Source organism: Armatimonadota bacterium (assembly GCA_036504095.1).
Classification (GTDB): Bacteria; Armatimonadota; DTGP01; order JAKQQT01; family JAKQQT01; genus DASXUL01.
Window position 1 is genome coordinate 1 of sequence record DASXVS010000043.1, and the last position, 185,339, is coordinate 185,339.

Below are 185,339 nucleotides of genomic sequence, written 5' to 3' on the forward strand. Positions count from 1 at the left end.
CTACACGACGATGCAACGCCTTCACCGTGAGACGAAGTCCGACCTCCTGTTCGCCAACACAAGCAAAGCGCCTATGTCGTTCGACCTGAACGACGGGCAAACGCGCAACCTGCTGGAGTCCGCCGCCCGCCAATACTCCAAAGATGCGTTCAAGATTCAGGGAATCACCGTTCTCCAGGACGCCCTGCCGGACAAGGCGGCGCCGATGGACCGCGTAAACGCCGCGATGGACTGGCTGGGCAAGGAAACGCCGGAAGACGCACGGCCTGTTGACTGCCGCGGCGCAAAGGAGCTGAACGCCTTTGCGGACGCTGTGGCGCAGAATGCAAAGCAAATGGCTGCCAGCCTGAACGGCCGAGACCTCTACTTCTCGGAGTTGTCCGAAGACCAGCGGCAGTCGATGATGGACCTGATGCGGGCCGGGCGCCTTGTGATAGAAGCCAAGATGGTAGCCCAAATTCTACAAGGCGCGCGCAACGACCAAGGTAAGTTCGATTGATCGCTCTCGCGCCCGGCGGGGGCCGGGCCTCTTCAGCGAGTGGAAGACCGTGTGCGTGGACTCCAGCGGCACCGTTCGGAAGGCCCAGAAAGCCGTGTAGGCCGATGCCAACATGAGGAAACGGGGAAATGAGGGCGCTCGAGATACCCTCGCTTCGCAATTCCGCCGTTTCCTCAGTTCAGGCGGGGTCACAACTCAATACCGGGCCACGAACGCACGATATGTAGTGGTTCAGGGACTCCTGGGACACTAGGTTTTGTGTGCTACAGGGGTGTTAACGGGTGTTGTGACCCAGCCTCATCTCCTCGTTCGCCGATCCTCCCCGTTTCCTCACTTCCTTCCGGCCCCGGTGTCTGGGTCCGAACCCTCGCCCCCCGTCCCCGCGTCTTATGTGGTGTATAATCCACTTGGCCCTGTTGCGCGTGTACCCTTCCGGGCCTCGGCATCGTAGCGACTCTTGTAACTCATCATTCGAAACAGGAACCCGGAATGACAGATTCTCGCTTGTTCGCGTCTCTCGCATGCACCGTTGCGCTGGCGTGCCCCGTTTTCGCGCAGAAACCGGCGCCGGTCACAAAACCCACGCCCGGAACGCCGGCCGGGGTGAAGGCACTCCCGGAGCCCAGTTTCGGTCCGCTGCCGGCCTTTGAGTTTCCTAAGGGCTCCAAAGTCGATAATCGGGGCCTTATGTTCCGCATGAACCGCTATGCGGCGGGCGAACGCGTGATGGCGGTCGGCTACGGGCAGTATCGCGACGGCGCCCAATGGTCCGATGACGCATTCAAGGCCGAGCGCACGCTCATCGGCCGCCTGCAGATGATCGCCGAGCAGGAGAGCGCGAAAGAGCGTAACTACATCCCGTTCAAGGTCGGTTCGGCCTTCGCCATCGCGCCGGAATCCCGGGAGCAGGCCAACCTCGATCTCAGCGGCGCCAGTGAGTTCGACCTCTCCGGCCGCGGGCTGCTCATCGACCAGATTCTCCTCGCCATCCCCGACAACCTCATCGCCGCGCTCGGCTCCGACAACGGCATCGCCGTGTCCTCGCTTCCGCGCGACCTCCAGTCCGCCCTCGCCCGCGCGTTTAGAACGCCGCTCAAGGTCATGAACCGCAAGCCGTCCACATACAAATCGGACGACGGCTTGGAGCACGCGTCGATCGAAATGGAAGACAAAGGCCGGATAGATGACCCCATCAACTGGGCCTCCGCGCGCCTGCGGGCCCAACTGCACATCACCGGCGCGATGGTTGACCTGAAGCCGTACGGCGCGTACATCAGAATCCCGGACACCGGAATGGTCTTCGGCACCGACCAGGACCAGCAACGCAACTGGCGCGATCGCGGCGTCGACCTGCCGCTCTTCGACACCGTTCCAAATACCTACAAACCGTCCGATCTCATCGGCAAGAAATTCGTCCAACCCCTCAACTACGCCGGCCTGTGGACGGTTGATGATGTGGTGAAGCAGATCGCCAAACTCACGGGACTCAAAATGTACGTCTCGGCTGTCTACGCCGACGAACCTGTCTTCATTGGCTCGAACTCGCTGACCATCGGCGAAGCGATCGACGGTTTGCGCCTTTGCCTGGCCGGCGCGTGGCGCAAACTCGGCGACGCGTACATTCTCGCCTGGGACCGATTGGGCCTGCAAGCGGTTCAGATGCTCGCGCACGAATCCGCCGAAACGGCCTCCAAAGCGGTCAAGCGCCGGCGGCGCGAAGCGGATGCTTCCACAGACTGGGTGAAACTCGTCGATCGCCTGGCTTTCGACGGCTCCAACGGTTTGGCTCTCAACGATGACCAGCGCAAGAAGGCGTTCGATGCCGGCCCGGCAAAGGGACCGGGAGGTCCACCCGCCGATCAGGGCAGAATCCCGTTTTCCGAAATGACGCCGGACCAGCAGGCGTGGATTCGCGAGGCGGCTAAGAAGGATAGCGTCAGCCTTCCAGGCGTCGACGGCCAACCCGAGGTCAACCGACCGTTCACGGAATCGGATATCACCCAGTCCTACATCGACGGCCAGGCTGTGGTGAATGTCGCCGTCAAGGTTCCGGATTACGGCTGGGTTGCCGCGCCTAACGAGTGGGATCAGTCGCAGATCAGCCATTGGAGCATCGCAAGCAAGCGGGAAAAGCTGACAAAGGGAGCCGAGGGGGTTAAGCGGAACGTCCTGGACGATGCGCCAAAGGAGATTCGGGACTTGATTGCCAATCCCAAGCCCACGGTTCCTCCCGCGGTGATCCGGGCGTTGATGGTTCCACCGCTGGGTCCCGCGCGCCTGAAGGTCCTGGCCGACGAAATGAAGCGCCACGGCCTCAACACGCTGTTTTATCCTGTGCTCTTTGGCGGATATTCAACCTTCGAGAGCAAGGTCTTTCCGCTGCACCCATCGCTCCGCGGCAGCGACGGCTGGGCCGCCGCCACTTCGGCCATGGCGCCGGCCGGGATAAAGGTCATCGGCTATCTTCACACCCTTGCCTGGCAGGACGCCGGAGACAAGGCGCATTACCTGACGAAACACGCGGACTGGCTCGATGTGGACGTGGTCGGCCGGCCAAGGCTCGATTGGTTTGAGACCCATCCCGAAGCCCTCGTCAAAGCGGCCAGTATCGGCATCCTGGCGGCGAACTATGTGCGGCCCCAGGAACCTCTGGTCATAGCCCGCCTGCAAACGCTGGTGGATGAGTTCTCAAAGAAGCCCAACGCCGCCGGCATCTGCTTCGCTGAATGGCAGCCTGCAACGGCGGGGCAGAACTCCCCCTTCCCGGGCACGCTCAACACGCCGGCATTGGGTTTCGCCTATTCGGATCGGCTTGACTGGTTGCGCCGCTCCGGGCAGGACCCCGTAGACAACCTGGTTTCATGGGATGACTTCGTTCCGCCATCCCTTGCCGACCGCCGGTGGAGCATCATGCGGGATTCCGATACGAAAAAACTGGATCCGCACAACGACCTTCTGATCGCCCTGCTCAAACGCGCCAAGGCCGACCGCAAAGACTGGAAAACCTGGCTGGTGAACTCGGCGACTCCCGACTTCCGGTCGGTGCAGGCGGGGGACGATCTGAGGAAGGAAGCGGACGAGGTTGTGAGCGGCGTATTCGGCGCGATGATGCCCGGTGGTGGCAACCAGGGCGTTATCCTCCCGGTCACCTCCCAGAACCTGCTCGCCTCGCTGGCGGACGACCAACTCCCGGCGGACGAAGTGATCCCGGATTCGGTGCTCAAGATGCCGGCAATCGTCACCTACAGCCTGTTCTTCAGCGAGTTGATGTCGCCAGGGCGCCAGCAAAAGACGACCTTCTCCAGCGCCATCTACGATTTCCGAACGTCTCCGGGGGAGATAACTTCCTCTCTCCAATGGATCAAGGCGCCGGATAAGGGCACCATGACGCCGGCGGTACCGCAGGTCAGGAACGCCGTGGCGGTGCCGGAACCGCACAAAACGATCCGTTAGCCCGGCCACTCCGTCAGTTCCCGGCGGAGTCGTCTCCTCGCTCGCGATCCGCGTTGCGCTCCGAGGCGCTCCTGGCCCAGGCCTGCAACAGCGCCAGGGCGACGCCGGCGCCAACGGCCACCGCGCCCAGAACGGCCCATTTCATCGGCGTCAGCGGTCGTTCCCCGCTCAGGTGCCCATAAAGCAGCGCACCCAGGGCAAGCAGCGAATACATCAGCCCGCGCGCCCACGGGCTGGGCGAATAGGCCGGTTTATTCAGGCCGGGCTTAAGCATCCTGCACTTCCTCTCCCAGGAAACCCCACATGAAGCCTTCCTCGGCGCGAACGTGGACGATCTGGCCGATTCGCGACGCCGGCCCGTCGAAGTGAACCGTCTTGTTCTGGCGCGACAGCCCCTTGAGCTGCCCGGGCTTATCACCGTGCCCGTCCACAAGCACCTCGAACACCTCGCCCACCTGGGCCTGATTCACTTCCCGGCTGATCCGCTGCTGGAGTAAACTCAGTTTGCGAAGCCTCCGGCTTTTCACGGCCGGCGGAACCTGATCGGGCCAGTCCGCGGCTTTCGTACCCGGACGGATGCTGTAGACAAACGTGTAGGCGCCGTCGAATCTCACCCGTTCGAAGAGGTCCAGGGTTTGGTCGAACTGGTCTTCCGTCTCGCCCGGGAAGCCAACCATCACGTCCGTCGTAATCGCCACGCCCGGCACACCGGCCCGAACGTCATCGACGAGTTGCAGGAAATGTTCCCGCGTGTAGCCACGGTGCATCCGCTCCAGCACCTCGTTGTCGCCGGCCTGCACGGGCAGGTGTATCCACTCGCAGACCACCGGAATCTCGCGCATCGCCGAAATCAGGTTTGGAGTGCAGTCCCTGGGATGCGGGCTGGTGAACCGGACCCTGTCGAGGCCCGGCAGCCCGTCGAGCGCGCGCAGCAGGTCGGGAAATGTCAACTGGTCCGCGGAGTCTCGCGTCGCGGCGATCCTGAGCTGTCCGTTCCCGCGGGGCGTTTTCCAGGAGTCCACCGTCTGTCCGAGGAGAGTCACTTCCCGCGTTCCGCCGGAAACCAGCGCGCGAACCTCGGTGACGATGTCCTCCAGGCCGCGGCTGCGCTCCCGGCCGCGCGTGAAGGGGACGATGCAGAAAGTGCAGAACTTGTCGCAGCCGAACATGATCGGAACAAATTCGCGGAGTTTGCTTGAAGCTCCCTCGACGGCCTCGCGAATCGCCGGGAAATCGTCGTATTCCTGGAGATCCGATCGTCGCATCGGGAGGTCCAGAGCGGTCACGGGCTGTCCCGTTCGGCGCACGGTCGCCACCAGTTCAGGAAGCTCCTCGATGCGCGCGGTACCCATGATGATGTCGATGTGCGGCGCCAGGCGGCGCAGCTCATCGCCTTCACGCTGTGCCTGGCATCCGCAGACGCCGAGGACGGTTCCCGGCCGCCGGGCCTTCAGGCGCTTCAGTTCCCCGAGGCGGCTGTAGACCTTGTTTTCCGGCTTCTCACGGACCGAGCACGTGTTGATAAGGATTACCCCCGCGTCCTCGGCCGATTCCGCCGCCGCCATTCCCTGCCGTTCCAGCAGGCGCGCCATATAGTCGGTATCCGCAACGTTTTGCTGACAGCCGAACGTGATAATGTGATAAGTCTCCCGTTGTGTCTCAACCATAACGGCTTCATTCTACCACAAAGTGAAGTCGCGAGACAGGAGACAGGCCGGCGAGGGGGATTGGTTGAGGGGCTCCCGGGGCTACTGCCAGCCCGGGACCATGCGCGTTCGGTTCACGTCGTGCCACGTTAACGGAACGATGATGTCGTCCCGACTGGGTTTGCCATCCGGGCCGAGAGAGCGGAGGCACCCCGCGGAATTCGCGGTTGGCGGGACGAGACGGATCAGGCGGCCCCATTCGTCGGTCGCGGTGTCCCTCCCCACTGCCTCCTCCAGATCGTTCGCATCCGGCGGTCCGTGCTGGGCCGACCACATCCGGAGCGTGGCCTTGATGCCCATCATGCGCTGCCGCGTGGTGATCGCACGGGCTTCGTCCTGAATATGGGAGAGGCGCCCGGCCACCGAAGCGCCATCGCCACCCGGAAGAAAGCGCGACGCTTCCTTCAATTTCGGAGCGGCAACGCCGCCGACGAGCAGAATCACTCCGAGCATCATCAGACGCCCGGACTTGAAGAGACCGCCATTCCCACCGTCTGAATTGTTACTTCCCATGTGACTTGCCCGAATGCGACTATTGTCATGTCATTCCATCCTGCGTGCAGCATCCCACACTGGAATTTGCAGTACATAGAGGTGGACTTTTCGCCCTGGACGAGGAGGCTGCAGTGAGTACGATGCGTGATAATCGCCTTGAGAGCAACCAGAGAACCTTCGAAGGTGATTGTCTGCGGACCATTGCCTTCCCCCTGGGGGGAATCGGTACCGGTACAGTGTCGATGGGTGGCCGGGGCAATCTGCAGGACTGGGAGATCTTTAATCACCCTGGCAAGGGGCACTCGCTCCCACTCTCTTTCTTCGCGCTTTGGTGCCGGCCGGACGGCCAGGCGCCCGTAACCCGCATTCTGGAACGCCAGTACCTGAAACCCTTTCACCACGCCCATGGGATCTCACCGTCCTATCTCGGCGGCCTCCCGCGCTTTCGCGACGCCTCCTTCACTGGCGAGTACCCGAGCGCCTACGTCACATTGGCTGACGAAGCCATTCCGCTCGAAATATCCATGCGTGCCTGGAACCCGATGATCCCGATGAACGCGGACGATTCGGGCATCCCCATCGCCCTCTTCGAATGGAAACTGCACAACCACACCGATGCTCCCATGGAGATCGCGCTGGCTTTCAACGTGCTGAATCCCGTCGGGTGGGACGGGCTCGCTCCGCTCGATTCGCGCCGCGCTCCGTTCCTCGGCGGCAACCGGAACACCATCCGTACAGGCGACGGCCTGACCGGCGTGGTTCTGACCAATGACCGCCTGGCGATGGACGATCCCCGATACGGCTCCATCGCCATCTCGTCTCCCGAAAAAGATGCTGAGGCCTACGCTCGCTGGCGGCGCGGAGCCTGGTTCGATGATGCGCAGTGGTTCTGGAACCGCTTCAGTCATAACGGTACTCTCGATCACGAACCAGACCTCGGCCCAACGCCGGACGGCGAAACCGATATCGCCACCGTCATCGTTCGAAGGGTCATCCCGGCGGGCGAACTACACGGCCTGGACTTTTCCCTCTCCTGGTCGTTCCCTAATCTGCGCAACACGTGGAACACAGAGCCGGAGGTCGCCGGAAAACCTCTCGGCAATTACTACGCGGTCAAGTTCCCGGATGCCTGGTCCGCCGCAGCGTATGTTCAACGGGAGCGCCTCCGCCTGGATCTGGATACGCAGGACTTCCAGGACTGGATCTGCGATGATTCGCTTCCGCCGGAGCTTACCGACGCCGTATCCGCCAACATGAGCATCGTCCGGACGACGACTGTCACGAGAACCGCGGACGGACGGATGAACGCCTTTGAGGGCTGCAGCGACGGTGCGGGCTGCTGTCCCATGAACTGCACCCATGTATGGAACTACGCCCAGACCGTTGCCGCGCTCTATCCCGAATTGGAGCGATCTGTCCGTGATACCGACTACCTCAGCAACACAGACTCGCGCGGTGACATGGCGTTCCGCACCCTCCTTCCACTAGTTGGACAGCGATGGGCGTTTCGCGCCGCTGCGGACGGTCAGATGGGGACAATACTGCGCCTCTACCGCGAATGGCTCAACCACGGCGACCTGGACTGGCTGAGATCGCTCTGGCCGGCCGCCAGGCGTTCGTTGGAATTCGCATGGTCGCCCGATAATCCGGACCGTTGGGATGCGGACAAAGACGGTGTGATGGAGGGAATCCAGCACAACACCTATGACATCGAGTTCGTCGGCCCGAATACGCTCATGGGCTCGTGGTACCTTGCCGCGCTTGTGGCGGCCGCACATATGGCGGATGCGTTGGGTGAAACGGATTCGGCGGAGGAGTACCGTGCTTTGGCGCGCCGTGGAGCGGTTGGACACGACGTTCTCTGGAACGGCGAGTATTATGAACAACACGTAAGGTTTGACCCGGCGGTGCAGGGCCCCCAGCTCACTCGTCATGCCGGTCAGGCTTCGTCAGACGAGACAGGTCCGTTCTACCAGTATGGCGCCGGCTGCCTGTCCGACCAGCTAACGGGTCAGTGGTTCGCCCATTGTCTTGGCCTCGGCCATGTGTTGCCGGCGGACAAAGTTCGTTCGGCCGCCGAAGCCATCTATGGCCGCAACTTCAGGAGTGATCTTTCCCGTCACGCCAGTTGCCAGAGGACGTACGCCCTCAACGACGAAGCGGGACTCCTCATGTGCACATGGCCAAACGGGCAAAAGCCGGGATTCCCCTTCCCCTACGCCGACGAAGTGTGGACCGGCATCGAGTATGCAGTAGCAGCGCTGCTGATCTACGAAGGTCTTGTGGACGAAGGCCTGAGCATCGTTCGTGCGACGCGCGATCGCCACAATGGCTCAAATCGCAATCCATGGGACGAATGCGAGTGCGGGCACCACTACACCCGGGCAATGGCGTCCTGGTCGCTCCTGACCGCATACACGGGCTTCCAGTACAGCGCCCCGGACGCCAGTATCGGGTTCGCCCCGTGTGTGCCAGGAAACTTGCGCACGTTCTTCGCCGCCGGAACGGCCTGGGGCCAATGGATGAGGGAGGATGACCGCCAATACCTCATCGTCAGTTATGGTACTCTCACCCTCAAGCGCTGGCGGAACGCCGCCGGAACCGCAACCCTCAAAGGGGAGCCCGTTGCGGCGTATACGGATGGATCGGACACTGTGTTCGATCCCCCTGTCACCCTGCACAAAAACGACTACGTGGCCGTGGTATGATTTGTGGTGGCGTCACAGCCGGCCGGCGCCGATACCATGCTCGATAGCCCGGTTCACCTGAAGGCCGGCGACGTTCTGAGCATCCGCGAAGCGTAAGCGCCTACATTTCGACGCGCGAGACGGCCCCCGTGTCCACGGTCCAATCGTAGATGTTGCGGCCCGCCTTGACCTCCACGGGTTTGCTTTCTCCGTAGTTATAGGGAAGTTCTGTCGGCATTTTGGACTCGAGCGCGAACTGGTACACGAGCATGTATTTCCCCGGTTGGATGCCGGTGAAATTCAGGGTACCGCCCAGATCCGTTCTCTTCCGCTCAACGTAGGTGCCCGGGCGGTCTACGCTGACCAGCGTAACCTGGATGCCTTTCGGCATTGTCGTGCGTACGCTCAGACTCGCCGAACCGGCCTGGTCCTTCCGGCATCCTCCAACCACAATGGCCAGGCCAACCGCGATCATCAGAAATACCTTCGAGATGCGCATTTCACCCTCCTCAGGCAGATATCCGCCAGGCGCCCCCCGCACAATCCAGTTGGTGAATCCCCGAATACCGTGTGGAACGAATAGTTGGACCCGACTGGCAGGAAGCGTCCATTTATCGTCTCTAGTAACTTAGACAGTTCGTTCCGCAAGGGGTTCCGACCGTGGATATCATCGCTATCGAGTTTCCTGTTGAAGGACAGATGAAGCTCACCGTTCAAATGCCCGAAACGGGGCGTTTCACAACGTACGGCCTGCCGCATCTCCCGAGGCGGTTGTTCCGGCTGTTCCCGCAGTTGAACACGCATAAATGTGATAACGACTTCGGGTACTCCTTCAAACGTGAATGCCAGGATACCGAATTGCCCCATCTCCTGGAACACCTCATCATCGAGATCCAGAGCCAGATCCAGCCTCAGGGGATCCTCCGCGGCGAGACGGTGTGGGACTGGAGATGTGACCCGCGCGGCCGATTCCACGTTTATGTGGACTATGAAAACGAAGTCCTTGCGATGGCGGCATCCAGGCTTGCCGAGCGCATCATCAAGGCCATCGACGACCGCGACGTTGACACGCTGGATATCGATGCCGAATTGGGGCGCCTGCGCGAAATCGCACGGCTGGGGCGCGAACTGGCGTCCCGTCTGCACCCGGCGCCGCGAAATTCCTGGGAGGAATCCCCCACGCCGCTCCCGGTGAGCGACCCGAGGCCACTAGCGTTGGCGGCATAATCCCCTCAGGACATTGATGGTGAAATGAAGTAAAGCCACAAAGACCTCTCTTTGTGGCTTTACTTCATTTCACTGTGGCCACGGTCAGGGCAGCGTACCGATGCCGTTCATCGCGCGGGCGACACGCACCGCGTCTTCCAGCGTTATCTTGCCATCCGGAGTCGGCGTGGGCCACACGTCCGCCGATGCCAGCACCTGGTTGCGAATCGTCAGGTTCGCGTTAGGGTCGGCCGGGTCGAACGCGCCATAGGAGAGGCCGGCCGCCATCCGCAGCACGTAGGCAACGTCGAATGGGTCCAGCACGCCGTTCTGGTTGACGTCGCCCTTTACGTTCGGTACGGCGGCGCCGAACTTGACGTCTGTCCACGTCGTTGAGTCCGTAAAGCGTCCCGATTGCACATCGCTCGTGCTGTAGTCTGCCGGCAGGGAATCCGCATGCGCGGACGGACGATGCCGGGCGACCAGGAGCCCCCAGATTGAGCTCGTGGTCGGAGGTGCGAACGGAGTCAGCATATCCAGGGCGATGCGGGCCTCGAGCGTCCACGAATTCCCCGTATATCCCAGGTGAACCTGCCACGCGTAAGAGGAAACGTCCTCGGCGCCGGTTCCATCGGGGTTGATCCTCCGCTGGAAGGACAACGGGAGCGACACCGGGACGCCGCCAACCACAGGCGGGATGTTAGCGGCGAACTGGAAGAGATTGGTCGCCACTCCCTTAACGTCGTGCCGGTGCGGTGGATCGAGGTAGATCTGAACGTTGTCGTCCTGGGTCAGCATGTTCAAGTTACCGTAGGCCGCGCGGTTGAGGCCCAGGCTCGGCTCCAGGCCGTACACCGCGATGTACAGGTTGGAGTCATCGTACATAGCGTAGGCGATAGTCTGTATCGAGCCGCTCATCGTGCCGCCGCCCAGGGTGTACATCTGCATCGAGGGGTTGAGGTACTTGCCCGGGAACAACTCCCCATCCGCAATCGGCGGCGCGAACGCGCGCGCAAGTGTATAGGCGGGCACAAGATCCGGCAGCAGGATCCCGGCGGCCGCCTTCGTTTCGCCGGAGTTGAGCGTCACAGTCCCGCGGTTCGAAACGTAGCCATAGCGCGACGCGCCCAAAGTGAGTGTTCCCGGTTGTACGCTGGGCAATATGTACGAGCCGTCTGCCCCCGTGACGGCCACCGGCGTATCCAGCCCGCCAATCACAACCGTGGCGCCGACAGACGGGCGCGGGCTGGGCGAAGCCACCTCGGTGACGTTCCCGGTGATCGTCCCGGGCTGAAGGGTCGTGGGAGTGATGAGGGCGCGAACGGTCTGATCGATGGGATTTCCGATCGTGTCCGGCAGGGCGGCGCCGAGATACACGTGGCTCCCTGCTACACACCCGGGCGCCAGCGTCGGCGTCGTGTCCAGCGGCTGCAATTGCTGGAGCGTCGCGTCCGTGCTCAGACCATACCCGAACCCGTCGTTCTTGTAGATGCCGTCATAGCCGTACCGGAAGGACGTCAGCACCGGGTTGCCCAGATTGTCCGCCCCGTCCGCGGTGAGAAACAGCGAAGCCACGCCGTCTATCGTGCCCGCCGCGGTAATCGAGTCGATGATGTAGCCCACAAAAGCGGCCGGAATCCCCGTCCAGGTCTGGCTTACGACACCGCCGGCCGAGTCGAACACAGCGATGGCGGTCTGGGGAATGGTGCCCGGTGTCAGCACGTAGAACCGTAACCCGGCGCCGGTATCCAGCGCGGCAACGTCACGGACCTTGGTCGTGGAAGACAGAGCTATGTCCGACTGCTTGGTGAACGCCCCGCCGGACACGCTGGTGTAGATCTGGAGTGACGACACCGTGGCGATCGCCAGGTACACCGTTGCGCCGGACTTGGCGGTGGCGATGCCCCCCGGCGTGGCCCCGATGTCGGCCACGATCGTCGTGACATCGGCGGAGGTATGCGCGCCGTCCGATGCGGGAGCGCTGTCCAACTCCCAGCTTGTGCTCGTCGCCTTCACGAAATAGAGCGTGGTGTCGTCCGGGCTGAGGGCGATGTCGTTGATGGTGGTCGGCGAGGCCGGGGTGATTGAGCCGACCACGGCCCCTCCGGCGGTGTCCATCACCAGCACTTTACCGGTGGAGGCGTTGCGAACCGTCTCAAACAGGCGGGTGTCCGTGCTGTTCACGGCGATGCCGCGGCCGCTGTTGGACGAATACTGGCCCGAAAACTGGTACGTGGCGTCCGAGGTGTATGTGGCCGCCAAAACAGGCGGGAGGGCGAGGATGGCGGTCGCGATCGCCGCCAAGGTAATTGAGGGTCGCAACGGAGTAAGCCCCTTCCTGCCCGTACGGGCAACAGCAGCGTCGTCCGCGGGCGCGGCCGACGACTTTCCTGATATATAGCGTACCACGGAGGGCGCATCCGTAGCAAGCGGCGGGGAAAGGCCGGCTGCGTGCCTGGATAGTGGTGCGTGTTGGGTGACGTTAGGCCCCTACGGCTTCAGCCGAAGGGAAGGCTCCCCGCCCGAGCGGTTCGCGAAATCCCGTCGTTCCTTCTCATGAAACGATGGCGCGATCGGATTGCGCCGCGCCGTCTGATGGCGTCGACGACGATTGGCCGCATCCGCTCCTGCGCGGGGGTTTGCAGACAAAATACGTGTAGGTTTTTCCCTCTGCAATATTGTACTATAACAATGAATGTCAAAAGCCTGGCTGTTTGACGACGGGCATAGAGAACCTTGGCGGAGTTGGTGGGACTGGCTGGCGAAGGCTGGTTGCTGTAGAGATGCTTCCCCGATCGAAACAACGATCGCTGATGAGCGCGCCTGTGGGCACGGAAGCCTCGATCGCCGAACAGCCTTCATCCAATCGGCCTAGCCAACCCTTGGGCCGTCGGCGCCGCCCCTTCATCACCTCAACGAAGAACACCGCCGCCGTGCCCTCCCAATATCTGGGACGCGATCAGCAGCGTTCCCACGACGTGTTTGCGCAACGACTTAGCGAGCACCACTAGTCTGAGCAAGAGGAGAAACGTGTGAAACGAATTCGACTTGTTCTTCCCCTCATGGCGGGCATTGCTGCCCTCATGGGAATTGGAAGGACTGCGAACGCGGCAGCTGTCGGGCTGTATTTTACGAAGAACCCCGTGAACGCCACGGCGGGGACCCAGTTTACCAGCCAGCCCGAAGTGCACGCCGTTAACGCTGACGGCACAACCGATGCAACCTACGCCGGGGATATAACGCTCACCGCAACACCCCTTACCGGCACTCCGGGAGGCATCCTTACCGGCACCACAACGCTGACCGCGGGCGCCGGTATCGCCACCTTCATTGACCTCGCCATCGACAAACCCGGACAGTACAAACTGACGGCGTCTGCAGCGGGGCTCACAAGCGGCAGCAGTACCGGAATCAACATCGGAACCGGTGTCACCCTCACGGAGATCTGGAGCGTACAGCCGGACACGAACAACGACAAGACGCTCACCATCACCGGCATCAACCAGTTGCGAAGCATCGCCGCCAACCACACCCCGGGCCACCCGTTCGCCGGCACCATCTACATCACCCGCCGCAGGGACACAACAGCTACCCAGCAGGGCGGAACGGCGGACGTGTTCTACTGGAAGGGCAACCATACCCTCACTCCGGGCGGACCCAATTTCGCGGTCCCCGACGGACGCTTCGATATGGCGGCCCTCGCGGCAACCGGCATGAACGTCGGTAACGCTTGCTGGGCCATTTCGGTTGCGGACGACGGCTACGTCTACGTCAACTCCTACAACAGCGGCGAGATCGCCCGCTTCAACCCGGATGGAACGGCGCCGGTCCGCGTTATCGCCGTATCCCCCGCCCCCATCTTCCGCCAGATTTACGCCACCGGCAGCGGAATCAACACCGTCATCTGGGGGGTTGAGGGAAGCGCGGCGTCGGGCCAGGTCTACAAGTTCACGGCCACGGCCGTAGACACCAACGGCGCGCCTTCCGCGTTCGCCACCACCAAGGCGTTCCCGTTCAATAATGGCGACACCCAGGCCAACATCAACGAGCAGTGCGTGGTCAATCACGCCGGCACCGCGTTCTACTACACGAAGGGCCAGTTGGGTCACAACAAGGCCTCCAAACTCGATATGTCCGGCGTGGTAGACGCCACGTTCTACGCCAATGAGTCCGGGGCCGGCACGCCCTCATCCGGAGCCGCCATCGACAGCCAGGATCGCGTGCTCTACATCGCCGGTTACACCGATCCGTATGGTGTTGTAGCTACAGACCCGGTTACCGGTGTCGATCTGACAACCAACACGATCGCCTCCGGCACGGCCAACGCCTACACGCCATCAATGGCCGCAAGCATCAACAACGCGCTCTACGACTTCGTTGAACTTTCGCGCTATTCGGACCGCCACTTCTTCTACCTCGGCTGCAACCGTGGGACCGCGGTGATCGCGGGGCTGTTCTCCTCAGACGTCCCCGCCGCCGATCCGACCGGCGTGCTGGTTGAGAACCCCGGCACCGGCTCCAGCCTGCAAATATCGTGGACGCCCGCCATCGATCCTGAGATCAAGGGCGTCAATATTTACCGCTCGACAACCCAGGGCGTCATCCCGGCCCAGCCGATCAACTCCACACCGCTCACCGGCTCCACCTACACGGATAACGGGCTCACCTCCGGCACCACCTACTATTACACGGTCCGAAGCTCCGCCCTCGACCCCGTTCTGAACACGGCCTATGAAGGCGCCAGCACCGCGCAGGTAGCCAAGACCGCGTCCCTCGCCGGAATCCCCGATCCGCCGTCCGCCGCCACCGCCGCGGACACCAAACAGGGCGGACAGATTCTCGTCTCCTGGACCAACCCGCCGCAGTTCGCCGAGAAGATCAACATCTACCGCTCAACCGCCGCCGGAACGCTGGGGACCAAGGTCAAGGTCTTCGCTCCCGTCGTTAACGGCGCCGCCGCCTCCTGGACCGACAACGGCCTCACCAACGGCACACCCTACTTCTACACCGTCCGCGCCGCCAACGGCACCGACCAGGAAACGACCAACACCGCTCAGGTGAGCGCCACGCCAACCGACCAGGTTCCGCCAACGTTTGCCGGCGTGAAAACCATCACCGAATACGGAATGCCTGGCTATCGCGTCACTTGGGACGTCGCCACCGATAACTCTCTGCCCATCACGTTCAAAGTCTACGTCGCTTCCTCGCCGGCCGCGGTTAACTGGAACGCGCCCGCGGTGACAACGACCGACAGCAAGTGCGACCTCACCGTCCCGCTCGGCCAGGACGCCTACATCTTCGTCCGCGCCACGGACGCCGCAGGCAACCAGGAAACGAACACCAAGTACCTCGTCGGCACCCCGTCCAAGGTCATCGTCGACTCCGACATCAACAGCCCAACGTATAACTCCGCGGCGTTCAACCCGCAGCCCGATCCCGCCTTCCCCGCTCTCCAACAGACCGGAATCGGCAGCGACGCCGGCAAGACCAACGTCACCGACCTCCTCAACAGCGGAACCCTGCAGGGCGTCTTCTGGCTCAGCTCCAACGACAAACTCGGAAAGTGCAAATACACATTGCCGATTACCGTAGCTGGAACCTACGACATCGACGCGTTCTGGACGAACTGGGCAACAGCCGGCTTCAACCTGAACGTTCCCGGGTACGTCTATCACGTGACCTACCCCAACGGCGCCACGGAAGATATCCCGCTTGACGAACTGACTTCCTCCGGCGGCAAGTGGAACCTGCTGAAGAGCACCTACCTCACGGTCGGCAACCTCGTCGTAGTGGGAGACGCAACTGGCAGTTTCGATACCGCAGCCACCAGCAACAACGCCTCCGGCGCCATCCGCGCCATGCTTCACCTGGCTCCGGCAATGGTCAATATCTACCGTTCCGCGACGCCTCCGACCATCGATGGCAACATCACCAACACGGAGTACGCCGGCGTCAGCCCCATCTTCCTTGGCCAGCATTACCAGGACGTCGTTGGCGGCCCGTGGAACGGTCCGGCCGACTACTCCGGCAATGCTTACGTTAAGTGGGACACCAACAATCTCTACATCGCCTACGACGTGACGGACGCTACCCCCGAATTCCCGGCAACCGCGGACACGGCGATCTTCAACCGCGACAGCCTGGAAATCTACTTCGGTCTCACCAATCCGCAGGATCCCACGCGGACAACTTACGATGCCGGCGCCGATTTCCAACTCATCATCTCCGCCGACTACAACACGTCAACCGGCGCTATGACGCCCAAATGGTTCTGCCCGCAGTTGAGTGGAACCGTAGTAGGCGCAACGCCCGCCGGTGTGATGGGCGCCAAAAAGACCGCGAAGGGCTACACCTTCGAGATCGCGATTCCCTGGACGACATTCGTATCTACGCCGCCTGTCTCCGGTCAGGTGATCGGCTTCAACCTCTCCGGTAACAACACCCAGACGGCAACCTCCACCGGCCAGGACAACGCCTTCGTGCTGAGCGCGCTGGGCGGATCCTGGGGCAATCCCAGCCACTGGGTGCAGGCCACCTTGCTTGCGTCCACACCGCCGGCCATCGCCCCGGGTGACGTAAACATGGACGGCTCGGTCACCTTCAAGGACGCGGTAGCGGCTTTGAGGATCGCTGCCGGCTTCATCAACGCCGATGATGCAAGCGTGTCCTTCGCGGCCGCAAACATCAACGTCCCCGCATCCGGAAAGATCGGTGTTCCGGAAGCGGTGAAGATCCTCCGAAAGGTCAACGGCAAGTAATCCTCGCCGTTGCCGCATGCTGAGAAAGGAGGCTGGCGCGATGAACGCGCCAGCCTCCTTTCATTTCATTCGCCCGTCCGCCGATGTGGAATGGGCGCCCCGCCCGTTACCAATCTACGCAGCCGGTTGGCGAAACAGGGCAGTATGGCGCCGGTAGCGCCGGCGCCTCGCCGGCATGGCCGCGAAGCCCGCCTTCGCGGGCTGATTCCGCAGTCGCCGAAGGGCGACTTGGTGCTCTTCATAGCCGTGACTTCAGTCGCCGGGGAAGGCACTAACCCGCAAATGCAGTATGGCGCCGGTAGCGCCGGCCCCTCGCCGGCAGGGCCGCGAAGCCCGCCTTCGCGGGCTGATTCCGCAGTCGCCGAAGGGCGACTTCGTGCTCTTCATAGCCGTGACTTCAGTCGCCGGGGAAGGCACCTAACCCGCAAATGCAGTAAAGCGCCGGTAGCGCCGGCGCCTCGCCGGCATGGCCGCGAAGCCCGCCTTCGCGGGCTGATTCCGCAGTCGCCGAAGGGCGACTTGGTGCTCTTCATAGCCGTGACTTCAGTCGCCGGGAAAGGCACCTAACCCGCAAATGCGTTAGGCGCCAAACTCCGGGATGACTCATGGTGCCGATTCGTGGCGACGGGTGGGACGCCCGTTCTGCTATTGATGTCGTTCACCCGGCGCGGTGGAGGCGCGCTAGCCGCTGAAATTCGACCCGGGAATCCACGGGCTGAGCTTGGCGTCGTTTCGCGACTTCTCGGGGAAACTGCGAACGTGGCCATCGATACACAGGATCTCCGTATTGTTCATATGGGGAAACTCTCCGCCGGCCGCCTTGCTCGCCGCGTCGCCCTGGCCGATGATCCGTTGATCCCACATAACCGGCATGCCGGCGGGGCTGCGGTGGTATTTGGCGAACGTCTCCGTGTTTGAACTGTCGGAGAATGGCGCAAAGGTGTATGGGCCGTCAAGCGGCAGGCCCGCCAATCCGCCGATCGGGATTTTCCCGAGATTCGTCACCGCCCCGGGCTGCCCCTCAGCGAAGAACGAGTAGTAGATGTAGGCCCAGTTCTGATTCGGCGGCGGATAGGTGTTCAGCGACGCGGGCACAGCCGTGCAGTACCATATGCTCTCGCGGATGTTCTGCTTGGTGATAGTGCTCTTCATGTACGGGTTCAGCGCCTCCACCACGCAGTACTTCTGCGAGGTGGCGTTGGTCAGATCGTATCCTCTCCACGCGAATGGAAGCCGCCCGTCATTGTCCTGGGCATATGAGATGATGGCGGTGCCGATCTGCTTCAGCTGGCTGATGCACTTGGTCTGAATGCTTCGCTGCCGCGCTTTGGCAAACACCGGAAACAATATGGCCGCCAGGATGGCGATAATCGCGATCACCACCAGCAGCTCAATGAGCGTGAAAGCCCGTCGCGACATCCTGATCTCCGCAGCCTCGTTAGGCGCCAGATTCAATTGCGTATCCCTTGCTGAACGTGGATTCCCGGCACTGCACCACCGCGGTGCTATTCGGCCGGCATCTGATCGATAATAACTTCACAGTGCGCGCGGCGGAGCACACTCTCCGACGCATCGTCGTCGGCCCGCCCCTCGCCCGGCGGCCGGCTCAGAACCAGGGTCTTGATCTTGAGCGTCTCGACCATCTGAAGGACGCCCTCGTTCCGGTCCCGGCTTCGCTGGATATGGCGGAACGGGCGCAGGCCGTATTTCCGCACGGTCGCCTCGCACTGGTCCAGCAGCGCCTGGGCAGCGTCCTCGGCCTCCGGCATGGGGGTGTTCAGCGGCATCGTGCGGGGAACGGTGAGCAGGTAAACCAGGTGAATATCGGATTTCGCGTCGCGCCCGAGACGGCACGCGGTTGAAACGGCGTGCTCCGCCGCGTCCGGGTAAAGCAGCGGAACAAGGGTCCCCGTTCCCTGAACGGCCGTGCTCGTGTCCGCGATTCCACCGGCCTGCAGCGACTTCCTCGCCTCATCGACAGTGGAAGCGATCGGGAGGCGGCTGCGAAGCCCCGGCACCGATTTCAGCGTCGCGAGGACGTTCTCAGGAAGCTGCGCCAGCACCATGCGCGCGTCCGCGGATTCGATAAAGTGGATGGCGTCAAGAAACGTCTCGCCACCCTCGGAGGTAACGTCTGCCAAATGCGTGCAGTCGATGATGATGCCGTGCGGATGCTTCCGCAGCAGCAGGTTCGTCACCGCCTTGATGGTCAGCCACTGGTTGTCCCGTATGTCGCCGTACAGGCGAACGCTGTCTTCACGCGCTTCAACTATCATTCCGCACGCACCTCTGAACCAACACCAGAATTGTTATAGTACACCTGATTATAGCAGGCGCCTTGCAGTTTGTCTACGCGCGGCGCTCACCGTTTGGCCCGGCTGGATCGGCCGTCCACAACGATGAGCATCCCCCGTAGACTGCCTCCCCGGAGCACCCGCACGAGGCGGCGCAGAACGCTGCGCTCGGCCGTGACCAGGTCCTTCAACACAACGATGCCCGCGTAACGCCTCGGCGCGAAATGCGAGCGGGACGTGAAGTCGCTATCCGCCGTCACCAGTACCGCCTTCATCCCGGCCGCCAACGCCGCGACTTCTTCGTCCGTCGCCCGAGGGTCCGCCACGTCTACGACGCGCTCAACGCGAAAACCCTCCTCCAGAAGCGCGTCGATGATCGGTCCGGGAACACAGTGATCTGCCAATATCTTCACTCATTCATCTTAACCCTTCCGCATTCCTCCGGTCCGTCATCGGTCGACGCAAGCTTCCCGGGGCGGCATATAATGCTTATACGCGTTGCGCCGTGCAGCGCAGGTAATATCTGAAACGCTTATGTCTCAACACTCAAAGAAAAACACAATCATCGAAGATCAGCCGTCACCGGCGGAAGCGACGGCGGATTCTGCTTCGCCGGACACAGCGATCGCCGCGTTGGAAGAAAGAGTCCGCGCCGCCGAAGACGCGGCTCTTCGGTCAACGGCTGAATTCCAGAACCTGAAACGCCGCCAGCGCGAGGAGATGGAACGCCTTCAGGATACCGCGACCAAGGAACTCGTCCTTTCCCTGCTGCCGGTCGTGGACGACCTGGAGCGCGCCCTCGACGCGGCCGGATCCACCGCGAACTCTGAAGCGTTGAAGAATGGCGTCGAACTGACGCTGACCAAATTGCTCGCCGCGCTCGGAACCGTCGGCGTCCAGAAACTGCCCGCCGTCGGCGAACAGTTCGACCCGTTCCTCCACGAGGCGGCGATGCAGCTTGAACCATCCGAATCGTACCCCTCGGGGACTATCGCACAGGAACTCCGTTCGGGCTATACCCAGCACGGGCACGTCATCCGGCCCAGCCTCGTCGGCGTCGCGCACGACTGACCCATTCCCTGAGAAATGAGAATATGACGGACACACAACAAACCACAGCCTCCGCCCTGCTTGACGCAATAGCCCGATACGATGCAGACGCGATCTCATCCATCGTAACGGATGACGCCCTTCTCCTCGTTCCCGAGCGCCCAGCCTATGTGGGTCCGGAAGGCGCGGCGGAGATGATCCGCGACCTGTCACGCACATTCGTCGAGTGGAACCCCAGGGCGCTGCGTGTCGCATCGGAGGCCGGCGTCTCGACCGTCGAGTGGACCTGCACCATCACCGATTTTGGCGGGTCTGAATCTTGCCTGGACGGCTGTACTGTCCTGGATTTCCGGGACGGCAAAATACAGCGCGCCCGATTCTACTTCCGTCCGGAAGACAGAGACCAATAGCTCCGGTGCCAAACGCTCCTCTGTTATTCGCTTTGGGGCTGCCGAATTCGCTCGCCGGGTCTACGGTGTTCACGGCCCTGGTGCTGTCCGCCACGTATGCGCTGCTTCGTGCCCTCATCAGAGTCGAGCCGATGCGCCGCCCCGCGAACGGAAGCATCGATGAGGACGAAATGCCGCCATCCGATGAGAGCGGCGTCGAATATGGTTCGACGGCGGATTCCGAACCGGTCGAGGAACCCGGGCCGGCGACAATCACCGCCGGAACGGTTGAGGTTGAGCCCGCCGGCCGCCCCGTCTCGCTGGAGGCCCTCATGGTTCACGGCATCCACATCGCGGTGGGCAATCCCGTTGCGCACGTGATGCAGGCGGTGCGCAGAGGCGATTCGACCGCGGCGCCTGTCATCGAGAAGGACAATGCGGGCCGCGCCACACGGGTGACCCGCGAATACAAGATCGACCAACAGGCGATCCAGTTCGTATTTGAACGCGATGCACCGGACGACCACCTCTTGCTGACAGACATACAGATTCTCAACGATTAGAACCGGAGATACCGGGTCCGTGTCATACGTATCGCTTTACCGAAAGTACAGATCACAGGGGTTCGACGAGGTCCTCGGGCAGCGTCACGTCACCCAGACCCTGAAGAACGCCCTCGCCGCGGGGCGTGTCCCCCACGCCTACCTGTTCACGGGCCCCCGTGGTACCGGCAAGACCTCCACGGCCCGCATACTGGCCAAGGCGCTCAACTGCACCTCGTTCGATAAGCCCACCCCAGACCCGTGCGGCCACTGCGAAGCCTGCATCCGCATCCGGGACGGCTCCAGCATGGACGTGATGGAAATCGACGCCGCCAGCACCCGCGGAATCGACGACATGCGCGAACTCAGGGAGCGTGTCAAATACGCGCCCGCTGAAGAACGATATAAAGTTTACATAGTTGACGAAGTTCATCAACTTAGCGGCGATGCGTTTAATGCGTTTCTTAAGACTTTGGAGGAACCGCCGGCTAACGTCATTTTCGTGCTGGCCACTACCGAGGTTCACAAGGTTCCCGCCACCATCCTGAGCCGGTGCCAGCGATTCGATTTCCGGCGCGGCGGGCTTGCCGACCTGAAGGAACGCATCGAGACGGTGTGCAAGGGCGAGAACTGGTCCATCACGCCAGAGGCTGTGACGGCCCTGGCCGTGGGCGCGAACGGAGGCTATCGCGATGCGCTGAGCCTGTTGGAACAGGTGGCCGCCTATACCTCCGGGGCCGGCGCAATAACGCTGGACGACGTGGGAATCGTCCTCGGCAGTATGGCCGACGAGCAGTTGCTGGCCGCCGTGGACGCCGTCATCAAGCGCGATCCCGCCGCCTGCTTCAAGGTGGTTGACGAAGCGTTGGCCGCCGGCGTTGAGGTTCGGCAGTTCATCACCGGTCTGCGCCGGCGATTCCGTGACCTGCTGATGATCGCGGTGGGCGCGGTCACCGAGGACTCTGCCGTCGTTGCCAGCCAGCGGGAACACCTCCAGGAGCAGGCGAAGGCGCTGCCGCAGGCCGATTGCGTCTGGTGTATCGACCAGTTGAATGAAGCGGAGCGAGACCTGCGATGGTCGCCGCAGCAGCGCCTCCTGCTGGAGACAACGCTGGTGAGGCTCGCCACGCGCAGCGATCGATCCGCCGCCGCTCCGCAACCCTCCGCGCCGGCCCACGCGGCCGCAGCGGTACATGAGCGCCCGGCGGCCGCACCCGCGCCACGAAAGCCCGCGCCACATCCGCAGCCTCCGCAGGCCGCGGCGCCGCCACAACGGTCGAACGGCCGCCAGCCAACACCCCCGCCATCGATCGACCCGCCGGACGGAGAGATCTACCACCCGACGCCGGACGACCTGCCCGGCCTCGCTGACGCGTGGGCTAGGATGGTCGCGCAGATGAAAGGCAGCAGCAAGGAGAGAAGCCGGGGCATGTCCGCGTTGCGAGTCGAACGCGGTATGCTCATTATCGGCGGACCCATTGAGATGTGGGTCGATAAATCCAATGAACTGCGCGAAAAGATACAGGAGTCGTTCGCCAAAGCGTATGGCAAACGCGTGCCTCTGCGCTTTATCCACGTTCCAGTCGGTCCTGGCGATGACGAGGAACGGCCGCCGGAAGCCCCGCCTGCCCGGGAGGCATCCATGCCGAGCCTTGAAGACCTGGCGGGAAGTATATTTGACGTCGGGTCGGACGACGATTCACCGAACCCATTCACGGAGTGAACACCCCGCCCACATCGCGCGGGCAAGAGGAGATTGATATGGCCGGACCATTTGGCGGAATGCCGAACATCGCGAAGATCATGAAGGAAGCCCAGCAGATGGGCGACAAAATGAAGAAGGTCGAGGAGGAGCTCAAGACCATCCAGGTTGAGGCGGCCAGCGGCGGCGGCATGGTCAAGGCCGTCGTGACCGGCTCCGGCGACCTCCTCTCCATTAAGATCGCCCCGGAGGTTGTAGACCCGGAGGACGTGGAAATGCTGGAGGACCTGGTGGTAACCGCCATCCGCGAAGCGCTGGAGTCCGCCCAGGAGCTGCGCGAGGAGAAGCTTGGCGGGGTCACCGCCGGCCTGCAGGGCATGAAGGTACCGGGACTGCCGTTCTAGCGGCTGAGGGCTGAGGGCCGAGGGCTGAGGGCTGAGGGCTGGGGGCTGAGGGCTGAGAGCTGAGGGCTGAGGGCTGAGAGCCGAGGGCTGAGGAATGAGGGGGTTGTAGATTCATGGTTGGTCAGCCAATCCCCTTCCATTGAGATGGCGGGTTGGGCTTAGCGAACTCGGCCTTCGCCGGCTGCGGAATCCTCGGCGTTGGGTGACACCATTATAGCGCTGCGATCAGAGCTTCCAGGTTGGTGGTCGGCGTCTGGCACGCGAAGTCTTTGCACACATAGGCCGTAGCTTTACTGTCAACCACCTTCATCTCGGCGAGCCACGGCGCAGCGGAAAACGCCGACGAATGAAGAAGGGATGTGGTCGGCAGAAAGCGCGCCTGTACGGCTCGGACCATCGCCAGGGTGTCGGCCGACTTCGGATCGCCTGCGATAACAACCTGGGCGGGGGGCGTGATCATAGTGTCCAGCGCGCAAAGCATGGCCGGGATGCTTTCCGGGCTATCACCGAACGTGCCCGAGGCGGCTGTCACCGTTGCCGCGCCCTTCTCGCGCCACGCCGCCTCGCCGGTCATCTCGGCAAGACGGAACAGCACGGATGCGGCGACCGAGTTTCCCGCCGGTTCGGCGCCGTCGTACTGGTGCTCGTACTGCCCGGCCGCGAACAGGAAGCCGCCCGTGTCCGGAATCCAGAACCGTTCCACCATCACCCGCGCAATGTCGATCGCCGCTGCCAGGTAGCGCACATCCAGGGAAGCCTCATAGAGATCGAGCAGGCCCTGGGCGAAGAACGCGTGGTCGTCCAGGAAACCCTCTACCGCCACCTCGCCGTCACGATAGCGCCGGTGCAGCGTCCGCTTGTCCGCGTCCCACAGTCTGCCCAGCATGAAATCAGACGCGCTCCTGGCTGCTTGAAGATAGTCCTCGTCGCCGATTGCCCGGTACGCATGGCTGAAACCCGATATCATCAGGCCGTTCCAGCTTGTGAGAATCTTGTCGTCCAGCAATGGACGCCGACGCAGCTCCCGAGTGCGCAGGAGGATCTCCATCGAATCGCTCAGCAGCTCGCGGACGTTCCGTTCGCTGATGCCGTATTCCTCGGACAAGCCCTCCGTGCTCGCGGAAACCGAGAGGACCGTCTCGCCGCGCTCGAAATTGCCTTCGTCCGTCACGCCGAAGTAGGCGTTCACGATCCGCGCGGTCTTCTCGCCAAGGGCCGCCTCGGTTTGCTTCGGAGTCCACGTGTAGAAGGCGCCCTCGCGGGACACCCCGGTCGCATCGACGCTGTCCGCGTCCTCGGCGCTGTAGAACGCGCCTTCGGGGCTGGTCAGATCGCGCCGCACGTAGGTCGCGATGTCGTACACGATGCCGGCCAGGTCGCCATTGAGCGTTAACTGGAATGCGTGCGCTGCAACGCTCATCAACTGGGCCTGGTCATAGAGCATCTTCTCGAAGTGCGGGACGCCCCAATGCGCGTCAACACTGTAACGCGAGAACCCGCCACCGAGATGGTCGTGGATGCCGCCGACCGCCATAGACCGGAGCGTCTGGACGACCATGCCCAGTGCTTCCTGATCTCCGGTGCGTGCGTGATATCGCAGGAGGAACTCGAGGCCCGCCGGGCGAGGGAACTTGGGCGCCCGCCCGAACCCGCCGTTCTGGTGGTCAAACAGGCCGTCGAACGCTGCGTAGCCGGCGTCGAGCGTGAACTCGCCGATCTCCGGTCGCTCCGCCGCGTTGGCCGCGCCGAGGCCATCCAGCGCGGCCGCGACCTTGGCCGCTTGCGAACGGAAGCCGTCCGGGTAGGTGGTCCACAACTCGTGGATGCGGTGCAAAACGTCCACGAAGCCGGGCCGGCCGAACGCGGAGGTGGGCGGAAAATAGGTACCTCCGTAGAACGGCTCTAGATCGGGCGTGAGCCACACAGAAAGCGGCCAGCCACCCTGCTGCCCCATCGCCTGGACGGCGAGCATGAAGCGGTGGTCCACGTCCGGCCGCTCCTCGCGGTCGACCTTCACGTTGATGAAATACCGGTTCATCACGTCCGCCACGTCCGGGTTTTCGAACGACTCGCGCTCCATCACGTGGCACCAGTGGCACGTGGAGTAGCCGATGGAGACGAAGAGCGGTTTGTCCTCCGCCTTCGCCAGGGCGAGCGTTTCGTCGTTCCACGCGCGCCACTCAACGGGGTTGTGAGCGTGCTGGAGGAGATAGGGGGACTTCTCGTGGATCAGGCTGTTGGTGTGATCAGGCATACCGTAAGAACCACGCGACGTGGTCTTTGATTCCGTCTGGCGCTTCCCGGTCCATCAAACGCGGAGAGGTGACACCGCAATCGGCAGTCAGACCGATACGTTCACCGCTTCTGCAACATGGCGCGGTGGAGGGATCGGCTGCCCTTGTTCCTGTAAGACCTCGATGTAGACCGCGATGGCCTCGCGTACGTTGAGTTGGGCATCAGCAAGAGTGTCGCCCAGGCTCACGCAACCGGGAAGATCCGGCACGATGGCGCCCCAGTTGGTCTCACCCTTCTCATACAGGACCGTATACTCGGCCATTGTCTCTACCTCAAGCCGGCTTGCTTCAGGATGGCCCTCAGCGTTCCCGGCGGTATGTCATCACTTGGATGCCCTTCGTGCGAACGAGGAACCAACCGTCATCCCTGATCATCAAGAGAACGTCGCGCACTTTCATGATAACACACGAACGGTAGATCGCCCATGGTCAAGCGGCTCATCGCCTTCGCCCTACGCCAAACTTTCCAGCAGCGTCAGGCGATCCTTCAGAGCCGACTGCTTCCCCAGCAGTTCGATTTCGATGGCGCGTTCCTTCTCGATGACTTCCGGCGGCGCCTTACCGACAAACGCCTGGTTGCCGAGTTTGCCCTGAGTGCGCTGGAGGTCTTTCTCGATGGCCAGCAGGTCCTTATTTGCCTTGGCGGTCGCGACCGGGATATCGAGCAGTCCCTCCACCGGCACGTAGATCTCCGCGGCGGGGGAATGGGCCGGCCACGATTTCGCGGGGCGTTCGGACGCCATATTCACTTCAGCGCGCGCGAGGTGCTTGATGAGCCACCCGGCGTCGGCGAGCGCGGCGTCGGTACCGTTGACCGGGCAGATAGTGGCGGTAATCGGCTGGCCGGGCGGGATGTTGATGGCCGCGCGCACCGAGCGCAGTGCCTCCACCACGCCGAACGCGGCAAGCATCTCCTCCTCCGCGGCGAGGTTGCGCCACGACGGCTGAGCGACCGGGTACTGCGCCACGATGAGCGGAGTCGGGGAGGCGCACGCGGGCGCACCCGACTGGACCGCTGCATAAAGCTCTTCCGTCACGAACGGCATGAACGGGTGCAGCAATCGCAGGGTCTGCTCCAGCACGCCAATGAGAACGGCCTGCGCATCGGCGCGGTCCGGTCCCTGAAGGCGCGTCTTCGCCATCTCCACGTACCAGTCGCAGTACTCGTTCCACACGAACTCATAGATGGCGCGGCCGGCATCGTCGAGGTTGTAAGCCTCCAGCGAGGCTGCCACCGCCTCGGTAGTGGCCGACAGGCGGCTGATAATCCAGCGGTCCGCCGCATTGAGGGTGGCGATCTTCGCTGGGTCGAAGCCGCCTTCGAACGCCGGATGCGTGAAGCCTTCTTCCACGTTCATCAGCACGAACCGCGTGGCGTTCCAGAGCTTGTTCGCGAAATTGCGGCTTTCGGCCATGCGGCTTTCATTGAACCGTACGTCCTGTCCCTTGGCGGCCATGAACAGCAAGCCGAGACGCGTTGCGTCAGTACCGTACTTCGCGATCATCTCCAGTGGGTCCACGCCTGTGCCGAGGCTCTTGCTCATGCGCCGGCCGTCGGTCGCCTGAATCGTGGCGTGTACGTACACGTCGTTGTATGGGATCTTGTCCAGGTAGTGCTCGCTCATCGAGATCATGCGCGCGATCCAAAGGTACAGGATATCGCGCGCGGTGATCATCAGGTTGGTGGGGTAGAAGTACTCCAGTTCGGGCGTCTTGTCCGGCCAGCCGAGCACGGCCATCGGCCACAAGGCGGACGAGAACCAGGTATCCAGCGTGTCGTCATCCTGCACGACCGCGCCACCGCATTTGGGGCACCTGTCCGGCGCGGTTGCCTGGACGGTGATCTCCCGGCAGTCCTTACAGAAATACGCCGGGATCCGGTGTCCCCACCAGAGCTGGCGCGAGATATTCCAGTCGCGAAGGTTCTCGATCCACTGTGCCGTCTGCTGGGCGAAACGTTCCGGGAAATACGTCACCTGCCCCTCGCCGATGACGCCGAGCGTACGCTTCGCGAGGTCTTTCTCACGGCACCACCACTGGTCCAGCAGCAGCGGTTCGATGATGGTGTGGCAGCGCGCGCAATGGCCTACAGCATGGGTGTAGTCCTCTATCTTCTCGAGCAGACCCAGCGCCTCCAGGTCGGCAACCACCCTTTCGCGGCACGCGAAGCGGTCCAGCCCCGCGTATGCGCCGGCCGCCTCCGTCATTTTCCCATCTTCTCCGATGACCGAGATCTGCTCCAGGTTGTTGCGCAGTCCGGCCTGGTAGTCGTTCGGGTCGTGAGCGGGCGTCACCTTCACCACGCCGGTCCCGAACTCCAGGTCCACCAGGATATCGTCGGCGATGACAGGTATATCGCGGTCCATCAGAGGCAGGCGGACGGTCTTACCGATGAGGCCGTTCCAGCGGGGATCCCTGCTGTTCACGGCAACGGCGGTATCTCCCAGCATGGTCTCCGGCCGCGTTGTGGCCACGACTACCGATCCGGAACCGTCGGCCAGGGGGTAGCGGAGGTGCCAGAGGCTGGAAACTTCGTCGTCGTGCTCAACTTCAAGGTCCGATAATGTGGTGCCGTCCTTCACGCACCAGTTGACGACCCGTTTGCCGCGGTAGATGAAGCCGTCGTTGTACAGGCGGACGAACGACTCGGTGACCGCGCGGTAATAGCGGTCGTCCATTGTGAAGCGCTCGCGGGACCAATCGTAGGAGCAGCCGAGCGCCTTCAACTGGCCGATGATCTTTCCGCCGTAGAGCTCCTTCCACGCCCAGGCGTGTTTCAGAAACTCGTCGCGTCCGATTTCGACCGGGTTGATTCCCTGTGCGCGAAGCGAATCGCGGACCTTGATGGTGGTGCTGATGCTCGCGTGGTCGGTTCCGGGGACGCAGAGCGTGTTGAAGCCGCTCATGCGCTTCCAGCGGATGAGCGTGTCATGAATCGCGTGCTGGAGGCCGTGACCGAGATGGAGTTCGCCGGTCACGTTGGGAGGGGGAATGGTGATGCAGTAAGGCGTGCGGCTGTGATCGACCTCGGCCCTGAAGTAGCCGCCTTCGTCCCAGATGCCCAGCCATTTGGCCTCCACGGCCGTCGGTTCGTATGCTTTCGCCAGTTCGGTCATCGATCCCCCCGGGAAACGTGCAAAAAAGCCCCGCCCGTTCGGGCGAGGCGAATCGGTTTGGTACTCCCATGCTAGCAGACGGCGCGGAAGGCGTCAAAATGCGTGTCTCCGGTGATGGAGCCACCGAGGACAGAGAGGAAACGGAGGTTCACGGAGGAGTAGTGTAGTTGGCGGGGCTACACTGACAGCAGCACTTGAATGGCGAATGGAGGCACTCGAATTGGCGATCGATTCACTGTCCAGGGTCTTTGAGGGTTGGGAGGGGTACAACACCAGCCTAGTGCACGCGATTGAGCCGCTGACGGCGGAGCAACTGGCATTTCGGCCCGCTCCCGCCATGTCTTCGGTCGGCGAGGTAGCCGCACATATCGCCTTCGGCCGTGTGGGCTGGTTCCACAACATGGGCGCTCCAGGCGCCTCCGCGCTGGCGGAGCAGATATCGGCGATCGAGAAGCCCGGCGGCCGCGCCACCGGCCCGATGAGCGAAGACCCTTCGGAACTGGTGAACTGGCTCAACGCCACGTGGGCGATGGTCGAAGGAACCCTCGGGGCGTGGACGGTGGAGGATCTGGCGGTAACGTATCCGCACACCTACTGGGGCAAGACATACGCCGTATCGCGGCAGTGGACCATCTTCCGCATCCTGGCTCACGATATCCACCACGGCGGCCAGCTTACGGTGATGCTTGGGATGCAGGGCATCGAACCGCCGGAGTTGTCCTCACTGGGCGGCCACCTGACGGAGCCGCCGCTGTGGGACGGGCAGTAGCGGCGTGGACGAGGTCGTCCAGCACGCACAAGAGGTGAGAGGCTACCGCGGTGTCATGCTGAGCGCAGCGAAGGACCTCGACCTTACGTCGAGATGCTGCGCTGCGCTCAGCATGACACCTTCGAGACCTATCGCTCAACCGTTGCCCTCTGCCTGATGTCGGCGCTGGAGGTTCCGATCTGGATTTCGTACCTGCCCGGCGTCACCACGAACTTGCCCACGGTTTCGTCATACCACGCGAACGCGTCGTCCTTGAGCGTGAACTGCGCGTTCACCTTCTGGCCCGCGGCGATGTGGACGCGGCGGAACGCCTTGAGCTGCTTGATGGGCCGGTCCTTCGGCGCACCCACTTGGTGGACGTAGACTTGAACCACTTCGTCACCGTCTGTTCTACCGGTATTCGTGACGTCCAGAGAAAGGTCCACGCTATCGGTGGAGATCGATGTTTTGGGTTTGCCGTACTTGAACGATGTGTACGAGAGGCCGTGGCCGAACGGGTAGAGGACCTTTCCGCCGAAGTACCGGTAGGTACGGCCGGCCATGTTGTAGTCGGTGAACGGCGGCAGATCCTCGACGCTCTTGTAGAAAGTGACCGGCAGACGGCCGGCGGGGTTGTAGTCGCCAAACAGAACGTCGGCGACCGCATCGCCGTGCTGACCCGGGTACCAGGCCTGCACGATGGCCGGAATGCGATCGTTCGCCCAGTTGACTGCCAACGCGCTGCCGCTGAGAAGGACCAGCACAACCGGTTTCCCGGTGGCCGTCATCGCCTCGATGAAGTCCTCCTGCGCTTTCGGCAAATCGATGTTCGTCCGGTCACCGCCGGAGAAGCCGGGTACTTTGACGTCCATCTCCTCGCCTTCGAGGCGCGGCGAGATGCCCATGACCATCACAACTGCGTCGGATTTGGCCGCTTCGGCGAGAGCGTCGGCTTTCGTGGGGCTGTCCGCGGCCAGTTCGGAGCCTTTGAAGTACGTGACTTCAGCCTTCCCGGCGAGCTTGTCTTTTATGCCCTTCAATAAGGTGATGGGGTGGGAGGGGTCGCCGTTGTAGTTGCCCAGCATCACCTCGACGTCGTCGGCGTTCGGGCCAACGACCAGAAGCCTCTTCAGATCCTTCTTCAGCGGGAGGGACTGTTTCGCGTTTTTGAGAAGGACGATGGATTCCCTTGCGGTCTGCAAGGCGAGGGCATCGTGCTCGCTGGAGTCGTTCACGCTGAACGGGATGCTGTTGAACGGCACCAGTTCGGGAGGATCGAACATGCCGAGGCGGAAGCGGGCGATCAGGAGACGTTTGAGGGCGGCGTCGATTTGCTTCTCGGAAATCAGGCCCTGTTTCACTGCCTCCGGAAGCTGGCGGTAGGTGCCCCCGCAGTTCAATTCGGTTCCAGCCAGCACGGATATGGCCGCCGCTTCGGCGGCGGTTTTCACGGTCTTGTGTCCGCGATACACGTCCGAGACGGCGTCGCAATCGGAAACGACGTAGCCGTTGAAACCCCACTGGTCGCGAAGGATATCGGTCAGCAGGCGCTTGCTCGCGGTGCACGGCACACCGTCAGTGCGATTGTAGGCGCTCATCACGGAGAAGGCTTTGCCCTCCCGGACGGTGGCCTCGAAGGCGGGGAGATAGGTGTTGAACAGGTCCGAGTCCGAAACGACCGCGTCAAACGAGTGGCGGAGCGACTCGGGACCGCTGTGAACGGCGAAATGCTTGGAGGTGGATACCGTTTTCAGGTACTTCGGGTCGTCGCCCTGCATCCCCGTGACGAATGCGACGCCCATGCGTGACGTGAGGAAGGGGTCCTCGCCGTACGTTTCCTGGCCGCGGCCCCATCTGGGGTCACGAAAGATGTTGATGTTGGGCGACCAGAAGGTCAAACCGTAATACCCGTCGGTGTTGCCCTTTTTCTGTGCGTCACTGTACTTCGCCCTCGCTTCGTCGCTTATTACAGTCGCAACACGGTGATGCAGGTCGGTGTCCCAGGTTGCGGCGAGGCCGATGGCCTGCGGGAACACGGTTGCATGGCCGGCGCGCGCGACTCCGTGCAACGCTTCGTTCCACCAATCGTAATGTGGAATACCGAGGCGCGCAATTGCCGGCGCGTTGTTTTCCATCTGGGCGGCCTTCTCTTCGAGCGTGAGCCGGGAGATGAGGTCGTCGGCGCGCGCTGATATCGGCAGATTCGGGTCACGGAACGGCATCATGGAAGCCTCCTGCGCGAGGGCGGGCAAGGCCGCCAGAAGGAACGCCGGAATAATGAGCCGGCGAACGCGAACACGAATATTCATCAGATTCAACTCCGGTACAGTGGGTTCGTTGGTGGTCCCGCTACCGCCCCGGACCGTGAAGGCGGCAGATAGCTGTGGGTGTATTCGGCGTCAGGCGCCTGGTGATCGTCCTTGGACAATAGGGGTTTGCGCGGAGCCCGGTATCGGCACACAGCACGACGATACCCGCGGCAGGGGCTGCGGGAGCCGGCTCCGGTTCCGGCGGCGGCGGGTTGGCCGTTTCCGTCGCGGCGTCACCGGTGTCGCCGGTGGTATCGGTCGGTACGGGTGGGCTTGCAACGACCGGACGCGGTGCGGGCCGCGCGGGGACGGGGCTCAGGGCGGTGCCCGGATGGATGTCGCATTGTTGTGTCGGGGCGTCTTCGGGCTTGAATTTCCGCGTATTCCAGTGCGGGCAGTGATTGGTTGCGATCAGGCCGCTATCGGGGCAGATCTTGAGCGAGACCATCCCGTCCGCGCCGGGCGCCGGGGTAGCGATCTCGCGTTGTCCCGGCATTTCCGAGCCGGGAGGGCTCGTCAAATCCGGCCGGTTGCGCGGGTTAAGCTGCAATGCGCGCTGCATGAACGCGTCCCAGATCGGGATGCAGCATCTGCCGCCCGACGCGTGCAGAAGCGGTCGGAAATTGTCGTTTCCCACCCATACGGCGGTTGAGAGCTGAGGCGTAAACCCCACAAACCACACGTCGCGCTCGTCCGAAGTCGTGCCGGTCTTGCCGAATGAATCCGGGATCACTCCGGCAGCGCGGCCGGTGCCCATTGTGATCACGGCGCGCAGCATCTCGTCCATCTCCTGAACGACTTCCGGCCGCACAACCTCCTGCGGTTGCGGATTGGCCTGCTCCAGGGTGTTGCCGTCGCGATCCTTCACTTCGAGGATGGACAGAGGCTCGATGAACTTGCCTTTGACCGCGAACGCTCCGTACGCGCCGGCCATTTCGAGCGTGCTCCCGCCGCCGGCGCCAATGGCCGTCGGCAGGTACGGCGGCAGGCTGCCCTTCAGGCCCAATCGCCGCGCGACCTCGATGGCCTTCCTGATACCAATGGCATCCGCGGTATTGATGGCGGCGAGGTTGATGGACAGGGCCACGGCGGTGCGCAGCGAGACGCGGCCACGGTACCGCCCGTCATAGTTGCGGGGCGTCCATCGCTTGCCGTTCCCGGCCGGCCAGGAGCGCCGGGAGTCGCCGACCGTTCGATACTGGTTCCAGCCTTCGTTGAGCGCCGCCGTGTAAACGAACGGCTTGAACGACGAGCCCAACTGGCGCTTGTTGCTGATCGCGCGATTGAACTGCGATTTGCCCCACTCTTTGCCGCCCACCATGGCGCGGATGTAGCCGTTGTGGGGATCGACACACGTGAGGGCCGCCTCGGTTTTCGAGGTGACAAGGTGCTGGCTGGCGGCTGTCGCCAACCCTGCAACAACGGCCTGTTCCGCTGCCTGCTGCATCCCGTAGTGAAGGGTGGTCCGCACTTCGAGCCCGCCGCGGTCAACAGTCTCCGGCCCATAGCGTTCTTCCAGCTGGCGGACGACGTAATCGACGAAATGGGGGGCTTTCCACTCGTTGGTGACGTTGTTCTGCCTGGGGATCAGGCGGACGGGTTCCTGAGCCGCGGAGCGGGCTTGTTCCGGGGTTATGTAGGTCAGCTCGGCCATGCGCGCCAGCACGATGTTGCGCCGCTCTCGTGCCGCCGCCTTGTTCTTGAAGGGATCGAACTCGGTTGGCCGTTGCGGTATGCCCGCGAGCATGGCGGATTCGGCGAGATCGAGTTTGGAGACGGGCTTCCCGAAATAGCGCATTGCGGCAGCCTGCACCCCGTAGGAGCGCGCCCCATAGTACACTTCGTTCAAATAACCCTCGAGAATCTCCTTTTTGGAGTATTTTCGCTCCAGGCGAAGCGCGACGACCGCCTCCTGGAGTTTACGGCTCAGCGTTTTCTGCTTGCCGAGTTCATACGCGTTGCGAGCCAACTGCTGGGTGATGGTCGAACCGCCCTGGCCGAGATGGCCACCCTTCACGTTGGAAACTAGCGCGCGGCCGATCCCGTGCAGGTCCAGGCCCGAATGCGAGTAGAAACGATAGTCTTCGATGGCGACGGTCGCGTCCTGCAATTGCTGCGGGATGTCCTTGATGTGGATGTAGTCGCGGTTTTCGCTGAAGATTCGGGCGAGCAGCACGCCGTCCGCTGAATAAATGCGGGTGGCGGCGGAGGATAGCCCGAGTTCCTCGATGTTCGGGAGGCGCTGCGTGACCTGATACAGGGCCAGTGCGGCGAAGCCGACGACCGCCAGCAGGAACGACAGGCACCCGAATTGAAGCGCGTACTTAAGCCGCGACACGCGGCGGCGCCGTTTTCGGCGCACGGTTGTGCTCATGACAATAGGATGTTATCTCTATCGGGGCCACGATTGGAAGCGCGTCGATGCGCCGACGCCGGAGCGCCCACTTCATGAACGCCGGTCACCTCGTCGTGTCACGCAACGACCGGGCGTGAATAGCGCGGCCCAGCGTTGCGTCTGATATAATGGTAGTGGCCGCCCGCGCCTCCGGCTTCCCCACGGCCATTGTTTGCGGCGTCCCATCCCTCGGAGCCGTACGGCGCCGCTGCGTGGCAACTTGGAAAGCGGTTGAAACCGCAATATAGTGGAATGGCCCGTTCGCGCCGCGAAGCAGTTGATGGCGTGAGTTACCGCGAAATCGCACAGCCTATGGACATACCGTTCCTGTACAACAAGGCCGCCGCGGCGCCGCGCCGCGTGGATATCGCGGCGCTGCTCATCATCCTGCTTCATGCCGCCGCGCTTGTCCTCTTTGTAGTGAAGCCCCTGGAAGGCGCTGTCCTTTTCTGCGTTGGGCTTACAGTGGCAGTGGCGCTTGGGCGTCCCCTTCCCATACTCCTCGTCAGCCTTGCGCTGCTGTGGGTGAACGATCCGCTGGCCGACCTTTACCCGTTGTCACAGTATACGGCCTGGAAGGACGTGCTGCTTCTCGTCGTGTTCATCGGGTGGATGCTTCGCAGCCTGGTACTGCGGCGCCCCGTGGTGCTTGACAGCCCTATCTCGCGGCCGCTCTTGCTGCTCGTTATCGCTTTCCTGGTCGGGTGCATTAACAGTCCCAGCATGACGCACGCGGTCCTCGGGCTGAAGGCATGCGTGTTTTACAGCGTCTGGTATTTCGTGCTGCCGGAGATCATCCGGTCGAAGCGCGACGCGCGCGCACTGGTGATGGCGGTTCTTTTCGGCACCGTCTGCCTGTCTTTCTACAATTTCTGGGCCGTGCAGCAGCCGGCGTACGGGATATTCCCCGCGGGGCGCGACGGGCGGGTTCTGCCTGGCGCGCTGATGGTGCACTGGAGCCCGTCCAGTTCGTTCCTGCCGCCGGGAATCCTCTTCGGAATGGTGATCGCGCCGCGGCTGCGTATGTGGCGCAGGATCCTGGTGAATATCGCCGTGGTCATCGGTGTCGGCGGCCTCGTGGTGACGTCCGGCAGGGCGGCGTGGGGCATCCTGCTCATCACGACCCTGATCCTGAGCGCACTTGGTCGGCGGGCGGGGTTAACCCGCATCCTGCTGGTCGCCGTCATCGTGGCAGGCGTCATCCAGACGCAGATGTCGCTGGATGTGACCGAGAGAGCGGCGTCGGCATTTGAGAGCAATGACGTGAGCGCCGATGCGCGTGAGGCCGAGTTCACGACTGTCACCCTGCCCTTTGTCCTCTCCCATCCCTTCGGCGCGGGCACCGGATCGATGTCCGCTCAGGGTTCCGCAAAGGTGTGGGCAGGTGGATCGGACGTGGATTTTGTGCTTCAAAAGGGCATTATCCACAACGGTTTTCTACTCGTCGCCATCGAGATCGGCTGGGTGGGGCTTGCCGCATACATCTGGATGCTGATCGCCGCGATGGCCGCATCATGGCGGGCGTACAAGAAGGCCCGCGACCCCTTTGTCAAGGATCTCGCGCTCTCCTGCCTGGGCATTGTCTTCTTTTTCACAGCCATGAATTTTGCCTTGTCGATCCTGACGACGGCCCTGATCGGCTACGATATCTGGGTCTTCCTGGGGCTCATCACACTGCTCCCGCGTCTGGACGACGAGGCGACGAACGCCGCCGGGAGGCTGGCATCGTCCGTCGCCCCCGAACCCGTGGCCTGCCGATGAGGAACGCCGCGCGTCAACTCCCGGCAGACCGCAGCGTCGCCGTCGTCGCGAAGGCGGCGGGGTAAGCGCCCATGGCAGCGACAGACGAGGGGGCGACCAGCGAATCGAGCCCGGGTGTGCTCTACATTGAGCGTAACGCCGTGCTCGGCGGCACCGCCCGAATCCTGCTCCTGTGCATGCGAACGGCCCAGGAGATGGGACTCCGGCCCGTCCTCGCCTGCCCGGGCGAGGGCCGCCTGCCGGACGAAGCCCGCGCGATGGGCATCCCCGTCGAGCCATGCAACTTCACCGCGATGCAGCGAACGCGGAACCCCGCGAAGCTGCTCGGATACGTCGCCGGCCTTCGACACGAAGGCGCCAGCGTGACCCGAATCTGCCGCAAGCATCGCATCTCGCTCATTCACGTTCACGGACCGATCTCCGCGATGTACGCAGTCAACGCGGCGAAAGCACTCTCACTGCCCGTGATCTGCCATCTGCACGAGGCGACCCCGCCGACCCTGTATCACCGGCTGGCGTGGAGGTACGCGGCTCCCATCGTCACGGCGTTTGTGTGCGTTTCACAGGCGGTTCGCCGCCTCGCCGGTGAGATCGGGCTGCCGGAAGATCGAATCCGTATCGTATACAACGCCGTCGATCCGTCTTTCCTGGCCGATGATGTGAAGGCGGCGCCGGACATCGTCGGCCCGGGGCCGCACATCGGTGTTGTGGGCCTGATCGTGCCGCTGAAGGGGCAGGACGTCTTCCTGAGCGCCGCGGTCCGGCTCGTTGAGCGCCTGCCATCGGCGCACTTCTACATCGTGGGGTCGCTTGCCCACCCGGACGACCAGCCGTATCTGGATTGCCTTCGCGCGATGGCCGCCGCAGAGCCGCTCGCGGGACGCGTAACTATCACCGGATACCGCAGCGACATACCGCAACTGATGAAGGCGTGGGACGTGGTGGCCGTGCCGACCGTGTGGCCGGAGGCTTTCGGGTTGGTGGCCGCCGAGGCCATGGCCCTCGGCCGGCGCACCGTGGTGTCCGCTGCCGGCGGGCTGCCGGAGATCGTGGAGGATGGCGTTACGGGGCTGGTGGTACCGCCGAATGACGCGGAAGCCCTCGCGGACGCGATCGAGGACCTGGCATCGCGGCCTTTGGACGATCCGATTGGCGCGCGCGCCGCGCTTTCGATCCGCGAGCGGTTCAGCCCGGAGCGGTTTGCGGCGGCCATCCGGGAACTGTACAGCCAGTGCCTCCCGGGCGGGCAGTGAGCGATTGCGATTCAGCATGCAGACGCTATACTGAGGGCAACAGGAGACAGCCTTCGTGCGCATTGGCATTCATGCACATCTGCTTCATAGCGGCGAGAGTTACCGCAACGCGGGAATCAGCCAGTACATACGGTACCTGCTGACCGCCTTGCAGACCGAGGCGCACGACCACGAACTGATCGCTTTCGTCAACAGCGGCTTCAGCGAACCCGGCCTCCTGCCCAATACCCGGATCATCCAGTCGCGAGCGCCGGGCGAGAGCGCGTGGCGACGCATGTTGTTCGAGCAGATGTCGCTTCCCCTCCTCACCGCGCGCCTGCGCCTCGATGTGTTGCATGGAACGGCGTTTGCGCTGCCGATTGCGGGTACCTGCCCCGGCGTCGTCTCCGTGATGGATGTGGGCTTCCTGCGCTTCTCCGACAAGCATCTCAGCGCGAACAGGCGCTACCTTACGGCCATCAGCAAGGCGAGCGCCCGCCGCGCGAAACGTATCATCGGCATCAGCAAGGCGACCGCGGAGGATTGCATCTCGCTCTTGGGAGCGCCGCGCGATCGCGTGCGAATTGTGTACTGCGGCGTGGACCACGAGATCTACCGCCCGCAGCCCGCCGCGGATGTCGCCGCCTTTCGCACGGCAAAGGGGCTGCCGGACCGCTTTGCGTTGTTCGTCGGGACGCTGGAGCCGCGCAAGAACCTGTGGTCATTGTTGCGGGCGTTCTCGAAGGCGAGGAAGAACGGTCTCGAGCAGGATCTGGTGGTCGTCGGCGGTGCGGGCTGGCTCTTCGAGGACATGCTGCGGCGTGTTCGGGACGAGGGATTGGACGACGGCGTTCGATTTGTGGGTTACGCCAGCACGGACGAAATGTCTCTGTGGTATGCGGCAGCCGAGTATTTTGTCTACCCGTCGCTGCTCGAAGGCTTCGGACTGCCTGTCGCCGAGGCGATGGCTTGCGGCACGCCCGTCATCACCAGCAACGTATCATCGCTGCCGGAAGTTGGCGGAGACGCGGTCGAGTATGTGACGCCGACTGACGTGGAGGATATCGCCACGCGCCTTTCGGAAGTTGGTGGGGATGCCGACAAACGCTCCCGGATGCGGTGCGCTGGGTTGGACCGCGCGAGCGGGTTCCGATGGGACGAGGCCGCGCGGCAGACGCTGGCCGTTTACGAAGAAGCGAGGGCACTCTAAGTTACGCATGAAAGTTGCTATCATCCACGACTGGCTGAACCAGAACGGCGGCGCGGAGCGCGTACTGGAAGAGTTCCACGCCATGTACCCCGACGCGCCGATCTACACGAGCATGTACGACGCGGAGCGCATGCCCGCGGCGTATAAATCCTGGGACATCCGGACCACCTGGATGCAGCGCCTCCCGATGGTGACGAAGAAGCACCAGCTCTTCATGCCGTTGTTCCCGGCGGCGTTCGAAACGATCGACCTCTCCGGCTACGACCTCGCGATTTCCAGCAGCAGCGCGTTCTGCCATGGCGTGCTCACGCGCACCGAGGCGTGTCACGTGTGCTACTGCCATACACCGACGCGATTCATATGGAACTACTTCGACTACGCGAAGCGTGAGAGGCTGTCCGCCTGGAAGAGAAGACTACTAGCACCTTACCTGTTCAAACTCCGTCAGTGGGACAGGACTAGCGCGGATCGTGTGGACTATTGGATCGCCAACTCCGGCCTCGTGAAGGACCGCATCGCCAAGTACTACCGGCGGACTGCGGCGGTGATCTACCCTCCGGTGGACACGGCGCGCTTCGTGCCGGAAGCCGGCTACGATGACTACTACCTCGTGCTGAGCCGCCTGCTGCCGTACAAGCGGATCGACCTCGCTATCGAAGCGTGCAACCGCACGAAGAGCCGACTGCTGATCGCGGGGAGCGGCCGCGGGACGGAACAGCTGAAAAAGCTGGCCGGCCCGACCGTGGAGTTCCTGGGCCGCGTTCCGGAAGAACAGTTGAGCGGCCTCTACGCGCGCTGCAAGGCGTTCATCTTCCCCGGCGAGGAGGACTTTGGCCTCACGCCGCTGGAAGCCAACGCCGCCGGCCGCCCCACTATCGCCTTCAAGGCGGGTGGTACGCTGGACACGGTCCTACCCGGCGTCACCGGCGAGTACTTCACGGAGCCGACAGTGGACAGCCTGGTGGCCGCGATGACCGCCTTCAATCCCGACGCCTACGATCCCGCCAAAATCCGCGCCCACGCGGAGACGTTCGACACGAAGGTCTTCCGCGCGCAGTTCCAGGACTTCGTTAAGCGCAGTATGGAAGCGTACGCGAAGGGGATTCCGGTGTACGACCAGTAGGTCAACCAGTCAATGGGTCAATGAGTCAACGGGTCGATATCGGTCCGTTGACTCATTGACTCATTGACCCATTGACTGGTTTATCCTATTTCACTGCCGCAATCCTTCTTGCGGCTTCGGCGAGGAGTTCGCCGTTCTTGTCGCCGCTCACCGTGAGGCTCATGCGGAACCAGCCGTCGCCGTGGGGGCCGTAGCCCACGCCGGGGATCACCAGCACGCCGGCTTCCTCCAGCAGGCGCTTCGCCCACGCAATGCTGCTTCCACCGCCCGGAACGGGCGCCCAGACGTAGAACGTAGCCTTCGGCTTCGGGATACTCCACCCAGCTGCGTTAAGGCCGTCCACAAGGGCGTCGCGGCGCCTTGCGAAGAGGGCCAACGTCTCGTCCAGGCTGTGGGCCTGTTCGTTCAGGGCGTACGCTCCGGCGGCGCTCAGGGCCATGAAGCCCTTGCTGTCCACGTTGCTCTTCAGGCGGTTCAGGATGCCGATGATGTCCGAATTGCCCGCCGCGAAGCCCACGCGCCAGCCGGTCATGTTGAACGTCTTGGACAGCGAGTGCATCTCGATGGCCAGGTCCTTCGCGCCGGGCACCTGAAGGATACTGGGCGGCAAAAAGCCGTCGTAGTGGACCTCGGTGTACGCCGCGTCCTGGCAGACGATGATTTCGTACTCCTTCGCGAACGCGACCACTTCCTCGAAATACGACAGTTCGGCCACGGCGCCGGTCGGGTTGTTCGGGTAGTTGATGGTCATCAATTTCGCGCGTTTCGCCACGTCGGTCGGGATGTCTGCCAGCACCGGCTTCCATCCGTTTGCGGGCCCCATCGGCATCTCATAGACTTCGGCGCCGGCCATTTTCGCGCTGACTTTGTAGACCGTGTAGGCCGGATCCGGCGCGAGCACGAGGTCGCCGGGGTTCAGGAGAGACCAGCTAAGGTGCGCCAGGCCTTCCTTGCTGCCGATGGTGAGGAGCATTTCCGTCGCGGGATTCAGATCCACGCCGAACCGGCGCTTGAACCACGCGGATGCCGCTTCGAGGAACGGCGGGTAACCGCTGGCCGACTCGTCGTAACGGTGGAACTCCGGGTTGGCGACCGCTTCCTGGGCTGCGTGGATGATCGAGTCCGGCGTCGGGCGGTCGGGGTCGCCGATGCCGAGGTCGATGAGGTCTTTGCCTTCAGCGATGGCCTTGCGCTTGGCGGCGGCGATTTCGCCGAAGAGATACGGTGGGATGGCGGCCAAACGGTCCGCCGGATGGATTGTCATAAGTATCGTTTCCTGTTCATATGTACGCCGCCGGGGCGGCTTGCTCTAGAAATACCTGCCGGGAACGTAGTCCAGGTAGACTTTGTGCTGGAACGTTGAGTAAACGAGCGAGAGAGAGCGTTCGCCAACGATTCGGGTAACGCGCGCCTCTATGTTGACAGCCTGAAAAGTGGTCTCGTAGATCGGGTTCGGGGACGACAGTCCCTGCCGGAAGATGCCTGCATTCAGTGTGGCCGCCCAGACGGGCGAAAACAGATATTGGCCGCTCACTCTGAAGTTGCGCGTCTTCTGGTCGATGCCGACCGTTGCGAACGCCATCATCGACCACTTGGGCATCTTCCCATAGGAGAGGCTGGCGGTAATCGTTTGGCGTTCCGGCCGGATGATATCGGAATCCGGGGTGGGCCGGTAACCGAAGTCGCTGTAGTTGTAGACGAAGTTGGCGGACCCCATCTTGCCCAGCGGCTGCCGGGCGGTCACCGTTCCCTGGGTGGAGCGCCTCGCCGACCCGCTGCCAAACGACAGGCCCTGGCCGAAGGAGGCGTCCATCGCGAACCCGCCGCGCGCCTTGACCGTCGGGGCGATGATGCGGCCGCTTACGGATTGCGAGTTTACGCCTTGAACCGGGCCGTAGACGAGGGTTTTCCACGTGGGGTCGAGCATGGTGGTCGCCAGCCACTGGCGACCTACGGACCCGCCGACGGTCCAGGCGAATCCTGCGGCGAGCGGCCGGGGTGTGGATTGCGCAGACAGGTCCACGTTGCCCGTCGTCTGGTTCGCTTTAAGCGCCGGGGGCAGAGTCTGGCCGGCCTCCGGCGGCACATTTTCGTACCCCGTCGTCGCCTGGGTACGGCTGCCGAAGGCTGTGAAGGAGGTGTTGTATCCCTTTGCCTGATGGGAAAGGGACATGTTGGCCAGGGTGTAGCGAGCCAGCGCGCCGTAGCCGGTCCGTGTGTCCACATTGAAGTATCCGCGCGTGGACTGTCCCAGATTCTGGTTATGCGTCCACGACAGCCCCCAGTCGGGCGACGTGATGCGTGTCAGGGCGGCGGATCCGTCAGTGCCTCTCCCGAGATCGTACTTGGTGAGCAGGTCCAGCGCCCACCCTGGGACGGTGGCGCCGTAGAGGCCTTCCGGCGCGTTGAATTTCATCCGCAGCTGTGATGAACCTATCGCGCCGGCGGCGACGTAGTACGGTATGTCGAGCAGCGGCCCGCGCGGCCCCAGCCCGATGTATTGGGCGTAACCCAGGTGAGTGTTGTCCAGCGGTTTGACGTGGTAGGGGAGGGTGAGCCGCTCCTTACCGTTCAGGATCAGGCGGGCGTGCGTGAACTGGAGTTCGACCCCGGGAAGGAGAAGGACTCGCGATGCGCGCACCGCGAATGGGCTGGGCGTGAGGTCCGCAAACTCGAACTCGTGTGCCGGTAGCGGGCCTAACGCCTTTGTGAGCTCTCCCGTGAATCCACTGAACTCGAAAAGACCTCTCACTGGCTCATCGAGGCCAAACACCATGCCGGTGTGAGCCTCCCAGTTGTACTGGAAACGGTCCGCCGCGATGTGCTTGTCGCCGAAGGTGATCGTAAGCGCGCTTGCTCCCGGTTTGGATTCCGCCACTATGGTGGAACGCTCCAGCAGCATTTGAGCGCGGTCCGCGCTGATCTGCAGGCGTCCGATCTTGAACCGTACGCTGCCGGTCGCGTCAACGACGCCTTCAAAGTCGTTGTAAAGCAGGTAGTCCGCCCGGACCGAGACCGCGGCCGCCGACTGGCCAAACACGATCGGCCTGGAACTGAATTCCACGGTGATTTCCGCCGTGGCATGCCCGGCCGACGCCGTCACGGTTGCCCGGCCCGGCACGGTGCTGCTGGTCAACCGCACACTGGCCTGTCCGCCCTGGCTGGATGCGGCCGATTCGATGCTGCCCAGCGTGGTCGAGAAACGGATGGGGAGCCCGTTGGGCACCAGGCCGCCGCTGCGATCGCGAACCTCGGCTGTGATCGTGGTAGTGGTGGCGCCGTCCGCGAAAATCGCGGCGGGTTTGGCCGTGAGGCGAACGGTTTCGGCTTCCTGCGCGCGCGAGGCGCACTGGAGCGCAAGGGCTGCGAGACACAGGCCCGGGATGGCGCTGATGATGCGGAGTCTCATACCCTTATCTTAGGCAGACAGCGAAATGGACGCGGCGCGGTCAGGATCCTGCCCTGTGGAAGAACCCGCGGCGCCTGGCGGCCGGAGGGTCCGGGGCCGCTTCGGACGGCTGCACCTGCCCCGAGTCGTCGAGGACTCGCAGGATGGCGACGGTGACGTTGTCCGGGCCGCCGCGGGAGTTGGCAACGCCGATCAACTCTCCGCATGCGAGGGATGGCGGGGAGGCAACCGCCAACGCGGCAATCTCCGGGTCGGCAACCACGCCGGTGAGCCCGTCGGAGCAGAGCAGGAGGGTATCACCGGGCAAGAGGGGATAGCGGACGACGTCCGGCTGGACGGCGGGCTCGGGGCCGAGCGACCGCGTGATGATATTGCGGCGCGGGTGGTGTGCCGCTTCCTCCCGGGTGAGGATGCCCAATTGGACGTGCTCTTCCACGAGGGAGTGGTCGCGTGTCATCTGAGTGGCTATCCCGTCGCGGATCAGATAGGCACGGCTGTCTCCCGCCCAGGCAACCACCGCATCGCTGTCAACAATCGCCACCGTGGCCAGCGTGCAACCCATGCCGGAACGAGACGGAATCGCGCGGGCCGTATCGTATATCACGGCGTTGGCCTGCGAAAAGGCCCTGGCAACGGCATCTTCCACGGAGCCGTTGACGCCGCCGAAATACGCCTGTGCCAACGCCTTCAGCGCCATCTCAGAAGCGATCTGCCCGGCCGCGTGGCCCCCCATGCCGTCCGCTACGGCGTACAGCCGTCCCCGGTTCGCCAGAAGGACGGGATCTTCCGGTTCCCACCAATCGAATTTGTCTTCGTTGTTCTCGCGAACGCGGCCCAGATCCGTCTTGGCCGCGAATTGCACGGCGAGATGGATCTCGGGTGCCTGGCGCGGAGTCTCGCCCGGCGGGAGGTCGGCCGGCTGGAGTTCCGCCGTAATCTCATCCGGCGTCATCGGCGGACTCCTCCTCTTCCGCCGGCAGGGGAACGTACCGCAATGCCTCCCGCCCGAACACGATCTCCTGACCGGCCTCCAGGGTCTCCGTCGTCCCCGGAGCCAACCGCCGCCCCGAAATGAACGTCCCGTTGCTGCTGCCCGAGTCGATGATGGTTAACTGGCCGTCCGCCACCGTCAGCACGGCGTGGAAGCCGGAAACGAACGGATCACTGAGCACCACATCGTTGCCGGGCTTCCGTCCGATGCTGTTTGCGCCCTGCTTTACGGCGTAGGAGACTCCGGCGCCTTCCAGGTGGCCGGCCACCGGAGCCTCGGCATCGATCTCCTCACCGTCCGAGGGTTCCACGGGGTTGCCATCCGCGCCGGACAGATGGAACACCACCACGCCGAACTGGATGCGCTGGCCCGGCGCCACCTGGCGGTCTTCGCCGGGCGGCAGCACGGCGCTGCCCGTCTTCGTCCCGTTACTGCTCCCCTCATCCCGGACCGTCACCACGGTATCGTTGACGGTGATGATGGCGTGCCGCCTCGAAACCGACGGATCGGAGAGGAATACATCGGCCAGGATACGCCCAACGACGTTTTCGCCCTGTTTCAGCGGGTGCGATTCGCCGTCGCCTAACAGCCTGTAGCCCGGGACCGCGTCCGCGGCGCCGCCGGGCGTCGAATCGAGGCGGAAGCCGCAATCCGCGCACCACTCCGCCGTTGGGCCATTTTCCGCGCCGCATACCGGGCAGGGTGCGCCGGCGATCATCTGTGTTCTCTCGTCCATTGGGTTTCGTTCTCAGGTTCAGACGCGCGGGGCTGCGTCAGGAGCGCTTGCCGCGATCGAGGTCGAGCGACGTGCCGATCAAAGTCTTTTCCGCCGCGTTCGAGTCGCCGGCACGCAGGCTGCCGAGGGCTTGAGTGATATCCGCCGCGCGATCCGCCTGTCCGCCGGTGATCAGAATCTGTTGTGTGCGCTCGAGGTCCAGCATGGCCGTTCTGCTGTCGATCTGCTGGGTCCGCATGCCCATGAGGGTGCGTTCGAGCGTCTGCGAAGCCAGCGCCACCTGAAGCTCGGCGGCCACGCCGGTGTCTTCGGAAGCAGCGGCTTCGGACGGGTCCGCAATGAATCTCCATACCGCGTCCGCGCTGAGGCGTTCGGTTCGACCGGTCGCGGTGTTTTCAAACTCCACCTCAACCACCGCGCCGCGGAACTCTCCGGTGGGGCGCGGGCCGAAGTCCATTTCCGCCAGCAGCGTCAACGCGGCGCCCTGCTCCAGGTCCGCCACATCGACCTCGATGCCTTCCGGCGCGAATGCGAGCTTGTGACCGTAGACCTGGCGCACGCGATTCCATTTGGCGGGTTTGATTCTGAGCTTCGCGCCGCGCGCCGCCAGATTCATCATGGTCATCAGTTCGGAGCGGAATACTTCGGGCAGCAGTTCGGGGCGCGTGATGTAGTAATAGTTGCCTCCGCTGCGGCGGGCGATACCGGCCAGCAGTTCCTCGTTATACTCCGGGCCGAAGCCCAGCGCCGTAACGGTGATTCCACGCGATTTCTGTTCCGCCGCCTGCCCCACGATGCTCTGAAAATCCCGGATGCCCGCCGTCGGCTCGCCGTCGGTGAGCAGAAGGACGCGGTTGACCATGCCTGCCGATGCGACGGATGCGACCTGGTTGGCGGCCACCACGATGGCGTCATACAGGTTGGTGGTGTTGCCCGGAAGGATACGCTGGATGTGCTCCTTCAGTAATTGGCGGTTGACAACGCGGCGCGCCGGCACGATGACGTCCACATCTTCGGCGAACGTGACGATCGTGAGAACATCGCTTGGCTCCAGAAGGTCGATGATCTGCGCGCAGGCCCTCTGCACGTACTGCAACGGTTCGCCTTCCATGCTGCCGCTGCGGTCGATCGCGAGGGCCAGGTTGAGCGGCATGCGCGGGCCCCGGGCCAGGCCGCTGCCCGCCGCGCGCCACTGTACCATCAGGTGATCGCGGCTTTGGTCGGTGGACAGGAGGCTTCCGTGTTCGGGACGGCAGGTGAGGGTGAAATCGGCGCCGGGGGGCGGCGTCATCTGGGTTCTGTTGGCGTCCGGGAGGCTGGACGCGGCGCCGATAACGGTCTTGTCTGGATCGAAATTTTCCATAGTTGTTTCGCTCGGTGAATTGGGGACATCCATCAGACGCGTCCAGGAGCGATTCTGTTACGATCAGGCGCCCTGCGCCTCGGAAATGGCGCTTACGGCCAGTTTGTCTGCGCGCTCGTTCTCCGCGTGGCCGCTGTGACCGCTCACCTTGACCATCCTGAAACGGCCGCAGCGGGCAATCAGCGCTTTCGCTTCGGCAATCGCCTCCAGGTTGGCCTTGGGCTTCCACGGTCTGGTCAGGCAGCCGATGGCATAAGCGCTGTCGCTGTAGACGGTAACGTCGGCGTCGGCTGGGTCTTTCACGCGCTTCAGGGCCTCCGAAACGATTTTGAGTTCAGCGGTCTGATTAGTGCCAGGACCAAGCGGCACCGCCCACTCGCGTTCGTGTCCGTCGCATTGCGCCACGATTCCGCCGCCCGTTGGCTGCGGCCCTTTGAACTGGTTGCCGGAGCAAGCGCCATCTACCCAGAACTCGTATTTTCGCATAGAGATATAATGTGGATTCAGACCTCGGACGGGTACGCCCTACGCCGCCGGCGCCGTCGGGCCGTGGACGGGAAGTGTGAACGTGAATGTCGAGCCCTTGCCGTATTCGGAATCCAGCCAGATTTTGCCGCCGTGCAACTCCACCAGATTCTTCACCATGTTGAGGCCAAGGCCCGTGCCGGGAATGTTTTCGAAGCCCTTCGCTTTGACGCGGCTGAACTTTCCGAAGATCTTTGGCAATTGGTCCTTCGGGATGCCGAGACCCTGGTCCGCCACCGCCACCTGCACGCGATCCTCGGACGGCAGATAGGTGACCTTCAGGTTGATCTCGCCACCGTTCGGCGAGTATTTGCGCGCATTGCTGACGAGGTTGCTGACGATGCGATCCACCTTGACCTCGTCGGCTAGAACGGGTGGCGCGGCGGGGTCGATCTCCACCCGGTAGGTGTGCAGGCTGGTGTTTTCCTGGTCGAGGCGCACCACATCCTCCACGATCTCGCCGATGCGGACCGGCGCGAGATGGAGGTCCAGCGCCTTGCCGGCGTCGATCTTGGCAACGTTCAGGAGGTCGCTGATCATGCCCAGTTGGCGCTTGCAGGACTTGGCGATGATGCCGAGGAACTCCTGACGGTCCTCTTTGGTGAACATCTCCTCCTCGGGGTCCGAGAGCAGCGTTTCCGCGAAGCCCTTGATGGCCGCCATCGGGTTGCGCAGGTCGTGTGCGGCGGCGTCGATGAAGGACGTCTTGCCGCGTTCTGCATTGCGCACATCCGTGATGTCGCTGAAGACCGCTACCGCGCCGCTTGGTTCCTTGTCCTGTCCGTGAATCTGGGCGGCCTGCATCCGGAAGATGTACGGTTTGGTCTCGCCCTCGGCGCCAAGGTTGACGGTTATCTCCGCCATGCCTTCCTCGCCCTTGAGAGCGTCCTTAATGGTCGCAAGCGCCAGTTGATCGGGGATGATGTCGTCAATGGGATGCCCTACGCCCTCGTTGCCGTTCCCGTCGAGGTGGCAGATGCGGCGTGCAGACGGGTTCATTTCGCTGACGATACCGTCGCTCTGGACCATCAGCAGGCCAACGCTCACGCTTTCGAAGGTTGCCTCGTAGCGTTCCTTCTCCTCAATGATCTCCTCGAACATGCGGGCCTGCGCCAGCACCGAAGCGGCGTTGCGCGAGAGCATCGCGAGGAGTTTGACGTCTTCCGGCACGAACTGGCCGCCGAAGCGCTTGTTGAAGACCAGCATCAGGCCGGCGCGCTTGGTCTCGAGAACGCGGCCCTGCTCGTCCTTCCGCTCAACATCCAGCGGAACGATGAGGCCGTTGCGCGCGCCGAACTGCGCCAGCACCGGCGCCTCCGCGGGGTTTTTCCAGATGCGAGAATCGCCGGTCCGGAAGACCTCGGACGCCAGACCCTGCTTCGCGCTCACGCGGATGTCCGCCAGATACTCACCGGGGATCCCGAAGGCCGGTTCGCGCGCAACCAGTTCGTCCGTGCGGCGATCGTATGTCATATAGATCGCCTTTTCGGCCTGGATGATCATCGCCACCTTCATCAGGAGGCGGTTCAGCGTTTCCACGAACTCCGCCGGAGCGGTGATTGTGGCCGCAACCGGTTCTTCCTTGGCGCTCTGGTCGCTTTTCAGTGTTTCGACCTGGCCCTGTAGTTCCTTGAACTTCTTCAGCAGATCGCGGTACTTAGCCTGGAGTTCATCGTGCGGCATATCGCCGTCGCCATGTGTTATAGATGTCACAGTTGCCCTCTGTATTCGTGATTGGTGCATAAAAGGGGGGCCCTCATGGGGCACATGCGCATTATAACACGCGACCGAGGGGCGAGAGGCGAGGGCCGGGGCGCGAGCGCGTGCGGCGCCGCTCCGGGGGGTTGACAGAAAATGCGCCCCGAAGCAAAATAGGCTTGCGGTTTGCGGCGGCTGCGCGGCATACCAAGAGTGCCGCCCCGGAACACCGGCCGCAGGCGCGAGAGGAAGGTAGCTGCAATGGATACAGCATTGGATCACGGCTCGCCCATCAGTCAGGAACACGGCGCGCTTCGTGGCGTCCCGGGCCTGTCATGGGGGCGAAGCGGAGATTGCACGTTCATCGGCAGTCTCGTGGCGGCAACTTCCGTAACCCCGTTTCCCTGCCAGTATGAGGCGACGATGGGAGCGACGGGACTGGCGTTTCGTGTGAGATGGTATCAGGGGGATTCCGTGCAGCGGTGGTGCCCGTCGAGCCCCGTGGGCGAGTTTCCCGAGGAGCTTGAGGCCGCGCGAAAGGCCACCGGCTGGGCGCTCAGGGTCGAGTCTGAAGCAGACGGCATGGCGCGGCTGGCAGGCGACATCCTGTCCAGCATTACGGCTGGCCGGCCGGTTCTGGCCTACGATGAGAGTCTGAACGTTGCGGTTGTCTTCGGAGCTGAAGACGAAGGCCGCACCGTGCTGATGCACGACTATTTCCACGGCGATGAGCCCGTTCGCCGTCGCACGGCCGATCTGAAGATGATGGTAATCTTCCTGGGTGAACACTCGGAACCGATATCCGAACGCGATGGGGCGCTTCAGGGCCTGGGCATGGCTCTGCGTTTCCATCAGATGCGCCACGACCCGCCCGGCAACGAGGAAAAGGGTTACTGGCACGGCGCCACCGCGCTCGAAAAGTGGGCCGGGGACCTCGGTTTGTTCGACACGCTGACCGACTGGGAACGTGACAGCCTCTTCATGGTCAACTGGTGGAACTTCGAAGGGATGGCGGACGCCAGACTGCACGCCGCCCCGTTCATCCGCAAGGCGATTCCTCTGTTCCCGGACGCCGCAAGAGACCATTTGGAGCAGGCGGCGACCGTCTACGAAAACGAGGCCCGCAAACTCCGCGCGGTGCTCTACGGAGGGGAGTGCTTTACGGGGCCATGGACGTCCAGGACCATCAAGGATTGGACTCGCGCGACCCGGCAGGCCGAACAGGAGCTCCTGGGGTGCGCGGCGGAGGTTGAGACCGATGCCATGAAGCACATCGAGGCCGCGCTGGCGGTCCTCCAGTAGGTCGGGCACGGAGGCCCGACATACCGACAACGATGAACGATGGGCGACGAATCCGGCGCTCATCGTTCATCGTTCACCGTTTCCCTACTCCACCTGCCACTCGCAGATGCCGCCTGACCAGCCCGGCTTGAGCTGCACCTCAACCCGCAGGGCCGTCGTCTTCACACGGTTGAACGTCACTTCGTTGAACCGGTCCGGAGCGACGCCGTATTCGATCGCATTCGCCACGGGTACCCAGTTATCGCCGTCCTTGTAGAGCAGGCGCCAGGACGCGGGCAGGTCGCAGCCGCCCGATATATCGCGGTCCGCGAACCAGAACACGCGGGCTTTGGAGACCTGGGCCGGCTCGGGGAATGCAAGCTCGGCCCATTCGGACGTGCCCTTGTGGTCCCACCAGGAGAGCCGGGGATGGCCGGTATCGCTGGATTTCGAGGGCACGACTCCATCGTTGATGGCGGCCACCGAATCCAGATGCCAGCAATGCGATGCGGACGGCCGGCTTCGAAAGGCCAGGGTGGCGGGAACGGCCAGTTTGGCCTCAGCCGGCATCCACACGTTCATCGCGCCCGGTTCGCGGTTGGCGCTGGCGTAAAAAGGCACGGCGGTGAGCTCCGCTCCGGCAGTGCGTGATTTGCCGCCTGCCTCAACCCGGGCGCGGACCTTGCCGCGCACCACGGCGACGCCGCCCAGCGTGTTCGGTTCGTAATCGGCTGTGAACACCGCCTTCGGGTCGATGAAGAGGCGCCCGACACCTTGCGGGTTATCGGCCGATTCGACGCAGTAGACCACAGGGCCGCGGGTCAGGGCCACACGCCCGGTGTCGGCCTCGACCCTGGAATTCGCTTTCACCTGCCGGACCGGCATATCCATGTGGAGTTCGACGATGTCCCCGGCTTTCCACAGGCGGTGCAATCGGGCGTATCCGCGCACAATCTCGAGCCGGGTTGAGCTGCCGTTAACGCTCAGCGTCACGGCGCCAGCGGCCGGCAGGCCCTGCGGCTGATAGAGCTCTTCCCTCGATGACGCGCCCTGGCACCAGCGGGGGACGCGCACAAACAGGTCGAACTCCGCCGGCGTTTCGGTGTCCACGGAGAGGCTCATCTGGCCTTCCCACGGGTACCGTGTCATCTGCTTTAGCGTGACCTTCGTTCCGTCCAGGTCCAACGTGGCGCGGCTGCCAATGAACAAATTCACGTACGCCGCGTTGGGTTCCTGCGCGTAGATATATCCTGGCAGGGCGCCGGTAATCTTGAGGAACATCGGCGGGCAGCACGGGCAGTCGTGCCATTCCCAGCGGCGCAGGCCGTTTCCCGTGAGCGGGTTCTGGTAATAGTAGTGATCGCCGGCAAGGGCGACGCCGCCGGGAATGGCGTTGTACAGCGCCCGCTCCAGCTCGTCGATGTAGCGCGCGTCCCCGTACAGCAGGTTCATCGCGCGGTTGAAGAACCCCGAGGAGACGGCGGCGCACGTCTCCATGTAGCCGTCGTTGGGGAGGAAATAGTCCGGGCCGAACTTCTCGTCGTCGCCGATCGCCCCGCCCGCGCCCGTGATGTACATCTTGTGGTTGATGTAGCTGTCCCAGAACCGCTGGGCGGCGGCGTAGTAATCGGCGCGGTCGGTGACGTCGGCGAGTGCGGCGATGCCGGCGCAAAACAGGGTCGCCCGAACGGCGTGCCCTTCCAGCGACGTCTGTTGCGCCAGCGGCACGCGGTCCTGGCCGTAATCCCCGAAGCTCTTGTCCTTGCCGGTGCGACCCTCGTGCCGGCCGCGCGCGTCGATGAAGAACTGTGCCAGTTCCAGGTAACCCTTCGCGTTTACGGGCACCGAAACGCTCCGGACGGCGGCGGGATCGTCCCTGTACAGGAGGTAGAGCTTCACCAGGGCATCCTCGGGGCCGGAATGTCCAGGCACCACGTTGGCCTTGGGCGACGGACCGATGGTATCGCACATCAGGTTCGCCATCTTCGTGGCGGCTTCCAGAAGGGGAGCTTTGCCGGTGGCCCGGTAGTAATGGACGCCGGCCTCGATCATCATGCCCGCGTTGTACACGTCGTGCTGGCCCCGATCATCGCCGCCGTTCATGCCCCAGCGCTGGGACTGGGGGGCCATCGACTGGGTCCAGGTGTTCAGGTAGCCGACTGGGTCCTTGGCTTGCGCGGCGACGATGCGGGCGATGTAGCCGTCGATGCGCGCCTCGAGCGCGGCGTCCCGCTTCTCCGCCAGGTAATCCGCGGCGCCGGTGATCATCTCGTAGATCAGCCCATCGTACCACGGCGGACCCGCGTGCTGCCCCGTTTTACCGTCCCGCACGAGGTCGAAGTTGTTGATGGCCCCGCCGCGATCGTTCTCGAATTTGGTGAAGCAATCGTTGATCGTCACCTCGCGCCAGGTCTTCAGTTTGGGCGACCAGAACGGGTCGTCGATGCTTACCTGCGAGATGGGCACCGGCGTGAGGCGGTGCGGCTGGGCGATGGGGGCCTTTCCGGCCATGGCTTTGTCCTCCGCTGAGTATGATGAAGCCGCGAGCAGGCCCATCGCCACGCCGGCGATGGCGTTTCGGCGAATGGACCCGGTATGAACGGTAATCGGCAAAGTGGCGCTCCTCAGGGGTGTTTCCAGGGTGATTTCCCTCTCAGGATAGTCACCGTGACGGGTATCCCCAAAAACTAGGAGGAGCGATGAACGGTGAATCCTGCATTCATCGTTCATCGCTCCTCGTTCATCGTTTCCGCCCCCTCAGCCCTCTTCGGGCGGCATCACAATGCTCAGGTGCAGTTCGTCCAGTTGCGCCTGGTCCACCGGGCTGGGCGCGCCGCGTTTATGAACGCAATCAGTATATCTGATATGTCAAATAGTTGACAAGCAGGCGGGGGGGGGTATAATTCATATGAGCCAAACTCTTCTCGCGCGAAGTGACCACCAAGACACGCCACCGAGCGCCATGCTGTTCGCGAGGAGGTACGTCATGCAGTCTCGCTTGGGCCGTTTCGCGGCCCTCTCCCTTCCCCTTCTGTTCGTCTGCCCCGTCCGCGCGCAATCCGTTGACCCCACAGTCGTAGCGGCGGATACCGCGTATACGGCTAAACGGTATGCGGAGGCCATACCGCTCTACCAGCAGGTCGTCGCATCGAAACTGCCCGACGGTGTTCGGGCGCGCGCTCAGTTTCAGATCGGCTGGTCTTACTACAACTTGGACAACCGGAAGCAGGCGCAAGCCGAATGGGTGGCTGCGGCCGACAAGTTTCCCACCCAAGCTTCTTACGCGTGCAACTCTCTGCTTCGAGCAGGAAACAGTGCTGTTGGCGCTAAGGACTACACTTCGGCCGCGACATATTACCAGCGGGCTGCCGACACCTACACAACGGCGGCGGAAGCTCGCGAATTCGCGATTCAGGCTCGCTGTTGGCTCGGCAACGTCCACCTCAGAATGGCGGAACAGACCAAGCTCAGGGAATCCCGGACCGCCCTTGCCACGGGATCGGTCACAACCGGCGAGGAAATCTGGAAGCAGGCCGCGCCTGACTTTCACGCTGCGGAGGATGCATACTCGCGCGTGCTGAAGGACTTTCCTGAAGCGGGAATACTCCGCGCAGAAGCCGAAATGTTGCTTGTATCGCTGAAACTGGAATATGCGATTTACGGACAAGGCAACTCTTTTGAAGACGTGATCGCGGCTGCGGGCGCTTTCTTATCGAAGTGGCCGGACGACTCCACGCGATGTCCCACGGTCCTGATGATGCGGGCCGAATCATGCTTCTGCATGCGGCGGTACGACGCTTCCATTGCCGACATCACTACCATTCAAACGACGTATGCGGCTACGGCGAAAGAGTCCCTCGGAACATCGCAGTTCTACATGGCCCGTTGCTATGAGGACATGCATGATTGGGCGCGAGCCCTGGCCGAGTACACCAACTACCTTGAACTGGCTGTCCCATCATTCAATGAACGCCTCCTGCATTCGCAAGCCCAGTTTTTTACGGGACATTGCCTCCGCGGATTGGGCAAAACCGCGGACGCTGCGGCAGCGTATCAGAAAGTCATAGATGACTATGCCGACTGTCCCATCGCGCGAAGCGCCGCGATATACCGTGACGATCTAGCGGCGGAACTCCAACGCGATGGGATTCTCCAACCCACTCTTGGCGCATCGGAGGGCTCGTCAAAATGACGCCACGTTATCTTTTCGGCTTCCTGCTCCTTACAACGATCCCATCGTCCGCTCGTGCTGGTGCCAGCGGTCACTGGGAGTATCCGCCAACATACAATGCAGTTTACTGTCCGAGCACGACCTCCATCCCTCCCGGCGGCAAGATCGTCTTTCGGGCTAGAAAGGACTCGTGTTCGAGTGGCATTCCCGCCAAGGACTACGACACGTATTACGACATTTACAACCAAAAAGTGGATCCGCCGTTGCCGCAATCCACTGAAGATGAGACGTTTACGGTCACATGGCTTGTCAATGGCGTGGAGGTTGGAGCAGGCACGGACTACGAATGGACCGCTCCATGCGACCCCGGAACGTATTACGTGTCCTGGACGCTGTCGAACAATAGGGTTTACGGCGATCCAAGAAAAGATCCTCCGGTGACGGCCGCCCTCGGAAGCGTGACCGTGACAGCCTTACCATCTGTGAATATTGTGAGTCCAGGTTGCGAAGGTGAGTTTATAGCCGATGACCCAAACACCACCGAAGATGAGGCACGGGTAAAGGCCTACGTCACAGTTCCGGCGGGTGACAGCGTCTCTTTAGTGCAGTTGTGGGTGGACGGATGGCCTGAGGCCGACATGCATTATGTTAGTGATGCTTCCGGGGGCTTCTGGATATACGAGTGGCCCTTACCGATGACCCTAACGGGCGATCACGTCTTAACGGTGATGGCTTACAATAGTCATAGTTGCACAGGATCCACGTCGAGACACGCATTCCTCAACCCTGAAGTCCACACAGACACTATATCGTTTGCCGGATATTCGCTTTGGAATCGCGAGGACGGGGATGAACCAATAGAGGCGCCACAGTGGCACGTTACGAACCAGACGTACACAAAACCTTTTGCCTATCAGGCGGGATCGGGCATATCACCGAGTGTCCAAATGGTTACTACGAACGTACCAGGTTCAGTCTGGTCACGTTACAAAGTAAGGGGAACGTGGAAGAACTCGGCTGGATCCGTGATCGGAACGCCATATTCGACGACGGTGGACACGCCTTCTCCTGTCGCATTTCCGGCCTCGCTGGCGCACTCCACTACAGCACCCAACCTAGTTATGGACTACACGCTGGACCAGTCTTACGACTTCTATGTTCGCAAGTGCGATGATAGTGATTGGTGTTGGGCTGGAGCGACAAACACATCTCACCCTCAAGTGTTCTTAACATTTGGGGAGCCGCTTGGACCATGGGGCACGAGCACTAACAATGGGCCGCGGTCATGCTGGACTAGCGTACTTAGTCTTGCATGCCAATGGATGCCTGAGACGGGGTATGCGAACCCCGGTGGGAAGTTGGATGCGCGAAAGAGAGTTGCAGATCAGGCATACAGCCAGGCGTGGACAACCTACACTGACCAAGGGACGAACTACGCGCGGGGAAATGACACGTTCGATATGACCACCTTCATGTTGGGCAACACTTCCGATTGCCAGGACATGTCGTGCTGGTGGATCAAGGTTTGCAATAGCCTCGGGATGAATGGGCAGTTCGTTATCATTACGGGGGGCCAAGAGGGTCTGCGCACGCGACATATCCTTGCGGTCGGAAGGAGTACGTGGGGCGCCGAAGACTGGGGCTTCCATCAAGTCGGATGGTATAGCAACGTATTCGACGCTTGCCTGAAACTGAAATGGCCCCCGTACGGCCAAAACGATCCAAGCCGGGTGCCTCAAAACGAGGACCTCTACGGGAATTATGAACGGGATTTCTGGGATCGTTACTACTACAACGAGGCAAGCTGGACGATACCGCAGTACGTGTACCCAATCAGCCTCCCTCATACTTTGGGCCAGGTGAAGTGAAATGAATGGACTAAAGAAAAGAGTCTGGGTTTGTGTGGTTGTGGCTGGCACGGCATTGGCTGCTGTGACGCTGGTTTGCGGTGGTACATTCGTGGCGGCTGCGCCTCCTCCCAACTGGAGTGTATTTGGCGCGTTACTCCTCGGGCGCGATGAGCTTCCTTGGGATTGCATGCTAGACGCAGTCGAGTCAGGTTCTACTGTGCATTCAGCCTGCTTCGCATCGCTGCCCGCTACCCAAGTCGTTCACGAGGGCTGGCGCACCGTACCTGCCAGCAACGGTCGCGCCGAGAATCAGATTCAGATATCAATCGCATGTGCGTCTACGCGTGAGGATGCCGTTAGTGGAGTTGAGGCGGAACTCAAGACCGTGCCAGCCATCATACCGGAAGTGACTGGTGAGCCTTATTTGTTACCGTTTGCGGACCGTGCCTGGACGAAACACTCCGCGAGTAACGTCGCGACGGAAAAATTCGCACGCGTGCTGTTCGTAAGGGGTACCATTGCGGTGTCGGTCTCGGTATACAGCGGTAAGGGCTTCGCTGGTCGTTATGCAGTTGAGCTTTCGACCCGTCTTGGGACGCGGATTGATAGGTATTCTAGCAACAAGCAACTGCCGTGTGGTGAGTTTCCCGTATCGGCGGCGGATATGGCCTGCAATCCGTTCGTCACTTGGCAAGCCACTCATGTGCCTGCACCTAGCGGAACGGTTGGGGCGGCCATCGCGATGAAGGCGGGAAACGGTCTGCCCCGTCTGGTAGCCGCATTCAAGACCGGCTCGGGTGAGTTGATTGTTCCGTTGCGCCAGCTACTCGGCGTAGCACAGCCGGGCACATACGTCAAGACTGGTGTTGGAAGGGTCTCCTTCACCGCTGCCGGGAAGGCTGTGGTGCTGGGCGCCACGCGGGCAGGTACCGTAGATGGCGCAGCCGTTAATCTACGGGCGGCTCCAATTCTACAGGGCAAGGAACTGATCGTGCCGGTGACCATGCTCGAAGATGTCCTCGGCCGGAAGGTGACTTGGTCGACGCTCAACAAGATGCCTCTTGCGAAGATGTAGATCAGCCCGCCACACCCTGGCCGCTTCACGGTGCGCCCTCGATCTCGGCATTCTTCCAAGATCGAGGGCGCTCTACTTTGAAAACACAATGAACGCGTGCGGCACCGGCCGGATGCGCGGCGGATTCCCAGTGCTTACAGCTGCTGCGGCTCGGCCCTTCCACATAAGGCAGGTGCTCAGACCCGAGTCCAGAAGCACTCCTTGCACCGCGCCAACCTTGGCCATTGCCTCCGCGAACCTGAAGCTGCTGACCTCCTCGCGTGTGGCGAACAATAGCATTCGGCCAGCGGCGTCCACGCCGACTGCGGCCCGTGGTCGGAAGTCCATGGCGGTGGAAACGAACGTGTGGCGAATAGTCGGAACATCGGATACCTTCCCGTTTCGAACGAGCCAGCCGCCGCCGACAAAGGCATCCTGAACGTCCGGGACGAGGCTCCGCAATACCTTGATACTCGTTCCCATATCCGGTTCGAACGGCATTATCCTCAGTGATTTGGTGCCTAACAACACTATCGGCCGGCCGGAGCACTTCAGGTTGACGTACAGATGCGAAGGCGCATAACGCTTCCCGCTGCCGCTCAACGCGGGCCCCACGATGTTGTTCCGCGCGTCGAAGAATGTTCCGTTCAGACCGCCGATCCCATCCACCATTTTCACCCACGAAGCGACCGATCTGTTTAGTGGCCCAAACGCAGTACGTACTCGGCCTCCCCTGATGAGTGTGTAACGGTAGCCCTGAATCGTGACCCTTTCGAAGCGCGGCGGTGGGAAAACGAGTCGGACGATGCTTGCTTGGGAGGGGGAGATAGGTGCTTGGTCGTCACCCTTTTCAGGAGCCTTGGACCCCGCGGTGGCGGACAGCACAGCACAAGGGACGGAAGCTGCGGCAAGGACCAGCACAGTCGCGCGGGAAGCGGTGAACGATGAGTAAAATCGGCGCAAAGCTATCGTCATCGTTCATCGCTCCTCGCTCAGCCCTTGCCCCTCAGCCCTCTTCTGGTGACATCACCACGTCCAGGTGCAGTTCGTCCAGTTGCGCCTGGTCCACGGGGCTTGGGGCGCCGGTCATGGGGTCCTGGCCGGTGGTGGTCTTCGGGAAGGCGATGACCTCGCGGATGTTGTCCGTGTCCAGCAGCTTCATGATCAGGCGGTCGATGCCTGGTGCGATACCGCCGTGGGGCGGCGCGCCATACTGGAACGCCTCGATGATGTGGCCGAACCGCTCCTGAATGGACGTGTCGTCGTAGCCCATCAGGTCGAAGATCTTCTTCTGGATGTCACTGCGGTGGATCCGGATGCTGCCGCTGGCCATTTCGGCGCCGTTGCACACCAGGTCGTAGGCGTTGGCGCGCGCCTTGCCGGGGTCTTCGTCCAGCCAGTGCACGTCCTCGTCCTTCACGCTGGTGAATGGGTGGTGCTCGGCGTCCCAGCGCTGGGTGGCCTCGTCCCAGTTGAACATCGGGAAGTCCACCACCCAGGCGAACATCATCTGGTCCGGGTCCATCAGGTCCTTGCGCCGGCCGACCTCGAGGCGCAGCGCGCCCAGCGTCTTCGCGACGACGGCCTTCGAGTCCGCGACCACGAACACGCTGTCGCCGATCTCGGCGCCGGCGGCGATGCGGATATTCTCCAGGTGTTCCACTGTCACGAATTTGAGCATACCGGACGACGGCGTCTTGACCCCTTCCGCCGTGTACGCCAGCGAGACGAGGCCCTTTGCGCCCTGGGACTTGGCGAAATCCGTCAGGCGGTCGATATCGGCCCGGCCGATGCTCGCGCCGCCCGGGTAGCGCAGCGCCTGGATGCGCCCGCCGGACTCCAGCGTGCCGTCGAACACTCGGAACCCGCAGCCGCGAAGGATGTCGCCGATGTCCACCAGTTCGAGGCCGAACCGGAGATCCGGCTTGTCGCTGCCGTACTTGTCCAACGCCTCGGCGTGGGTCAGCCGCAGGAAGGGGCTGTTGATCTTCTTCTCGCTGACCGCCGGGATCATCTCGGTGTACAGGCCCTCGATGATGCTGAGAACATCCTCCTGCGTTGCGAATGACATCTCGAGGTCCAACTGTGTGAACTCCGGTTGGCGGTCGGCGCGCGGATCTTCATCGCGGAAGCACTTGGCGATCTGGAAATAGCGCTCGAAGCCGGCGACCATCAGTAGCTGCTTCATCTGTTGCGGCGACTGTGGCAGCGCATAAAAATGGCCGGCATAGAGGCGCGACGGCACGAGGTAGTCGCGCGCGCCTTCCGGCGTGCTCTTGATGAGGATGGGCGTCTCGACTTCGATGAAGTCGCGCTCGCAGAGGTAGTCCCGCATGAACTTGATGACCTTGTGGCGAAGGAGCATGTTGCGATACATGGACGCGCGGCGCAGGTCGAGGTACCTGTATTTGAGGCGGAGGATTTCGTCGCTGGTGGTATCGTCCGCGATGGGGAACGGCGGCGTCTTGGCGGGGTTGAGAATCTCGACCTTCGACGCGACGATCTCCACCTCGCCGGTTGGCATATTGGGGTTCACGTTTTCGGGCTCGCGCGCGATGACGGTGCCGGTCACGCTCATCACGTACTCGGGCCGGGCTTCGTCCGCAGCGTTCCGCGCGTCGGCCTGTTCCTCGTGCGCCACGGTCTGTACCAGCCCCGTGCGGTCACGCAGGTCGATGAAAATGACTCCCCCGTGGTCCCGGCGCTTCTGCACCCAGCCATTGACCGTCACGGTCTGGCCGATGTGTTCCAGCCGCAATTCGCCACACCAAATCGTTCGTTGAGTGTACATAGTCCCCCCAGCCCGGGAAATGAGGAAACGGGGAAATGAGGAAACGACTTCGTCCCATTTCCCCGTTTCCTCATTTCCTCATTTCCACAATCCGTTTCGCTGCCGCCACCGCTTCGGCGCGCGGCACGGTGTGCTGCTCGGCGACCGCCATGTCGCGCAGCGTTACGGTCCCGTTGGTCAGCTCATCCCCGCCGATGAGGAGGACCACCCCGGCGCCGGCCTTTCCGGCGGACTTCATCTGGCTCTTGACGCTTCGATGCAGCGGGTCGAACTCCGCCGCCAGCCCTGCATCGCGGCACTCCTGGCACAGAGCGAAGACCTCGCCTCGCGTTTCGTCGCCCGCGGCCACCGCGTAGACATCCGCGGTATCTGGGACCGGCGGCGTCACGCCGGAGTCTTCCATGGCGAGCATCAGGCGCTCGATTCCCATCCCGAAGCCGATGCCCGGGGTGGGCGGCCCGCCCAGGGCCTCGACGAGACCGTTGTACCGCCCGCCGCCGCCGATGCTGCTCTGCGCGCCCAGTCCGCCGTGAACCCACTCGAAGGCCGTGCGCGTGTAATAGTCAAGGCCGCGGACGAGCAGCGGATCGACTTCGAAGGCTATGCCCAGCCGATCCAAATGGGACTTCACCGCGTCAAAATGCGCTGCGTTTTCCGCCGTCAGGTATTCCTGGATGCGCGGCGCGCCGGCCACGAGCTCGCGGTCGTTCGGCGCTTTGCTGTCCAGGATGCGCAGCGGGTTGGTCGCCAGCCGGTTGCGGCTCTCTTCGGTGAGATCGGCGGCGCGGGGCGTGAAATAGTCCACTAGCGCCTGGCGGTAGACCGGCCGGTCCTCCGGAGAGCCAACGGAATTAATCTTGAGCACAGCGCCTTTGATGCCCAGTTCCGCATGGAGGCGGCAGCCGAGCGCGATCACCTCGGCGTCCGACGCCGCGTCGCTGGGGCCAAGGACCTCGATGCCCACCTGGTGGTGCTGCCGGAACCGGCCCTTCTGGGGGCGGTCGTACCGGAACATCGGCGCGATGTACGCCAGCTTCACAACCGGTGAGTCGGCGATGAGTCCGTGTTCGATGGCGGCGCGGATCACGCCGGGCGTGCCTTCGGGTCGCAGGGTGAAGCTGTCGCCGCCGCGGTCCGTGAAATCGTAGGTTTCCTTGGTGACGATGTCCGACGTCTCACCGCTTGAACGGTGTGTGATCTCCGAACTCTCGAAGAGCGGCGTGCGGATCTCACCGTAACGGTAGAGGCGGCAAACGCGGCGGAAGGTTTCTTCCACGCGCAGCCAGGCGCCTACCTCGGCGGGTGTTACATCGTGTGTGCCCCTCGGGGCCTGGAACTTGAGATTTGTGTCGGCCATGTGGGAATCCATGCGCGAAAGGCCCCGGAATGGGGCCTGCAGGTCACGTACAGGTTAACGCGCTGGAGGGTTGTGCGGCAAGCGGGAGGGTGTGCGGGAGGGGGAGAGTGGGTGAGGGGGCGACGCGGCCTCGTAGCGCGTGCGCCTACCCCGCGAATTCATTCGCCGGGGCGAGTCCGCTTGTCTTTAGTTTTCTTGCGCCTGTCCAGGTACACGTCAAGCCGCACAATGACAAACATCCCTGCGGCGAATGTTGCGAGGTCGATCGCTAGGCGCGGCAGGAACGGAATCGGCGGGTTATGCGAACCGAATTCGGATCCCGAACCGACGAACGCGAGAATCCACCACAGGTAAAGAAGACCCGGAAACGAAAGGAAGACGCGTAGGGAAGGGCTGTTTCGAGTACGTGGCAAAGCGAAGCACAAGAGAAGAACAAACAGCAACATTGACGTCGCCGTGAGTAGGTTGAGGATCGAAAATCTGTCGGCCCACCGCTCCGCAATCATGCGCATCATCGAAGACACCCCCTAACATCGAGACCGCTGGAAAGCAACCGTTAAGTAGAGTATGCCCTCGGACGCGGGAGCCGCACCATATCGGACCCACTGAATGAATTCAGTGGCTGACCGGCGAATGTCGGCTAAAGCCGACTCCCGCCCGCCGCAAATGTCGGCTTCAGCCGACATTATGGCAGGCAGCCATCGATTTCAGTCGGTGGCGTGGTGTCAGTGTTGCGGCGCCTTTGCGCTGGTTCTACCGGTGAATTTGGCTACGGTGAGCGAGATCAGGCTGATGACGACAAGGCCGGATATAAGGAAACACAGGTTGACCGCCAGACCCATCCAGAGTGCAATCCCGGGGTGGTGATTTCGGAATTCCCGTCCCGAACTAAGGCAGGCGAACATCCACAGCCACAAGACGAGTAGCGTTGGGGTAAGAAGAACACGGAGATATCGAGTCGGGCGCAAACTCGACAACAGGCCAATCGCCAGGATCAAGCAAAGCCATTCGAGAATCGCGTCGACCACACTGCTGACAGCGAAGAACTCCGCCCACCGGTCCGCAATGACATGCATCATCGAAGTAACCCTCTACACCGGTACCGTTGGAAAGCAAGCGTCAAGTAGAGTATATCTCCCGCACCCGCGATTCGCGCCACACACGCTGCAAACTGCTGAGGCTTCCCCGGCCCACTGAATGAATTCAGTGGCTGACCCGCGCAATGTCGGCTGAAGCCGACTCCCGCCCATCGCTAGCGTCGGCTTCAGCCGACATGGTGGCAGGCAGCCATCGACTTCAGTCGGTGGCCTGGCGCGCCGGCGAGTGTTCCGCGGCAGGTTGCGCATATCTTTCCCGCACCCGCGTTTCGCACCACGCCTTCTGCGAACGGCTGAGGCTTCCACGGCGGTCGATTTGATCGAGGATACGAAGCGCGAAATCGAGCTTGGTGCCCTCTTCAGCCTCTTCGTCGAACCAGGCGGTCATGTCCTCGATGTAGGACATTGCGGATTCGCATTCGCGCAGGTCATCCGGGGTCAGGTCCGTATTCATAGCATGCGTGAAGGCCCGCCACTGAACGACCATTTCACATGGAGTTCAGCGCCGGGCCCGATTTCAACTCTGGCTGATGATGACTCAGCAGTCCGATACCAGGAGCCTGGTGAATCACCGAGTCATCGAGTGAATGAGTGAACGTGTCAATATGCTGGCAGCCATCATTGACTCGTTGACTCATCGACCGATTGACGCATCAGGCGGCTGTGGGGGTCTGTAGGCCGTGAAGGCTCTTGCCGGCCTTGAGGCACTTGGCGCAGGCCAGAACGCGCTTCTGATTACCACCGCCGGCGGACACGTGCGTCACCTGGAGGTTCGGCTCGAACCAACGGTTCGTTTTTGGGGCACGCTGGGCCCACGCGGAGTGGCGGTGGCGATGGCTGCGTCCGGCCATCGCGCCCTTCCCGCAGAAATGGCACTCTCTCATTAGAATATCGCTCCTTCATCCACGCGGCCTGCGTTACCGTTGCCGGCCGCACCAAATAACTAAATGAACTGCATAACCCCGCGGCGGGCGAAACCCGACGGCGCTCTCACGCGTTAACATCCGCGGATGAGGTTGTGCAAACCATTCCATAATACCATGTTGAACGCCCCTTCGGCAAACGGAGTTGCAGGGCTGAGGGGATCGGGCCGAGGGCTGAGGAGTGTAGGCGCGATGTCAGGCAAGTGGACGTCCTGGGCGAAGCGGAGGATCTCGTCGTGACGCGAGATGTTTCGCTGCGCTCAACATGGCATTACCTCGGACCTCACCTCTCAGCCCTCAGCCCTCAGCCCTAGAAACTATGGATACACGACTCCCAATTGGATACATCGCAACGAACGGCGTGTGGCTCGAGCCTTCGGACTCTCTGAGCCATGCGGTCGATGTGCTGGGCGATTCGCCGTCCGGCGCCGTGCCGGTGCTTGAGGGCGGATCGCTCTGCGGCCTGGTCTCCGATCGCGAGGTGGCGCGGGGTGTACTGATGGGACCCGCGGCGACCGTGGGCGATGTTATGACGCGCGCGGTACCCATCGTCCCATCCGAAATGCCGATTCAGGATGGCCTTGCCCTGTTGGCGGAAACCGATTTTCCGGCGCTCCCCGTCGCCACTCCGGAGGGCCGGTTTCTGGGCACGATCGGCCGCGGCGAACTGCTGCGGTCCATCTACCTCCGCCGCCGGCCAAAGCAGATCGGAGGGATGGCGACGCCGCTGGGCGTCTACCTTTCCGACGGGACCTTCAGAGGCGGCGCCAGCGACATCGCCCTGGTCCTCACGGGGGTCTTCCTCTTCATCGGCACGGTGGTGTCGATGGGTCTTTCGGGGCTGGCGGCCTGGGCATGGGTTCGGCTTGGCCTGCCCCGGGTGTACACGCAATGGGTGTCGACGGCTGCGTGGACGCTGGCGTTCGCTCTCTGGTTCCGGCTCTCGTGGGTTGCGGGGTATCACGCGGCGGAGCACCAGACCGTGCATGCGATCGAGCGGAACGAGGCGCTGACGCTTGAGCGGGTCGCGCAGATGCCGAGGCCGCACCCGCGCTGCGGGACCAACCTGGTTGTGCTGGCATCGGTATTCGTCACAATGTACGCGTGGATGGGCGTGGATCCGCTGGTGGCGGGCATCATCAGCCTCATCATCTACCGGTTTCTCGGCCACTGGGTTCAGTTGCATATCACCACCAAACCGGCGACGCGGCGGCAGCTGGAATCGGGAATTCGCGCCGGCGAACAACTGCTGGAACGATACCAGGGCGGCGCGCCCCCTGCACGCTTCGGGGTATTCCACCGAATCTGGAATATGGGCCTGGTGCAGGTGGCTATCGGCAATATCGGCCCTACGCTGCTGCTGCCGCTGCTCGCGCCGTACGTGCCCTTTGTCGAACGGCTGTTGAGATACCTACAATAACGAACCGAAGCGTCACCGCTGGGATTCCCGTTCCGTCCTACGGGCGTCCCGACCCGGTGCAGACAGGCACGCGGCGTCGCTGTTTCTGTCGTGGCCGGAGCGTACCGCGCCCGCACCCGTGACAGCCCACCGGAAGACACTTTTGAGGAGAACACCTTTCATGAAATGGACACGCTTGGCGACGGCCGCCCTGCTCGTTGCCGCTGTCCCCGCGCTGGCTCAGAACGTTCCCGTTCGTATCAGCAAGCCGGCGCCGGAACAGACTGTGCGCGGGAATGTCCCAATCGTCATCAACGCCGCCGCCGTGCCCGACACCGGGTACATGATCGTCGAGATCAACGACAAATTCGTGGCGGCCGTTGCGCCGGAAGCCGGGCAGAGCACAGTGAAGTTCTACTGGGATACCAAGGCTCCTCTGGCCGATTCCGAGGAAGCGCCGCGCGATGGTCAGTACACGATCCGCGTGAGGACCTTCACCCCGGATTTCCGCTTCGCCCGCAGCAATGAACTGAACGTTTACCTCCGAAACCACATCAGCATCCCGGCGAGCAAAGGCGTGAACCTCCGTTACATCTATCGCCCGGATGACATCATCACGCTGGACGAGAAGGTCTCCGCGAAGTCGGCGGGTATGGATGTCTACGCGGCCGACGTCCCCGTGACCCTTGAGGTCGGAGACGTAGCCAACGGCGTCGCCGAAGCGCGCGAGAAGATTGCCCGGAACGCCACGGAGTCGGTGACCGGAGCCCAGCAGGTATTCGCCGCCGCCGGACGCTCCTATCTCGTGAACCTGCACTCGAACGGTGTGGTGACGCCGGGCCCGAGGATGAAGAAGGCCGGTGTGGAGCCGGTTTCCTCGCTCCTCACGTTCCCGTCTACCCCGGTTCGCGTGGGGGACACCTGGAGCAATTTCCTCACGATCACACCTTTCTACAACGGCGTAACCAGCGCCCAGGTGTCCGCGAACCACAAACTCACCGGCCTCGAATACTACGGCGGCCGCCCCGCGGCGAAGATCGAATCCAGCATGGACGGCGACGCCAGCGTGACGCTGCAGGGAGTCTCCTCGAAGATACACTTCAAGGGCACCAGGATAACTTACTTCGATTACGTGAAGGGCCGGCTTCTGCACTCCGTGGATACGCTTTCCGCCGATTTCGGGAGCGGCGCGGGTAACAACCCCGTGGCCGGCGCCGGTAGCGGGGCGTCCGGCGGCGCGCTGAATATGACCATCGTCACGGCCGCCAAATAAGCATCGGATCGTCACAGGGACACAAAGGCGCAAAGGGCTTCACCTTTGCGGAGCCGGCCCGTTCGGAGCCGGTCAAGCCGGGCGAAGCGCCCGGTCTCCAGAGCCTTTGTGTCCTTGTGTATTGAGGCACCATGGCCAGTTCGCCAGAAAAGATCAGGAAGCAGCGGGTCCCGCGTCACGAACGCGAGATGGAAGTGATGGAGCACCTGTCCGAACTGCGTGCCCGCCTGCTCCGTTCCGTGGGCGTCATCGTCGCGGCTTGCTTCATCGTCTGGTACTATTACAACCCCATCTACCATTTCTTCACGCAGCCGTTCGTCCACGAGCTGTCCAAGCACGGCGGAAGGATCATCTTCAGCAACTGGCTGGAAGGCTTCTTCGTGCGGATGAAGGTCTCGGTGTACGGCGGGATTGTGGTGTCCGCGCCGTTCTGGATCATCGAGCTCTGGGGGTTTGTGGCGCCGGCGCTGACACCGGAAGAACGAAAACCCATCCGTTTTCTGGCGCCGCTGACGGTAGTGCTATTCGCCTGCGGAGTCACTCTGGCGCACCTGGTGCTCCCTCTGGCGTTTCGATGGGCCATGGCCTACATCCCACCGGATGTGCAATTGCTTCAGCACGTGAACGACTACATCGAACTGCTCGCCAAGATGTATCTTGCGTTCGGGCTTTGCTTCGAGCTGCCGGTTTTACTGATTTTCCTGGCGAAGGTGGGGATCATAGACGGCGCCCTGATGCGTCAGTACTGGCGGCAGGCGGTGATGGTTATCATGATCGTCGCGGCCGTTGTGACCCCGAGCAACGATCCGGTTACGATGCTGATGTGCGCTGTGCCGATGGCCTTCCTTTACCTGATCAGCATTGTGCTCGTTGAGAGGATGACTTGACGCTTCCCGCCCGCTTCCCGCCCATGGTACCCGGCGCGATGGATTCCGCCGAAAGAAACCACGTCCAATGAAGCAGATCGACCTTCACGGGATGACCTGGGCTGAAGCGCGCGAGGTTGTGGTTGAGGCGTACAACGAATCCGTCCAGGATGGCTCGTTCGACACGCTGGATATCGTTCATGGATACGGCGCGAGCGGGCAGGGCGGCAAGATGCGTCTCGCACTGCGCACATTCCTCACAACCCACGGTGTTTTCTTCCATAGTGGCGAGACGCTCGACCGCAATCCGGGGCACACTCTGGTCGTTCCCGAAGTGCCCCTGCCGGGCGTTCCCGACCGCCTCCAAATGGATGTCCTCCGATATTGCGAAACCCCGAAGACGAGGGAGCAGATTGCCGGCAAGTACCGGCGCAGCGGCGCCCCCGCCGTCGATGCCGCGATCAAGGCTCTCGTCGGTTCGAAGATGCTGCGCGTAATCAACGAGGGCAAGGTCAGGAAGTACGCGGCCGGGTAGAACGCTTGCGCTTGTGCCGCGTCCCGCGTCCACAATGAAGCCGTGGACGTTACCCATTTCCTGAACACCCTTCGCGGCTCGCGGGACTACGCGGGCCAGATCGCGCATATCGAGGAGATCCCTCCGCGCGGCGCCGCGTTCGCAGACCTCGACGCGCCTCTTGATGAGCGACTGCGCGACGCGATCCGGCGCGCGGGCGTCCACCGCTTCTACTCGCACCAGGCGGCCTCCATCAACGCGGCGCGCTCCGGCGAAAACGTCGTCACCGTCACGTCTACCGCCAGCGGAAAGACGATGTGCTATAGCGTCCCGGTGCTGGACGATCTGCTGCGGCACCCGAACCACCGCGCCCTGTTCATCTTTCCAACCAAGGCGCTGGCGCAGGACCAGTTGGCCAAACTGAACGGCCTGCATCTGCCCGGCCTCGTGGCGGCGACGTTCGATGGCGATACCCCCCGCGAAGACCGCGCCACGATCAAGCGCTCGACCGCGATCCTGCTGACGAATCCGGATATGCTCAGCGTGGGCATCCTTCCCTACCACGCGTCCTGGGCGGCATTCCTCCGCAACCTGCGCTATATCGTCATCGACGAAGTCCACGCGTACCGAGGCGTTTTCGGGTCTCACGTGGCCAATGTGATGCGCCGTCTGCGGCGCGTCTGCGCGCGCTACGGCGCCAAACCGCAGTTCCTGTGCAGCAGCGCGACCATCGCCAATCCGGAGGAACTGGTTCGCCACCTCACCGGCTCAAACGCAACGCTGGTCGATACCGACGGCAGCCCCTCCGGCGCGAAGCGCTTCGTGTTCTGGAACCCTCCCCAGATCGGCTCCGGGGAGGCCGGCCGGAAGAGTACCAACATCGAAACGACCAACCTCTTCGCGACGCTGGTTGAGGAAGGTATCCGGACGATCGCTTTTGCGCGCGCCCGGCAGACCGCGGAGATGATCCTTCGGTACACGCGTAACGCCCTGCAGGTGTCCGGCAGCGATCTGGGTGACCGGATCACGTCCTACCGCGCGGGGTACCGGCCGGAAGAGCGTCGCGAGATCGAACGGCGGCTGTTCAACGGGGACCTTCTGGGTGTTGTCAGCACCAGCGCCCTCGAATTGGGGGTCGATATCGGCGGATTGGATGCCTGCATCCTCAACGGCTTTCCCGGCACGGTTGCCAGCACTTGGCAGCAGGCAGGCCGCGCGGGCCGCGGCGCTCACGAGAGCCTCGCGATCCTTGTGGCGCACGACAATCCGCTCGACCAGTTCCTGATGAGCCGGCCGGATTACTTCTTCGGGCGCTCGCACGAGCATGCCATCGTGGACCCGGACAACCTCCATATCCTGCGCCCGCACGTTCGGGCCGCCGCGTACGAACTCCCACTGGCCGATTCCGACGCAAAGTACTTCGGCCTGGGGATGGCGCTGGTCGTGAAGGAGTTGGAGGAAGAAGGCCAGGTTCGTGGGGTGGGCGCGAGCCTTGAACCCCAGTCTCTTTCCCCGGGCGAGAGGGGTTCCGTGGATGTGCGCGCGGGCTCGCCCGTTCGCCCGGTGGCGCCCTCACCCGCTCGCGGCGGTCCGTGGGTGTACTGCGGTGGCACCTATCCGGCCGGGGATATCAATATTCGGTCGGCTTCCGGCGACCAGTTCAACATCGTGGAGAGCCCCTCGCGCCGCGTGCTCGGGACAGTGGAAATCGAGAACGTGTTCTTCACGATTCACCCCGGCGCCGTGTACCTTCACCAGGGCGAAGCCTATCTCGTGGAAGTGCTTGATATCGACAACAAGTGCGCGTGGGCGGCGCGGTCGGATGTGAATTACTACACTCAGCCGCGGGAAAGCAACGCTGTCGATATCGTGAGCGAGCAGAGCCACCGTCGCGCCGGCCGCACGCAGTCGTCATTCGGGACCGTGACCGTGACGAGCCACGTGACCGGCTACCGCCGGAAGCAGCTCTTCACGGACAGCGTGCTGGAAGTGGAGGACCTGGACCTGCCTCCGCTCACATTCGATACGGAGGCGCTCTGGTTCGTCATACCGTCCTGGGCCCTGAAGGAACTGGAGGCGGATGGGGTGGACATCGCGGGCGGCCTGCACGCCATCGAGCACGCAACGATCGGGCTGATGCCGCTGTACGCCATGTGCGATCGCAACGACATCGGCGGCGTGTCCTACCCCCAGCACCCGGAACTTGGCGTTCCAGCCTGTTTCATCTACGACGCTCACCCAGGCGGCGTCGGCATCGCGGAACGCAGCTATGACATGCTGGAAAGCCTCCTCAAGGCCACGCGTGACTGTATCGCCTCGTGCACCTGCGCGGAGGGGTGCCCTTCGTGCATCCAGTCGCCGAAATGCGGCAACAACAACGAACCGCTCTCCAAGAGCGGCGCCCTGCGGATACTGAACGTGGTATTGGGCGAGTGAGGTGATGAGGAAATGCGGAAATGAGGAAACGAACCGGGTGGGATCGTTTCCTCATTCCCTCATTGACTCGTTTCCTTGTCAGGGTCGTTTCGGATTCGGCGGGGTCATCGGCTGGCCGCCGGGGGAGCCAGGGGCTGCCGGAGGAGTGCCGCCCGGCATCATCGCGGGGCCTCCGGGCATCATGCCGGGGCCTCCGGGCATTATCCCGGGCCGGCCGGGCATCATCCCGGGCCCGCCAGGCATCATCGGCTCGAACTTGGGGGCAAGCGTCTTCAGTTGTTCGCGCTGCGCGGCCGTGAGGGTTGTGCGATAGAGGGCGGTGAGCCTGAAGTCCGCCATCATGTCGTCGCCTTCCGCTTTCTTGAGATCGCGAACCCTGGCTTCAATCTTGGCGATGTCCGGCGTATCGGTATCGGCGAGGGTTTGGAGGTCCCGCCGGGTGTTCATCGTCTGCATGCTGCGGTCCATCCGGGTCTTCTGGTCGGCATCCCGGGCGTCCTGAATGGTCTTCCACTGGGCGTCGCTGACCTTCAGTTCTGCCTTGTTCGTGCGAATCGTCTCGAACAGATACCAGGCTTGATTTCCCATCGGAGCCATGTAGTGGCCGGGTTGCATCGGCTGCTGGAAGCCGGGCATGGCGACGGGTGTCGGCGGCATTGGCGGCATCGGAGGCACCGGCGGAACAGGCGGGGGCGGCTGGACCGCCCGGGGCGGTGTTGGCGCCGCGGGCCGCATTGTCTGCGCGCCGGCGACGGTTGCCGAGAGCGCGCCCAGAAGTATCAGACTCCAATGTAGCGGTTTCATATTACCTCCTTGAGAGTGGTCACACCACTGAAGACGCGGGTGAACCGTCAGGGTTCCGTCGCGCTGAAAGCAGCGTTTCGACTCGCCGGTGAAATCGCCTCAAACGCACGTGGAACCCGGGCGGGCCGGAATCCGTAAATCATTGTATAATGTAGCCGTACACTTGGGCGACCGAACGCTCAGAAGCCATATGCCAACCATTTCTAACATCATCAGGGCGCTTCGCAAACCCTTCTGGATTTTCCTGGCGATGACGCTCGCCTCGCGAGCCTCCGCGCAGGACGCGCCTTTTCCCAAGACACGGGATTTCGTGAACGATTGGGCGCACGCACTGAATGCCGATGAAATACAGCGCCTGGGGGACCTGTGCCGCAATTTCCAGACGGCGCATGGCTACCAGATGCTGATCGTCACGCTGCCGACGCTCAACGGCGAGGATATCAACCACGCGGCCACGCGCTTCGGCAACGAACAAGGCGCCGGCCGCAAGGGAGCGGATACCGGCGTGGTCATCATGCTGGCCATGCAGGAGCACCAGGCGTATATCGCAACAGGCTCCGGAACCGAGGCTGCCCTGACCGACGCGCGCGCCGCGAGCATCTGCCGCAATACGATGCGCCCGCTCCTGCGGGAAGGCCGAACCGGAGATGCCCTCTATACCGGCGCTCAACAGGTGGTTGATGTCATCGAGGGCCGCGGCGAGAGTGTACCGATGCCGCTTGACGAACCCGGCGGGGGCCGGCACGAGGGCATCCCGTTCGGGTTTCTGCTTTTCGGGATCGGCGGCTTTGGTGGCATCGCCTGGCTCGCGGCGAGAGCCACGTATAAATGCCCGCGTTGCGGCCATTGGATGTCCGTCACGAGTGAGGTCATCCAATCGCCGGGGCTCCTGTCGAACGGGTACGGGATGCGCACCCGAAAATGCCCGTCGTGTGGATTCACAGACCAGTCCCGCTACACGATCTACCGGAGCAGCGGTTTCGGAGGGGGCGGCTGGACCAGCGGCGGTTCGAGTGGCAGTTCCGGCGGCGGATGGTCGGGCGGCAGCGGGTTTTCGGGCGGCGGCGGCGGCTTTGGAGGCGGGGGCGGCGGCTCAAGCTGGTGAGGAGATGAGATGACGGAAGGTGTTTTGCCGGAGGAACTGAGAGGGCCGCTATCGGCCTTTGCCGAAGACCTGAAAGAACGTTTGCCAGATGTGCGCAGCGTCCTCGTATACGGGAGCGCGGCGCGGGGCGACTATGTTCACGGCGTCTCGGATGTAAACGTCCTGGTGATCGCGGGATCATTGCCACCGAAGGCATTAAGGGCGGCGGCCCACAGCGTGCGGCACTGGCGCGAGCGCATACCACTCTCGCCCATCTTCGCCACGAAGGATTACCTGCATATGTCGGCAGATGTCTTTCCTCTCGAATTCCTAGATATGCGCGACGCCCACATAGCGCTTCTCGGCGCTGACCCGCTGGAGAGCCTGCAAATCGATCCGGCCAACCTGCGCCATCAGGTGGAAGCGGAACTGAAGGGCAAGCTGATGCGGCTTCGCGCCGCTTACGTGCGCGCGTGCGGCAACCCGCAGGCGGTGGCCGATCTGATGCGGGATTCGCTGGCCTCCTTCCGGATCGCGTTTCAGGGCCTGCTGAGGCTCCACGGTGAGAAGCCTCCCACCAGCCGCACGGAAATCATGAAGGCCGTGGGAAGCGATTTCGATCTGGATTCCGGGGCGCTTCTGTCCGTGGTCGCGCTCCATAAGGGTGAGTCTCTGCAGAACGGCGACGCGGATGCGCTCTTCGAGAGGTATCTGGCCTCCGTCGAACGGCTCGTCGACGTCATAGACACCTGGTCAACCAGAGGCGAATCCCCGACCGGAAAGGAAGACTCCGATCATGAACAGTAACTCGTATGATGGCGGCGGCGGCAAGGGGCGAAAGACGGCCCTGCTGGGTTGCGGCTGCGTTGTCCTGGTGCTGTTGTTCCTCTGCCTGAGCCTGTACGGCGCGTTCAAGTCATCGTACAACCGGCTGAACGCTCAGAACCAGCAGGTCAAGGCCGCCTGGGCGGAAGTTGAGAACAACCTTCAGCGCAGGAGCGACCTCATTCCGAACCTTGTGGCAACAGTGAAAGGCGTCGCGGGGCAGGAGCAGAAGGTGTTCGGCGACATCGCGAACGCCCGCGCGCGTATCGGCGGCGCCGGCGCGGGGCCCAGCGACGCCAAGATAAAGGCGAGCAACGACATGAGCAGCGCAATCAGCCGCCTGCTTGTGATCGTGGAGAACTACCCGAACCTCAAGAGCAACGAGAACTTCCTGAATCTCCAGGACGAGGTGACCGGGACCGAAAACCGGCTGGCGCATTCGCGGGAGCAGTACAACACGGCGGTGCAGGGTTACAATGAAACCGCGAAGTCGTTCCCGATGGTATTGTTCGTCACCAAGATGGGCTTCAAGGCGGAGCAGCCATTCTTCGAGGCGCCGGCGGAGGCCAAAGCCCGCCCCAACATCGACTTCGGCAAGTAGCCAACGGGGCGATGGAGCGGCGCCGTTCGCATCGCTCCAACCTTGAGACCCGACCGGTAAAGGTTAGGAACCAGATATGCAGCAAAGGCCATATGGAAGCGCGGGCGAAACACTTTCGATCGTAGGCATGGGCGCGATCGTCGTGATGAATGCGACCGTCGCGGAAGCCGCCGAGCGCGTAGGGTGGGCGGTCGATCAGGGCGTCACCTACTTCGACGTTGCGCCGACGTACGGCAATGCCCAGGAAATGCTTGGCCCGGCGCTTGAGCCGTATCGTGAGAAAGTCTTCCTGGCCTGCAAGTCGGAGAAGCGGGATGCCGCGGGCGTGTCAGAGGCGCTGGAGAACTCCCTGCGCGCGCTTCGTACGGACCGGTTTGATCTGTATCAACTGCACGCTCTGAGCACGATGGATGACGTGGAGCAGGTTTTCGGCCCCGGCGGCGCGATGGAGGCGTTTGTGCGGGCGCGCGAGGCCGGCAAGGTGCGCCACCTTGGTTTCTCGGCCCACTCGCAGGAGGCGGCGGTGGCCGCGATGGAGCGGTTCCCGTTCGATTCAGTGCTGTTTCCGGTCAACTATGCGGCCTGGAATATCAGCGACTTCGGCCCGGCGATTATGGCGGAGGCGGAACGCCGAGGCGTAGCGCGACTGGCGTTGAAGGCGATGGCGCACGGGAAATGGCCGGAGAGGGGCCCGCGCCGCTGGCCCAAGCCTTGGTATGAGCCGCTTGACGCCGCGCGCCCCGTGGAACTGGCACTACGATGGACCCTCAGCAGGTCCGTGACGGCCGCGCTGCCGCCCGGAGAGTGGGACCTGTTCCGCATGGCGGTCGGTTTGGCGCAGGATTACCGGCCGGTATCGCCCGATGAGACCGCGGAATTGATGGCCTACGCGCCCGACGAGCCGACCATCTTCCCCTGACGGCGGTGAAACAGCTCGGCTCCCAGGCCGAGCCCGGTGAGCACGATACCGAGGATTACCCCCGCGCGAATGGCGAACGGGGTGTTGAACGTGTGCGCCAACGAACCGGCCATCAGGCTTCCGATCGGTGACAGCCCCGTCATCAGCAGCACATAGATGCTCATCACGCGTCCTCTCAGGTGGTTTGGCACTTCCAACTGCACCAGCGTCTGAGAAGACGCGAAGCAGAGCACGAAAAAGAACGATACGAACGCGATGGAGATGTAGGCCGGCAACAGACTGCGCTGCATCGAGAACACGATGAGGCCGATAGTGCTCCCGATCGCGCCGAAAACGATCAGCTTGGCCTGCATCCGACGCTTTGCCAGCGTGGCGGCCGTGAGCGCCGCAGCGAGGGCGCCAATCCCGCGGACGGATTCCAGCATTCCGTACTTGCTGCCCTGCAGGCCGAAATCGTTTGCCAGATTGCGGGCAAGATAGAAGCGGACGAATGCCGGCAGGAGGACGTTAAACGAAAATGCAAACGTCCCGAACGCGGCCACGAAGATCAGAACACGTCGCACTGCAGGTGTGTGACGCACGTACCCGAGCCCCTCGCGTATCGTCTGAATCACGTGTTGATCCGAAACGGTGACGCGGTGGGTCGGCACCTCCATCATCATCAGGCTGGCGATGACGGCGAGGAAACTCAAGCCGTTCGCCAGGAAACAGACAGCGAGGCTGGCATGGGCGGCGAGCAATGCGCCGGTGATGGCCGGGCCGATCATCCGGGCGCTGTTGAAGAGGCCGGAGTTGAGCGCCACGGCGCCGCCGAGGTCCTCCTTTCCAACCATGTCCACTATGAAGGCCTGGCGGGCCGGCAGATCGAATGCCGTCGCGCATCCGAGCACCACCGCCATCACCAATACGTGCCAGATGCGGACTACATCGGTGGCCGTCAGCAGCGAAAGGACGAGGGCGGTGATCATCATCACGGCCTGGGTGCCGATGATGAGGCGCCGTTTGTCCACCCGGTCCGCCACCACGCCGCCAAGCAGCGCCCCGAATAATACCGGAAGGTTGCCGCACGCGCTGATGAGGCCGAGGTACCAGGCCGTTGCGGCTTCAGGGTTGGCGCCGGAGGATGCGGCCAACTTGGCGATCAGCCAGCCCTGGGCGACCGTCTGCATCCAAGACCCGGAGACCGAGATGAGCTGCCCGAACCAGAACAGGCGATAGTTGCGGTGCCGAAGGGCCGAGAACGGGCCATAGTTGTGTCCTGCAACGGTGTCGGCCGCTTGGCTTTCTTCTGCAAGCGCGGGCTGGCGGGGGTCGGACTCTCCCGTCATGGCATCGCCTCAATCGTGGCGTCCCGCGCGAGGATCGCCATCGCCCGGTAGAATCCGGACAGGAAGGAGACGGTGTAGTCGAAGGCTTCGGCGTTGGTGGAGAGGTTCTGCTCCTGCTTGACGGCCACCGCGGCGGTGAGGAGGTGCGCCATCATCGCATCGACGTCCGCCCTGAATTCGGCCAGCGGTCCGCAAGACCCCGCTCCCGCGGCTCCCGTTGTGTCTCCTGTGCCCAATGCTGTCTTCCTACTCTGAAATGGCCGGGATGGCGCGCTCTGCCGAGCGTTTGATGCCGAACCTTCCGTCGCGGCCGGCCAACGCGTAGACGGCGGAGAGCTGCCCCGACGCCATATCTATATTATCAACCGTGGCGGAGACGGAGCGGGAAACGTACGGAATTGTGGACAACGTTTCGTCCCCATCGGGTTCGGCGGCGATGATGCGAGCCGGGGTATCGCTCAACCCGGTCGATAACGCGTACTCCGGGGTCAGGTGTACTCTGGCGGCGTCGTGACGGCTCGGTGTTCGCGTTCCGCTGATGAGGAGCACGCAATCCACGCTACGCGAGTAATCGCCGTCGAGACGGAGGCTCGTGGCGAGTTCCGAGGCCAGCCGCAGCGGCGCTTCGCGCCCGAGGCCGATCGCATGTCCGACCGCCGATGTCATCGACGCGTCCGTGGCCTGATTCTGCGCCACGCCCATCGCGCGTGCAACTCCGGCGCGCGCAACTTCCTCAACCGGCAGCCAGTCGTCACCGATGCGTGTGGTGCTGGCTACCTTGCCGCCGGCCATCTCGATGGTGTCCCCGACCTGGCCGACGAAAGCCGTGTCGTCGAGCTCGCCGAACAGCACGATCGCGATGCGCCGGCCCACAAGGCGCCGGCCCACGAAGGACGGAATCAAATCGCGCATGGCCTGGTCTTCCCGGTGCAGGCGGCCCTTCACGTTCTCGGATTCCGTCCGGAGGTCCGTGTATTTCTGGCTGAACTCGGCGAAATTCTGCTGGAGGGTCCGCAGATCCCGCTGCTGACGTTCCGACGAGGGCGAACCCACAAGCGCGCTGCCTACGAGCATGCCGAGCCCGAGGGCGAGGAAGACGGCGACGAGGCCGGTGAGGTATGTTCTGTATTCAATCATCTTATGGGAGTTGCGGGTTTCTGGTTTCGAGTTCCGAGTTCCGGATTCCTGGTTTCGAGGCGCCATCATCAGTGCCGGAGTTTCCAGAGCCAGAACTGCAGCTTCATTGCCAGGATAGCCACACTGGAGCGCAACGGTGACGAGAGAATGAGCACAACGGCGATGGGCAGAAACGCGGCGCACAGCAGGGCGAACAGGTATCGGCGCCGGACGCCTCCGCGGTATAATCGCGAAACGCCCTTGGCATCCACCAACCGTTTGCCAACGCGGAGTCGCACGAGAAAGGTGCTGGCCATCCCGGCGCGCCCTTTGTCCAGGAACTCCTCCAGTGAAAAATGCGTGCCCACGGCGACGATCAGCGATGCGCCTCGCTCGAACGCCAGCAACATGGCGGCATCCTCGCTGGTGCCGGGCACCGCAAACAGGAACGGCTCCCGCCCGAGTTTCTTGACGCGGTCATGGCCCGGCGCGCGGCCATCCACGTACGAATGGACGACGATCTCCCCTGAGTGCCGGATCACGTCATCGGATGCGGAGTCCATGTCTCCGATCACGATGTGCGGGGTGAATCCGGCTTCCCGAAGCGCATCCGCGCCTCCGTCGACCCCGATGAGGACCGGGTGCTGCTCTTTGATGTACGGGCGAATCATGTCCAGGTCTTCGCGGTAGTCCTCGCCGCGAACGACGATGAGCGCCGGCCGGCCGTCCATCTGGGTGACGATGTCGGGGACAGTGGACGGGTTGATGAGCAGGGCCTTGTCGTCCGCCAGATATTCCAGCGTGTTACGCGCGAAGGCGGTGATCTCCGTCTCGAGGTTGCCCCGGGCGGCCTCGTTTTGCGCGCGAAGGGCATCCTCCGTTACAGGTTTGAGGCGGCAGAGCATCACGTCGTTGTGAAACAGCGCGTCGGGAGAGAGCTGAAGCGCGGTTCCGTCACGTACATCGGCGGCCCAGCCCTCTTCGGTGACGTCATAGAGCGGGATGCCGGCTTCCAGCAGGACCCTGGGGCCGCCGTTCACGTAGCGCCCCGACGTGGATGATTCGACGTTCACCACGGCCGACGGGTGGCACGCAGCCAGTTGGCGCGCCGCCATGGAGTCTATGTCCTTGTGAAAGATGACGGCGACGTCGCCGGGGCGGAGGCGGTGCACGAGTTCCTTGGTGCGCCGCCCGACGCGGGCCGGTCCAGAGATAACGGGGAGCGTGGGCATGGGTCTTAAGTGATTGTAACACCCCCAGCCACGAAACGCGGGCGAATGCGTAGACGGTTGCCGTGCACGAGCGCCAACACGAAAGGTGTCGCTCTACCCCCGCGTGGATTCTGCGATGAGGTCCCGGGCGTTCGCGCGGGCGGAGGGGGTGGGGGCGTCGCCCGCCAGCATCCTGGCGATTTCCTCGATGCGGAATTCGGGTTCCAGGACTTCGACCTGGGTCACGGTCCGCCCGTTCTCCTCGCCCTTGCGGATGAGGTAGTGGTGGTCCGCCGCGGCGGCGATCTGCGGGAGGTGCGTGACGCACAGCACCTGGCTTTCGCGGGCCAGCGCGCGCATCTTTCGGGCGATGACGGCGGCCTGACGGCCCGAGACGCCGGTGTCGATCTCATCGAAGATGAGCACCGGTACCGGGTCGGCCTTCGCCACCACGGATTTCAATGCGAGCATCAGGCGGCTCAGTTCTCCGCCTGAAGCGATCCTCGCGAGCGGTTTCAACGGTTCGCCGGGGTTGGGCGAGATGAGGAACTCGACCCTGTCCGCGCCATTAGCCGATAGCTCGGCCGGCTCAACGGATACGGCGACCTGCGTCTTCTCCATGGCGAGTTCCGTCAGTTCCTGCTCCATCGCGCGGTGCAGCGACTCGCCGGCCTCGCGCCGGAGCGTCCGCAATTCGGAGTTGAGCGCGTCCAGCTCCGTCCGCCGCGCGTAGATCTCACCCTCCAGTTCCTCGGTTCGCGCCTCAACACCCTCAATCGCGGCCAATTCCCGAGCTGTGCTGTCCCGGTGGGCCAGGACGTCCGCGATCGTGTCCCCGTACTTCTTCTTCAAGCGGCGCAGCAGGTCGATTCGTTCCTCCACCTCGGCCAAACGAGTGGGATTGAATTCGATGCTGTCTACGTAGCCGGCCACGTCGCGCCCCGCCTCCTGGATGGAATAGTACGCGCCTTCGACGGCTTCCAGGAGCGGTTGGATCGATGGATCAATGCGGACGGCATCACGCAAACGTGAAACGGCGGCGCCGAGCGACTCTACGGCCGCGTTTGCGTCGCCCGTCAGGAGGCCGCTCGCCTCGCCGACAGAGGCCGCCAGTTTTTCGGCCCCGGCGAAGCGCGTCCGCTCCGCGAGAAGACCTTCCTCCTCGTCCTCCCGCGGCCTGGCGGCGTCGATTTCCGCGATCTGGAAGCGGTAAAGATCGATGCGGCGCTCCCGTTCGCGCGCATCCATCTGCAGCGCGGAAAGCTCGGCCTGGCAGTTCTTCCAGCGGTGGAAAATGTCCTCGACGCGTCCCCGAACCTCCGCAAGCCGCGGCCCGGCCCAGGCGTCCAGGATATCTACGTGGCGATCGGTGTTCAGGAGGCTCTGGTGGTCGTGCTGGCCGTGGAGGTCGACCAGTCCTTCGCCGATGACGCGAAGGACGCCTATCGTGGTCCGGCGGCCGTTGACGCGGGCGGCGCCCTGGGATGTCCGCGACAACTCGCGCCCGAGGATGATATCGTCGCCGTCGTCAAGCCCTTCGCCGGCTAGGATTTCGGTTACCGCTGCGGCGCCATCCGGCGTAAAGGCGCCCTCCACGGACGCCCGGTCCGTCCCGGAACGGATGACTTCAGTGCCTGTCCTCTCCCCCAGAAGCGCGTTGATGGCGTCGATGAGGATCGACTTGCCGGCTCCCGTCTCACCGGTCAGGATATTCAGGCCGGGGCGGAAGTCCAGGTCAAGCCGCTCAATGAGCGCGAAATTGCGAATGTGCAGTTCGGAGAGCATCAGTTTCGGGATTCGAGGTCGGGCTGGTAATCGCCCGCCCGCTAGAGGAGCCGCTCGCCCCAGCGGAGGCGTGTGCGCACTTTCTGGTAGAACGACGATTCGCCCAGCGTCACGAAATGAGCGTGGCAGGCCGCCTGGCAGACGGTGATGACGTCGCCTAGCTCAAGATCGAAAGTCACCTGGCCGTCCACGCTCACCTGGGCCGGCGCGCCGCCACCCGGGATCCGCATGGTCAGCGCCGACTCCGGTGGAATAAGCAGCGGGCGGAAGTGGAGCGCGTGGGGGCAGATGGGCGTGACGAGCAGAGCGTCAAGGGTCGGATGCACGATCGGGCCGCCCGCAGCGAGGCTGTACGCCGTGGACCCGGTGGCGGTGCTCACCACAACGCCGTCGCCGCTGTAGATGGCCAGCGGTTCCCCATTTACCTCGGCCTCCAGTTTGACGAGCCTCGGCGATTGCCCCCGGACGAGGGCGACGTCGTTTAGTCCCACCACGTCGTGGGTTGTTTCGCCCCCCCTCTGGCGAATGGCGCGCAGCATGGGGCGCTTTTCGATAACATAGTCGCCGGCCAGAACGCGCTCAAGCGCGGGCTCGATGGAATCCGGTTCGACCTCCGCGAGGAAGCCGAACGATCCGAACCGGACCGTGAGCATTGCGCGTTCACGCCCGCACAACGAGCGCGCGGCGGCGAGGGCCGTACCATCGCCACCCAGCACGACGATCAGATCCGCATCGAGCACCTCGTCGTCTGTGCCGCCTGCGCCGTCCTGCACGCAGTCGGCCACGGCCTCCGTGAATACCGGCGTGACTCCGCGGGACCGCAGGAATCGAATCAGGGTTCCGGCCATTGCGACGGGCTCGGGCTTGTGGCAGTTTACGAACAATCCCACGCTGGAAATCGGGGTTAGCATCTCACGGGCATTGTAGCAGGATGCGCGATTTCGCGCGCTGACTTCCGACGGACCGCAGCGAGGATACGGATGGCCGTCCAGGTTTCGACCACAGGCACTATAATGCGTTAGTGACTTTCCCCGAGGCAGTTGAATACTTTTCGTCGCTTCACGCTTTCGGCTGGCGCCTAGACCTCAGCCGAATGCAAGCCCTGTGCGAGCGGCTCGACCATCCGGAACGGTCGTTCAAATCGGTCCATGTAGCCGGCACGAATGGCAAGGGCAGCACCACGGCGATGATCGCGGCCATCCTCGCCCACTCCGGGTATCGCGTCGGCTCGTACTTCTCCCCGTACGTCTTCAACGTTCGCGAGCGCGTGATGCTGGCTGACCCGAATCAATTGCCCCGGATGATCTCCGAGGAAGCGTTTTCGCGCATCCTCACCGATCTCAAACCCCACGTGGACGCCGTTGCCGCGGACGAGACGCTGGGCCAGCCGACCGAGTTCGAAGTGAAGACGATGCTGGCCTTCCTCTACTTCCGCGAGATGGCGGTCGATTGGGCGGTGCTGGAGGTGGGCCTCGGCGGACGGCTCGACGCGACCAACGTCGTGCAGCCTGAGGTCTGCGTGATCACAAACATCGGCCTCGACCATACGGAGCGCCTCGGTAATACCCTGGAGGCCATCGCGGGTGAGAAGGCCGGCATCATCAAGCGCGGCGCGGCGGTGGTGACGGCCGCGGTCGAACCTGCCCTCGGAGTGATCCGCCAGGCATACGAGGACAAGGGCGGCGCCGAGTGGGGGCGGATTATTCCCGGCGATGATGCGAACGACGGATGGCCGACCTACTATCACTGCATTCTCGAAAGCAATGGTAAGGCGCAAGGTGTAGACGCGCTGTTTACCCCTGCTCTTCCGGGGCCCGCGCAGCAGGCGAATGCCACGCTGGCCGCGCTGGCGACCCTTGCGCTGCAGATGCGCGGCGAGGCGATTCCGGACGACGCCATCGATGCCGGCCTGCAGTCGGCTTGTTTACCGGGCCGCTTCCAGATCATCCGCGAAAACCCGACGGTCATCCTCGACGGTGCGCACAACAGTGAGGCGGCGGCGGCGCTGATGTCCGCTCTGCTGGACCGCTATCCGGGCCGGGATTTGGCGCTGGTGATCGGCATGATGGGCCGGCACGCCGTCGACGGCGTGATGCACGAACTGGCGCCATACGCCGCGAAGATCATCGCCACGCAGCCAACGAACGACCGCCACCTTCCCGCGGAAGCCGTGGTCGCCGAAGCCGCCCGCTACGGACTTGATGCGCCCATCGTCATTCCCCCAATGGACGCGCTTCGCACCGCCCTCACCGACGCGAAAGAGCAGGACATAATCGTCGTCACCGGCTCGTTCTATCTGGTAGGAGACATCGACGTGGAGATTCCGGCCAAAGGCTAGATGATTCTGCGGGCGTTTGGGCATAATGATCGTGTCGCGCCGGTGGGCCATAGGAACGCTTTCTGAACGATAAGGGGGGCTGCCATGATTTCGGGAGACGGAGACTGGTTTATTGCCATGTGTTGCCTGATTATGGGCCTCGCCTGGGCTCGCGAAGCCTGGGTATGCAGACCCAGCAAGCAGCATCGGCGGGCGGTCACGGCTCATTTCGGCGCCAACCTGGCACTCTGTGTCTTGGCGATTCTATGCGCTTGGGGGAAGGTCAGCCCGGCAAGCGTGCGCCACAATCTGGGGGTCTGGCTCTTCCTCGCGGTTCCCGCCGTACTTCTGTCTCTATCGATGTCCGCTATGGACCACAGAGACCGACTGCGATCCGAATGGGCCTATCGAGAAGACGATCCAGACCCTGCAGCCTATCCCACGGTTGGGTGGTGGCGGACGGCCGCTTTGTCCATCGTGTTGGCTCCAGTTCTCTGGGCAATCTCAACTCGGACAGGAGCGGGCTACCTTGGCATTCTGGCGATATGCTGTTTCGTCGTGGCGATATTCGCATTGCCACACTGCTTGGCTGCTCGTTGGGATTACTACTTGATTCACCGTTGGCGGAGCGCGGCTTCGACGACGAGCAATAGGCGAATGGTATAATCCCGGTAGAAGTGCACCATGGCGGTAATCGAACTGGAAGTGGATGACGCAACGGCCCGCCAGATTGCGGCGGCAACGGTGGAAGAACGCACAGCGTACGGAGATATGCTGGCGGACCTCCTTCGTGAGCGTTCTGATCGCGACAAGGCGGGCCAGCGCCTTCGACAAGCGATGGGCGAACTAGGTAGCGAAGCCGAGGCGAAGGGGTTGACCCCGGAGGTTCTTGACGATATCCTGCGTGACGGCTAAGCGCGTGGTATTCGATGCCGCCGTACTGGTTGGCGCGGCACTTGCTCAGTACCTACCCCTCGAAGGGCTGAGCTGAAGAGGCAACCTGTCCTCCTGATGGTTGCCGAAGGCCCGGTCGTGTCACACAATGTGACATGCCATTCTCCTTTTCCATCACCAAACAGGATACCAAGTGCCGGGCGCGGACCGGGGTTCTGGACATCGGTCGCGGGCCGATGCCCACGCCGCTGTTCATGCCGGTCGGCACGCGTGGGACCGTGAAGGCGATGACTCAGGGCGACCTGGAGGCCATCGGCTTTCCGATCATCCTGGGCAACACCTACCACCTGGCTACACGGCCCGGCCCCGATTACATCGAGAGCGCCGGCGGTCTGCACAGGTTCATTTCATGGAACGGCGGCATTCTCACGGACAGCGGCGGGTATCAGGTCTTTTCCCTCGCGCACCTGCGCAAGATTTCGGACGCAGGCGTGGATTTCCGCAGCACGGTGGACGGCGCGAAGATGCACTTCGACCCCGAGACGGTGATGGATATCCAGCGCAAAATCGGCGCGGATATCATCATGGCGTTCGATGAATGCCCGCCTCACCCCGCAACGAATGAGGAAACGCGCATCGCCACGGAACGGACGCATCGCTGGGCGGTCCGTTGTGTGGACCATTGGCGCAACGAAGGGCGGCCGGACGTGCAGAACCTGTTCCCGATCGTCCAGGGCGGCGTTTACGAGGACCTGCGGCGGGAGTCGGCGGAGTTCATCGGCGCGCTGGACACGCCGGGCGTAGCCGTTGGCGGCGTCAGCGTCGGAGAACCAAGCGAGGAGATGCTGCTCGCCGAGGAGCGCACCGTTCCCTATCTCCCGCCGCACAAACCGCGATACCTCATGGGGCTGGGGCAGCCTGAGGACATCCTGGAGGCCGTGGAACGCGGATTCGATATGTTCGACTGCGTGCTGCCGACCCGTTGCGGGCGAAATGGAACGGCCTACACGTCGGTTGGGAGGCTGAACCTGAAGGGCTCCAAATACGCCGAGGACTACACGCCGCTCGACGAGAAGTGCTCGTGCCCGGTCTGCGCGCGATATTCCATGGCCTACATTCGGCACCTGGTACGCAGCAATGAGATGCTCGGTTCGCAACTTCTGACGTACCACAACCTGCATTTCTACCACAACCTGATGGCCGAGATCCGCGCCGCGATTGCCGAGAGCCGGTTCGCCGAGTATAAGCGGAACGCGCTGGCCAATCTCCTCCTCCGTGCGAAGTGACCTTCGCCCCGGCGCGTACTCGCCGTTCGCCATTCGGGCATGCCCGTTACTACCATGCCGGCAGGGGATAGTGATGCGTCATGCGGGTCTAATATTGTTGCCGGCGCTGCTTCTGATGGGCTGCGGGCGGAACAAGGTCGGCGCGAACGCCAACAGTGGCGGCGTCGAAGGCCAGCTACTGCTCTCCGCCCCTTACCGACTCCCCCTCCCGGAAAGCGTACGGCTTTCCGCGGCGCAGAAACTCCAGCGGACGCTCATCGAAAAAGGGTGGCCGGACGTTGAACTGGAAGCGTCGGCCACATCGCAGATCGCGCTGCGCATTCCGGTGGCGCCAGGTCCACGAGCGGATAAGGCGGTCAGTGACCTTCAATCGCTCCAAACGGTTCCCCCGATCCAGATGATACCGCTCACCAATGTCTGCTTTCGTTCGCCGGATGGCGTTGTGGGGCCGCTCTTCGCCCCGATTGAGTACATCGGAGGGCTGCGGTTTCGCGAGATGTCTACAGGCCGCCCGATTGACGTCGGCGAGGCAGTCGGTAGTACGTCGGGGTTCAACGCGTTCGCATCCTTCCAGATCACCGGGGCGGACATTCTCCCTGGAAGCGTAACCGGGCCTTCTCCCGAGCATGATGGATCCCGCGTCGTCACGTTCCACACCCGCACGGGCCACGTTCAGGACTGGCTGGTCGCATCGAGGACATTGCAGGCGCTGCTGATCGACGGGAAGATCGCGGCCGTTTTGAGCCCTCGCGGTGCAGAAGCGCAGGGCGCCGGCCGGCTGACGGGGTCCATGGCGGTGCAACCTGGCGGCGATGACTCGGCGGTTGCGGTGCTGAATCTGCCCCGGGCCGGAAGGGCGCCGAAAGCTGAAGACATCTCCCTGGGTCTCAGCCGGGGGGCCGTGCCGCCGCCGCCTGTGAACGTCAGGGTCTTGTACGCAGGTCCGAGGCCGTCCGGCGGGACGGGGCCTTCCCAGGGACGCTGGGGCCAGCGCCGCGGCCGCTGGGCGCAAATTGATTACACTTTGCCCGATCGCTTTGATGGGAAGCCCGTGACGCCGGAGCTGTGCGCTCAGACGTTGAGCGCTCTTCAGGAGAGGGCGCGGGCAGCGGGCGTAGAGTCCCGCTTCGAGGCGACTGGAACGAAACGGATCACCGGGTGGGTTCGGATATTCCGCGGGCCTCGACGCACGCCGGGGACGACTTCGTACTCGCGGCTGATTCAGCGCGCCGAATGGGCCGTATTGCGCATGCGGCCCCGCGGCGAAGAGGATGGGGTCTGGACGCCGGCGTTCGAGGAAGGTTGGGTTGTCTGGCGCCGTCCGGGATCGGCCGAAACGAAGCGGACCTGTCGTGTGGAAAACCTGGCCCGGTATCTCCGCGCCGATCCTGACAATGTCCTCATCACGGCGGAGGATGCAGGGCCGGCAAGCGCCGCTTCGGACACCGGCGGTGGACGTGAAGGCAATTTGGCGAGAGTGACCGTCGCGTTGAAGCCCGCCGCCGCCGGACGCTGGAAATCACTCTTTGCGAGGAGCCCAAGCGCAATCGCCGCCCTTTTTGTCGATGGCGTACTGATTTCGCGGTTCAGGTTGGGGGACCGGCCGCTGGCCGGCGACACAGTCTCGGTTCTGGAGAGCCGTCTGCTGCCTCTGTACGGCGGCGCCGCTCCTTCGGGGATCGAGATCTCGGAAGTGGACGCGCAGGCGCTGGCAGGCCTTCTGAACCTGCCGCCGATCAGGCTCAACTTTACGGACACTACCTATCGGATGGTGGACCGGGACGTTCAATCGTCCTCCGCCGGCTTCGCCGGACCCGCCGGACCGAGATAAACACGGCGGAGCGTATGGCCAATGCAACTCGCGCGGCGTAATCGCCCGGCAGCGGTGATCGCCGCCACATTATTATCAGGCGCGCATGACACGGCGGATTTGATTTGGCCCCGCCCGCGTGGTAAAATGCAACCGTACCCCGCCCCATAGCGCGACGCTACGGGCGGGTTTTTATTGACGGGCAGAGCATTCGGCCGCCTGTCTTCGGCCGTCCATGATTTGGATGGTTACACTTCGTTACCCAACCCAATCGGTTGGAGGGGGTTTCCTTCCTTGAAATCAGTTTACCGCAACACGCTTCTCCTTGTGCTGGCCTTGCTCGTTGGCTGTGCCGCCGTCAATTACTTGCCGGTGACGGATCCAAACGGCGTGCAGCGCAAAATGTTCCCGGTTAAGCAAGGCCTGGACCTCGCGGGAGGAACCCGCGCTGTGCTGCAGTTGCAGACGTCGCCCGAGGTTCCCGTCATCACGCCCGAGGTGCAGGCGCAGGTGCTGGGGATCATGCACAACCGCATCAACGCCATCGGCATCTCGGAGCCCCTGGTGCAGGCGAAGGGCAATGATCAGATCGTCATTGAAATGCCCCTCACGCCGGGAGCGAGTATCGAGCAGCAGCAGAAGGACCTCCAGGACCTGATCCAGGCGGCCAAACTGGAATTCATCTGGCTCAAGGACTGCCACGGCGTTGGCGAAGGCGCCGGCGGCAACCCCAGCGGCAGGTACATTTACGAAGGCGGAAACCGCATCGTTGACGCGGACACCGGCAAGCCGCTCACGGACGAAGAGGTACAGAAGAAAATCCTCTACGCCGATCCTGCCAACATCATCGTGACCGGCAGCGACCTCAAGCCGAATGGCGCGAAAGTGGACATCGAGTCCGGCGCCAACGGCCGCGGCGTCGTTACGCACATGGAGTTCAATGACAAGGGCGCGAAGAAGTTCGCGGATTACACGAGCGCAAACGTGGGCTCCCTCCTTGCCGTCGTCCTTAACGGACAGATCCAGCAGGCCCCGCGCATCCAGAGTAAAATCACGGACGGTACGGCGATCATCGAAGGCGGATCCTCAACCACCGTCAAAGAGGCCCAGAAACTGGCGGACCTGTTCAATGCAGGCGCATTGCCCGTTCCGCTCAAATCGCTCGCGTCATCCAGCGTTGAGGCCACCCTCGGCCAGGGCGCGGTGCAGCATGCCATCGTCGGCGGAATCATCGGCATCGCGCTGGTACTGGTGTTCATGCTGGCCTACTACTTCCTGCCGGGCGCCATCGCCGCCATCGCCCTCATCATCTACGCGATCATCACATTCAGCCTGTTCCGCCTGCTTGGCGTCGTACTGACGCTGCCAGGCATCGCCGGCTTTATCCTCAGCGTGGGTATGGCCGTTGACGCTAACATCCTCATCTTCGAGCGAATGAAGGAAGAGATGCGCGCCGGCCGGACCCTGCACGCCGCCGTCGATGCGGGATTCGATCGAGCCTGGACTTCCATTCGCGACAGCAACATCTCAACACTCATCACGTGTCTGATCCTCTACATATTCGGCACCGGTCCGATCAGAGGCTTTGCCTTCGTGCTTTCCCTCGGTGTGATCGTGTCGCTGTTCACCGCCATCACCGTCAGCCGCGCTCTTCTGCACGTCCTGGTCAATCAGGAATGGAGCCACGACCCGAAATACTTCCGCGTGGGCGAAAAGCAGTTCGGTTGGGGCCAGAAGGCGGAGCGCCAGCACTGGGATGTGATGGGCAAGATGAACCTGTGGTTCACCATCAGCGCCATCCTCATCCTCGTCGGCTGGGGATTCAACGCCGCCCACTATTTCAAGGACGGCTCACTCGTACGCAAGGGTATCGACTTCACCGGCGGCACGATGCTGACCTACTCGCTGCCGAACGGGGTTACGGCTTCCGATGAAGACGTCAAGGCGGTCTTCGCGCAAAACGGCCTGAAGGAAAGCTCCGTTCAGCGAACGGTTGAACAGACCGGAGCGACCGCGGGGAAGAGCGTGGTCACCGTTCGCACGATCCAGTTGGACCCGCAGAAGGTCGCGTCGTTGTTCCAGGCGATGCAGACCAGGTTCGGCAATGAGAAGACGAAGCAGTTGGTGCGGCAGGAGGCGGTCGATACCGTCGGACCGGTCATCAGCGCAGAACTCACGCGGCAGGCATTCATGGCGATCATCTTCGCGTGTTTGCTCATCGCGCTCTATCTGGGCGTCATGTTCGGCCAGTTCGGATTCCTCGACGGCCTGAAATACGGCTCGGCTGCGGTTATCGCCCTCTTCCACGACGTTCTCGTCATCTTTGGTTTCATGGGCCTGGCCGGCTATCTGTGGAACTGGGAAATGAGCTCGCTGTTTGTGACCGCCGCCCTGACCGTCATCGGCTTCAGCGTTCACGACACCATCGTCGTGTTTGACCGAATTCGCGAGAACATGAAGATCCACGGCAAGGAGATGTCGTTCAAGGATATCTCCAATGCCAGTATCGTCCAGACGCTTGGCCGGTCCATCAACACATCGGCGACCGTTGTGATCACCCTGGCCGCGCTCCTCATCTTCGGCACCCAGGGCAGCCTGGAGCTGAAGGTGTTCACCGCGGTGCTCCTTGTGGGTATCATCTCGGGAACGTACTCCAGTATCTTCAACGCCACTCCGATCGTGGTCCTGATGGAGAAACGCCGCGACGCCGCCCGGCTTGCCGCGGCCGCGCAAACGCGACGCCCGAGCGCCGCCGACACGAAGTCGTTTGCGACACCCAAGGCCGCCGTGGCGACGCCCAGCACGCCGAAACCTGCCGCCGCCGATCCGGTCGGCGATGCGGAGAAGGCGAAAGCGGCCGGTGCAGCGAAGAAGACGAAACGCCGCTTCTAGGCGCCGGCACAGTCAAGTGCAGCCGAAGGCACGAAGGCCTGGCCTTCGTGCCTTCGGCTCATTTCGGCATTGTTGCGCCGTTGCCCAACGTCGGATGGATTTGGCTGGTATAATGAAAGCTAACGGGGGGGCGCGTCTGGCGCGCCCGGTTGCGTGGCAGAGGGGATACATCGCGATTTGAAGAGCGGTATGAGATGGAAGCTGGCGGCGGAATGCCGAGCCGACGGCAATGCACTGGCGGCGGCACTGGGTGTGGCGCCGCCAATCGGCCGCCTGCTTGCCCAGCGCGGCGTCCTGGAAGAGGATGCCGCCCTCCGTTTTCTAAACCCGGACGTCACAGACCTGCACGACCCATTCCTGTTGTGCGATATGGACAAGGCCGTCAGCCGCCTTTCCAGCGCTATGGACGCGGGCGAAGTGATCGCCGTCTTCGGCGATTACGACGTGGATGGGATTACCAGCGCCGCCCTTCTGGGGCGCGTTCTGGGCAAGCTGGCCAGGAAACCCGGGACGATCAAGACCTACGTGCCGCATCGCCACCGCGACGGGTACGGACTGAGCCCGGAAACGATTGACCACCTTCACGCGGAAGGCGCCGTTGTGGTGGTATCCGCGGACTGCGGGATCTCCGGGCACGCGGCCGCCGAGCGGGCGACAGCGCTCGGCATCGATCTGATCGTGACCGACCACCATGAACCGCAGGCGACGCTGCCAGATGCGTACGCCATCGTCAATCCCAAGCGCGAAGGCTCGCGATACCCGTTCCGGGATCTGGCCGGCGTGGGGGTCGCGTTCAAATTGGCGCAGGCGTTGGCGTCCCGGCGGGGGGTCACACTGGAGAAGTTCTGGCCGCGGTTCCTGGACCTCGTGGCTCTGGGAACGGTGGCGGACAACGCTCCTCTGCTCGATGAGAACCGTGCCATCGTCCAATTGGGGCTGCTCCGCCTGTCCGATACCCGAAAGGCCGGCCTCCGGGCGCTACTGGCCGCTGTGGGCGCGCTTCAGCGTCCCATCCGTGCGGCAACCATCAGTTTTCAGGTGGCGCCGCGTCTGAACGCCGTTGGGCGGGTTGACGACGCAGCGCTTGGCCTCGAATTGATGATGACGCAGGACGTTACGCGGGCGCAGGAACTGGTGGCGATGCTGGAACGGTTGAACGACCAGCGAAGGGAGGAACAGGAGCGCATCTGGCAGGAGGCATCGGACGCGATTCGCGCCCAGGGGTTGGCGCAGGACAAAGTCATCGTCGTTCACGGCGCCAACTGGCACAAAGGCGTTGTGGGGATTGTTGCGGGCCGCCTCGCCGACGTGTACCACCGCCCCGCGCTCGTGGTGGCGACCGATGGGGACGTCGCCCGTGGCTCCGCGCGCAGCGCGTCCAGTTTCCCCATGATCGATGCCCTGGGCGCCTGCCGCGATTTTCTCACCGATTACGGCGGCCACAGCCAGGCGGCGGGCTTCGATATGCTGGTCGCCAATCTCCCGGGCCTGAGAGCGGGACTTAACCGCTTCGCGGATGGGTACCTCGAAGAAGACGACATCATCCCGTCGCTGGACGTGGACCTGGAGATCGAGCCGTACGAGATAACCCTCGCGGCATTTCGCGATCTGGCGCGGCTTGAACCGTTCGGCGCCGGAAATCGTGAACCGCTGTGGATGGCTCGAGGTTTCAAGGTGCTGAGCGCGACGTGCTTTGGCCGGGCGGACGACCGCGCGCACCTCAGCCTGCGAGTCTGCGGGGAAGGGATGGGACCTACCGACTGCGTGTGGTGGCGAAAAGCGGCGCGCATCGACCAGTTTACCCCAAACTCCCGTTGCGACATGGTGTTCAGAATGGAACAGAATCATTTCGGTAACGGAGGCTTGCGCCTGGTGATACAGGACGCGGTCCCCGGAGGAACGGGCGGGGATTCGGAATTCGCCGGTCCCGCAGCGGAGACGTTTTCGGCCGACGGGACCACGGCCTGAAAAACACCCATAGCACGAATATGGCGGCAACCGCATCACAACTTGCGCCCATTGCGTCCGCGCCGATTGATCAGGGCATGGACGTTTACCCCGAGGAGATCAGAATCTCGCTCGAGGAGGGATACACGCGGCTCGTCAACGCCATCCTTTCATACAGCCCGATGGAGGATGTTGAGACGCTGAGGGCGGCATTCGAGTTCGCGTCCGTCGCCCACTCGAAGCAGATCCGCGAAACCGGCGACCCCTACATCGTCCACCCCCTTGAGGTCGCCGAGATCCTCGCCAGCCTGGAGCTGGATATGGCGACGATCATCGCCGGGCTCCTTCACGACACCGTGGAAGACACCGGCGTCACCCTGGAAGACGTGAGGAAGCGCTTCGGCGACGAGATCGCGCAGCTCGTGGACGGCGTCACCAAGTTGAAACGCGCGGATTTCGAGCACCTCCAGCGCGACAGCGGCGCCGCACCACAGCCGGACGAGCCGAAGGCGGAGGGCGAAGACGGCAAGGCGGAAGGTAAGCGGCGCGGCCTCACCGATGCCCAGCGCCAGGCGGAGAACCTGCGCAAGATCCTCCTTGCCGTGGCGCGTGATTTCCGCGTGATGATCATCAAGCTCGCCGATCGCCTTCACAATATGAAGACGCTGAGCGTGAAATCGCCGGAGAAACAGCGCCGGATCGCCACGGAAACCCTCCAGATTTACGCCCCCCTGGCCCATCGCCTGGGCGTCGGCCGCATCAAATGGCAGCTTGAAGACCTCGCATTCAAATACCTCTACCCGGAGGAGTTTGCGCAAGTCGCGGATATGGTTGCCCGCACGCGCAAGGAGCGCGAAGGCGAACTCGCCGACGTGATGGACCAGTTGAAGGGTCGTCTCGCCGAGGAGGGTATCCACGCCCAGATACAGGGGCGGCCGAAGCACTTGTTCAGCATCTGGAACAAGATGCGCAAGCAGGAGCTGAGTTTCGAGCAGTTGTACGACCTCGTGGCGATCCGCGTCATCGTGGAAACTGTCGCGGAGTGCTACCAGGCGCTGGGCATCGTGCATGAACTCTGGATTCCCCTGCCCGGCCTGTTTTCCGATTACATCGCGCGTCCCAAATCGAACATGTACCAGAGCCTTCATACGAAGGTCCTCGGGCCCATCGGGGCGCCGCTGGAAGTGCAGATTCGAACTTTCGAGATGCACCGCACGGCGGATTACGGCGTTGCCGCACACTGGCAGTACAAGGAAGGCGGCGGGAAAGCGCGGGACGATTTCGAGCGCAAGATGGCCTTCATGTCCCGCCAGTTATTTGAGTGGGACAAGGACAACCAGAGCGAATTTGAGTTCCTTCGGAGCGTGGTCGATGACCTGTTCTTTGACCAGGTGTTCGTCTTCACCCCGAAGGGCGACGTGATCGACTTGCCTGCCGGCGCGACCATCGTCGATTTTGCGTTTCGCGTTCACACCCGTTTGGGTGAGCACTGCGCGGGCGGCCGTATCAACGGCAAGATCGCCCCTCTGAGCACGCAGCTCAAGAACGGCGACATAGTGGACGTTACGCAGAGGGCCAGCGTGCAGCCGAGCCTGGACTGGCTGTCTTTCGTCAAGACGTCGCATGCCAAGGCGAAGATACGCTCTTTCTTCCGCAAGGCGCACTACACCGAGAATGCCCAGAAAGGCCGCGAATCGCTGGAGCGCGAGGTGCAGCGCCTGGGCCTGGAACCGCATACCGTCCTGAAACCCGAGATGCTGGAGAAAGTGGCGAAAGCCATGAACTACGTCTCGGTGGAAGACCTGTACGCGGCGATCGGGGGCGGTCAGGCCGCAGCGCAGACCGTCGTGAATCGCCTCCGCGACCAGATTCCCGTCAACGAAGACAAGATATTCATCGGCAAGGCATCCGAAGCCCGTCTGGACATCACGGCCGGCGGCGTGGACGAAGTGCTCATTTCAAGGGCGAGGTGCTGTTCTCCGCTTCCCGGCGAAGACGTCGTGGGCTACGTGACGCAGGGCCGCGGCGTGATGCTCCACATCCGAACGTGCAAGAACCTCATCTCACTCACGGAGAAGAGCCCTGAGCGCGTAACCGAGATCTCGTGGCGCGGGAGCGCCGGGGAGCGGTATCCCGTACCGGTACGAATCGACGCCTTTGACCGCGTGGGCCTCCTTCAGGACATCAGCAGCATCTTCAGCGCCAACAACACCAATATCCGGGAGGCCAGCATCAAATCGCGCGCCAATCACCGGGCAGTCCTGGAATTGCAGCCGGACGTGGAAAGTGCGCAGCAACTGGAGTCTCTGCTGGCCAACGTGCGCAAACTGGGAGACGTTCTGGATGTGTACCGGATAACGAGCGCCGCCGACGCGCCGCCGGATACCGCCCAGCTTCCCCTGTCGTCCCAGCGCCCCGCATGAGAGCCTTGGTACAGCGTGTGAGTGAAGCCCATGTCATCGTCGATGGCGAGACCGTCGGCGAGATATCCCACGGCCTGCTCATTCTTCTGGGCATCGGCGAGGGCGATACCGCGGAACTGGCGGCGAAGATGGCGGCGAAGTGCGCCAACCTGAGGATCCTTGAGGACGAGCAGGGGAAGATGAACCGCAGCCTCCTTGATTCCGGGGGCAGGGCGCTGGTGGTGAGCCAGTTCACCCTGTATGCCGACTGCCGCAAGGGGCGCCGCCCCAGTTTCACCGGCAGCGCGGGCCCGGAGGAGGGGGAGCGTCTGTACGACAGCTTCTGCGGCGCACTCCGCGAGCTCGGCATCGGCGTTGAGACGGGCGTCTTCCGCGCGCACATGGACGTCCAGCTTCATAACGACGGCCCGGTGACGATCTGGCTGGATAGCGATGAGATATGCTAGCGGGCGGCGCGGCCCATTCCGCGCCTGCCCCGATTCCGCCCCTAAGCGGCTGAACCCACAGAGGAGATCATTACGGTGACGAAACCACTGGCGCTGTGTGCAGGACTGCTGGCGACCCTGGCGCTCTTTCCCTACCGCGAGGCCCGGGCGGTTCAATGGAACAGCCTGAAAGCCGGCAACCCGGTGCTTCCGGGGTATTTTGCCGACCCGTGCTGCCGCAAGTTCGGCGACACCTATTACCTCTATGTCACGCCGGACGGCTGGGATGTCGGGAAGGGTCCGTTCTGCATCTGGACAAGCAAGGATTTCGTCAACTGGACCTCGCATAAGTCACTCGGAGTGAATCCGGGCACCTTCTGGCCGGCGACGGATTTCAAGTGGGCGCCGTCCGTGGTGAAACACAACGGCAAGTACTACATGTACACCCAGACCCCCTGCATGGTGTGGGGGGCCGTCGGGGACACTCCACTCGGCCCGTGGAAGAGCCTGTCTCCCGAAGGCAAGCCGATGATCCCGGACCAGACCCCCAAGGGATCGATCGTTCTGGACGGTGAAGCCTTCATCGACGACGACGGTCAGGTGTACATCTGGTACAGTACCTGGTGGACCCCCACCGTCGCGAAGCTCAAGAGCGATATGTGCACCATCGACGGCACACCCATCCAGTACTTCAGGAACCCCAACAACCCGAACCCGTACGGCACCATCCAGGGCTGTATGGAAGCGCCGTATATGTTCAAGCGCAACGGCACGTACTACCTGATGTATTCGAACAATTACTGCCAGAACTCCACCTACCGCGTGGAATACAGCACGTCCACTTCGCCTCTTGGCCCGTTCGCCTATGGCAGGAACAACCCCATACTTGAGACGAATGAGGACGATACAGTCGACGGCCCGGGGCACCACACCATTCTGGAAGATGGCGGCAAGATATACATCATCTATCACCGGCACGACAACCCGCACGATCCCGACGGATCGCACCGGCAGACGGCCGCGGATGAACTGCATTTCAATGCGGATGGGTCCATCGCGAAGGTGGTCCCATCCCACGCGGGCATCGGCTACCTTGCCCCTTCCACCAAGCGAGATACCGACATTTCGCTAGGAAAGCCCGCCACGGCGTCCTCATCCGCCGGCGCCGAATTCGCGCCCAGGTATGTGACAGACGAGAACAACGGCACCCTTTGGAAGGCGAGCGAGTACAAGTTCCCGCAATGGGTGCGGGTGGACCTTGGTTCGCCGCGCAAGTTCGCGCGCGTGGAGACCGAGTTCCAGTATGCGCAGATAGGCTACCAGTACATCCTCGAGTCGTCCATCGACGGCAAGGTGTGGAAGCGGTTCGCGGACCGGAGTAAAAATACGTCCTGGGGCCCGATGATCGACAGAGCAGGCGTCACCGGGAGGTACATCCGGATCACCATACTCGGGGACAATAACACGCCCCGGCCCGACCCGCGCATCGGCATCTGGAACCTGAAGGTCTATGACGGCATCGAGAAGCCCAACCAGCCCCCCGTGGTGGAAGCGGGACCAGGCAAATCCGGTACCTCAGCCTTTCCCACGCTCGCGCTCGAGGGCATCGTGTACGACGATGGACTGCCCGCCGGGCCCGTGACGACCGTTTGGACCAAGGTAAGCGGGCCCGGAACCGTCACGTTCCGCAATGCGGACAGGCGCGAAACGTACGCCACGTTTTCGTCACCGGGGAAGTACACGCTGAAACTGACGGCGAGTGACGGGAAGCTCGCCTCCTCGGACACGGTCACATACACCATCAATCCTCCGGGGCAAGAGCTAGTGAGGTATCGGTTGGACGAGCCGGGCGGGAACGTGGCGGTCGATGTTTCGGGCAATGCGCAGGACGGCTACCTGCAGAACAAGGCGACGCGTCGCAGCGGAGTGACCGGGATGGCCCTTACACTCGACGGCATCGGCGACTACATGACGATTCCACCGCTTGGCCGGCCGGGCAATCTCACGATAGCCGCGTGGGTGAAGCCGGATTCGCTGTCCAGCCTCAGCGCCATCGTGAGCGCGAACTCGGAGGGCAGAACGGCACGGAACGGTTCGCCCCGTCTCATGCTCAACGGAAACGGCCAGTTTCAGTTTTCCGTCAGTGGCTGCATCCCCGTGGACCAGACATCGCAATTTGCGTTCACGGACAAGACCCTCGGAAGGTGGACGCATATAGCCGTTGTGTATGCACGCTCCGCGAAAACGGTGACGTTCTACGTAGACGGAAAACCCGATTCCACTCACACGTACAGCGATACGCAGCCCATTGACCTTTCGGTGGGATTGCGCGCGGGCGCGGCGAGCAACGGGTTGTATTTCGACGGCAAGATAGACGATCTGGCCATTTTCAGCACGCCCATCAGCCCGCGGGCGGTGCGCGATATCATCGGCGGCGGGCGATGGACGACAATCGCTGACGCGCTCCGTGCTGCCGATGGGCGGAAGGTTACGCTCAAGGCAAAAGCCGTGACCTACGCGCCGAGGGACGCGTCCGGTCATCGTACCACGGGGTTTTTCCAGATCGCGGAGCCGGACAGCACCGCTACGCTGCGCGTAGTGGACGGATCGGCCGGACAGGATCGGGCGGACACGGAGAGCGGCGTGACCGTATCCGGGACGATGCGCACCGACGCAGAAACGGGCGAGCGCTATCTGGCGCTCAGCAAGCCCCCCGAGATTGAGTCGTGTTCCCATGTCTCCACGCTGGATGTGCGATCCTCGTCAATCGAGGGCAACCGCGCGCTGGCCGGCAGGATGGTCGCTTTCGAGGCGAAGGTGATATCCGTCGCCTCGGACGCCGGCTCCCTGGTCACCGCGGACGGCACGAATGTTGTGTCGGAAATTGGTCCGATTGATCTCGTGAGTAGAGGCAACACGGTGCACATCGTCGGCGTTGTGGGCAGGGCCGGCACAAAGGCGGCCGGCGCCGGGACAGTGGTCCTGCTGCGCGACATCAGCGTCATCGATCCGCCGGTTCCGCCTGTGACCAATGGGCTCGTGGCACGCTACAAGTTCGATGAAAGCGCCGGGGCAGCCGTGTCCGATGCGTCGGGCAAAGGCAATGCCGCCACGTTGGGCGGCGGCGCTACGTGGGCGTCGGGCAAGATGGGGAATGGCGTGAATCTGGACGGGCGGGGCGGCCACATCACCCTTCCCGTGGGCATTATGAAGGACGTCAGCGACTTCACTATCTGCGCATGGGTCAAGCAGGACGCCAGGCCGATGTTCTCCCGAATCTTCGATTTCGGATCCGGCACCGACAAATACATGTTCCTGTGCAATCTGGGCGAAGGCGGCATACGGTACGCCATAACGTCTAACGGCAACGCGGGTGGTGGCGAGAAGGTATGCGAGACCGACCAACCTCTCCCCCTCGGAGCCTGGAAGTATGTGGCGGTCACGCAGGCCGGCGATACCGTGAGCCTCTACATCGACGGGAAACAGGTGGCCAGGACCGCGGGCATCACGCTGAAGCCGTCGGACCTGGGCGCCACCGACCGGAACTGGATCGGCCGGTCGCAATACAACGACCCCACGCTGGACGGCAAGGTGGATGATTTCCGCATCTACAACAGGGCTCTCACAGACAGCGAGATAAGTCAGATATCCAAGGGTTACTGAGCGTTCGGCATTCAGGATTCATCATCCAGACGCGGAAACTCCGCCCTGGATGCTGAATGCCCGATGCCTGACCGTCGTTTAGTGCACGTCCGGTCCGAAGAAGTCGTCAATCCCGACGCCCTCCGTGTAATCAGCCGGACGCTGGAAACGGAAATTCGACGCCGGAAACCGGCGCGCTTGACGTGCATAATTGGCAGTTATACGGGTTGTGTTGCCGTCGGCGTCACGCACGGCGGCCTTCCGTACGAGCGCATCAGAACGTCCGAAGGCGAATGCCACGAAGGCAGCGCTGCCTTCGGGTGTAGTGCCGGTCTGGCCGTACAAACGGTACGAGGGTGTGCCATTGATCTTCGTGGTAGTCAGCGGCACGCGCGTCAAGATGCGCGCGACATCAGGATTCTGCACGATTGTTGTGAGCTCGCTGGTCACCGCATTCGGCAGTAGTAGCCGTAATCGTTCTCGAACGACCTGCAGTTCCGGGTCGTTGGGATCCAAACGAAGCCATAGTTTCCTCGGTTTGTTCACGAAGACTTGGTCGGACCCGTTGACGTAAATGGATCCGCTTCCCTTGCTGGTCCGTAGCTGTTCCACGTAATGGGTTGAATCGTTCCAGCGGACCGTTCCCGTGAGAACCGTTTTCACTCCGGTTGCTTCCTGTCGCACAAAAGTAGCCTTGATCACGCAGGGGCCAAGTGTTTGATGGGCGTGGATGGACTTCCAGATCATCGATTTGGCATTGGGAGTTGCGGCTCCGAACGAAGCCGAACCAAGACCGGCGATCACCAGTGTGAGCAGACAAGTTTTTTTCATGGCGCGTCTCCTTGTAGTCCGATAGAACGGATCGGCGAGTCAGATGATGGGAAACCAACCTGTATGTGCGAGTCGCATCCACTATAGGAAGCGGGCATGGAACGCTGCAAGGTGAGCTCTAAGGCCTGCGACGTGTACAGCGGCGCAGACTAGTCCCAGGCGGGCGCCAATTGCCGGCTTGCCCTGCTTCGCCGCCGCGCCGCACAATGAACCGATGACTGTAGAGCGCACAAGCAACCCGATGGCTGTCCGCATCGGGCCCCTGGAACTCGCCAACCCCGTGATGACGGCGTCCGGCACGTTCGGATTCGGCCTCGAGTACGCTGATTTTGTGGATCTGAACCGGCTCGGCGCCATGGTGACCAAGGCGACGACACTTCAACCGAGGCTTGGGAACTCCCCACCGCGCACGGTTGAGACGCCCGCGGGGATGCTGAACGCGATCGGCCTCCAGAACGACGGTGTTGAATCGTTCCTGAACGAGAAACTGCCCAAACTGGCCGCGTATTCCGTTCCCGTCATCGTGAACATCGCCGGTACCAGCATCGAGGATTATGCCACGCTGGCGGGTATGCTGGATGTGGATGGCGTTGCCGGGATTGAGATGAATATCTCGTGCCCCAATGTGGGGCATTCGGGCGTGGAGTTCTGCATGGAGCCCGGGGCCACCGAGCGGGTGGTCGCTGCCGTGCGGGCGCGTACGGCAAAATGCGTCATCTGTAAGTTGAGCCCCGCGGTAACCGACATCACCGTCATCGCCCGGGCGGCGGAGCAGGGCGGCGCGGACGCGGTGAGCGTCATCAACACGCTGGCGGGAATGGTGATCGATGTGGAGAAACGCCGCCCGGTTCTGGCAAACGGCACCGGCGGCCTGAGCGGACCGGCGATTCGGCCGGTGGCCGTGCGCATGTGCTGGCAGGTCGCCAAATCGGTTTCGATCCCGGTGATCGGCATCGGCGGCATCCAGACATCGGAGGACGCGCTACAGTTCCTGATCGCCGGGGCGAGCGCCGTCCAGGTCGGCACCGCGAGTTTTGTGAACCCCGGGTCGAGCATCGATGTCCTGACGGGCATCGATGCGTATCGCGTCCGGCATGGGTTCGAGAGTATCGGCGAGATTGTGGGCTCGCTCACGATGAGGGAGAATCGAAGATGAAATTCGCACGCATGCTGGGGCTCGTGATGGTGGTCGCGTGCGGCCTCGCGCGCGCGCAGACGTTTCCCTTCGAAGATGATTTCTCTTCGTACTCGCCCGGCAGCACCGGCGCTCCCGTGTGGAGTGTGCTTGCCGGTGGGATGTTCAACGCATCGGAGGGCGGGCTCAAGGGCAGTGTACTTGTCCGGTACAACATCCGCCCGCCTCGCAGTTACGTCGCGGAGATGACCGTGGCGCTGCCGGCCGGCGCTCCGCCCGAAGGGACCCTCGCTGCATTCCGGTTCAACGGGCAGGACGAGAAATCGATGCAATCGGCCGACGTAGCGGCGCTTCAGACTACGGGGGGAGCGGATTCCGCGACCGTGGTGACGTCGGCAGATCGACGGGTCACTTCAACGGCTTCACTCGCGATCCCGAAGGATGGGGTTGTGAGTTTGCGGCTCGCGGTGGATGGAGACACCGGACGATACGCTATCTGGTCTGGCGATACGCTTCTGTCGAAGGGCGCTTCCGAGTATTCAGCCGGCCTTCTGGCCCTGGAACTCGGCGAGAATTCGACGCTCAGGCATTTCGCATTGAGGGTGGTCACCGAGGAGGAGAAGAAAGCCCTTCAGGTCACCACGTTGTTTAACGATCCGAGGGACATCGCAGATGGCGGAGACGGGCTTATCCTGGTTCTGCATCGCGGCTCTCCGGCCATGTTCGCGGTGACGCCCGACGGAGAGGTGATTCGTTCTTTCGGCAGGCGGATAGCAACCGCGCTGGTCGATCCGGTGGCAATGGCAATCGGCATCTCAAAGGAGGTGCTTGTGCTGAACCGGTATCCCGGAGAAGTGATCGCCTACGATCGCAACGGAGGGCTCCGCCGCCGGTTCGGCAGGGGAAACCTGTCCCGCCCGGTCGATATGACCGTGCTGGCCTCGGGCAATGTGTACGTCGCAGACGCGGGGGCCCACGCTATCGCCGTCTTCGGCGCGGACGGCAAGTATCTCGGCGCCTGCAAATTGGGAACGGACGAACCGTCCGCGATCGCTTCCGATGCCGCCGGCAATCTGCTGGTTTCCGTGCTGCCGGCCCGCACGATCGCGTTTCGTCCCGCCACCCAGCCGTCCAACCTGGTGATTGTCCGCGAGGCGCCAGGCGGCTTCGAGGCTCAGATCGCCGTGGGCCATTCAACCTGGGCTTTCAGCGGCGGGGCCATTACGGAGACAGGCGGGGCCGGCCGGTTCACCGCGGCGGCCGTCGGCGCGTTGGGAACGCATGGGCGCATGGCGAGCGTTAACGGGACCGTTTATGTACTGGACCGCGACCACAGTCGGTTCGTCGCCGTTCCTCCGGCGCTGAACGATGCCGCACCCGAAGTGACGCTGCAGAACGCCGCCGGCAGTTCGGCGCTGGTTCGCTGGGACGCGATGACGCCGGTTAAAACGGCGCGCGTCCATCTGCTCCGCGGTTCGACATGGGACACCCTGCGGCAGGATACGGCCAAGCCGGCAGCCCACCTTCAGGTACTGCTGGAGCGGCTTAAGCCAGGGATGAAATACAAGTACTGCGTCAGCCCAACGCTCAGCACGGTGCCGCCATCGGATTGGTCCGGCGAGTATACATTTACGACACCGGCTTCGGAGGCGAAGCCTTGAGCCCGGAAAGTCCGGAAAAACCGGTCTTCGGGGCGCCCCGCAATCGGGACCTGCATCTGAGCCAGCGCTATACGCGGTGGGCTATCTGGGGGTGCATGACATTCGTTCTGCTGGGCGCGCTGGCGATCGGCGGGTATTTCGTGGTTCTGTTCCGCAACCCGGCGGTGTGGCGCGCGGCGGAGAATCTGGCACGCTGCCAGGCGCGCATGCAGGTGCTCTCGGGGGCGCTGGGTCGGTACAACGAAGACAAGGGCCACCTGCCGGCGAGGCTCGACGACCTCTATCCCACCTATCTCGCCGATAAAGTGAACCTGCGCTGCCCGGCCGACCCCGACACCGGGAAGGCGAGCAGTTTCGTGCTCCGGCCCGGCGTGCTCTGGACCGGCGGGGACGCTGTGGTGGTTTACTGTCCTCACCACCCGGCCCGGAACCTGATGCCCGGGAAAACGGCTGCCGATGCCGGGAACGTCGTTCCGGTCATCTACCAGGGCGGACGGGTGGACCGGGAGATCGCCTCGCTGGATCGTTTCCCGGCGCCCGCCGCCGGGGTTGCCCCCAAGCGTTGACAGGGCGGCGGCGCACGGCGTATCATGGGATAGGCGCCTCGTCTGGGCGCCTGAATTGCCGGGTCGTCCAATGGCAGGACAACGGTTTTTGGAGCCGTCTATCAAGGTTCGAATCCTTGCCTGGCAACCATTTTTTCTCCCCCGGCCCGGATCGAGCCTCTCCGAGCCTGTTACCGACTCGCGGCCGGCGATCCTCGGGCTCGCGGCACGATCAGATTGACCCCTTATGCGCGTCACCGACCAGGTAAATCCGGTTTACAGCAGGCTGAACGAACTGCTGGACGGCGTTCCCGGGTTTGTCTGGGAATACAAGGGCTGCCCGGGCGCTCCGGGCGGGCATCTGGCTTACGTCAGTCCCGGCGTCAGGGACATCTTCGGCGATACCCGGTTTACCCCCGCCTCGGCCCTTTCCAGGATCATCGCCAGCGTACACCCGGCGGACGTGCTGCTGGTGCGGAGCAAGATCATTGAGGTGTTCCACTCCGGGCAAAAGGGCGGCGTTCGGATACGCTGCCTTCGCGGCGACGGCGCAATCGTCTGGCTTGACGTCCGGATGGCGGCCGTCGTGGACGTTACACGAAGATCCGTCGGGCTCCACGGGATGGCGGTGGACGTCACCGAACAGCGGCGCATCGAAGATGCTCTCCGCCAGCGTGAGAACGAATTCCGGAACCTCGCAGAAAATGCGCCGGACGAGATCGTCCGATTTGACCGGGACGCGCGGCACATTTATGCCAATCCCGCTGTGTGTGAAGGCGCCCGCATGACGCGCGAGGCGATCATAGGCAAGACACACACGGAATTGGGGCTCCCGTCCGGGCACGCGGAGGAATGGGAGTCCTGGGTGCGGCAGGTACTCGCGAGCGGCCTTGAGCGTGTCGAGACCTTCGAACCATTAGCAGGGCGGGGCCGCAAATGCCTGCACGCGAGGATCATCCCGGAGCGGAACGAATCGGGTGAGATTGAATCCGTGCTCGCAATCGTCCGAGATATCTCGGACCAACACCGCGCGAAGGAGATCGAGGCGTTCCTTGCCCGGGCAGGGGAACGGTTATCGGCCACTCTGGACTACGAGGGAACGCTGGAGACCGTGACCGACCTAGCGGTCCCCTTGATTGCCGACATATGCGCCGTAGACCTGATCGACGCGGATGGCATTGTCCGGCGCGTCGCGGAGCATGGCATCGATCCGGAGGCCGCTGCCCGCGCGAGGGAGCTGGCGGGCGAGGCCCCGTTCGATGCCGAGGCGGAAATCAACGTCCCGCTGACCGTTCGCACCGGGGAGACCCTTCTCGTTTCAGACGTGAACGACGAGTGGCTCGAATCCGTCAGCGCCGGGCGCCGCCTGACGCTTGTGCTGAAGACCCTCGGGATTCGATCGCTGCTGACCACCCCCCTATCGGCGCGAGGAAAGCTCATCGGGTCCATGACGTTCGCGATGACAACATCCGGGCGTCGTTTGAGCCAGGTCGACGTGGTGCTGGCCGAGGTATTCTCAAATCGTTGCGGGCAGGCCATCGACAACGCCAGTCTGTTCCGGCAGGTGGAGCAATTGAACCGTCACAAAGATGAGTTCATCGCGATGCTGGGCCATGAACTACGGAATCCTCTGGCCGCCATATCGAATGCGGTCTCGGCGGTTCAGAGCCGCTACACGTTGGCCGACGGCCCATTTCGCGACACCCAGGCCGAGATCATGCGCCAGATCGGCCTGATGGCCCGCCTCGTGGATGATCTTCTCGATGCGACGCGCATCACTCACGGACAGATTCACTTGCGAAGGGAGCGCATGGACGCCGGGGAAGCCGTTCTCCTCGCTGTGTCATCGCTGGAAGGCCAGGCCGCCGCGAAGGGGCAGCGCGTGGACCTGGATATCCCTGAATCGGGACTCCCGATCTCGGCGGACCCTGTTCGAATTCAGCAGATATGCACCAACCTCCTGCAGAATGCGATCCGGTACACCCCTCCGGGAGGCCGCATCAGGGTTGTCGCCGATCGGACCGGGAACAGCATCACTTTGCGGTTCGCCGATGATGGACAGGGCATGGACGCGGATCTCGTTCCGCACGTCTTCGACCTTCTCGTTCAGGGCACGCCCAACCTTGACCGGAAAGAGGCCGGACTGGGGATCGGGCTGACGCTGGTCAAAAGGCTGGTGGAGATGCACGGGGGGAGCGTTGAGGCGCATAGCGACGGGCCGGGGAAGGGGAGCGTCTTCGTCGTCAGCCTTCCGGTGGACGCTGAGGTCGGCGCGTCTTACCCCGGGATGCCGCTTGCGAAGACGTCTGCGTCGCGGCGCCTCTCGTCCATTCTCGTCGTCGATGACAACGCCTTTGCCGCCCGGATGATGGCGGAAGTCCTGCGGTCTCTTGGTCATCAGGTCCAGGTTGCCGGAGACGGCGAGGCGGCGATCGAGCTTGCGGTTCAATCTACCCCGGACGTGGCATTGATGGACATCGGGTTGCCGGGGATGGATGGGTACGAGGTGGCGAGACGCCTGCGGGCTGAACCGTCGTGCCGGGACATGCGCCTGATCGCCCTGACGGGGTACGGCGGGCAGGACGACCGGCAGCGGTCGATGGCGGCCGGCTTCGACGAACACCTGGTGAAACCGCTCGACTTCGATGTGCTCGATTCGCTGCTTGCTTCAATTCCGGAAGGACGTGGACGATGACCCGCTCCGCATTGATCCGGGGCTGGGCGCTGGGCCTCTGCGCGTGGAGCGCCTTAAGCGCCTGTGCCGGGGCCGTACACGGAACGGAGGCTAACGCGTCGGCGAACCTCACGTCCGTATACTCCGAAACTGCTGTCGCCATAAACCCGGCAGACCCGCGCTCGATCGTCATCGGCGCCAATCACATCGCGGGCGACGGTGCGATGCCGGTGTTCACGAGCGCCGACCGCGGCGCCACGTTCATCCGCACAACGCTTCCGAGTACAATCGGCGGAACGGTCTATCACTCCGCGGCGGACCCTTCCGTTGCGTTCGACTCCCTCGGCAACGCCTACTATTGCTTCATAGTAGCGAAGGGGACGCTCTACGACCCGTACCACCCCGTTGTGGCAACGCTGAAAGCCGGCCAAACCCAGTGGACCGGCCCGCTGCCGGTCGCGGGAACCGTCGCGGATGACGACAAGCCGTACATCGCGGTTGACGCATCGCCGGGCAGCCCGTACTCGGGCAGGGTCTACGTCGTGTGGGATCGAAATGCCAGCGATGGTTCGCAGAGCATTATGATTGCAAGATCGGCGGACGGAACGGTGTGGCAACCCCCCGTGCGCGTTGACGATGCCGCGACGTCGTCCGGTTCGGTTATCTACGCCATGCCGGCGACGGGGCCGTACGGCGAGGTTTACGTCGTCTGGAACGATTACGGAGGCGGCGCGGGCGGAACCCTCCTGCTCGATAAATCTCTGGACGGCGGAGCCTCGTTTGGCGTGGACGTCAAAATCTGTGACCTGCAGCTGAATCTGCAGCCCGATCCCGCCGATCCGTACTCCCTGTACACCATTCCGGCCCAGCCCACCCGCGGCATCGCGGCGTGCCCCAGCATCGGGGTGGACACAACCAGAGGACCGCGACGCGGGTGGGTCTACGTTTGCTACGGTGACCGGGGCCTCAACCGGCCCAGCGATGACGTCGACGTCTTCGTACGCCACTCCGTCGATGGCGGCGCGACGTGGTCCGACGCCGTGAGAGTCAACGACGACACGGGCGCCACGAGCCAGTTCTTCCCATGGATGAGCGTAGACCCAGTGGATGGTTCGCTCAATATTTCGTTTTATGACTGCCGGAACGATACGGCAAACCGCAAGGCGCACGTTTACTACGCGCGGTCTCGTGACGGTGGCGTCACCTTTGAGCCCAATGATTGCGTCACAACCACTCCGTCCGACGAGTCTACAGGGACCGCGGACCCGACGGGCAACGATTACGGGGACTACGCCGGAATCGCGGCATACGGCGGGCAAATCGTGCCGGCGTGGACGGATTCGCGCGGAGGGTACAACCAGACGTACACTGAAATGCTGGTTCAGCCGGCTCTGGAACCGGCAGCGTTGTCCCAGACGGCGCTGGGGTTGAACCTTCCGCCCGACGCTACCTTGAGCAGCCGGTCGATCACACTGAACGCCATCCTCGGAGGGCCATCTGCGGCGATGCAAGCCGAGTGGGAGGTCAAACCGGCCGCCATCCCGTTTGACGGCACCGGGACCACGACCACCGATGCGCCGGTGTTTGTCGGCGCTCCGATGGCGGCGTCTCTGTCGCTTACGGCTCTCCCAAACGGGGAATATCACTGGAGGGTGCGGGCGCTTCGAACGGACGGCCTCGCGCCGCCCAGCCAGTGGGTGGCGTTTTCGTCCGGTGTGGCGTTCCGCATCGGTGGCGCGGCGTGGAATATGAGTGATGCCGCCCGGGCGCTCGCCATAGCGGCGGGCCTGGCGCGATCGACGGTGCTCGACGCTGCGAGGCTTGATGTCGCGCCTCCCTCGTCCGGAATCGTTACGCTTGTCGATGCGGTACATATCGCGAGGGCGGTTGCGGGCCTGGAAACGATTCCATAGGGCGCGGCCTGTTCCCCCTTTCCGCCACTATTTCGGTTGGTGACCTGGTCGGTGGGAATGCTAGCATGGCTTCGGCAGCGGGTTTCGCTGAGCCGATACGAACACATTTATGGGAAATCCCAAACCTCCAGTAGCCGTTATCATGGCCGCGGGCAAAAGCACGCGGATGAAATCCCGTACGCCGAAAGTCCTCCACCGCGTTGCCGGGCGCGCCGTCGTGGACTATATCGTTGAAGCGGCGCGCGAGGGCTGCGGCGTCGAAGATGCCATTGCCATCATCGGCCACGAAGCGGAACGCGTGCGCGAACACCTTACCGGGCGCTGGGGAAGCCGGGTGCGATTCGCCGTTCAGGAGCCGCAGCACGGCACCGGCCACGCAGTGATGCAGGCCGAACCGCTGTTGTCCGGGTTCGACGGTGACGTTCTCACCCTCGCGGGCGACACCCCGCTGGTGAGCGCCGACGTGCTCGCCGCATTGCTGGCGCACCACCGCGCCACTTGCGCAACGGCCACCGTGCTGACTGCTGTGATGGACGCTCCCGGCCATTACGGGCGTGTGATCCGCGATGACAAGGGCACAGTCGCTTACATCGTAGAGGCCCGGGATGCTTCCGAGCAGGAGCGCACGGTCCGCGAGATCAATACAAGCATTTACTGCTTCCGGGCGCCGGCCCTCTTTCGCGCTCTGACCCAGATTCGACCCCAGAACGCGCAGGGTGAGTATTACCTCACCGATGTCATCGCGCTGCTGGCGCGGGAGGGCGAGCGGGTGGAAGCCGTCGTGTCCCCGGACGCCGCCGTCGTGATGGGCGTGAACACGCGCGTTGAACTGGCGGAAGCTTCGGCCATCGTGCGGCGCCGGAAACTCGATCAACTGATGCTGTCGGGGGTCACGGTAATCGATCCGGCGGCTACCTATGTTGACACTGAAGTGGCCGTCGGCGCCGATACCGTGCTGTACCCGGGGACCGTGTTGGAAGGCGCCACCACCATCGGCAGGGACTGCGTGGTGGGGCCGTTCTCCCACCTTGTGGACACGCGACTTGGCGACGGCGTGACGTTTGCGCAGAGCAAAGCGAATCTGGCGGAAGTGGCAGACGGAGTGAACGTGGGACCGTTCGCTCATCTGCGGCCGGGAACGGTTGTGGACCGCGATGCGCGCGTGGGCTCGTTTGTGGAAATCAAGAAGTCGCACCTGGGCGAAGGGGCGCACGTGGCGCACCTGAGTTACGTGGGCGACGCCGAGGTGGGGCCGCGCGCCAACATTGGCGGCGGGACCATCACGTGCAATTACGACGGGCGGAAGAAACACCCAACCAACATCGGAGCCGATGCCTTCATCGGGAGCAACAATACCCTGGTGGCGCCCGTGACCGTGGGGAAGGGCGCATACACCGCGGCGGGCAGCACCATAACGGACGACGTGCCAGCCGACGCCCTCGGCCTGGGGCGCGCGCGCCAGGTGAACAAGGACGGGTGGGCCGCCAGGCGAAACCAGGAAACTGAAGAATGATCTCTACGAAACGATGAATACCGCGGGAACCGGGATTCATCGTTTCGTTTTCGGGCCAATGTGATCGGGTATGGAAGCGAAAGGACAGCAACAATGGCGGAATCACTGTTAGCACGGGCGGGATTTGCCGAATCGGCGAAATTGCCCAAACCTGCCCGCCTGACGCGGAAAGCGATAGATGCCAATATGCCAACCCCCTCCAATCTGAGACTCCTTTGCGGTACCGCCAACCGGCCGCTGGCGGAGGAGATATCGCATATCCTTTCGACGCCCCTCACCGAACTCACGTGCAAACGCTTCAGCGATGGCGAGATCTTCGTGAAGATCCTGGAGAGCAGCCGGGGCGCGGACGCGTTTGTTATCCAGCCGACCTGCGCGCCGGTGAACGACACGCTGATGGAGACGCTGATCCTCGTGGATGCCCTCCGCCGCTCGTCGGCCCAACGCATCACGCTTGTGCTTCCTTATTACGGCTACGCGCGTCAAGACAAGAAACTAGGGCCTCGCGAGCCGGTAACCGCGAAACTCGTGGCAAACCTGATGACCACCGCGGGGATCGACCGCCTGCTGACCATCGATCTGCATGCGGAGCAGATTGGCGCCTTCTTCGACGTACCGGTGGACCACCTCCCGGCCGCGCCGATCATCGCGGAATACCTCATCGACCAGGACCTTTGCGGGCCGGGCGTCGTGGTGGTGTCTCCCGATGTTGGCGGCACCGCTCGTGCCCGACGCCTGGCAGAACGCCTTGGGAGCCCCCTGGCGATCATCTCGAAGCGGCGCCCCGAGCCAAACAAGACCGAGGTGATGGAGGTCATTGGCACCGTAAAAGGCAAAACGGCCGTGATGATCGACGACATGATCGACACGGCCGGCAGCGTCGCCACAGGGGCGGTCGCACTCAAGGAACGCGGGGCGAAGCGGGTTTTCGCCTGCTGTACCCACGCTGTCCTCAGCGGCGGAGCGATCGAGCGTATTGAGGAGTCGCCGATCGAGGAACTGGTGATCACAAACACGATCCCGACGCACCACCTCGGCAGCGACAAGGTCGTCTGCCTCAGCGTCGCGCCGCTGCTGGCCCGAGCGATCCAACGCATCCACGAAGGCCGCAGCGTGTCGGAGCTGTTCACGGCGTACTGATCTGCCGAACCCGAATTCCACCACAGAGGCACAGAGGGCACGGAGGAATCGAAGCATGGAGTTCCTTTGGATAGTCGCCTGGGTCATCGCTGCGTTGTTCGTGATCAGCACGGTGTTGAACATTGTCGGGCGTCGGCACGACCGTCAGTTAGCGCTGGCTCGATCCGGCATCGACCCGGACGAGTTCATTGGCTACTTCACACGGCAAGGCATACCAAGGCCTATCGCCGAGATCACACGCGCGTATTTCCGGGAGTGGATGGGAATCGCCGACTTCCCGGTGCTCCCTGCTGATAACATCGCCGACGTCTACGGCATGGTTGACGAAGACCTGGAGGCGACCTTCTTCGAAGTGCTGGATCTGTGTGGCCGTCGTGATAAGCCGGACGAGGGTGAGATGGGTTGCCCGACGATCAATACCGTCGAGGACCTCGTCAAGCTCATAGCCCTGTTGACCACGCCCGAAAAGTGCGATATCGTAACCGTCGATGACCCGGTCGATTATCAGAGCCGCGCCAGACTTGCATTGCTGCTACGACGTTTCGCGATTGGACGCATCACCTACCTGGAGTTCGAGCAGGGGGTCAACGCGTTGTCGTGGAACCGAAAGGACGGCGCGATTCCCGGCGTGGTGAGCGAAGTGCGCGGACTGCTACACGCCGATACAGAGATGCGGTTGTCGGCCTCGGATGATTACCGGCTTCAGGAGCGCATTCCCCTTGATCGCGAGCTAAAGCGTGCCCTGGCGCGAAGCGTGATGTTCCTCTATTCGGACCAGCCATACCTGCGGCGCTGGCAGAAGCACCTGACAGTCGGGGAAACCGTGTTCGTCGTTTGCTCATTGGCCGCGAGTGCCGCGCTGTTCCGGTCCGGATATGCCTGGGCGGCCACGGCGTTACTGGCGTTCATCGCTTGGCTGGTGTATGAGCTTGCCTGGGCGCCCCCCAGTCGGGGGGAAGCCATGTCATCGGGAGCCTATCCATTCGCGGACAACGTCCATTTCTTTGCGGCTCGCTGGCGGCCGAGGTTGCTGGCCGGCCGGCCACCGATCTGATCTCGCGTACCGGGGACAAAAATCCCCGTCTCAGGGGCCCTCGGCCAGCCGTCCTTCGGACGAGCAAGTAGTTGTGCACAACTCGCGTCCGGCGGACGCTTGGCGGCGCAGCCGCCCTCCAGACAGGGACGTCTGTCCCTGTGCCGTGGCCGTCTCACCTTACTTCCCGACCTCGCCCAGCAGTTCCGCCAGTACGCGGAGCGCGGCCTTGCGGCAGGTATTCGGCACGAGCACGTCGCCCCAGGAGCCGCCGCCGGGGTTGAGCGCGCTCCCGTAAGGCGCCACGACGTTGGACCGGATGAGGGCGGGGATGCCTTCATCAACCAGGCTGTCCTTCACGATCTGCGCACGCCACTCATCCGGCGCCGCGAAGACGATGGACCAACCGTGCTGCTTCGGCTCGGGCGGGCTCATACGCCGGAATCCCCGGCGCGGTACGGCAGGAACTTGCCGGTCGCTTCCGCAATCAACTGCCCCGAAACGTCACGGGCTTCAGCGCGGCAGGTGAGGAGGCGTTTCCCCTCAGGCCGCGAAGACGTCACGCGCAGCGGTTCGCCAATAGGGGCCGGCCGGCGGAACCGGACGGTGGCCTCGGCGGTGGGCGTCAGGTAGCCGGTGCGGTAGACGGCGTGCGCCATCGTCTCGTCCAGCACCAGCGTGATCATGCCGCCGTGCGCGAATCCTTCCCAGCCCTGGTGCTCGGGCGCCGGCGTCCATTCCGTGACGATCACGTCGCCCTCCCAGTGGAACTGGAGATGCAGTCCGATCGGGTTCTTCGCGCCGCAGCCGATGCAGACGCCGTCGTCGCGCCACTGGCTCTCGTCGGGGCCGGGGCTCATTTCACTGCCTTCTTTCTGCCCTTCACGTAGAGGCACTCTGCGATCACAGGGCACTCCGCGCATTTGGGATTGGTAGGCCGGCACAGCGCGCGGCCGTGGCGGATCATTTCGATGTGCAGGGGATAGACGAGTTCCGGCGGCGTGATGCTGTCCATCGTTTGATGGGCGACCTCGAACGACGCGCCCTTCGGGATGAATCCCAGCCGGGTAGCGATGCGATGGACGTGGGTGTCCACCGGCATCACGGGGCGCCCCATCGCGAACATCAGCACGCACGCGGCGGTCTTGGGGCCGACTCCGGGGTATGCGATCAGGAAATCGCGCACTTGAGGCTCAGTCCACTCCTCCAGGTCGTCCAGCGAGAGGCGGCCGAATCGGCGCTCGATGTCGCGCAGGATGGCGAGGATGCGCGGCGCCTTCTGGTTGGAGAGCCCGGCCGGCGCGATGGCTGCCGCCAGTTCTGCCTCATCGCAGTCCGAGACGGCCTCCCAGGTTGGGTAGCGGTCTTTCAAGAGACGCCACGCCTTGTCGCGGTTCGTGTCCGAGGTGTTCTGGCTCAGGATCGTGAGCACCAGTTCGTCCAGCGGGTCGCCGGGGCCGCCCCATACCGGTCGGCCGTAACGATCGGCCAGCAGCGCTTCAACGCGCCGCACCTTTTCAGTAAGGCGCTTGCTCACGAGTTCAGGTCTTCCTGGTAGATCCGCCGCGTGATCTCTTCCTGAATGCGCGGGAGCCCCTTCAGCAGGCCGTCCTCACCCGTCAGCGCGGGCAGGGCCTCAATGCGGAATTCCTCGGCTAGTTGAGTCAGGAGAACCAGTCTCCGGGCATGTGAAACATTGGGTACAATCACGTGAATGGCCAGCATGTCCGTATTCATCAGCCCGTTCAGTAACGCGTCCAGCCGTTCCCGCAACCACATGGTATGCGGGATCGGCCAATCCACTGCGGTCTGTTGCACTCGGGACTCGTCCGGCCGGCCGCTGAAGTTGTCGGTTGGTGTGCGCAGTTCAACTGGCGGATCCCATACCGCGACCAATTCGCTAACCGCTGTCTCGAAGGATTTCCACCGGAGGGCCAGTTCACGGCACCGAAGGAGGAAGCCACTGGTTGCCATCCCCATCTTCTTGAGAGTGCGCAGTTCGGCAAGATCGAGCATGCATCCGCCTTCATAGGCACGGCGGCAGGATGCGAGAAAACCGTCGATCTGTGCGGGAAGATCCGTCGCCAAATCGGGGACAACTACTTCGAGGGATGCCGCCACGAGACCGCGAGCCACCTCGGGCAGGTGAGCGACGGCGTATTGTGAATTAGCCGATTGCTTTGGCGACAAATCCATCGGCCTTTTCGAGACGTTCGGCGGCGGTTTTCGCGTCCACACCGGCCATGAGCATGATTGTGGCGACCTTCACGTGGTTGCCGCTGCGCTGGAGCGCCGAAGCGGCTTCTTCGGGTGCGCAGCCGGTGACGGTGACGAGGATGCGGCGCGCCCGGTCGCGAAGCTTGGCGTTGGTGGGTTTCACGTCAATCATCAGATTGCCGTACGTCTTGCCGGTCCTGACCATGGCCAGCGTGGAGAGCATATTGAGGATGAGTTTCTGTGCGGTCCCCGCCTTGAGGCGCGTGGAGCCGGCGATGACCTCCGGGCCGGTTTCCACGATGATCGGGATGTCGCAGTGATCCTCGATGTTGGATGGGTAGCAATTTGAAATGCCGACGGTTGCGGCTCCGATCTCCCTGGCGCGATCGAGGGCGCCGACCACGAACGGCGTTCGCCCGCTGGCCGTGATCCCTACTACCACGTCCTTTTCCGTAACCCCGTTCGCGCCGATCTCATAGGCTCCGACACCGGGCGAGTCTTCCGCGCCTTCCACAGCGTCGGTGAGGGCGGGCCGGCCGCCCGCGATGAGGCCGACAACCATCTCCGGGGGGGCGCTGAACGTGGGCGGGCATTCGCTGGCATCGAGCACACCGAGGCGGCCGCTCGTGCCGCTGCCCACGTAGAACAACCGGCCTCCGTTGCGAAAAGCCTCGGCGATTCGGTCTACGGCCTCGGCAATCTGGGGAAGGGCCGCCTGAACGGCGGCTGCAACCATCTGATCCTCGGCGTTCATCAGGGCGCACGCTTGCAGGGTCGAAACGGTATCAATGCCGATGGTGCGCGGGTTCCGAGCCTCGGTCTGAAGTTGGCCGAAAGTGTCGACTGCGGTTTTGCTTCCCATGGTCTTTACCCTCGTTGAACTCATCCCGCGATTGGCGGCCGGGGTGAGGTTACACACATTCTAGCCAATTCACCACGAATACGTCGGGCCGGCATGCGAAAGCGGCAGGTCCGGCGCGAGCCGATGTCCTGCCGCTTGCATTGAGCTGCCCGCTTGCGCGTTGTTACACCGGAGCGGTTTCCGGCTTTGGCTCTGCGAGGACGCCTCGGATAGCGTTGTGATTGCGCTCGAAACGCTGGGCCAGCGCCCTGGCCTGCACGTCGTACTCGTTCTTGTCGGTCCAGGTGTCCCGGGGATTCAGCACGCCGTTCGGAACGCCGGCCACCTCACACGGGATCCTGAGGCCGAAGACCGGATCGACGAACGTATCGGCGTCCTTCAACGAGCCGTTGAGCGCGGCGCGGACCATGGCACGGGTGTATCGGATGTCCATTCGCTCGCCGACCCCGTACGGTCCACCGCTCCACCCGGTGTTCACGAGGTAGACCGGCACGCCGGTCTTTTCGAGCTTCTGCGCCAGCATATTGGCGTACACTTCCGGCGCAAGCGGCAGGAAGGGCTGTCCGAAGCAGGAGCTGAACGTCGCTTCCGGTTCCTTGCCTAGGCCCTTTTCCGTTCCGGCCAGCTTTGCCGTGTAGCCGTTCAGGAAGTGGTACATCGCCTGCTCGGGCGTCAGCATGCTGATCGGAGGAAGCACGCCGAAAGCGTCGGCTGTGAGGAAGATCACCGCTGAGGGAGCGGCCCCGCGTCCACCCGGCACGGCGTTCGCGATGTAGTCCAGCGGGTAGGCGACGCGTGTGTTCTCCGTCTTTGAGCCGTCGTTGTAGTCTGGATAGCGCTTCGCGTCCAGGACAAGGTTTTCCAGCACGCTTCCGAATTTGATGGCGTGGTAGATGTCAGGCTCTTTTTCCTCGCTCAGCTTGATGCACTTGGCGTAGCAGCCACCTTCGACATTGAACGTCGCGTCGTCGGTCCAAACGTGCTCGTCATCGCCGATGAGGCCGCGTTCCGGGTCCGCCGAGAGGCTGGTCTTGCCGGTGCCGGAAAGCCCGAAGAAGAGGGCAACGTCACCGTCCTGGCCAACGTTGGCGCTGCAGTGCATCGGGAGAACGCCGCGGAGCGGCATTTCATAATTCATCACGGTGAAGATCGACTTCTTGATCTCGCCGGCATATTCCGTGCCGCAGATGAGAACGAGGCGCTTTTCGAAATCCAGTACGACAGCCGTGGAGGATTTCAGGCCGAGTTCCTCGGCCGGCGCGTGGAACTTCGGGGCGACCAGAACGGTGAATCGTTCTTCATCCTTGCCGGTCGTCTGTTCGCGGCGGAAGAGGTTGCGGGCGAAGAGGCCCTGCCATGCATATGGCGTGATGACTCGAACTGGCAGCGCATAGTCGGGGTCCGCGCCGGCGGTGGCGTCCACCACGAAGAGGTCCTGGCCCCGCAGATGCTCCGCCATCAGCGCCAGCAGACGGTCGGCGACGTCCGGCGTAACACCTGCGTTGACCTTGCCCCACCAGATGTTGCCTTCCGTGGCAGGACGACGGACGACGTATTTGTCGCGAGGGCTGCGTCCGGTGTGCTCGCCTGTGTCAACGGAGATGGCTCCGTTGGCGGCCAGTATGCCTTGTCCACGCTTGACCGCCTCCTCCACGAGTTCCGCGGGAGACAGATTGGCGTAGACCTTATTCGGTTGTTCGATTCCGAGATCCAGCAGGTATTGCGGTGCCATAGTCGTTTGCCTCTTCCCTTCTATTCTAGCCGCCGGTGCATGAACCGGTGGGCTTTACACTGCACACCGCATTGTATAGAGGGGGATGTGGATCAAGGCAATGATTAACCACGTCAAAAATGACGAAATGCGTCAAATTGTGAAAACTATTTTGCCGTTCGATTTGTGGCGTTGCGAATCACGGGTGATTGGACGCGTCATGCGCTCCGGTGAAAGGGGCCGGTTCCGCTGGAGCAGCGGGACCGGCCCCACAGAGCGCGTGCTCTCAATCCTCGAAGCCTGTCGGGATCACTCGACCGTCTAGAGCGATGATCTTCGGCCGGTCAGCATGTTCACGATGAACACAATGACGGCGATGACGAGCAAGAGATGGATCAGCGGCCCGATGTGGCCAATGGTGAATCCCAGGAGCCAGAGCACGACCAGAATCGCAATAATCGTGTAGAGCATAGATTGTTCCTCCTCGTTACAAGGCCCCATTGGCCTTACGAAGAGTGTACCCTTCCCTGGGGATCGGCAAACGCGGGCGGAACGCGCCTACTCCACGGTGACGCTCTTCGCAAGGTTACGCGGCTGGTCGATCTCACGTTTCAGTTCGTGGGCGATGTGGTACGAGAGCAGTTGGAGCGGCACGATGGACAAGACGGGCATGAACGCATCGTCCGAGTCGGGCACGCTGATCATGTGGTCGACCACGCGCGCCGTCTCCAGGTCGCTCGCCCGCACAACGCCGATCGTCCGGGCATTTCGCGCGGCCATCTCCTGAATGTTGCTCACCATCTTCTCGAGAAGCTGCGACTGCGTGGCAAGACACACCACCGGAACCTGGGGCGCGACAAGGGCCAGCGGGCCGTGTTTCATCTCGCCCGCCGCGTACGCCTCGGCGTGGATGTACGAGATCTCCTTGAGCTTGAGGGCGCCTTCCATCGCTACCGCGAAGTCCATGCCGCGGCCGATGTAGAAGAAATCCGTGGTGTTCCAGAACCGCTGCGCGAGATTGATGACGAGGTTCTCGTGGTCCAGGATACGCTGGACCATGTCGGGCAGGCGCTTCAGGTCGGCGACGTACTCGGCGATCCGGGCGTCATCCAGTGTGCCTGCGGCGCCGGCGAGGTAGAGGCCCAGCTGGTAGAGAGCGGACAGTTGCGTAATGTAGGCCTTGGTGGAGGCCACGCAGATCTCGGGCCCCGCCATGGTATAGAGCACGTGGTCCGCGTCGCGGGAGATGGTGCTCCCGACTGCGTTCACCACCGCCAGCACCGTCGCTCCCTGAGACTTCGCGTCGCGCAGCACCGCCAGGGTGTCGGCCGTCTCGCCGCTCTGGCTGATGACCACTACCAGGGTGTTCGGCCCGAGCGCCGGGTGGCGATACCGGAATTCGCTGGCGACATCAACCTCCACCGGCACGCGGAGAATCTGTTCCCAGAAATAACGCGCCACGACGCCGGCATGGTACGCCGTGCCGCAGGCGACGATGCAGATGCGGTTGATCCGAGACACCGCTTCGGCGGAAAGGCCGATCTCGTCCGCGAGGTTGAGGCGCCCGTCATCGGTGAGACGTCCGCGCATGGAGTCGCGCAACGCGGCGGGCTGCTCGTGAATTTCCTTCCGCATGAAGTGCTCGTAACCGCCCTTGGTCGCCGATTCCGCGTCCCAGGTCACCCGCATCGGCGCCCGCTCGATCCGCTCGCCATCCGGCCCGTAAATCTCGACGCTTCCGGCTGTTACGGAGGCCAGATCGCCGTCCTGCAGGATGATCACGTCGCGTGTGTGCGAGAGGATGGCCGGGATGTCCGAGGCGACGAAATTCGCGCCCTGACCCAGACCGATGATGAGCGGGCTGTCTCTGCGCGCCACGACGATACGCCCGGGCTCCTGCGCGCAGATCACGGCGATGGCGTACGACCCGTGCAGATCAGCGAGCGTATCGCGAACGGCGGCCAATAGATCCCCCTCGTAGTGGCGCGCGATGAGGTGGGGAATCACTTCCGTGTCGGTCTGGGATGCCAGTTCGACGCCGTCGCGTGACAGTTGTTCGCGGAGGAGGCGGTAGTTCTCGATGATGCCGTTGTGGACCACGGCGAAGTTGCCGGAAGAATCCGTGTGCGGGTGGGCGTTCGCGGTGCTCGGCGCTCCGTGGGTGGCCCAGCGGGTGTGGGCGATGCCGGTTGTGGCTCCCAACACGTCGTCGTGGACGATGCGGTCGAGTTCGGCGATCTTGCCCACGCTCTTGATGACTTCCAGGCGTCCGCCGCAATCCACGGCGATGCCCGCTGAGTCATAACCGCGGTACTCCAGTTTCTTCAGCGCTTCGATGATGATCGGCGCCGCAGACTCCCTGCCAACGTAACCCGTGATGCCACACATTCGCTGCCACCTCCACGCCGCATATCACAGCGGCTGTTCCGAACAGAAATAGTACATATATGAATCGGACTCGAGAACGATTCGATGAAGCCATTATGTGAAGGATTCCGCATCGGCCTCATCGCCATCCGGCGCGGGCGGCGGCGAGGCGCGAACGTTGTATCGGTTCATCGCCGCACCGACGCCGTCACGAAGCGCCATCAGCGTCGCCTCGACCGCGAGGACGAGCGCCTCGTCCACTTCCGGCCATTCCTCCTTGCGGAACGTGCCGAGTACGTGGCCGATGGCGTCCGCGGTTGGAGCGCCCACGCCGATCCGCACCCGCGGAAACTCGTTTGTGTTGAGATGCGCGATGATGGATTTCAGCCCGTTGTGCCCGCCGGCGGAGCCACGCGCGCGAACGCGGACGAAGCCCAGCGGGAGCGCGTAGTCATCGGTGATGACCAGGATGTCCGCGGGCTCGATCTTGTAGAAGGCCGCCGCCGCCTGCACGCTCTCGCCGCTGAGATTCATGAAGGTGAGTGGCTTCAGCAGGAGGACACGACCCACGCCCGGAAGGTCGAGCTCGGCGGCATCCCCGCGGAAGCGCCGTTCGGTCCTGAATCGGGCGCCGTGGTCGTGCGCCAGACGGTCCAAAGCCATCCAGCCCGCGTTGTGCCGCGTGGTTTCATACTGGGACCCGGGATTTCCCAGTCCGACGATAAGTTTCATACCAGCAGGATAGCAGGGGGAGCGGTGAACGATGAACGATGAACGATGAACGATGAACGATGACGCTTACCGAGCCGGGACACTGCCACGGAACGCTGGCGCGGAGGCCGGCGCCTCACTGGATGCCGGATGCCGGATGCCGGATGCCGGATGCTGGATGCGGAATGCTGAATGCTGGATGCTGAATCCTGAATCCTGGCCCCTGAATCCTTCCGGGCTCCTACACCGCTATCTCGCCCTCCGGCTCCGGCTTCGGGTGCAGCGCCAGGCGGAGCACTTCGTCCACGCGCGACACCAGGTGGAATTTCAGTTCCGCGCGGGCCTTCTCGGGGATGTCCACCAAGTCCTTCTCATTGTCCGCCGGGAGAATGACCTCGGTGATGCCTGCGCGGTGCGCGGCCAGGACCTTGTCCTTTATGCCTCCGACGGGCAGCACGCGGCCGCGAAGCGTCACCTCGCCGGTCATCGCGACCTCCCGGCGAACCGGGCGCTGGGTGAGCGCGCTGGCGAGGGCGGTGGTCATCGTTACGCCCGCGGAAGGGCCGTCCTTGGGGATGCCGCCCTCGGGCACGTGAATGTGTGCCTCGGTGCGGCCGTAGAACGTTTCGTCGATCCCCAGGGCTTTGGCGTGACTGCGGAGGTAGGACATCGCCGCCTGGGCGGATTCCTTCATCACATCGCCCAACTGGCCGGTCAGCAGGAGTTTGCCGTCGCCGGCCATCAGGGTGACCTCGATGGAGAGTACATCCCCGCCGAACGACGAAACGCTGAGGCCCGTGGCCACTCCGATCTCGTCCTTTTCCTCGGCGAGGCCGTAGTGATACCGGCGCGGCCCGAGGTACGTGGCGATGGATTTCTCGGAAACGTTTGTGCGGGTCTTGGTGCCTTCGGCAACGCCGCGCGCAACCTTGCGGCACACCGTGGCGATCTCGCGCTCCAGGTTGCGAACGCCGGCCTCACGGGTGTAGTGGCGGATGATGTCCGTGACCGCCGCCGGCGCGATCTTCACCGTTTTGTCCGTCAGGCCGTGGTCCTTGATCTGCTTCGGGAGCAGGAACCCCTTCGCAATCTCCAGTTTCTCCTCTTCCGTGTAGCCGGGGAAGGCGATAACCTCCATGCGGTCCCGCAAGGCGGGCGGCACGGGATCAAGCAGGTTGGCTGTTGTGATGAACATAACCTTGGAGAGGTCGAAAGGAGCTTCAAGGTAGTGGTCGGAAAACGCGCTGTTCTGCTCGGGGTCGAGTGCCTCGAGCAGCGCGGCGGAGGGATCGCCCCGGAAATCGGCGCCGATCTTATCGATTTCGTCGAGCATGAAGACGGGGTTGTTGCTGCCGGCGGTCTTGATGCCCTGAATAATGCGGCCGGGCATGGCGCCGACATACGTTCGGCGATGGCCGCGAATTTCCGCTTCGTCGCGAACGCCGCCGAGGCTCACGCGGATGAACTTGCGGCCCAGGCTTCGCGCGATGCTCTTGCCGATGCTTGTCTTTCCCACGCCTGGAGGGCCGCTGAAGCAGAGAATGGGCCCCTTGGGCGTTCCCGCAAGCTGCCGCACCGCCAGAAACTCCAGTATGCGCTCCTTCACCTTTTGCAGGCCGTAGTGGTCTTCATTGAGGATCGCCTCCGCGGCGCGAATGTCCAGCGCTTCGGGCGTGGCGACGGACCACGGCAAATCGGTGAGCCAATCGAGGTAATTCCGCACGACCACGCCTTCCGGCGCGGCGTACGGCATGTGGTTCAGGCGTTCGAGTTCCTTGAACGCGCGTTCCTGCACGTCTTCCGGCATATCGGCGGCTTCGATCTTGACACGGTAATCGTCGGTTTCCAGGCCTCTCTCGTCGCGTTCGCCCAGTTCCTGCTGGATAGCCTTCAGTTGTTCGCGAAGGATGAACTCACGCTGCGTGTCGCCCATCTCCTTCTCAACCTTGTTGCGGATGTTCTTCTGGATCTCGAGTATCTCGATTTCCTTGTTCAGCAGCACGTTGAGGCGTTCAAGGCGCCGATTGGGAGAGAGCGTCTCGAGCAGCGACTGCTTGATATCGACCTTCAGCGGCAGGGCCGGCGTGATCATATCCGTGAGGCGGGCGGCATCGTCCACGTTCATCACGTTGACCAGGACCTCCGGGGGGATGGTTCGGCCCAGTTCGCAGACGGCCTGAAACTGGCTCGCGACGGAGCGCATCAGCGCCTCGGTTTCCACGCTGAGCTCGACAGATTCCTCGAGGGCCTCCACTCGCACCCGGTAGTAGGGCTCCATCTGGATGTAGCGGCGGATGCGCACGCGCTTGACGCCTTCCAGCATTACGCGGACCGTGCCGTCCGGGATGTTGAGGATGTGCATGATGTCCGCGGCGATGCCGATGTCGTACAGATCCTCGGGACCGGGGTCTTCCACGCCGGCCTCGCGCTGGGAGACCAGAAGGATCATCCGAGATTCGGTCCGTGCTTCCTCAAGGGCGCGCACAGACTTGTCGCGGCCCACGATGAGGGGGAAGATGTGATGCGGGAAATAGACGTTGTCCCGGATGGGAAGCAACGGGAGCACGTCCGGCACGTACAACGGTTCCTCAAGGAGGGTTTCGGGCTCAACTGGTTCGCGGCGGGCTTTGGCTCTGGGCATTAGGTTTCCTGTGCGGCTGTGCGCCGCGCCGTTGATGGCGTGGTTCGCTGAAAGCGCAAGGCGGCTCTAAGAGGCCTTGCGGATATCATCCCACGTGATGATGACCGGATCCTTGCGTTCGCGCACGGTTTCGGCCGTAACGATGCAGCGCTGGACGTCGGTGCGGCTCGGGACTTCATACATGATGTTCAGCATCAAATCCTCCAACACGGTTCGCAGTGCTCTTGCTCCCGTTCCCCGAAGGATGGCCTCTTCGGCCACCGCTTCGAGAGCGTCGTCGGCGAAAACCAGGTCTACCCCGTCGAGGGAGAAGATGCGCTCGTACTGCTTCGTGAGGGAATTTCGGGGTTCCCGTAATATGCGGACCAGTTCGGTCTGCCCGAGCGGCGATAGCGCGGTCATCACCGGCAGGCGGCCGATGAATTCCGGGATGAAGCCGTAATGGACCAGGTCCTCGGGCCGGACGTCCGAGAGGCACTGCCGGCTCGTCTGCGCCTTCGTCCGAACGTCTGCGCGGAATCCGAGGTTGGCGTCGGTCCGCCGACGCTCTATAATCTGCGCCAGCCCCTCGAAGGTTCCGCCGCAGATGAAAAGGATATTGGACGTGTCTATCTGCACGTATTCCTGCTGGGGGTGTTTGCGGCCGCCCTGCGGAGGCACGTTCGCCATCGTGCCCTCCAGCAGCTTCAGCAGGCTCTGCTGGACGCCCTCACCGCTAACGTCGCGCGTGATGGACGGGTTCTCCGATTTGCGGGCGATCTTGTCGATCTCGTCGATGTAAACGATGCCTCGCTGCGCTTCGCTCACAACTTCCTGAAGGGTGCCGCCGGACGCGTTCTGCATGAGGCGCAGGAGGATATTCTCCACGTCTTCGCCGACGTATCCGGCTTCTGTGAGCGCGGTGGCGTCGGCAATGGCGAACGGCACGTTGAGGATTCGCGCCAGAGACTGGGCGAGGAGTGTTTTCCCGGATCCTGTCGGGCCGATGAGCAGAACGTTGCTCTTGCCCAGCTCAACTTCCCCTTCTGCCGCGTTGTTCAGGCGTTTGAAGTGATTGTACACCGCCACGGACAACGTTCGCTTGGCGCGCTCATGGCCGACGACGTACTCGCTGAGGAGGCGGTGAATTTCCCGGGGCTTGGGGAGGTCGCAAAGGGCGCCTTCGGCCTCAGAATGGCGCTCTTTGCGGATCAACTCCGTGCACTGGCCCACGCACTCCACGCAGATCCCGCCGTGCATGCCAAGTATCAGCTTGCTGACCTGCTCCCGGGACTTGCCGCAGAGCAGGCATCGCATCGCATCACTGTCGGTAATAAGGCGCGCCAATTCGTTGATATCCTGCAGTGGAATGCCAAATTCGGCAGGCCCCACGCTCGCTCCGTGCGCCTTTTCGGGCGAGATGGAGCGCCGAACCTGCCGAATCCGGGACTAGGTCTTGTTCTCGCGGTAGAGGATCTCGTCCACCAGGCCGTACGCCTTCGCCTCTTCCGCGGTCATGTAGTAATCGCGTTCGGTGTCTCTCTGGATGGTCTCCAGAGTCTGTCCAGTATGCTTGGCGAGGAGCATGTTCATCCGGTCCTTGGTCCGGATCAGATGCTTGGCGTGGATCTCGATGTCCGTCGCCTGCCCTTCCAGTCCTCCGCCGCCGATCAGAGGCTGGTGAATCAGCACCTCGGAGTAGGGGAGGACGTATCTCTTGCCCTTGGTTCCGGCGGTGAGCAGGAGGCTTCCCATGCTCGCGGCCATGCCGAGGCAGATGGTGGCGACGTCAGGTTTGATGTAGGTCATCGTATCATAGATGGCCATGCCTGCGGTTATGCTGCCGCCGGGGCTGTTGATGTAGAACTCGATGTCCTTATCCGGGTCTTCTTTCTCGAGGAACAGCAACTGGGCGATGATGAGGTTGGCCACTTCGTCGTAGACCGGGCCGCCCAGAAAGATGATGCGGTCCTTAAGCAGACGCGAAAAGATATCGTACGACCGCTCGCCGCGGGCGCTCTGTTCAACGACAATGGGAACCAGTGCCATAATGCTTACTCGCTTTCCGGTTCGGCGGTAGATGGATACCCATCGATCTCCGCGCGGGATTTCAGGAAATCAAACAGCCGCTCCTGAAGCATGCGGTCCTCGAGGTTGTCAAGCGCGCCTTCGTCCTTGAGACGGCGCTTGAGATCCTTCGGCTTCATCCCTCGGCTCGAGGCCATGGCGGCGATTTCCGCGTCTACATCGGCGGGCGTGAGCGTGAGGTTTTCCACCTGGGCGAGTTTGCCCATCGCAAGCCCGTTCTTGATCCGGCGGGTGGCGCCGACGGCCATCTGGTCCTGCAGTTGCTGAATGGACAGGTTGGACCGCTGGAGGTAATCGTCCAGGTTGGTTCCCTTTGACTCGAGGTCGGCGGACAGTTTGCGAAGGTCCTCCGCCACTTCGCGGTCCACGAGGCGCGACGGGTAATTGATGGTGGAGCGCAGGACGATCTCACCCAGGAGTTGGCCGCGAACATCTTCTTCCGCGTCACGATGCGAGATCGCCTCCAATTGAAGCTGGATACCATTCCGGAGCGCTTCGACGGAATCGACGTCGGAGTTTTCCTTCACCCACTCGTCCGTCAGCTCCGGGGCGCGCCGCCGCAGGATGTGGTTGGCCAATAGGGTGAAGTGGACGGTCTTGCCGGCGAGTTTGTCGTCGGCATAGTCATCGGGGTAGGCGACGTCGCATTCGCGCGTGTCGCCGCTGACGGCGCCGCGGAGGGCGGCATCGATTTCCGGCATATTCTGTCCCACCTGGAAGGTGGCGGAGCGGGTGCCGCCGATCGGCTCGCCGTCGACCGTGGTGCTCAGGTCGGCAAACACCACGTCGCCGTCAATGGCCGGTTCGTCGATAGGCTCAACCTTCGCCCTGGAGTTCAGCATGCCGTCGATTTCGCGCTGCACATCCGCAGGGGTGACCTGAACGGGATTCCATCGGGCGAGCAGGTTCGCAGTATCCCCCAGTTCAACGGTGGGGCGCAGGGGCACGTTAGCCTTGAATGTGAACGGCTGATCCTCATCCGTGTCCACATCCTCAACGCTGCCCTGGTCGTACGGCTCGATGCCTTCCTTCTCGATGGCGGCCTTATAGGCAATCTGCACCACCAGCTCACGGGCGTGCTTTTCAATAGCTTCCGCGCCGGCGGCTTGCTCCACCAGATGGCGGGGGGCCTTTCCCGGCCGGAACCCCGGCACGGTGATATAGCGGGCGAATTCCTTGCAGGCGCGCTCGCGAGCCTGTTCCATCTGCTGGTCATCCACCACGATGGTGAGAATAGCCTCGCAAGGCTGGGGGCTTTCCACTGAAACTTCCATGGGGATTTGGGCTCCTTCGACGCGGCGGAAGCGTATTAATGGGCGCTCCCACGCCGCTCGTTTCATGTTACTTCGGACCTGAAGATACGGTCAAGACGGCCGGGCTCCGGTGAAACCGTTCCGGCACACAAAAAGACCGCCGCCCTGGAGGGCGGCGGCATCTGGAGCGGGAGATGGGGCTCGAACCCACGACCTCCTCCTTGGCAAGGAGGCGTTCTACCACTGAACTACTCCCGCGTCGTGGCCATCAACACCAGTATATCGGCCTCCAAACGCGTTGTCAAGGGAGAAGGCGCGCATTCGCCCATTCCGGCGCCAATCGGGATCGTCCTTCGCGCATTACCCCACGATCTTGATGGCAAGCATCGCGATGTCATCGTGCAGGTTTCCGGACGTGTATTCGCGGACCTCGTCGTAGATATGCTCTACGATCTCCTTCGGCGGCATATGGTTGTGGCGCAGCAGTATCCCGGCGACGCCGGCGGTCTCCAGGAAAATGCCGTTGCGGCGCGCTTCGGTGAGGCCGTCCGTGTACATCAGCAGCACGTCGCCTGGTTTGAGAGCGGTGTCGGATTGCGTATACGCCGCCTCGGGCATCAGGCCGAGGGCCCGGCCGGACGAATCGAGTTGAACGACCGTGGAATCGGGGCTGCACAGAAGCGGCGAATCGTGTCCGGCGTTGGCCCACGTCAGGACTTTGGTTCGGATGTCCAGAGTGGCGTAGAACAGGGTGATGAAGACGTCGGCGGGCAGCATGCGGCAGATGGCGTCGTTCGTGCGCTTCAGAACGTCTGCCGGCGGCCCGCCGCCGCTGTCCAGGGCGTAGGCGCGCAGGGTGTGCTTGGCGGCCTGGGTTTGAAGCGCCGCGTCCAGGCCTTTACCGCTCACGTCGCCGATGACGATTCCGAGCAGGCCCTCAACCACGGGAAAGAAATCGTAAAAGTCGCCGCCGACGTTGGCCTCCATGAGTGCAGCGTGATAGTCCGTGGCGATCTCCACGCCTTCAATGCCTGTCTCCATGTGTTCGCCGAACTCGGTTGTGAGAATCCATTGCTGAACACGTTCCGCGATGGCGAGTTCGCGCTTGTACGAAAGGGCGTTGGTGAGGGCGACTCCCGCGAGACCTCCCAGGGTCGCCAGCAATTGGCTCTTGCCCTCGAGGCTCTCGTCACTCGCGCGTGTAAACACCATCAGAACGCGCTCTCGCGCGGCCTCAACGCCGATGGCCACGGAAAGCATTGAGACGAACCGAAGGCGCCCCGCCGTCTCGGCCATCGCGTCATTACCGCAGTCTGTCAGACTCTTCACAAAGAACGGCTCAACAGATCCCAGCATGTCCTGCGACCAGGGTTCGAACGCCGCCGTGGCGATCTCGAGGGCCGAACCTCCGTGCATGCCCAACTCATGTTCGATGACGGGCGCCCCTTGCCCCGGTCTATAGGAGGCGACGCAACAAGCGGGGACGCCCACAAGTTCGGCGGCGCCGGCCAGCAAAGACTCAATCACCCGGGATTCCTCAAGGGTACTCGAGATGTCATTCGTCAGGGTGAATAGGGCCTGAAGCTCTTCACGCTTACGCTCGGCTTCGCGCAGGAGGATGGCGTTTTCGATCGCGACCGCCGCGCGTTCCGCGAATTCGACGGCCAGCGCCTCCTGCTCGGCGTCGAAAATGGCGTCGGACTCCGTAATGGAGCACGACATGACGCCCAGCAGATCGCCGTGAACGCGGATTGGGACGGCGATGGATGATGCGAAGCCCAACGTCTCCAGGTACCGTCTGTTGGGGTATGCGGCGAGGATTGCCTCGGGCGACGCGATCACCGGCTGAAGGGTCAGGGCAGCCTGTCCGACGTTCCCCTCGCCGATGATGACCGGCCTTTCCCGGAGGCGGCGTTCCAGTAACTGCTGCTTTTCGGGAACGGTATGGTAGCACTCCAGCACTTCCAGCACGCTGGAGTCGGGGGAGGCCAGGAAAATGGTACAGCCATCGCCGAGGCGTTCGGTCGCCAGCCTTGTGAGACGGCTTGCGACCTCTTGCACATCCTCAATCTGGCTGTTGAGTTCCTGGCTAACGCGCGCCAGGTATTCGGCGCGCTGTTTGGACGCATCTTCCCGCTCATAAAGCTTCGCGTTCGCCGTTGCCAGGCTGAGGCGCTGCGAGATGACGCCCATCAGGTTTCGGTCCTGCACGGTGAACGCGCGCGGCGTACGCCAGGTAATGACCAGGGCGCCCAGCAGTCCTTTCGGTGAAACGATAGGCGCCGCGATGGCGGACACGACGCCGGCGTGGTGCAGGTAAGAGGGAAGGCCGAGGTTGGCGGCCGCGATGTCCTCCACGTCCATTACACGGCGTTCGGCGGCCACCTTGCCGGCAATGCCTTCCCCGAGCCCTACCACGTAATTGGAAATGGGTTCGTCGGAGAGTTTGTACTGCACCTCGCCCTTGAGGGTCTTCGGCGCTTCATCGTAGAGCAGAATTGCCCCCGCGTCCGCGAGTGTGCCATCGACGGCACGGCGGAGTACGTTGTTCAGCATCCGCTCGAGATCCAGGTCCATCGCGGCTTCGCCGATGCTGCGGATGATATCGAGATCGCGCAGCTGTCGGCGTTCTTCCGCGGATTGGCGGTACTTGGCGACAACTTCCACAATTGTCCGCTTCATCGCGTCGATGTCGATGGGCTTCTGGATGTATGCGGAGGCTCCCTCGTTCAGCGCGTTGATGGCATCTTCCGCCTCGGAAGATGCGGTGACCATGATGCAGCGGGTGGAGTCGCTGGACTCTCGAATCTCGCGCAACAGGTCCGTCCCGCGGGCATCGGGCAGGCGAATGTCCAGAAGGGCGACGTCGAACTGCTGGGAATGGAAGGCGATGCGGGCTTCGGCCGCGGAAGCGGCTGTCGTGACGCGGCTGTGCTGGTCCTCGAAGATATCGGCGAGTGCCTCGAGGGCGCCGGATTCGTCATCCACGACGAGGATATGCAGATTGCTGAGGTCAACCGCGTCCATAGACGAGCACCACCTGCGCAATGTGGGCGTTGGCGGGGCGGAGGATGCAAAAAGGGCACGCTGAAACTGCGCGCCCTTGAGACAGGCGACCACCCTGGAAACTGGAGCCGACGATCGGACTCGAACCGATGACCTGCGGTTTACGAAACCGCTGCTCTACCAACTGAGCTACGTCGGCAGCGCAGTTCCGAGTTTGAAATTCCCGGCGCCGAGTTGAACCCGGAACCAGGAACTCGAAACCCGAAACTCCGTGATGGTGCCGCGGGACGGAGTTGAACCGCCGACACGTGGATTTTCAGTCCACTGCTCTACCAACTGAGCTACCGCGGCATGATGCAGTTTCGAGTTCCGGGTTCCTGGTTCCGAGACTCGGAACGCGGAACCAGGAACTCGAAACTGCATTTGGCGGTCCCGACCGGACTTGAACCGGCGACCTCTGCCTTGACAGGGCAGCGCTCTAACCAGCTGAGCTACGAGACCACTTTCGTTGTGCGGCGCCTCACCACCGGGCGCCTTTCCCATTATACACGACGCTCAAACGCCGGTCAATAGCGACCGGTAAATAGCGCCGCACGGCCTTGCGCGGCCCTGGTGGGCGAAGTAGGACTCGAACCTACGACCGTCTCGGTGTAAAGCTTCCAACCAATCGAAAGTCAATTTGTGCTCAATTTTGGCAAAAACGAAGGCTGAAATGCAAGTAAAGAGATCCTTATATAGAAGGATGCAATCGTAGGGCTATCCGGCCCCCGGGGAAGGCTTCTTTAGTTCATGGGTGGTCCACCTTATAGAAGGCAATTACTAGGCACACAACCCAAACGATTATGATTAGCGCAATCATGGTTGCCTCCAGTATCCTATGACTTGAGGACGATACGGGCATTATAACGCGAGTTTGGATGCTGTGCGCTATCATTGTCGTGGATGGTAATATGTCGTATCCGCAATACTGATCGGAGTCGTCACCATGCTTGAGCTTTTCGGATTCATCCTGACGAAGGACCTAGAGGGTCATATCTCATTCATCCTGTCGGTTGCCATGGCCGTCGGGGGGTTAATCTGGACGTTCTATACGAAGGTCATCCGCAAGCCCCGCCTTGAGTTCTATCCAGCACGTTGGATACAGATCGGATTCCATGAAGAGGGTCCAGTAGTAATAATTGAGGGCAGCATGTACGCACGTTTTGGGCCTAGCCTGATCAAGAGTGTGAAGGCTCGTGTAACCTACGTTTACAACCTAGAACTGAACTGGTTGTTCGAGCCGATTGGATCGCTGCGTCGCAGAGCGATTACTGGAAGCAGGGCGCGATTCGAGATCGATCTATTCGGACCAATGATCGTAAAGCCAGAAGATCCAACGCAATTGCGCGCATTGTGCATCCACTTTGATACCGCCGCGGAAACGGGCCGAATCATGAGTAGGCTAGACGAGTGGTGGAACGATTGGATTCGTGAGCGTGCAACCAAAGCCGACAATGCGGCATATCTCGCGAGCGTTGGGACTCAGCGCCGAAAGTCGCGTGCAGAGATCTTGGAACGGTACTTTCCGGAGTTTGAGGCGACACATGTGTACCGAATTAGCAGAGATAGCCTTCTAAGTAAGCAATCGTTGATACCTGGTGAATACGCCATATGGCTCTCCATAAGAACTTCTACTTCGGTACATCCGATCGAAATATCAGGACTGTTCACCCTAACAGCAGAATCATGTCAAGCGTTAGCCACTCGCTGCGACGATATCCTTTCGGAAAAGTGTGTACCTCAGGATCCTACGGGCTACTGGCCGTTTGAGACCGTTGAGTGCAAGTGGGAACCGCAGCCACTCCGTCGCCCCACGTTCCTTCGGAAGTGGAAGGTAAGAATTCCGTGGAGGCCCCTGGCGGCTAAGGACTGACACATGGCTTGTTCTGGGTTGTTGTAGCCCAACTCCCACAACCCTGAACGTCATTTTGCCCACCACATTGGGGCAGCTTCGATATGATTCGGTGGACGACATCCTTTGACATTCGCAGGCTGAGTGCCCCCTGGACTCTCTGCAGGCGATTACGGTGTGGTCCTTACGCGTGCGGTAACCGTAAACACGGGCTCTCATGAACTCTACCGTGCGAAGCCTTGGGGGATTCCTACGTAACTGGAGCCACCCTCCTCATACAGGACGGTGTTGAGTTGGGCTCTCCCATCCGAGCACTGCATCGGCGACGCAGGCTTGTGATCGACGAAGATAACCACTGCGGCCAATAGCGCCTGCACCCCCCCCCAGCGAATAGCCCTGCTTTCCAAACGTCAGCGCAGTTGCCCGAGCTTGCCTGACCCATCATCGTTCCCCCATGAATCGGCGTCTGCTCACGTTACCGTGACCCATTGGGATGCGCCTCATCGGATTAGTATCAGCCTAGGACGCCAGATTCAGGTCACCAATCCCGCTTTCGACCTCGTTTCCCCATTGGGCCCATCCTGGCCGATCGTGTCGGGCGAACAACTCAAGGTACGTCCCAGGGCTGCAACTCTCAATTATCGGAAAGATCTCCTCCGACTTCCTGGAGTGCACATCAGATTTGATAACACGGAAGGATGAGAGCAATGATTGGATGAAATCACATAACGACGTCAGGATGGAATCCACAATGCCACTCGAACTCGCAGCTTGCACTCCGGACCAGATCGATCCCAACGGTTTCAACCCCCATGCAGTCCTGCCTTATGGGCTCACCACCAATCACGTTGCATCCTCTCTATGCGCGTTTACGGACTTCCTTGGATATATCAACAAGACCCTGAACACGAACGGGATAGAGCGTCTGGAGGTCTTTATGATGCCGGCCAACTTCTCATCCCTCGTTGGAGAGTTCATGGGAGCAAACCTCCCAAAGCACTGCTCCGGGGTTGTAAGGAACCTGTATCACAACGGTCATCCGGACCTCATCCCCAGGGGGCGTTTCCCGCGGGATTCAGTGCAGTATGCCCATGAAGGTATTGAGATCAAGGCGTCACGGTACTCCAGTAGTTGGCAAGGACACAACGCTGAGTGTTCGTTTCTGATGATCTTCACGTACACCGTGAACAAGAAGGGCGACAAATGCCCCATGTCATTCAGGTTCGACTCAGTGTTTGCGGCACAACTGGAAGAAGAGGACTGGAGTTTCCAAGGGAGAATAGGGGACAGTCGCCGAACACCAACCGCGTCCATCATCAAATCAGGCTTACAGAAGTTGAAGGCTAACTGGGTGTACAGAGCAGGTCAGGGAGGTTCAAGATAGCCTGAACCGGAACCGGGTCCGTTTTGGTCTCAAGCTCACTCAAACGCGGGATGGCGACAATCGCCATATCGTAATAATCCCTGTGGCGTTCAACACCGACCGCCGCCACCCCGACGGCTTCGGCCGCAGCTATTGTTGAGCCTGATCCCATGAACGGATCAGCAACAACCCCAGTCCCCATTGGGAGTGAGGCATACACGATCGGTCGCAGAATGGACTGCGGCTTCAGACTCGGATGCTTTGCGATAGCACGCTCTCGCTGTGGGGTTCGCTCGCTCGTGATCACATCCTCGAAGGGACCCCCGTCATGGCGCCGCCTTAGTGCGCCTGTGCCGTACTCGCGCAGACAGTCACTCACCTTCATTCCGGACGGCATTGGCTTTCTGAAGATACCCCATGGCTCATAACATCCGCGCGGCAGGCTCTGCTGATCCTCGAATTCGACTTCTGCGTTCTTTGGCCTGTCTCCGCCCCGGAGTGTCCTGACCAGGCGGATCAATTCGCCACGGAACTCAAGTCCACCTTCAACGATCGCAGAGAAGACAAGCTGCGACAGGAATGTGTTAGACGCGAGGAATACGTGACCGCCCGGCCTAAGAGCGTGAACAGCAACCCTTGACCATTCAATGAAGAACCGCCTCAGTGTCTCTCGTTCCTTGTTGTTGAGGGCCGTGAACCGAGGAAGCGGGGATCGTACACACCCACCGAACGCAGGCGGAAGTCGCCATATACCTCCGTTGCCATTCTCCATTTTCTCTATCTGGTCGAAGTCGTATTCCTTGACTCCGTATGGGGGATCTGTCACGATCGCATGGAGTGCGTTGGGAGCAAGCCGGCTCATCCATTCGAAGCAATCCGCATGGACGATCAGCGACGATCCAATTTCCTGGTGCCCGTATCCGTTCGCAAGTTCATTCATTACTTCATTCTAGTGGTGTTGTCATCCTCCCATCCACTGGGTTAACATCCGGGCATGAAGCGTAAGTCGCCTTGGTGGAAAAGGTTGCTCATTGGAGCCCTCGAATACCTCTGCAACCCAGGAGCATGGGCCTGGCGTCGTCTCAAGCGTTAGTTGCATCCGCACGTCTGCCTGCCACATACTCTTCATAACTGCCATTGAGTGCACGCTTTGGCAGGAAGTAGATCAGTAGGAGGTTCCCACGATTGGAGTGACGCATGACACGGCTAGAATGGTTGGAGCAGGAGTACGCAGTCGAAATGGCGGAGGGAATGCTGGCCACGGCCAGGGATCTCTATGACTCGGGAGAAGAGGTCCCAGCCTGGGGTCTCGACAAGCAGCTAGTCTACGTACTGTGTGCTGCACATGCGAAAATCAGGGTCGCTCATCCTGACCTGAAAATGGTCCGGAAGAACGGAGCAGAGTGCTGATCTGAGCAGGGATTGGGGAGCGGAAGTCGGTCGGGCCCACGGCGCTCCCCAATCTCTTTTTATGGAGGAAGAAATGCGATCACCCACAGAAAAACAATGCCACGACCTCATGGACGAGATTTTTGAGCGGCACGCCGCACGGCCCAAGAGAGAAGTCGACTGGTCGCGCTACAACGGATCCAACTTTCTCGATTTGCTATTCGAGGCAGACGCCGCACAGCGCAGAGTGAGGATGGAGACAAAAAAAGGCCTAGACCCATCCGAAGACGGGTCTAGGCCCGTTTGCCCTGGCACCCAAGCAGGGCAAACCCGATAGATATGCTGTCCGCTCAGGACGTCGCCCTGATGAAGGGCGTCACGCGCGGAGCGGTTTGTTTGGCCATCAGACACGGGCGCCTGGCGGCAATCAAAATCGTGCTGCCCCCCAGCACCAAGAAGCGTCCGGGCCGCAGCGTGTGGAGGATCGCGCCGCAAGACGCAGAAGCCTGGGACGCAGAAGACCGGCAACCGCGCGCTGGTGCTGTCGTTGTAGATCCCGGACCGAAACGCGACGGTGAACTGAGTATTGCGGAGGCCGTGGCTCTGAAAGGCGTCACCGAAACGGCATTACGGCAGGCAATCCATACCCACCGCCTGTCCGCCCGGTGGTCGCCACACGACCCACCCGCTCCCACGGCTGTCCCGAGTCGAGGTAACACACACCAGGGTCACTGGTATATCAACCGCGAAGACCTGCTGGCCTGGCGTCCAGGACACCGAAACGCCGGCGGCGCGGGTTCCAGTCCGAACGTGGTCAAGGCGGCCGATGATATGACCGTGCCGGAAGTCGCGGCCCTGAAAGGCATTACCGCGAAGGCGGTCAGGAAGGCCATTTACCAAGGACGCCTGCCCGCCCAATGGGCGCCCTGGGAGATCGCCGACGACCCTGAGGACACTCGCCTGTCGAAAGATCGGCGCCCAGGGCGGTGGCTGATTAAGAAGTCCGACGCCGCAGCATACGCGAACCCTATCCTCCCTGCCGACAGGGTCAGCTGACCCTGTTCAATCGGGCGGGCCAACCAGCTTCCCAAACCATCCGGTCGGGATTTTGATCCCGAGCAGACTCAGGTTTTCAACGATGGAGATAGACTCGACCCCGACCAGCAGCATGCCGAGATCCCGGACAGCCGCCCCGCCGAGACCCATGTGGTCGTCGATCGCGTGGGCCATGGCGAGGGCGCCAAGGCCACCAACGAGCTTGCGCAGGACGCCCGTGTGGGCGATCCTGGACGTTATCGTCCTGTGGCCTGCCCAGGCGGCGCTTAGGCCCGTCACAAAGTCGACCAGCATGAGTTGAAGGTACAAATGGGCCGGGGCGAGCTCAGGGCCTGTGCCCCAGATCTCATGTACTACGGCTGTCCAGGCCGCGGCCAGGCAGAGCCTGAACAAGCGCCACATCCGCACGGGGTCGGTTTCGCAGAGAGCGGCGGCGAAAATGATGCGGTTCATGGGCTGGTCGTCCTCTCGTTCGATGAAGGGCAAATAGCTGCGGAGGCTGTGGGTCTGCGTCATGATCATCCGGTGTCCTAACGTGGAGATCGAGGGCGGTCGGCGGGGACACGGGTCGGATTACCCGTATCCGCTGCGGGGTTGCCGAGCGTTACGGGACGACGACGTATACGATCTCCGTAGGCATCGTTTCGGAGTGGCTGCCCGTCCGCACGATCCGGGTCCGGACGTTGCCGACGAGGATTGTTGATGGCGCGGGGATGGTGATCGTGGCGGGCGTGGCGCCGTCGCCCTGGTCGGTGATGGCGGCGTTGATGATGACAACCGTCCCGTCGGGCAAATGGTCGTGGGCGGCGACGGTATCGCCAGCGTGCAGCCAGGTCCCGCCCGTCGAGCTCGCGAGGCCGATAACCCTGGCCGGTTCCGTGTCGCCCTGATGGTATGTGTATGCGTTCATGCGATCCTCCGATCGGCGTTTCTGCCGCTTGGTTGTTGTAGTGGTGTCGATCAGTCCGGCACGCCGGCAACCGCCTTGCTGTCCGCGGGGGTCAGCCCGGCGACCTTGCCGATGCCGACGTAGGCGACCCGGCTCACCGCCTTGATGGATGTCGTCGTGTAGGGCGCGACCGCCTCCGTGAACGACACGTAGGTATCACCGGATGCGGCCGCGGTGGTCCCGGCGTAATATCCGGTCACGGTGTAGCCGGCCCCCATCGTCCCGCTGTTGACGCATTTGATCGTGATTTTGATGCGCTCTCCGGCGAGGATGCCGGTGCTGGTCGGCGTCCCCGTCCACGACTTGGCGGTGTTGTTGTTCGTGGGCAGCTCGGAGCCGTACGCCGCGTCGAGGATGACGCTCTGTACGGCGCCGGCCGCGTTTGTGCGCTCGATTTTGATTTTGATCGTTGAGTTCGCGCTGTTGCTGGACTCCTGGGCCCAGCAGTTGAACGTGATGGTTCCCGCGATCGTGACGGCGTTCAGAGGTCCTGTCAGCCACGTGACGGCCGTGCCCGATTTGGCGAGTTGTATCAGGGTCCCGCCCGATGTCGTTGTACATGTCGCCGACTGGACGCCCGCCCCGCGCGTGAACGCCGTGGCGAGTTCGGTTTCGGCGCCGGGGTTGATGTCGGATGCCGAGTCGGTCAGATACACGGGCGTCGCCGCGTACGCGACCGCCGCCGTGAACAGGGCAAGTGTGAGGAGTAGGCGTTTCATCAGTTGTGCTCCACTTGGACGAGCGACGGGTTGAACAGCATGCGGTCCGCGTGGATCGCCACTCCAATGACCTGGATGACGTTATTCGCCGCGGACGGTGCAGTCTGTGTGAGCGTGTTGCCGGTCGTTCCGGTCGTGGACAGATACACCGTCCCGCCCACCGTCCAGTTCCAGGTGTCGTCACGGGCCACGCCCATCACGAGATAATTCCCGGTCGCTCCCGATCCGATGGTCGCATCCGCAACCATGACGACGGCACTGGCGTTCGCAATAGCGTCCGCTTTCGCGAGTGTCGCCTGTCCCGACGCGTTGATGCAGCACACGTCGCCGATGGCCTGCGCCTGCGCGGCCACGAGCTGGATGGTGGTGCCGCTGGTCGTGTGGTCTGCGCCCGGGGCGGCCGTCAACGCGACCGACCCCGAACTGCCCGTTACGGATCCCGACGGGACGACGTAGTCGGTCCCGGCAGTCGCGGCCACCGGAGTCGCCGTCGTGTTCGCGCCTTTGAGGATGCCGCTCGGCCAAATGACGGCCGTCGGCGTTCCGGCTGAACAGACCGGGATGCCGGTGATGCTGCCGAGTTTCGCAGCCGACCCGGTTGTGTCCTGATTGAGCGTTGGAAACGACGTGAGTGCGGCCGCGGAGCCGTTCGGGGCGAGGTAGACAACTCCCGCGCCCGTTGTGTACACGCCGTTCGTGACCGTGTTCGCGTTGCCGGCAAGGTTTCCCACGAAACTCCCGGACACTACGCCGCCCGCGAACTGCCATCCCCCGGCGCTGGAATAGGTCGCGGTGCCGATGTTTCCCCCATCCGTCGCCGAGAGACCCAGCGCCGATTCGGCGACGCCGACCCTGGAGCCGGTGTATCGGGTGCCGTCCCACGTCAGCGACCCCAGGAGCTCGGTTCCGCTGTATGTGGCGAGTCCCCCCGCCGTGTCGGCCCGGGTCGCATTCGCGGCGGTGGCCGCCGACGTCGCGGTCGTTGCCGCGTCGGCAGTCGCGTGGAGTCCGAGTTTGCCCGCGAGGGCCGTCGAGAGATCGGTCTGATCACTCAACGTTCCGGCTATGGATCCCCATGTCCCGCCGCCTGATCCGGACGGGGTTTGCCACGTCGCCACGCCGCCGGTCGTCCACCCGAGGAATTGCCCGGACGCGCCGCCCGCCATCGTCACGCCGGCCGCCGTGGTGGCGGTAGACGCGTTGCCGGCGACGGCGCCCGTGAACGATGGCGCTGTGATCGCTCCCCCAGGCCCTATGCTCGCGACGATGGCGCCATTGGCCCAAACGTCCACCAGGTCGGCGGTCGGAGACGCGGTCGAATTCACCACCGACAGCGCGGGGACGGTTGCTACGTTGGCGACGAATGTGCCTGGCCCGAACATCGGCGCGTACGTCTCGGTCCCCCGGCAATCAGGCATGACCGCTGTGCCGTTCGCATGCGACACCGGGCATGGTCGGATGAGCCCTCCGAACTGAGTAGCGTTTACGATTTTGGCGTAATAGAACAACTCTGTGCCGATCAGCATCCAGCCGGACGTTGGGAACCCGACTGTCGATGTCACATTCAGCACGGTGTCCGTCGCGCCGAACGCGGATGCCAGGTACGTAAAGGCGGCGTAGCGGGGAGCGTAATACACGGTAGCCCCAAGCGCGTGCGACGCGCTCGTGGACCCGACGTACGCCCGGAAATTGAGGGTGAAATGCGTCCCGTCGGGGATGGATGAATAACCGACGTATTCGTTATCGATCTTGAGCGCCCCCGTCGGAGGGTAGCCCGCGGTGGACGCGACTTGCAGGTTCGTGCCGAAACTGGCGATAGCGGCTGTCAGTGTCGTGGTCGGAGAGCCGGGACCCATGGGATCCCCGGCGCTCGCGTTCTGAAAGAATTTGATCCACCCTGTCCCGTTCATGCCGAGGACGGCCGCGGCGTCGCCAGACCCAGCACCCAATCGAGCACTATCAAAAACCCCAGACGTGATGTAATAGGTCGGGATGTTGGTCTGGGCGGGGAGCTCCGTCAGGTACGCCCCGCTCCCGCGAAAATGCGGCGCCTTGATGTCCGCTGTCGACACCCAACCGCTCGCGTCGGCGCTTATACCGGAGGCGGTGTAACCGTCCCACAGCCCGCCGGCCATGGTCGCCGTGTCCGCGTTGCCGGAAAACATGCCGATGAAGTTTCCGAACACTGGCCCGCCATTGAACGTGTACCCCGACATGTTCGGGTTGTCGTCCGTAAACTGCCAGCCGGTGGCGTTGGTGTAGCTGATAGACCCAATGGTTCCGCCCTCCGTCGCCGAGAGGCCCGTCGCCGTGGTCGCGGTGCCAGCGTTGCCGTATATCGATATGGGCCACGTCCCAGTCGCCCCGGCACCGTTAAGCGGGGCTTTGCCGGCGAGCGCCGCCGAGAGGTCGGTCTGATTGGCCAACGTCCCCGCTATGGAGCCCCACGTGCCGCCGCCCGTCCCGATGCCGAGGTAGGTTTTGAGCGCGTTGAGGTCCGCCGCGGCGTAACCGGTGCCGCCCCGGCCGAGGGCGACGACGGGCAGTTGTTGATTGGATATCCGCTGGCCGGCCGCCGGGATGACGGACAGCGCGCAGAGCGCCAGGGTGATCAGATACTGGTGGCCAACGGCCATTGATATGTGTTTTCGCATGGGGGCGCCTTCCTTCAGACCGGGTACTTGAGCCGCAGGGTATCGTCCGCGCCGAACGTCTGCGTGCCGTCGAGCGTGATAGTGACCGAACGGCCGAGCGGACCGATCGTGATGCCGATATCGTCGACTGCTACGCCGTTCCAGTCCGCAGTGACCTCGGCCGCCGTCACCCAGGACGGGACCGGGTGGCCGCTCGTGTCGACGACGCATACCGACGCGCCGACGGGTACCGGTACCAGGATCGACCGGTCCAGGCGCGGCGCCGCCTCGGCGGCAACCGGAACGACGGGGGCGGCAGCCGGCTGCGGCGCGGATCCCTGCCGGACGAGGATGTATGGAGACGGGGCGATCAATGTGGTTACGGACATGGGGTGCTCCTGTGATTACGCGCGCACGAACCAGGTCAGTTCGTTCGGGATGGTTTCGATCGTGCCGGACTCGGTCGTCAAATGGATTGCCACGTTGAGGACGCTGACGGTGTCGGTCGGAGGGCATGCGCAGGCGATGCCGTAACGGGTCTCAGTCCCTCCGGGCGGGACGGCGGACGTGAATGTTCCGGGCAGAACCACGTCCGTCTTGTCGGTGCGCCGGATGACGACCGTGGCGGATGTGTAGAGAGCGCTGAGATCGACGTTCGCCTGGGCGCTGTCGGTCGTCTCGATAAATGCGCCCGGGCCGGTATCGCCCTTGTGCCAGATCAGGCCGGCTCCGCCGCTCAGCAGGATGGCCCTCCGGGTCGCGGATGTGGCGTTGACCGTGTCGCGGATCACCATGTCGTATTCCGCCCCGGCCAGGCCCAGCGCCCGCGAAATCTCATTTTCGATTGACGCGTGTCCCGCCGTGGTCGGATGCCATGTTCCCGTCAGCCATCCGGCCGTGACCGCGCCCGCGCGCGTGCCGCCCCAGAGATCGGTCATATCGACTCCGACGACCATCGGGTGCGCCGCCTGGGCGCGCGTGAGGCAGTCCCGCATATACTGATCGCTCGTCGCCCCGTCGTTGACGCCGGCGGTCCCGGTGTCCGATTTGCGGCGCGGGTAGCACGGGATGACGATGGGGAAAGGCCGGGTCGCCCAATAGCCGAACACGGTGTCGATTTTCGCGTATGAGCTGGTGTAAAGCGCGGCGAGCGCGGCGGCGTCGGCCGGGCCGGTCAGCCATTCGTTACCAAACAGGTCGAAAAACCCGATATCGGGGGTCCAGTAGCGGGTCCCGTCGTGGCGGAGCTGGCAGCCCCAGATAGCCATAGCCTTGTCGAGGGTCGTCGCGAACGTGGCGACGTTCGTCAGATTCGTGCCGTTGATGCTCAGGTTGGCGCCGATGTAGCCCCGTCCGGATGCCATCCGGGCCACAATCCCTTCGATCCGGGTGTTCAAATACGTCGTGTCTGATTTGTAGAGCGTGACGGTGTGCTCGGCGTCATACCCGCAGTCGATCGTGCGGCAGCGGTTCCACTGATCGGTGCCATCCGGGGATGGGGCCGTGCTGAACGAGCCGGTGACCGGGGGCACGCAGTTGACGCTGTACGTGACGGTTGCGCAGTTCAGGGCCGGGTAACCCGGGTTGCCGAAAATGATGTCGAGGTAGCGGCCCCGGAACGTGACGATCGTGGTGTCGCCCGAGCGGGTCGTGGAGGCGCCCCCGAACGCGGCGTTGCCCATGCCGCCCCCCACCATACCGAAAGCCGTGCCGGCGGTGGAACTGAACGACGGGTAATGTCCGCAGTACCCGTCCGTGGATGCCATGTTCCCGCCGATCATGGCGCCTCCGTAGCCGCCAATCGTGGCCATGCGGCGGTTGAACAGCGTGCCCCAGCCCTGCTCGTCCGGGTAGGTCGCCCCGCCACCGTACGGAAAACTGGCGCACACGTGGATGCCGACAGTTGATTGTTTGGACCTGAGTTTCGTTTTGAACCCGTTGAGGGCCGCGACGTTGGTGACTATGGTTGACATTGGGTGACTCCTAGTACGGGATCGAGGTCAGGCCCTGGCCTGAACATCAGGCCGAGTAGCCCTGGGGGATCAATTCGGGATAGAGGACCATTTTGTAGTGCTGCATGACGCCGTGGTTGTCGGCCTCTGTCCAAAGGTCTTCGTGGACCGACGCGAGGTAGAAACGGTCGTCATCCGAGAGGGTGCGGTTGGCCATGATGCCGATGTAGTCGAGAGGGTACAGCGGCTGGGGGACGCACGCCAGCGGGTCGAACCAGACACGGGGCTCCCTGAGGATCTGGAATTTGCGCAGGGCGAAGTAGTCGGTGCTGACCGGGTCCTCATAGCGGGCATTGGTTTCGACGTATCTCCGGAGGCGGCCCATGTAGTTGGCCGGCTTTTCGAGGGCGCCGCCGTAGACGCTGTCGTGGTCGTACAAATGGCTGCAGATCGGTTTGCGCGTACCGCCGGTCATTCCGATCAACGTGACGCCGTTCCGAACGTCTTCGTAGCTGACGTGTTTGACCAACTCGCCGAGACACTGGTTGAGATAGGGATTGCCCTCTAGGTCGTACTCGGCGCCAACGCTGAATACCTGTTTGGGGGTCCAGTCGTTGCGAGCCTTCCAGGGGTCCCACGGGAAGAATTCGAACCGACCGAGGCTGTCCACGCCTGCGAACATGCCATACCGGCGCGCAATGTCCTGGATGATGTCCCAGATTGACGTGTCCGCGCTGTACTCGTAGAGCGGGTTGTCGTTGGTGCCGACGCCTATGTGCAAATGCCCGGCCGCTCCGATGCACGACACGCTGTCGCAGTCCCACGCGCCTTCCGGTGCGCCTGGAAGGTTATCGCTGAGCCATTGCCTCGTAAAGCCGGCCTTTTGCGCCAGCAGCCTTACGGCGTGGTACATACAGAGGCCGTCCAAATGGATGTCGTCCCCGACGGACTGCCGGAGCTCGTAGTCGACCCGATCGAGGATACTGGATGACCACTCTTCCGTGCCGGTTTCGGTCTTGAACCCCAACCACCCGACCATCCGGACGCTCGGTTCCCACAGGGACCGCACGCCATGGTCGTCTACCCACTCGATCCATGTCGTGATCCGGACCGCCCAGTTTCCGCGCCAGTCGCGGTACTGGCCCTCGTGGTTGCGGCAGACGACGAAGCCTGATCGCCGCACGGTGATCTCGGCCGGGCTGAAATCATGGTGGATGCTGGCGCCCAGCACAAACGGCAGCGCCGTCCAGGTCGGATAGGGAGACGGGTCGGTGTGGATCTCGGGGATGGAGACGTGAACCGACCGGAACCAGGGCGTGATCGTGTTTGACTCCGACGCCGAGAGGACGGCTATCCAGGCCGTGAGCCAGTCGGATCCGGTGTCGCGCATCGTCACGGAGATACCGGCCGTGGACCCGTCGTGGGACGTGACGGGTTCCCGGGTGTTCGCCCAGAGTTTCGGATGCGGACAGGATGCCAGAGAGCCGGAGGCCTCGAACGTTATCGGGAAATGCGAGATCGTCGCCTTGTAGTTCATGCCGGTGACGGTCAGCGGGTAGATCAGGTCCATGTCCGGGACGGTCAGAGCCGCCTGGTTGACGGAGTTGTTGACCGTGGCCCGAAACGCGATCTTGCCGGCGCAACGGAGGATCTGGAAGCGGATGAGGTCCGGGCGTCCCGACGCGGCTTTGTCCCCGTCGAAAACCTGTATGTCGCCCTTATGGGTCCACGTGGCGCCGTCCAAGGTCTGCTCGAGGCGGGGGTTGGATCCCAGAGGCCAGGCGATCCGGTAGCCTTTTTGGGACGTCGCCATCAGGGTCGCGCGCACGTAGCAATGGTCGGCGTTGATCGTCCCGGCCGGATCGACCGTGCTCTTACCGAGGGTGAGCCACAGGCCACCCCCGTCTGGGATGGCGACGGTCGGCGAAGCCCCGTGCGTGTAGGACCATTGAGTATCGGCGGTCCCGGCGACCTGCTGGACGACCTTCTTTTTGGTCGTGGTGGTCACGGCCTCGACCCAGCTGCCGCTGGTGTGCGTGCATGCGGAGAGCGGGGTGTCGGCCGGGGTATACGTGGGCGTCAGCATCAGACAGCCGAGCGCCTCATCGTACCGAACCTTGTCGGCGACCGCGTCGTCACGACGGATGGTGTCGATCGCCCTCTCCGAGTAACTGCAGTCGGGGGATTCAACCGCGCCGAAGACCTCGATCGGGTCGGCGTACTCAACGAGCAGGTAGTTGTAACGTCCAGCCATAGGGTGCTCCAGGCGGGGATAGCGGCCTGCGATCGCAGGCGGGATGAGTAATGGGCGAATGCGGTGCTTCAGCAACCCCGTCCGCCACGAACGCGTGTTCGTCCCCGAAGGCCCAGGTTGGGGCGCTGAAGGCCGGGAAACGTTATCCTGGCAGCCAGGTTGCGCCGCCGTCAGTCGAGGCCTTGACGAGGATATCCGTGCCGTTGTGGTACCAGAGTTCGAGGCGGTTTACGTCACCGGAGAGGCACGGGCGTTGGGCGGGGGCACTGGCGACGACAGTGACGGGCGTGCCCCAGGTCTGTCCCTCATCCCGGCTCGTCCTGACCGTAATCGCGCCGGACCCGGATGAAACCGAGCACATGGCCGCCCAGAGCGGGGCATCGTAATCGGATTTGGATGTGTATATGTCGACTGTTTTGCCGGGGCCCGGTGACGTCATGGTGCTGATCTCCGCTGCCGTGTCGGCGAGGCGTTTGAGGACGACGTTGTCGCCGTCGCTGTAGGCGAGTAGGATGGTGTAGTCGGGCATGCAGAGGATGCTCGGGCTCTGCCCGGAACAGCCGAGGGATGAGGACGTGAACGTGGCGCCCAGGTCGTTGCTGGTCCTCAGGTACAGGTTCGCCGTGTTGAACCCGTTGTTCTGGACCTGGCGGATGCAGCCCCAAATGGTCCGGTCGGAGTCCAGCCCGTACAGGCGGTAGAGGTCCCCGGGCGTTGTGCCTCCGTCGCTCGTCCTGACCGGGATGAACTGCCAGAGGCTGCCGGTCGTTGTGACCTTGACGTGGAGCGTGAACGAATCGCCGGCGGCGTGCCAGGACCACGGGTAATCGTGGGCGAACGCCTGGCGGACGCGTTGTTCTGGCGGGCATGTGTCGACGGGGATGCTGACCGACCACAGCCCGTCCGCGTATACCGTCCCGGCCGGGTTGTCCCCGGGGTCGGGACCGCCGTCGATCGCGTCGTCAAGGGTGACGGTCCCGTTGGTCCACGTCGGAGGCGCTGGGGTTGACGGGTAGCCCGTCAGGGTGAGGGTGCCGTTTTCGTCGTAGAATTTGCGCTCGTAGTTGTACGTCGTGTACGGGGAGGACTCGACCGGGACCCTGTTGATGTCCGTCCGGACGGCCCGCCCCCGAGTCGCCATGACGTCCCACGCGCCCTTGCTGTACCACGCCTGCCCGGCGTTGCTGTTGTGGCGGATGCGGTAGTTGCCGGTGAGGTTGATCCCGGCGCCTCCGACCGTTGCGGGAGGGTCAGCTGACCCTGTTGTGGGCATGTCCCACGTTGCCGTGCTCGCATCGGCCGGGTCGGTGTAGGTCGCCGCGTTGAACTTGCGGGTCGTCCCGTCGATCGGGTACTGCCCTCCGGATGGCTGCATGACCGCCTGGATGACCGTAGACGATTGATCGCTGTCGTCCGCGCCTACCGGGACCGAGGATGACCTGAGGCTCGTGTACAGGCTTCCCGAGCCCGCCGGGATGACTTCAACCTTGGGCTCCACGGCGACCGGGCAGAGCGGGGTTGCGCCGTCGGCGAAATCGTTCCGGACCGGGTAGTTCGAAATCAGGAAGTGCGGGACCTGGCCGATCTCCGCGCCGTACTCCAGTCCGGTCAGGGCGGGGAGGTCCTGGACTTGTTTGGCGGCGAACCCGGCGTACGTCGAGGCGCGGCCGATATCGTAGCGTCCCCAGCAGGCGACGAGCGTGTCGCCGGAGACCATGGCGGACGGAGTGACGCGGTTGATATAGACCGTGGTCGGAGTTCCGGTCGCGAGCGTCGCCGGCGCCCACGTCCACGTGTCGTAACTGAGCAGAGTGTCGGTGTAGTAGTGGCCGGCGCCGCCCTCCGGGTATTCGTAGCGGACGGGCGTCGCACCGGTGACCGGCGTGTTGACCGAGTCCCAGTGCCCGGCGACGCTGACGGTGTGCGTCGGCTCGCTGCGGCTGACGATGCAGAGCTGGGAAGCGGGGACCGGCGTGAACGGGACCGACAGGTCTCCCTCCAGGCTGATCGGGGTGGACTCAACGTGGATGTACGGGGCGTCCATCAGCCGGCCCGCCTAGCGTTGAGCGCGGCCTTCGGATCGTTCTTAACGGTGACCCTGGCTCCGATTCCAGCCTGTTTGAGCGCGTCAACCCCGCTCCCCGTGAGTTCCACCACAACCTTGATAGCCTGGTTGTTAGCGTTGCCGGGTTTGTCGGTACGGCCCGCGCCGGCCGTGTAACGGTCGCTGTACGGCTCGCCGTCGCCGCCCGTGAATCGATTGCCCTTATGGAACATGAGGTAGTCGCGGTTGGTTGTCGCGATCATGGCGGACCGCGACGGGGCGTTGGATTCGTGGGAAGCGAGCCGAGTGTACCATCCGTCGTTGAGGTTTCGGTCGAGCTCCGCCTGCTGTTCGTCGTAACTGTTGATCTCGGACTGTAGCTGGCGCCTGACCTGCGGATCCGTGGCGCCGGTCAGGCGTTTCTGCGCGTCGCCCCGCGCCTTGCCGACGGAGTTGAACAGGTTGATCCCCGCCGCGAGCCGGTCACCGGGCTCAAACTGATCGCTGTTGAGGACGTGCATCCGGGAGGCGGCCCGGTCTATCTCTGTCCCGATCGTTGCGTCCAACCCACCGGCCCCGAGCGATTCCCCGAGGCGCTGGAGAGTGCGGTCGGCGTTGTTGAGATCGCCCAGTGTCGCGTAGTTGGGGTTGGCGTCGTAGGCGGCCTGGCGCTTGCTCCGGATGTCGGACCATGAGCTGATCATGCCGCGGGTCGCTCCGAGCGCCGCGGTACCGCCCTGCCGGGAAGCGCGCTGGGCCAGGATGTCCTGGCGCTCGAGACGCGCGTCTTCCATCCGGCTGAGTGGCGATCGGGACGCCTCGATATGGGCGAGGGTGCGGTCATTCTTGGCGGACAGGATGACGTTTTCCTGCTGTTCGCGGTCGGCGTCCGTGTAGTCGGATGGGTGCTGTTGCATCCAAACGAGTTTGCCCTGAGCCATCGTTACCTTGTCGTCCACCCGGCTGCTATATCGCTTTCGTGTGGCGGATATGTCAGCGGATGTTCCCGTGATCTCAACCCCGGAAAGGAACGCCTGCGCGCCCTGGGCCGCGAGGTCGGCGAACTGGGAGTCCTGTCCGCCTTCGTAGTCGGCCGCCATTTTCCGGGTCTGAAAGATCGCCGCGTCCTGCTGGGCCTTCTGCCTCTTCAGTCTGCGGTAGTCCTCGGGTTTCAGCCCCGGCCGGTTAAGCTCGGCAACGGTGGTGTCACGCTCGGCGATCTGGTCCTTGAGCATTCCGTCGAACAGGCTGAAGTCGCCGCGCTTGGCGCCCGCGAGCTTGCTAGGCATTGCGGAGCTGCTGATGGCGGTCGCGGTCCCGGCCCGGTCCTGCGCTTCCGCGGAGGCGAGGCTTGTGCGCTGATAGCGGAGTTCGTCCGCGCTGGCCCCGATCGCGGCCATTGCGGCTCTGGCGCCCGCGATCTTCGCCCCGCCGTCTGCCATGGTGTCGCCGAGGGATTTCAGGTATTCGATATATTTCTGTGTGGCGGCGGAAGCCTCCTGGAGCGCTCCGATCTCACCGCCGATGGAAGTTCCGATGGCGGACGCTGTGCCGCCGCGTGCCGTGACTGACTGGGTATGAGAACCGGCGGCCGCGACGTTGCTCATGGCGGACTGGACGCGGAAGCCCTGTGTCTCAACATTCCCGGCGAGGAATGAAAGGTCGGCCGCATTGTCCTTACCGCCTTTGAGCTGAATGTAGGCTGCGGCGGCGGCCGGGTCTTTCACGGCGAGGTTGGCGGCGACTCCCCGGTCGTAGCCCGAGCGGCCGAATGCCTGCTGAACCTCGGCGGATGAGGCCGCGGCCAGGGCATCCGCTTGTTCCGGTGATAGGGTTTTATCCTTGGTGGGATCAGCGTTGAAGAGGTCCTGGACGAGGGACAGCGCGACTCCGGATGCATTCCTGCCCAGACCACGCGTAAGCCGGGACCCGAGCCTTGAAGCGGCCTGCATATGGGGGATCCCTATCCCGGCCGCCGAACTGGCGAGTCCCGAAACATCATCCCCGGTAATCGCCGCAATGGATGCGAGCGCCTGTTTCTGTTGTACGTCGTTTGCCCAGTCGTACGATTTGCGCGAGGTCTCGGCAATGCCGCCGAGCCCTGGGATCATTCCGACCCAACCGAGGACGGCGTCGTACGTGTCGTTCTGGCGACCGGTCATTTCGGCGTTGAGGCGATAATCCGCCTGATGAGCCAGACCTGCAACGCCTATCGCGACCGCGGCGGCCGGACCGGCGGCGCCGGCGGCCTTACCGGCGACGGCGCTCAGCCCTTCGGACATGCCGAGTTTTGAGCCGATTCGGTTGATCGCCCCGCTACCCGGAAGAGGCGCGTTCGCCGCGCTCCACATGGAACCCCAGTCGGGCATACCGAAGATCGCCGTGCCGCGCTCACCACCGGATTGACGGTTCGTGAAATCCTGCAGCCAATCCTGCCGCTGGCTTGCGCGGTACGATTGCTGGGTATCGCTCTCGCCGACGTCGTGCAGGTCGATTCCCTTCTCCGTCTTTCTACCACGCACGAAAATGCCACCAAAGTCGGCTGCGGTCCGTGCGTCGCTCGCTCTCTGAGCGCCCGTCCGTCTCGAAGGGCCAGGTCCGACGTCGGCGTCGCCATCACCCGATCCCGGGTTGAATCCCCAGAAGTTAGCGCCAGGGCTGGAGAAGTCCGATGAGCTCCACGGATCGTGGAACCGGCCGGGGCCGCCGTGGATCATGCTAAATGCGTCGATCGATCCCTGGATCCCGCCGAACCCATCAGCGAACCCACCCGCGCCAAACCGGGCGGCGGCGAATGCCCCCAGCCCGGCTGCGGCTACGGTTCCGAAGCCCGAAGCAGGCCCGGGCACGCCCTGTCCGGACTGACCCGGAAGGCCCTGGCCGGACGTGACATTGGCGAGCTCGCCCTTGAGCCACTCGATCGAGGCCGCCGCCTGGGCGCGGAACTCGGCATCGTCCAACTTCAGTTTTACTACCGCCGCTTTCTCGCTCATGGTTTCCTCGTCGGGTCGATCGCTGCCTGCAGTTCGTCGGGTAGGCCGCCCGATAGGGCTTCCTTTTCGTCAAGGGCGGTTTTGTATGCGTACTCGAGGATGTCGAGTTGCTCCAGCAGGCTGTCCGGCATGCTCACCCAGTCGGTCAGCCCGTGGCGTTTTGATCGGAGGTAGAGCTCCGTGATAGGGTCAACCCAGGCTACTCCGCCTTCGGCGAGGGTTCGGCCTTGGGAGACAAAAAACTCCGTAAGCCGTCCTCCAGTGACAGCGCGGAGTCGAGTCTGTTGGCCACGTACCATTCCGCCTTCGGGTTGGCCGGAATGGCGGTCTGGTCGGTCTTGAGGTAAGCGACGCGGGTGAGCAGTTCGAACGGACGGAGGATGTATTCATCCACATCCGGGCCGCCCTTGAGGGCCTCGCGCAGGGCCAGCGCGCGGATTTGAGCCTGGTCCATGCCGGTCGGCTCCCGGAACGTGTAGTTGACGTGGACGGCGTTGGACTGGACGCGGAGTTCGGCGTCCAGGTCGAGGGCCTGCTGTACGGGGACGGCGGCGTCGCCCTCCAGGGTCGCGAGATATTCGAGGGCCTTGGCGCGCTCATCCTCACTGAGCAAAAGCGCGCCGAAAGACCCGTCAGGATGGGTGACGTACGATACGGGGATGGTGATCATTTGGGTGCTCGATTTCTGTTAGGTTGCCTGGGTGATTGCGATCGCGGGGTTGGCGCCGACGGCGACGACAGCCCACGTGGACGCCATGCTGGCGTTTCCGCCGATGTTGACCGGCGTCGAACCTTCGGCCTGGATGCAACTGACGGCGATCACCGGGGCTGACGGGCCGAATCCGATTTCGAACGTGCAGATATCCATGTCATCCACACGGATGGCGGCGCCCAGTCCCTGGACGATCCGTAGCCGGCCGCTGCACGAGCCCGGGTCGATCGCGTCGACCGAAGTCGGGTTGCCGTTGAACCATTTGCGGAACTCAGCGCTGATGCCGATGGTGAGGTCGAAAGCCGAGACCTGCGTCGGGGTCGTGGATCCCTGTTTGAACGTAATGGTGTTGAACGTGACCTCGGCCGCGCCGACGACCGACACGTGCGCTCCGGGCGTGGTTCCGGCGGCGTTGGTTCCGATGAACCCCATTTGGACCGCGACGGGGTTCGGGGAGCTGGCGTTTCCGACGATCTGGAGTCCGGTCGGTTTGACCGTGTCCAAGTGGGCCACGAGGCCGTCATTCCATCGGCCGCCCATGAGTTGGGAATCGCCGTTGGAGTCGCGGGTCACGAACATTTTGTTGAGGTTGGCCGCCGTGAACCAGCCGCTCGGGATGGCGCGGGTGGTGACGGTGTAGCCCGTGGTGGATGGGCCGAGCGCGTAGGTCTCAGGCCACACGGATGACGGGTTGCCCTGGGCGTAGGTATCGACCGCGACGTTGCGGGTCACGTTCCTGTAGGATCCCGGCAGGAGCGGGATGGAGATCGTGACGGGGGACGTCGTGTCGTCGATCAGGGTGAAACTGGAGCCCTTGCCGGATACGTAGACTTTTTCAGCCATTGGAATTCTCCTTATTAGCCGGCGGAGGGATTAGCCGGGATACCGGCCGGATTACCAGCACGCCGTTTGGCCAGAGGTCGCTATAGACGATCTGCGGGCCGGTGATATCTGCGGGGGCTGCCTCGGGGGCAGCGGGGGGCGCCAGGATGGCGTCATCAGTAACGGGTTTGGCCATTGTCATTCTCCGGTCGAGTAGAGGCAGCGCCACTCTAGGCCGGCGACGCTGGTTGTGAAATCGCCCTGCAGGGCTTTGTTGTCGTATCCGTACACGCGGTCAAGGACCTGGCAGTCGTAGGTTTCCCCGGCCGGGGTTGCGAACGTTCTCAGGCTTTTGAGCAGGTCGTAGAGGGCGTCGATCATGGCGGCCTTGGCCGGTATGACCCTGTTGGGATCCCTTAGGGCTGGGGCGGCGATCGTAAGAACGACCGAGACGATGACCTCGCGGAGCGCGCCACTCGGCGCATAACGCTCCATCACCCGGTCGGCGCCGGCGACGCACGATACGGTCACGCCGGTCTTGCAGGCGATCGGGACGTAGGTTTTGAGGAAGCGATAACGGTCCGTGACCCCGTCCGACGGCGGAGTCGGAATGGCGCTGAAACGATAGTCGGAGGATGCGACCGCCGGGACCGCATTGAGCGTCGGGACGCTGGCCGCAATGTACTCGACAAGGGCGTTGGAGATATCTAAGCCGGTCATGCGGGGCCTCCCTGGATGAAATAGTCGAGCGCTCGGTTGGCGGCGTCGTTGAGGATGGCCTGCATGTCGATCGCGGTAAAATCGCGGCGCGGCATCCGGCGCGTGCCCCGTATGTGGTAGACGGCGACAGGGTCAGCTGACCCTGCCTCAACCGACCAGCCGGACGTCTGGAGGACGTTGTCACGGCCGCCGCGCGTCAACGAGTCGAGCAGGGCGGCCAGTGGGGTCGTGGAGCCGCCGTGCCGGGCTTTCTGGTCCAACGTGGACGGCGCCAACGGGGTCAGGCCGCCGCCCTGAATTTCTTTGCGCATGGCGTCGAGGATGCTTTCGCCGGCCCGCTGAAGTACATCGGTGGGCAGGTCTGGGTGCTGGATCCATTCGAGCCACGGACAGGAAAACTCGCACGTGATCATGGTCACTCCCGGCCGTACATGGTCAGGACGGCCCTTACGCAGGCAACCTGGTCCGATGAGAGCGACGGGTCGACGTCGACGCAGGTATACGAGTTGCCTCGAATGGTGTAGGTATGGGTTTCCTGGAGTACTCCACCCGGGTCGATCGCGAGGAAATGGAATCGGTTAGGCAGCATCCAGTTCGTGTCGCCCTCGGCGTCGATCCCGTGCGGGTCGCTCTTGTCCGGGGTGATGAGGCCCTTGACCGTGCCCTCGTTGGCCGTGCCGACGGCGGTGACGCCGCTAAGCTCAACGAGCAGGGCGTAGCCGTTGCGGATAATGTCGAGCGGGGGTGTTACGACCATCAGGATATCCTCAGCGGGGAAAAGGTCCTGGCCATGGCGAGGCACTGCGCATGGACCTGTTCGGGGTGCATGTTGCCGGCCTCCGTTCCGACGGCGTACATGGAGCTGGTTTTCGCAGCCTTGAGCATCCAGCCGTTGTGGGCGGCCGACTGGAGGTCCCAGAGGCCCATGATCTCAGCTTTGTGGATCACGAAGCGGACGGTCCCGTCCGTAACCTCGGTCGGCTCCCAGGATGGCCAACGGGGATCGAGGGGCCAGCGGGGTTCGGTGGTTCCTGTGATCCCGCCGACGTCGCCGTCGCGGTCGCGCCAGGGGGCTACATTGTAAGACCATCCTGTCGGGACGGTCGGGACGATGACCTGGCCGGGCCGGACAACCGTACCGGGCGTCCAGACGTCCGCGATTCGACACTCATCAAAGAGATCCAGGATCTCTTCGTCGGACAGGACGGGCGCAGTGTCCGCGGCGGTCATGGTCCGGAGTTTTCGGAGCGCTTTCTCTCCGTCGCGGAGCGGTTTCATCATTTGTCCTCCCCGGGCTTGAGAGCCTTGTTGGCGACCGTGATCGGTCTGCCGATCGTAAGGGCATTGTTGGAGACCCTGATGACTTTGTTGGCGACGGTAATCGGTTTGTCGATCGTGATCGCTTTGGTGGCGACGGTCAGGGATTTAGTGTCTGTGGTGGTTTCCATCAGGGATCTCCAGGGCCTGACCGGGTTGATCCGGACAATCGGGTCATATGACCCTACGGCCGCACCGACCCGGTCAGGCGGCGGGGTTTAGGCGGAGAACGTCGTGAGGACGAGGATGGCCTGCGGCCGCTTCACAACGAACGCAGTGCGGATGTCGGCGCGGATCGACTTCTTACCGGTGCCGAAATCGGTGCCGTTGTAGCCGATCTGAACGTCGATCCCGCGCAGAGGACGGAGCTGAACGAACCGGGAGTCGAACAGGATGACCGTTCCCACGGCGACCCTGTCGCTCTGGACGACCCGCATCCCCCATATCCGGTCTGGTTCGGTGCTGATGGCGGCGGTGTTCATGTAGACGCCGGAGCTGGACGCGACCTCGGTCACCAGGCTGCCCCAGTCATCCGGGTTGATGATCACCACGTTCGGGACGCATGCGCCGGAGACGGCCAGTTTCTGTTTCGCGAGGAAGATCGCGCGGCTGCCGGTCTTGTTGAGGGAGCCGGTGCCGCAGTTGGCGGTGCTGACGTTGTCCGTGTGCAACATGCCCTTGACGAGCGTGCCGGTCCCGGCGCCGTTCACCAGCTGGTTGTTCAGGCGGGAAATGACGTCGAAGACGATGCGGCTGTTGATGAGGTTCTCAAGAGCCGGGATGTCCTCAAGCTCTTCGTCGGAGATCGGGAGGATCGAACCGATCTTGCGGACTGTGAAATCAACGTCAGCGAAACTGATCGCGCCTTCCGGATAGCCGCCGGCCTCCGCGATTTCCTGGGCGGTCGCCGTCAGGGTTTCCTGCTGAATCCTGACTGTCGGCTGGAGGGCCGGGATCTGGTCAAGGGCGTCGACTATGGTCAACGGGTAGTTGATCGTCTCGACGATCTCGCCGGTGCGGGTGATCTGCGGGGCCATTCCGGCGCTGGACGTAAACGCCGTTTTGAGGTCAAGGTCGATCGTCATGCTGGCGTGGTCTGACTCTTTCGCGGCCAGGGCGCGAAACGCCTTGCTGGACACGACGGCGGATCCAAGATTTTTGATCTCGGACTGGACAGTGACGGGCGCGGGGCTGGTGACTTTTTTCAGGTCGGCGATAGAGGCGTCGGCTTTGGCAGCGGCGTCTTCGAGGCGCTTGGCAACGGCGAGGCCGTCGGTCAACGATTTGAGTTCGGCGTCCAGCTGATCCAGTTTGGCCATGTCGGGGGTCTCGGCGGACTGGGATTCGAGCGCGTGGGCCTTGATCTCGAGCTGCTTGGCCTCAATCGCGTCGGCGTACTCTGCAGTGGTTTTCATGGATGTGTCCTTTGCCCCAGGACTCCCTCGTTGAGGGACGGGGCTTGCTGGCGGTGAGCCAGGGTAGTGGGGCCGGTGTGGCCCGGATGCCGACCTGGGGCGGTCGGAGAGGGCGCTATGCACCAATGAGGCGCAAGCGGATGTCGAGATAGCGGTTGAGGATCTCCCGGGCCAGGGCTTTCCGGCCGAGGTCGGGATCTTCAACGGATTCGGGCGCGGCCGTTCCGGCTGCGGATTCGAGGGATTTGGCGTCGACGATACCGGCCTCGTTGTTGGCGGGGATGGTGACGATGGAGACCTCGTAGAGCGCAACCTGTTTGAGCAGGCGGTTGCCGTCGGCGTTGTAAGTGCAGTCCTCAACGACGTAGCCGACGCTGAGTTTGACCGTTTTGCCGGCCGCCAGACGCTCATTGACGATCGTGCGTTTTTCCTGGGCTTCGTCGGTGCTGTGATATGCGGTTTCGATCCAGAGGCCGACCTCGTCCTCGTGCGCTTCCAGGATGTAGCCGATCTGGTCTTCCTGTTCGTGGTTCCAGCAGATCGAGCCGTCGGTCAGGAAGGCTGCGAGGGTCGCGGCGAAGGCGCCAGTCAGCATAATGTCGCCGACCCGGTCGACGTTTCCGAACGTGCTGGCGTAGCCTGAGAATCCCCCGTTGTCTGCGTTGAGCGCTTTGAGTTCGATCTCGAACTCTTTGTACTCCAGTGTGGGTTTAGGCATTGGTGCCTCCCTGTTGGTATTGGGGTGCAGTGGTGGGTTTGCCGGTCGGCAGGTCGTCTTCCGGGCGGCCGGTCGGCGGCAGGCCGACGAGGTTTCGGGATTCATTCAGGGCGATCCATCCGCCCCGGAAGCCAGTGTCGGCGCGCTTGTAGATCGCGTCCTGGCCCTCCTGCAGCGCTCTCACTCCGGTTGTGTCCCAGTGGATGCGGTACAGTTGAGGTTTGGGCTCGAAGGCCGGTAACAGCTGGGTCTCGAAATCGTCCCCGAGCAGGTAGAGATCGGGCAGGATGCGATTGTCCCAGGCGCTGCGTTCCGCGGTCTCCTTGTTCGCGAACGTGGCGCTGGAAGCGTCCAGGCCGACGACGAGGGCGTCCAAACCCATGGCGGCGCAGATCCGGCGGATGACCTGTTCGCGGATTTCCACGACGGCCATTTCGTCCGGGCTCTGTGCGAGTTTAGCGACGTTCAGAGCAACCGAGGTCACCATGGGGTTGCCGGCGTTGTCCGCAGTGTAACCGAGCGCGATATCCGAGCTGAGCTGCGCCTGCTGCTCCTCGCTGAGCTGCCCTTCGGCCGGCGAGTACATGACCGGGATCAGGCCCATGTTGCGCATCAGGGCGCTGTACAAGACCGAGACCCGGTTGTCGACGTCGACGCTGCGGTAGCAACTGGCGATCGTCGCCAGGCCCATGGCCTGGATGTCGGGGTCAACGCTTGTCCGCAAATGGACGACGTCCTCGGCCGGGTACTCCGCGGCGAGGCCGACGGACATTCCGGCGTAGCCGCGCAGCCTGTAACAGTACCGGTCGATCGGCCGGGCAGGGTCGTTGGAACCATACGGGGTAATGTAGCTGGCGCTTAACCAGGACAGGCCCTGGGCGCGGTTGTAGGCGTCGCGGTCGATTTTGAGGTAGGCGTTGCCGTGCAGCGCCAGGTCGAATGCGATTGCACGGCGCATGAGGCGGCCGGACATGTTGGGGTTGGGGCGCCTGAGGATGTTGGACAGCGGATGATCGGGGACAACCTCGTAACTGCCCTGGTCGTTGAGTTTCTCCACTTGCGGCTGGCACTCGCCGTAGGAGCGGGTGATCCATCCGAGGCAGGCGCTGACGACGTCGTTCAGGTAGGCGTCACCGACGTCAACCGAGACGTTGCGGGTGCCGCCCGGGAGGCGCATGTCGTGGAAGGCCAACGATCCCATGGTGCCGCCGATCGGTCGGAACGTGTCGGCCGATTTCGTTTCGAGGCATTTGGAAGATTTGTGCTGGGCGAGCTCCGGGAATTTGAGCTCGATAGCTGATAGTTGGTTTGGTTGCATATATCATCCGCCCATTCTGATCACGGTCGCCCGTGCTGGTGCAGTCGGTCGTTCGAGGATGTGGGCCGCGATTGCGAGCGCCATTACGTGGTCGGTTTTGAGGCCGGTGTCGGGGAGTTTGTAGGCCAGAAGCTCTTCCCGGATGTGTGGGTCGTCATACTGGACCTCCCCGTGTTCGAGCAGGCGCGTCAGCCGCTGGAGCGCTTCCGGTTTCGTTTTGGCCGAGAAAATGAATGAGTGCGCGGTCCGCTTGATATCGGGGTCCTTGGATTTCAGGCCCTTGTTGACCTCTTCGATCAGGTCGAGGGCCGACTGGCCCGTGGCGTCCAAATGGAGGTCTTTGGCCCCATAGAGAGCCGAGAGATCGTGGAATGCCTGGATCTTCGTGTCGTTGCTCGCTCGATCGAGTTTGCGGACGTGCACGATCCGGTAAGGTTTGGCAGTGATATCGACCACGAGGATGACGGTGCTGTCCACACCCATGCCGGCCATGTCAGCGGTGATCAGGTATTTGTGCGATTCACGCGGTCCCTCGGAGACCTCGGGCAACATGCAACGGTCGATATCGCTGTGGCGCCACATACGGTCTCCGGATTCCTCAAATGAGCAGTCGTGTTCGGATGCGAACTCGGATCGGCTCAGGCGTTTGCGGGTCTTCGCGGCCCATGCTTCGTCAAATAACACGGTCCACGGGAGGTTGTAGGATGCCCATCCCGAGCCCTCCCCGATGGCCTCGCCCCACAGATCGTGAAACTTGCCGGATGCCCCGTAGGGCGTGCTCAGGACCGTGAGAGAGCCGCCTGTGGAGACGGTCGGCTGGATGGCCTGCCAGATCTCGTTGGCCCACCGGGGGAACGCGAACTCGTCGAGGTAGACGTCGGAGGCTGGTGTTCCGCGGCCGGCACTGGGACTGTCGCCCTGAGCCCGGATGCTGGAGCCGTTGCGCAGTGTCAGACGGGTCTTGTTGTCCTCAACCAGTTCGCCGGACGGGATGAACGCGCGGACGTACGCGATAAAATCAGTGGCCTGTTCGACGTTGCGGCTGACGTTGAGGATGCGGCGCGGACCCTGGTAGAGCATTTTCCAGGCGGCCTCGGCGGCGCATACCTGGCTGATGCCGATCTGCCGGGATTTCAGGATGATGCGGAGCGGGTGATCCCAGGCTCCGAGGATGTCGGACTGATACCAGCGGGGCTCGAAAGTCACCCATCCGTCCGTGGGATGGAAGATCTTGGGCTTCGTGAGCTCAAGCCACTTGAGTGGGGATTCAGCGGACGGGTCATACCTGTCCTGGGCCGTGTGACGGCGCGCGAGCTCAGCTGCCGCTTGCTTCTGGGTTGCTGTCAGGCTTCCCCAGCGCTGCTGCGATAATCGCAGCAAGTTCGTCGTCTGATCGGGTTGTAAGGTCGACGTCATGGGATTCTCGCTTGCGCCAGTCCAAGTGGTGTCGGCGCTCTAGCCACCAGGCGGCGGCTTGCCAAGAGGTAATGCCGGCGTCTTTGACACAACCGACAAATCGTTGCTCGGCTTCAGCTTCGGCTTCTTCTACGGCGCTGAAAAATGCGGGCTTGTCTTTGAGCCAAATGTAAAACGTAGCGGAGTCGATCTTGACCAGGGCGCAGGCGCAGCGGCGGGTGTTTCCGGCGCGCAGTGCGTCGCAGATCGCGGCCTGGATGCCCTGGTTGTACTTAGTGGTGCGTGCCATGGGGGTTTGGTTGACGTTGCAGAGGAGTAGCCGTTCCGGACTCAGTGACGTACGACGTCGACATTCATCCGATCGAGCGTAATATTCCAGAAGCGGATTATGATGATTTCGTCGTGGAGGGCGGCCTCGGGGCCAGCTACGGCCGGAGGATTGGTGTCTAGTGACAGTGGCCAGTGACACGGCGAGGCCGCCGCGGTCCACTGTTTTACATGTTGCCTGGTTGGAGCGGATTACTCCGAAATAGGGTCAGCTGACCCTATTGCGCCGCAATCAAACCCTCTCAATTCACGAGGTCGGTTTCGTAGGCGGTCAACGTAAGCCCGGATGCGTTCAGCCATTTCTTGCAGAAATCTTGCAGGGATGCGCGTTCGTCAGCGTACGGGTCTTTGTAGGCGCCGCTCAGGAAGGCGAAGATCCCGAAGGGGTTTTTGGCGAGGCCGGACAGGACCGATACCAAGTTCATCGTCCGGGTAACGAAACCGATGTTGCAGTCGGCGTACTCGTTCAGAACCTGTTCAACGGTCGATTTGTCCACGTATTTGTGGGCCACCACGGCTGTCTGGATGCGGAGCGCTAGGGTCGTAAGGTCGAGAGCTCGACGGGCGTTGGATTTTAGGTTTGCCATGGTGATCTCCGGTTCTGTCAGCCTGCCGGAAGGGAGGCGGGCTGACCGCACATGAGGAATGAGCTGCGTAAGTCCCTCAACTACCCTGTCGTAATGAGTTGAGGAATCAGGTGTAGAATTTTCGCAGTGCTCCCAAATCTAATGTATCATTATTCGATGATTCAATACGAGACATTTGCTGCCCTTTCCTTTTGGATTGCCAGAGTCTGCGATGGAACTACCATCCACGCTCAGCGCACGCTCACGGCCCCCAAACTGCCCCCGACAGGCCCCGCACAGAGGCATTTGCTGCCCCATACAGAGCGTTCCCGGGGTTGCCTGGTGTGATTGATCGCCCGGGATGGCCCGTCATCCTGGCTCAAAGACCTCTCTCCGCGGGCTCTCTCCGATGATGAGGTTGGGTGCCCCGCCCTCTCATTCGACCGGCAAGGTCTGGCGCGTAGCGCTGTCCGGCGCCGCAGGCAATCCCCGATTACTGGAGTCTTAGATGGCGCAGCCATCAGCCGGATCTACGCTCGGATGGCGGCCGTCACAGCGTCGGAAAAATAATCTCAATCTTTTTGAAAATAGTTGCCCTATTGTAATAACGTGAATCGACAAGGTTAGTATAGGGACCTAAAATATACCGTAAAAAAAGACTTGACAGGTCCGAAAATACATGGTATCATATAGGTAGGGCTGAGGCCCGGATGTACCTTGACAACGGCCATGGGGCCACTAGAGCACACGAGGAGAGAAACGGATGAAAGCACAGACAGAGACGATGGAACAGAGACAGGACCGATTGACGCCGCGGCCGGTGGTGCCACGGAAGCAAGCGGAGACCGACCCGGTGGTGTTGGCGCGGATCGAGGCCTATAAGGCGGAGGCCCTCAAGGCGGCTAGAGCCAAAGAGGCCAAAAGGGCCAGGGCGATAGCAAGGGGCCTGACGGAGTTGGTAGCGCAGGTGCCCGGTAACAACGACGAGATCTATATCGCCGAGCGCCGGTACTACGTAGTGACGTTCTGCCCCAAAGACGGTATGGCCCAGGTCCTGGATGGAAACCAGGTCCACAGGACCAAAGCGCAGGCCCAGGCCCAGGTTCGGGAGACCCAACAGATCGTCAACGGTAGACGGTGGGCTGGCGACCCAAAGCTCCCGCAGCGCACATGGGCCATCGTACCGATCACCGGGGCGCAGGCTATACCGATCCGCGAGGCGCTCAATACGGACAACGAAGAGCAGTGGGTGCCGGTCGGCTGAGTAACCATCCGGGGCCGGGAGACCGGCCCCACGGGTTGCCCTCAACTAAGATGGGAGAACGACATGGATGAACAACACAAAGGGCCGGGGCGCCCGAAGAAGAAGTTAGGGCGGCCTCGAAACCAAATGTCCAGGGACCACAGGATCAGCACGGACGTCGACAACGAGACCCTGGCGAGGCTGGATGACGTCTGCAAGGCCAGGGCGATCGCGCGAGCGATCTATCTCAGGCAGGCGCTAATGGACGCATTGTACCGGGATGCCCGGTAACGACCACCACGGGCGGTAATGAGGTAGGACGATGGATGACGATCTGAAACGGTTGGCAGATGAGACGGCTGAAATAGTGCGGGCCGAGATTCGGGATCAGCTGGGAGTGTTTCGATCCGAAATTGAGGCATTCGCGGAGGACGTCACGCTCAAAATCCAGGAATTGCAGAACCAAATACGGCTGCTCGAAAACCGGTAACACGGCCTGATAACGGTCGTTACATGGATGTAGGGCACACGCGCACACACAAGGAGCAAATGATGGAAAAGACAGTGAGCGAGAAAATTGACGCGGGAATGACGGTGACGGTTTCCGAGGTCGTCGCGGCGATTGAGTCGGGCGAACTGGATGTAATCACGTGGGACGAGGGCTGAGGATCGGGATACGTCAATGGGCCGGAGAGATCCGGCCCTTTTGGCGTTTTGACCCCAAAACGAGGCATTTGCTGCCCCGTACAGCGCGTTCCCGGCCTCGCCTGGTATGATTGATCGCCCAGATCCGGATATTGAGCCTCGGCTATACCGGTAGTTACGCTCGTCATCCGAACCCACGTTCGCAAAACCAATTTCGGAGCAAATAACTATAAACAGGCAATATCTCAATTGTCAAACCGCAAGCGATTTGCACTCGCGGCGACGGGAATCGAGATATGCACTACACGGGCAGACACGGGCAACAGGGCCCGACCCAGATCGAGGGTTTCAACAACGACCTCGACCTCAGCGCCTCGGATGAGGCGACCCGACTACTGGACGCAGCGTACGCGCTCACCATCCCCGATTACATCCGGACGGACCGTCCGGTCTCGACCCATACCCCCAACCAGGTCGACGCCTATGTGCAAACGTTCGGCAGTACGGTCGAGGTCGAGGAGAAATTCCGACCGGCGAAAATCAACAAACACACCGGCCTGCCGATCGTCTACAGGGACCTGTTGATCGAGGACGTCCAGGTGGACGCCGATGGCGGCTATCGGGCCGATGGCTGGTTGTGGCGTTACCCGGCCGACCGATTGATCGCAACCGCCTGGGAGGCGACGGGAGCTGTCCTGATCGTCCGGGCCGGAGCTCTCCGCGACGCCTACGAGGCCAACCGTGATCGCTGGTTCGCCGTTTCGCATATCGCGTGCGCGGGCAACCGGGTCCAGGGCAATGTCGCCTATTACAGCATCAGCACGTGCGTCGACACAATCACGATTTTGGACGCCGTTCCCGGCGCCATGTTGATCGACACCCGCGGAGGCCGCGTGTGGGCCAATGACGGCAATGGCAGCCACCACGCAACGACGGAGGCGATCGGATGAAAATCCCTATTACGGGCGCTTACGTACATATCGACGATGAGGATGTCGACCTGATGCAACAACGCTGGTATCTGCTGGACCGCGGGCAGGTTTTCCGGACCCGCCGGGTCGGACCCAGGGGGTGCAACCGACGCATTGGCGAATATCTCGCCCGGATGGTTGCGGCGAGGGCGCACGAGACGCCTGCTGGAAAATGGCGGGTGCGCCATATCAACGGCGATCTGCGCGACTGCCGGCGCGACAACCTGGAGATCGTCCCGTGCAAAACCGGATCGGTCCGGGACGATGCAGATGGATGGGAAATCGACTGGGACCTGTTTGACCGGATCCAGGACGCCGTTTGGTTGGCGACGATAACGATAGGTTCAGCTGACCCGATTTTCAGGGAGGACCCAACTGGGTCGCGGGCGGGAGGAATCGGATGAAAAACAGGCTGTCACGGTTGGTACTGAACACGACCTGGGGATACCTCATCCTCCTGGCCATCCTGGCGTGGTACTGGAGCCAATGACACATTACGGGTAACACATAGAAACTGTGGTTCGTTATATAGAATGAGAGCTCCAAAAGACTTCCCCTGATTCCATGCCCTTGTTTCGACATGTATTCATGAGGGACTTGTCCCACAAGTTTCCAAAAAAGGCCTTATATGAAAATCACAACTACAACAGTCAAAGTCATGAACGCCATTGATGAGCTCAACCGACGTGGTGAGCCGACGAGCTACGACCGGATCGCCACGACTGCCAGGGTTGGCCGCGGAACCATCAGGACGGCTCTGTTGCGTTTGATCACCAACGGGATGATCGAACAGTTTACGACGTACGCCCGGCGTCAACCCAACGAATACGTGGTGATCCGATGAACGCCGTCCTGACATGCTCAACTCCAGAATATGATCTGAAACAGATCCGGTTCCGACGGGCTATCAATCGATACCGCCGGATGGGTGCCGACACTTTCGATATCGTCGGTGCGGACCACAACGTCACGGTCCAAACAGAGCTTGAGATCGCCGTCGACGAGGGATGGCTCCACGTCGACGATGATGATACGCGGACAGTCGTGCCGCTCGGCTGCAAAATCAAACCGACCATTCCGGGGTACCGCGATCTGTCCAGGGTGTGGCACTACTATCCCCAAATGGTCGAGTACGTCGCCTTCCGATGGCGGCCGATCGCAGCCAAAATGGCCCGAAGCTACATGGCCCGCGGGATACACGTATACCTAAGGTGCGAAGCGGAGGACCTGGTCGAAATGATCATGGTCAGCGCCATCCAGGCCATGGCACAACACGATCCGGACAAGAGTCTGCTCGGCTGGTACATGAAAAAGGCGATCGCCTGCGATATCAAAGACGAATTGCGGAAGGCGAACGCCAAGTGCCGCCGGAATCAGTGGGGCTGGGATGTTGAGTTCGACGATGACGCGGAGATTGAAAGTCCGGCTTGGATGTCGGCTTCTGACACGGCGATCGTCCTGCAGGACGCCCTTGCCGGGTTAAGCGAGCGCGATCAGTCGATCATCCACATGGTCGCCGAGGGTTACACGGCAGCCGAGATAGGCAAAGAGTTCGGGGTTACTGAAGAGGCCGCAGAGAAAGCTACGCAACGCGCGCGTACAAGGGCACAGATCGCACTGAAAGGGAAGCTATGAAAGTCGAAACAACCTTCGAGGTCGACCGTGTTGGGGCCTCGCTGGAATTGATATACCGGATTACCGAATGCGGCGCCAGGATCGTGATCGGACCGAAGCGGCGGATATGGGCGATCGACTCCATAGAACTCAAAGACGGGGGCGGGCAGTTCACGTCAACGATCAAGCTCGCGCGGATGCCCGCTCCGGTTAAGGAAAAACTGATGGAGGGAGTCGATCGGAACGATATGCAGATCTCCATCCTGATCAACGGGATGAGGCTCAACACGTGGGCTCATGTCGACCCTCTGACGGATGCCTGGAGAATTACGACGATGGGCGATATGGTCTGCGATCGCAAGTACATTGGGCCCAGCAAAATCGTCTACGCAATGACAGGGCGCGACTACCGGACCGATCGCGAAGAGGCGAAGAAGGCAGCAATGCTGTGAGCGCAATTCGTGCTCAAAAAATAGTTCAACTATTTTCTGGTAAGGGTGTCCACTTTTGGACCTACTTCGCGAATTGGTACTAATGAGAATGAAAGACTGGGACTCTGTTTCGGTCTGGGCTGATTTACCGGGCGGCTTCGGCCGCCCTTCTTCTTTGGTGGAATTCACGCTCAGAAAAAATAGTTGAACTTTTTACATACGATCTCTGGAAAAACGGTGAGCATGTAAGCGAAGCCAAAGATCGTCATCCCGGTCTTCAATCCGGGCGGCGAAGCCGACGTGAAGCGTTAGCGAAACAGTACGGAATTGTGACGCGGTAGCGAAGCGGACGCCAAAACAATTCCGAAGGGCCCCCGAGGGGGCGATGGAGGGGGGTGCGAGCGAAGCGAGCATTCCGAGATCTCCAAACTCTGGGAGACATGGTGTCGCCTACGGCGACAGTCCCCCCGCCAACGGGTCCCCAGGGACCCCCTGCGACTAAGCGCTTTGGTCTCCGCTTCGCTACGACGTCGCGCCGTCGCCTGATTGTCTTCGACAATTACCGGATGAGATCTCATCCGGGTCTACAGGAATCCCGGACAGGTCCTCTCCGGGATGATGAAGGTTAGGGATTGCCGACCTCATCCCGGTCTTCCGCAATCCCGGTTCCCGGAGTCCTGGCCGGCATGATGAACTTCACCCCGGTCCTCAATCATCCGGCCAGATCTCCGGATGATTGTGACGGCTCGCCAGGATGCCGATTCCGGGCACCAGGATGCCCCAGGACGGGCCTGGCGCCCCGCGGCCTCTACCGAGGCCTCAGGCCCACTGGCTCATCCCGACGGGCCGGCTAGAATGGCGCAGCCACTCCGTTACCTGGATCGAAACACGGCGTCAGCGGGGCTATGGAGCACGTGTTGGGCTTGGGCGTCCGCCTGGGCGATCAGGACGTAGCGGTTGGTCATGTGGAGTGTGGTGTGACCCAGGATCTCTTTGAGGGCGAAGACGTGCCCACCATTGCGCAGGAACATGACAGCCATGGAATGTCGAAACGTATGGGGGCTGCACCGGACCCCCTGCACCCTGGCTTTGCGGCCGAGCCGCTCGACCAGCTGTCCGAGTCCGGACGTGGTCATCCGTCCGCCCCGCTCGCTCATGATCAACGGTTCATCCATGTCGGCGGTACGCTTTCGCAGGTAACGCGTGATTGCCCGTGCCGCGGAGAGGCCTATGTAGACGGCTCGCCCTTTGTCGCCTTTGCCTCGGGCGATCCATAGTTTGTGGCCGGCCAGGTCCACGTCCGCGATCCGCATGGCGCAGAGTTCGGCCGCCCTCATGCCGGTGTCGATCAGGACAGCCACCACCGCCTCATCCCGGGCAGGGTTGTCCGAGAGTTTTGCGGCCTGGGCGAGGGCACGGATCTGCGCCTGTGAGAACGGCACAATCTGATCTACCGTTTTTTTCGGCGCCTTGATCCCATCCATCAGGTAGCCGTCGGTATGGCCCTCGGAGGACATCCAGCGGCACCACGATCGCAGGGTGGTCCAGTAGGTCCAGATCGTAGAGGGTCGGCTGTCACGCCCCGCTTTATGACTTGCCTGTCCCCATCGTCCGCCCGGTCTGGCGTCGTGGAGGTAGACCAGGAACGCCTTCACGGCGTCGGAGTCCAGGACGTCATGGTGGTACTCACGCATCCAGTAATCGAGTTGGGCAAGGGTGCGTCGACGGCTATCGATTGTCCTGTCCGACAACTGCCGGTAGCTGCACTCGACGATCCATGCGTCGCCCATCCGGCGTGCATCGGCCCAAAAAAGAGACGGTCGTTGCGAGCGTGCCCTTTGGGGAAAAAGAGACGGTTGTTGCGATTTTCCGGACATAAAAATACCCCCTGATCTGAGTGATATAAGACTCGATCAGAGGGAGTTTTAAGCACAAAATCTAACGGCCTTGCGCGGCCCTGGTGGGCGAAGTAGGACTCGAACCTACGACCGTCTCGGTGTAAACGAGATGCTCTTCCAGCTGAGCTATCCGCCCCAACCCTCTACGGCATTATACCACGCGGAATCGGCCGCCTCCAAGAGGCAGGGAGTGGGGGAGGCGGGTACGGGGATGGGGTTGGAAGGAAGCGGGCGGATCGCCATTCTGTATGCAGTGAAGAATCTCAGTGTAACGTTGAGATTCTTCACTGCGCTCAGCATGACGGGATTGCACACAATCAACCTACCCCCAACATCTTCCTACGCCGACGGCGCCGACTGCACGCGGACCTTGATGTTGGCTTCGGTCTTCAGGTTCACCTTCTGCGCGGAGTTGGCCGGATTCTGCGCTTCCACGTTGACGGTAAGCCTCAGCGTGTCGCGCTCGTCCGCTACCAGGCCGCTGGCGAGATCCATCGTCGCCAGGCCGCCGCCTTCCATCTTCCCGCTTACGGTGACGCCCGGCTCGGGGGACGGGTTCTGAATCGGTTCGCAGATGATCCTCAGCACGCGCGCCACAGGCGTTGCGTCCATCAGGTCCAGCGCCACCAGTTTGTTGTTCACGGTCATTTTGGGCTGCGTGTTGTCGACGGGGGACTCGACCTTGTCTTTCCACGTTTCGCCGACGGCCACGGGCTGGCTGGGAAGCGCGGCCTCCTTGTCGAAGACTGTGTTGAGAAAATCCTCGCCGGTCATCGGTGCGGGAACGCCGTCCTTGAGTTTCGGGGCGCCTGAGACATCGCGAAAACGACCGTCTCGGGTGAGGGTCGCCTTCACGTCGGCGTCGGCGCCGTCCGGGGCAGGGGTGTCGGCGCCGTTCACGGAAAGCGCCTGCTTGACGGTGTGAATCTTGACGGCGTACGAGCCATCCGGGTTTACCGCGTCCACCACCATCTCAAAAGTGCCGCTGGATTTCGTCGTCGTTTTCTTCGGCTCAAGACTCTGTATGGTTGTTGTGAGGATGGTGTCGCTCACGATTTTGAACGTCCGCGTCTGCCCGGCCTTGAGGCTGATGTCGAGGCGAACGGGTCCGGTGGGAACGTCTTGCGCGAGCGCTGCACCGGCGCACACTGCGAAAGCGGTGGCTGCCCAGTAACCAATTGATTTCATACCGGTATTCCTCACAAACGGTTGGGCGCCGGCGCACCGGCCGCCCCGGAGACTATTTCCTTGCGCCTTTTGCGGGCGCCTTTTTGACGGGGGGCTTAGCCGGTGTCTTCACGACTACCGCCTTACGCTCCAGCACGACGGACTCGATGTGCGACGTCATCACCATGTCCATGGAAATGTTCATCTTATCACCGTTGCCGGACGGGTTCTGCCCGGTGACCGTGAGTGTCATGTGCTGGGTAGAGAGGTCGTCGAGCGGCGCGCCGGAGTTGACCGAGACCTGTGAGAGGCCGGAGCCCTTGATCGTCCCGGCGATGTTCATCGGCATCGGCTGGGTCATCGTCATGTTCAGCGGGCCGGAACTGTCGTGCTGAATGCGGACGATCTGATCGCCGTTCTGATGATCGATGCCCAGGACCTTGCTGTCAACGGTAATCGAGGACTTGCCGGTGGCGTCGAAGGGCAGGGGGACGACGGTGGACCAGGTGTCGCCGACTATCACGGCCTTTTCCGGCAGGTTCATCAGGTTGCCAAGGACATTGCTCATGCTCTGCCCGGGAGACATCCCCATGCCCAGTCCGGAGGATTTCGGCTGATCGTCCGTCGGCTTGAAGGCGCCGGTCTTGCTGAGGATGCCCTTAATGGTCATGCCGTCCGTGCCGCTGGGCAGGTTCATCGGGGCGCCGTTCATCGTCGTCTTCATCCCGCCGATCTTGTACCGCGCGGCCCACGTGCCGTCGTCGTTCTGCTTGTCGACGATGAGTTTGGCGTAGGCGGTGACGCCGATGTTCAGTGGCATATTCTGCCCGGAACCGGGGAGAGTCATTGTCCCCTTCTGGTCCACGCTGATCTTGTACGCGCGGATCTGGCCGGGCGCCAATTTGAGCTCAATCTTGACCGGTGCAGGCGCGGCGGGAGTGGCGTTTTGTGCCTGGGCGATGCCGGAACAGGCCAGGATGCCCACGGACAGTAAAGCGCGCAGTTTCATTCTCGTCTCCTTGATATGTATAGCGGACGGGTTGCCGGGCGAAACGCCCGCACATGGATTGTACGCCTCAGGTGGCGGCGGGTTTCAACAAGTCCTGGCGGCACGCTTCGGCGGTGTCACCCCGTATGGCCGAACCCGCCGTCTCCGCGCGCGGTCTCCGGCAGAGCGTCGCGTTCATCCCACGCCGCGTGGGTCACCGGGGCGACGACCATCTGCGCGATGCGGTCTCCGCGCCGGACGGTGAACGGTTCGGTTCCCAGGTTCGCGAGTATGACGCCGACGGCGCCGCGATAATCCGAATCGATGGTGCCGGGGCTGTTCAGGCAGGTGACCCCGTGTTTCAACGCCAGTCCGCTGCGCGGCCGCACCTGTGCTTCATACCCTTCCGGCAACGCTATCCGGATGCCCGCCGGTATGAGCGCGCGCCCGCCGGGCGTGAGCGTGATTTCGGTCTCGCACGCGGCCAGCAGATCCATCCCCGCGGCGCCGGCCGTCGCGTACGACGGCAGCGAAAGCCCGGCGCCTTCCGGCGTGCGCGAAATTGGTATCGATATCCCGGGAGTCGTCATCACGAGGCTTTTCGCAGGATGCCGTGCCGCAGAGCCAGGCCGACCGCACCCATGACGCCCACGCGATCGCCGAGTTTGGCGGGCTCGATGGTGAACGTTCCTTTGTAGTCGGGCATCAGGCGGGCATCCACCGAGCATTGCGTCGGTTCGAAAAGAAGATGGCCCACCTTTGTGATGCCGCCGCCCAGCACAACCACGCCGGGGTTGAAACTCTGGACTACATTCACGATGCCGATGCCGAGATAGTCCCCTGTCTCGTTCCAGATCCGTTTGGCGAGAGGGTCGCCCGCGTTTGCGGCAGCGGCCAGTTCGCGTGTCGTCAGCGGCGAACCCTCGGGCACGTATGTCATGATCGAGGATTTTTCGCCCGCTTCCATGCATTCAACGGCGCGACGGACGATGTTCTTCCCGTTGGCGTAGGCTTCCAGGTGGCCATAGCAGCCGCAACCGCAGAGCGCGCCGTTGAACGGCACGATTATCTGGTGCCCGAACTCGGCGGCGTTCCCGTCCTTGCCGTGCAGGATCCGGCCATCCTGGACGAAGCCGCCCCCGATACCGGTGCTGATGGTGAAGTAGACGACGAACCGATGACCGACGCCGGCGCCAAAGAGCGCCTCGCCCAGGCAGGCGGCGTTGGCGTCGTTCTCAAGCACAGTCTGGCAGCCGAACTCATCGTGCAGTTGGGCGATGAGAGGATAGTTCTCCCAGCCTGGCATGTTGGGGGTCGAAAGGATGACGCCGCGGCTCTGGCTCAGCGGGCCGGGCGACGCAACCCCCAGAAAAGCCAGGCTGTCCGGGCCGCCCCCGGCCTCCGCAAGCGTCGCCTTGACCATCGCGATAATGTCCGCGACAACCGCGTTCGGGCCACGCTTCACGTCCGACGGCTGCCGGCGCTCCGCGAGGATATTGCCGTCGAGATCCGTCACGCCGACGGCGAGTTTCGTCCCGCCGATATCGACGCCGGCGATGAGGGTGTTGGAGTCGGTCACTTGTTCTTCGTGTCCTTCAGGGCCTTCTGCGCCTTTTCCCAGTCGGCGTTGAACTTGGAGATGCCGATGTCTGTCAGCGGGTGATGGAACATCTGCTCGAAGATCTTGAAGGGGATAGTGCTGATGTCCGCCGCGACTTCGGCTGCCTGGGTGACGTGCAAGGCGCTGCGAATGCTGGCGGCGAGTACCTGGCTCTCGAATCCATAGTTGGCGAAAATCTCAACGCACTGGCGAACCGTGTCCATTCCCGAGCCGCCGAGGTCGTCAACGCGGCCCAGGAACACGCTCACAAACGTGGCGCCGTTCTTCGCGGCGAGGATGGCCTGGTTGGCGCTGAAGACGAGGGTGACGTTTGTCTTGATGCCTTCCTGGCTGACGACCTTCAGGCATTTCATGCCTTCCTTGGTCATCGGGATTTTAACGTGGACATTTGGGTGCCATTTCGCGATTTCGCGGGCTTCCTTAATCATGTCCTCGGCGAGTGGCTGCACTGTTTCGGCGCTCACAGGGCCATCGACGATGTCGCAGATCCGAAGGATGTGGGTCTTCAGGTCCACGCCCTCTTTCGCGACAAGGCTGGGGTTCGTGGTGACGCCGTCCAGAACGCCCCAGCTGTTGGCTTCCACAATTTCGGCCATATTGGCCGTGTCGACAAAGAGCTTCATATCCTAACCTCCATGGTTCGATGCCCGGTTCAGACTGAGTACAAACCCATTCTAGACGACGCGCGAAGGCACGCGATTGTGAAACCGCGAAAATGGGAGGACATTCCCATCGAAATGAGCCGCGTGTCGTGGTATCCTGAACGTACCGGGGCACGAGCCGGAAAGGCGGGGAACGATACATGACTGGCTCCACGTTATGCCCGCCATTGCGCCCGCGCTCGGCCAACGGACTGGTGAATGATGACTGCTTGATGAGAAGAGAGGAGAGTTGGGGGGCCGCCATTACCCCGTCGTGCAGACTATGCTGATCAGATTGTTCGCGCTTGCGGCCCTGCTGCCGCTCATCGCCGCCACCGTTGCGGCGACCCCGTCGAGGCCCTTTGCCGCTGTTCCATTTTCGGCCGGCCGCTGGTGGGAAAAAGCCCCGTCCGTGCCCCTCACCCTGGCAGATGGTTCAACGCTGGGGAGCCTGTCAATTGCCTGGGATGCCGAATCCGTTTACGCGCACCTCACCGGCGCGGCTCAGGAAGGCACCCTGAGCCTCCAGTTCACCGGCGCAACCCGCAAGATGGCGCTGAAGGACGGCGTTGTGGACTTCACCCGCACATGGAAGTCTCTCGGTTTGCCTCCGGGTGAGCGGAATGCACTGGTCCCGCTCAATATCGGATTCGCCCGAAAGGGCGGGCCTGAAACGTGGATTCCGAAGGATCCTCTCGGCTTGAACACACTCACCTGGGGCGTGGTGGTGCTGGACTCCTCCGCCGCCCCGACGGACTGCGCACCGACACTCACACGCCCATTCCGGTTCCGCTTCGACCCGACCGGGGGCCATCCCGCGCTCATCTTCGAGCCGGAGCCGATCGCCGGCCTGTGCCTTCCGGTTGATGTCACGTTCACGTCGGTCGGGGCCAGCGACACGATCGTCCGCCATTTGCGCACCGCAGGCGGGCCGGCGCGTTTCGAGGTGGAGGCGCTGCCCGGGAACCGCGCAGGCAGCGTGACGCTGCGGCCGGTGGGTTACTCAGACCCCGGCAGCGTGGCGGAGTATCGCAGTCTTGCGGTGGGCACCAAACTGGAGACGTATCGCGGCGCGCCCGGTTGGGAAGAACCGAAAGACTGGGCGGCGCACTGGGAGAAGGCCAGGGAGGAACTGGCCGCCGTGCCTGCGAATCCCCGGATCACCGAGGTCGAGGGCCGCGCAACCCGGACCGGGAAGCTGTACAAGGTCGTACTGGATTCCATCGACGGCGTTTCGTTCGCCTGCTGGTATTTCGTCCCGAAGGATGTGGACGTCCTGGGCGGTAAATCGCCCAGACGCTACCCCGCCATCCAGGTGATGCCCGGTTACGGGGCCGAGGAACCGCCGCTCGACCGGACAGCCGACGGCTTTATCGTTCTGAGCGTGAATCCGCGCGGACACGGCCCCTCCAACGCGTTCTGGAAGCTGCCAGACGACCATCTGTCATGGAATATCACGGAGCCCGACAAGTACTACTATCGCGGCGCGTATATGGACTGCCTCCGCGCCATCCAGTGGCTGATGACGCGGCCGGAGGTGAATGCTCAGTCGGTTGGCGTCGAGGGGAGCAGCCAGGGCGGCGCATTTGCTTTGGCCACCGCGGCCATGGAACCGCGAGTGGCTGTCTGCTCCGCAAACGTCCCGTTCCTCTGCGATTGGCCGGACTCCGTCCGCCTGACCACCCGGGGAGGCTTTTCCGGCTTGCGTTCGCGGTTCGAGTCGCAGACTGAAGAGGGCGCGGCCATCCGCAAGACCATCGGCTACATCGATGCGGCCTTCATGGCGGGACACATAAAATGTCCGACGCTCATCAGCGCCGGAGAAATGGACCGCACCTGTCCCCCGCAGGGCGGCGCCGCCGCGTATAATCGCCTGCCAAAGGGCACACAGAAGCAACTGCTCATCGTACCCCTTCGCGACCATGAAGTGATGCCGGAATGGCGCGCCGCGACTTCGAAGTGGTACGCACGTTGGCTGAAGAAACCGGTGGAAGCGCTGACAACCCCGTAGGAGGAGTTCCGAGTTCCGGGCTCCGAGTTCCGCGACCCGGAACCCGGAACCCGGAACCCGGAACTCGGAACCCGGAACCCGGAACCCGGAACTCGGAACTGGATACTATGAACCCTGCAGGGCGCCGTAGGAGACCGGGTAACCTTCCCGGGTTATCTTGACTCCCATATCACGCTCAACAGCCAGAACCTCTTGCATCAGCGGGCTCTCCCGGTAGGCCTGGCAGGCCTGCTGGTTTTCCCATACGATGATCGTCACGTCGTCACCCTTCTCCGGACGCACATAGTGCACGATTGCCAGGACACCTGGAAAAGCCTTCACGCGTGGGAGGATGCGTTGCAGTGAGCCCTCGACCTTCGCTGCTTCCGCGGGATTCACCTCGCCGGATGTAACTGTGACGTACATACCGTCCACCTCCTTGAACGGCGTGTACCCACGGATTCGCGAGTGGTAAACCGGTGCGGGATCCGTTCAAAGAACCGGACGGGCGGAAAGTCAGGTTGGAACCCGAAACCCGGAACCCGACCCTGACGCTACGCCAGTGACGCCAGGATGTCGCCGATGTCCTGGCGCACGCACGTGAAGATGGGGGTGTCCCGCAACGTGAAGAGGCTGCTTTCCGTCTCGCGCAGGGCCATCACCAGATCGAGGAAATCACCGGGTTCGTTCGTCTCGAATGCGACCACGAACTCCTGGTCGTCGAGCCCGAACGAATACGTGGTGTTCAGTTTCACGGACGGAAAGCGGTGCCCAACCGCGATGTGCACGTCCATCGCTTTCTGGCGCTCTTCCTTGCTCAGCAGATACCACGGCCGCGTTTTGAGGAACGGGTAGATGAACAGGTATTTTCGCGTTCCCGGGTTGAGCGACAGCCGGCGTCCCTCCTGGCCCGGGTGCTCGTGCTTGTCCACGTAAACGCTATGCTTGGTCTGGCTGAGGAAAGCATACGGCGAGGTGAGGTAACCCGCGAGCATCGTGTGGTTCAGCCTTGCCGTGTGAGCCTGCAAAGCGTCCGTGTCGTAAGCGATGCGCCACATCATGAAGTCGACTTCGGCGCGCAGGCCGACGAGGCTGTATGTGAACAGCATCTTGTCGTCGCCGCCGGTACCCATCGCATCCGCGTATTCACGGAGCGCCTCGTCTTTATCGGCCCTGGGAAGGCGCCGGAACGCGGGATCGAGGCGGTGGAACGAGAAGTGTACATACTGTCGCTTGTTCTGTTGAAGGTCCATTGGGTTGTCCGGGTGAGGAAATCGATTGCCGGCACGGCTGACGCAGGAGTCAGCCGCCTGTCTTTGCTACCTCCCGGAACACAACGGAGGAGGTGCCGGTTCCAGTAGCCACCGGCACGGCCACCCGCGTCCCGACACCGCGTTCAGGCGGACTTGCGGCGTCGGATCAGGGCAAGAAGCGGCAGGGCGCCGACGGCCAGCAAAGCCACGGAGCGGGGTTCGGGAATAGACTGGCTGGAACCGCTCCGCCACCAGAAGGGCACGAACAGGCGATGGCTGCTCACGGCGCTGACAGGGACATCCGCGAACGCCGTTGACAGCGGAAGCTCGTACGGCGCTTCAGACAGGAATCCGGACTCTGTTTCATACGGAATTACGAGGCCCGCGTAACGCCGCCTCGACTCGGAACTCGGCTTGACCTTCGCCACGCGGTAAGGCTTGGGCACGAATTTGAGGTGCGAGAGGAACGGGTTGCCGCACCGGGAGTGCAGCACCGGTGTGCCATCGCGAAGCGCGATCACGCGCTGGCCCTTGCGCATCGTCTTGAGTTTGGCGTATTTCCGGCCGTCCTTGCCGGCCATCCAGACGGTATACGGGCGCGTGGCGGGGATCACCGCTTCCACGAGGCCGGTGCGGAAGTAGGTCATCAGGTCCTGGCGAGACATGTGGAAGTGGTTGGCGTAACGGTCCTGTAGCTTTGGGCTCCCCTCCAATTGCTTCATCACACCCTGGACCGTGCCCGGCTGTTTCGGCAGGAAGGAGTAGGGCGGCGATGGCAGCGCCTTGGCCGGTCGCGCGCCCACGACAGTCTTAGCGGAAGCTGGAGACGCTGCGCACGAGGCTATCAGCGCGAAGGATATCAGTGCGCGATTCATGGTTTGCCTTCCTTGAGTTCTCCAACAGCGCCGGGACCGATTGCGGCGCCCGGCGTCTCAAACGGCACGGTCTCGGTGGATACGCTCGCGGCCGAAGGCACCTCCAGCGCAACCCTTCGCGCGGCCCCGATGCGGCCTTCCTTGTCCGTGCCCCACACCACTAACGTGATCGCGCCGGGGAGTAGGCCGGGAATACCCGGGGCGTTGCGGCGAAGTTTGATGCGGGTTGCGGTCGGAAGAATATCGGACTTGTGTATCTGGTTCCCGCCGCGGTAAAGCGCGTAGATGAAACCTTCCGCCGGGCCGGGTCCGCTGACGGCGAATATCACCGGGTCGGCGATCCGAACCGGGCTTCCCTTCGCGAGCGCGGCCTTGCCGGCGGGATCGTCGCACGAGAGCGAGACGGAGGGACCGCCCTGGGCCGGCGGCAATGTCAGGACCGCGGGGTCCGGCGTGCTGGCAAGCGGCTCGACAATGGGGGCCTGAGGTGAGGCGCCCGGTGCGTGCGGATCGATGAAAAGCGTTACCGTTGCCGTCGCTGTGTGCGGGTTGCCGCCCTGCGTCTTGGCCCAGGCTTCCACGAAATGGTAGCCATCTTTGAGCGTGCCGGTGTCCAGTTGGGCGCTCCACGGCGCTGTCGTGCGCCGGCTGATTTCCTCATTGTCAACGCGAACACGGGACTCGGCGAGGTCGGCTCCGCCGAGGCACACGAAAACATTGAGAAGGACCTTGTCGCCCTTGTAGATGGGAAGGTCCGAACGCCAATAGGAAAAACCTAGTCCCGTGCGGTACGTTCGCAGTTCGCCCGATGGGGTTCGCACCTCGGGCACAACCGCAACGCCGGGAACGTAATCTTCCGAATGCGCGGTGCCGGCAGAACACAGCAGTGCCGCCACGGCGGGCACCACTCGAAGGGCGCGCGGGGACACGCGGCAGTTCAGCATCTTCACTACGCGGCCAGGTCGCGTACGTAGCATAATTCCACCTCCCTGGCACCGGCCAGGTTCAACTGGAGCAGAGCAAACACATCAAGGCCCATTCTTGATGTATGCCTGCTACCTCTCATTGTACAAGATTCGTGCCATCCGCCTCACAGCCGCTCAGTTCGTGCGGTAGGGCACACGACTTTGACCAGGTCTTTGCGACCCGACGGGGCGGCGGCAGGTGTATTGGCACGAAATACATAAATCCATGTGTACTAATTGTCGGATTCCGGGAGATCGAAACATATGTATGGATCAGAGCTCTTGCTTTGGCCCACGCAGAACCCTGCCGGCAGGCGTCAACTTGGTCATTGACTGCGGCGGTGCGCGCGTTGTTCTATCTGGGGGCGACGGGCCGAGGAGGCAAGGTTGCGAGTGGGAACGGGGAACGTGCCGACCCGGCGGCGCGCGGGCGAATTCGCTGCGAAGGAGAGTGCAAAGTGCCCCTTCGGACACTCATCATTCATCACTCCGCATTCATCACTTCGGAGGTCAGGCGTCGTTTAGCCGCAGCACGCTCATGAAGGCTTCCTGGGGGATGCTTACGCTTCCAATGCTCTTCATGCGCTTCTTGCCTTCCTTTTGCTTCTCTAGCAGCTTGCGCTTGCGCGTGATGTCGCCGCCGTAGCATTTGGCGATCACGTTCTTGCGCATCGCGGAGATCTGGGCGCTGGCGATGACCTTCGCGCCGATGGAGGCCTGAATCTTGATGTCGATCATCTGGCGCGGCAGGATTTTCCGCAGTTTCTCGGTCATCAGTTTGCCGCGCGCGTAGGCGTTGTCGCGATGGGTTATGAAGGAAAGTGCGTCCACGATCTCGCCGTTCAGAAGGATGTCCAGTTTCACGAGGTGCGACTCGATGTAGCCGCTGAACTCGTAGTCGAAACTGGCGTAGCCGCGCGTTCGGGACTTCAACTGGTCGAAGAAATCCATGAGGATTTCACTCAGCGGAAGATCGTAGGTCAGGATCACGCGGGTGGTGCCGCTGTACTCCATGTTCTTGAACGCGCCGCGCCGGCCCTTGCAGAGTTCCATCACGGTGCCCACGTAGTCGGACGGCACGATGATGGTGGCGGCCACGAATGGCTCCTCCATCAGTTGGATCTTCTGCGGCGGCGGCATGAGGGCGGGATTGTCGACCATCAGCACGGCCCCGTCGGTCTGCGTGATTCGGAACAGGACGCTGGGAGCAGTGGCGATGAGCTCCAGGTTGAACTCGCGCTCCAGGCGCTCCTGTACGATCTCCATGTGAAGCAATCCGAGGAAGCCGCAGCGGAATCCGAAGCCCAGCGCGGCGCTGGTTTCGGCCTCCCAGGAGAGGGCGGCGTCGTTCAATTGCAGGCGGCCGAGTGCGTCGCGCAAGTCCGGATACTGGTCGCCCTCGATGGGATAGAGGCCGCAGTAAACCATCGGCTTGGCCTTTCGGTAGCCGTGCAGGGCCGTGTGCGCTCCGCGCTCGGCTGTAGTGATGGTGTCGCCGACGGGGGCGTCCGCCACGTCCTTCAGCGCGCCGTGCAGGAAGCCGACCTCGCCGGTGCTGAGGCCGTCCACGTCGGCCATTTGCGGGCGGAACACGCCGACGCCGTTCACCTCGAAGACCTTGGTCGTGGACATCATCTTGATCTTCATGCCAGCCTTCAGCGCGCCGTCGATCACGCGGACGTAGGCGACGACGCCGAGGTAGGGATCGTAGTGGCTGTCGAAGATGAGTGCCCGCAGCGGCGCCATCGGCTCGCCCTTTGGCGGCGGCACGCGGTGCACGATCGCCTCCAGAATCTCGGCGACGCCGGTGCCTTCCTTGGCGCTGCAGAGGATGGCTTCCTCGCCCGGGATGGCCAGCAGGTCCTCGATTTCCTCTACCACGCGCTCGGGGTCTGCCGCGGGGAGGTCGATCTTGTTGATGACCGGGATGATGGTGAGGTTGTGCCCCATCGCGAGGTTGACGTTGGCCAGCGTCTGCGCCTCAACGCCCTGGGCTGCATCGACCACAAGGATCGCGCCTTCACAGGCAGCCAGGCTGCGGCTGACCTCGTAGGAAAAATCGACGTGGCCCGGCGTATCGATGAGGTTTAGGGTGTATTCCTGACCATCCTTAGAGCGGTACGGCACGCGTACGGCAGCCATCTTGATGGTGATGCCACGCTCGCGCTCGAGGTCCATGCTGTCGAGTATCTGCGCCTGCATGTCGCGCCCGCTGATGGCGCCGGTCTGTTCAAGGATGCGGTCGGCCAGAGTCGATTTGCCGTGGTCGATATGGGCTATGATGCAGAAGTTGCGAATATGTGATTGTGATTGATCCATAAATCCCCAAAAAAGCCGCCCGAACGGACGGCTGAGTTCCCCTCTATTCTACCAGATTGGCGGACTGTCTGGAAACGTTGTAATGATTTGGATTGACAGGGCACTCATCCAACGCGGAGGAACGCGGAGGAACGCGGAGGAACGCAGAGGTTTCGCGGAGGGAATGCTATTGGCCCGGATGGCGTTCCGCGTAGCACAATAGGGGCAGAAACGTCCGCTTGATCCCATCACTGTCAAAGAGGTACGAAACGATGCGACTTTACCTGGCTGCCACCTTGTTCGCGCTGAGTGTGTTCGGCGCCCGCGCGGAAATCGTATTCGTAAACCCTAAGGCGACCGGCACGCCTCACGACGGTAGATCGTGGGGTACGGCGTTTCTTACCATTCCCCAGAATTACACGCCCGGCACCGAGGTCTGGGTGGCCGCAGGCGTGTACTCCGGCCGGTATACGTTTGGCGCAGGGATGTCGTATTACGGAGGCTTTGCCGGCACGGAGACTTCGCGTGACCAGCGGGACTGGGTCCGCAATAAGACCGTTCTGGACGCCGCTGGAACGCCGTCCTGCTTCTCGACCAGCAAGGGTTCAGGACGCGATACTGCCGTTGACGGGTTCACCATCAGGCACGTTGTGAACCACAGTGCCTCTCCTCTCGGCGCCGTGGTCTGCTATGGCGCGACAGTCCTGCGCCATCTCACTATCAGCGGTCTGGATATGTGGCCGGGTGCATCGGTGATATACGTGATGAAGGGCGCCAACCCGCTCATTCAGGACTGCGTTATCACTTCGAATCCCACGGACGCCATCTGGTGCGCGGACGGTTCAGCGTCGGAGATCCGGGGCTGCCTCCTTCGCGACAACGACGGGATCGGAATCTACGCGGGCAACGGCGACCTGGTTGCCGTGGGCAACTTGATCTCCGGCGGCACGTACGGTACCGGCATCGAGGCGTATGTTGGCACGGTTGCCATCGAAGGCAATGTCGTGCAGGGCAACGCGGACCGGGGCGTTGTAGTGTACGACTGCACCGGCCACGTGACCAGCAATCGGATCATAGGCAACGCCGGTTCGGGTGTTTCGGTCAGTGGGGATAGCATGCTAGTCGCCAACAACCTGATCGCGGACAACCGGTCGCCGTGGAGCTACACCGGAGGTATCTTCTGCGGAGGCGGCTCGCCGCAGATCGTGAACAACACGATTGTGGGCAACGGTGGTCCCGTCGGGGCTGGCGGAATCTACGTTGTTGACGAGAATCGCAGCCTTACTTCGAAGCCGTTCGTGGCCAACAATCTCGTCGCGTTCAATGATGCAGGGGTGGTGAACGGTTACTACCCGGCGTCGCCTGTCCTCAGCCACAACTGCGTGTTCGGAAACGGTGCCGATTACGTGGACCTGGCCGATGCGACGGGCAAGGATGGGAATATCAAGGCTGATCCGCGACTCGCCCTGCCGGATTTCGGCAACTTCCATATCCAGCCGGACTCGCCGTGCCGCGGCGCGGGCGACGTGGGATCGGCTCCAGGCTGGCCGGATATTGACGGCCAACCGCGCGTCCAAAACGGGGCCGTGGACATCGGCGCCGATGAATCCGGCGGAACGCTCTGGCCCTCAAGCCCGATCGTCGTACGCGTCAAGCTGGGCGGCAATGATGCCAACGACGGCTCCTCATGGTCGCTCGCCAAGCGCACCGTTCAGGGCGGCATCGACGCGCTTGCCACCGCAGGCGGCGGACAGGTATTCGTTGACGGCGGCGTGTATTCCGAGCGGATTCGCTTGGGTCCTTATACCCGATTGCGATCCGCCGTCAACCGTTTTGGGGGCCTCTTGCCGCACCCGATCATTGACGCCGGAGGCCTCGGCGCAGCACTCACGATTTCCGCCGGAGGCGCCCGCACGATGGTAGACGGGTTCGAGTTCCGTAACGGAAGCGCCGTCAACGGCGGCGGCATATCTATCGGGGCGGGGTCGTCCGCCGAGATTCGCGACGTCAACATCACGAATTGCGCGGCGAGCTCATCAGATCCCGACGTCTACAGCCACGGCGGCGGCATCAGCGCAAACTCATCCACGCTCACGCTGAAGGACTGCGCCATCTCAAACTGCCAGGCCCGCATTGGCGGCGGGCTTTATGCTCGGTTGTCCAGCGTTTCCGCAAGCCGTTGCGCATTCGTCAACAATGATGCGGTCACCGAGAACGACCAAGTTGGCGGTGGCGGCGGGATCTTTTCCTCAGGAAGTGCGATCCTGGAGCAGTGTACGTTCATCGGCAATACGGCCACGGGCGGGGGAGGAGGCGGGTCCCTGAACTCCCTCACCGGGGGACCGAGTTCTATCAGCCGGTGCACCTTTGCCGACAACTCAGCAGGTGTGTCCGGGGGCGGTATGATCGTCGCGTTCGGCGGCCAGGATGTCAGGGTCGCTGATTCGCTGTTCGCGCGGAACAAGGCGGGAAAAACGGGCGGCGGCTTGTACCTGCCGTTTGGGATTGGACGCGTTGTCGGCAACACGTTCACCGGCAACCAGGCTTCGTTCGGCGGAGGAATGGCTTTGGTAAACGGCCGTCCCGCCATCGAGAACAACATTTTGGCGTTCAACTCTTCGGGCATCGATGGCGGTTCGGAATACGGTTGGTATTCTGATGATACCTACTGGCACGGCAAGTTCAACTGCGTCTTTGGAAACGCGGGAGGCGACTACGCAGGCCCGGGGCACCCGCTGGACGGCAACGGCAACATCCACGTGGATCCGCTGTTCGCCAACGCCGCCACCGGAGACTATCGGCTCCAGTCCGCATCGCCTTGCGTGGATGCTGGTGATCTCGCGGTAGCGCTGCCCGGTGAAACCGACCTGGACGGCTCGCCCCGGGTCAGGGGACGGAGCGTGGACATCGGGGCATTGGAATCGCCCTACACGACGCCAACTTTACGGTGGCCGGACGCCTGGCGCGCCCTCGGGATCGCAGCGGGCCTGGCGGCAGCCAACCTTACCGATTCCTCCATCGATATCGACCGGTCTGGCCGCGTGGATTTGCGCGATGTGGTCGCGATCGTCCGAATACTGACTCGGTAGACTAGACTGAGGCCTATGATCTACCTCATTACGGACAACATCCTGTTCTCCAGCAAGATAATGGCGAACCTCAACGCTAACGCCCTCGAGGTCATGTCTTTCGCCGCCCCAGCTCCGCTACGCGCTGCCATCGCAGAGAAGCAGCCTGTCTGCGTGCTTGTGAACCTCAACGCCCGAACCTATGACGCCATCGAACTCGTCAAGGAGTTGAAGGCGGCCGGACACACGGTCGTGGCCTTCTGCGGCCATTCGGATACAACGACCCGCGAGGCAGGCGTCGCCGCCGGCGCGGATAAGGTGATCGCCAACAGCGCCATCACGATGAATGCCGCCGGCGCCCTCAAAGATGCCGGCGTGCTGAGCTGAGGGAAAACGGGGGAGGCGCGACACCCAGGTCGCGCCTCCCCCTGCCGGTACCACGCGTCAGCGTTTCGCTTCGCGCCGGCTATTCGGCGCCGCGTAGCCGCTGTACATGGTCGGCCTCGCCTGGGGCAGGGCCGCGCGAAGTCTGGACACCCATTCGTGAGCGAGTGCCTTCGTGGTGGTTTTATCCGCCGCAGCGTCATTGCTTGTGACGTCGATCAGCAGGCTGTTCCCCACGTAAATGGCATGACCACTCGCTTGTTCGCGCACCCGGATATTGTCCGGCGTCAGCCGTTCATATCCCAGGATATAAGCGAGGCGGTCATTCATCAAGTCCACGCGCTTCGTGGCGGACAGATCCGCGGCCGGCGCGCGCACGATGAAGCAAAGACTGTTCGCCACCACGCATTTGTTCTGCATGGTGTAATCGCTTGCCGGTTGCGCAACGGCTTTTCCCGCTGCCAAAGTCAGTGCAACCGCTCCCATCAACAGCACCTTCATGGTCACCTCCGGTCAGATGCCTCAAGGTACGCCGCGATGGCGTACCATTTAGAGATACCCCCGGTCGTGAGGAGGGTAATCATGGGGGGCGAAGGGGCGGAGGGGGCGATGGGGAGACGCGGCGAGGGGGAGATTCCGGTGGCGTGGGCGTCTCGCCCGCGAAAGGCTGCTCCTGACATGCGCCGCCCGGTCCGCTGGACCCGCCAGTCGTAACTGGCGACTCTTCAAGGGATTTGCCCTCCGGGCCGTGGAATCCGCCTGCCCGGAGGGCAAATAACTGCTCAGTCGCCCGGATTCATCCAGCGGGTTCCGGCGCGTCCTGTATGCCCTTCTACACGCATCATTCCGAACACCCACGTCACTGCAGTGCATGGTTTTCCGACCGCGCCGCTGCTCGGAGGGACGCCAAACTGGGTGCGCTGCCGCCGGCATGATATAATCTGGTTAGGCAGCGAGTGTCAGCGCCATGCACCACCGATCAGGGACCTGGTAGGCTGGCATGCGGTTTCCAACGGCGCAAAGGGACCGATGATTGCGAGGCTACAAACCGTAGAGAAAGCGGTGGCAGAGTTGACTGCGGCGGAAATCGCGACTTTCCGGCGCTGGCTTGCGGAGTTCGACGCCTCGGTCTGGGACGACCAGATTGAAGCGGACGCATCCGCCGATAAGCTTGATCCTCTTGCAGATGGGGCTCGCGGTGATTATCACGATTGGAGGGCGCGGCAATGATCACGGTCAAGACAAGGGGTATAACCGAGGGGGACGGCACGCTGACGGTTTCCATCCCCACGCACCTGCGCGACACCGTCTTTGATGTCGTCATCACCCTGGACGCGGTTGAGCCCCAATCTCCCGCTGACTACCCGCCAGGGTTCATCGAGGCCACGTTCGGGTGTCTCCCGGAACTCGTCCGTTTGCCACAAGGCGAATCCGACACACGTGAGCCGCTTTCGTGCTGAACTACCTGCTCGACACTAATGCGTGCATCCGGTACCTTTCGGGCAGAAGCGAACTCCTGCGGGACAGACTGCGGGCTACACCTCCCGATCAGATAGCTGTTTGCACGGTGGTAATGGCGGAGCTGTTTGCTGGAGCGGGGAAGAGTAACAACCCGGAGAGCGCGCTAGCCAAGCAGCGATCTTTTTTATCCGCGTTCACGATGCTGGTGTTCGATGAGCGTGCCGCGGAAGCGTACGGGCACATCCGTTCCTATCTCGAACTTAACGGTACGCCAATCGGCCCCTATGATCTTCAGATCGCCGCAATTTCCGCTGCAAACAACCTCACTCTGGTCACGCACAACACGGGTGAGTTCTCCCGCGTACCGGGCCTTAGCATTGAAGACTGGGAAACCTAAGCCGACTTCACCACTACGCGTTAAGCGAGTACCATAGACAACACTTTGTGGTTTATGCTCCTGTGGTTGATTCTCCGGTCCACCCCTCCCGGTTGACCGCTCCCCCCTGCATGCCCTAGCCTGAACGCGGCCCTTCGGGCCCCAGGAGTCCGGCATGCCCGTCGCGGTCTATACAACTAAAGACCTGCGCTCACAGTCACGCTTCGGCTGGCGCGATGCCGCCGTCTTCGTGGCGCTGTTTGCCGTGCTCTACGGCGTGCTGCATGTCATCCACGGCGCGCGAACGCCGTTCATTCCGGGGCGCGAGACGGTCATCGACCTCTCCCCGGCCGCGCTGCCCGGATACGCGTTCCGCTCGCTGGTGCGCATGTTCCTCGCGTTTTTTGCCAGCATCGTCTTCACCCTCGTCTACGGTTACGTCGCCGCGTACAACAAGCGGGCGGAGAAGGTGATGGTCCCGCTGCTGGATATCCTGCAGTCGGTCCCGGTACTGGGCTTCCTGAGCGTAACGGTAACCGGATTCATGGCGCTGTTCCCCAACTCGGCGATGGGCCTCGAATGCGCTAGCGTATTCGCGATCTTCACCGGGCAGGCGTGGAACATGACGTTCTCGTTCTACCACTCGCTGAAGATACTGCCGCGTGAGCTGCGGGAGGCGGCGACCGTCTACCGCCTGACGTGGTGGCAGCGCTTCACGAAGCTGGAAGTGCCGTTCAGCATGATCGGGCTGGTGTGGAACGGGATGATGAGTTTCGGCGGCGGCTGGTTCTTCCTGGCGGCATCGGAAGCGATCACCGTGCTGGGGAAGGACCCGAAGCTTCCGGGCATCGGATCGTACATGGCGGTCGCCATCCAACGCGGCGATAACGGAGCCATCATGTGGGCTATCGGCACGATGGTGCTGGTGGTTATCACGGTGGACCAGTTATTCTGGCGTCCCGTGGTGGCGTGGTCGCAGAAGTTCAAGTTTGAGCAGACGGAATCGGCAAACGAACCTTCCTCCGTGGTCCTTGATGTTCTGCGGAACAGTGCACTCATCGGATGGGCGGAGCGTCGGGTGTTCGCCCCTCTCGCAGGCTGGTTGGATCGCGTGACGCTGAAGGCGGAGCAATCCTCCGGCGCAGGCCCGGCGGGAAAGGCGGCGGCCCGGTTCATCGGGGTCGTGCTGCTGGGCGCGCTCACGTTGGCGGCGGCCTTTTTCGCCGCGAAGGGCGCGCTTTCAATAGGCTCGCACCTGAAGGTCGCGCTGGTGGTTCATGTGTTGGGTTTGGGATTCCTCACGTTGGCGCGCGTGTTGGTGGTCGTCGTGGTTTCCACGCTTATCTGGACGCCGATCGGGGTGCGCATCGGCTTTTCGCCGAAGCTCGCGAAAGTGGCGCAGCCTCTGGTTCAGATCGGCGCGTCATTCCCGGCGAACCTGGTGTTCCCGCTGGTAGTGCTGGCTTTCGTGCGGTTCCACGTGGACCTGAACTGGGGGAGCATCCTGCTCCTGATGCTGGGAACGCAGTGGTATATCCTGTTCAACGTCATCGCGGGCGCGATGAGCGTTCCGGGCGATCTGCGCGAGGCGGCGATGGTTTTCCACCTCAAGGGTTGGACGATGTGGCGAACCCTCATCCTTCCCGCGATTTTCCCTGCGTGGGTTACCGGCGCGCTCACGGCTGCGGGCGGCGCGTGGAACGCGAGTATTGTGGCCGAAGTCGCCGATTGGGGCCACAATCACCTTGTGGCGAAGGGGCTGGGCGCGTTCCTGGCGGAGTCCACGCGGACCGGCGACTGGCCGGCGATCATCGTGAGCATCGCCACGATGTCGGCGTTCGTGGTGGCGCTGAATCGCTGCCTCTGGAAGCCGCTGTACGCCATCGCGGAAGAGCGGTACCGCCTGGGATGATCGATGCGCTTCGCCGGGCCAAGGCGCGATTTCGGAGAAATCAGGTATGCAGACAACACAGGCAAGCACAATTCTGTTGCGTGCGGACAACGTGACGAAGTATTACGGCGATCCGTCCAAGCGGATCGAGGTGCTTCGCAACGTGTGCATGCAGGTGCGCGAGGGCGAAATCGTCGTCATCCTGGGACCGTCCGGTTCCGGCAAATCCACGCTCCTGAGGATGCTGGCGGGGCTGTCCCAGCCGTCGGAAGGCGCCGTCAGGTTCCGCGAGGAGGTCCAGACGGGGCCGAACTCGCAGATCGCCATCGTGTTCCAGACGTTCGCGCTGTTTCCCTGGCTCTCCGTGTACCAGAACGTTGAGGTCGGGCTCCTCAACACGGACCTGTCCGAAACCCGGCGGCGGCGGCGCATCCTGAAGGCGATCGACACCATCGGCCTCGACGGTTTCGAGGACGCCTATCCCAAGGAACTATCGGGCGGCATGCGGCAGCGCGTGGGGTTCGCGCGCGCTCTGGTCGTTCAGCCCGAAATCCTGTTTATGGACGAGCCGTTTTCGGCGCTTGACGTGCTGACTGCGGAGAACCTGAAGAAGGAACTGCTGTCCCTCTGGTACACCAAGCAGATCCCTACCAAAGCCATCGTCCTCGTGACGCATAACATCGATGAAGCGGTCACGATGGGCGATCGCTTGCTGGTGATGGGACACGATCCCGGCACGGTACGCGTGGACATGCCCGGCCTCCCGCGAGAGGAGCGGGCGAAGGAACACCCGGAGCATGTGCGAATGGTCGATTACCTCTACAGCGTGATGACCAACCCCACGGAAGCCGCACCGCCGTTCCGTCCGGAAGCCCCGCAACCCGCGGCGGAGGCCAAACCGCTCCGCGCGTATCAGATGCTGCCTCACGTGGCGGTCGGCCAGGTGACGGGCTTGGTCGAACGCCTGCACCTCGGAAAGGACCGCGAGGACATCTACGTCGTTGGCCGCGACCTCAACATGGAGGTCGACGACCTGTTGCCGTTGGTCCAGGCGATCGACATGCTGGGACTGGGCGACATCGACGAGGGCGACGTCTACCTGATGCCGGCCGGAGTCCGTTTCGCAGAGGCCGACGTTCTGGAGCGCAAGCAGATCTTCCGCGAGCAAACGAGCGGCACTATCCAACTGCTGCGCGATATCGTCGAACGTATCCCGCAGGCGTCGCATGGGAGGCTGAAGCGCGACGACGTGCTGAAGACCCTCAAGACGTTCTTCGGCGAGGACGAGGCGGAGCGCCAATTGGACACCGCGATCGATTGGGGCCGCTACGCGGAGTTGTTCGCTTACGACGACCATGAAGGGGTCTTCGAAACGGAAGCGGAGGAATACACGTCTCCCGCTGACACCGAGGCGGAGGAGGAGTGAACTTGAGCCGGACTGCCATTGAATCCATCAGCACCACCACACGCTACATGCCGCTGAAAGCGCCGTTTGTGACGGCCAGGGGTCGCACGGATCGCGCGCGGTCATTCGTCATCGAGCTCAAAACCACCGGCGGGCTCACCGCGTACGGCGCCCTGACGCCGGCGGAGTACGTAACGCACGAATCCGACGAGGACGTCGCGAAAAGCCTGGCGGCCATCGCGGAGGCGGTCAAGGGGGCGGACGTCTCGGATTACGAGGCGCTCTTCGCGATGCTGGCCGCGGAATTCCCCGCGGCTCACGCGGTGCGGGCCGGTTTCGAGATCGCGGTGATGGACGCCTATGGGCAGAGTGTGGGGCAGCCGCTATGGCGGGTATGGGGCGGAAAGAAGCCGGTCGTGCGCACGGACCTGACGGTGCCGATCAACACCCTGGACGAGGCGCGGACGATCGCCCGGGACGCCGCCGCGCTGGGAATCCAGGACCTGAAGATCAAGATCGACGGCACGGACCCCCGGACGGCACTGGCGCGGATCAAGGCAGTCTCGGAAGCGGCGCCCAAAGCGACGCTGCTTGTGGACGCCAACCAGAGCTTCACGGCCGACGGCGCCATTGCCTTCCTCGATATCTGCCGCGCGAACTCGCTGGAAATGGCGCTTTTCGAACAGCCGGTGAAGGCAGCCGATATCGCCGGACTCGTAAAGGTAGCGGCGTACGGGGAATACCCGGTCGGCGCCGACGAGGCCGTGGTGACTCCGGCGGATTGCCGGGCGATCCTGGACACCGGCGGCGTACAGATCGTGAACATCAAGCTGATGAAGAGCGGCATCTCCGGCGCGCTGGAGATCATCCGGATGTGCCAGGCGGCGGACGTGATGCTGATGCTGGGTTGCATGATCGAGAGCCATGTTGGAATCGCGGCGTCGGTCCACCTGGCGTGCGGGACGGGCGCTTTCTCATACCTGGACCTGGATGCGCCGTTGTTGCTAGCCGGCGACATCGCGGGCGGAGGATTTACGCTTGACGTGGACCGGTTCACCCCGGGCGAGCGTCCGGGCCTGGGGGCCAGATTGCTCTCCGGACAGGTCGCGGAGGCCTGACGCCGTCCGGGCGCGTAACCGGGCGGGCGTTGGCACGCTGAAAATGAAGGTGCAAACTTATTTCGCCATTCTTGCGTCTATATGTTGATACACTGGTTCCCACGTGCATGGCGGGCTAGAATAGGGTATAAGGATGCTGGAGCGTGAGCCGCGCGCTGAAGCGGGCGGCGTTGCCGATTAGTACTTTACGACAGATATGACGGCCCGAACACCATCAACAATGGTCCTGGTGACCGCTCTCCTGCTTGGGGCGGCCCCGTTCGCGCGTGCGGACATCAAACTGGGCCAGGAACGTTTCGCCGGCCGCGGCACCCGGGGCCCCTACGCGATTTCCCGTCAGGCTGTTGAAGACCGCACCGAGCAGGTGTGGGTAAACGGCCGCCGGATGGTCAAGGGGCAGGATTACCTCTTTGACGCTTCGATGGGCGCCCTCTCGTTCACGGAACCTCTCCGCCTTGTGGACTCCGTTGAGGTCGATTATCAGTACGACACAGCCAAGGCGCACGCGCCGATGGCAACCGTCGGCACGTTCGGATTGCTCAATTCCGCCAACGCCGGCTTGTCCCTGACGTACGGCTTCAAACCGACCAATTCCGGCGACCAGACGCTCTCCAGCCTCGGCTTCAGCGGCCAGGGCCTGTTGTTCGGCAGCACGATTTCCAGCTCGTTCATGGTGGACAAGACGGCCGGGGCCAACATCGGGGCCGATGCTCAGAACATGCTGCTGAACATGAAACGCGATACCGGGCTTCTACAGTTCGACATCGGTTATTCGCGCGTGGGGCAGAAGTTCGGGCAGGCGGATGCCATGAAGCTGGTCAAAGGCTCGCAGGCCCTAAACCTGAGCGGCAGCCTGCAGCTTGCCCAGAACGGCGCCCTCACCTTCAAGAAGATCGATAATTCCACGCCGGACGCAAAGACGGGCGTGGTGAAGGCCACCTCCCTGACGAGCGGCGGCTTGGGCTTGAATCTGTCCGGAACCACGCGCTTCACGGCGCTCCACGAAGTGCAGTCCGAGGCGCAGGGCAAGGATAGCAAGAATTCCGCCATTGACCGCCTGCAGTTCGACCAGAAATTGGGCAAGAACGCTACCGCTCTACTGTTGAACGAAACCGTGACGACCGGCAAGAACGGCCAGAGCGAAACGGTAAAGGCGACCCGGATGGCCCTTGCCGCTTCCGGTGACCACGGCCTGAAGTTCGACACATCACTGTCGCTCACCAATTCCAGCAAGTCCGGATCCGCTCGTGATGCGGCGATGAATATAGCCGCAGGCGAAGGCAACACCCAGGTGGCGCTGGCCGTGAAGGACCATCACGCCGACTCCGGCGATGCCGTCACGCATTCTTTGAGCGTGACGTCAAAACAGGGCAACGGGCTGTCATTTGCGGCGGCGCTGGCCGGGGAGAAGACGGACAAGGGTACCCACGAACGCGCTGCGATGGAAATGGCCGGCGGCACATCGGACCGGTTGCGCTTCAACCTGGGAGTGTCGAACGACTCCGGCGTGGGCAAGCAGGGCGTCGGAACCAAGATGTCGATGTCGTCGGTGCTGGAGAACGGGCTGAAATTCAACCTGGCGCGCTCCGACGATCGCACGGTGAAAAACGGCGCCAACGCGATGAATCTGGGCATGGAATACACCGGCTCGAAGACGCTCAAGATGACGGCTTCACGGGTGAGCGCGGACGACGGCGCGAAACAGACGTCCACCACGCGAATGAACGTGGAAGCGAATCCCAACGACGCCGTGAAGGTCGTCCTTACGCACACCGGCGATGACGACGGCAAGATCAACAAGGTTGCGAGCGGACTCAATATCGTGGCCGCCCCCAACACCGGGTTGAAGCTGACGGCAAATCTTGGTCAGACGAGCAACGAAAAGGGTGACGCGCAGACGAAAGCGGTCGGCGTCGAAGCCAACCCCAACGGCGGCCTGAGTGTCGCACTCTCGCATTCGGACAGCACCGACAAGACCGGGCTTTCCGGCACAAACAAACTGACCTTCACGGCTGGCGGGAAAGAGAACAAACTCACCGGCTCGTACGGAGACGCCCAGACGCCCAACGGGTCCTCCTCGATAAAGGAGGCCACGATGAGCCTCGTGCCTGTGAAGGACCGCTTCTCGATGGGCGCGTCCTACCGGGATGAGACGAAGCAGGACAACACCCAGGTGCAGATAGCGATGCTCCAGGCGGACGTCAAACCGATGGAGTCGCTGGCGATGAGCGGGTACTATAAGCAGCGCGATACCGGTGCGGCGGATCAGATCAACACCGTCAATGCATCGGTGACGCTGAAACCGACGGGCGCGCTGCAGATGGTGGGCACGTACATCGCGAACCCGGAAGAGAAAGACCAGGTCATCCGCACGGTACGCAAGGGTCTGGCACTGCAGACACAGATGGGCGGCCTGACATTCTCCGGTGGATACATCCAGGAGAACAGCCTGCTGGACGCGTCCGCAGGCACCCGCGCGGAGTTCAAACTGGCCTTGAAATGCAGCAAGTACTCCAGCCTTCAAGGCGGATTCCAGCAAACCATAGGCTCTGTCCGCGGATTTACGCCGCAGTTGGCCTACAACGTCAAATACAACCACGACATCGGCGCGGATTTCCACCTTCTGCTGGACGCGAACGTAGTCCAGAATAACGTTTCCGTGCCGGCGGCTCAACGGAACGACGTGAAAGCGACGGCGAACCTCGGGCTGAGGTTCTAGGGCTCGCAGACCTCTTCGAGGCGCCGGACGCTGCAACGCAGCGTCCG

153 protein-coding genes, 6 tRNA genes and 1 pseudogene are annotated in these 185,339 nt (G+C 62.7%); 66 read left to right on the plus strand and 94 right to left on the minus strand.

From position 1 onward, the window contains the following. Positions 1-499 (plus strand): hypothetical protein (locus VGM51_08980; protein ID HEY3413176.1); only part of this gene is annotated, 499 nt, incomplete at its 5' end. Positions 500-988: 489 nt separating this feature from the next. After that, on the plus strand, positions 989-3,952 hold the full coding sequence (locus VGM51_08985; GenBank protein HEY3413177.1) for a hypothetical protein: 2,964 nt from the start codon (positions 989-991) through the stop codon (positions 3,950-3,952). A 13-nt stretch (positions 3,953-3,965) separates the two neighbouring features. On the opposite strand, the gene VGM51_08990 is transcribed toward VGM51_08985, so the two are convergent. From VGM51_08990 to VGM51_09000, 3 genes are all read right to left on the minus strand, one after another. After that, positions 3,966-4,226, minus strand: coding sequence for a hypothetical protein (locus tag VGM51_08990; GenBank protein ID HEY3413178.1), 261 nt, complete (start codon positions 4,224-4,226; stop codon positions 3,966-3,968). Continuing rightward, the gene (miaB, locus tag VGM51_08995; GenBank protein HEY3413179.1) at positions 4,219-5,619 is read right to left on the minus strand and encodes a tRNA (N6-isopentenyl adenosine(37)-C2)-methylthiotransferase MiaB; all 1,401 of its coding nucleotides are present in this window, start codon (positions 5,617-5,619) and stop codon (positions 4,219-4,221) included. Before miaB ends, VGM51_08990 begins: the two co-directional genes overlap by 8 nt. Before the next feature lie 81 nt (positions 5,620-5,700). Then, positions 5,701-6,171 (minus strand): hypothetical protein, encoded by a 471-nt coding sequence (locus VGM51_09000; protein ID HEY3413180.1) that lies wholly within the window; start codon positions 6,169-6,171, stop codon positions 5,701-5,703. 122 nt (positions 6,172-6,293) lie between these two features. On the opposite strand from VGM51_09000, the gene VGM51_09005 reads away from it, so the two are divergent. After that, positions 6,294-8,861, plus strand: a complete 2,568-nt coding sequence (locus VGM51_09005; GenBank protein HEY3413181.1) for a GH116 family glycosyl-hydrolase — start codon at positions 6,294-6,296, stop codon at positions 8,859-8,861. A gap of 100 nt (positions 8,862-8,961) precedes the next feature. Here VGM51_09005 and VGM51_09010 read toward each other — a convergent pair whose 3' ends face one another. Beyond that, a complete protein-coding gene (locus tag VGM51_09010; GenBank protein ID HEY3413182.1) occupies positions 8,962-9,339 on the minus strand; it encodes a hypothetical protein in 378 nt (125 codons plus the stop codon). Between the two features lie 161 nt (positions 9,340-9,500). Between VGM51_09010 and VGM51_09015 the strand changes: the two genes are divergently transcribed. Next, entirely contained in the window at positions 9,501-10,067 is a 567-nt protein-coding gene (locus VGM51_09015; protein HEY3413183.1) for a hypothetical protein, read from the plus strand. Between the two features lie 84 nt (positions 10,068-10,151). On the opposite strand, the gene VGM51_09020 is transcribed toward VGM51_09015, so the two are convergent. After that, positions 10,152-12,368: a hypothetical protein gene (locus tag VGM51_09020; protein HEY3413184.1), complete on the minus strand. Its 2,217-nt coding sequence runs from the start codon at positions 12,366-12,368 to the stop codon at positions 10,152-10,154. A 710-nt stretch (positions 12,369-13,078) separates the two neighbouring features. Here VGM51_09020 and VGM51_09025 point away from each other — a divergent pair. Then, the gene (locus VGM51_09025; protein HEY3413185.1) at positions 13,079-16,804 is read left to right on the plus strand and encodes a sugar-binding protein; all 3,726 of its coding nucleotides are present in this window, start codon (positions 13,079-13,081) and stop codon (positions 16,802-16,804) included. Positions 16,805-17,485: 681 nt separating this feature from the next. Here VGM51_09025 and VGM51_09030 read toward each other — a convergent pair. The 3 genes from VGM51_09030 to VGM51_09040 form a co-directional block, all read right to left on the minus strand. After that, on the minus strand, positions 17,486-18,223 hold the full coding sequence (locus VGM51_09030) for a prepilin-type N-terminal cleavage/methylation domain-containing protein (GenBank protein ID HEY3413186.1): 738 nt from the start codon (positions 18,221-18,223) through the stop codon (positions 17,486-17,488). Between the two features lie 86 nt (positions 18,224-18,309). Continuing rightward, positions 18,310-19,080 carry a universal stress protein gene (locus VGM51_09035; GenBank protein ID HEY3413187.1) on the minus strand — a complete coding sequence of 257 codons (771 nt, stop codon included), beginning with the start codon at positions 19,078-19,080 and terminating at the stop codon, positions 18,310-18,312. A gap of 86 nt (positions 19,081-19,166) precedes the next feature. Continuing rightward, entirely contained in the window at positions 19,167-19,502 is a 336-nt protein-coding gene (locus VGM51_09040; protein HEY3413188.1) for a DUF5615 family PIN-like protein, read from the minus strand. A 130-nt stretch (positions 19,503-19,632) separates the two neighbouring features. Here VGM51_09040 and grpE point away from each other — a divergent pair, with 130 nt between their 5' ends. From grpE to VGM51_09065, 5 genes are read left to right on the plus strand one after another with little or no spacing between them, the layout of a single operon-like run. Then, entirely contained in the window at positions 19,633-20,169 is a 537-nt protein-coding gene (gene grpE, locus VGM51_09045; protein HEY3413189.1) for a nucleotide exchange factor GrpE, read from the plus strand. 23 nt (positions 20,170-20,192) lie between these two features. After that, positions 20,193-20,558: a nuclear transport factor 2 family protein gene (locus VGM51_09050; protein ID HEY3413190.1), complete on the plus strand. Its 366-nt coding sequence runs from the start codon at positions 20,193-20,195 to the stop codon at positions 20,556-20,558. A gap of 5 nt (positions 20,559-20,563) precedes the next feature. Next, positions 20,564-21,100: a hypothetical protein gene (locus tag VGM51_09055; GenBank protein HEY3413191.1), complete on the plus strand. Its 537-nt coding sequence runs from the start codon at positions 20,564-20,566 to the stop codon at positions 21,098-21,100. A gap of 19 nt (positions 21,101-21,119) precedes the next feature. Further along, the gene (gene dnaX, locus VGM51_09060; protein HEY3413192.1) at positions 21,120-22,802 is read left to right on the plus strand and encodes a DNA polymerase III subunit gamma/tau; all 1,683 of its coding nucleotides are present in this window, start codon (positions 21,120-21,122) and stop codon (positions 22,800-22,802) included. Between the two features lie 38 nt (positions 22,803-22,840). Then, the gene (locus VGM51_09065) at positions 22,841-23,185 is read left to right on the plus strand and encodes a YbaB/EbfC family nucleoid-associated protein (protein HEY3413193.1); all 345 of its coding nucleotides are present in this window, start codon (positions 22,841-22,843) and stop codon (positions 23,183-23,185) included. Positions 23,186-23,396: 211 nt separating this feature from the next. Here the strand turns inward: VGM51_09065 and VGM51_09070 are convergent, their stop codons facing one another. The 4 genes and pseudogenes from VGM51_09070 to VGM51_09085 all read right to left on the minus strand — a co-directional run bounded on the left by VGM51_09070 (position 23,397) and on the right by VGM51_09085 (position 28,595). Continuing rightward, complete coding sequence (locus VGM51_09070; protein ID HEY3413194.1) at positions 23,397-25,439, minus strand: thioredoxin domain-containing protein; 2,043 nt, start codon at positions 25,437-25,439, stop codon at positions 23,397-23,399. Positions 25,440-25,526: 87 nt separating this feature from the next. Then, the gene (locus tag VGM51_09075; protein ID HEY3413195.1) at positions 25,527-25,742 is read right to left on the minus strand and encodes a type II toxin-antitoxin system HicB family antitoxin; all 216 of its coding nucleotides are present in this window, start codon (positions 25,740-25,742) and stop codon (positions 25,527-25,529) included. A 5-nt stretch (positions 25,743-25,747) separates the two neighbouring features. Continuing rightward, positions 25,748-25,878: pseudogene (locus VGM51_09080) on the minus strand (addiction module toxin, HicA family). 53 nt (positions 25,879-25,931) lie between these two features. Then, a complete protein-coding gene (locus VGM51_09085) occupies positions 25,932-28,595 on the minus strand; it encodes a valine--tRNA ligase (protein HEY3413196.1) in 2,664 nt (887 codons plus the stop codon). 220 nt (positions 28,596-28,815) lie between these two features. On the opposite strand from VGM51_09085, the gene VGM51_09090 reads away from it, so the two are divergent. After that, a complete protein-coding gene (locus VGM51_09090) occupies positions 28,816-29,364 on the plus strand; it encodes a DinB family protein (GenBank protein HEY3413197.1) in 549 nt (182 codons plus the stop codon). A 128-nt stretch (positions 29,365-29,492) separates the two neighbouring features. On the opposite strand, the gene VGM51_09095 is transcribed toward VGM51_09090, so the two are convergent. Together VGM51_09095 and VGM51_09100 are read right to left on the minus strand one after the other, a co-directional pair. Then, on the minus strand, positions 29,493-31,652 hold the full coding sequence (locus VGM51_09095) for a glycoside hydrolase family 3 C-terminal domain-containing protein (protein ID HEY3413198.1): 2,160 nt from the start codon (positions 31,650-31,652) through the stop codon (positions 29,493-29,495). A gap of 40 nt (positions 31,653-31,692) precedes the next feature. After that, complete coding sequence (locus VGM51_09100; protein ID HEY3413199.1) at positions 31,693-34,026, minus strand: PBP1A family penicillin-binding protein; 2,334 nt, start codon at positions 34,024-34,026, stop codon at positions 31,693-31,695. Positions 34,027-34,278: 252 nt separating this feature from the next. Between VGM51_09100 and VGM51_09105 the strand changes: the two genes are divergently transcribed. From VGM51_09105 to VGM51_09120, 4 genes are all read left to right on the plus strand, one after another. Then, on the plus strand, positions 34,279-35,808 hold the full coding sequence (locus VGM51_09105; protein ID HEY3413200.1) for an O-antigen ligase family protein: 1,530 nt from the start codon (positions 34,279-34,281) through the stop codon (positions 35,806-35,808). A 71-nt stretch (positions 35,809-35,879) separates the two neighbouring features. After that, on the plus strand, positions 35,880-37,061 hold the full coding sequence (locus tag VGM51_09110; GenBank protein ID HEY3413201.1) for a glycosyltransferase family 4 protein: 1,182 nt from the start codon (positions 35,880-35,882) through the stop codon (positions 37,059-37,061). A 55-nt stretch (positions 37,062-37,116) separates the two neighbouring features. Further along, positions 37,117-38,250 carry a glycosyltransferase family 1 protein gene (locus VGM51_09115; protein ID HEY3413202.1) on the plus strand — a complete coding sequence of 378 codons (1,134 nt, stop codon included), beginning with the start codon at positions 37,117-37,119 and terminating at the stop codon, positions 38,248-38,250. Between the two features lie 7 nt (positions 38,251-38,257). Beyond that, complete coding sequence (locus tag VGM51_09120; GenBank protein HEY3413203.1) at positions 38,258-39,373, plus strand: glycosyltransferase; 1,116 nt, start codon at positions 38,258-38,260, stop codon at positions 39,371-39,373. Between the two features lie 85 nt (positions 39,374-39,458). Here the strand turns inward: VGM51_09120 and VGM51_09125 are convergent, their stop codons facing one another. The 7 genes from VGM51_09125 to VGM51_09155 form a co-directional block, all read right to left on the minus strand. Beyond that, positions 39,459-40,637 carry an LL-diaminopimelate aminotransferase gene (locus tag VGM51_09125; protein HEY3413204.1) on the minus strand — a complete coding sequence of 393 codons (1,179 nt, stop codon included), beginning with the start codon at positions 40,635-40,637 and terminating at the stop codon, positions 39,459-39,461. Positions 40,638-40,682: 45 nt separating this feature from the next. Continuing rightward, on the minus strand, positions 40,683-42,782 hold the full coding sequence (locus tag VGM51_09130) for an Ig-like domain-containing protein (GenBank protein HEY3413205.1): 2,100 nt from the start codon (positions 42,780-42,782) through the stop codon (positions 40,683-40,685). A gap of 40 nt (positions 42,783-42,822) precedes the next feature. Then, positions 42,823-43,734 (minus strand): Stp1/IreP family PP2C-type Ser/Thr phosphatase, encoded by a 912-nt coding sequence (locus VGM51_09135; GenBank protein ID HEY3413206.1) that lies wholly within the window; start codon positions 43,732-43,734, stop codon positions 42,823-42,825. Next, positions 43,721-44,509 (minus strand): FHA domain-containing protein, encoded by a 789-nt coding sequence (locus tag VGM51_09140; GenBank protein HEY3413207.1) that lies wholly within the window; start codon positions 44,507-44,509, stop codon positions 43,721-43,723. The genes VGM51_09135 and VGM51_09140 overlap by 14 nt, the downstream gene beginning before the upstream one ends. A 37-nt stretch (positions 44,510-44,546) precedes the next feature. Then, positions 44,547-45,872 carry a VWA domain-containing protein gene (locus VGM51_09145; protein ID HEY3413208.1) on the minus strand — a complete coding sequence of 442 codons (1,326 nt, stop codon included), beginning with the start codon at positions 45,870-45,872 and terminating at the stop codon, positions 44,547-44,549. A 63-nt stretch (positions 45,873-45,935) separates the two neighbouring features. Further along, positions 45,936-46,358, minus strand: a complete 423-nt coding sequence (locus VGM51_09150) for an RNase H family protein (GenBank protein HEY3413209.1) — start codon at positions 46,356-46,358, stop codon at positions 45,936-45,938. 39 nt (positions 46,359-46,397) lie between these two features. Next, positions 46,398-48,110 (minus strand): ATP-binding protein, encoded by a 1,713-nt coding sequence (locus VGM51_09155; protein HEY3413210.1) that lies wholly within the window; start codon positions 48,108-48,110, stop codon positions 46,398-46,400. A 246-nt stretch (positions 48,111-48,356) separates the two neighbouring features. On the opposite strand from VGM51_09155, the gene VGM51_09160 reads away from it, so the two are divergent. Beyond that, the gene (locus VGM51_09160; GenBank protein ID HEY3413211.1) at positions 48,357-49,397 is read left to right on the plus strand and encodes a hypothetical protein; all 1,041 of its coding nucleotides are present in this window, start codon (positions 48,357-48,359) and stop codon (positions 49,395-49,397) included. Between the two features lie 84 nt (positions 49,398-49,481). Here the strand turns inward: VGM51_09160 and VGM51_09165 are convergent, their stop codons facing one another. Continuing rightward, on the minus strand, positions 49,482-51,989 hold the full coding sequence (locus VGM51_09165; GenBank protein ID HEY3413212.1) for a beta-L-arabinofuranosidase domain-containing protein: 2,508 nt from the start codon (positions 51,987-51,989) through the stop codon (positions 49,482-49,484). 373 nt (positions 51,990-52,362) lie between these two features. Here VGM51_09165 and VGM51_09170 point away from each other — a divergent pair, with 373 nt between their 5' ends. The 3 genes from VGM51_09170 (at position 52,363) to VGM51_09180 (ending at position 56,472) form a co-directional block, all read left to right on the plus strand. Next, positions 52,363-53,568, plus strand: a complete 1,206-nt coding sequence (locus VGM51_09170) for a tetratricopeptide repeat protein (GenBank protein ID HEY3413213.1) — start codon at positions 52,363-52,365, stop codon at positions 53,566-53,568. Between the two features lie 1,439 nt (positions 53,569-55,007). Further along, the gene (locus VGM51_09175; protein ID HEY3413214.1) at positions 55,008-55,415 is read left to right on the plus strand and encodes a hypothetical protein; all 408 of its coding nucleotides are present in this window, start codon (positions 55,008-55,010) and stop codon (positions 55,413-55,415) included. Position 55,416: 1 nt separating this feature from the next. Next, positions 55,417-56,472 carry a hypothetical protein gene (locus VGM51_09180; protein ID HEY3413215.1) on the plus strand — a complete coding sequence of 352 codons (1,056 nt, stop codon included), beginning with the start codon at positions 55,417-55,419 and terminating at the stop codon, positions 56,470-56,472. 72 nt (positions 56,473-56,544) lie between these two features. Here VGM51_09180 and VGM51_09185 read toward each other — a convergent pair whose 3' ends face one another. From VGM51_09185 to VGM51_09215, 7 genes are all read right to left on the minus strand, one after another. Continuing rightward, the gene (locus VGM51_09185) at positions 56,545-57,426 is read right to left on the minus strand and encodes a phosphodiester glycosidase family protein (protein HEY3413216.1); all 882 of its coding nucleotides are present in this window, start codon (positions 57,424-57,426) and stop codon (positions 56,545-56,547) included. Between the two features lie 31 nt (positions 57,427-57,457). Beyond that, positions 57,458-59,242, minus strand: a complete 1,785-nt coding sequence (gene aspS, locus VGM51_09190) for an aspartate--tRNA ligase (protein ID HEY3413217.1) — start codon at positions 59,240-59,242, stop codon at positions 57,458-57,460. Between the two features lie 70 nt (positions 59,243-59,312). Next, positions 59,313-60,599 (minus strand): histidine--tRNA ligase, encoded by a 1,287-nt coding sequence (gene hisS / locus VGM51_09195; protein HEY3413218.1) that lies wholly within the window; start codon positions 60,597-60,599, stop codon positions 59,313-59,315. A gap of 158 nt (positions 60,600-60,757) precedes the next feature. Beyond that, positions 60,758-61,114, minus strand: coding sequence for a hypothetical protein (locus VGM51_09200; protein ID HEY3413219.1), 357 nt, complete (start codon positions 61,112-61,114; stop codon positions 60,758-60,760). Positions 61,115-61,324: 210 nt separating this feature from the next. Next, on the minus strand, positions 61,325-61,678 hold the full coding sequence (locus VGM51_09205; GenBank protein HEY3413220.1) for a hypothetical protein: 354 nt from the start codon (positions 61,676-61,678) through the stop codon (positions 61,325-61,327). A 217-nt stretch (positions 61,679-61,895) separates the two neighbouring features. Continuing rightward, entirely contained in the window at positions 61,896-62,150 is a 255-nt protein-coding gene (locus tag VGM51_09210; protein HEY3413221.1) for a hypothetical protein, read from the minus strand. A 199-nt stretch (positions 62,151-62,349) separates the two neighbouring features. Beyond that, entirely contained in the window at positions 62,350-62,580 is a 231-nt protein-coding gene (locus VGM51_09215; GenBank protein ID HEY3413222.1) for a bL28 family ribosomal protein, read from the minus strand. A 358-nt stretch (positions 62,581-62,938) separates the two neighbouring features. Between VGM51_09215 and VGM51_09220 the strand changes: the two genes are divergently transcribed. From VGM51_09220 to VGM51_09240, 5 genes are all read left to right on the plus strand, one after another. Continuing rightward, entirely contained in the window at positions 62,939-64,039 is a 1,101-nt protein-coding gene (locus VGM51_09220; GenBank protein ID HEY3413223.1) for a DUF1385 domain-containing protein, read from the plus strand. Positions 64,040-64,199: 160 nt separating this feature from the next. After that, the gene (locus VGM51_09225; protein HEY3413224.1) at positions 64,200-65,291 is read left to right on the plus strand and encodes a hypothetical protein; all 1,092 of its coding nucleotides are present in this window, start codon (positions 64,200-64,202) and stop codon (positions 65,289-65,291) included. A gap of 131 nt (positions 65,292-65,422) precedes the next feature. Continuing rightward, complete coding sequence (gene tatC, locus VGM51_09230; protein ID HEY3413225.1) at positions 65,423-66,178, plus strand: twin-arginine translocase subunit TatC; 756 nt, start codon at positions 65,423-65,425, stop codon at positions 66,176-66,178. Between the two features lie 67 nt (positions 66,179-66,245). Continuing rightward, positions 66,246-66,692, plus strand: a complete 447-nt coding sequence (locus tag VGM51_09235) for a Smr/MutS family protein (protein ID HEY3413226.1) — start codon at positions 66,246-66,248, stop codon at positions 66,690-66,692. Between the two features lie 42 nt (positions 66,693-66,734). Continuing rightward, entirely contained in the window at positions 66,735-69,107 is a 2,373-nt protein-coding gene (locus tag VGM51_09240) for a DEAD/DEAH box helicase (protein HEY3413227.1), read from the plus strand. A gap of 78 nt (positions 69,108-69,185) precedes the next feature. On the opposite strand, the gene VGM51_09245 is transcribed toward VGM51_09240, so the two are convergent. Beyond that, the gene (locus VGM51_09245; protein ID HEY3413228.1) at positions 69,186-69,911 is read right to left on the minus strand and encodes a hypothetical protein; all 726 of its coding nucleotides are present in this window, start codon (positions 69,909-69,911) and stop codon (positions 69,186-69,188) included. A 190-nt stretch (positions 69,912-70,101) separates the two neighbouring features. Between VGM51_09245 and VGM51_09250 the strand changes: the two genes are divergently transcribed. From VGM51_09250 to VGM51_09265, 4 genes are all read left to right on the plus strand, one after another. After that, a complete protein-coding gene (locus VGM51_09250; protein HEY3413229.1) occupies positions 70,102-71,016 on the plus strand; it encodes a TPM domain-containing protein in 915 nt (304 codons plus the stop codon). A 9-nt stretch (positions 71,017-71,025) separates the two neighbouring features. Then, complete coding sequence (locus VGM51_09255) at positions 71,026-71,802, plus strand: nucleotidyltransferase domain-containing protein (protein ID HEY3413230.1); 777 nt, start codon at positions 71,026-71,028, stop codon at positions 71,800-71,802. Next, positions 71,792-72,421, plus strand: coding sequence for a LemA family protein (locus VGM51_09260; GenBank protein ID HEY3413231.1), 630 nt, complete (start codon positions 71,792-71,794; stop codon positions 72,419-72,421). Before VGM51_09255 ends, VGM51_09260 begins: the two co-directional genes overlap by 11 nt. A 76-nt stretch (positions 72,422-72,497) precedes the next feature. Further along, positions 72,498-73,340: an aldo/keto reductase gene (locus VGM51_09265; GenBank protein HEY3413232.1), complete on the plus strand. Its 843-nt coding sequence runs from the start codon at positions 72,498-72,500 to the stop codon at positions 73,338-73,340. Here VGM51_09265 and VGM51_09270 read toward each other — a convergent pair. From VGM51_09270 to VGM51_09295, 6 genes are all read right to left on the minus strand, one after another. Then, positions 73,307-74,668: an MFS transporter gene (locus VGM51_09270; GenBank protein ID HEY3413233.1), complete on the minus strand. Its 1,362-nt coding sequence runs from the start codon at positions 74,666-74,668 to the stop codon at positions 73,307-73,309. The two genes, VGM51_09265 and VGM51_09270, sit on opposite strands and share 34 nt — an antisense overlap. Further along, complete coding sequence (locus VGM51_09275; GenBank protein HEY3413234.1) at positions 74,665-74,904, minus strand: hypothetical protein; 240 nt, start codon at positions 74,902-74,904, stop codon at positions 74,665-74,667. Before VGM51_09275 ends, VGM51_09270 begins: the two co-directional genes overlap by 4 nt. Positions 74,905-74,914: 10 nt before the next feature. Then, positions 74,915-75,805 carry a copper transporter gene (locus tag VGM51_09280; protein ID HEY3413235.1) on the minus strand — a complete coding sequence of 297 codons (891 nt, stop codon included), beginning with the start codon at positions 75,803-75,805 and terminating at the stop codon, positions 74,915-74,917. Positions 75,806-75,873: 68 nt separating this feature from the next. Continuing rightward, entirely contained in the window at positions 75,874-77,016 is a 1,143-nt protein-coding gene (gene steA / locus VGM51_09285) for a putative cytokinetic ring protein SteA (protein HEY3413236.1), read from the minus strand. A 93-nt stretch (positions 77,017-77,109) separates the two neighbouring features. Beyond that, positions 77,110-78,780 carry a DNA repair protein RecN gene (gene recN / locus VGM51_09290; GenBank protein HEY3413237.1) on the minus strand — a complete coding sequence of 557 codons (1,671 nt, stop codon included), beginning with the start codon at positions 78,778-78,780 and terminating at the stop codon, positions 77,110-77,112. Positions 78,781-78,821: 41 nt separating this feature from the next. Beyond that, positions 78,822-79,691 (minus strand): NAD(+)/NADH kinase, encoded by an 870-nt coding sequence (locus VGM51_09295; protein ID HEY3413238.1) that lies wholly within the window; start codon positions 79,689-79,691, stop codon positions 78,822-78,824. A gap of 182 nt (positions 79,692-79,873) precedes the next feature. Here VGM51_09295 and VGM51_09300 point away from each other — a divergent pair, with 182 nt between their 5' ends. The 9 genes from VGM51_09300 to VGM51_09340 all read left to right on the plus strand — a co-directional run bounded on the left by VGM51_09300 (position 79,874) and on the right by VGM51_09340 (position 96,437). Next, positions 79,874-81,118 carry a folylpolyglutamate synthase/dihydrofolate synthase family protein gene (locus VGM51_09300; GenBank protein ID HEY3413239.1) on the plus strand — a complete coding sequence of 415 codons (1,245 nt, stop codon included), beginning with the start codon at positions 79,874-79,876 and terminating at the stop codon, positions 81,116-81,118. Between the two features lie 663 nt (positions 81,119-81,781). Beyond that, on the plus strand, positions 81,782-82,012 hold the full coding sequence (locus VGM51_09305) for a hypothetical protein (protein ID HEY3413240.1): 231 nt from the start codon (positions 81,782-81,784) through the stop codon (positions 82,010-82,012). 134 nt (positions 82,013-82,146) lie between these two features. After that, positions 82,147-83,277, plus strand: coding sequence for a tRNA guanosine(34) transglycosylase Tgt (gene tgt, locus VGM51_09310; GenBank protein HEY3413241.1), 1,131 nt, complete (start codon positions 82,147-82,149; stop codon positions 83,275-83,277). Positions 83,278-83,350: 73 nt separating this feature from the next. Next, entirely contained in the window at positions 83,351-85,108 is a 1,758-nt protein-coding gene (locus VGM51_09315; GenBank protein HEY3413242.1) for a hypothetical protein, read from the plus strand. 273 nt (positions 85,109-85,381) lie between these two features. Then, positions 85,382-87,979, plus strand: coding sequence for a protein translocase subunit SecD (secD, locus tag VGM51_09320; protein HEY3413243.1), 2,598 nt, complete (start codon positions 85,382-85,384; stop codon positions 87,977-87,979). A 189-nt stretch (positions 87,980-88,168) separates the two neighbouring features. Then, positions 88,169-89,947, plus strand: a complete 1,779-nt coding sequence (gene recJ, locus VGM51_09325) for a single-stranded-DNA-specific exonuclease RecJ (protein HEY3413244.1) — start codon at positions 88,169-88,171, stop codon at positions 89,945-89,947. 20 nt (positions 89,948-89,967) lie between these two features. Next, on the plus strand, positions 89,968-92,349 hold the full coding sequence (locus tag VGM51_09330) for a bifunctional (p)ppGpp synthetase/guanosine-3',5'-bis(diphosphate) 3'-pyrophosphohydrolase (GenBank protein HEY3413245.1): 2,382 nt from the start codon (positions 89,968-89,970) through the stop codon (positions 92,347-92,349). Beyond that, positions 92,346-92,795, plus strand: a complete 450-nt coding sequence (dtd, locus tag VGM51_09335; GenBank protein HEY3413246.1) for a D-aminoacyl-tRNA deacylase — start codon at positions 92,346-92,348, stop codon at positions 92,793-92,795. The genes VGM51_09330 and dtd overlap by 4 nt, the downstream gene beginning before the upstream one ends. Before the next feature lie 75 nt (positions 92,796-92,870). Beyond that, complete coding sequence (locus VGM51_09340) at positions 92,871-96,437, plus strand: LamG-like jellyroll fold domain-containing protein (protein ID HEY3413247.1); 3,567 nt, start codon at positions 92,871-92,873, stop codon at positions 96,435-96,437. Between the two features lie 78 nt (positions 96,438-96,515). On the opposite strand, the gene VGM51_09345 is transcribed toward VGM51_09340, so the two are convergent. Further along, positions 96,516-97,247 carry a hypothetical protein gene (locus tag VGM51_09345; protein ID HEY3413248.1) on the minus strand — a complete coding sequence of 244 codons (732 nt, stop codon included), beginning with the start codon at positions 97,245-97,247 and terminating at the stop codon, positions 96,516-96,518. A gap of 214 nt (positions 97,248-97,461) precedes the next feature. Here VGM51_09345 and VGM51_09350 point away from each other — a divergent pair, with 214 nt between their 5' ends. The 9 genes from VGM51_09350 (at position 97,462) to VGM51_09390 (ending at position 108,882) form a co-directional block, all read left to right on the plus strand. Continuing rightward, positions 97,462-98,403, plus strand: coding sequence for a dihydroorotate dehydrogenase (locus VGM51_09350; protein ID HEY3413249.1), 942 nt, complete (start codon positions 97,462-97,464; stop codon positions 98,401-98,403). Next, positions 98,400-100,043, plus strand: coding sequence for a hypothetical protein (locus VGM51_09355; protein ID HEY3413250.1), 1,644 nt, complete (start codon positions 98,400-98,402; stop codon positions 100,041-100,043). Before VGM51_09350 ends, VGM51_09355 begins: the two co-directional genes overlap by 4 nt. Then, on the plus strand, positions 100,040-100,609 hold the full coding sequence (locus VGM51_09360) for a hypothetical protein (protein HEY3413251.1): 570 nt from the start codon (positions 100,040-100,042) through the stop codon (positions 100,607-100,609). The genes VGM51_09355 and VGM51_09360 overlap by 4 nt, the downstream gene beginning before the upstream one ends. A gap of 56 nt (positions 100,610-100,665) precedes the next feature. Beyond that, positions 100,666-100,739: transfer RNA gene (locus VGM51_09365), tRNA-Gln, on the plus strand. 96 nt (positions 100,740-100,835) lie between these two features. Further along, complete coding sequence (locus tag VGM51_09370; protein ID HEY3413252.1) at positions 100,836-103,283, plus strand: ATP-binding protein; 2,448 nt, start codon at positions 100,836-100,838, stop codon at positions 103,281-103,283. Then, complete coding sequence (locus VGM51_09375; protein ID HEY3413253.1) at positions 103,280-105,175, plus strand: sialidase family protein; 1,896 nt, start codon at positions 103,280-103,282, stop codon at positions 105,173-105,175. Before VGM51_09370 ends, VGM51_09375 begins: the two co-directional genes overlap by 4 nt. A 109-nt stretch (positions 105,176-105,284) precedes the next feature. Then, positions 105,285-106,688 carry a bifunctional UDP-N-acetylglucosamine diphosphorylase/glucosamine-1-phosphate N-acetyltransferase GlmU gene (glmU, locus tag VGM51_09380; protein ID HEY3413254.1) on the plus strand — a complete coding sequence of 468 codons (1,404 nt, stop codon included), beginning with the start codon at positions 105,285-105,287 and terminating at the stop codon, positions 106,686-106,688. Between the two features lie 186 nt (positions 106,689-106,874). After that, positions 106,875-107,828, plus strand: coding sequence for a ribose-phosphate pyrophosphokinase (locus VGM51_09385; protein HEY3413255.1), 954 nt, complete (start codon positions 106,875-106,877; stop codon positions 107,826-107,828). A 55-nt stretch (positions 107,829-107,883) separates the two neighbouring features. After that, positions 107,884-108,882, plus strand: coding sequence for a hypothetical protein (locus VGM51_09390; GenBank protein HEY3413256.1), 999 nt, complete (start codon positions 107,884-107,886; stop codon positions 108,880-108,882). 159 nt (positions 108,883-109,041) lie between these two features. Here VGM51_09390 and VGM51_09395 read toward each other — a convergent pair whose 3' ends face one another. The 18 genes from VGM51_09395 to VGM51_09480 all read right to left on the minus strand — a co-directional run bounded on the left by VGM51_09395 (position 109,042) and on the right by VGM51_09480 (position 126,197). Beyond that, positions 109,042-109,296, minus strand: coding sequence for a hypothetical protein (locus tag VGM51_09395; protein HEY3413257.1), 255 nt, complete (start codon positions 109,294-109,296; stop codon positions 109,042-109,044). Then, complete coding sequence (locus tag VGM51_09400; protein ID HEY3413258.1) at positions 109,293-109,721, minus strand: PaaI family thioesterase; 429 nt, start codon at positions 109,719-109,721, stop codon at positions 109,293-109,295. Before VGM51_09400 ends, VGM51_09395 begins: the two co-directional genes overlap by 4 nt. After that, positions 109,718-110,398, minus strand: a complete 681-nt coding sequence (locus tag VGM51_09405; protein HEY3413259.1) for an endonuclease III — start codon at positions 110,396-110,398, stop codon at positions 109,718-109,720. Before VGM51_09405 ends, VGM51_09400 begins: the two co-directional genes overlap by 4 nt. Continuing rightward, on the minus strand, positions 110,395-111,057 hold the full coding sequence (locus VGM51_09410; protein ID HEY3413260.1) for a hypothetical protein: 663 nt from the start codon (positions 111,055-111,057) through the stop codon (positions 110,395-110,397). Before VGM51_09410 ends, VGM51_09405 begins: the two co-directional genes overlap by 4 nt. Then, the gene (gene murQ, locus VGM51_09415) at positions 111,029-111,940 is read right to left on the minus strand and encodes an N-acetylmuramic acid 6-phosphate etherase (GenBank protein ID HEY3413261.1); all 912 of its coding nucleotides are present in this window, start codon (positions 111,938-111,940) and stop codon (positions 111,029-111,031) included. Before murQ ends, VGM51_09410 begins: the two co-directional genes overlap by 29 nt. A 163-nt stretch (positions 111,941-112,103) precedes the next feature. Continuing rightward, positions 112,104-113,672 carry a phosphoenolpyruvate carboxykinase (ATP) gene (gene pckA / locus VGM51_09420; protein ID HEY3413262.1) on the minus strand — a complete coding sequence of 523 codons (1,569 nt, stop codon included), beginning with the start codon at positions 113,670-113,672 and terminating at the stop codon, positions 112,104-112,106. A 300-nt stretch (positions 113,673-113,972) separates the two neighbouring features. Beyond that, positions 113,973-114,122, minus strand: a complete 150-nt coding sequence (locus tag VGM51_09425; GenBank protein HEY3413263.1) for a lmo0937 family membrane protein — start codon at positions 114,120-114,122, stop codon at positions 113,973-113,975. 87 nt (positions 114,123-114,209) lie between these two features. Next, on the minus strand, positions 114,210-116,039 hold the full coding sequence (glmS, locus tag VGM51_09430) for a glutamine--fructose-6-phosphate transaminase (isomerizing) (GenBank protein ID HEY3413264.1): 1,830 nt from the start codon (positions 116,037-116,039) through the stop codon (positions 114,210-114,212). A gap of 93 nt (positions 116,040-116,132) precedes the next feature. Then, positions 116,133-116,750, minus strand: a complete 618-nt coding sequence (gene pth, locus VGM51_09435) for an aminoacyl-tRNA hydrolase (GenBank protein ID HEY3413265.1) — start codon at positions 116,748-116,750, stop codon at positions 116,133-116,135. Between the two features lie 220 nt (positions 116,751-116,970). Continuing rightward, positions 116,971-119,370 (minus strand): endopeptidase La, encoded by a 2,400-nt coding sequence (gene lon, locus VGM51_09440; GenBank protein ID HEY3413266.1) that lies wholly within the window; start codon positions 119,368-119,370, stop codon positions 116,971-116,973. A 66-nt stretch (positions 119,371-119,436) separates the two neighbouring features. Then, positions 119,437-120,666, minus strand: a complete 1,230-nt coding sequence (gene clpX, locus VGM51_09445) for an ATP-dependent Clp protease ATP-binding subunit ClpX (GenBank protein ID HEY3413267.1) — start codon at positions 120,664-120,666, stop codon at positions 119,437-119,439. A gap of 132 nt (positions 120,667-120,798) precedes the next feature. Continuing rightward, positions 120,799-121,401: an ATP-dependent Clp endopeptidase proteolytic subunit ClpP gene (gene clpP / locus VGM51_09450; protein ID HEY3413268.1), complete on the minus strand. Its 603-nt coding sequence runs from the start codon at positions 121,399-121,401 to the stop codon at positions 120,799-120,801. A gap of 2 nt (positions 121,402-121,403) precedes the next feature. Beyond that, positions 121,404-122,711 (minus strand): trigger factor, encoded by a 1,308-nt coding sequence (gene tig / locus VGM51_09455; protein HEY3413269.1) that lies wholly within the window; start codon positions 122,709-122,711, stop codon positions 121,404-121,406. A 162-nt stretch (positions 122,712-122,873) separates the two neighbouring features. Next, a tRNA-Gly gene (locus tag VGM51_09460) sits at positions 122,874-122,948 on the minus strand. A gap of 102 nt (positions 122,949-123,050) precedes the next feature. After that, positions 123,051-125,717, minus strand: coding sequence for a SpoIIE family protein phosphatase (locus VGM51_09465; GenBank protein ID HEY3413270.1), 2,667 nt, complete (start codon positions 125,715-125,717; stop codon positions 123,051-123,053). A gap of 102 nt (positions 125,718-125,819) precedes the next feature. Then, positions 125,820-125,895, minus strand: a tRNA-Thr gene (locus VGM51_09470). Between the two features lie 76 nt (positions 125,896-125,971). Continuing rightward, positions 125,972-126,047: transfer RNA gene (locus tag VGM51_09475), tRNA-Phe, on the minus strand. Between the two features lie 73 nt (positions 126,048-126,120). Further along, positions 126,121-126,197 (minus strand) — tRNA-Asp (locus VGM51_09480). 484 nt (positions 126,198-126,681) lie between these two features. Between VGM51_09480 and VGM51_09485 the strand changes: the two genes are divergently transcribed. Further along, the gene (locus VGM51_09485; GenBank protein HEY3413271.1) at positions 126,682-127,608 is read left to right on the plus strand and encodes a hypothetical protein; all 927 of its coding nucleotides are present in this window, start codon (positions 126,682-126,684) and stop codon (positions 127,606-127,608) included. 498 nt (positions 127,609-128,106) lie between these two features. On the opposite strand, the gene VGM51_09490 is transcribed toward VGM51_09485, so the two are convergent. Continuing rightward, entirely contained in the window at positions 128,107-128,364 is a 258-nt protein-coding gene (locus tag VGM51_09490) for an MT-A70 family methyltransferase (protein ID HEY3413272.1), read from the minus strand. On the opposite strand from VGM51_09490, the gene VGM51_09495 reads away from it, so the two are divergent. Continuing rightward, complete coding sequence (locus tag VGM51_09495; protein HEY3413273.1) at positions 128,339-128,971, plus strand: hypothetical protein; 633 nt, start codon at positions 128,339-128,341, stop codon at positions 128,969-128,971. The two genes, VGM51_09490 and VGM51_09495, sit on opposite strands and share 26 nt — an antisense overlap. On the opposite strand, the gene VGM51_09500 is transcribed toward VGM51_09495, so the two are convergent. Next, positions 128,931-129,890 (minus strand): DNA methyltransferase, encoded by a 960-nt coding sequence (locus tag VGM51_09500; protein HEY3413274.1) that lies wholly within the window; start codon positions 129,888-129,890, stop codon positions 128,931-128,933. The genes VGM51_09495 and VGM51_09500 overlap by 41 nt on opposite strands. Positions 129,891-130,735: 845 nt before the next feature. Between VGM51_09500 and VGM51_09505 the strand changes: the two genes are divergently transcribed. Continuing rightward, the gene (locus tag VGM51_09505) at positions 130,736-131,395 is read left to right on the plus strand and encodes a hypothetical protein (GenBank protein ID HEY3413275.1); all 660 of its coding nucleotides are present in this window, start codon (positions 130,736-130,738) and stop codon (positions 131,393-131,395) included. Between the two features lie 6 nt (positions 131,396-131,401). Here VGM51_09505 and VGM51_09510 read toward each other — a convergent pair whose 3' ends face one another. From VGM51_09510 to VGM51_09625, 24 genes are all read right to left on the minus strand, one after another. After that, positions 131,402-131,848, minus strand: coding sequence for a phage holin family protein (locus VGM51_09510; protein HEY3413276.1), 447 nt, complete (start codon positions 131,846-131,848; stop codon positions 131,402-131,404). A gap of 151 nt (positions 131,849-131,999) precedes the next feature. Next, a complete protein-coding gene (locus tag VGM51_09515; protein ID HEY3413277.1) occupies positions 132,000-132,305 on the minus strand; it encodes a hypothetical protein in 306 nt (101 codons plus the stop codon). Between the two features lie 50 nt (positions 132,306-132,355). Beyond that, positions 132,356-133,063, minus strand: coding sequence for a hypothetical protein (locus VGM51_09520; GenBank protein HEY3413278.1), 708 nt, complete (start codon positions 133,061-133,063; stop codon positions 132,356-132,358). Then, complete coding sequence (locus tag VGM51_09525) at positions 133,063-135,717, minus strand: hypothetical protein (protein ID HEY3413279.1); 2,655 nt, start codon at positions 135,715-135,717, stop codon at positions 133,063-133,065. The genes VGM51_09520 and VGM51_09525 overlap by 1 nt, the downstream gene beginning before the upstream one ends. Positions 135,718-135,731: 14 nt before the next feature. Further along, positions 135,732-136,085, minus strand: a complete 354-nt coding sequence (locus VGM51_09530; protein HEY3413280.1) for a hypothetical protein — start codon at positions 136,083-136,085, stop codon at positions 135,732-135,734. Positions 136,086-136,100: 15 nt separating this feature from the next. Next, positions 136,101-137,669 (minus strand): hypothetical protein, encoded by a 1,569-nt coding sequence (locus VGM51_09535; GenBank protein ID HEY3413281.1) that lies wholly within the window; start codon positions 137,667-137,669, stop codon positions 136,101-136,103. A gap of 46 nt (positions 137,670-137,715) precedes the next feature. Next, complete coding sequence (locus tag VGM51_09540; protein HEY3413282.1) at positions 137,716-139,902, minus strand: hypothetical protein; 2,187 nt, start codon at positions 139,900-139,902, stop codon at positions 137,716-137,718. 142 nt (positions 139,903-140,044) lie between these two features. Then, complete coding sequence (locus VGM51_09545; protein HEY3413283.1) at positions 140,045-141,946, minus strand: hypothetical protein; 1,902 nt, start codon at positions 141,944-141,946, stop codon at positions 140,045-140,047. After that, the gene (locus VGM51_09550) at positions 141,946-144,939 is read right to left on the minus strand and encodes a hypothetical protein (protein ID HEY3413284.1); all 2,994 of its coding nucleotides are present in this window, start codon (positions 144,937-144,939) and stop codon (positions 141,946-141,948) included. The genes VGM51_09545 and VGM51_09550 overlap by 1 nt, the downstream gene beginning before the upstream one ends. Next, on the minus strand, positions 144,936-145,076 hold the full coding sequence (locus tag VGM51_09555; protein ID HEY3413285.1) for a hypothetical protein: 141 nt from the start codon (positions 145,074-145,076) through the stop codon (positions 144,936-144,938). Before VGM51_09555 ends, VGM51_09550 begins: the two co-directional genes overlap by 4 nt. 62 nt (positions 145,077-145,138) lie before the next feature. Beyond that, positions 145,139-145,609, minus strand: coding sequence for a hypothetical protein (locus VGM51_09560; GenBank protein HEY3413286.1), 471 nt, complete (start codon positions 145,607-145,609; stop codon positions 145,139-145,141). Between the two features lie 18 nt (positions 145,610-145,627). Next, the gene (locus VGM51_09565; protein HEY3413287.1) at positions 145,628-146,494 is read right to left on the minus strand and encodes a hypothetical protein; all 867 of its coding nucleotides are present in this window, start codon (positions 146,492-146,494) and stop codon (positions 145,628-145,630) included. Beyond that, positions 146,487-146,669, minus strand: a complete 183-nt coding sequence (locus VGM51_09570) for a hypothetical protein (GenBank protein HEY3413288.1) — start codon at positions 146,667-146,669, stop codon at positions 146,487-146,489. The genes VGM51_09565 and VGM51_09570 overlap by 8 nt, the downstream gene beginning before the upstream one ends. 2 nt (positions 146,670-146,671) lie before the next feature. After that, a complete protein-coding gene (locus VGM51_09575; protein HEY3413289.1) occupies positions 146,672-147,193 on the minus strand; it encodes a hypothetical protein in 522 nt (173 codons plus the stop codon). Further along, positions 147,190-147,606 (minus strand): hypothetical protein, encoded by a 417-nt coding sequence (locus VGM51_09580; protein ID HEY3413290.1) that lies wholly within the window; start codon positions 147,604-147,606, stop codon positions 147,190-147,192. The genes VGM51_09575 and VGM51_09580 overlap by 4 nt, the downstream gene beginning before the upstream one ends. A 2-nt stretch (positions 147,607-147,608) precedes the next feature. Next, a complete protein-coding gene (locus VGM51_09585) occupies positions 147,609-147,950 on the minus strand; it encodes a hypothetical protein (GenBank protein HEY3413291.1) in 342 nt (113 codons plus the stop codon). After that, complete coding sequence (locus VGM51_09590; protein ID HEY3413292.1) at positions 147,950-148,474, minus strand: hypothetical protein; 525 nt, start codon at positions 148,472-148,474, stop codon at positions 147,950-147,952. Before VGM51_09590 ends, VGM51_09585 begins: the two co-directional genes overlap by 1 nt. Beyond that, complete coding sequence (locus tag VGM51_09595) at positions 148,471-148,641, minus strand: hypothetical protein (protein ID HEY3413293.1); 171 nt, start codon at positions 148,639-148,641, stop codon at positions 148,471-148,473. Before VGM51_09595 ends, VGM51_09590 begins: the two co-directional genes overlap by 4 nt. Before the next feature lie 87 nt (positions 148,642-148,728). After that, the gene (locus VGM51_09600; GenBank protein HEY3413294.1) at positions 148,729-149,925 is read right to left on the minus strand and encodes a phage major capsid protein; all 1,197 of its coding nucleotides are present in this window, start codon (positions 149,923-149,925) and stop codon (positions 148,729-148,731) included. A gap of 115 nt (positions 149,926-150,040) precedes the next feature. After that, positions 150,041-150,643 carry an HK97 family phage prohead protease gene (locus VGM51_09605; protein ID HEY3413295.1) on the minus strand — a complete coding sequence of 201 codons (603 nt, stop codon included), beginning with the start codon at positions 150,641-150,643 and terminating at the stop codon, positions 150,041-150,043. Next, positions 150,636-151,961 carry a phage portal protein gene (locus VGM51_09610; GenBank protein HEY3413296.1) on the minus strand — a complete coding sequence of 442 codons (1,326 nt, stop codon included), beginning with the start codon at positions 151,959-151,961 and terminating at the stop codon, positions 150,636-150,638. The genes VGM51_09605 and VGM51_09610 overlap by 8 nt, the downstream gene beginning before the upstream one ends. 3 nt (positions 151,962-151,964) lie before the next feature. Beyond that, entirely contained in the window at positions 151,965-153,341 is a 1,377-nt protein-coding gene (locus tag VGM51_09615; GenBank protein HEY3413297.1) for a terminase family protein, read from the minus strand. Then, on the minus strand, positions 153,277-153,666 hold the full coding sequence (locus tag VGM51_09620) for a hypothetical protein (protein ID HEY3413298.1): 390 nt from the start codon (positions 153,664-153,666) through the stop codon (positions 153,277-153,279). The genes VGM51_09615 and VGM51_09620 overlap by 65 nt, the downstream gene beginning before the upstream one ends. Before the next feature lie 280 nt (positions 153,667-153,946). Next, the gene (locus VGM51_09625; GenBank protein ID HEY3413299.1) at positions 153,947-154,291 is read right to left on the minus strand and encodes a hypothetical protein; all 345 of its coding nucleotides are present in this window, start codon (positions 154,289-154,291) and stop codon (positions 153,947-153,949) included. A 742-nt stretch (positions 154,292-155,033) separates the two neighbouring features. Between VGM51_09625 and VGM51_09630 the strand changes: the two genes are divergently transcribed. The 8 genes from VGM51_09630 (at position 155,034) to VGM51_09665 (ending at position 159,195) form a co-directional block, all read left to right on the plus strand. Beyond that, positions 155,034-155,534 carry a hypothetical protein gene (locus tag VGM51_09630; GenBank protein ID HEY3413300.1) on the plus strand — a complete coding sequence of 167 codons (501 nt, stop codon included), beginning with the start codon at positions 155,034-155,036 and terminating at the stop codon, positions 155,532-155,534. Positions 155,535-155,660: 126 nt separating this feature from the next. Continuing rightward, positions 155,661-155,804, plus strand: a complete 144-nt coding sequence (locus tag VGM51_09635; protein ID HEY3413301.1) for a hypothetical protein — start codon at positions 155,661-155,663, stop codon at positions 155,802-155,804. A gap of 31 nt (positions 155,805-155,835) precedes the next feature. Further along, positions 155,836-156,003 (plus strand): hypothetical protein, encoded by a 168-nt coding sequence (locus VGM51_09640; GenBank protein ID HEY3413302.1) that lies wholly within the window; start codon positions 155,836-155,838, stop codon positions 156,001-156,003. Between the two features lie 451 nt (positions 156,004-156,454). Beyond that, positions 156,455-157,108, plus strand: coding sequence for a hypothetical protein (locus VGM51_09645; protein HEY3413303.1), 654 nt, complete (start codon positions 156,455-156,457; stop codon positions 157,106-157,108). Continuing rightward, positions 157,105-157,533, plus strand: a complete 429-nt coding sequence (locus VGM51_09650; GenBank protein ID HEY3413304.1) for an HNH endonuclease — start codon at positions 157,105-157,107, stop codon at positions 157,531-157,533. The genes VGM51_09645 and VGM51_09650 overlap by 4 nt, the downstream gene beginning before the upstream one ends. A 224-nt stretch (positions 157,534-157,757) precedes the next feature. Then, positions 157,758-157,973 carry a hypothetical protein gene (locus tag VGM51_09655; protein ID HEY3413305.1) on the plus strand — a complete coding sequence of 72 codons (216 nt, stop codon included), beginning with the start codon at positions 157,758-157,760 and terminating at the stop codon, positions 157,971-157,973. Further along, a complete protein-coding gene (locus tag VGM51_09660; GenBank protein ID HEY3413306.1) occupies positions 157,970-158,764 on the plus strand; it encodes a sigma-70 family RNA polymerase sigma factor in 795 nt (264 codons plus the stop codon). Before VGM51_09655 ends, VGM51_09660 begins: the two co-directional genes overlap by 4 nt. Beyond that, positions 158,761-159,195 carry a hypothetical protein gene (locus VGM51_09665; GenBank protein ID HEY3413307.1) on the plus strand — a complete coding sequence of 145 codons (435 nt, stop codon included), beginning with the start codon at positions 158,761-158,763 and terminating at the stop codon, positions 159,193-159,195. Before VGM51_09660 ends, VGM51_09665 begins: the two co-directional genes overlap by 4 nt. Before the next feature lie 851 nt (positions 159,196-160,046). Here VGM51_09665 and VGM51_09670 read toward each other — a convergent pair. The 7 genes from VGM51_09670 to fsa all read right to left on the minus strand — a co-directional run bounded on the left by VGM51_09670 (position 160,047) and on the right by fsa (position 165,471). Next, positions 160,047-160,964 (minus strand): tyrosine-type recombinase/integrase, encoded by a 918-nt coding sequence (locus tag VGM51_09670; protein HEY3413308.1) that lies wholly within the window; start codon positions 160,962-160,964, stop codon positions 160,047-160,049. A gap of 168 nt (positions 160,965-161,132) precedes the next feature. Further along, positions 161,133-161,208 (minus strand) — tRNA-Val (locus VGM51_09675). Positions 161,209-161,411: 203 nt separating this feature from the next. Continuing rightward, complete coding sequence (locus tag VGM51_09680; protein HEY3413309.1) at positions 161,412-162,260, minus strand: hypothetical protein; 849 nt, start codon at positions 162,258-162,260, stop codon at positions 161,412-161,414. 52 nt (positions 162,261-162,312) lie between these two features. Continuing rightward, entirely contained in the window at positions 162,313-163,248 is a 936-nt protein-coding gene (locus VGM51_09685; GenBank protein ID HEY3413310.1) for a hypothetical protein, read from the minus strand. A gap of 116 nt (positions 163,249-163,364) precedes the next feature. Then, the gene (gene dut / locus VGM51_09690) at positions 163,365-163,817 is read right to left on the minus strand and encodes a dUTP diphosphatase (protein HEY3413311.1); all 453 of its coding nucleotides are present in this window, start codon (positions 163,815-163,817) and stop codon (positions 163,365-163,367) included. Further along, positions 163,817-164,806 carry an ROK family protein gene (locus VGM51_09695; GenBank protein ID HEY3413312.1) on the minus strand — a complete coding sequence of 330 codons (990 nt, stop codon included), beginning with the start codon at positions 164,804-164,806 and terminating at the stop codon, positions 163,817-163,819. Before VGM51_09695 ends, dut begins: the two co-directional genes overlap by 1 nt. Beyond that, a complete protein-coding gene (gene fsa / locus VGM51_09700) occupies positions 164,803-165,471 on the minus strand; it encodes a fructose-6-phosphate aldolase (GenBank protein ID HEY3413313.1) in 669 nt (222 codons plus the stop codon). Before fsa ends, VGM51_09695 begins: the two co-directional genes overlap by 4 nt. A gap of 301 nt (positions 165,472-165,772) precedes the next feature. On the opposite strand from fsa, the gene VGM51_09705 reads away from it, so the two are divergent. Next, positions 165,773-167,500: an acetylxylan esterase gene (locus VGM51_09705; GenBank protein ID HEY3413314.1), complete on the plus strand. Its 1,728-nt coding sequence runs from the start codon at positions 165,773-165,775 to the stop codon at positions 167,498-167,500. Between the two features lie 105 nt (positions 167,501-167,605). Here the strand turns inward: VGM51_09705 and VGM51_09710 are convergent, their stop codons facing one another. From VGM51_09710 to lepA, 5 genes are all read right to left on the minus strand, one after another. Then, positions 167,606-167,905: an antibiotic biosynthesis monooxygenase gene (locus VGM51_09710; protein HEY3413315.1), complete on the minus strand. Its 300-nt coding sequence runs from the start codon at positions 167,903-167,905 to the stop codon at positions 167,606-167,608. A gap of 128 nt (positions 167,906-168,033) precedes the next feature. Further along, positions 168,034-168,732, minus strand: a complete 699-nt coding sequence (locus tag VGM51_09715; GenBank protein ID HEY3413316.1) for a chlorite dismutase family protein — start codon at positions 168,730-168,732, stop codon at positions 168,034-168,036. Between the two features lie 143 nt (positions 168,733-168,875). Continuing rightward, entirely contained in the window at positions 168,876-169,607 is a 732-nt protein-coding gene (locus tag VGM51_09720; GenBank protein ID HEY3413317.1) for a PEP-CTERM sorting domain-containing protein, read from the minus strand. Beyond that, the gene (locus VGM51_09725) at positions 169,604-170,584 is read right to left on the minus strand and encodes a hypothetical protein (protein HEY3413318.1); all 981 of its coding nucleotides are present in this window, start codon (positions 170,582-170,584) and stop codon (positions 169,604-169,606) included. The genes VGM51_09720 and VGM51_09725 overlap by 4 nt, the downstream gene beginning before the upstream one ends. A 498-nt stretch (positions 170,585-171,082) precedes the next feature. Beyond that, on the minus strand, positions 171,083-172,891 hold the full coding sequence (gene lepA / locus VGM51_09730) for a translation elongation factor 4 (protein HEY3413319.1): 1,809 nt from the start codon (positions 172,889-172,891) through the stop codon (positions 171,083-171,085). A 251-nt stretch (positions 172,892-173,142) separates the two neighbouring features. Here lepA and VGM51_09735 point away from each other — a divergent pair, with 251 nt between their 5' ends. Both VGM51_09735 and VGM51_09740 read left to right on the plus strand, forming a co-directional pair. After that, positions 173,143-175,959: a right-handed parallel beta-helix repeat-containing protein gene (locus VGM51_09735; GenBank protein HEY3413320.1), complete on the plus strand. Its 2,817-nt coding sequence runs from the start codon at positions 173,143-173,145 to the stop codon at positions 175,957-175,959. Positions 175,960-175,974: 15 nt separating this feature from the next. Beyond that, complete coding sequence (locus tag VGM51_09740; protein ID HEY3413321.1) at positions 175,975-176,325, plus strand: hypothetical protein; 351 nt, start codon at positions 175,975-175,977, stop codon at positions 176,323-176,325. A 57-nt stretch (positions 176,326-176,382) separates the two neighbouring features. Here the strand turns inward: VGM51_09740 and VGM51_09745 are convergent, their stop codons facing one another. Further along, complete coding sequence (locus VGM51_09745) at positions 176,383-176,823, minus strand: hypothetical protein (GenBank protein ID HEY3413322.1); 441 nt, start codon at positions 176,821-176,823, stop codon at positions 176,383-176,385. 725 nt (positions 176,824-177,548) lie between these two features. On the opposite strand from VGM51_09745, the gene VGM51_09750 reads away from it, so the two are divergent. The 6 genes from VGM51_09750 (at position 177,549) to VGM51_09775 (ending at position 185,292) form a co-directional block, all read left to right on the plus strand. Then, positions 177,549-177,782 (plus strand): hypothetical protein, encoded by a 234-nt coding sequence (locus VGM51_09750; protein HEY3413323.1) that lies wholly within the window; start codon positions 177,549-177,551, stop codon positions 177,780-177,782. Further along, on the plus strand, positions 177,776-178,180 hold the full coding sequence (locus VGM51_09755) for a type II toxin-antitoxin system VapC family toxin (GenBank protein HEY3413324.1): 405 nt from the start codon (positions 177,776-177,778) through the stop codon (positions 178,178-178,180). The genes VGM51_09750 and VGM51_09755 overlap by 7 nt, the downstream gene beginning before the upstream one ends. 154 nt (positions 178,181-178,334) lie before the next feature. After that, complete coding sequence (locus tag VGM51_09760; GenBank protein HEY3413325.1) at positions 178,335-180,071, plus strand: ABC transporter permease subunit; 1,737 nt, start codon at positions 178,335-178,337, stop codon at positions 180,069-180,071. Positions 180,072-180,117: 46 nt separating this feature from the next. Further along, positions 180,118-181,476 (plus strand): nitrate/sulfonate/bicarbonate ABC transporter ATP-binding protein, encoded by a 1,359-nt coding sequence (locus tag VGM51_09765; GenBank protein HEY3413326.1) that lies wholly within the window; start codon positions 180,118-180,120, stop codon positions 181,474-181,476. A gap of 2 nt (positions 181,477-181,478) precedes the next feature. Continuing rightward, entirely contained in the window at positions 181,479-182,573 is a 1,095-nt protein-coding gene (locus tag VGM51_09770) for a dipeptide epimerase (GenBank protein HEY3413327.1), read from the plus strand. Positions 182,574-182,769: 196 nt separating this feature from the next. Continuing rightward, positions 182,770-185,292 (plus strand): hypothetical protein, encoded by a 2,523-nt coding sequence (locus VGM51_09775; GenBank protein HEY3413328.1) that lies wholly within the window; start codon positions 182,770-182,772, stop codon positions 185,290-185,292. The last annotated feature ends 47 nt before the right edge of the window (positions 185,293-185,339 follow it).

Coding starts and splice junctions, on each gene's coding strand:
- VGM51_09665 (HEY3413307.1), top strand. CDS start 158,761: ATGAAAGTCGAAACAACCTTCGAGGTCGACCGTGTTGGGGCCTCGCTG.
- VGM51_09295 (HEY3413238.1), bottom strand. CDS start 79,691: ATGCTAACCCCGATTTCCAGCGTGGGATTGTTCGTAAACTGCCACAAG.
- aspS (HEY3413217.1), bottom strand. CDS start 59,242: ATGTACACTCAACGAACGATTTGGTGTGGCGAATTGCGGCTGGAACAC.
- tatC (HEY3413225.1), top strand. CDS start 65,423: ATGGCCAGTTCGCCAGAAAAGATCAGGAAGCAGCGGGTCCCGCGTCAC.
- VGM51_09605 (HEY3413295.1), bottom strand. CDS start 150,643: ATGCCTAAACCCACACTGGAGTACAAAGAGTTCGAGATCGAACTCAAA.
- VGM51_09610 (HEY3413296.1), bottom strand. CDS start 151,961: ATGCAACCAAACCAACTATCAGCTATCGAGCTCAAATTCCCGGAGCTC.
- VGM51_09100 (HEY3413199.1), bottom strand. CDS start 34,026: ATGAGCACAACCGTGCGCCGAAAACGGCGCCGCCGCGTGTCGCGGCTT.
- VGM51_09150 (HEY3413209.1), bottom strand. CDS start 46,358: ATGCGAAAATACGAGTTCTGGGTAGATGGCGCTTGCTCCGGCAACCAG.
- VGM51_09395 (HEY3413257.1), bottom strand. CDS start 109,296: ATGAGCCCGCCCGAGCCGAAGCAGCACGGTTGGTCCATCGTCTTCGCG.
- VGM51_09265 (HEY3413232.1), top strand. CDS start 72,498: ATGCAGCAAAGGCCATATGGAAGCGCGGGCGAAACACTTTCGATCGTA.
- miaB (HEY3413179.1), bottom strand. CDS start 5,619: ATGGTTGAGACACAACGGGAGACTTATCACATTATCACGTTCGGCTGT.
- VGM51_09280 (HEY3413235.1), bottom strand. CDS start 75,805: ATGATTGAATACAGAACATACCTCACCGGCCTCGTCGCCGTCTTCCTC.
- VGM51_09620 (HEY3413298.1), bottom strand. CDS start 153,666: ATGGCACGCACCACTAAGTACAACCAGGGCATCCAGGCCGCGATCTGC.
- VGM51_09175 (HEY3413214.1), top strand. CDS start 55,008: ATGACCACCTTCATGTTGGGCAACACTTCCGATTGCCAGGACATGTCG.
- VGM51_09135 (HEY3413206.1), bottom strand. CDS start 43,734: ATGACGCCGGATGAGATTACGGCGGAACTCCAGCCGGCCGACCTCCCG.
- tgt (HEY3413241.1), top strand. CDS start 82,147: ATGCCATTCTCCTTTTCCATCACCAAACAGGATACCAAGTGCCGGGCG.
- VGM51_09250 (HEY3413229.1), top strand. CDS start 70,102: ATGCCAACCATTTCTAACATCATCAGGGCGCTTCGCAAACCCTTCTGG.
- VGM51_09095 (HEY3413198.1), bottom strand. CDS start 31,652: ATGAATATTCGTGTTCGCGTTCGCCGGCTCATTATTCCGGCGTTCCTT.
- VGM51_09160 (HEY3413211.1), top strand. CDS start 48,357: ATGGATACAGCATTGGATCACGGCTCGCCCATCAGTCAGGAACACGGC.
- VGM51_09010 (HEY3413182.1), bottom strand. CDS start 9,339: ATGCGCATCTCGAAGGTATTTCTGATGATCGCGGTTGGCCTGGCCATT.
- VGM51_09315 (HEY3413242.1), top strand. CDS start 83,351: ATGCGTCATGCGGGTCTAATATTGTTGCCGGCGCTGCTTCTGATGGGC.
- VGM51_09545 (HEY3413283.1), bottom strand. CDS start 141,946: ATGGACGCCCCGTACATCCACGTTGAGTCCACCCCGATCAGCCTGGAG.
- murQ (HEY3413261.1), bottom strand. CDS start 111,940: ATGGGAAGCAAAACCGCAGTCGACACTTTCGGCCAACTTCAGACCGAG.
- VGM51_09535 (HEY3413281.1), bottom strand. CDS start 137,669: ATGTCAACCATAGTCACCAACGTCGCGGCCCTCAACGGGTTCAAAACG.
- VGM51_09655 (HEY3413305.1), top strand. CDS start 157,758: ATGAAAATCACAACTACAACAGTCAAAGTCATGAACGCCATTGATGAG.
- VGM51_09640 (HEY3413302.1), top strand. CDS start 155,836: ATGGATGACGATCTGAAACGGTTGGCAGATGAGACGGCTGAAATAGTG.
- VGM51_09270 (HEY3413233.1), bottom strand. CDS start 74,668: ATGACGGGAGAGTCCGACCCCCGCCAGCCCGCGCTTGCAGAAGAAAGC.
- VGM51_09305 (HEY3413240.1), top strand. CDS start 81,782: ATGGCGGTAATCGAACTGGAAGTGGATGACGCAACGGCCCGCCAGATT.
- VGM51_09215 (HEY3413222.1), bottom strand. CDS start 62,580: ATGAGAGAGTGCCATTTCTGCGGGAAGGGCGCGATGGCCGGACGCAGC.
- dtd (HEY3413246.1), top strand. CDS start 92,346: ATGAGAGCCTTGGTACAGCGTGTGAGTGAAGCCCATGTCATCGTCGAT.
- VGM51_09205 (HEY3413220.1), bottom strand. CDS start 61,678: ATGATGCATGTCATTGCGGACCGGTGGGCGGAGTTCTTCGCTGTCAGC.
- VGM51_09225 (HEY3413224.1), top strand. CDS start 64,200: ATGAAATGGACACGCTTGGCGACGGCCGCCCTGCTCGTTGCCGCTGTC.
- grpE (HEY3413189.1), top strand. CDS start 19,633: ATGTCTCAACACTCAAAGAAAAACACAATCATCGAAGATCAGCCGTCA.
- VGM51_09330 (HEY3413245.1), top strand. CDS start 89,968: ATGGCGGCAACCGCATCACAACTTGCGCCCATTGCGTCCGCGCCGATT.
- VGM51_09495 (HEY3413273.1), top strand. CDS start 128,339: ATGCCACTCGAACTCGCAGCTTGCACTCCGGACCAGATCGATCCCAAC.
- VGM51_09560 (HEY3413286.1), bottom strand. CDS start 145,609: ATGATCACCATCCCCGTATCGTACGTCACCCATCCTGACGGGTCTTTC.
- VGM51_09735 (HEY3413320.1), top strand. CDS start 173,143: ATGCGACTTTACCTGGCTGCCACCTTGTTCGCGCTGAGTGTGTTCGGC.
- pth (HEY3413265.1), bottom strand. CDS start 116,750: ATGAAACTTATCGTCGGACTGGGAAATCCCGGGTCCCAGTATGAAACC.
- VGM51_08990 (HEY3413178.1), bottom strand. CDS start 4,226: ATGCTTAAGCCCGGCCTGAATAAACCGGCCTATTCGCCCAGCCCGTGG.
- VGM51_09065 (HEY3413193.1), top strand. CDS start 22,841: ATGGCCGGACCATTTGGCGGAATGCCGAACATCGCGAAGATCATGAAG.
- VGM51_09550 (HEY3413284.1), bottom strand. CDS start 144,939: ATGAGCGAGAAAGCGGCGGTAGTAAAACTGAAGTTGGACGATGCCGAG.
- VGM51_09255 (HEY3413230.1), top strand. CDS start 71,026: ATGACGGAAGGTGTTTTGCCGGAGGAACTGAGAGGGCCGCTATCGGCC.
- VGM51_09170 (HEY3413213.1), top strand. CDS start 52,363: ATGCAGTCTCGCTTGGGCCGTTTCGCGGCCCTCTCCCTTCCCCTTCTG.
- pckA (HEY3413262.1), bottom strand. CDS start 113,672: ATGGCACCGCAATACCTGCTGGATCTCGGAATCGAACAACCGAATAAG.
- VGM51_09650 (HEY3413304.1), top strand. CDS start 157,105: ATGAAAATCCCTATTACGGGCGCTTACGTACATATCGACGATGAGGAT.
- VGM51_09235 (HEY3413226.1), top strand. CDS start 66,246: ATGAAGCAGATCGACCTTCACGGGATGACCTGGGCTGAAGCGCGCGAG.
- VGM51_09145 (HEY3413208.1), bottom strand. CDS start 45,872: ATGGAAAATTTCGATCCAGACAAGACCGTTATCGGCGCCGCGTCCAGC.
- VGM51_09210 (HEY3413221.1), bottom strand. CDS start 62,150: ATGAATACGGACCTGACCCCGGATGACCTGCGCGAATGCGAATCCGCA.
- VGM51_09670 (HEY3413308.1), bottom strand. CDS start 160,964: ATGGGCGACGCATGGATCGTCGAGTGCAGCTACCGGCAGTTGTCGGAC.
- VGM51_09390 (HEY3413256.1), top strand. CDS start 107,884: ATGGAGTTCCTTTGGATAGTCGCCTGGGTCATCGCTGCGTTGTTCGTG.
- VGM51_08985 (HEY3413177.1), top strand. CDS start 989: ATGACAGATTCTCGCTTGTTCGCGTCTCTCGCATGCACCGTTGCGCTG.
- VGM51_09625 (HEY3413299.1), bottom strand. CDS start 154,291: ATGGCAAACCTAAAATCCAACGCCCGTCGAGCTCTCGACCTTACGACC.
- VGM51_09645 (HEY3413303.1), top strand. CDS start 156,455: ATGCACTACACGGGCAGACACGGGCAACAGGGCCCGACCCAGATCGAG.
- VGM51_09685 (HEY3413310.1), bottom strand. CDS start 163,248: ATGAAACTGCGCGCTTTACTGTCCGTGGGCATCCTGGCCTGTTCCGGC.
- VGM51_09590 (HEY3413292.1), bottom strand. CDS start 148,474: ATGATGAAACCGCTCCGCGACGGAGAGAAAGCGCTCCGAAAACTCCGG.
- VGM51_09510 (HEY3413276.1), bottom strand. CDS start 131,848: ATGAACCGCATCATTTTCGCCGCCGCTCTCTGCGAAACCGACCCCGTG.
- VGM51_09400 (HEY3413258.1), bottom strand. CDS start 109,721: ATGAGCCCCGGCCCCGACGAGAGCCAGTGGCGCGACGACGGCGTCTGC.
- VGM51_09485 (HEY3413271.1), top strand. CDS start 126,682: ATGCTTGAGCTTTTCGGATTCATCCTGACGAAGGACCTAGAGGGTCAT.
- VGM51_09575 (HEY3413289.1), bottom strand. CDS start 147,193: ATGACCGGCTTAGATATCTCCAACGCCCTTGTCGAGTACATTGCGGCC.
- VGM51_09385 (HEY3413255.1), top strand. CDS start 106,875: ATGCCAACCCCCTCCAATCTGAGACTCCTTTGCGGTACCGCCAACCGG.
- VGM51_09540 (HEY3413282.1), bottom strand. CDS start 139,902: ATGGCTGGACGTTACAACTACCTGCTCGTTGAGTACGCCGACCCGATC.
- VGM51_09110 (HEY3413201.1), top strand. CDS start 35,880: ATGGCAGCGACAGACGAGGGGGCGACCAGCGAATCGAGCCCGGGTGTG.
- VGM51_09600 (HEY3413294.1), bottom strand. CDS start 149,925: ATGAAAACCACTGCAGAGTACGCCGACGCGATTGAGGCCAAGCAGCTC.
- recN (HEY3413237.1), bottom strand. CDS start 78,780: ATGCTCTCCGAACTGCACATTCGCAATTTCGCGCTCATTGAGCGGCTT.
- VGM51_09375 (HEY3413253.1), top strand. CDS start 103,280: ATGACCCGCTCCGCATTGATCCGGGGCTGGGCGCTGGGCCTCTGCGCG.
- glmU (HEY3413254.1), top strand. CDS start 105,285: ATGGGAAATCCCAAACCTCCAGTAGCCGTTATCATGGCCGCGGGCAAA.
- VGM51_09000 (HEY3413180.1), bottom strand. CDS start 6,171: ATGGGAAGTAACAATTCAGACGGTGGGAATGGCGGTCTCTTCAAGTCC.
- dut (HEY3413311.1), bottom strand. CDS start 163,817: ATGACGACTCCCGGGATATCGATACCAATTTCGCGCACGCCGGAAGGC.
- VGM51_09465 (HEY3413270.1), bottom strand. CDS start 125,717: ATGGACGCGGTTGACCTCAGCAATCTGCATATCCTCGTCGTGGATGAC.
- VGM51_09630 (HEY3413300.1), top strand. CDS start 155,034: ATGAAAGCACAGACAGAGACGATGGAACAGAGACAGGACCGATTGACG.
- lepA (HEY3413319.1), bottom strand. CDS start 172,891: ATGGATCAATCACAATCACATATTCGCAACTTCTGCATCATAGCCCAT.
- VGM51_09740 (HEY3413321.1), top strand. CDS start 175,975: ATGATCTACCTCATTACGGACAACATCCTGTTCTCCAGCAAGATAATG.
- VGM51_09660 (HEY3413306.1), top strand. CDS start 157,970: ATGAACGCCGTCCTGACATGCTCAACTCCAGAATATGATCTGAAACAG.
- VGM51_09120 (HEY3413203.1), top strand. CDS start 38,258: ATGAAAGTTGCTATCATCCACGACTGGCTGAACCAGAACGGCGGCGCG.
- VGM51_09585 (HEY3413291.1), bottom strand. CDS start 147,950: ATGGTCGTAACACCCCCGCTCGACATTATCCGCAACGGCTACGCCCTG.
- VGM51_09425 (HEY3413263.1), bottom strand. CDS start 114,122: ATGCTCTACACGATTATTGCGATTCTGGTCGTGCTCTGGCTCCTGGGA.
- VGM51_09140 (HEY3413207.1), bottom strand. CDS start 44,509: ATGGACGAGAGAACACAGATGATCGCCGGCGCACCCTGCCCGGTATGC.
- VGM51_09410 (HEY3413260.1), bottom strand. CDS start 111,057: ATGGATTTGTCGCCAAAGCAATCGGCTAATTCACAATACGCCGTCGCT.
- glmS (HEY3413264.1), bottom strand. CDS start 116,039: ATGTGTGGCATCACGGGTTACGTTGGCAGGGAGTCTGCGGCGCCGATC.
- VGM51_09185 (HEY3413216.1), bottom strand. CDS start 57,426: ATGACGATAGCTTTGCGCCGATTTTACTCATCGTTCACCGCTTCCCGC.
- VGM51_09005 (HEY3413181.1), top strand. CDS start 6,294: ATGCGTGATAATCGCCTTGAGAGCAACCAGAGAACCTTCGAAGGTGAT.
- VGM51_09300 (HEY3413239.1), top strand. CDS start 79,874: ATGCAAGCCCTGTGCGAGCGGCTCGACCATCCGGAACGGTCGTTCAAA.
- fsa (HEY3413313.1), bottom strand. CDS start 165,471: ATGAAGCTCTTTGTCGACACGGCCAATATGGCCGAAATTGTGGAAGCC.
- VGM51_09245 (HEY3413228.1), bottom strand. CDS start 69,911: ATGAAACCGCTACATTGGAGTCTGATACTTCTGGGCGCGCTCTCGGCA.
- VGM51_09515 (HEY3413277.1), bottom strand. CDS start 132,305: ATGAACGCATACACATACCATCAGGGCGACACGGAACCGGCCAGGGTT.
- VGM51_09570 (HEY3413288.1), bottom strand. CDS start 146,669: ATGGCCAAACCCGTTACTGATGACGCCATCCTGGCGCCCCCCGCTGCC.
- hisS (HEY3413218.1), bottom strand. CDS start 60,599: ATGGCCGACACAAATCTCAAGTTCCAGGCCCCGAGGGGCACACACGAT.
- VGM51_09710 (HEY3413315.1), bottom strand. CDS start 167,905: ATGTACGTCACAGTTACATCCGGCGAGGTGAATCCCGCGGAAGCAGCG.
- VGM51_09030 (HEY3413186.1), bottom strand. CDS start 18,223: ATGTCGCGACGGGCTTTCACGCTCATTGAGCTGCTGGTGGTGATCGCG.
- VGM51_09085 (HEY3413196.1), bottom strand. CDS start 28,595: ATGACCGAACTGGCGAAAGCATACGAACCGACGGCCGTGGAGGCCAAA.
- VGM51_09050 (HEY3413190.1), top strand. CDS start 20,193: ATGACGGACACACAACAAACCACAGCCTCCGCCCTGCTTGACGCAATA.
- VGM51_09035 (HEY3413187.1), bottom strand. CDS start 19,080: ATGATAGTTGAAGCGCGTGAAGACAGCGTTCGCCTGTACGGCGACATA.
- VGM51_09565 (HEY3413287.1), bottom strand. CDS start 146,494: ATGGCTGAAAAAGTCTACGTATCCGGCAAGGGCTCCAGTTTCACCCTG.
- VGM51_09125 (HEY3413204.1), bottom strand. CDS start 40,637: ATGACAATCCATCCGGCGGACCGTTTGGCCGCCATCCCACCGTATCTC.
- VGM51_09715 (HEY3413316.1), bottom strand. CDS start 168,732: ATGGACCTTCAACAGAACAAGCGACAGTATGTACACTTCTCGTTCCAC.
- VGM51_09220 (HEY3413223.1), top strand. CDS start 62,939: ATGGATACACGACTCCCAATTGGATACATCGCAACGAACGGCGTGTGG.
- VGM51_09725 (HEY3413318.1), bottom strand. CDS start 170,584: ATGCTACGTACGCGACCTGGCCGCGTAGTGAAGATGCTGAACTGCCGC.
- VGM51_09130 (HEY3413205.1), bottom strand. CDS start 42,782: ATGAGACTCCGCATCATCAGCGCCATCCCGGGCCTGTGTCTCGCAGCC.
- VGM51_09070 (HEY3413194.1), bottom strand. CDS start 25,439: ATGCCTGATCACACCAACAGCCTGATCCACGAGAAGTCCCCCTATCTC.
- VGM51_09720 (HEY3413317.1), bottom strand. CDS start 169,607: ATGAATCGCGCACTGATATCCTTCGCGCTGATAGCCTCGTGCGCAGCG.
- VGM51_09350 (HEY3413249.1), top strand. CDS start 97,462: ATGACTGTAGAGCGCACAAGCAACCCGATGGCTGTCCGCATCGGGCCC.
- VGM51_09345 (HEY3413248.1), bottom strand. CDS start 97,247: ATGAAAAAAACTTGTCTGCTCACACTGGTGATCGCCGGTCTTGGTTCG.
- clpX (HEY3413267.1), bottom strand. CDS start 120,666: ATGCGATGCCTGCTCTGCGGCAAGTCCCGGGAGCAGGTCAGCAAGCTG.
- VGM51_09500 (HEY3413274.1), bottom strand. CDS start 129,890: ATGAATGAACTTGCGAACGGATACGGGCACCAGGAAATTGGATCGTCG.
- VGM51_09705 (HEY3413314.1), top strand. CDS start 165,773: ATGCTGATCAGATTGTTCGCGCTTGCGGCCCTGCTGCCGCTCATCGCC.
- VGM51_09595 (HEY3413293.1), bottom strand. CDS start 148,641: ATGGAAACCACCACAGACACTAAATCCCTGACCGTCGCCACCAAAGCG.
- steA (HEY3413236.1), bottom strand. CDS start 77,016: ATGCCCACGCTCCCCGTTATCTCTGGACCGGCCCGCGTCGGGCGGCGC.
- VGM51_09200 (HEY3413219.1), bottom strand. CDS start 61,114: ATGATGCGCATGATTGCGGAGCGGTGGGCCGACAGATTTTCGATCCTC.
- VGM51_09635 (HEY3413301.1), top strand. CDS start 155,661: ATGTCCAGGGACCACAGGATCAGCACGGACGTCGACAACGAGACCCTG.
- tig (HEY3413269.1), bottom strand. CDS start 122,711: ATGGAAGTTTCAGTGGAAAGCCCCCAGCCTTGCGAGGCTATTCTCACC.
- recJ (HEY3413244.1), top strand. CDS start 88,169: ATGAGATGGAAGCTGGCGGCGGAATGCCGAGCCGACGGCAATGCACTG.
- VGM51_09745 (HEY3413322.1), bottom strand. CDS start 176,823: ATGAAGGTGCTGTTGATGGGAGCGGTTGCACTGACTTTGGCAGCGGGA.
- VGM51_09355 (HEY3413250.1), top strand. CDS start 98,400: ATGAAATTCGCACGCATGCTGGGGCTCGTGATGGTGGTCGCGTGCGGC.
- VGM51_09750 (HEY3413323.1), top strand. CDS start 177,549: ATGATCACGGTCAAGACAAGGGGTATAACCGAGGGGGACGGCACGCTG.
- VGM51_09775 (HEY3413328.1), top strand. CDS start 182,770: ATGACGGCCCGAACACCATCAACAATGGTCCTGGTGACCGCTCTCCTG.
- VGM51_09760 (HEY3413325.1), top strand. CDS start 178,335: ATGCCCGTCGCGGTCTATACAACTAAAGACCTGCGCTCACAGTCACGC.
- VGM51_09530 (HEY3413280.1), bottom strand. CDS start 136,085: ATGTCCGTAACCACATTGATCGCCCCGTCTCCATACATCCTCGTCCGG.
- VGM51_09075 (HEY3413195.1), bottom strand. CDS start 25,742: ATGGCCGAGTATACGGTCCTGTATGAGAAGGGTGAGACCAACTGGGGC.
- VGM51_09765 (HEY3413326.1), top strand. CDS start 180,118: ATGCAGACAACACAGGCAAGCACAATTCTGTTGCGTGCGGACAACGTG.
- VGM51_09260 (HEY3413231.1), top strand. CDS start 71,792: ATGAACAGTAACTCGTATGATGGCGGCGGCGGCAAGGGGCGAAAGACG.
- VGM51_09520 (HEY3413278.1), bottom strand. CDS start 133,063: ATGAAACGCCTACTCCTCACACTTGCCCTGTTCACGGCGGCGGTCGCG.
- lon (HEY3413266.1), bottom strand. CDS start 119,370: ATGCCCAGAGCCAAAGCCCGCCGCGAACCAGTTGAGCCCGAAACCCTC.
- VGM51_09180 (HEY3413215.1), top strand. CDS start 55,417: ATGAATGGACTAAAGAAAAGAGTCTGGGTTTGTGTGGTTGTGGCTGGC.
- VGM51_09370 (HEY3413252.1), top strand. CDS start 100,836: ATGCGCGTCACCGACCAGGTAAATCCGGTTTACAGCAGGCTGAACGAA.
- VGM51_09680 (HEY3413309.1), bottom strand. CDS start 162,260: ATGAAATCAATTGGTTACTGGGCAGCCACCGCTTTCGCAGTGTGCGCC.
- VGM51_09580 (HEY3413290.1), bottom strand. CDS start 147,606: ATGATCACGTGCGAGTTTTCCTGTCCGTGGCTCGAATGGATCCAGCAC.
- VGM51_09525 (HEY3413279.1), bottom strand. CDS start 135,717: ATGCGAAAACACATATCAATGGCCGTTGGCCACCAGTATCTGATCACC.